This is a genomic window from Hufsiella arboris, from assembly GCF_009834875.1.
GTDB classification, from domain to species: Bacteria; Bacteroidota; Bacteroidia; order Sphingobacteriales; family Sphingobacteriaceae; genus Hufsiella_A; species Hufsiella_A arboris.
This window is the reverse complement of record NZ_WVHT01000001.1, coordinates 1-230,686: the sequence shown is the minus strand read 5'-3', so window position 1 is coordinate 230,686 and position 230,686 is coordinate 1. Positions and strand designations below refer to the sequence as shown.

At 41.9% G+C, this 230,686-nt stretch carries 196 protein-coding genes, 1 tRNA gene and 1 pseudogene (1 of these 198 cut by a window edge); 134 read left to right on the top strand and 64 right to left on the bottom strand.

Going from position 1 to position 230,686, the window contains the following annotated elements; all coding sequences use genetic code 11:
• The 3 genes in view from GS399_RS00990 to GS399_RS00980 are tightly spaced (at most 46 nt apart) and all read left to right on the top strand, a layout consistent with a single transcriptional unit that may run on beyond the window.
• Window positions 1-543, top strand: the final stretch of a protein-coding gene (locus tag GS399_RS00990; protein ID WP_160842641.1) for a SusC/RagA family TonB-linked outer membrane protein. Its footprint begins 2,712 nt before the window's first position; only the last 543 of its 3,255 coding nucleotides appear in the window; the start codon falls outside the window, past its left edge; the stop codon is at window positions 541-543.
• Window positions 544-561: 18 nt separating this feature from the next.
• Window positions 562-2,211 (top strand): RagB/SusD family nutrient uptake outer membrane protein, encoded by a 1,650-nt coding sequence (locus GS399_RS00985; RefSeq protein ID WP_160842640.1) that lies wholly within the window; start codon window positions 562-564, stop codon window positions 2,209-2,211.
• Window positions 2,212-2,257: 46 nt separating this feature from the next.
• Complete coding sequence (locus tag GS399_RS00980; RefSeq protein WP_160842639.1) at window positions 2,258-4,105, top strand: outer membrane protein assembly factor BamB family protein; 1,848 nt, start codon at window positions 2,258-2,260, stop codon at window positions 4,103-4,105.
• Window positions 4,106-4,152: 47 nt separating this feature from the next.
• On the opposite strand, the gene GS399_RS00975 is transcribed toward GS399_RS00980, so the two are convergent.
• Window positions 4,153-4,755: a porin family protein gene (locus tag GS399_RS00975; protein WP_160842638.1), complete on the bottom strand. Its 603-nt coding sequence runs from the start codon at window positions 4,753-4,755 to the stop codon at window positions 4,153-4,155.
• An 87-nt stretch (window positions 4,756-4,842) separates the two neighbouring features.
• Between GS399_RS00975 and GS399_RS00970 the strand changes: the two genes are divergently transcribed.
• Both GS399_RS00970 and GS399_RS00965 read left to right on the top strand, forming a co-directional pair.
• Complete coding sequence (locus GS399_RS00970; RefSeq protein WP_160842637.1) at window positions 4,843-5,058, top strand: CsbD family protein; 216 nt, start codon at window positions 4,843-4,845, stop codon at window positions 5,056-5,058.
• Between the two features lie 260 nt (window positions 5,059-5,318).
• Window positions 5,319-7,043, top strand: coding sequence for a S41 family peptidase (locus tag GS399_RS00965; RefSeq protein WP_160842636.1), 1,725 nt, complete (start codon window positions 5,319-5,321; stop codon window positions 7,041-7,043).
• 6 nt (window positions 7,044-7,049) lie between these two features.
• On the opposite strand, the gene GS399_RS00960 is transcribed toward GS399_RS00965, so the two are convergent.
• Entirely contained in the window at window positions 7,050-8,063 is a 1,014-nt protein-coding gene (locus GS399_RS00960; protein ID WP_160842635.1) for a helix-turn-helix domain-containing protein, read from the bottom strand.
• Window positions 8,064-8,151: 88 nt separating this feature from the next.
• Here GS399_RS00960 and GS399_RS00955 point away from each other — a divergent pair, with 88 nt between their 5' ends.
• Window positions 8,152-8,832 carry a hypothetical protein gene (locus tag GS399_RS00955; protein ID WP_160842634.1) on the top strand — a complete coding sequence of 227 codons (681 nt, stop codon included), beginning with the start codon at window positions 8,152-8,154 and terminating at the stop codon, window positions 8,830-8,832.
• Here the strand turns inward: GS399_RS00955 and GS399_RS00950 are convergent.
• The gene (locus GS399_RS00950; protein WP_160843232.1) at window positions 8,829-10,868 is read right to left on the bottom strand and encodes a prolyl oligopeptidase family serine peptidase; all 2,040 of its coding nucleotides are present in this window, start codon (window positions 10,866-10,868) and stop codon (window positions 8,829-8,831) included. The genes GS399_RS00955 and GS399_RS00950 overlap by 4 nt on opposite strands.
• Before the next feature lie 183 nt (window positions 10,869-11,051).
• Here GS399_RS00950 and GS399_RS00945 point away from each other — a divergent pair, with 183 nt between their 5' ends.
• The 5 genes from GS399_RS00945 to GS399_RS00925 all read left to right on the top strand — a co-directional run bounded on the left by GS399_RS00945 (window position 11,052) and on the right by GS399_RS00925 (window position 18,976).
• The gene (locus GS399_RS00945; RefSeq protein ID WP_160842633.1) at window positions 11,052-11,735 is read left to right on the top strand and encodes a response regulator transcription factor; all 684 of its coding nucleotides are present in this window, start codon (window positions 11,052-11,054) and stop codon (window positions 11,733-11,735) included.
• Window positions 11,732-13,057 (top strand): sensor histidine kinase, encoded by a 1,326-nt coding sequence (locus GS399_RS00940; RefSeq protein WP_160842631.1) that lies wholly within the window; start codon window positions 11,732-11,734, stop codon window positions 13,055-13,057. The genes GS399_RS00945 and GS399_RS00940 overlap by 4 nt, the downstream gene beginning before the upstream one ends.
• A gap of 116 nt (window positions 13,058-13,173) precedes the next feature.
• Complete coding sequence (locus GS399_RS00935; RefSeq protein ID WP_160842630.1) at window positions 13,174-14,562, top strand: TolC family protein; 1,389 nt, start codon at window positions 13,174-13,176, stop codon at window positions 14,560-14,562.
• 8 nt (window positions 14,563-14,570) lie between these two features.
• Window positions 14,571-17,843, top strand: a complete 3,273-nt coding sequence (locus GS399_RS00930; RefSeq protein WP_160842629.1) for an efflux RND transporter permease subunit — start codon at window positions 14,571-14,573, stop codon at window positions 17,841-17,843.
• A gap of 11 nt (window positions 17,844-17,854) precedes the next feature.
• Window positions 17,855-18,976 (top strand): efflux RND transporter periplasmic adaptor subunit, encoded by a 1,122-nt coding sequence (locus tag GS399_RS00925; protein ID WP_160842628.1) that lies wholly within the window; start codon window positions 17,855-17,857, stop codon window positions 18,974-18,976.
• 11 nt (window positions 18,977-18,987) lie between these two features.
• Here the strand turns inward: GS399_RS00925 and GS399_RS00920 are convergent, their stop codons facing one another.
• Genes GS399_RS00920 through fucP form a run of 3 tightly spaced genes read right to left on the bottom strand, consistent with a single transcriptional unit; the run spans window position 18,988 to window position 22,318 of the window.
• The gene (locus GS399_RS00920) at window positions 18,988-19,932 is read right to left on the bottom strand and encodes a Smr/MutS family protein (RefSeq protein ID WP_160842627.1); all 945 of its coding nucleotides are present in this window, start codon (window positions 19,930-19,932) and stop codon (window positions 18,988-18,990) included.
• Window positions 19,933-19,975: 43 nt separating this feature from the next.
• Window positions 19,976-20,992 (bottom strand): zinc-binding alcohol dehydrogenase family protein, encoded by a 1,017-nt coding sequence (locus GS399_RS00915; RefSeq protein ID WP_160842626.1) that lies wholly within the window; start codon window positions 20,990-20,992, stop codon window positions 19,976-19,978.
• Window positions 20,993-20,998: 6 nt separating this feature from the next.
• Entirely contained in the window at window positions 20,999-22,318 is a 1,320-nt protein-coding gene (fucP, locus tag GS399_RS00910) for an L-fucose:H+ symporter permease (RefSeq protein ID WP_255491512.1), read from the bottom strand.
• 267 nt (window positions 22,319-22,585) lie between these two features.
• On the opposite strand from fucP, the gene GS399_RS00905 reads away from it, so the two are divergent.
• The 3 genes from GS399_RS00905 to GS399_RS00895 all read left to right on the top strand — a co-directional run bounded on the left by GS399_RS00905 (window position 22,586) and on the right by GS399_RS00895 (window position 25,815).
• A tRNA-Asp gene (locus GS399_RS00905) sits at window positions 22,586-22,659 on the top strand.
• A 249-nt stretch (window positions 22,660-22,908) separates the two neighbouring features.
• A complete protein-coding gene (locus GS399_RS00900) occupies window positions 22,909-23,835 on the top strand; it encodes an SMEK domain-containing protein (RefSeq protein WP_160842624.1) in 927 nt (308 codons plus the stop codon).
• A 228-nt stretch (window positions 23,836-24,063) separates the two neighbouring features.
• Window positions 24,064-25,815: a DUF2326 domain-containing protein gene (locus GS399_RS00895; protein ID WP_160842623.1), complete on the top strand. Its 1,752-nt coding sequence runs from the start codon at window positions 24,064-24,066 to the stop codon at window positions 25,813-25,815.
• Between the two features lie 32 nt (window positions 25,816-25,847).
• Here GS399_RS00895 and GS399_RS00890 read toward each other — a convergent pair whose 3' ends face one another.
• Entirely contained in the window at window positions 25,848-26,576 is a 729-nt protein-coding gene (locus GS399_RS00890; protein WP_160842622.1) for a hypothetical protein, read from the bottom strand.
• Between the two features lie 117 nt (window positions 26,577-26,693).
• On the opposite strand from GS399_RS00890, the gene GS399_RS00885 reads away from it, so the two are divergent.
• Together GS399_RS00885 and GS399_RS00880 are read left to right on the top strand one after the other, a co-directional pair.
• Complete coding sequence (locus tag GS399_RS00885) at window positions 26,694-27,107, top strand: hypothetical protein (RefSeq protein WP_160842621.1); 414 nt, start codon at window positions 26,694-26,696, stop codon at window positions 27,105-27,107.
• Window positions 27,040-27,522: a hypothetical protein gene (locus GS399_RS00880; protein WP_160842620.1), complete on the top strand. Its 483-nt coding sequence runs from the start codon at window positions 27,040-27,042 to the stop codon at window positions 27,520-27,522. The genes GS399_RS00885 and GS399_RS00880 overlap by 68 nt, the downstream gene beginning before the upstream one ends.
• 308 nt (window positions 27,523-27,830) lie before the next feature.
• Here the strand turns inward: GS399_RS00880 and GS399_RS00875 are convergent, their stop codons facing one another.
• Complete coding sequence (locus tag GS399_RS00875; RefSeq protein WP_160842619.1) at window positions 27,831-28,682, bottom strand: hypothetical protein; 852 nt, start codon at window positions 28,680-28,682, stop codon at window positions 27,831-27,833.
• Window positions 28,683-28,800: 118 nt separating this feature from the next.
• On the opposite strand from GS399_RS00875, the gene GS399_RS00870 reads away from it, so the two are divergent.
• The gene (locus GS399_RS00870; RefSeq protein ID WP_160842618.1) at window positions 28,801-29,250 is read left to right on the top strand and encodes a hypothetical protein; all 450 of its coding nucleotides are present in this window, start codon (window positions 28,801-28,803) and stop codon (window positions 29,248-29,250) included.
• 311 nt (window positions 29,251-29,561) lie between these two features.
• Here the strand turns inward: GS399_RS00870 and GS399_RS00865 are convergent, their stop codons facing one another.
• The gene (locus GS399_RS00865; RefSeq protein WP_160842617.1) at window positions 29,562-29,987 is read right to left on the bottom strand and encodes a hypothetical protein; all 426 of its coding nucleotides are present in this window, start codon (window positions 29,985-29,987) and stop codon (window positions 29,562-29,564) included.
• A 182-nt stretch (window positions 29,988-30,169) separates the two neighbouring features.
• Here GS399_RS00865 and GS399_RS00860 point away from each other — a divergent pair, with 182 nt between their 5' ends.
• The 8 genes and pseudogenes from GS399_RS00860 to GS399_RS00825 all read left to right on the top strand — a co-directional run bounded on the left by GS399_RS00860 (window position 30,170) and on the right by GS399_RS00825 (window position 37,169).
• Window positions 30,170-30,478 carry a carboxypeptidase-like regulatory domain-containing protein gene (locus GS399_RS00860; RefSeq protein ID WP_160842616.1) on the top strand — a complete coding sequence of 103 codons (309 nt, stop codon included), beginning with the start codon at window positions 30,170-30,172 and terminating at the stop codon, window positions 30,476-30,478.
• A gap of 108 nt (window positions 30,479-30,586) precedes the next feature.
• Complete coding sequence (locus GS399_RS00855; RefSeq protein ID WP_160842615.1) at window positions 30,587-32,620, top strand: outer membrane beta-barrel family protein; 2,034 nt, start codon at window positions 30,587-30,589, stop codon at window positions 32,618-32,620.
• A gap of 233 nt (window positions 32,621-32,853) precedes the next feature.
• Window positions 32,854-33,711, top strand: coding sequence for a DUF4249 family protein (locus tag GS399_RS00850; RefSeq protein WP_160842614.1), 858 nt, complete (start codon window positions 32,854-32,856; stop codon window positions 33,709-33,711).
• 1 nt (window position 33,712) lies between these two features.
• Entirely contained in the window at window positions 33,713-36,058 is a 2,346-nt protein-coding gene (locus tag GS399_RS00845) for a TonB-dependent receptor plug domain-containing protein (RefSeq protein ID WP_160842613.1), read from the top strand.
• 35 nt (window positions 36,059-36,093) lie between these two features.
• Window positions 36,094-36,195, top strand: a complete 102-nt coding sequence (locus GS399_RS21040; protein WP_160843231.1) for a helix-turn-helix domain-containing protein — start codon at window positions 36,094-36,096, stop codon at window positions 36,193-36,195.
• 10 nt (window positions 36,196-36,205) lie between these two features.
• Window positions 36,206-36,415, top strand: coding sequence for a DUF6572 domain-containing protein (locus GS399_RS00835; RefSeq protein ID WP_160842612.1), 210 nt, complete (start codon window positions 36,206-36,208; stop codon window positions 36,413-36,415).
• Between the two features lie 129 nt (window positions 36,416-36,544).
• A pseudogene (locus GS399_RS00830) lies at window positions 36,545-36,865 on the top strand (DUF1016 N-terminal domain-containing protein); the annotation flags it as partial.
• Entirely contained in the window at window positions 36,834-37,169 is a 336-nt protein-coding gene (locus GS399_RS00825; RefSeq protein ID WP_160842611.1) for a cupin domain-containing protein, read from the top strand. The pseudogene GS399_RS00830 and the gene GS399_RS00825, both read left to right, overlap by 32 nt.
• A gap of 6 nt (window positions 37,170-37,175) precedes the next feature.
• On the opposite strand, the gene GS399_RS00820 is transcribed toward GS399_RS00825, so the two are convergent.
• Window positions 37,176-38,213 (bottom strand): LacI family DNA-binding transcriptional regulator, encoded by a 1,038-nt coding sequence (locus tag GS399_RS00820; RefSeq protein ID WP_160842610.1) that lies wholly within the window; start codon window positions 38,211-38,213, stop codon window positions 37,176-37,178.
• Window positions 38,214-38,465: 252 nt separating this feature from the next.
• Between GS399_RS00820 and GS399_RS00815 the strand changes: the two genes are divergently transcribed.
• The 5 genes from GS399_RS00815 (at window position 38,466) to GS399_RS00795 (ending at window position 47,976) form a co-directional block, all read left to right on the top strand.
• Complete coding sequence (locus GS399_RS00815; RefSeq protein ID WP_160842609.1) at window positions 38,466-41,687, top strand: SusC/RagA family TonB-linked outer membrane protein; 3,222 nt, start codon at window positions 38,466-38,468, stop codon at window positions 41,685-41,687.
• Between the two features lie 12 nt (window positions 41,688-41,699).
• A complete protein-coding gene (locus tag GS399_RS00810) occupies window positions 41,700-43,553 on the top strand; it encodes a RagB/SusD family nutrient uptake outer membrane protein (RefSeq protein ID WP_160842608.1) in 1,854 nt (617 codons plus the stop codon).
• On the top strand, window positions 43,543-45,201 hold the full coding sequence (locus GS399_RS00805; RefSeq protein ID WP_160842607.1) for a DUF5123 domain-containing protein: 1,659 nt from the start codon (window positions 43,543-43,545) through the stop codon (window positions 45,199-45,201). The genes GS399_RS00810 and GS399_RS00805 overlap by 11 nt, the downstream gene beginning before the upstream one ends.
• Window positions 45,202-45,425: 224 nt before the next feature.
• A complete protein-coding gene (locus GS399_RS00800; RefSeq protein WP_237487832.1) occupies window positions 45,426-46,343 on the top strand; it encodes a pectinesterase family protein in 918 nt (305 codons plus the stop codon).
• Between the two features lies 1 nt (window position 46,344).
• A complete protein-coding gene (locus tag GS399_RS00795; protein WP_160842605.1) occupies window positions 46,345-47,976 on the top strand; it encodes a glycoside hydrolase family 43 protein in 1,632 nt (543 codons plus the stop codon).
• A gap of 5 nt (window positions 47,977-47,981) precedes the next feature.
• Here GS399_RS00795 and GS399_RS00790 read toward each other — a convergent pair whose 3' ends face one another.
• Window positions 47,982-48,965: a pectinesterase family protein gene (locus GS399_RS00790; protein ID WP_160842604.1), complete on the bottom strand. Its 984-nt coding sequence runs from the start codon at window positions 48,963-48,965 to the stop codon at window positions 47,982-47,984.
• A gap of 5 nt (window positions 48,966-48,970) precedes the next feature.
• On the bottom strand, window positions 48,971-49,723 hold the full coding sequence (locus GS399_RS00785) for a rhamnogalacturonan acetylesterase (RefSeq protein WP_160842603.1): 753 nt from the start codon (window positions 49,721-49,723) through the stop codon (window positions 48,971-48,973).
• Window positions 49,724-49,910: 187 nt separating this feature from the next.
• On the opposite strand from GS399_RS00785, the gene GS399_RS00780 reads away from it, so the two are divergent.
• The 15 genes from GS399_RS00780 to GS399_RS00710 all read left to right on the top strand — a co-directional run bounded on the left by GS399_RS00780 (window position 49,911) and on the right by GS399_RS00710 (window position 72,709).
• A complete protein-coding gene (locus tag GS399_RS00780; protein WP_160842602.1) occupies window positions 49,911-51,896 on the top strand; it encodes an alpha/beta hydrolase family protein in 1,986 nt (661 codons plus the stop codon).
• 18 nt (window positions 51,897-51,914) lie between these two features.
• Window positions 51,915-52,685, top strand: a complete 771-nt coding sequence (kduD, locus tag GS399_RS00775) for a 2-dehydro-3-deoxy-D-gluconate 5-dehydrogenase KduD (RefSeq protein WP_160842601.1) — start codon at window positions 51,915-51,917, stop codon at window positions 52,683-52,685.
• 59 nt (window positions 52,686-52,744) lie between these two features.
• Window positions 52,745-53,575 carry a 5-dehydro-4-deoxy-D-glucuronate isomerase gene (gene kduI, locus GS399_RS00770; protein ID WP_160842600.1) on the top strand — a complete coding sequence of 277 codons (831 nt, stop codon included), beginning with the start codon at window positions 52,745-52,747 and terminating at the stop codon, window positions 53,573-53,575.
• A 332-nt stretch (window positions 53,576-53,907) separates the two neighbouring features.
• Window positions 53,908-56,895: a SusC/RagA family TonB-linked outer membrane protein gene (locus GS399_RS00765; protein ID WP_160842599.1), complete on the top strand. Its 2,988-nt coding sequence runs from the start codon at window positions 53,908-53,910 to the stop codon at window positions 56,893-56,895.
• An 11-nt stretch (window positions 56,896-56,906) separates the two neighbouring features.
• Window positions 56,907-58,538 carry a RagB/SusD family nutrient uptake outer membrane protein gene (locus tag GS399_RS00760; protein ID WP_160842598.1) on the top strand — a complete coding sequence of 544 codons (1,632 nt, stop codon included), beginning with the start codon at window positions 56,907-56,909 and terminating at the stop codon, window positions 58,536-58,538.
• A 167-nt stretch (window positions 58,539-58,705) separates the two neighbouring features.
• A complete protein-coding gene (locus tag GS399_RS00755; protein ID WP_160842597.1) occupies window positions 58,706-60,376 on the top strand; it encodes a glycoside hydrolase family 28 protein in 1,671 nt (556 codons plus the stop codon).
• On the top strand, window positions 60,373-62,289 hold the full coding sequence (locus GS399_RS00750; protein WP_160842596.1) for a glycoside hydrolase family 88 protein: 1,917 nt from the start codon (window positions 60,373-60,375) through the stop codon (window positions 62,287-62,289). The genes GS399_RS00755 and GS399_RS00750 overlap by 4 nt, the downstream gene beginning before the upstream one ends.
• The gene (gene pelA, locus GS399_RS00745; protein ID WP_160842595.1) at window positions 62,286-63,314 is read left to right on the top strand and encodes a pectate lyase; all 1,029 of its coding nucleotides are present in this window, start codon (window positions 62,286-62,288) and stop codon (window positions 63,312-63,314) included. Before GS399_RS00750 ends, pelA begins: the two co-directional genes overlap by 4 nt.
• A 10-nt stretch (window positions 63,315-63,324) precedes the next feature.
• The gene (locus GS399_RS00740; RefSeq protein WP_160842594.1) at window positions 63,325-64,845 is read left to right on the top strand and encodes a tagaturonate reductase; all 1,521 of its coding nucleotides are present in this window, start codon (window positions 63,325-63,327) and stop codon (window positions 64,843-64,845) included.
• Window positions 64,846-64,847: 2 nt separating this feature from the next.
• The gene (locus GS399_RS00735) at window positions 64,848-66,494 is read left to right on the top strand and encodes a UxaA family hydrolase (protein WP_160842593.1); all 1,647 of its coding nucleotides are present in this window, start codon (window positions 64,848-64,850) and stop codon (window positions 66,492-66,494) included.
• Window positions 66,495-66,538: 44 nt separating this feature from the next.
• Window positions 66,539-67,984, top strand: a complete 1,446-nt coding sequence (gene uxaC, locus GS399_RS00730; protein WP_160842592.1) for a glucuronate isomerase — start codon at window positions 66,539-66,541, stop codon at window positions 67,982-67,984.
• The gene (locus tag GS399_RS00725; protein WP_160842591.1) at window positions 67,977-68,996 is read left to right on the top strand and encodes a sugar kinase; all 1,020 of its coding nucleotides are present in this window, start codon (window positions 67,977-67,979) and stop codon (window positions 68,994-68,996) included. Before uxaC ends, GS399_RS00725 begins: the two co-directional genes overlap by 8 nt.
• Window positions 68,993-69,649, top strand: a complete 657-nt coding sequence (locus tag GS399_RS00720) for a bifunctional 4-hydroxy-2-oxoglutarate aldolase/2-dehydro-3-deoxy-phosphogluconate aldolase (RefSeq protein ID WP_160842590.1) — start codon at window positions 68,993-68,995, stop codon at window positions 69,647-69,649. The genes GS399_RS00725 and GS399_RS00720 overlap by 4 nt, the downstream gene beginning before the upstream one ends.
• Before the next feature lie 20 nt (window positions 69,650-69,669).
• Window positions 69,670-71,034, top strand: coding sequence for an MFS transporter (locus tag GS399_RS00715; protein WP_160842589.1), 1,365 nt, complete (start codon window positions 69,670-69,672; stop codon window positions 71,032-71,034).
• Between the two features lie 49 nt (window positions 71,035-71,083).
• Entirely contained in the window at window positions 71,084-72,709 is a 1,626-nt protein-coding gene (locus GS399_RS00710) for an NADP-dependent glyceraldehyde-3-phosphate dehydrogenase (protein ID WP_160842588.1), read from the top strand.
• A 42-nt stretch (window positions 72,710-72,751) separates the two neighbouring features.
• Here GS399_RS00710 and GS399_RS00705 read toward each other — a convergent pair whose 3' ends face one another.
• Window positions 72,752-73,774 carry a LacI family DNA-binding transcriptional regulator gene (locus tag GS399_RS00705; RefSeq protein ID WP_160842587.1) on the bottom strand — a complete coding sequence of 341 codons (1,023 nt, stop codon included), beginning with the start codon at window positions 73,772-73,774 and terminating at the stop codon, window positions 72,752-72,754.
• A gap of 101 nt (window positions 73,775-73,875) precedes the next feature.
• Between GS399_RS00705 and GS399_RS00700 the strand changes: the two genes are divergently transcribed.
• From GS399_RS00700 to GS399_RS00680, 5 genes are all read left to right on the top strand, one after another.
• Window positions 73,876-75,357, top strand: coding sequence for a xylulokinase (locus tag GS399_RS00700; protein ID WP_160842586.1), 1,482 nt, complete (start codon window positions 73,876-73,878; stop codon window positions 75,355-75,357).
• A 380-nt stretch (window positions 75,358-75,737) separates the two neighbouring features.
• Window positions 75,738-77,069, top strand: a complete 1,332-nt coding sequence (gene xylA, locus GS399_RS00695) for a xylose isomerase (RefSeq protein WP_160842585.1) — start codon at window positions 75,738-75,740, stop codon at window positions 77,067-77,069.
• Window positions 77,070-77,143: 74 nt separating this feature from the next.
• Complete coding sequence (locus tag GS399_RS00690) at window positions 77,144-78,811, top strand: sodium/sugar symporter (RefSeq protein ID WP_160842584.1); 1,668 nt, start codon at window positions 77,144-77,146, stop codon at window positions 78,809-78,811.
• Between the two features lie 121 nt (window positions 78,812-78,932).
• The gene (locus GS399_RS00685; RefSeq protein ID WP_160842583.1) at window positions 78,933-79,823 is read left to right on the top strand and encodes a hypothetical protein; all 891 of its coding nucleotides are present in this window, start codon (window positions 78,933-78,935) and stop codon (window positions 79,821-79,823) included.
• 75 nt (window positions 79,824-79,898) lie between these two features.
• On the top strand, window positions 79,899-80,228 hold the full coding sequence (locus GS399_RS00680) for a DMT family transporter (protein ID WP_160842582.1): 330 nt from the start codon (window positions 79,899-79,901) through the stop codon (window positions 80,226-80,228).
• A gap of 74 nt (window positions 80,229-80,302) precedes the next feature.
• On the opposite strand, the gene GS399_RS00675 is transcribed toward GS399_RS00680, so the two are convergent.
• The 6 genes from GS399_RS00675 to GS399_RS00650 form a co-directional block, all read right to left on the bottom strand.
• The gene (locus tag GS399_RS00675) at window positions 80,303-80,734 is read right to left on the bottom strand and encodes a DoxX family protein (protein ID WP_160842581.1); all 432 of its coding nucleotides are present in this window, start codon (window positions 80,732-80,734) and stop codon (window positions 80,303-80,305) included.
• A gap of 150 nt (window positions 80,735-80,884) precedes the next feature.
• Window positions 80,885-83,374: a TonB-dependent receptor domain-containing protein gene (locus GS399_RS00670; protein ID WP_160842580.1), complete on the bottom strand. Its 2,490-nt coding sequence runs from the start codon at window positions 83,372-83,374 to the stop codon at window positions 80,885-80,887.
• Window positions 83,375-83,473: 99 nt separating this feature from the next.
• Complete coding sequence (locus GS399_RS00665; protein WP_160842579.1) at window positions 83,474-83,770, bottom strand: ATP-dependent Clp protease adaptor ClpS; 297 nt, start codon at window positions 83,768-83,770, stop codon at window positions 83,474-83,476.
• Window positions 83,771-83,831: 61 nt separating this feature from the next.
• Window positions 83,832-84,257, bottom strand: a complete 426-nt coding sequence (locus GS399_RS00660; RefSeq protein ID WP_202409346.1) for a nucleoside deaminase — start codon at window positions 84,255-84,257, stop codon at window positions 83,832-83,834.
• Between the two features lie 452 nt (window positions 84,258-84,709).
• Window positions 84,710-85,594 carry an SDR family oxidoreductase gene (locus GS399_RS00655; protein ID WP_160842577.1) on the bottom strand — a complete coding sequence of 295 codons (885 nt, stop codon included), beginning with the start codon at window positions 85,592-85,594 and terminating at the stop codon, window positions 84,710-84,712.
• Window positions 85,587-86,363 carry an enoyl-CoA hydratase/isomerase family protein gene (locus GS399_RS00650; RefSeq protein WP_160842576.1) on the bottom strand — a complete coding sequence of 259 codons (777 nt, stop codon included), beginning with the start codon at window positions 86,361-86,363 and terminating at the stop codon, window positions 85,587-85,589. The genes GS399_RS00655 and GS399_RS00650 overlap by 8 nt, the downstream gene beginning before the upstream one ends.
• A gap of 538 nt (window positions 86,364-86,901) precedes the next feature.
• Between GS399_RS00650 and GS399_RS00645 the strand changes: the two genes are divergently transcribed.
• Window positions 86,902-87,498, top strand: a complete 597-nt coding sequence (locus tag GS399_RS00645) for a DUF1579 family protein (protein WP_160842575.1) — start codon at window positions 86,902-86,904, stop codon at window positions 87,496-87,498.
• 124 nt (window positions 87,499-87,622) lie between these two features.
• Here GS399_RS00645 and GS399_RS00640 read toward each other — a convergent pair whose 3' ends face one another.
• A complete protein-coding gene (locus tag GS399_RS00640) occupies window positions 87,623-88,264 on the bottom strand; it encodes a DUF6266 family protein (protein WP_160842574.1) in 642 nt (213 codons plus the stop codon).
• Between the two features lie 1,048 nt (window positions 88,265-89,312).
• On the opposite strand from GS399_RS00640, the gene GS399_RS00635 reads away from it, so the two are divergent.
• From GS399_RS00635 to GS399_RS00595, 9 genes are all read left to right on the top strand, one after another.
• Window positions 89,313-89,795 carry a hypothetical protein gene (locus GS399_RS00635; RefSeq protein ID WP_160842573.1) on the top strand — a complete coding sequence of 161 codons (483 nt, stop codon included), beginning with the start codon at window positions 89,313-89,315 and terminating at the stop codon, window positions 89,793-89,795.
• Between the two features lie 145 nt (window positions 89,796-89,940).
• The gene (locus GS399_RS00630) at window positions 89,941-90,852 is read left to right on the top strand and encodes an AbiTii domain-containing protein (protein WP_160842572.1); all 912 of its coding nucleotides are present in this window, start codon (window positions 89,941-89,943) and stop codon (window positions 90,850-90,852) included.
• A gap of 152 nt (window positions 90,853-91,004) precedes the next feature.
• The gene (locus GS399_RS00625) at window positions 91,005-91,553 is read left to right on the top strand and encodes a hypothetical protein (RefSeq protein ID WP_160842571.1); all 549 of its coding nucleotides are present in this window, start codon (window positions 91,005-91,007) and stop codon (window positions 91,551-91,553) included.
• A gap of 39 nt (window positions 91,554-91,592) precedes the next feature.
• Window positions 91,593-91,829 carry a hypothetical protein gene (locus tag GS399_RS00620; protein WP_160842570.1) on the top strand — a complete coding sequence of 79 codons (237 nt, stop codon included), beginning with the start codon at window positions 91,593-91,595 and terminating at the stop codon, window positions 91,827-91,829.
• A 586-nt stretch (window positions 91,830-92,415) separates the two neighbouring features.
• A complete protein-coding gene (locus GS399_RS00615) occupies window positions 92,416-93,177 on the top strand; it encodes a hypothetical protein (protein WP_160842569.1) in 762 nt (253 codons plus the stop codon).
• A gap of 146 nt (window positions 93,178-93,323) precedes the next feature.
• Entirely contained in the window at window positions 93,324-93,857 is a 534-nt protein-coding gene (locus GS399_RS00610; protein ID WP_160842568.1) for a hypothetical protein, read from the top strand.
• Window positions 93,858-94,391: 534 nt separating this feature from the next.
• Complete coding sequence (locus tag GS399_RS00605; RefSeq protein ID WP_160842567.1) at window positions 94,392-95,984, top strand: glycerol-3-phosphate dehydrogenase/oxidase; 1,593 nt, start codon at window positions 94,392-94,394, stop codon at window positions 95,982-95,984.
• A gap of 39 nt (window positions 95,985-96,023) precedes the next feature.
• Window positions 96,024-97,538 carry a glycerol kinase GlpK gene (gene glpK / locus GS399_RS00600; protein ID WP_160842566.1) on the top strand — a complete coding sequence of 505 codons (1,515 nt, stop codon included), beginning with the start codon at window positions 96,024-96,026 and terminating at the stop codon, window positions 97,536-97,538.
• Between the two features lie 23 nt (window positions 97,539-97,561).
• A complete protein-coding gene (locus tag GS399_RS00595; protein ID WP_160842565.1) occupies window positions 97,562-98,293 on the top strand; it encodes an MIP/aquaporin family protein in 732 nt (243 codons plus the stop codon).
• A 40-nt stretch (window positions 98,294-98,333) separates the two neighbouring features.
• Here the strand turns inward: GS399_RS00595 and GS399_RS00590 are convergent, their stop codons facing one another.
• Both GS399_RS00590 and dcd read right to left on the bottom strand, forming a co-directional pair.
• On the bottom strand, window positions 98,334-101,036 hold the full coding sequence (locus tag GS399_RS00590; RefSeq protein WP_160842564.1) for a carboxypeptidase regulatory-like domain-containing protein: 2,703 nt from the start codon (window positions 101,034-101,036) through the stop codon (window positions 98,334-98,336).
• A 59-nt stretch (window positions 101,037-101,095) separates the two neighbouring features.
• Complete coding sequence (gene dcd / locus GS399_RS00585) at window positions 101,096-101,632, bottom strand: dCTP deaminase (protein WP_160842563.1); 537 nt, start codon at window positions 101,630-101,632, stop codon at window positions 101,096-101,098.
• A 121-nt stretch (window positions 101,633-101,753) separates the two neighbouring features.
• Between dcd and GS399_RS00580 the strand changes: the two genes are divergently transcribed.
• The 15 genes from GS399_RS00580 to GS399_RS00510 all read left to right on the top strand — a co-directional run bounded on the left by GS399_RS00580 (window position 101,754) and on the right by GS399_RS00510 (window position 116,274).
• Window positions 101,754-102,392, top strand: coding sequence for a 4'-phosphopantetheinyl transferase family protein (locus tag GS399_RS00580; protein ID WP_160842562.1), 639 nt, complete (start codon window positions 101,754-101,756; stop codon window positions 102,390-102,392).
• Entirely contained in the window at window positions 102,379-103,095 is a 717-nt protein-coding gene (gene lipB / locus GS399_RS00575) for a lipoyl(octanoyl) transferase LipB (protein ID WP_237487831.1), read from the top strand. Before GS399_RS00580 ends, lipB begins: the two co-directional genes overlap by 14 nt.
• 15 nt (window positions 103,096-103,110) lie before the next feature.
• Window positions 103,111-103,830 (top strand): SGNH/GDSL hydrolase family protein, encoded by a 720-nt coding sequence (locus GS399_RS00570; protein ID WP_160842561.1) that lies wholly within the window; start codon window positions 103,111-103,113, stop codon window positions 103,828-103,830.
• A gap of 180 nt (window positions 103,831-104,010) precedes the next feature.
• Window positions 104,011-105,693, top strand: coding sequence for a GMC oxidoreductase (locus GS399_RS00565; RefSeq protein WP_160842560.1), 1,683 nt, complete (start codon window positions 104,011-104,013; stop codon window positions 105,691-105,693).
• Window positions 105,694-105,704: 11 nt separating this feature from the next.
• Complete coding sequence (locus tag GS399_RS00560) at window positions 105,705-107,165, top strand: Gfo/Idh/MocA family protein (protein WP_160842559.1); 1,461 nt, start codon at window positions 105,705-105,707, stop codon at window positions 107,163-107,165.
• 20 nt (window positions 107,166-107,185) lie between these two features.
• Window positions 107,186-107,755 carry a gluconate 2-dehydrogenase subunit 3 family protein gene (locus tag GS399_RS00555; RefSeq protein WP_160842558.1) on the top strand — a complete coding sequence of 190 codons (570 nt, stop codon included), beginning with the start codon at window positions 107,186-107,188 and terminating at the stop codon, window positions 107,753-107,755.
• 8 nt (window positions 107,756-107,763) lie between these two features.
• Window positions 107,764-108,915: a Gfo/Idh/MocA family protein gene (locus GS399_RS00550; RefSeq protein WP_160842557.1), complete on the top strand. Its 1,152-nt coding sequence runs from the start codon at window positions 107,764-107,766 to the stop codon at window positions 108,913-108,915.
• A gap of 9 nt (window positions 108,916-108,924) precedes the next feature.
• Entirely contained in the window at window positions 108,925-109,980 is a 1,056-nt protein-coding gene (locus tag GS399_RS00545; protein ID WP_160842556.1) for a sugar phosphate isomerase/epimerase family protein, read from the top strand.
• A gap of 8 nt (window positions 109,981-109,988) precedes the next feature.
• On the top strand, window positions 109,989-110,441 hold the full coding sequence (locus tag GS399_RS00540; RefSeq protein WP_160842555.1) for a c-type cytochrome: 453 nt from the start codon (window positions 109,989-109,991) through the stop codon (window positions 110,439-110,441).
• 6 nt (window positions 110,442-110,447) lie between these two features.
• On the top strand, window positions 110,448-111,167 hold the full coding sequence (locus GS399_RS00535) for a 3-keto-disaccharide hydrolase (protein WP_160842554.1): 720 nt from the start codon (window positions 110,448-110,450) through the stop codon (window positions 111,165-111,167).
• 26 nt (window positions 111,168-111,193) lie between these two features.
• Window positions 111,194-112,435, top strand: a complete 1,242-nt coding sequence (locus GS399_RS00530; protein WP_160842553.1) for a nucleoside permease — start codon at window positions 111,194-111,196, stop codon at window positions 112,433-112,435.
• A gap of 14 nt (window positions 112,436-112,449) precedes the next feature.
• Window positions 112,450-113,331, top strand: coding sequence for a hydroxypyruvate isomerase family protein (locus GS399_RS00525; protein ID WP_160842552.1), 882 nt, complete (start codon window positions 112,450-112,452; stop codon window positions 113,329-113,331).
• Between the two features lie 9 nt (window positions 113,332-113,340).
• Window positions 113,341-114,660 (top strand): Gfo/Idh/MocA family protein, encoded by a 1,320-nt coding sequence (locus GS399_RS00520; protein WP_160842551.1) that lies wholly within the window; start codon window positions 113,341-113,343, stop codon window positions 114,658-114,660.
• Window positions 114,661-114,670: 10 nt separating this feature from the next.
• Window positions 114,671-115,393 (top strand): 3-keto-disaccharide hydrolase, encoded by a 723-nt coding sequence (locus GS399_RS00515; RefSeq protein ID WP_160842550.1) that lies wholly within the window; start codon window positions 114,671-114,673, stop codon window positions 115,391-115,393.
• Between the two features lie 8 nt (window positions 115,394-115,401).
• The gene (locus GS399_RS00510; RefSeq protein WP_160842549.1) at window positions 115,402-116,274 is read left to right on the top strand and encodes a sugar phosphate isomerase/epimerase family protein; all 873 of its coding nucleotides are present in this window, start codon (window positions 115,402-115,404) and stop codon (window positions 116,272-116,274) included.
• On the opposite strand, the gene GS399_RS00505 is transcribed toward GS399_RS00510, so the two are convergent.
• The 8 genes from GS399_RS00505 to miaB form a co-directional block, all read right to left on the bottom strand.
• Window positions 116,275-117,060, bottom strand: coding sequence for a mechanosensitive ion channel family protein (locus tag GS399_RS00505; RefSeq protein WP_160842548.1), 786 nt, complete (start codon window positions 117,058-117,060; stop codon window positions 116,275-116,277). It abuts the gene before it with no gap.
• Window positions 117,061-117,277: 217 nt separating this feature from the next.
• Window positions 117,278-118,915 carry a chaperonin GroEL gene (groL, locus tag GS399_RS00500; RefSeq protein ID WP_160842547.1) on the bottom strand — a complete coding sequence of 546 codons (1,638 nt, stop codon included), beginning with the start codon at window positions 118,913-118,915 and terminating at the stop codon, window positions 117,278-117,280.
• A gap of 73 nt (window positions 118,916-118,988) precedes the next feature.
• The gene (locus GS399_RS00495; RefSeq protein ID WP_160842546.1) at window positions 118,989-119,264 is read right to left on the bottom strand and encodes a co-chaperone GroES; all 276 of its coding nucleotides are present in this window, start codon (window positions 119,262-119,264) and stop codon (window positions 118,989-118,991) included.
• A 219-nt stretch (window positions 119,265-119,483) separates the two neighbouring features.
• Window positions 119,484-119,816: a preprotein translocase subunit SecG gene (secG, locus tag GS399_RS00490; RefSeq protein ID WP_160842545.1), complete on the bottom strand. Its 333-nt coding sequence runs from the start codon at window positions 119,814-119,816 to the stop codon at window positions 119,484-119,486.
• A 13-nt stretch (window positions 119,817-119,829) separates the two neighbouring features.
• A complete protein-coding gene (locus GS399_RS00485) occupies window positions 119,830-121,326 on the bottom strand; it encodes a DUF8458 domain-containing protein (RefSeq protein WP_160842544.1) in 1,497 nt (498 codons plus the stop codon).
• Window positions 121,307-121,822 carry an LptE family protein gene (locus tag GS399_RS00480; protein WP_160842543.1) on the bottom strand — a complete coding sequence of 172 codons (516 nt, stop codon included), beginning with the start codon at window positions 121,820-121,822 and terminating at the stop codon, window positions 121,307-121,309. The genes GS399_RS00485 and GS399_RS00480 overlap by 20 nt, the downstream gene beginning before the upstream one ends.
• A 9-nt stretch (window positions 121,823-121,831) precedes the next feature.
• On the bottom strand, window positions 121,832-123,070 hold the full coding sequence (locus GS399_RS00475) for a sigma-54 interaction domain-containing protein (RefSeq protein ID WP_160842542.1): 1,239 nt from the start codon (window positions 123,068-123,070) through the stop codon (window positions 121,832-121,834).
• A gap of 63 nt (window positions 123,071-123,133) precedes the next feature.
• The gene (gene miaB / locus GS399_RS00470) at window positions 123,134-124,552 is read right to left on the bottom strand and encodes a tRNA (N6-isopentenyl adenosine(37)-C2)-methylthiotransferase MiaB (RefSeq protein WP_160843228.1); all 1,419 of its coding nucleotides are present in this window, start codon (window positions 124,550-124,552) and stop codon (window positions 123,134-123,136) included.
• A gap of 79 nt (window positions 124,553-124,631) precedes the next feature.
• Between miaB and GS399_RS00465 the strand changes: the two genes are divergently transcribed.
• Complete coding sequence (locus tag GS399_RS00465; RefSeq protein ID WP_160842541.1) at window positions 124,632-126,422, top strand: AsmA family protein; 1,791 nt, start codon at window positions 124,632-124,634, stop codon at window positions 126,420-126,422.
• 46 nt (window positions 126,423-126,468) lie between these two features.
• Here GS399_RS00465 and GS399_RS00460 read toward each other — a convergent pair whose 3' ends face one another.
• The 3 genes from GS399_RS00460 to GS399_RS00450 are packed head-to-tail and all read right to left on the bottom strand — an operon-like array spanning window position 126,469 to window position 129,874.
• Window positions 126,469-127,539, bottom strand: a complete 1,071-nt coding sequence (locus tag GS399_RS00460) for a branched-chain amino acid aminotransferase (protein ID WP_160842540.1) — start codon at window positions 127,537-127,539, stop codon at window positions 126,469-126,471.
• 58 nt (window positions 127,540-127,597) lie between these two features.
• A complete protein-coding gene (locus tag GS399_RS00455) occupies window positions 127,598-128,890 on the bottom strand; it encodes an HAD-IB family phosphatase (protein ID WP_160842539.1) in 1,293 nt (430 codons plus the stop codon).
• 9 nt (window positions 128,891-128,899) lie between these two features.
• Window positions 128,900-129,874 (bottom strand): NAD-dependent epimerase/dehydratase family protein, encoded by a 975-nt coding sequence (locus GS399_RS00450; RefSeq protein ID WP_160842538.1) that lies wholly within the window; start codon window positions 129,872-129,874, stop codon window positions 128,900-128,902.
• Window positions 129,875-129,978: 104 nt separating this feature from the next.
• Between GS399_RS00450 and GS399_RS00445 the strand changes: the two genes are divergently transcribed.
• Both GS399_RS00445 and GS399_RS00440 read left to right on the top strand, forming a co-directional pair.
• Window positions 129,979-131,160 (top strand): formimidoylglutamase, encoded by a 1,182-nt coding sequence (locus tag GS399_RS00445; protein WP_160842537.1) that lies wholly within the window; start codon window positions 129,979-129,981, stop codon window positions 131,158-131,160.
• Window positions 131,161-131,184: 24 nt separating this feature from the next.
• Complete coding sequence (locus GS399_RS00440; RefSeq protein ID WP_160842536.1) at window positions 131,185-132,333, top strand: TlpA disulfide reductase family protein; 1,149 nt, start codon at window positions 131,185-131,187, stop codon at window positions 132,331-132,333.
• A 58-nt stretch (window positions 132,334-132,391) separates the two neighbouring features.
• Here the strand turns inward: GS399_RS00440 and purD are convergent, their stop codons facing one another.
• Complete coding sequence (purD, locus tag GS399_RS00435; protein WP_160842535.1) at window positions 132,392-133,666, bottom strand: phosphoribosylamine--glycine ligase; 1,275 nt, start codon at window positions 133,664-133,666, stop codon at window positions 132,392-132,394.
• A gap of 114 nt (window positions 133,667-133,780) precedes the next feature.
• On the opposite strand from purD, the gene GS399_RS00430 reads away from it, so the two are divergent.
• From GS399_RS00430 to GS399_RS00395, 8 genes are all read left to right on the top strand, one after another.
• Window positions 133,781-134,410, top strand: a complete 630-nt coding sequence (locus GS399_RS00430; RefSeq protein ID WP_160842534.1) for a hypothetical protein — start codon at window positions 133,781-133,783, stop codon at window positions 134,408-134,410.
• 208 nt (window positions 134,411-134,618) lie between these two features.
• Window positions 134,619-137,921, top strand: a complete 3,303-nt coding sequence (gene secA, locus GS399_RS00425; protein ID WP_160842533.1) for a preprotein translocase subunit SecA — start codon at window positions 134,619-134,621, stop codon at window positions 137,919-137,921.
• A 103-nt stretch (window positions 137,922-138,024) separates the two neighbouring features.
• Window positions 138,025-138,402 carry a response regulator gene (locus tag GS399_RS00420; protein WP_160842532.1) on the top strand — a complete coding sequence of 126 codons (378 nt, stop codon included), beginning with the start codon at window positions 138,025-138,027 and terminating at the stop codon, window positions 138,400-138,402.
• Window positions 138,403-138,459: 57 nt separating this feature from the next.
• On the top strand, window positions 138,460-139,644 hold the full coding sequence (locus GS399_RS00415) for a M20 metallopeptidase family protein (protein ID WP_160842531.1): 1,185 nt from the start codon (window positions 138,460-138,462) through the stop codon (window positions 139,642-139,644).
• Between the two features lie 25 nt (window positions 139,645-139,669).
• A complete protein-coding gene (locus GS399_RS00410) occupies window positions 139,670-140,617 on the top strand; it encodes a hypothetical protein (RefSeq protein WP_237487830.1) in 948 nt (315 codons plus the stop codon).
• A gap of 41 nt (window positions 140,618-140,658) precedes the next feature.
• Window positions 140,659-142,575 carry a DNA primase gene (gene dnaG / locus GS399_RS00405; protein ID WP_160842530.1) on the top strand — a complete coding sequence of 639 codons (1,917 nt, stop codon included), beginning with the start codon at window positions 140,659-140,661 and terminating at the stop codon, window positions 142,573-142,575.
• A 10-nt stretch (window positions 142,576-142,585) separates the two neighbouring features.
• Window positions 142,586-142,948 (top strand): YraN family protein, encoded by a 363-nt coding sequence (locus GS399_RS00400; protein WP_160842529.1) that lies wholly within the window; start codon window positions 142,586-142,588, stop codon window positions 142,946-142,948.
• 5 nt (window positions 142,949-142,953) lie between these two features.
• On the top strand, window positions 142,954-144,015 hold the full coding sequence (locus GS399_RS00395) for a glutaminyl-peptide cyclotransferase (protein ID WP_160842528.1): 1,062 nt from the start codon (window positions 142,954-142,956) through the stop codon (window positions 144,013-144,015).
• A 38-nt stretch (window positions 144,016-144,053) separates the two neighbouring features.
• Here the strand turns inward: GS399_RS00395 and pgi are convergent, their stop codons facing one another.
• Window positions 144,054-145,703 (bottom strand): glucose-6-phosphate isomerase, encoded by a 1,650-nt coding sequence (gene pgi / locus GS399_RS00390; RefSeq protein ID WP_160842527.1) that lies wholly within the window; start codon window positions 145,701-145,703, stop codon window positions 144,054-144,056.
• Between the two features lie 43 nt (window positions 145,704-145,746).
• On the opposite strand from pgi, the gene GS399_RS00385 reads away from it, so the two are divergent.
• Together GS399_RS00385 and prfB are read left to right on the top strand one after the other, a co-directional pair.
• Window positions 145,747-146,220, top strand: coding sequence for a hypothetical protein (locus GS399_RS00385; protein WP_160842526.1), 474 nt, complete (start codon window positions 145,747-145,749; stop codon window positions 146,218-146,220).
• Between the two features lie 590 nt (window positions 146,221-146,810).
• Window positions 146,811-147,888 (top strand): peptide chain release factor 2 gene (gene prfB / locus GS399_RS00380; protein ID WP_160842525.1). Its coding sequence is split into 2 segments (ribosomal slippage): window positions 146,811-146,870 and window positions 146,872-147,888, totalling 1,077 coding nucleotides; the frame shifts between segments, so codons are not numbered across the junction.
• A gap of 69 nt (window positions 147,889-147,957) precedes the next feature.
• Here prfB and GS399_RS00375 read toward each other — a convergent pair.
• Window positions 147,958-148,821 carry a transglutaminase-like domain-containing protein gene (locus GS399_RS00375; RefSeq protein WP_202409345.1) on the bottom strand — a complete coding sequence of 288 codons (864 nt, stop codon included), beginning with the start codon at window positions 148,819-148,821 and terminating at the stop codon, window positions 147,958-147,960.
• A gap of 106 nt (window positions 148,822-148,927) precedes the next feature.
• Between GS399_RS00375 and GS399_RS00370 the strand changes: the two genes are divergently transcribed.
• Window positions 148,928-149,713 carry an O-methyltransferase gene (locus tag GS399_RS00370; RefSeq protein WP_160842524.1) on the top strand — a complete coding sequence of 262 codons (786 nt, stop codon included), beginning with the start codon at window positions 148,928-148,930 and terminating at the stop codon, window positions 149,711-149,713.
• Between the two features lies 1 nt (window position 149,714).
• Here the strand turns inward: GS399_RS00370 and GS399_RS00365 are convergent, their stop codons facing one another.
• Window positions 149,715-150,857 carry a BamA/TamA family outer membrane protein gene (locus GS399_RS00365; protein ID WP_160842523.1) on the bottom strand — a complete coding sequence of 381 codons (1,143 nt, stop codon included), beginning with the start codon at window positions 150,855-150,857 and terminating at the stop codon, window positions 149,715-149,717.
• Between the two features lie 595 nt (window positions 150,858-151,452).
• On the opposite strand from GS399_RS00365, the gene GS399_RS00360 reads away from it, so the two are divergent.
• From GS399_RS00360 to GS399_RS00265, 20 genes are all read left to right on the top strand, one after another.
• Window positions 151,453-152,430: a deoxyhypusine synthase family protein gene (locus tag GS399_RS00360; protein ID WP_160842522.1), complete on the top strand. Its 978-nt coding sequence runs from the start codon at window positions 151,453-151,455 to the stop codon at window positions 152,428-152,430.
• Window positions 152,431-152,680: 250 nt separating this feature from the next.
• A complete protein-coding gene (locus tag GS399_RS00355; protein ID WP_160842521.1) occupies window positions 152,681-153,955 on the top strand; it encodes a c-type cytochrome in 1,275 nt (424 codons plus the stop codon).
• Between the two features lie 47 nt (window positions 153,956-154,002).
• Window positions 154,003-157,020 carry a TAT-variant-translocated molybdopterin oxidoreductase gene (locus GS399_RS00350; RefSeq protein WP_160842520.1) on the top strand — a complete coding sequence of 1,006 codons (3,018 nt, stop codon included), beginning with the start codon at window positions 154,003-154,005 and terminating at the stop codon, window positions 157,018-157,020.
• Between the two features lie 21 nt (window positions 157,021-157,041).
• Window positions 157,042-158,511, top strand: coding sequence for an NrfD/PsrC family molybdoenzyme membrane anchor subunit (gene nrfD, locus GS399_RS00345; protein ID WP_160842519.1), 1,470 nt, complete (start codon window positions 157,042-157,044; stop codon window positions 158,509-158,511).
• A gap of 6 nt (window positions 158,512-158,517) precedes the next feature.
• The gene (locus GS399_RS00340; protein WP_160842518.1) at window positions 158,518-159,054 is read left to right on the top strand and encodes a DUF3341 domain-containing protein; all 537 of its coding nucleotides are present in this window, start codon (window positions 158,518-158,520) and stop codon (window positions 159,052-159,054) included.
• Complete coding sequence (locus GS399_RS00335; protein WP_369410086.1) at window positions 159,047-159,634, top strand: c-type cytochrome; 588 nt, start codon at window positions 159,047-159,049, stop codon at window positions 159,632-159,634. The genes GS399_RS00340 and GS399_RS00335 overlap by 8 nt, the downstream gene beginning before the upstream one ends.
• A gap of 17 nt (window positions 159,635-159,651) precedes the next feature.
• The gene (locus GS399_RS00330; protein ID WP_160842516.1) at window positions 159,652-160,854 is read left to right on the top strand and encodes a quinol:cytochrome C oxidoreductase; all 1,203 of its coding nucleotides are present in this window, start codon (window positions 159,652-159,654) and stop codon (window positions 160,852-160,854) included.
• A gap of 46 nt (window positions 160,855-160,900) precedes the next feature.
• Window positions 160,901-162,220 (top strand): cytochrome c oxidase subunit II, encoded by a 1,320-nt coding sequence (locus tag GS399_RS00325; protein WP_160842515.1) that lies wholly within the window; start codon window positions 160,901-160,903, stop codon window positions 162,218-162,220.
• Window positions 162,221-162,248: 28 nt separating this feature from the next.
• On the top strand, window positions 162,249-164,123 hold the full coding sequence (locus tag GS399_RS00320) for a cytochrome c oxidase subunit I (RefSeq protein WP_439649242.1): 1,875 nt from the start codon (window positions 162,249-162,251) through the stop codon (window positions 164,121-164,123).
• Window positions 164,124-164,194: 71 nt separating this feature from the next.
• On the top strand, window positions 164,195-165,262 hold the full coding sequence (locus GS399_RS00315; protein WP_160842513.1) for a COX15/CtaA family protein: 1,068 nt from the start codon (window positions 164,195-164,197) through the stop codon (window positions 165,260-165,262).
• Between the two features lie 2 nt (window positions 165,263-165,264).
• A complete protein-coding gene (gene cyoE / locus GS399_RS00310; RefSeq protein WP_160842512.1) occupies window positions 165,265-166,134 on the top strand; it encodes a heme o synthase in 870 nt (289 codons plus the stop codon).
• Between the two features lie 8 nt (window positions 166,135-166,142).
• Complete coding sequence (locus GS399_RS00305) at window positions 166,143-166,721, top strand: cytochrome c oxidase subunit 3 (RefSeq protein WP_237487829.1); 579 nt, start codon at window positions 166,143-166,145, stop codon at window positions 166,719-166,721.
• A 10-nt stretch (window positions 166,722-166,731) separates the two neighbouring features.
• Entirely contained in the window at window positions 166,732-167,424 is a 693-nt protein-coding gene (locus tag GS399_RS00300) for a cytochrome c oxidase subunit 3 (RefSeq protein WP_160842510.1), read from the top strand.
• 9 nt (window positions 167,425-167,433) lie between these two features.
• The gene (locus tag GS399_RS00295) at window positions 167,434-167,787 is read left to right on the top strand and encodes a cytochrome C oxidase subunit IV family protein (RefSeq protein ID WP_160842509.1); all 354 of its coding nucleotides are present in this window, start codon (window positions 167,434-167,436) and stop codon (window positions 167,785-167,787) included.
• A complete protein-coding gene (locus GS399_RS00290) occupies window positions 167,787-168,500 on the top strand; it encodes an SCO family protein (RefSeq protein WP_160842508.1) in 714 nt (237 codons plus the stop codon). Before GS399_RS00295 ends, GS399_RS00290 begins: the two co-directional genes overlap by 1 nt.
• Before the next feature lie 22 nt (window positions 168,501-168,522).
• The gene (locus GS399_RS00285; RefSeq protein WP_160842507.1) at window positions 168,523-169,095 is read left to right on the top strand and encodes a DUF420 domain-containing protein; all 573 of its coding nucleotides are present in this window, start codon (window positions 168,523-168,525) and stop codon (window positions 169,093-169,095) included.
• Between the two features lie 56 nt (window positions 169,096-169,151).
• Entirely contained in the window at window positions 169,152-169,421 is a 270-nt protein-coding gene (locus tag GS399_RS00280; RefSeq protein WP_202409344.1) for a hypothetical protein, read from the top strand.
• 5 nt (window positions 169,422-169,426) lie between these two features.
• Complete coding sequence (locus tag GS399_RS00275) at window positions 169,427-169,819, top strand: DUF983 domain-containing protein (protein ID WP_160842506.1); 393 nt, start codon at window positions 169,427-169,429, stop codon at window positions 169,817-169,819.
• Window positions 169,816-170,478, top strand: coding sequence for a DUF2461 domain-containing protein (locus tag GS399_RS00270; RefSeq protein WP_160842505.1), 663 nt, complete (start codon window positions 169,816-169,818; stop codon window positions 170,476-170,478). Before GS399_RS00275 ends, GS399_RS00270 begins: the two co-directional genes overlap by 4 nt.
• A 27-nt stretch (window positions 170,479-170,505) precedes the next feature.
• Window positions 170,506-171,345 (top strand): OmpA/MotB family protein, encoded by an 840-nt coding sequence (locus GS399_RS00265; protein ID WP_439649241.1) that lies wholly within the window; start codon window positions 170,506-170,508, stop codon window positions 171,343-171,345.
• 38 nt (window positions 171,346-171,383) lie between these two features.
• On the opposite strand, the gene rfbC is transcribed toward GS399_RS00265, so the two are convergent.
• From rfbC to GS399_RS00250, 3 genes are read right to left on the bottom strand one after another with little or no spacing between them, the layout of a single operon-like run.
• Window positions 171,384-171,932 carry a dTDP-4-dehydrorhamnose 3,5-epimerase gene (gene rfbC, locus GS399_RS00260; protein WP_160842504.1) on the bottom strand — a complete coding sequence of 183 codons (549 nt, stop codon included), beginning with the start codon at window positions 171,930-171,932 and terminating at the stop codon, window positions 171,384-171,386.
• The gene (locus GS399_RS00255) at window positions 171,929-172,237 is read right to left on the bottom strand and encodes a DUF4286 family protein (protein ID WP_160842503.1); all 309 of its coding nucleotides are present in this window, start codon (window positions 172,235-172,237) and stop codon (window positions 171,929-171,931) included. The genes rfbC and GS399_RS00255 overlap by 4 nt, the downstream gene beginning before the upstream one ends.
• 31 nt (window positions 172,238-172,268) lie before the next feature.
• Window positions 172,269-174,068: a tetratricopeptide repeat protein gene (locus GS399_RS00250; protein ID WP_160842502.1), complete on the bottom strand. Its 1,800-nt coding sequence runs from the start codon at window positions 174,066-174,068 to the stop codon at window positions 172,269-172,271.
• A gap of 158 nt (window positions 174,069-174,226) precedes the next feature.
• On the opposite strand from GS399_RS00250, the gene GS399_RS00245 reads away from it, so the two are divergent.
• Genes GS399_RS00245 through GS399_RS00235 form a run of 3 tightly spaced genes read left to right on the top strand, consistent with a single transcriptional unit; the run spans window position 174,227 to window position 178,472 of the window.
• Window positions 174,227-176,116 carry a S9 family peptidase gene (locus tag GS399_RS00245; protein WP_160842501.1) on the top strand — a complete coding sequence of 630 codons (1,890 nt, stop codon included), beginning with the start codon at window positions 174,227-174,229 and terminating at the stop codon, window positions 176,114-176,116.
• Window positions 176,117-176,118: 2 nt separating this feature from the next.
• Window positions 176,119-177,780 carry a sensor histidine kinase gene (locus GS399_RS00240; protein WP_160842500.1) on the top strand — a complete coding sequence of 554 codons (1,662 nt, stop codon included), beginning with the start codon at window positions 176,119-176,121 and terminating at the stop codon, window positions 177,778-177,780.
• Window positions 177,780-178,472 (top strand): response regulator transcription factor, encoded by a 693-nt coding sequence (locus GS399_RS00235; protein ID WP_160842499.1) that lies wholly within the window; start codon window positions 177,780-177,782, stop codon window positions 178,470-178,472. The genes GS399_RS00240 and GS399_RS00235 overlap by 1 nt, the downstream gene beginning before the upstream one ends.
• Before the next feature lie 4 nt (window positions 178,473-178,476).
• On the opposite strand, the gene GS399_RS00230 is transcribed toward GS399_RS00235, so the two are convergent.
• The 5 genes from GS399_RS00230 to GS399_RS00210 form a co-directional block, all read right to left on the bottom strand.
• Window positions 178,477-179,355 carry a UbiA family prenyltransferase gene (locus GS399_RS00230; protein WP_237487828.1) on the bottom strand — a complete coding sequence of 293 codons (879 nt, stop codon included), beginning with the start codon at window positions 179,353-179,355 and terminating at the stop codon, window positions 178,477-178,479.
• Between the two features lie 13 nt (window positions 179,356-179,368).
• A complete protein-coding gene (locus tag GS399_RS00225) occupies window positions 179,369-180,643 on the bottom strand; it encodes a metallophosphoesterase (RefSeq protein ID WP_160842498.1) in 1,275 nt (424 codons plus the stop codon).
• A 16-nt stretch (window positions 180,644-180,659) separates the two neighbouring features.
• A complete protein-coding gene (locus GS399_RS00220) occupies window positions 180,660-182,165 on the bottom strand; it encodes a sigma 54-interacting transcriptional regulator (protein WP_160842497.1) in 1,506 nt (501 codons plus the stop codon).
• Window positions 182,166-182,167: 2 nt separating this feature from the next.
• The gene (locus GS399_RS00215; RefSeq protein ID WP_160842496.1) at window positions 182,168-183,268 is read right to left on the bottom strand and encodes a vWA domain-containing protein; all 1,101 of its coding nucleotides are present in this window, start codon (window positions 183,266-183,268) and stop codon (window positions 182,168-182,170) included.
• 97 nt (window positions 183,269-183,365) lie between these two features.
• Window positions 183,366-184,262 carry a carbohydrate kinase family protein gene (locus GS399_RS00210; protein ID WP_160842495.1) on the bottom strand — a complete coding sequence of 299 codons (897 nt, stop codon included), beginning with the start codon at window positions 184,260-184,262 and terminating at the stop codon, window positions 183,366-183,368.
• A 36-nt stretch (window positions 184,263-184,298) separates the two neighbouring features.
• Between GS399_RS00210 and GS399_RS00205 the strand changes: the two genes are divergently transcribed.
• Window positions 184,299-184,727, top strand: coding sequence for a YybH family protein (locus tag GS399_RS00205; RefSeq protein WP_160842494.1), 429 nt, complete (start codon window positions 184,299-184,301; stop codon window positions 184,725-184,727).
• 53 nt (window positions 184,728-184,780) lie between these two features.
• Here GS399_RS00205 and GS399_RS00200 read toward each other — a convergent pair whose 3' ends face one another.
• From GS399_RS00200 to hemW, 3 genes are all read right to left on the bottom strand, one after another.
• Entirely contained in the window at window positions 184,781-185,662 is an 882-nt protein-coding gene (locus tag GS399_RS00200; protein ID WP_160842493.1) for a cupin-like domain-containing protein, read from the bottom strand.
• Window positions 185,663-185,834: 172 nt separating this feature from the next.
• Window positions 185,835-186,389 (bottom strand): fasciclin domain-containing protein, encoded by a 555-nt coding sequence (locus GS399_RS00195; RefSeq protein WP_160842492.1) that lies wholly within the window; start codon window positions 186,387-186,389, stop codon window positions 185,835-185,837.
• A gap of 70 nt (window positions 186,390-186,459) precedes the next feature.
• Window positions 186,460-187,602 carry a radical SAM family heme chaperone HemW gene (hemW, locus tag GS399_RS00190; protein ID WP_160842491.1) on the bottom strand — a complete coding sequence of 381 codons (1,143 nt, stop codon included), beginning with the start codon at window positions 187,600-187,602 and terminating at the stop codon, window positions 186,460-186,462.
• 103 nt (window positions 187,603-187,705) lie between these two features.
• Between hemW and GS399_RS00185 the strand changes: the two genes are divergently transcribed.
• The 7 genes from GS399_RS00185 to porN all read left to right on the top strand — a co-directional run bounded on the left by GS399_RS00185 (window position 187,706) and on the right by porN (window position 197,473).
• A complete protein-coding gene (locus tag GS399_RS00185) occupies window positions 187,706-190,729 on the top strand; it encodes a glycosyltransferase family 117 protein (protein ID WP_160842490.1) in 3,024 nt (1,007 codons plus the stop codon).
• Between the two features lie 66 nt (window positions 190,730-190,795).
• On the top strand, window positions 190,796-191,797 hold the full coding sequence (locus GS399_RS00180; protein ID WP_160842489.1) for a DUF4271 domain-containing protein: 1,002 nt from the start codon (window positions 190,796-190,798) through the stop codon (window positions 191,795-191,797).
• Between the two features lie 13 nt (window positions 191,798-191,810).
• The gene (locus GS399_RS00175; protein ID WP_160842488.1) at window positions 191,811-192,581 is read left to right on the top strand and encodes a uroporphyrinogen-III synthase; all 771 of its coding nucleotides are present in this window, start codon (window positions 191,811-191,813) and stop codon (window positions 192,579-192,581) included.
• Between the two features lie 270 nt (window positions 192,582-192,851).
• The gene (porK, locus tag GS399_RS00170) at window positions 192,852-194,168 is read left to right on the top strand and encodes a T9SS ring complex lipoprotein PorK/GldK (RefSeq protein WP_160842487.1); all 1,317 of its coding nucleotides are present in this window, start codon (window positions 192,852-192,854) and stop codon (window positions 194,166-194,168) included.
• 45 nt (window positions 194,169-194,213) lie between these two features.
• Window positions 194,214-195,020, top strand: a complete 807-nt coding sequence (gene porL / locus GS399_RS00165) for a type IX secretion system motor protein PorL/GldL (RefSeq protein ID WP_160842486.1) — start codon at window positions 194,214-194,216, stop codon at window positions 195,018-195,020.
• A gap of 43 nt (window positions 195,021-195,063) precedes the next feature.
• Window positions 195,064-196,596: a type IX secretion system motor protein PorM/GldM gene (gene porM, locus GS399_RS00160; RefSeq protein ID WP_160842485.1), complete on the top strand. Its 1,533-nt coding sequence runs from the start codon at window positions 195,064-195,066 to the stop codon at window positions 196,594-196,596.
• 4 nt (window positions 196,597-196,600) lie between these two features.
• Window positions 196,601-197,473 carry a type IX secretion system ring subunit PorN/GldN gene (porN, locus tag GS399_RS00155; RefSeq protein ID WP_160842484.1) on the top strand — a complete coding sequence of 291 codons (873 nt, stop codon included), beginning with the start codon at window positions 196,601-196,603 and terminating at the stop codon, window positions 197,471-197,473.
• A gap of 52 nt (window positions 197,474-197,525) precedes the next feature.
• On the opposite strand, the gene uvrC is transcribed toward porN, so the two are convergent.
• From uvrC to porW, 3 genes are read right to left on the bottom strand one after another with little or no spacing between them, the layout of a single operon-like run.
• On the bottom strand, window positions 197,526-199,325 hold the full coding sequence (gene uvrC, locus GS399_RS00150) for an excinuclease ABC subunit UvrC (protein WP_160842483.1): 1,800 nt from the start codon (window positions 199,323-199,325) through the stop codon (window positions 197,526-197,528).
• Between the two features lie 18 nt (window positions 199,326-199,343).
• Complete coding sequence (locus GS399_RS00145) at window positions 199,344-201,599, bottom strand: penicillin-binding protein 1A (protein ID WP_160842482.1); 2,256 nt, start codon at window positions 201,597-201,599, stop codon at window positions 199,344-199,346.
• Between the two features lies 1 nt (window position 201,600).
• Window positions 201,601-204,321 (bottom strand): type IX secretion system periplasmic lipoprotein PorW/SprE, encoded by a 2,721-nt coding sequence (gene porW / locus GS399_RS00140; protein ID WP_500778603.1) that lies wholly within the window; start codon window positions 204,319-204,321, stop codon window positions 201,601-201,603.
• Between the two features lie 111 nt (window positions 204,322-204,432).
• On the opposite strand from porW, the gene GS399_RS00135 reads away from it, so the two are divergent.
• The 9 genes from GS399_RS00135 (at window position 204,433) to GS399_RS00095 (ending at window position 211,146) form a co-directional block, all read left to right on the top strand.
• On the top strand, window positions 204,433-204,666 hold the full coding sequence (locus tag GS399_RS00135; protein ID WP_160842480.1) for an AtpZ/AtpI family protein: 234 nt from the start codon (window positions 204,433-204,435) through the stop codon (window positions 204,664-204,666).
• Window positions 204,663-205,052 (top strand): hypothetical protein, encoded by a 390-nt coding sequence (locus GS399_RS00130; protein WP_160842479.1) that lies wholly within the window; start codon window positions 204,663-204,665, stop codon window positions 205,050-205,052. The genes GS399_RS00135 and GS399_RS00130 overlap by 4 nt, the downstream gene beginning before the upstream one ends.
• A 14-nt stretch (window positions 205,053-205,066) precedes the next feature.
• On the top strand, window positions 205,067-206,179 hold the full coding sequence (gene atpB, locus GS399_RS00125) for a F0F1 ATP synthase subunit A (protein WP_160842478.1): 1,113 nt from the start codon (window positions 205,067-205,069) through the stop codon (window positions 206,177-206,179).
• Window positions 206,180-206,220: 41 nt separating this feature from the next.
• Window positions 206,221-206,439, top strand: a complete 219-nt coding sequence (gene atpE, locus GS399_RS00120) for an ATP synthase F0 subunit C (RefSeq protein ID WP_149075669.1) — start codon at window positions 206,221-206,223, stop codon at window positions 206,437-206,439.
• Between the two features lie 86 nt (window positions 206,440-206,525).
• Complete coding sequence (locus tag GS399_RS00115; RefSeq protein ID WP_160842477.1) at window positions 206,526-207,020, top strand: F0F1 ATP synthase subunit B; 495 nt, start codon at window positions 206,526-206,528, stop codon at window positions 207,018-207,020.
• Between the two features lie 52 nt (window positions 207,021-207,072).
• Entirely contained in the window at window positions 207,073-207,624 is a 552-nt protein-coding gene (gene atpH, locus GS399_RS00110) for an ATP synthase F1 subunit delta (protein ID WP_160842476.1), read from the top strand.
• A 48-nt stretch (window positions 207,625-207,672) separates the two neighbouring features.
• A complete protein-coding gene (gene atpA, locus GS399_RS00105) occupies window positions 207,673-209,247 on the top strand; it encodes a F0F1 ATP synthase subunit alpha (protein ID WP_160842475.1) in 1,575 nt (524 codons plus the stop codon).
• 88 nt (window positions 209,248-209,335) lie between these two features.
• The gene (atpG, locus tag GS399_RS00100; RefSeq protein ID WP_160842474.1) at window positions 209,336-210,220 is read left to right on the top strand and encodes an ATP synthase F1 subunit gamma; all 885 of its coding nucleotides are present in this window, start codon (window positions 209,336-209,338) and stop codon (window positions 210,218-210,220) included.
• Between the two features lie 71 nt (window positions 210,221-210,291).
• On the top strand, window positions 210,292-211,146 hold the full coding sequence (locus GS399_RS00095; protein ID WP_160842473.1) for a phosphodiester glycosidase family protein: 855 nt from the start codon (window positions 210,292-210,294) through the stop codon (window positions 211,144-211,146).
• 268 nt (window positions 211,147-211,414) lie between these two features.
• Here the strand turns inward: GS399_RS00095 and GS399_RS00090 are convergent, their stop codons facing one another.
• The 4 genes from GS399_RS00090 to folP all read right to left on the bottom strand — a co-directional run bounded on the left by GS399_RS00090 (window position 211,415) and on the right by folP (window position 216,119).
• Window positions 211,415-213,352, bottom strand: a complete 1,938-nt coding sequence (locus GS399_RS00090; protein ID WP_160842472.1) for an oleate hydratase — start codon at window positions 213,350-213,352, stop codon at window positions 211,415-211,417.
• Window positions 213,353-213,684: 332 nt separating this feature from the next.
• Window positions 213,685-214,389, bottom strand: coding sequence for an SIMPL domain-containing protein (locus GS399_RS00085; protein WP_160842471.1), 705 nt, complete (start codon window positions 214,387-214,389; stop codon window positions 213,685-213,687).
• 58 nt (window positions 214,390-214,447) lie between these two features.
• Window positions 214,448-215,236 (bottom strand): diadenylate cyclase CdaA, encoded by a 789-nt coding sequence (cdaA, locus tag GS399_RS00080; protein ID WP_160842470.1) that lies wholly within the window; start codon window positions 215,234-215,236, stop codon window positions 214,448-214,450.
• A gap of 22 nt (window positions 215,237-215,258) precedes the next feature.
• Window positions 215,259-216,119 carry a dihydropteroate synthase gene (gene folP / locus GS399_RS00075; RefSeq protein WP_160842469.1) on the bottom strand — a complete coding sequence of 287 codons (861 nt, stop codon included), beginning with the start codon at window positions 216,117-216,119 and terminating at the stop codon, window positions 215,259-215,261.
• Window positions 216,120-216,171: 52 nt separating this feature from the next.
• Between folP and GS399_RS00070 the strand changes: the two genes are divergently transcribed.
• The 4 genes from GS399_RS00070 to GS399_RS00055 are packed head-to-tail and all read left to right on the top strand — an operon-like array spanning window position 216,172 to window position 218,869.
• Window positions 216,172-216,714 carry a DUF1599 domain-containing protein gene (locus GS399_RS00070; RefSeq protein ID WP_160842468.1) on the top strand — a complete coding sequence of 181 codons (543 nt, stop codon included), beginning with the start codon at window positions 216,172-216,174 and terminating at the stop codon, window positions 216,712-216,714.
• Between the two features lies 1 nt (window position 216,715).
• Window positions 216,716-217,870, top strand: coding sequence for a BT_3928 family protein (locus GS399_RS00065; RefSeq protein ID WP_160842467.1), 1,155 nt, complete (start codon window positions 216,716-216,718; stop codon window positions 217,868-217,870).
• 7 nt (window positions 217,871-217,877) lie between these two features.
• A complete protein-coding gene (locus GS399_RS00060) occupies window positions 217,878-218,339 on the top strand; it encodes a DinB family protein (protein ID WP_160842466.1) in 462 nt (153 codons plus the stop codon).
• Window positions 218,339-218,869, top strand: a complete 531-nt coding sequence (locus tag GS399_RS00055; RefSeq protein ID WP_160842465.1) for a shikimate kinase — start codon at window positions 218,339-218,341, stop codon at window positions 218,867-218,869. Before GS399_RS00060 ends, GS399_RS00055 begins: the two co-directional genes overlap by 1 nt.
• On the opposite strand, the gene GS399_RS00050 is transcribed toward GS399_RS00055, so the two are convergent.
• From GS399_RS00050 to kbl, 7 genes are all read right to left on the bottom strand, one after another.
• The gene (locus GS399_RS00050; protein WP_160842464.1) at window positions 218,861-219,370 is read right to left on the bottom strand and encodes a phosphoribosyltransferase family protein; all 510 of its coding nucleotides are present in this window, start codon (window positions 219,368-219,370) and stop codon (window positions 218,861-218,863) included. The two genes, GS399_RS00055 and GS399_RS00050, sit on opposite strands and share 9 nt — an antisense overlap.
• A gap of 53 nt (window positions 219,371-219,423) precedes the next feature.
• Window positions 219,424-219,819: a hypothetical protein gene (locus tag GS399_RS00045; protein WP_160842463.1), complete on the bottom strand. Its 396-nt coding sequence runs from the start codon at window positions 219,817-219,819 to the stop codon at window positions 219,424-219,426.
• Between the two features lie 324 nt (window positions 219,820-220,143).
• Window positions 220,144-221,562, bottom strand: coding sequence for a 23S rRNA (uracil(1939)-C(5))-methyltransferase RlmD (rlmD, locus tag GS399_RS00040; protein ID WP_160842462.1), 1,419 nt, complete (start codon window positions 221,560-221,562; stop codon window positions 220,144-220,146).
• 269 nt (window positions 221,563-221,831) lie between these two features.
• Complete coding sequence (locus GS399_RS00035; RefSeq protein WP_160842461.1) at window positions 221,832-222,413, bottom strand: TetR/AcrR family transcriptional regulator; 582 nt, start codon at window positions 222,411-222,413, stop codon at window positions 221,832-221,834.
• 3 nt (window positions 222,414-222,416) lie between these two features.
• Window positions 222,417-222,827, bottom strand: coding sequence for a Rieske (2Fe-2S) protein (locus GS399_RS00030; RefSeq protein ID WP_160842460.1), 411 nt, complete (start codon window positions 222,825-222,827; stop codon window positions 222,417-222,419).
• Window positions 222,828-223,862 carry a phenylalanine--tRNA ligase subunit alpha gene (gene pheS / locus GS399_RS00025; protein ID WP_160842459.1) on the bottom strand — a complete coding sequence of 345 codons (1,035 nt, stop codon included), beginning with the start codon at window positions 223,860-223,862 and terminating at the stop codon, window positions 222,828-222,830.
• Window positions 223,863-223,949: 87 nt separating this feature from the next.
• Window positions 223,950-225,140, bottom strand: a complete 1,191-nt coding sequence (gene kbl, locus GS399_RS00020) for a glycine C-acetyltransferase (protein WP_160842458.1) — start codon at window positions 225,138-225,140, stop codon at window positions 223,950-223,952.
• A 123-nt stretch (window positions 225,141-225,263) separates the two neighbouring features.
• Here kbl and GS399_RS00015 point away from each other — a divergent pair, with 123 nt between their 5' ends.
• On the top strand, window positions 225,264-227,714 hold the full coding sequence (locus tag GS399_RS00015; RefSeq protein WP_160842457.1) for a DUF5686 family protein: 2,451 nt from the start codon (window positions 225,264-225,266) through the stop codon (window positions 227,712-227,714).
• 1,281 nt (window positions 227,715-228,995) lie between these two features.
• Here the strand turns inward: GS399_RS00015 and GS399_RS00010 are convergent.
• Both GS399_RS00010 and GS399_RS00005 read right to left on the bottom strand, forming a co-directional pair.
• A complete protein-coding gene (locus GS399_RS00010; RefSeq protein ID WP_160842456.1) occupies window positions 228,996-229,532 on the bottom strand; it encodes a hypothetical protein in 537 nt (178 codons plus the stop codon).
• A 216-nt stretch (window positions 229,533-229,748) separates the two neighbouring features.
• Window positions 229,749-230,686 (bottom strand): DUF2711 family protein (locus GS399_RS00005; protein ID WP_237487827.1); only part of this gene is annotated, 938 nt, incomplete at its 5' end.

The following is a 230,686-nucleotide window of genomic DNA, read 5'->3' as shown; positions in this document are numbered from 1 at the left end:
TTGAAAGTAATCGGAAATACGCAGCCTCGTTATCAATACGGTGCTCGTTTGGGTGGTACGTTCAAAGGATTTGACCTCGATGTATTTGTTCAGGGAGTTGGCAAACGCGATTACTGGGGACTTGGTAATATGATTATCCCGGCTTACCAGGGAGCGGATATTTTCTACGCGAACCAGCTTAACTACTGGACACCTGAAAACACCAACGCTTTTTATCCGAGTCCTTATATCGGAAACAATTCAACAAAAATCTCAAATTTCCCAACCAGCGGCAATAACTTTTATCCGCAAACGCGTTACCTGCTCGACCTGGCTTATTGCCGTTTGAAGAATGTGACATTTGGTTATACAATTCCTCAGCAGTTGCTGAAGAAATATGGTGTGCAGAAGTTGCGGGTATATGTTAGCGGCCAGAATCTGGCGGAAATTTCAAATGTTGGAGTTTCGATCGATCCGGAAATGACCGATGGCGAATCAGGATTTACCGGTCGTACTTTCCCTTTTAACAGAATGTATTCATTCGGACTTAATCTGACATTTTAAGATATAGAAAAGACAGTCATGAAATTATATAAATCAATAGCCGGTATTTGTTTAGCGCTGTCAATCTTCAGCAGCTGTACGAAAGATCTCGATAAAGACACACCGGATCAGTTTACTGATGATAACTTCTGGACGAGCGAGAACAACGTTCGTACTTACAACTGGAGTTTTTATTCGCTGTTTACCGGCTTCGGAACTGGTACCACAGGCGACTTTTATTTCTCTTCCTTTACAGACGATCAGGCGGCTTCGACATTCCAGAACTTCGCGCTAACGGCACCGACAACGTCGTCAGACTGGAACTGGACTTACATCCGCAAGGCTAATATTATGCTTGAGCGTATTGACCAGGTGCCTATGAGCGATGAGGCGAAAAGACACTGGAAAGGTGTTGCCCATTTTTTCAGAGCGATGGATTATTTTAATAAGGTAAAAACGTTTGGCGATGTGCCTTTTATTAATAAATCGCTCGATGTTTCGGAAACTGATCAGATATATAAGGCACGTGATCCGAGAACATTGGTAATGGACAGCGTGCTTTCCGATATCAACTACGCGGTTGCAAATCTTCGGGTAAAAGACCAGGATAATACAGTAAACCAGGATGTTGCTTTGGCGTTAAAGGCACGCATTTGTTTATATGAAGGTTCATACCGGGTTTATCATACTGAACTTGGCCTGCCGGATGCCGAGAAATTTTTAACACAGGCTAAAGATGCCAGCGAAAAGTTGATGACGGGAAAATACCTGTTAGGCGATTATAAAGCGCTATACAGTTCGATGGATCTTGCAGGCAACAAGGAGATCCTTTTGTATAAGAGGTATGTAACAGCCATTTTAACGCACTCAGTTATCGGTTATACCAATAGTACAACACAAATGAGTGGTTTGACAAAGTCGGCTGTAGATTCTTACACAACCACCGACGGGTTACCTATCAGTCAGTCGCCGCTTTATAAAGGTGATGCAACCATTACCGATGTGCGTACAAACAGAGATAACCGTTTGTTAGTAACAGTAGATAACTTCTTGGCATATAACGGGAACCTGGTGAATGGGTTAAGCTCAAGCACCGGATACCGTCCCGCTAAATTTTTACAGCCTGCATCAAATCAGCTCGCGCCGTATAATGAAACAGACGCGCCGATTTTATGGTACGCGGAAGTGCTCCTGAACTACGCTGAAACCTGTGCGATCCTTGAGAAGATCGGTAAATATGTTGTTACGCAAACAGATCTGGATAAATCTGTCAACCTTTTAAGAAAACGTGGTGGAATTGCAGCTCTTACGCTCAACGGGGCAGGAAGCGTTTCCGCAAGCGGAACAATCATTAACGACCCTAAGCGGGATGCAGACATATCACCGCTAATGTGGGAGATCCGCCGTGAGCGACGCGTGGAATTTATGATGGACGGCTTCAGGTATACAGATCTTATGCGATGGAAAAAAGGCGAATATCTTGATAAAGCGAAAAATCCGGAGGCGTTTTTAGGTGCGAAGGTGCCTGCGAACGGAAAAGTTCAGCTTGATGCTAATGGATATATTAAGCCTTATTCGGATGCCTTGACACGTACCTTCGTCGATCCTAAAAACTATCTGTCAGCAATCCCTACAGGACAAATTTCATTATATCCACCCGGAGTCCTGACTCAAAATCCAGGGTGGTAAGTTGGTTTGGATTAAGCCGGATTCGTCCGGCTTTTTTATTAATGCTATGCGAAAGAATCTGCTTCTGATCTGTTTACTACTGCTTTCGGTTTGTGCAGGTGCCCAAAGTTTCAAATTTGCTCACGTGTCTGACACGCATATCGGCAGTAATAATGCTGCAGACGATTTGCGAAGGACGGTTAATGACATCAATGCGAATGATTCGTTGAAGTTCGTTGTCATCACGGGCGACATTACCGATTTTGGTGCCGATACGGAAATTCGTCTTGCGAAGCAAATTCTCGACAGCCTGAATAAACCCTGGTATATTATCCCGGGAAATCATGATGCCAACTGGTCGGAGAGCGGAAGTAATACTTTTAAGAAAGTGTTTGGCGCTGAGACTTTCGTGTTCACGTACGGAGGGTATCTGTTTGCCGGTACTGGCTCCGGTCCGAACATGCGTATGGGGCCCGGTCAGGTTCCCCGCGAAAATATCGTTTGGTTGGACTCAGTACTTAATCGAATGAAGCAGCCCGGTATGCCGTTGATTTATCTTAATCACTATCCGCAGGACTCTTCGCAAAACAATTGGTACGAAGCCGTCGACCGGCTGAAAAAGCGAAACGTTCAGTTGATCCTTTGCGGCCACGGACACCAGAATCATACCTATTCTTTCGACGGCATTCCGGCAGTAATGGGCCGGTCTAATCTGCGGGCAAAGGATAGTGTTGGCGGTTATAACATCGTAACAATTAACAATGGTGAAGCGCTTTTCGAACTGCGTCGCCCGCTTACTGCAATCCGGCAGCAGTGGACGCAAGTGAAACTTTACAATCATCACTTTAATACAGATCCTACTCGATATTTCAGGCCATCCTACGCTGTTAATAAAAGTTTTCCAAGAGTTAAAGTTAAATGGGCTTTCCAGAATAAAAGTGATGTTGGCGCGGGAATGGGAATTTATGGTGGACTGCTGATCACTGCTAACACGGCTGGCGAAATCTATGCATTGAACGTCGCTTCTGGCAAAAAAGCCTGGGTGTATAAAACACACGGTAAGATCTATTCCACACCGGCCGTAAGCGGCAGTTTAGCGGTTGCCGGTTCAAGCGACGGAAACGTTTATTGCTTGTCTGCTCAAACAGGTAAATTGAAATGGAGGGTGGCGGCGGCTAAAGCGATCGTCGGTTCACCGCTGATTAAAAATAATGTTGTGTATATCGGCGCAAGTGACAGCCTTTTCAGGGCGATTGATCTTGTGACGGGAAAATCCCTGTGGAGCTTTAACCAGGTGAAAGGTTTTGTTGTTGATAAACCGCTTAGCTATCAGCAAAAGCTCTACTTCGGCTGTTGGGCAAACGACTTTTATGCGCTGAATGAACAAACGGGAGAGCTAGCATGGAAGTGGAGCAATGGGTCAACCAATCGAATGTTTTCGCCTGCCGCGTGTTATCCGGCAGGTACTAACAACCGGGTTTTTATTGTAGCGCCCGATCGTTATATGACTTGCCTTGATGCTGCTTCCGGAAACGTTATCTGGCGTAAACAGGATCCGAAATACCGGGTACGCGAGTCAATGGGTTTGTCAGCGGATAGTTCGCTGATTTATGTTAAGACAATGGACGGTGATCTGCTGGGCGTATCAACTAAAGCAGACTCTATGGAAATTGCCTGGAAATCCAAATTTAAATTGCCTTACGAACTTTGTCCATCGCAAATTATTGAAAAAGGTGGGATCATTTATGTACCGACGCACTCCGGTATGGTATGCGCCGTCGACCGCCGCTCGGGCAGTGTTTTATGGAAGCATAAAGTTTCGAACGCACTGGTGAACCCGATGCTCCCATTGGGCAATCAAGCTTTGGTTGTCAGCACTATGGATGGGAAGATTGAATTTCTGCAGTATAAATAAAATGGCCGTCTAAATGCTGACGGCCATTTTTATTGAGCTTTTTGGTTTTAAAAGATCTTGTATCCCAACGTGAAATGCCACAAGTTGGCTTTCTGATCATACTTCTCACTTTCGCTGATATTGCTTAAACCCGCCTCGTAGCGGATGTCAAGCGTGATTTTACTGATGTCGACTCCCGCGCCGGCGAGCAATCCCCATGCATTGTTCTTGTAGTTTTTAAAGTCAGAAAGATCGTCGTAAGCCGCGGAAAAAGGCGCATCCTTGTCAAGATTGAAAGAAACAACTGGTCCTGCGTTTAAACGAATACCAATACCAGGTAAACCGATTTTAGTTCCTAAAAGAACAGGGAAATCCAGTGTTGTAAATTTCACCTTTTGGCTGGCGTTTACCTCGGTGCCATTTTCATCAGCTTTTACGCTAGTGAAGTTAGTTCCTTTGCTGCCCAGGTAAAGTTCTGGCTGTACATAGAGGCCCAATCCGCCTAAACGGGCGAATACACCAACGTCATAGCCAGTGAGATTATTTTCATCAGTAAAATCCGATGTCAGCTTTGACGTGTTCACGCCAGCCTTTATCCCAAAATTGAACGACTGCGCAAAAGCGGGGGCACTGAGTAAGGCTATTGCGCATATAAAAATGATTTTTTTCATGAGTGAGCATTAATTTTTGTCAAGTTTACCATATTAAACTCATTTCGATTAAATAGGTTTATTTTTATTTTTGCAGCTTTACAAATTATGGCAGAGATTACAATCAGCAAAGCAGACTGGGACCGTCTAAAAATCAAAGTTCGTCGCAAGTACAATCACTTAACCGACGAGGACTTGAAATATGAGCCAGGACAAGAGGAGCAACTTATCAGTCATTTAATGGAGCGTGTAAAACGCAGCCGGGATTATGTCCTTTTCACTCTAAAAAAAGGCCTCGCCAATATCGATAATAACCGCCTGTAATATCGCAGCGATCGCAATTCGTTTGCCTTATCGTCCTTAGCTGATCAAGTTATGACTTACAACACTGCTTTCTGCTTTGCATTTTAAATGATGTGGCTGGCTAGTGTGACGGTAAGTAAAGATTTCTGCGTTTTATTATAGCTTTATTGTTTTTGCAGATGTCCTGCAATCAGTCTTCGCCGAAAAATCACCTCCTTGTTGCAGGCACAATAAAATCTGTAAACTTTTTTCGTACATTTAATTCCCTTATTTAATGTGAGATGAAGCTGAGTAAGACATTATTCCCTCCCCTGAAAAAGACGATCCTGTTTGCTTGTATCCTGGTAAGTATAACGGCACTTGCTTTCCGCGACGACTTGTTTCAGGCATCTAAAAACCTGGAGATTTTTGCGTCGGTCTACAAGGAGTTAAACATCAATTATGTTGATGAAATTAACTCGTCCAAAATGATGCGTGCCGGTATTGACGCTATGCTCGATGATCTGGATCCTTACACAGAATACGTGCCTGAATCAGACGTGGAAGACTACCGGATGAAATATGTAAGCACCCAGTATGGCGGTGTCGGCGCTACGATCATGTCGCGGAACGGGCGCATCTACATCTCCGATCCATACCAGGGATTTCCAGCGCAAAAAGCTGATATCCGTGCCGGCGATGAACTGGTTCAGATCAACGGCATAACACTTAAGGGAAAACCCAATGATGAGGTAAGTACGCTGCTGAAGGGCCCAAAAAGTACGCCGATAAAATTGCTGATTAACCGCCCCGGCGAAACAAAAACGATTGAAAAGAATATCGCGCGAGAGGAAATCACTCAGCCAAATGTTTCTTACTACGGTGTGGTCGGCGGAAATGTAGGCTATATTAAGCTCGACAAATTCCTTGAAAATTCTGCCCAGGAAGTAAAGGATGCACTGGTGAACCTGCGGAAAAATAACATAAACAGCCTCGTGCTGGATTTGCGGTATAACGGTGGCGGTATTTTACAGGAAGCGGTAAAAATCGTTAATCTATTTGTAAATAAAGATATCCTGGTGGTAACACAAAAAGGAAGGAACGCCGAAAAGACAATTCCCTACCGCACATTCCAGGCCGCGGCAGAACCGACTTTACCTTTGGTTGTACTCGTTAACAACCGTTCAGCCTCGGCTTCAGAGATAGTTGCCGGTTCCCTGCAGGATCTGGACCGCGCCGTGATCATCGGGCAGCGTAGTTTTGGAAAAGGTCTGGTTCAGCAAACGTTCAGCCTGCCTTATAACAGTTTGGTAAAAGTTACCGTAGCAAAATACTACACGCCTTCCGGAAGATGTATCCAGGCATTGGATTACACGCACCGCACCACCGAAGGCAATGTTGAGAAAGTAGCCGATTCGCTTATCACTGAATACAAAACTGCTGATGGCCGCTCGGTTTATGATGGCAGCGGCATCTATCCGGACCTGGTTATACCTGCTCCGAAATACAGCCAAATCACGCAAACGCTGGTTAGCAAGTATTACATTTTCGATTATGCAACCAAATTCCGAAACGCTAATCCTTCGATAACCGAACCCAAAACATTTAAGCTGACAGATGCACAATACGCGGAATTTGTAAGCTACCTTTCTGATAAGGATTATAACTACAGCACACAAACTGAAAAAATGCTGACAACCTTGCAAAAGGAAGCTGAAAAGGACCGCAAAATGACTGAGATCAAGCCGGAATTTGACGCCTTGAAAAGCAAAGTGTTTTACAGTAAAAAGAATGATCTGACCCAGTTTAAAGGCGAAATCAGACAGGTGTTGGAAAACGAGATCGTATCCCGCTATTACTTTCAGAAAGGCCGGCTGGAAACAGGATTTAAATATGATAACGACCTGAAAAAGGCAATCAACGTTCTATCGGATAAAGTGATGATAGCTTCCATTTTGAAAGGCGAAGGAACTTATAAAACTATCGGCAAACCCGGAGAAGATTTCTCTGCGAATGCTGGAAAATAGCAATTATCATTTTAATTTGTCGCGCAGTAACAAGTTATTGGGTGAAAGCCCGTACTTCTTTTTGAATGCATTGCTAAAGTGCTGTACTGAGGAATAACCAAGCTCGAAAGAAATCTCGCTCGTGCTTTTTATTTTTTGAAGCAACTGGCTCTTTCCAATTTCCAGCCTGGCATCAGCCAGATATCCAAAAACAGTGGTGCCAAAGACTTCCTTAAATCCGCGTTTTAATTTGTATTCATTTATCCCGGCTATTTTAGCCAGTTGGAAAAGGCTTGGCGGCGCTTCAATATGATTCAATAGATATTCACGGGCATAGCGAATACATTCCTGGTCATACCTTGATTTTATATAGGTATATGACTGACTTAAGTTTTTATTGCAGACCTCTGCCTGGAGTACAAGAAACTCGATGCTTTTTGAAAGCAAGTACATTTTCTTTAATCCATCCCGGTAAGCACAATTTACGATGCTGTCGATTAAATTGATCATTTCAGCATCCATCGGGAGATTTTCAGGCGATAAAAGGCTTGTGCGTCCGTTTAGTACATTTTCGCTAAAACGGCTAAGTGCATCATTCGCGTTTGCAGTAAGTCGCAAAAAGATCTCTTTGGGAAACTGTATGAAAAACATAGAGCTCCGCAGGCGTTCGCTTTTTAATAAGCCTTCGCCGGCATTATCGGTATCGGTATAAAACAGGTTGTGCTGATAATTCCCAAATAACTTCGTACCGTTTCTTGTGTTGCTTCCGGCAAAAACAGAACCCCGAAGGTTCGCCTGGAGAGTGACCAGGCCGACGTCGATGCTATAGTTCCATTTCAGATCGACCGGTTCTTTATAATGCCAGTCGGAAAATCCCATTCTCAGACCGTCGAAATACCAGTCGGTCGCATGCCCCTCAACATCAGAGTGCTCTATTTTTTGCGATTGCTCGATTAACGCATCACTTTGGAGGCTGTTTGAAAAAAACTGACTGAGCGTTTCAAAATGGTTGCTTGAAATATCAGACATCTCAAATGACATTGCTCCCGATTTTATAAGTTTTACTCCTTCTAATATAACCATTCCTAGCCCGAAAGCGGATATACTTGCTGTAGTTAAAAGCAAGCTTATGAAAAACACTGCCGTAAATCTTAGCACCGGAATTTCTGGAATCGTTATGTACTTATTAGTGTTGCTGGAAATACCGTTTTATTTTTTTTACACGCCAGCGGCGGATGGAACCACGCCGGTTAATATTGTATTAATCAGGATTTTGATCGACCTGTTTATTTGCATTGGTCTGATCGGATTTTTTTCAGGCTTCAGAACGATTGTAGCTTGCGCGAAGCCGGAGGTTGAATGGATTGCGGCCCTGATGTCGGCTCTTGGAATGGCTTTTTCAATCGTAGCCCTGGTAGCCGATTCTATACAGGTCGGAAGTGTGTGGGCTGCCGGCACAAAGACGATAAATCCTACCTGGGTAGGCGCTGGTGCTGAAGGTGCGCTGCTCATTTACGGGCCGATTAATCGCCTGCTGAATTCCCTGATACTTTTTGCCGGAAGCACGTTGGTATTAAAAAGCCGGCTATTTCCAAAATGGACGGCTGGCTTTGGTTACTTTTCCTGTTTGTACAATTTACTGTTTATTCCAACCATGTTTTACATGACGACGCCACTTGATTTTTACAGCACTAATGGCTGGAACATACCGATTGCCGCAAGTTTCTTCTTCCTGTGGATTTTTATAATAAGCATATACCTGCTAAGAAATAAACCGGCAAGTCAGCAATCGCCTTCTCCTGCGGTCTAGAACTTCAATCCCATGTTGTAAAACAGGAAGGCCCATTTATCTGCCTGTTCGCTGATGACCTGCGCCGTTGATTTTCCGGCTCCATGACCAGCTTTCGTCTCGATGCGAATCAAGACCGGCGCCTTGCCCGACTGGTATTCCTGCAAACGAGCGGCGAATTTAAATGAATGCGCGGGCACCACACGGTCGTCATGATCGGCGGTTGTAACAAGTGTTGCCGGATAAGCTGTTCCCTTTTTTAAGGCTTGATAAGGCGAATATTTATACAAGTACTCAAACATTTCCTTCGAATCTTCGGCGGTTCCATAATCGTATGCCCATCCTGCGCCGGCCGTGAATTTATTGTAGCGCAACATATCCATTACACCCACAGCCGGAAAGGCAACTTTAAACAGGTCGGGCCGCTGTGTCATGGCGGCGCCTACCAGCAATCCGCCGTTTGAACCGCCCGAAATCGCCAGGTAATCCTTCGACGCGTATTTGTTTGCGATAAGGTATTCGGCCGCTGCAATGAAGTCGTCGAATACGTTCTGCTTATTCATTTTCGTTCCGGCGCTGTGCCATTTTTCGCCGTACTCGCCGCCACCACGCAGATTCGGTACTGCATAAATTCCTCCATGCTCCATCAAAATAATATTTGATACACTGAAAGCCGGCGTGAGGCTCACATTAAAGCCGCCGTACCCATACAAAATGGTCGGGTTATGTCCATCCAGTTTCAACCCCTTTTTATAGGTAATGATCATAGGCACTTTTGTTCCGTCTTTCGAATTAAAAAACACCTGTTTGGATTCGTATTTCGAAGGATCAAATTTTACACCCGCTTTTTTAAAGGCGGTTGATTTTCCCGATGTGATGTCATATTTGAATATGGTGGCGGGATATACATAAGAGGTAAAAGTATAATATGTTTCCTTTTCATGCTTTTTGGCATTGAATCCGGAAGCGGTGCCTAATCCCGGCAGTTTAATGGCGTGTTCCAATTTACCTTCCATATTATATTGTTTAACCAGCGAAGTTGCGTCTTTCAGGTATTCCGCAAAGATCTTTCCGCCTCCGGTACTAACCTGCAATACATTTTCAGTTTCGGGGATCAGGTCCTTCCAGTTAGCAGTGCCCGGGTTAGACACATCGACCGTTACAAGGCGATAGTTCGGTGCATTCAGGTTAGTGAAGATATAAAGCTTGCTGCCCACATTATCGATAACGCCATGTTCGTTGTTGAAATCCGAAACGATCGGTATGATCGCTGAGCCGGGTGTACCCAGATCCTGGAAATATAATTCATTGCCTGTCGTAGAGTTTGCCGCTGAAATGATCAGGAAGCGCTCATCTTCCGTAAGGTAAGCGCCGATATAGCGGCGCGGCGTCTGCTCTCCGCCAAATATAAGTTTATCATCGCTTTGCGAAGTGCCGAGCTTATGGAAGTATAATTTGTGGTACTGGGTCAAGCCCGATAACTGGCTGCCTGCTTTAGGTTTATCATAACTGCTGTAATAAAATCCTTCTTTGCCTTTCCAGGCCAGGCCACTGAACTTGATGTCTGTTAATGTATCACCCACAATCGTCTTATCAGCGGTTTGCAAAACGATCACTTTACGCCAGTCAGAACCGCCTTCCGAAATCTGGTAAGCTGCCAGGCTGCCATCCTTGCTGAAATCGATCCCCGCCAGCGAAGTAGTGCCGTCGGCAGAAAATTTATTCGGATCGAGAAAAACCTCCGGCTCGCCCTTTTCTGTCTGCCGGTACAAAACCGATTGATTCTGTAGTCCGTTGTTTTTATAGAAATAGGTATATGCGCCTTCCTTAAAAGGTGCGCTGTATTTTTCGTAGTTCCATAGTTCCTGCAAGTGGTTTTTAATTGCATCGCGGTAAGGTATTTTCGAAAGATAAGCCTGGGTAACTTTATTTTCTTCTTTAACCCATGCTTTGGTATCTGCCGCCTGGTCGTCTTCCAGCCAGCGGTAAGGATCGCCTACGGATGTTCCAAAATAGGTATCGGCAACATCGCCCTTCTTCGTTTGCGGATAAATCATGTTTTCTTGTGTTTGTGCAGAAGCGCCGGCTATGCAAGCGGCACCCATAAATGACAAATAAAGGTTTTTTATGCTCATGTCGCTTAAGGTGAAGGGTAAATATAAAAAATGGGGATGAGATTGAGAGCCGGCTAATGAGTGTGCTTCAAAATTCGTTCAGAATTCCGTTTTATCTTTGTGAGTATGAAGATACTAGCCGTTGAAGACAATAAGGAGCTGGCTGCAAGTATGCTGGAATTTTTATCGCAGGATAATAATATTTGCGAGCACGCAGAAAATTATGAGCAGGCTGTCGATAAACTTTCGCAGTACACCTACGACTGTATTTTGCTGGATATCATGCTTCCCGATGGCAACGGCCTGGAAATCCTGAAATTCATACGGACTAAAAATATCAGCAGCGGCGTGTTGATCATCTCAGCCAAAGATTCACTGGACGACAAAATCGTGGGCCTGGAGCGAGGCGCCGACGATTACATCACCAAACCTTTCCACTTGTCAGAGTTGCAGGCAAGACTTCGTGCTATCTACCGCCGTAAGCAGTTAAATGGCGATCATGTCATCACGTTTAACGAAATTGCGTTGAATACCGACACGCTGGAAGCAACTGTGAACAGTAAATTTCTTGACATTACACGTAAAGAATTTGAACTACTTTTGTACTTTCTTGTAAACAAAAACAGGGTTTTATCGCGGCAGGCCATCGCCGAACATTTATGGGGTGATTATACCGACAACCTGGCGAACCTGGATTTTGTGTATCAGCACGTAAAAAACCTGCGCAGGAAAATCAGTTCATTAAACGGTGTAGATTATATCGACACGGTTTACGGGCTTGGATACAGATTTAAATCGACAGCGATATGAGGTTAGTGGACAAATTTACCATCTGGTTCATCATAATTTTTGTGTTGGTTACCCCGGTCAGCATGTTCATCTCGTACCGCAGCATCAAGGAAAGGATGGATACGTCAGAAACGGTTCGGCTTACTGATCTGAACAATCATATTGCCATGCAGCTAAAGAGCGGTGCTGCTCCTCAGCAGTTCACCATCAGTCATCCCATTACAATTGAACGGGTGGCAGCGCTGCCGGTAAATAAGGTCGAGGTAAGTGAAGAACAGCGGTTTAACCGCAATAGAAATCAAAACGAATGCAAGCTGACGGTAAGCTCTTTTTATAACATAAATGATAGCTACTATAAAATATCATCGTATAACGATGTTACCAAAAGTAAGGAAATATTAAATGGCATGCTGCGGGCTGTTTTCTGGAAAATGGCCTTAATTATTTTATTGATCGTTATAACTACTCGCCTGGTTTCTAAATACATACTTTCATCCTTTCAAAAAACGCTCGATACTATACAAGTTTTCAGCCTGCGGCAGCGCGAAAAGCTGGAGCTGCCTGAAACGAATACCAAAGAGTTCAGGCAATTGAACAGTTTCCTGAAAAAGATGACGGATAAAGCTGCTGATGATTATTCAAAAATGAAGGAGTTTAGTGAGAACGCGTCGCATGAACTGCAAACTCCGCTGGCAATCATCAGGAGTAAACTTGAGCTGTTTGCTGAAACAGACATTAGTGCCGAGCAGGCTGACCTGATCGGCGATATGCAAAATGCGATCGAGAAACTAGTCAGGATTAACCGCTCACTGCTGCTGCTTACCAAGCTGGAAAACCTTGAATATGAAGCGGCCGAAGATCTTCGCTTCTGCAAAATAACCAATAGTGTATTGGCTTCTTTCGAAAACTGGATTCAACTCAAAAATATCAGCCTCGTTAAAAACGTCGACAAGAAAGTTTCGCTACGCATTCATCCCTCGCTTGCCGAAATTCTGCTGACTAACCTGTTGAGTAATGCCATTCGTTATAATTGGGAGAACGGCTCTATAGTCGTGACTCTTACTTCACACTCATTAACGATTAAGAATACAGGGTCACCACTGGAAATTCCCGCGGAGCAGTTATTTCAGCGGTTTAAGAAAAGCAACCAGTGCGCGGAGAGCGTTGGTCTCGGACTGGCTATCGTCAAACAGATTTGCAACGTAAACGGGTTTCATATTTCCTATAACTATCTTGAAGGCTATCATATTCTTCAGGTGGAGTTTACTAAATCGCCCGCTATTGCTGAAGCCTTTGAAGAAAAGCAGGTCGGAATTTTATTGGATTCGCCGGCTATTGTTTAATCAATCGTCATTTTTTTATACAGTTTTCTATTTTGTATCAAGACTTCAAAATTGCTTCAAAATGATCGGATAGTTTTGCGGCATTACGTCACGCGTACACGCAAAAATTGTCTTACATGAAGATAATCAGAACGACACTATTCCTTTCGATTTTTTTATATGCCGGTTTTGTAAACGCTCAGCAACAGCTTTCGATGAAAGAAGCCCTTCAGCTTGCGGTAGATAATTACAAAACGATCAAGGCCAAGTCATATTATGCAGAGGCTTCCAAAGCGGGTGTAACTCAGGCCAAACGCGATTACCTGCCTAATCTTAGTATCGGCGCCCAGCAGGACTATGGCACTATTAACGGACAAAATGGTCCTTTATACAGTTTTGGCGGTCTCGGTGTGGCGTCTTCAGGACTGCCGCTCGATCATCAGAACTGGAATGCATCCTTTGGTGCATTGTATCTAACCAATGTCAACTGGGATTTTTTTGCATTTGGGCGTGCGAAGGCCAGGATAAAAACGGCTGAGGCGGTTTATGAGCGTGACAACAACGATCTGCAGCAGGAGATATTTCAGCAAAAGGTAAAAGTGGCTTCTGCTTATCTCAATCTTTTGGCAGCGCAAAAGCTTACTGAATCTTACCGCAAAAACCTAAGCCGGGCCGATACTTTCAGGCATATCGTAGTTACACGCGTAAAAAACGGTCTGATTGCAGGCGTAGATTCTTCCCAGGCCAGCGCCGAAGTTTCTGGCGCAAGAATTACTCTTACAAAAGCAGTGGATTACGAACAGGAGCAGGCAAAAAATCTGGCTGTTCTGCTGAATATGCAGCCCCAGGAGTTCAGGCTCGACAGTGTGTTTTTGTCATCTATCCCAAAAGATATCCTGGTATCTGCCGGCTCAACGGAAAATCATCCCTTGCTTAAATATTATAAAAGTCTTGTTGAGATCAGCCAGAACCAAACGAGTTATTATCGAAGTTTCAACTATCCCGCTTTTACCTTCGTAGGTGTTCTGCAAACACGTGGTTCAGGGTTTAATAATAACTACGCGGCCGATCAAACATCGTTTACGCAAAATTACTTTGACGGAGTAAACCCCACGCGTACAAATTACCTGGTAGGTATCGGGCTTACATGGAACCTAACACAGCCTCTGCGGATTTCACAACAGGTGAAGGCGCAGCGCTATATCAGTCAGGGTTTGCAGCAGGAATACGACCTGACTAACCAGGAGCTTAACGCACAGCTGACCCTTTCCGATACGAAAATTAGGAATGCTTTACAGAATTATAACGAAGCTCCCGTGCAGCTCAAAGCTGCATCAGAAGCCTGGATACAAAAGTCTGTGCTTTATAAAAATGGCTTAACCAACCTTGTGGACGTAAGCCAGGCGCGATATACGTTGATACGTGCAGAAACTGATCGTGATATCGCCTATAACAATATCTGGCAGGCCTTACTCTTGCGTGCGGCAGCTTCCGGCGATTTCAATTTATTTGCTAACGAACTTTAACCCGCGATATGAATTTAATACGCTTCGCCCTTCGTAAACCTGTAACGATCATGGTGCTGGTTGCCGGTTTGCTTTTCTTCGGGATCAAGTCGGCGACTACGATCAAGGTGGATATTTTCCCGAAACTTGATCTGCCGGTAATTTATCTTTCCCATCCATTCGCTGGTTATACGCCCTCGCAGATGGAAACCATGTTCGGAAAACAGTATATCAATATCCTGCTTTTCGTTAACGGTGTTAAGAGCATAGAAACCAAGAATATCCAGGGATTGACACTGATGAAAATCAATTTTTATCCGGGCACCAACATGGCACAGGCGGCTGCTGAGGTTTCGGCGTTTTCAAACCGGATCCAGGCTATCTTTCCGCCAGGGTCCAATCCACCTTTTATTATTCGCTTTGATGCCTCCACGCTCCCTGTGGGCCAGCTCGTGCTGAGTAGCGCCACGCGAAGTAACAATGAATTGCTCGATCTGGCCAATGTGTATGTCAGAGCTTCTTTCACCTCGATTCCAGGCCTCGTTTCCGCGCCTCCGTTTGGTGGAAATGTACGGACTGTTTTGGTGAAAGTAGACCCGGAGCAGCTTCGCTCGCATAATTTATCACCCGATCAACTGGTGGAAGCATTGCGGTTGAACAATCTTACTGCTCCTTCGGGGAATGTGCGGATTGGCGATAAAAACTACATCACGCCAACGAACACAACAGTACATAATATTAAGGACTTCGAAAATATTCCCTTGTTCAAAGGAGGTGTCCAGAACCTGTACCTGCGGGATGTGGCAAAAATTGAAGATGGTGCCGACGTGACTGTGGGCTACGGACTAGTAAACGGCAAGCGCTCAGTTTACCTGAGTGTCGCGAAAAGTGCATCCGCTTCTACCTGGGAAGTGGTGCAGAGTTTGAAAAAAGCGCTTCCGAAAATGCAGAGCCAGTTGCCTGATGATGTTAAGCTAAGTTATGAGTTCGACCAGTCGGCTTATGTAATGAACTCAGTAAAGAGCTTGATAAGTGAAGGTGTTATCGGAGCCATATTAACCGGATTAATGGTATTCCTGTTCCTGGGAGATTTACGTGGAGCACTGATTGTAATCCTGACGATTCCTGTCGCGATTATATCGTCGGTGTTGTTTTTAAGTTTATTCGGTCAGACGATAAACATCATGACCCTTAGCGGCCTTGCTCTTGCCATAGGAATTTTGGTTGACGAAAGTACGGTGACAATTGAAAATATCCACCAGCACCTCGATATGAATAAGCCCAAGGCGCTGGCAATTTGGGATGCATGTAAGGAAATTGCCTTTCCAAAATTGCTGATCCTGTTCTGTATCCTGGCGGTGTTCGCACCGGCCTTTACGATGGGGGGCATTCCCGGATCGCTTTTTCTTCCATTGGCGCTTGCTATCGGCTTTAGTATGGTCGCTTCCTATTTTCTGGCGCAAACCTTTGTTCCGGTGATGGCCAACTGGATCATGAAAGTGCATCATCATAAAAATGCCAAAGGGGAGAACCTGAGCGATGCAGAGGAATATGCGGCGGCTGGTTTAGATCCGAAAGAAGAGCATGATACCTGGGCTCAGAAGAGAGCGCTTGTTGAAAAAGCCGACAGCGATAATAATGGAAAGATCAGCCGGTTTGAGAAATTAAGGCGCCGTTATATGGCGTTCATCGACCGAATGATGCCTTATCGTAGAATCATCGTTTCGGTTTACCTGGTCGCCACATGCCTGCTGGCATTCCTGTTGATGAGTACAATCGGCCGCGATGTATTGCCAAAAGTTAACGGATCTCAGTTCCAACTCCGCTTACGCGCGCCGGAAGGAACACGAATTGAGCTGACGGAAAAAAGAACTTTAACCGCTATCAATGAAATAAAGAAAATAACTGGTCCTGAAAATATTTCGATTACCTCCGCGTATGTCGGAACACACCCTCCTTTGTTTTCAACCAGCCCGATATTTTTATGGATGGCTCAGCCGCACGAGGCAGTTATCCAGGTTGGTTTGTCGGAAGGCTATAAAACAGATCTTGACGGTTTAAAAGAAAAAATTCGCAAAGACCTGAAAGAGAAACTTCCGTATACAAAAGTGTCGTTTGAGCCCATCGAATTAACCGACAAGATCCTTAGCCAGGGCTCACCGACACCAGTTGAAGTGCGTGTCTCAGGAAGAAATAAGAAGCTGAATGAGCAATATGCGCAAAAGCTGATCGGAGAGCTGAATAAAATAAGTTACCTGCGTGATGTGCAAATGTCACAGTCTACAAAATATCCGGCTGTTAACGTGGAAGTAGATCGCGTACGAGCTGCACAGCTTGGCGTTGACATGAACGACATTTCGCGTTCGCTGATCGCAAGTACATCGTCTTCCCGGTATACGGAAAAAAATATCTGGATCGATGAAAAGGGTGGATACAGCTATGCAGTGCAGTTACAGGTGCCCGAAAGTAAGATGAGCAGTATAAACGATATGAGCGAAATTCCGTTATCAAGAAATTCGGCCCGTCCGGTTTTGGGAGATGTGGCGACGCTTACTCCCGGAACTACTTATGGTGAAAACGATAATCTCGGGGCCACGCCCTTGTTGTCGGTAACAGCGAATCTAAATAACCATGATCTTGGATCGGCATCAAAAGACATTCAGGCCGCGATAAAAAATCTTGGAAAGCTGCCGCGCGGTTTAAACGTGGAACAGATCGGTTTGAGTAACACACTTACCGATACAATGGATAGCCTTGAAAGCGGGTTACTCGTCGCTATTATAGTTATATTCCTGATGCTGGCAGCCAACTTCCAGTCGTTTAAAGTTTCTGGAATTGTACTGGCGACGGTGCCTGCGGTAATTCTCGGATCGTTAACTTTACTCGTAATAACCGGTTCAACGCTCAATCTGCAGTCATATATGGGTATGATCATGTCTGTCGGTGTGTCCATTTCCAACGCCGTATTGCTGATTACAAACGCAGAGGAAATACGGATGCAGAATGCGAACGCGGTACTGTCGGCAAAAGAAGCTGCGGCCTTGCGGATGCGTCCGATCCTGATGACGGCGCTTGCGATGGTAGTAGGCATGATTCCAATGGCAAGTGGTTTGGGTGAGGCGGGCGATCAGTCTTCGCCATTGGGTCGGGCCGTTGTTGGCGGTTTGATCGCTTCCACCTTCGCCGCATTGTTTATTTTACCTTTGGTTTTCGCCTGGGGACAGGGTAAGGCTAGCGTAAAAAGTATTTCCCTTGATCCGGAAGATGAAGAAAGCCTGCATTATATCAACCTTAAAAATTAGCTAATTACAATATGAATAAGTTTGCGATAAAAAATATACTGAGCATCTTGTCGGCGGCCATATTACTTCAAGCTTGCGGATCATCTGAAAGCAAGGATCAGGAAAAAACAGATACTACACAGGCTCCGGTTACAGAAGTGGTGGCTGTAAGCAGCGGAAAACTGGCTTCATCTGTAAAGATTCCTGGTGAGCTTGTCGCGTATCAACAGGTGGATCTGTATGCGAAGGTCAGCAGTTTTATAAAGAAAATGAAGGCAGATATTGGCAGCCAGGTGCATACCGGGCAGGTTTTGGCAGTCCTGGAAGCGCCGGAGTATACGGCTCAGCTTTCAGGAGCAGAATCGAGACTGAAGTCGCAGGAAGCAATATATCTCGCAAGCAAAGCGACATACAACCGATTACTTGAAACAAGCAAAACGCCGGGAACCGTTTCGGCGAATGACCTGGAAGTCGCATTGGCTAAACAAAAGTCCGATCAGGCGCAGTTAGACGCTGCACGTGCGGCCTACCGGGAAGTAAGTGATACTAAAAATTACCTTCAGATACGTGCGCCGTTTGATGGCATTATTACTTCAAGGAATGTGAGCGCGGGCGCTTATGTCGGTCCTTCGGGAAAAGGATCTGAGATGCCTGTGTTTACATTGCAGGAACAAAGTAAACTGCGTTTGGCGGTAAGCGTTCCCGAATTATACTCCGGCGAACTTAGTAATAAAACAGAGGTTAAGTTCACCGTAAAATCGTTACCCGGACAGGAATTTACGGCAAAAGTCGCACGGTTGGCTGGCGCTCTCGATAGTAAACTGCGTTCTCAACGTATTGAAATGGACGTACTGAATAAGGATAAAACGCTTTTACCCGGAATGGTTGCCGAAGTGAATATTCCCCTGCAGGGCAGCATACCCACTTTTATTGTTCCCTCTTCGGCAGTTTTAAATTCAACGACAGGCATTTATGTGATCCGGGTGTCGGGCAGTAAAGCTTTTTGGGTGCCTGTTAAAACCGGAACAACGGCGGAAGACAAGACGGAAGTTTATGGCGACCTGAAGGATGGCGAGCAACTTGTCAAAACCGCTTCAGAAGAAATTCGTGACAGCTCGGAGGTGAAGAACGTAAAGCCGGCGGCCGGAAATTAGTTACCGCCGCCTCACTTTAACATAACTTCTGTTGCGCCATAACCGAATTTCTCCTTTCGGGCGTCCATGAATGTTTTTACTTGCTGATGTTTGCCCAGCGCTTTATGAATCTCCTGTTTCAGCGTGCCATTTCCGGTGCCATGAATAAAGATGATGGAAGGAAGCTTATGTACAATGGCCGCATCGAGTGACGTTTGAAATTGCTTGATCTGGACTTCAAGTATCTGACGGTTGCTTAAAAATTGGTGATCATCGCGAAGTTTTTCAATATGAAGGTCCACCTCTTTTGAAGGTTTTTCTATTTGTTGCTTCTCAGTTGTAGGCTTAAAGAAACTTTCCTTTAACTTTTCGGGGTCGATTTTTGGCTCCGGTTCATCCATCTCGATGATCCATGCTTGCTGGTTAATAATATCAGTTTTTGATTTTGACCCAGAAAAATCTTTCCCTTTAAACTTTTTAGTCAGCTGAAGCGGTTTTAACGGCGCAACAGATTGTTTCGTAAAATACAGGGCGCTGAATATAAAAGACGGCCACAATTCTATCTCGCCTAAATTAGCAGCATAAATTTTTGTTGCTGAGCGCGGTCCAAGAAGCCCTGCGTATTCACCTTTATACTGATGGTTTTTTTCGGTTGACAATGAAAGAAGTAACTGCCAGGAAGTTTGATTAATCACAAAAAAAGTAACCGCTGAGCTTTTGCTTAAATCTGGTACTACGGCCAGCTGAATTCCATGCGTTTTGAATTCACCCGATTGAGGCGTCTCATCCGTAGTTTCATGAACCTCTTTGCGGTCGGGCTCGCGGCCATGGACGTAGGTGATTTTTGATACCTGCACCGGAATTTCAAAGTCGTCGTCGCCGGTTACACCAACCATGTCATCACTGATGATCTTGGTAATAATCCCCTCATACTTCTCTTCTACAAAACGAACAAACTCACCCAACTGAAATTTCATGCGGTAAATTTAGCTGTAAAGATTTACAATTATTGGCAGCCAGTTAGTCAAAAGATATCATTGCTTTAATAACGTTGTTTTCAGGCGCTAAAAAACCTTTAAACGAATCTTTTGCTTTGTCAAAGGAAACCTTATGAGTTATATATGTTGAGGGTTTAACAAGATTGTTTTTCATAGAAGCGATTACATGGTCGAAGTCTGAGCGAAGTGCGTTTCGACTGCTCATCAATGTCCCTTCGCGTTTATGAAACTCCGGGTGGCTAAAGGAAATATCGCCTTTCTGCAAACCGATTAACAAATATCTCGCTCCATGAGCCATGTACTGGAAAGAATTGTTTATAGCGGCCTGGCTTCCTGTGGCATCAATAATCACGGTAGGCATATCTCCATTCGTTATATTGGCAAGCTGGCCGGAAATGTCCGCCGATTTGGCATCGATCGTATAATCGATGCCCAGCGTTGTTTTACAAAACTGAAGCCTTGACTCATTAACATCCAATGCAATAACATTAGCTCCGGTGATTTTCGCAAACTCCATAGCGCCTAATCCGATTGGCCCGGCTCCAACAACAAGAATGAATTCTCCAGGTTTTAAGTTCGTCCGGCTTATTCCGTGAGCACCTATAGCAAGCGGTTCAACCAAAGCGAGTTCATCAAGGCTTAAGCCCTGGCTGTGTACCAGCGAATTGGACGGCACTGAAAGATATTCCGCCATACCTCCATCTGTGTGCACTCCGCAAACTTTGATTCTTACGCAACAATTAGGTTTTCCATTCCGGCATGAAATACAATTTCCGCAGCTGAAATAAGGTATGATAGTAACTGTTTCACCCAGTTCAAAGCCTGGTGCATTATCCATTTCAACGATCTCGCCGGCAAGCTCATGCCCGAGTACACGCGGGTATTCGAAGAAAGGTTGTTTACCTTCGAAAGCATGCAGATCGGTTCCGCAAATTCCTACCCGTTTAATCTTGAGTATCGTATGATCTTTTTTTAAATCGGGCTGTTTCCTACCGATATAATCAAGTGTTCCGGGTGTTGTACAGCTAAGCGTTTTCATCGATCGTCAAAATACTTGTGGTGCTTGTATTTCTTCTTTTTCCGATTCGCTGTTTTCCTTGTGTCCTGTCAGACCAAACAACGCAACCACAATAAAGCAGATGAGCGGCACAACATATCCATATTGAATATTGCCTGTAGCGTCGCTTATTATTCCAAAAAAACGTGGCAAAACGGCACCTCCGACGATTGACATAATCAGGAGGCTGCTGCCGAATTCCGTATCACCCTTCAGGCCTTTTATTCCCAGTGAGAAAATAGTTGGAAACATGATGGACATAAAGAAGCAAATAGCAATTACAGCATAAATGGTAATTATTCCATGTGCAAAAATTGCGACAACGCACAACAGGGTGTTTATGACCGAATAAGTCAGCAGCAGATTAGGCGACTTAAAATATTGCATTAAGAATGTCCCTACAAACCGGCCGATTAAAAACGCGATGCCGCAGGCGCCCAGGTAATAGGAAGCGTTTACGTCGGTTATACCTGCCGCCTCGGTTGCATACAAAATGAATAAGCTAAACACGCAGACCTGCGCTCCGACATAGAAAAACTGTGCAGCTACCCCCCAACGCAATTGTTTATATTTAAATGCGTGAAGGATATTCTTACTTGCGATGTGCCCATCCGTTTGTTGGATTTTTGGCAAATTGGTAAATGCAAAAACGAGTGCTATCAATACCAGTACACTTCCTAATACAAAATACGGCATTTTCACGGATGATGCTTCAGCCGCCAGGGCCAACTTTCGTGCGCCTTCCGTCATAGTGTTTAACTGGCTTTCGCTGTATCCCTTTGTTAAAATGATTTTCGCTCCGATTATAGGTGCCAAAGCTGCGGCCAGCCCGTTAAAAGATTGAGCAAAGTTTAATCGCTGGGTCGATGTGTCAGGATTTCCCAAAGCGGCCGCGTAAGGGTTTGCCGCGGTTTCAAGAACTGTTAAACCACAAGCTATTATGAATAGTGCGATAAGGAAGAAATTATATTGCTGGGTGTTCGCAGCCGGAATGAACAGGAAACATCCCAGTGCGAATAGTAATAATCCGGTGATGATCCCGTTTTTGTAGCCGTATTTTTTCATGATAAACCCAGCAGGAAGCGCCATCAGGAAATAAGCAATAAAAACAGCGGAATCAACAAGCGTAGCCTGAACGGTGGTCAGGGTAAATGACTTCTTGAGATGCGGGATGAGTATCGGATCAAGATTGTGCGCAAAACCCCAAAGAAAAAATAAACTCGTAATTAGGATAAAGGCAAATGAAAAAGAGCTCTTAGGCATATTGTTCCGAGTTGATAAACGGTAATTGGATAATTGGTTATTCAAATAAAAGGCATTTTTGAAAAATCAGGTAACATTTAGCAGGTTATTTTTGATGTGTTGTGGGAAATGGAGTAATAGGGTAGATGCCGGTTCCAACAGTGTCTGAGGTTATTAGCATGAAAAATTTCCAAAAGACGGACTCCTCCACCGAATTTCAACACGGGCTAAAAACGCTGGGATGAGATTTTTTTTAAATAATTATTGACAAATAGATCAAAGACGCTATATTTGCAGTCCCAAACGCAAGCAGCTACTGCAAGCGAGGGAAAAGGTCCGGTAGTTCAGCTGGTTAGAATACATGCCTGTCACGCATGGGGTCGCGGGTTCGAGTCCCGTCCGGACCGCTGAAAAACAAATAAAAGCCCTGTAAGTCAATCACTTACGGGGCTTTTTGTTTAGATGCTGTCAATATAGCTGTCAAATAACTAGTTTATATTTCTTTTTCAATTATTTATCTTAACGATAAAAATACAGTCAAATTGATTTTAGTCGAAGCAAATACGAATTTTATCATAATATATTCTTTCTAAGTCATTCTTCGGTAATTCTTCTTGTTTATTTAATCAGTATGTTTGGTGTACAATCGAGTATATATGGACGTTCGAAAGGCTAAATTTGATAGCATTTCTAAAAAGCTGACGTACCTTCAGCAAAGGGTAACTAATAACAATTCTCTGAATTTGACCGATGTCAATATTCACGCAGAAAATTTTTTCCGTGATTTACTTAAGTTATTGGGGTATACATTCACAAATTCAAATTTCGATGATCAAAACTCCGCATATATAGATCTTATAGACTATGAGCGGAAAATCGCAATTCAAATTACTGCCCAAAATGATAGTGGTAAGATTACCGAATCATTGAATGGCTTTTATAAAAACCCTAAGTATTATGATTTTAAATTACAAGTTCTGTTGATATCAAAGGATGCGAAGGATTATACAACGAAATTTGGAAATAACTTTAATCACAAAGAAGACGTTATAGATATTAAAAGATTGCTTGCGATAATCCATAACAAAACTACACCTGAGCTTTTAGAAATAGAAAGATTTTTGGATAAAGAAGTCCAAACGGAGCGACTGAAAACGGAATCTACGGAAGTCGAAACTATTATGGCTTTAATTAATTATTTAAGCAAGCCTGAAAATCGTTCTCTTGCAGAGAAAAAAGACAATATTGATCCGGAGTATAAAATTAATAAAAGGTTCTCGGAGCATGCAACATACCTAATAGGAAAATATAGCGAATTAATGCCAGTTTACTATTCCGCGTTGCAGGTTGCAAGGAGGGGCCTCGACGATGTAATGTCCCTTATTATTTCTAGTTATTTAAAAGATGAAAGCGACGTTCTTTTAAACAAGCATAATAACAATCCTAGGGAAGCATTAGACGACTTAGTTAACTTTTTTCATGGTAAACTATCTGAGAATGGGTTCAAGACTTTTGATAAACAGGCAATCAGATTTTATCTTTTAGAGGAGATGATAAAATGCAATGTTTTCCCCAATAATTAATTATGCTAGTTAGTAAAGACGAAAATTTAAGAACTTCATCCGTTTATGTTGCCTCATTGATTTTAAAGGAATTTAAAAATCAGAAACAGAACAGATTATCAATTTTTCAGATCGCTACAGCTTTGAAAAAAAATAATATAACGCAGTATAGGCAATTATTTTTCGGTTTGTCATTTTTATTTGCGACAGGTGTTATCGATTTTCAAGAGCCATTTATATACGTTGTCAATGATTAAGTTATTAAAGTTATATAGTCACCCTGAGATATTTTTGCCTATTCAATTTGAATCTGGCCTTAATCTTATTGTTGGTGAAAAATCTGAAGGAAGTAACAAAACAAATGGAGTTGGAAAATCGATTTGCATAGAATTTCTTAATTATTGTCTTCTTAAAAAGTATTCTGATAGCAGAGTATCTCTAATCCCGAAAAATTTAATTGCTTCCAATGTAATCGTTTTACTTGATTTTGAATTTAACGGAGTTAAAACTACCATTTCACGTGGCTTAAGCACGCCCGAAAAAATATCGATTTCAAGATTTGGGAGGGAAATACATTTTGAAAGTTTAGAAGCAGCTTCTGAATATTTGAGTAATATTTATTTCGAAAAGTATCCAGCACATACAGAACGAATTAGTTTCAGAAATTTGCTCGCTCCGATTATTAGAGATGAACGATCAGAATTTAAGGACATTATAAAAACATATGACACTGATTCGCTTATTCCGCGGGATTTTAAACCTCACTTATTTTATTTAGGCTTCGGCTTAGAACTGTATTTTGAGATCAGCAAAATAATATTGGAATTGCAACAAAAAACCAAATACTTAACGGAGATTACTAAGCTTTTAACTCAAGACAGACAAATCAAGGTTTCTGATGCAAAAGCTCGTTTGAATGAACTAGAAAGTGAGGTTTCTAAGATTAATGCATCATTGGAACAATTGAGAAATAATGACTCCTTTGAACTAGTGCAAAATGAACTTATATCTCTTGATGCTCAATTAAAAGAAATTCGGGAACAACAAAATGCTATTAAGTTTAATATTAAGCAGATCGACATATTACCACAACCTGAAAATATTAATGAATTTGAAATGTCCATCTTGTTTAATCAGTTCAAAGATGGCTTGGGAGACATGGTCAAAAAATCATTGGAGGAGGTAAAGCAATTTCGTGATAAAATTGACAATTTTCGTAATACGATCGTTCACGATAATCTAGTTAAACTTCGAACTGAATTACAGGTCTTAAATGAAAAGGCGCGGAAATTAGATGAAAATTATAGTCAAAAACTCTCTTTACTTGATAATGGGGAGCTTTTAGGTAATTTGAAATCTGCCATTAAGATTTTTAATGAAAAAAATATTGAATTGAGTACATTGAGGACACTTATTGATCAATATAATCAGGCTGATAAAGCCAAAAAGCAATTAACAACAAAAAAAAGCAGTAAAATTTCGGAGTTTGATCTTGCAATTACCACACATGAAATGGTTCTTAATAGTTTTGAGCAAACGATCTTAGATATACATGAAAAGATTATAGGAAATCGTCAAGCGCATTTTGAGATAACGACTAAAAGCAACTCCCAATCAAAGGAATTTTTAACTTTTGATTTACGAACTGATGATGATCATAGTTGGAGTACTGAGCGAATAAAAGTTTTTATTTACGACACATCCTTAATGTTTAATGAATTCACGAGGACTTACCATCCTTTATTCTTAGTTCATGACAATTTATTTAATGTTGACAATGATTCGCTGGAGAAAAGTCTAAATTTTATGTATCATCAGGAGTTGAATAGAGCGGATGAATTTCAGTATATATTAACGATAAATAGAGATATGGTTGAAGCGATGGAAGAAAAAAGGGTTTTAAACTTTAATGTGAAAAATCATATCAGAGCCCGTTTTACTAAAGCTGATAGATTTCTAAAGGTTACAAAATACAATGAGGTCTCTAAAAGGAAATACTAATAACAAACTAACGATTATTTGCTAAAATAAATTTACCCAACTTCTTCGTTACTAATTTGCTCAATACAATAATTGAAAAAAGAGATTGTATTTTCGTGCTTATTGTAGGCTTCCGCTGGAATGGGATATCTTCCTAAAATAGATTTAACCCTAATTAAAGGAGCGGGATCACCTAAAGGTTTAAAAGCTTTATAAGTACTTAGTGGCCAATTCACATTGTAAAGGTCGTAGATAGTATTGTTTTTAAATGGAGTCTTGTATTTAATGGCATGCTGTCGGTAATCGTGGTCTTCATGATGATTTTTTTCGATATATTCTATTCCTGAATCATATAGCAGAGTTGTATTTGGTGTAAGGACACATCCAATCAGTTGCGCTTTATCATGCCAGTAAGCGGCATCATCAATGGCTGGACCAATTATAATATTATCTTCTTTTATAAATTTCCCAAATGATAAGGCTCCTCTCATTAATAAATTTTCCGCCAGGCAAGTGGATAATACACCGTCAATCAGTCTTACAACGTAAGGAATTAGTGTTTCATCTTCAAATTTGTTCCATTGCAGAGTAATTATTATAGTATCCGAGAATGTAAGGTAGTCGACGATAAACGGATAACCCTGATTGATAACATAATTTTTAACATCAAAGATTGAGTTATGTACTCTTTTTAATTTTTGAAGATAGGTCGCTGGTTCATCAATACTCCATACGCCTTTAGTTGCGAGAGCATCTAATATGCATACTATTCCTGTGTTCATACTGCTAATTTTCATATGTCTGATTTTTAGTCATAATCTTTTAAAGGTGTAATATTTGCTGATTTCAAATAGTACCAGCTTAAGTTTTCAATAATTATCTTTAAAAAATAAACCAAAATGGAAATTTCCAAAGACTCGAAAGATATTATTCAACTTGGAAGTGGCGTTCTAGGTGGTGTAGCAAGTAACATTATAAGTCAGATTAATGGAATCGATCAAGTTAGCAGCGTTGGTTGTGGCATTTTGATTACAAAAGTTCTTAATGATTTGTCATCGAGAGTACTTTCAAATAAGGAAAGAGCTAGAGTTGGAGCCGCTACAATTGCCTGTATCAATAAAATAAGTTCGAATTTAGATCAAGGTAAAATAATAAATGAAAATTTCTACAATTCAGTACATGAGGATTACAAGAGTTCTTCTGAAGAATTGTATGAAGGAATAATGATTAAAGCTAAAAATGAGTATGAAGAAAGAAAAATTAGACACATCGGCGCCATTTTATGGCAATGCATTATTTGTAGAAGATATTGATTGGCAGGATGTAAATCAACTTCTCTCACTAGTGACCGGCTTAACTTATCGAAAATTATGTATTCTTTCTTTGGCGGGTAGAAAAACTTTAAAAGGCGAGCCTGAACTTATGAAAGATCCTTTTAGTTGGTATCCGGCAATAAACTTAGATATTAAGACAAGCGGTATTTTAAATGATATTTTGGAACTAACCGCATTAAACTTTGTCGATTTTCAGGAGATATTATTAGGATGGAAATCCATTAGAGGGAATAATTTAATGTTGACATCTTTAGGTCAAAAGTATTTTGAACTTTTGAGCCTTGACGAAATCGAAGCAAAAGATTATGAAGATGTCGTTATAGCATTATCTTATAAAAAAGAATATGGAGATAGCTTTCAAAATACTTCAAACGGAATTCATCTAAACTTTTAAAATGACGATAAAAAAAAGCAAATTTAAGCAGGCGAACAAGTATATGCTAAGTCTCCGAAATTAGGTGGATATACCGTGATTCTAAAACTGATAAAGTACAACCCAAATTATGAATGGTACGGCGAATTTCTTCATCCTGTCAGTGGTGAGATAGTATACGATTACTTTGATGAAAGAGAATTTGATTAATTAAAGTTTACCTTATGTATGATTTTCAAGTTTCAATAAATAAAGTAAACTTATTAAACAAGCTGTTTAAAATTGTAAGTATTTAATAGGGTTACGATCTACTGGTTTAATTATTCCATTTATATCTTGATACCATTTAATAAGTAATTCTGCGTTATTCTACCTATCGCCATTTCTTTAATATTGACTTTGCCTGACTTATCACTCACTTCAAACGGAAAGAATGGTACAGGATCTATACTATGCTTCACTTCTCCATCGAAGGATTGACCCTCTAAATTTACCATAGTATCGATTATGTGATTAAATAAATTTGTAAGGTTTTGAAAATGATAATTAAAAAAATCTTCGTTGGCCCATTTTTCACCTTGGAATATGTTAGCTTTAGAAAGAGCTAACGGTATAGGAAGAGAGCCTTTAACACTTGGAGGATAAACCATTATTATCCAAGGGTTACTTTGGTGAATCCAAAAATCACGCAAAGATATTATACTGTCTGATTTTCCTCTATTCGGTTCAAGCCAAACACTCAACGTATTTAGTATTGTGCCAAAACTATTATTAGCTTCAATGAGTTTTTTTCGGAACTTCGCCTTTTTGAAATCAATATCTCCTCCATTAAAACCTAGGTTAAACCTTTTATTAACAAATGTTGCCATAGCATCTAAAGACGATTTGCCATAAAAAATAAATTCGCATACCGATCGTTCATGTTCCATTTGGAGCATTCCATCAATAATTAGAATTTCGCTTTGATATTGATCGGTAAGTTCTTTATCATACGCTATTGCTTTTAATCCAGATATTTTAGACCATACGACTTTAATCAACGCTTCTCTTAGCTCAATGTAATTGAAGCCTGTATTCTTCGAAAATTGGCTTAGCGTTTCTAATTTTGTGTAACTGATTTCTGGGATTAACTCAAACTGGACATTTGTAAAAAAGTGCGTAGCCTCAGGGGGAAGATTCATTATCGTTTTTATTTAAAAATATAAATTGATTTCCATAAATATCGATTCAATGAAAGCTTCTAAAAAAGCATCCTCAATACTTAATTAGATAACTTTTTCTATAAAAGCGGTACTAACCATGAACTTTTTAAAACCTCTTCTACTTCATAAAAAAGTCAACATATTCATTCCTGCCGAGAAAGTAAAAAACAAGCTTAATCATTATTCCCAAACTGAATTTACAATAAGAAAGATAAATGATGATGATTATAAATTCATATCTGTTCTATCTGTAGGAACAGCCAGAATCAATATGTTTAATATAGAAGGCATAAATGTAAATGCAAAAATAGAGCCTGTCGATAAAAATAAAACAAACGTTATACTACAAACAAAGCTGCGGATTGAATTAATAATAATTGCGCTATTAGGTATCATTTGGCTTTTAGCGCATTTCATAGGCAATACGGAAATGCCTGCATGGGGAATCATTTTTTATCTTATAGTGCTTGGCTGGTTTGGGTATATTTATAGGGTACAGGAAGAAATATTATTAAAAGATGCGGAACGCTTTTTTAAAGCCCTGTAAAGTACAAATTCATTCCTCAACGACCTTCGGACAATAAAGCCTACGAAACGATCTATCGGCTTTAAATTGGGTTACTACATCTAACGACCTTTCATCAATTATTTAGGCAAGCTTTCATATTCAAATATTCAATCGAAAATCAGATGGATTAAAGTGAGAGTGGTGTATTCTCCAATAAATTACAAACTAACAAATTAACAAAACGGAGAATGGTGCATGTATATAACATGCACCAACCACTCTCACATGTGAGCATAACTTATCACATCTCTGAACATATTGTTAAGTTATTCTCGAATCTCAAAAGCCTGTCAATCTAACTGACCGTAGGACTTAAAAATACTTTTCGTTATACTCACACAATCTCTCGTTCCATCTAAAATTAGCTTGCTTAAAGCGCTCAGCATATAGTTACCGGAATTCAGACGTGTATCCTTGCTCTTTAGCGCTCTTGTTTTCTGAGCGATGAAAAATTTAGGATTTACAGATACAAAGAAGGCTGGTTTAGTTGGATTTAAATCATAATCAAAACTCGATTCGGATACTGAGTAATATCCTCCGATACCGCCGCTGCACTGAATCGTTAGCTGGTTTAACAACTTTGGTTCATAAGACAAGCCAATCCCTTCAAACCCAATATCTGCTTTGAGCTGACTGGCTAAACTTTCAGTTGGTTTGGTTTGGCCGAAACTGATCAAACCAATAAACAGAAAAAAAATTGTAAAGTGATGTTTCATAAAGGTTTGTTTCGTATAAATGTCAATGCTTAAACCTTAAATAAGTTAAGGGGGTTACACATTTAACGATTTTTAACTTTTTTAAGTCTAATGGCTGGTTATTTTCAAATAAATCGTTAAAATCTGTTAAAATTACACTTCGGTTAAATAGCTCCACTATTTTAGAGCAAATTAATCCACTAATGCCTAATCTTTACAGAAAGTCAATATTTCTTTTTATCTGCCATCTTCCTTTTTCAGTTTTTGCACAAATCGACGATTCGCAAAATGAAATTCGTGGTAAGATTGTTAACGAAAAAAAACAAGCATTGAGTTTTGTAACCGTTCGCTTGTATTATTCAAAAGACTCTGTGCTCCTAAAAACTTCGCAAACAGACCTGGAAGGTGTTTTCTTATTCAAAAAAATTCCTCTTGGATCCTATTATTTGTCCGTTGACGCCACAGGATACAAAAAATACCAATACGAGGGAATCGAGATGAAGGATAATTAATTCGTAAAAACTGACACTATCCGGCTGATCCCGGATGTGCAAGAATTAAACTCTGTTTTGGTAACAGGGAAAAAGCCTCTAATAGAGAAACGGGACAATATACTTATCATGAATATTGCCGGGAGTATATTGGCCGCTGGAAATTCCGCTTTGGAAATTTTGTCCAAGGCACCTGGTGTTACCGTAGATAATGATGGTAACATTAGCTTTCGAGGCAAAACCGGTGTGACGGTTATGCTCGATGGAAAATTAACTCATTTATCTGCTTCCCAATTAAAGGATCTTTTAAGTTCTACTTCCGGAAGCGCTATCCAAAGTATAGAAATTGTTGCCAATCCGTCAGCTAAATATGATGCCGAGGGTTCAGGAGGGATTATAAATATAAAATTAAAGAAAAATGCCGCCTACGGTACAAACGGCTCGCTTCTTGGAGGGCTGGGCTATGGAAGTTATTATAAATCTGAGGCAGGTTTAACTTTAAATCACCGCGTCAGACAATTAAATATTTTCGGCAACTATAATTACGGAAATAATGAATTGGGTGAAAACCTCACTATTGACCGGAGTATTACTTCAAAAAATCAAGTGACGTTTCTAGACCAGGACGGAAACCAGGTCGAGCATAAAATCAATAACACACTAAAGGCAGGCGTTGATTATAACCTAAGTAAGAAGAGCATAGTAGGCTTTACATTCAACGGTTACCGCAATTCCAATTCGTTTCAAACGAACATCGTCACGTTGGTTACAAACAATCAAAGACAAGCGGACACTACCATCAAAGGATTGAATACAAGTCACGGCTTATTCAGCAACCAGACTTATAACTTAAACTACTCAAATGTTTTAGATACTGCCGGGCAGGAATTAGTTGCTGATCTGGATTATGCAAAGTTTCACAATACCGAGGAAACCATTTACAATAATTACTTCTTTGATCGGGAATCAAATAGTATTCAGGAGCCTGTTATTTTTAAAAACAGAACTCCGTCAGATATCAAAATATATGCAGGTAAGTTAGACTACAGCTACCCCATTAACTCAAATACTAAACTAGAAACCGGCGTGAAAAGCAGTTTGGTGCTCACAGACAATGATTTTCAATCAGAAATACTGGAACAGAATGAGTGGAGAAATAATGCAGCATTAAGCAACCATTTTAAATATAAAGAGCAAATAACTGCCGGCTATATAGCTTTGAACGAGGCCCTTAAATCAACCAACTTAAAACTGGGTCTTAGGGTAGAAAACACGAATTCCGAAGGCACTTCCAATACATCATCAAACAGTGTCAAAAGAAACTATATAGATTTCTTTCCAAACGTTACGATCAATCAAATTTTATCTAAAGATCATGAGCTCGGTATTTCATTCAACAGACGCATAGACCGTCCGGATTATCAATCTTTAAATCCATTTTTATATTATGCTGATCTGTACACTTCGGTAAAAGGCAATCCTTACCTGAAACCGGAGTATTCGAATAACTTTGAACTGTCCTACGGCTTCAAGAAAACCACCAATGTGACGCTTAATTATTCGCGTACTAAAGATGTAATTACAACCACGCTGCTTACAGATACCGTTAACAAAACGCTTACGCTGTTTGATCAAAACCTGGCATCAAGGGATATTTTAAGTGCCAATATCAATCAACCCATATCGATTGCTGATTGGTGGAAAACAAACAATGACGCAACGATTTATTACAATCGTTATAAGTCGCCTAATCTGATGGGTGCGCCATTTGAAAATCAAAAAGTAACTTTAATCTTAAACTCGGTACAAACATTTACGCTGAGCCCTACTGTTAGTACAGAGCTATCTGTAAACTACACCTCAGCCCAGGCTTATGGAACCTACCTTGCAAAACCAATTTACGGCGTTGATCTGGGCGTAAGTAAGTCATTTGCAAAAAATAGAATTAACTTAAAGATGGCGGGTAACGATTTGTTTAATCAACGAATTATTAAGATTAAAAGCGCAATACCATCGCAGGATTACCGGTTATCTCAAAAGCAGGAAAGCCGGGTGTTCAGGCTGACAGCTACTTATAACTTCGGTCGTACCAGTGTAAGCGCTGCCCGAGATCGATCGTCCGGTTCCCTGGGGGAACAACAGCGGGTAAGGAATGGAAACTAAGACGTCACCGCTTTCGGGAATTAAATAACAGGCTTATATCGTCCGATGTCGGAGCCCAATTTTTGGTAATCCACGGGCGTTTTTGAATAATTATTGCCGCTAATTACAAATCGTTAATTAACTCACAATAAAACTTTAGATAAAGCTATATTAGGACTAATTTATTTAGTTAAAAAAATGCCGTCTAACAGCAAAGAAATATGATTAAATTAAATTTTACGTCTTTTATTTTTATGTCTATAATTTGTTGCGCCTGCACTCATTTTGAAGACATACAAATAAACAAACCCCGTGATAAGAAGCTTGCTGTGTTCAGTATCATTTATCCCAGCGACAGTGTATTTGTCTCTGTTAACCCTGTCTCGATCATAGGAATGTCCGATAACAAGACCCTTTTTTCCAACGACAGCGTCGTAGTCAAGATAAGCAACCTCAAAACGAACAGCTCCTGCCTGCTTACACTCAAAGATTCCATCCGGAATATCTATGCAATTTCTCAACAAAAATTTCCGGTGACAAAAGGAGAAACTTATCAATTAACTGTGTCAGCTCCAGGTTTTCAGGAAGTGTCAGCACAAACCCAGGTTCCCCCGGCAGCGTTAGAGCCGGACACAATTCCTGTACCCACTCCTTATTACAACAATTCCTACGGCGGTTATATGTATAGTTTAACCGGCAGATGGAGCTCTCCGGGAAATGATCGTTTCGGTTATAAAATCCTCGTTTTAGATTACGGCTCATATTACACGACAACCACTTTCATTTCGGGTTCTGATGTAACTCAATCAAATAATGACTATACGTTTAAGTACGAGGGACACTTTCATTCCGTGCGTGGTGGATCAAAACTAGCGGATAGCAAGCTCGATGTTTTCCTCATCACTACTGACTCCGTTTTTAAATCATTTTACCAGGCAAACGATGTTTTCCTTAATATTCATGACTATATAACAGATGGTTTCGGACTTGCCGTGTTATCCGGTTTTAAAGGAATCATTCCTCCTTTTAGCAATATCGATAATGGATTTGGAGTTTTCGGCAGCTGTGTTTTTTCACAGAAAAAGACCATAACAGTCAATCATCCCCAGTAGTATGCGTCTGACTGTTATTATAGCTTGTTTTCTTTTGAGGCTTACAGCATCTGCACAGCAGATAGGAATAAGCGTTGTTGCCAAGGACTCAGTTTCAGGTACTCCGATCGAATCTCTTATCATTCAGAATGCAGAAAAAAAAGTAATTCACCAGGTTTCTCCAGGCAAAATAGAACGCCAGGCCGGAATGCAAATGCTGATTATAAGTAGCCCGCTTTACAATACCAGGACAGTTTCGATTCAGGTAAAAAGCGACACTTCAATAATTGTTGACCTGAGTGCAAAAAATTATATATTAAAACAGGTAGTGGTTAATGGTACATCGCTCAATAAAGTGAAAGATGTCCAGATAGGACGGGAACGACTTATGCAGGATGATATTAATAAACTACCAATGCTGTTAGGTCAGAAAGATGTCCTCAAATCTTTTCAGACATTGGCAGGTGTTAACCCGACCTCAGAAGGTGCAGCCGACCTCAATGTCAGAGGAGGCACTCCTGATCAAAATCTTGTTTTACAGGATGGAATAACACTGTACAGCAGTTCACAATTACTTGGCTTGGTTTCTACCTTTAATCCTTCGCTAATCCGTTCGGCTGATTTGTACAAAACGGGCTTTCCGGCACGGTACGGAGGTCGGATAGCTTCTGTACTTGATGTTACAACCTTGTCTCCTGAAACAGACCATTTTGTTGGCAACGCTTCCCTGGGCGTTATCAGCAGTTCTATGATGGTTAACGTTCCAATTGAAAAAAACAAATCCGGTTTATTGATGTCAGCGAGAAGGTCCATGTTTGATTTGCTGAAACGTCTTGCCGATCCTCAGGGAGAGCAGTTTTATTTTTATGATGGATACGCAAAGTTTAGCTCCAGCGTAAGCGAAACTAAGACCATTAGCTTCACCGGATATCACAATGAAGATGGTTATTCATTCCGGCAAATTGATGATCACGACAGTCAGCGATATAATAAGTCTTCTTTAAACAAAGCACAGTCCTATGCCATGGCTGAGCTGAAAAACGCAGCTTCAATACATACTGAATCTTATCAGTTGTTCTACAATGAATATCACTTAAAGCTTGAGGATATTGGCCACCTGAATCTGCCCTTTTACCAGGATTACACCTCGAGAAGTAAAATAAGAGATCTCGGGTTGAAATTCATTAACCAGACCAGACTAAGTAATTCAAACAAATTCAACGCGGGTGCTGATGTGATTTTTCATGATTTCAGCCCTGGCAGCACGACCCAAAATATCGACGGCAATGTTATAAAGCTTCACATCCTCCCAAGTGGAAAAGCTAGGGATGCAGCTGTATATGCTGAGGACGAATGGACTATTTTCAGAAAAATAATCCTGAGATATGGCCTTCGGGCCAACTGGTATTCCACAAGTGACACGACTTACCAGTTTATTGAACCAAGGATAGTTGCAAATTATATGCTGAATTCCAGAACTTCAATAAAGCTTTCCTATACCAAAGCCTATCAGCCTATACAGGCACTGGTAAATAACGGCCTCGGTCTGCCGGTCGACATTATTTTATCAGCCGACAAATTGATTAAGCCACAGTCCTCAAAACAATATTCAGCTTCCATAAACAGATCAGCCAGTATCTTTAAAAATAACTTCACTTTCACGCTTGAAGGCTATTATAACAGACAGAACAACCTGATAACTTATCGTGATGGGTATGATTCCAGGAGTTTTACTATTGGTTCAGTAATCAGTACTAGCAACTGGCATGATGGTGTGGCTGCCGGTAAGGGAAAAAGCTTCGGCGTGGAACTTTCCGCTGAAAAACGTTCGGGAATTCTTCAGGGGTGGGTCAATTATACATGGTCAAAGGTCAGGCATAGCTTCGCGGAGCTTGACGCAGGGAAACCTTTCTTTCCACTTCAGGACCGTAGGAATGTCCTGAATATTTATCAATCTGTTGTCTTGTCTGATAAATGGCAAATTTCCTGTACGTTCAATTACGCCAGCGGCCAGGCGATTACGGTTCCAACCTATTTCGTAAATGCCAGTGAAGTGCCTTTCCCGAAAGCTGGAAATTCCAATAATAATGGCTCTAAATATTTTGTCTATGAAGGCGGAGACCGTGGAATGTCCAGAATGAAGCCGTTTCATAAGCTTGACATTGCAGCCCAAAGGAATTTGAAGTTACTGAAAAAGTATCCCGGAAAGCTGGAGTTAGGCATCTATAACCTCTATAACAGGCGAAACTCTTATTTTTATACAGTAGGTGTAAAAAAAGATCCGCAAGGAAATTTGGTGCCCCGTATCCAGTCGGTTTCATTGCTTCCAATTATTCCATCTGCTTCGCTCAATGTGTCCTTTGATTAATTTATTTGCACTATACTCAGAATCGTCAATGAAACATATCTGCCTCCAACAAAAAATCGGTTGAAGAGATCGCCAAAGAATTAGGCATTAGCCGGGCAACTTGTTACCGGTATATTGAGATTGCTCAACAAACTTAGTCTGATTAACATGGCAATAACCGAAACTAACAGCATCGACTTGATTGGAACAGACAAGCGAAAAGGTTTAGTAATTCTTACTATATCAGACCACCTTGATTGGGAGGATTATGAAATCCACTGCCACCAGTTGCAATGTAAATTGAACGACTATCGCCAATTCATTGAAAGTGGCCAACTGTATGAGACTTACCCATCGAAGGCAAGCCCATTGCATTGAACTGGTTGCTCAATTTCCTATTCCGTCACAAGCCGTCAAATTCCTTGAAAAGGTCAAGCTGATGCTTAAAAATGAAAATATTCATTTTTATTTTAGCACTTTGACAAGCTAGACCTCCGTTCGAAACGGGCCGATTACGGCACGTATCTAATCAAACAACTTTCCGAGCAGTTACAGCCGGAGTTCGGCAGTGGCTTTGGACATCGTCAATTAGAATTGTTGCGGCGGTTTCATCGCACATTTACAATTGCGAACGCACTGCGTTCGCAATTGAGTTGGACGCAATATCGACTACTGGTTCGGGTGGAAGATCCGGACAAACGTGAATTTTATGAAGCGGAAGCCGTCAAAAACAAAGTTAAGCCAATTGATTTTTTGACGTTTTGCCTGCTCGTTCAAAATCTTCTACCTTTGAAATATGCAAAGCGAATATTTTCAGTACGAAAATGAATCAACCTGGACAGATCTAGGCGCCGGCGTTCAACGGAAGATCATGGGATTCAACGCCGATCTTATGATGGTTAAAGTGAAATTTGAAAGCGGTGCTATTGGCGTTATGCATCATCATCCGCATACGCAGGTCTCGTTCATAGAGAGCGGAGTCTTTGAAGCAACGATAGGTGAGCAAGTAACAACGTTAAAAAGCGGTGATGGCTATTTCGTTCCGCCAAATGTATTACATGGAGTTGTTTGCAGGCAGGCTGGGGTGTTGGTCGATAGCTTTAATCCTGTAAGAGAGGATTTTTTAGGATAAGGGTTGCTAGGCCATAATTTCCTGATTTTTTAAGATCAGCTCGGTTTGTAACGTACGGGTTTCAAAATCGATTTCACTAAGAGGACGTTTACTTTCAATTAGTTGTATCAGGAGTTTTGTTGCGATTTGTCCCATTTCAAAGGCTGGCTGTCGCACTGTCGTGAGAGAAAATTCAAAAAGTTCAACGAGGTTTGAATTAGTAAACCCTGCGATTGACAAGCCATCAACAACTTTTCGGCTGAAGGTTCTGAGAGCCTTCAGACAGCCGGTGGTTAATTTGTCGCTTGCAATAAAAATCGCCTCCGGAGGGTTTTCGGACGTTAGAAGCTCACGTACCGCTGCAAGTATCTCATTGTAATCCTGTCCGCCTTGCTCACAATATTTAATGTACTGTTCATTTACAACAAGGCCGTTCTTTGTTAACGCCGCCTTATAACCATCCAGCCTTTGACGGGTTATGGATAAATGCGGCGAGTTAGTGAGATGTGCTATTTTGGTTTTGCCGTTTTTTATTAAGTATTCGGTAGCGTCGAAAGCGCCCTGGAAATTATTTGCTATAACCTTGTGTGTATCTATTTCATCCGTTGTTCGATCAAAAAATACGATTGGTAAACCTTTTTGATTCAGTGATTTAAGGTATGAAACGTCATTGGTCTCAGAGGCTAGTGAAATCAATAACCCGTCTACTGATCGTGATGCAAGGTGCTCTACGTTTAATTTTTCCTGCTTGTGTAATTCATGACTTTGCGTGATGATAACATGATAGCCTGCGTCATAAGCAATCGATTCGATGCCATTGATCACCTGAGAGAAAAAATTATTGGCAATCTCACTTACAACAACGCCAATTGAATAAGTTCTTCTTTCTTTTAAACTTAACGCAATAGGGTTTGGGTGATAATTTATTTTCTCCGCATATTCCAGCACAATCCTTTTTGTTTCCTCACTTATTTCATACCCTCCTCTTAAGGCACGGGACACCGTTGAGGTCGAAAAACCCAGCGCCTTCGCAATATCTTTAATGGTGATCGGCTCAAATTTCATTGGGTGGTTAAGATAATAAAAAACACAGTTGCTATACCTTCTAAATTCAAATCTACAGCATTTTATGTTTCCCGATAACGTTGCCGGGAACGATTGCACAAATTTATTTAACCGGGACGTTTGCATTGTGAATTAAAGCGGTTAGACTTGCCGCTAACTAACTAAATTTTCGACAAGAAACCGGTTCCAGATCAATCCCTTTAAGAATCAGGGCATTATCCGAACAGCTCTTAAAACAAACTAACAGTCATAATGAAGAAAGTTCTACTCTTTTTTTCAGCCATCGTATTGTTTATTTTTCAGGTTGCCGCACAATCTCGCGTGGTAACCGGTAAAGTGACGGATAAAAACGACGGCGCACCCATCATCGGAGCCAATGTTACGCTAAAAGGCAGCACACGAGGCTCAAGTACCGACGTTAATGGCGATTTTAAAATGAGCGTACCGGAAAGTGCGATTATCGTTATTAAATACGTAGGCTATAAAACACAAGAAATTGCAGTTGGCTCAAAAACCAGCCTGGCAGTTAAGTTAGAGGCCGACTCCAAACAACTCGACGAAGTTGTCGTAAACATTGGTTATGGTACGGTTAAGAAAGAAGCGCTGACCGGATCTGTTTCATCGGTTGGATCGAAAGAACTGAAAGATTTTCCAGTGAGCACCGCGGCGGAAGCCCTTGCGGGAAAATTGGCAGGCGTCCAGGTAACTACTACCGAAGGAAGGCCGGGAGCTGATATTCAGATACGTGTGCGTGGCGGTGGTTCTATCACACAGGATAACTCGCCGTTGTATATCGTTGACGGAGTGCAGGTTGAAAATGCACTGTCTATCCTGTCTCCGCAGGAAATTCAGTCGATCGATGTTTTAAAAGACGTAGCGTCCACCTCCATTTATGGTGCAAGGGGCGCTAACGGCGTTGTGCTGATCACCACAAAAGGTGGCCGGGATATGCGCACCACCGTGTCATTTGATGCTTATGCAGGTTCACGCACGATCGTAAACGAACTGGAAGTAATGAATCCATACGATTTTGTTCAGTATCAATATGAGCTTTACAACAAAGCAACCGATGGATTATCTTCTTTCGAAAATCGTTATGGCAAATACAGCGATATCGACATTTATAAAAATATGCCTTTCAAAGATTGGCAAAATGAAGTGTTCGGGCGTAATGCGTTTTCCAACACGGAAAACCTGGGCATTATGGGTGGTACCAAAAATACCACATTCAACTTTAGCGTAAATAACACGGATGAAGATGGGATCATGCTTAATTCTGGCTTCAGAAGAACCTTTGCAAGTTTCCGTTTCGACCACAAAGCATCCGACCGGTTTAAAATGGGTTTTAGTGCACGCTATAGCCGTCAGTGTATAGACGGTGTCGGAACATCAAATACCGGAAGTCAGAGCACTAACAGGTTGCGCAACGCAGTTCGTTATCAACCGTTTGAGGCTCCCGGGCAGCAAAGCTTTATTGATGAATTTGATCCGGATTACGCCAACCTGACCAATCTTACAAGCCCGGTGTTGTTAGCCAACAACGAACTGAAATACGACTATCGTAATGACGCGATCATAAACAGTTACCTGAGCTACGACTTTATAAAGAATCTGACACTGAAAACCTTGTTCGGTATTACAGCAACGGATGCCCGGACAAATACCTTCAACGGCGCGATTACGAGCGTTGCGCGGCAAAATTCAAACATGCCTGTTGCCGTGATAGCTACCGGGAATAATTTTACTTTCACCAACTCTAACACGCTGGCTTACCATAAAACTTTCAAGAGCAATCATAACCTTGATCTGGTTGTCGGCGAAGAGATGTATCAGTATAAGTCGAAAACCTTCAACAATACCACGAAATATTTGCCGGTAGATATTTCAGCTGAGGAGGCTTTCGCCGGAATTCAAAAGGCGGTTCCACCCTCAGGGCTTATTCAGGATGCTCCGACAACATCTGAATCAATGAACAGGTTGCTGTCGTTCTTTGGCCGGGCGATGTATAATTATAAAGGAAAATACCTGGCCAGCTTCTCACTCCGTTCGGACGGTTCGTCTAAATTTGCTCCGGAAAATCGCTTTGGATATTTTCCCTCCGGACAGCTTGCCTGGAGAATTTCTGAAGAGGATTTCATGAAAAATACTCAGAACTGGTTGTCAAACCTGAAGCTTCGTCTGAGCTATGGTACAGCAGGAAATAACCGTATCGGTGATGACTTGTTCAACACCATGTTTGGAATCAGCACATCAAGCTATGCTTTTGAAGAAGCTGTTACCGCGGGTTCAGGGCCAGTGGCACTCTCAAATCCAAATGTGCAGTGGGAAACAACCATTTCAAGAAACGCAGGTCTTGATTTTTCTTTCCTTAACAACAGGTTCAACGCGTCGGTAGATTATTACGTAAATAATACTAAGGGACTTTTGCTTAACGCGCAAATTCCGCCGTACCTCGGTTATGCCACGCAGATTCAGAACATTGGTAAGACGCAGAATAAAGGCCTCGAAGTTCAGCTTGATGGCGGAATCATCAATTCGAAAAACTTTAGGTGGAACGCCAACTTTAATATCGCGTTTAACCGGAATAAGATTGTAAACCTTGGCTACAGCCCTGACGGATCACTTAAGAAATCATATTATGAAAATTCCGGTTGGATAGCCAGCTCATCACAAGATTTTCTTGTGGAAGTTGGTAAGCCTATCGGCCAGTTTTATGGCTACGTAACAGACGGCTTTTACACCGTCGATGATTTCAACTATGACCCATCAACAAAAAAATACACTATTAAGGCTGATGTTCCCAATAGCAGTGTGATTGCGCTCGGAAGCAAAGACCCTCAGCCCGGAGATTTGAAGTTGAAAAAGCTGTCTAACTCAAGTAGTATGATGATCAGTGCTGATGACCGTACCGTTCTTGGTAACGCGCAGCCTGATTTCACCGGAGGCTTATCACAACAGTTCGCTTACAAAAATTTCGACATGAGCATTTCAATGAATTTCTCTTACGGAAATGATGTTTACAACGCGAATAATATTGAAAACACCACGGCCTACCTGTATAAGGATAACAACATGCTTGCGCTGATGAGTAACCGTTGGAAAAACTATGATGAAAATGGCGTGAAAGTTACTGATCCGGCCCAACTGGCCGCAATGAACGCAGGCGCGCAATATTGGAGCCCATCTGCAGGACAGTACTTCTTACATTCATTCGCTATTGAAGACGGATCGTTCCTGAGAATAAATAACGTAACCCTGGGATATTCACTGCCGCAAAAATTACTGCAACGCACCAAAGTTTTCTCGCGTTTCCGGGTGTACGGTACCGTCAATAACTTATGGACAATCACCGGTTATTCGGGCTTTGATCCTGAAGCGAATACGCGAAGAAGCAACCCGCTTACCCCAAGCGTAGATTATGCTGCTTATCCTCGCAGCAGATACATCCTGGCAGGTATAAATGTTGGTTTTTAATTCGATCGAAACATGAACACAAAGAAATTAAAATATATAATTCCGGTAGTTGTCGCATTGAGTATGTCGGCTACATCGTGTAAAAAATATCTTGAGCTGGAAAATCCTTCGACTACTTCGCAGGATGCACAATTCAGCAGCGTCTCATATGCGAACTCAGCGGTGGTAGGAGTATATTCACAACTGATTGGCGACAATGGTTATGGTAACCGTATCAGCTGTCTGTATCCGCAGTCGGCAGACGATTTCAAAACTTCCGGCGACCTGGATGATGCCCGCCGCGGGATCAGTATGTATAACGCCACGCCAACGAACAGCGAATTGCTGGCGCCTTTCAATCAATTATATAAAGGGATCGAAAGGGCTAACATCTGTATAAAATACATTCCCCTTTCTGATGTGTATCTGAATGGGTCGGCGTCAGATAAGGCTGCTATGGCAAAACTGTATGGAGAGGCATTGACATTGCGTGCTCAATTTTATTATGAACTAGTTCGCAACTGGGGAGATCTGCCGTTTTTAACAGTTCCTGCAGCAGATCAGACTGATCCTTACCTGGAAAAAACAAATACAGACGTGATTTACGATCAGCTACTTGAGGATTTAAAAACAGCGGAGGAGCTTGTTCCATGGCTTTCACAGGCTGGAGGATTTGATACGCGCGTATCAAAAGCATTTACGAAGGGCTTGCGGGCTCGCATCGCTCTGGCACGTGGCGGATATTCTTTGCGCAGGACGAATAAAATGGAAAGAGGTACGGATTACAACAAATATTACCAGATCGCCTATGACGAATGCTGGGATATTATCCAGCAGCGGGGTGAGCATGATTTAAATCCAAGTTATGAGAATTTGTTTAAAACATTGCATACGGCATCAAGACTGGATTCTAAACACGAATGGATCTTTGAAGTGGGAGCTTTTGGCGGAAATGCCAGTACCGATAGTAAACTAGGTTATTATAACGGATTGAAACTCGACGCAGCTTCAATTTACGGCGCAGGTGGAGGAGGGATAAACGCTACACCGACTTATTTCTATGAGTTTGATCAAACCGGCGCAGACGCTCGTCGCGATGTGACGCTGGCATATTTCGAAATAGATAAAAATACACAGAAGATATTACGGGGTGCAACCGATATGTGCGACGGTAAATTCCGCCGCTCATGGACAACTATTACCGGAACTGCTCAAAACCTTGCCATCAATTGGCCTATTATGCGTTTTGCCGATGTTCTTTTAATGTACGCTGAAGCTTACAATGAAATAAATAACGGTCCAACTGGTAGCGCAGATGGTCGCGAAAATGCTGTAACTGCATTAGAGGAAGTTAGAAAAAGAGCTTTTTCCAGCGATTTGACACGTGTGGGAACAACACCAACCGATAAGGATGGCTTCTTTAAATACCTGGTTCAGGAGAGACTGCTGGAATTCGGCGGTGAAGGAATACGGAAATATGACCTGATCAGGTGGAATTTGCTAAATACCAAATTGCAGGAAACACGGGATAAATTAACCGCATTTATGAATGCTGATGCTACCGCGTTTGGAGGGAAATATAAAGACGTTCCATTGTACATCTATGCTAAGGCCGCAGCTTTTGCTAACGGGGCAGCGGGGCAGGAGGCCAAAACCCTGGATCTTGTTGGCGGTGCAAATGCATTTTTCGTGCCGGGCAGCGGAAGCAGTACAGCACCAACCGGGTATACCGTAAAAAACTGGCGAAAAGCTGTCGATGCGGAATACATTTCCGGCGATAAGCGTGGGTGGGCCAGGTATTTTAGGGCGGACCATTCAGAGGTTTTCCCGATTAACGTTACCAACCTGAACACAAATTATAAATGGCAGCAGGACTATGGCTATTAACCGATTAACGCAGATCAGTAAAATGAAACTATTCAAACATAACCTGAAACTTATCACAGCTGCTTTATTGAGCATGATCATTCTGCAATGCTGTGAAAAAGCAGATCAGTCGACAGATGGCGGCCCATTGAGGCAGTTCACGCCAGTCGGAACAGTGAAGGCAACAAGTAGTGAAACAAGCGTTAAGCTGGAATGGCAGCGGGCGCTTTATACCACCGGTACTGTGAAGTACTCTGTGCAAATTTCGAAAGATTCCCTATTCAATACAGTAGAACGCCGTTACCTGACTGATACCACCGGCGTAGTAATAACCGATGACAGCATTCCATCACGGACGAAATATTATGCCCGTGTACAAACAAAAGGCACGGCCAGCGATCTTGATTCCAAATGGCTGGTAAGCTCAGCATTTACGATACAGGGAGTTCAGATATTTTTGCCCGTTCGTGATCTGGAAGTGAAAGAGACAGCGGTGACACTTCGATGGAAAAAAACAACGGGTGTAAATTCGGTTGTTTTTACGCCAGCTTCGGGTGCTGCAACCAAAGTTGATTTATCCGAGGCAGACAATTCTGCCGGGATGAAAGTATTCTCTGGGCTTGCGGCAGCCACTACCTATAAAGCTGAAATTTTCGCTGGAACGAAAAGCAAAGGTATTCTTACGTTTACAACGATTGCCGCAACAACTTATTCCGTTATCTTAAAACCTGGTGACGACATTGCAGCGGCTATTTCAACGGCGTCAAACAATGCGGTTATAGGTTTGATGCCGGGTTCATATTCCCTGCTGGCGGCTACCCCAATTGTTCAAAAAATGATTACGTTGAAATCGACGTCCGGAAATCCGTCAGACACCAAGGTAAACTTCAAAGAACTGACGTTGAAAGGTAATGGCGCAGGTGTAAACCTTTCCGGCATTGAATTCGACGGCGCTGCACCAGCAAGCTCTTCATATTTTATCAATCTTGTCGGTAATGCTTCAGACGCGGAAGCTGCTACTTTCTCATCCGTTACAGTCGACAATTGCATTATTCATAACACACTGAATTGTATGATCAGGGCTAATCGCGGTGCGCTTGGCGGTCATAAGATTGATTTTGTGAAGATATCCAATACCGTTGTGTACGATAATGGCGGATCTTATGATTTCTTTACGTTCGATAAACTAGCCTTTAATCGTTTGGAAATTACGAAATCGACGTTTTACAATATCGGGCGTGCATTCATAAACTGCACCAGCACACTTACAGGAATCAGTCCGGTTATTTTAATCGACCAGTGCACATTCAACAATTTTGGCTCAGATACCAAGTATCCGATCCTCGATGCCAAGGCAAATCCGGTTACGTTCACGATGCAAAATTCGATCGTTGGCAACGTGGCCAAAAGCGGGGCAACAACACAAACGGCTGCTATAAACGCGACTGCGGCTACGATTACCTTTGCAAATAACAATCTGTTTAATTTTACCACTGGTGGTGCAGGTACAGGCGCTGCTTTGACATTGCCGGCAACTGCCATTGGTAATAGTACCGTTAATATGGGATGGGTGGCTGCAACGAATGACTTTACGCTTCCTGCAGGGTCTCTATTAAGAACATCGAGCAAAACCGGAGGAGCCATAGGTGATCCCCGTTGGGCTTACTAAAAAAACAGATGCTGGCTGAAAACAGTTAAGCGCTTGAGATGAACGTCTGAAGTTTTATCTTGCCCGGGATAGATCTTTACAGAAAGGATTTCAACTCAGGCCTTAGTTTTCAGCCAGCATCTTGCTTAGATTTAAAAGTTAACAAGACATTAAGTATGCGGGTAAGGAACAATTCTTTTACTTTTATCATCCTCTTGATTACGTGTTTCGTTCCAATACACCATTTGTTTGGAAAGACGCGGGTCAAGCCTGATATCGTTGTAGCGCAGGACGGCAGCGGCGACTATAAGACCGTCCAGGAAGCGGTAAATGCGGTGCCCGACTACCGGAAACTAAAGACTGTTATTTTTATTAAAAACGGAGTTTATAAGGAAAAACTAATTATCGCCGGCTCAAAAAAGGATGTTAGTTTTATCGGTGAGGATGTAAACAAAACGATTATTACATTCAACGATTTTGCCTCAAAGAAAAATCGTTTCGGTGAAGAGATGGGAACGTCCGGATCGTCCAGCGTTTATATTTACGGCGACGGCTTCAACGCTGAGAATATTACATTTGAGAATAGCTCAGGACCAGTAGGTCAGGCTGTGGCGTTGTGGGTGGCAGGCGACAAGACAGTGTTCAAAAACTGCCGTATGCTTGGATTTCAGGATACGCTTTACACATATGGTTATGGTAGCCGCGAATATTTTTATAAGTGCTACATCGAAGGAACTGTGGACTTTATTTTCGGTTCGGCGACTGCGGTATTTGACGATTGTGATATTTTCTGCAAAAACAACGGCTATGTAACAGCAGCTTCTACACCGGATTCTGTGACATTCGGTTACGTATTTATGAATTGCCGGGTAAAGGGCAGTGCCGCGGAAAACACTTTTTATCTTGGCCGTCCGTGGAGGCCATTCGCGAAAGTCGCGTTTTTAAAGTGCGAGTTAGGCAATATGATAACGCCATCAGGCTGGAACAATTGGGGAAAGGAAAGCAATGAAAAAACTGCGTTTTTCGCCGAATATAAAAATACCGGACAAGGGGCAAATCCAACCAAACGGGTCGCATGGTCTCATCAGCTAAGTGAAAGTGAAGCTGCAAATTATAACCTAACAGCAATTCTCAGAGGTTGGAAACCGGAACTAGATTTTTAAGATGCGTTTTAACAGATTTTTGATTTTTTTACTGGCTTTTTCTTCACTGGCTGGAGTTGCCCAACAAGCTCAATACGTATCGAAGGTCTGGTCACCTGATTTAGGAAATGGCACCTACAAAAACCCGATTCTACACGCCGATTATTCCGATCCTGACGCCATCCGCGTTAATGATGATTTTTATCTTGTTTCGTCCAGCTTTGAAGATATCCCCGGCTTGCCGATCCTGCATTCAAAGGACCTGGTGAACTGGTCAATCATTGGATATGCCCTAAAACGACAACCGCCGGTTGATTACTATTCGAAAGTGCAGCACGGTGCGGGTGTTTGGGCACCATCCATGCGGTTCCATAATAACGAGTTTTACATATACTATCCCGATCCTGATTTTGGGATTTACATGGTAAAAGCACCGAAACCTGAAGGTCCCTGGAGCGAACCGGTTTTAGTGGAAGCCGGCAAAGGATTAATTGATCCTTGCCCTTTATGGGATGATGACGGGAAAGTATACCTGGTACACGCATTTGCTGGTAGCCGGGCGGGGATTAAAAGTGTGCTTGCTGTTAAGCGAATGAACCCGGCAGGCACAAAAGTTACCGAGGCCGGACGGCTGGTGATTGATGGCCATGAAAAAGATCCGACATTAGAAGGCCCGAAATTTTATAAACGAAATGGATTTTACTACATTTTTGCTCCTGCCGGCGGCGTGTCGACCGGCTGGCAAGTGGTGTTCCGGTCTAAAAACATTTACGGCCCTTACGAGCGAAAAGTTGTGATGGAACAGGGTAAAACAAGCGTCAATGGTCCGCATCAGGGTGCATGGGTTACTACTCAAACAGGCGAAGACTGGTTTTTGCATTTCCAGGATAAGGAGGCTTATGGCCGTATCGTTCATTTGCAGCCAATGGCATGGAAAGACAACTGGCCGGTGATTGGATCAGATCCAGATCACGATGGCATTGGTAATCCCGTTATGACCTATAAAAAGCCGAACGTTGGAAAAGCTTATCCGGTGGTAAATCCTGCCGAGAGCGATGAATTTAACGGACCGCAGCTTGGTTTACAGTGGCAATGGATGGCTAACCCAAAAGCGACCTGGTCATTTCTAACAGCTGAAGGAAAACTGCGGTTATACACCGATAAAATTCCGGATAGTGCAGTTAATTTATGGCAGTCGCCAAATATGCTTCTTCAAAAATTTCCTGCCGAAAGTTTCACGGTAACCACTAAGGTGACTTTCCATCCGAACGCTAAAAATGTAAATGAAAGCACTGGTTTGACCGTTATGGGTTTTAGTTACGCAGGTTTATCCCTGAAGAAAAATGCTGATAAAATGCAGCTGGTTTTTACTTTGTGTAACGATGCGAGGAAAGGAAAAAAGCCGGAAGATAAGATCATTGAAACAGCAAAGCAAAACGCCGTCTATTTTCGCGTAAAGGTGATAGATGCCGCCAAATGTAAATTCAGCTACAGTTATGACGGAATTGATTTCACTGATGCCGGCGATGAGTTTCAGGCCGAAGTCGGCCAGTGGATCGGTGCTAAAGTGGGCATCTATAGTGTTCGCGAATCACAGACAAACGACTCTGGTTACGCGGATTACGACTGGTTTCGGGTTGAGCCGGTTAAGTAAACATTTTATCGTGGATTCCATCCGCTGAATATTGCTGGCAAGGTGTAAGCAGCGATGTCTCTTTTTTTCAATTGTTTTGACCATTTTACGCGATTAGCGAGTGCGACGCCCGCCCCCTTGCTTTGATACTCCGCGTAAAAAACAGTTTTTTCATTTTCCGGATCGCGCCAATTATCCCATCCTTCAGGCTGGATATGCTGGCCATTGTCACAGCGTATAAAAACCGTTTTGGCATTAGGTCTCCATGGCCGGCCAAGAAATACTTTATGTGCCGAGGTATCAGCTATTAGATTGCAATCAAAAAAAACATAGCCAAATTTTTGTGATGGCGTTGTTGCGGCAGCGGTGATATATGAATTAATGAGACTTTTAATCGTACAATACTGGAAAACGGCGGTTGCTTCTCCAAAAATAAAGTCGGTGGTACCTTCAATATAGCAGTTAAGATAATATTGCCGGCTGTTCCCCGTAGCGGTATAAAGTGTATCCTGGTTGCTGAGCAGTCTGCAATTTTTAATAATGCTTCTGTCGCCCTCCACATGCAAGGCAACTGCCTGGCCCACGCGTCCTGCAGTATTTTCAATGGTCAGGTTTTCGGCGATAAAATCATTCCCTTGCACCAAAACGGTATATGAAGTGTAAGTGCTGATCAAGTCCTTCCCGTAAGGGTCTTTGCCATTTTCGTATTTCTTTCCGGAGAAATCGTTGTTCGTGATAACCGTCTTCTCTTTGTCTTCTCCAACCAGGGAAATGTGGGTTTTCCAGGAAGGGATCACTAACTTTTCGTGATAAATACCATTTTTTAAAAAGATCGTTACCTGCACCTGAGCCAAATCTCTCACTGCGTTAACCGCTTCCTGAATGGTTTTGAAATCACCCGAACCATCCTGCGCCACTGTATACTTAGCCGGAAAGTTGTAAGATGTCTGGCTGAATACCGTGCCGCTGAAAAACAAGATATAAATTAATATTGCTGGGAGGATTTTCATAGCGATTACTTACATTTTACAATGTGGTTTTCCAGACCGGGATGCAGATTTATAAGATCTTTCAAAACAATCTCGGCCATTTTACGGGCGCCGAGTTCATTGAAATGTGTGTTATCTTCTTTTCCCTGCGGGTAGTTCGGATGTTCGCCTGCAGCCAGGTGATTGAACAAAAATTCAGATTTCTCCGCACCTAAGTTTTGAAGCAACTCACGGCTTTCAGCATCCAGATCGATAAATGCCACGCCGGTCTTTTTTGCTACCTCGCGAACCAGGTTAGCATATTGCGGGTGGGTGTCGATAAGTTTTCCGTCTGCATCAAAGCTCCTGCGCGCAACGGGACTTAGCAAAACGGGAGTCGCTTTTTTTTCACGCGTTTCGGCAATAAAGCGAACCAGGTTTTTGCTAAAATCTTCAGGTGCAGTATAGCTTTTTTTCGTGGGCACTTCATCATTATGGCCGAATTGTATAAAAACATAATCACCTGCTTTGAGATTATCATAAACCGGCTGCCAGAGTTTTTCGGCGATGAAAGTTTTAGTACTTCGTCCGTTTTTAGCGCGATTGTCCAAAACAACAGTCGAGTCGAAAAATATTTTAAAAGGCATTCCCCAGCCAGTTTCAGGATAAGTTGAAACCGCTTTATCGGCCATTGTGGAATCGCCGATCAGGTAAACTGTTGTTTTTCCTGGCTCTGGTTTGAATGCGAATAATAATAAAACACTAAAAAGGAAGATCGCTCCTGCAGGTTTAAATTTCATCGTCGATTTGGAATTGGTTATTGACAAGATTACAAATCGCACGAACTTTACTCAAATTTTGGAAGCGATTTATTTGTGCAAACGTTCCCGACATCTCCGGTAACGTTTGCGTAGTTTTTTACAAGCGTCCTTTGTCTTTTGAAGCAAATAATAGCTACACTTGCCCGAAACTAATCAGATTGTGCCAGTGAGTGCATCGCGAATCAAACTCAAACTGCTCTTTTGGATATGTGTACTGCCTTTATTTACGACAGCTCAAAAGCAGTATAATGTGTTGAATTGGAAGGCTGATTATTCACTGAACACCTACCTGGTTCAGAAGATGCACCGGCAATATGATAAACGAAGAGCAGACTTTGCAGTCGCCTTGCAATCAGCCGAACTCATGCAAGTTTATCAGGATAGCTGCAGAACAAGATACCTGGAAATTTTAGGGCAGATGCCTCCGAAAACATCACTTGAACCTGTCATTACAGGCGTCATAAAAAGTGATGGGTACCGTATTGAAAAGGTTATTTACGAAAGCTTTCCGCAGCACCATGTTACGGCCAATCTTTACATCCCCGAGGGAAACGGAAAGTATCCTGCGGCATTGTTGTTTTGCGGTCATGAAGCAGAATCCAAAGCGACAGAATCCTATCAGGAAACCGCCATTTTGTTTGCAAAGAATGGTTTTGTTGTATTAGTTGTCGATCCGATCTCGCAGGGTGAAAGATACCAGCTTACCGATGAAAAGGGCAAAGCTTTAACTCGCGGCGGAACGACAGAACATACACTTTTAAACGAATCGTCGAATTTGCTGGGATACAGCACACCGAAGGATGAGCTGTTTGACAACGTTCGAAGTCTGGATTATCTTGAAAGCCGGCCGGAAGTAGACAAGAACCGTATCGGGTGCCTTGGTAACTCGGGTGGGGGTATGCAAACAGCCTATTTCTGGGCTTTCGACAAACGGGTTAAAGTTGCTGCTCCCTGCAGTTATATCGCCAGCCGAGAACGGACATTGGAATTATCAGGGCCGGCCGATGGCTGCGCACAAATTCCAGGCGAAGGTTTCGCCCGCCTTGAAATGGCAGACTATCTTATTATGGCAGCACCTAAACCTTTGCTCGTGCTTGCCGGCCGCTATGATTTTATTGATTATAACAGCACACTCGAAACGTGTAGTGAGCTGCAACTGGTCTATAAATTGATGAACCAGGATGATAAACTTTCGTTGTTTACTGTTGATGACGGGCACGGCATATCAAAGCTGAAACGCGAAGCAGCGGTTAGCTGGTTCAGAAAATGGTTGTGTAATGATTCAATTCAGATTAAGGAACCTGGAAACCTGGCAATTCACAAGCAAAGCGAACTGAACTGTACAAAGTCCGGGCAGGTTGCAACAGACTTTCCAAACGAAATAAATCTTACAAAACGAAACAGGCAGCTTTATAGCGCTTATAATTTGCAACAGAAAGTAGAGCTGGCTGCACCTTCAAAGCTCAGAAACCAACTTGTTAAATTATTGCGGATTGATACGCTGGACAAACCTGTAACCGTTGAGCAAAACGGCGATGTGCTTATTGAACGAAATACAGCGAAGAAGTTCATTCTGCGAAAAGAAGACGAGGTTCCACTACCATTACTTGCTGTTATTCCTGACAAGCCAAGAGCGGTAGTTATTGTATTGGATGACCGGGGTAAAGGTAAACTGGCTGACAGTGCCGGATTAATCAGTTCGTATGCCGAAAAATCCACGGCGGTGATTCTGGCCGACCTGCGTGGAATGGGTGAAACTGCGGACAGGCCAGAATTTAACGACCCTAAATATTCTAATGCCGACTATCGAAACCTGATGCTTGCCCTGCATGTCGGAAAACCTTTGATGGGTCAGCGGGTTACAGATATTCGGACTATTCTTGATTTCTTAGCGACCGATAATCGCTTGAAACAGCTTCCTGTTGAGATAAAAGCGTCGGGGAAATCAGCAATCGCCGCGTTGCATGCTGCAGCGCTTGATAAGCGCATTACGAATTTGACGATAACTGGAAATAGCTTGAAAAGTTATGCGACCATAATCGAAAACCCGGTTCAAAAAGACTTGTATGCTTATGTTGTTCCCGGTGCCCTTGAATATTATGATTTGCCGGCACTCGTAAGAGTTACTGGCAAAAGAGTTTCCTTTTTATAAATATGAAATATTACATATATGAGTATAAACACTTTATTTGACTTAAGCGGTAAAACGGCACTCGTAACTGGCTGCAACCGCGGAATAGGCAAAGCGATGGCTATCGCGCTGGCAGAAGCTGGCGCAAATATTTTAGGGGTGTCTTCGTCTATCGCTACCAGCGGAAGTGAAACGGAGAATGAAGTGAAAGCGTTGGGCCGCAATTTTAAAGCATACCAGAGTGATTTAAACGATCGCGAATCGGTGAAAAGCTTTCTCGAAAAAGTACTCGCTGAGAATGCCCGGATCGATATTTTGGTTAATAATGCGGGAACTATTATGCGCGCGCCGGCTGCCGAACACAGCGACGAATACTGGGACAAGGTGATCAATATCAATCTGAACAGCCAGTTTATCATCACCCGGGAAATCGGTAAACGGATGATCGAACAGGGTTCCGGAAAGGTCATTTTTACGGCTTCGCTGTTAACATTTCAAGGCGGGATCAATGTTCCTGGTTATGCTGCCAGCAAAGGCGCTATAGGGAGTTTGGTTAAGGCTTTTTCAAACGAATGGGCCGCAAAAGGTATTAACGTAAATGCCATTGCACCAGGTTATATAGCGACGGATAATACCGAAGCTTTACGTGCTGATGCGGTTCGCAGTAAATCGATCCTTGACCGGATCCCGGCCGGGCGCTGGGGTGAGCCGGAGGACTTTAAAGGCATAACTATTTTCCTGGCCTCAAAGGCATCGGATTACGTTAACGGAACAATCATCACCGTAGATGGTGGTTGGATGGGCAGGTAAAAAAACTGCGTTACTACATAAGAATTTTACGGATCTAACTTAGAAATAGCTATATGGATATGAATCAAAGATATGCTCAAAGCCCGAAAGAGGTGATGGGATTGAATACCGGGGAACTTCGTGAAAGTTTTCTCATTGACGACCTGATGCAGGACGATGCATTCAGTTTTACTTATTCGCATTACGACCGTGCGATTGTTGGCAGTGCTAAACCGGTGTCGAAGAAACTTGAGCTGCCGGTTTATGGCAATCTTCGAGCAGACTATTTTCTTGAACGCCGCGAGCTGGGCATTATTAACGTGGGTGGTAACGGAAACATCAACGTGGATGGCACAGATTACCAGTTAAGCAAACTTGATGCACTGTATGTCGGAAAAGGCTCGAAGCAGGTAACTTTTTCCAGTGCGTCTTCAGCCAAACCGGCCCTGTTTTATTTGTATTCGGTGCCGGCACATAAAGAATACCCGGTACAACTGGTAAAGAAGGAAAATGCCAGCCCGACTACCGTAGGAAGTAAAGACACTGCCAACGAGCGTACGATTTATAAGTACATCCACCTCGAAGGTGCGAAAAGCTGCCAATTGGTAATGGGACTAACTATTTTGAGTACAGGTTGTGTTTGGAACACAATGCCGGCTCACACACACGATCGCCGCATGGAAGCTTATTTTTATTTCGATGTGCCGGATAGCCAGGTGGTTTTTCATTTTATGGGTCAGCCACAGGAAACCCGCCATCTCGTAATGAAAACTAATCAGGCGGTGATCTCCCCACCATGGTCGATACACTCCGGTGCCGGAACTTCCAATTACGGTTTTATCTGGGCGATGGCTGGTGAGAACTTGGTTTATTCAGATATGGATGCTGTTAGCATTACCGATCTGAAGTAAGTCCTTTTAAGGGATTAGAAAGGGAGGTCGGGAGGCCTCCCTTTTTTGTTTGTAGCGGTACTCGCCGACTGACTTTGAATCACCCGGTGAGTATAAGAAACCCTGCAGAGCAGTCTATCCTAACGCCTCCTGTAACAATCTTTTAGTCAGGTTTTGTGAAGCTCGTTCGATCGGTTTTATGCGCAATCGTTCCCGGTAACGATTGCGTAGAATTAGTTCCCGCTTTTCTTTATTTAACCTTTTATAGTTTTTAGATTGCTTGTAACTAACTGTAAATAAGCAGTCCGGGAGATCCCAATGCCCGGCAGAAACCTATTCTAACTAACCTAAAGATGAAAAAATTTTATTATTTTCTGGGAATCCTGTTTTTGTTCTCAAACTTAATTCAGGCACAAACAAGACAGGTAAAGGGCATTGTTTCAGCAGAGACAGGCGAAACACTTCCTGGCGTAAGTGTAAAGCTAAAGGGTAACGCCTCGGGCACAAGCACTGATGCAAAGGGCAACTTTAGCTTGACCGTTCCTGACAACAATGCCGCTATTCTGATATTTTCCTATGTGGGATTTAAAGAACAGGAGGTGGCGGTCAATAAGCGATCGCAAATCACTGTTGTTCTTAGTTCGGATACCAAATCCTTAAATGAGGTTGTTGTTGTCGGTTACGGAACGGTTCGAAAGCGCGATCTAACAGGCTCTGTTGCATCGGTTAAAGGTGAAGAGATCAACAAAGTTCCTTCTACCAGCGTGATGGAATCGGTTCAGGGAAAAATTCCGGGAGTTGATGTCACCCGTACCAGCGGAGCAGCCGGAGCCAATTCAACGGTTACAATTCGGGGTAATCGCTCAATTACGGCGAGCAATGGCCCCTTATACATTATTGACGGCGTTCAATACCTCGGTGCGGGGGCAAATCCTCAACAGGATATAAGTCCGAACGACATCGAGTCAATGGAAGTATTGAAAGATGCTTCTTCAACCGCGATCTATGGCGCGCGAGGCGCAAACGGCGTTATCATTATTACTACAAAAAAGGGTGCTATCGGCCAGGCGAAAATTTCTTTTAACAGTTACGTCGGTGTTTCTCATGTTGCAGATTATCCAGAAGTATTAGATGCACAGGGTTATGTTGATTTGAAGCGTGAAGCAAACCGTACAAATAACCGATGGAACAGCGAGGCCGATGACAAAGTGATATTTAACAGCAGTGAGCTGGCAAACATTGCCAGCGGCGCAGTTACAAATTTTCCAGATCTGTTGCTACATAATGGTTTACAGCAAGATTATGAGCTGGGCGTACAAGCCGGAACGGATAAAACAAGCATTTATCTTTCTGCGGATTATTACAATGAAAAAGGTTTGTTTAAGCTGGACAACCTCGACAGATATTCCGGTCGTTTTAATATTGATTACACGTTCAATAAATATTTTAAGATTGGTGCGCAAAACCAGATCACCTATTATGACCAGGATACAAGGCGAGATCCTTTGAATCTTGCCACTAAAATCGACCCGCTGACTCCGGCTTATAATCCCGACGGCTCGTTAATCATTTATCCAAATCAAGGTAAAGACATCAGCCCTTTAGCAGATGAACAGCCGGACGCTTATCAAAATAATTCGCTGACCTCACGCTTGTTCTCAGTTGGCTATATCGAGCTGAAACCGGTGACTGGATTAACATTGAGGTCAAACGTAGGGATAACTTTAACTGGTTTCAGAAGAGGAATCTATGCATCGCCCAATACAATTGACAGGAATGGCTCTGCATCCCAGGCAAGCCAGTTAAATGCTAATAACCGTTACATCAGCTGGGAAAACATTATTACCTACCAAAAGCAGATTAAGCAGCATTCATTTACCCTAACAGGCGTTACAAGTTACCTGACTAACAAAGCCGATTCAAGCTCGGCCCAGGGACGAAACCAGTTGCTATCCTCACAATTATATTACGGACTCGCAAATGCGCCTGACAATGTTGCAATAGCAAGCAGTTACGGTAAAGAAACGACCATTTCGTTTGCCGGCCGGCTTAACTACAATTTTAAAGGTAAATATCTTTTAACCTTGACAGGGCGCGGTGATGGTTCTTCAAAGCTCGCCGAAGGTAATAAATGGGCCTTTTTCCCATCGGCCGCCGCAGCCTGGCGTGTGTCTGACGAGGCTTTTATGCAAAAGCAAAAGGTTTTCAGCGATCTGAAGTTAAGAGTGAGCTACGGGCTTGCAGGAAATGATGCGGTTCCGAAATATGCAACGCAGGGTGTCCTGTCGAAAATACCAATGTCATTCGGCGAAGCTTCCGCTTCCGGTTACGGATATAATCCAAAAGCAAAAAATCCGGACCTGCAATGGGAATATTCCAAAACCTTCGACCTCGGATTTGACGTGGGGTTTGTTGATAACCGCATCTCGCTAACGATGGATTATTATAATACCTCAACCGATCGCCTGTTGCTACTTCGCTCGCTTCCTCAAAGCAGCGGCTACGACAACATTGTTCAGAATGTAGGTAAAACGCATAATCGTGGCTTTGAATTAAGCTTAAGTACAACAAACATAGCTAGCAAGAATTTACGCTGGACATCAAATATCTATTATTACAGGAATAAGGAAGAAGTAACAGACCTGGTTGGAGGGGTGCAGAACCTGAATATCGGGTCAGCCTCAAATCCGCGGTTCCTTGTTGTAGGTTACCCGGTTAACAGTTTTTACGATTATCAGAAAACCGGCATCTGGCAAACTAACCAGGCAGATGCCGCCGCCGCGTTTGGACAAAAGCCCGGTGATATCAGTGTGAAAGACCAGAATGGCGACGGTAAGATTACTGCACTTGATGACAGGGTGGTTGTTGGGTCGCAGGTTCCGGTTTGGAGTGGTGGTTTTAACAATGATCTGCGATACAAGGGGTTTGATTTTAATATTTACTTCTACGCCCGTATCGGACAAACGATCAACTCCGAGTATTACGGAAAATATGATCCGCAGGGTATTGAAAATAGTGCGAATATTCATTACTGGACTCCTGAAAATCCAAGCAACGAGTATCCGCGCCCCAATTCAAATCTTTCGAAGGCAACAATGCTATACACATCTACGCTCGGTTATAGTAAGGCATCGTTTGTTAAACTGCGCAGTGCTTCGATCGGTTACACAATACCGTCAGCTCTTCTTAAAAAGATCTATGTAAGAAATTTAAGGGTTTATGTTACCGGAAAAAACCTTGGATACTTTAGCAAGATAAAGGATTTTGATCCGGAAACTTTGGGAGCATTCGCTAATCCGCTGCCCCGCACCTTTATGGCAGGAATCAATTTAGGATTTTAATAACCACGACAATGAAACGTACGAAATTATATATATCAATCTTTTTCCTCTTTCTAACCTTGTTTTCTTGTAAAAAGCAACTGGAGGAATATAATCCAAGTGGTTTAACAGATAATGCGGTCTTCTCAACACCAGCAGGCTTCGAAACACTCGTAAATGCGACGTACTCTTATGCCCGCTGGTGGTACGGTAAAGAGTATGGATACAGTATTGCGGAGATGGGAACCGACTTGTGGGCTAGCGGCGCCGGCGATGTTTACCCGGACCTGACCAAATATGTTAATCTTCAGTCCGGTCAGGAAGCTTTAGGTGTAGAATGGAAGCAGCTTTACGCAGCTATTAATTTATGTAACACGGGAATAAATAACATCGATAAGGTAGGATATCCGGCTGATAAATTAGCCATCAGAAAAGCCGAACTCTCGTTTTTGCGGGCATTTTACTACTGGCATATCGTAGAAACCTGGGGCGACGTGAATTTCACAACTCAGGAAACTGTCGGTGTTTTAACAACGGCCAACCGAACTCCCGTCGACAAGTTCTACGAGCAGATATTTGCCGATTTGAATTTCGCGGTAGCAAATTTGCCTGCAACCACAGCAGACTATGGCCGTGTGACCAAGCCGGCAGCAGAGGCCTTTCTGGCACGAATGTATTTAACACGTGGAAAAAATCAGGAAGCTGCTGATTTAGCCAAGAAAGTCATTACATCTTATGGTTTTGCGCTTCAGCCAAAGTACGCCGATTTATGGCGCATGGATAACCTGCAAAATAAGGAGGTGATCTGGGCGGTTAACTATTCGGCTAATCTGGCGTTGGATGACCGCACTGATCCTGTTTTGTACCCGACCGGGCACCCAAGAGGCGCTCATAACGGTCATCTTCTTTTTATAATGAAGTATGATGACCAACGTGGAATGGTACGCGACATTCCCAACGGCCGACCATTTAACCGGTATATGCCGACACTCTTTTACCTGAACTTATTTAATACAGCCGATGATTCAAGATATACCGGGAGCTTTAAACAGGCATGGATCGCCAACAAGGTCGATGCGACCTATGGTTTGAAAATTGGAGATACGGCGGTTGTGTGTTCGCGCGACGTGTTGAGCGGGACCGGTAAAAAATATATCGTTTACGATCGCAATACCGTTTATGATGCTGCTGGCCTGCCAAAAGACCGTCAGCATTATGTCTCACTCAATAAATTTGATGATCCGACACGACCAACTGTCCAGGAAGAGGAAAGTGCCCGCGACGCCTTTGTAATTCGGCTGGCCGAAATGTATCTCATTGTAGCAGAAGCTGATTTGAATCTCAATAATACCACTGAGGCGGCAACATATATCAATACAATTCGTACGCGGGCGGCCATACCCGGGCACGAGGCCGTTATGCAGGTCTCTCGGGCGCAAATTACACTCGACTTTATTCTGGATGAACGCGCGAGGGAACTCGGGGGCGAACAACTCCGTTGGTTCGACTTGAAACGCACAGGAAAATTGATTGAACGTATCAAAGCGTATAATCCAGACGCTGCAGCAATTCAGCCATTTCACCTTGTCAGGCCGATACCGCAATCGCAAATCGATGCTGTTACGAACAAAGATGAGTTTAAACAAAATCCCGGATATCAATAGCAGATGCATAATAACTCCCGCCCGCAAAAGCGGGAGTTTATTGTATTGTAAACGCCGTTTCCGGCAACGTTTGCGTAAATTTTTAAGCCTCTTAAGTCTTTATTTCGTTTTAAACGATGTAGAATTGTTTCGTAAAGCTAACCAGCTTATATAACCTCTGTTTAATAATGGTGAAAAAAAGATCACTTCTTTTTATTGGTTTGTTTGCAGCGTTCACAATTGCCAACGTCAGCGCGCAAAACAAACAGGAAGTTTATTCCTGGAATAATCTTCCCAAAATTCAGTCGCCGGTTTTTAAAACCGATACGTTCAATATCGTAAAATTTGGTGCCGTTCCTGACGGAATAACCTTGAATACCAAAAGTATAAACGCGGCAATCGCAGCCTGTAATGCAAAAGGAGGGGGCGTAGTACTTATTCCGGGCGGCCTTTGGAGCACCGGCCCGGTTGAACTAAAAAGTAATGTAAATCTGCACATTGTTCGCGACGCCATTTTACAGTTCACGGATGATTTTTCTCAATATCCGTTGGTTGAAGGAAATTGGGAGGGCTTACCGCAAATGCGGAATCAATCGCCTTTGTATGCCAATAATGCCGAAAACATCGCTGTTACAGGTTCAGGTATCGTTGACGGTAACGGTAATGCATGGCGCATGGTAAAAAAAGATAAGCTTACGGAATCGCAATGGAAGAAACTTGTGGCTTCCGGTGGCGTAGTCGGTGAAGATCAGCGCACCTGGTATCCGTCAGAAGAAACGTTAAAAGGCTCGAAGCTTAAAAATCCGGGTGCTATTTCTCCCGAAAAGGACGCAGCTTTCTTCGCGTCTATCAAAGATTTTCTTCGTCCGAATCTACTGGTGTTTAGCAATTGCAAAAAAGTGTTGCTTGAGGGCGTAACTTTTCAGAATTCACCGGCCTGGTGCCTGCATCCAATATTATGCACGGACCTGACAGTTAAGAATGTTTATGCAAAAAATCCCTGGTATGCCCAGAATGGCGATGGCATTGATGTGGAATCGTGCAGAAATGTGCTTATTGAGAATAGCACGTTTGATGTTGGTGACGACGGCATCTGTATCAAATCAGGGCGTGATGAAGCTGGAAGGAAACGCGGCGTTCCTACGGAAAACTTAATTGCACGCAATAATGTCGTCTATCATGCGCATGGCGGATTTGTGATAGGAAGTGAAATGAGTGGCGGAGCACGCAATTTGTTCGTATCAGATTGTTCGTTTATTGGAACCGACATAGGTTTACGGTTTAAAACAACCCGTGGCCGTGGTGGGGTAGTCGAAAAGATCTTTGCGAAAAATATCAATATGAAGGATATCACCGGAGAAGCAATACTTTTTGATATGTATTATATGGCACAAGATCCTATTGCCCTTGCAGGCGAAAAGCGAACGAATCCAAAGGTGCAGTTATACCCTGTAACAGAAGCGACACCTGTATTCAGAGAATTTACTATCAGCGATATTACTTGCAATGGCGCCAGTAAAGCGGTGTTTGTTCGCGGTCTGCCCGAAATGAGTATCAGCAATATTTCTTTTGAAAATATGGTGATCAAATCCGAAAAAGGCATCGACCTGCAGGAGGCGAAAAATATCAGTTTCAAAAATATACACCTGATTTCAGCCAGCTCACAGCCGTTGGTGAACGTACAAAATACCAGTGACCTGAAAGTTGATAAATTGCAGTTCTCTTCGGCAGAAACGTTGTTTAAGATTTCGGGTATTAAAAGTAAAAATCTGCTTGTGAGCAATACGGATACGAATAAGGCGAAATCAAAAACGGAGTTTGCTGACGATGCATCCAATAAATCATTAACGATCAAATGAAGTTTCATCTGTTTAGGAAAAGAACGCAGCTGACCTTGGCGTTGTCAGCAATGATATCGGGGGCGTTTGCCCAGCCGCTTTCTGAAAAACTTGCCACTACGGTAATGAGAGTTTGGCCTGATTCGGCGAGTATGCCCGCAAAGTGGTCGTATGACCATGGTGTAATGCTTGAAGGGGTCGATGCTGTTTGGAAAAACACTGCCGATGGAAAATACTTTGCTTACATGCAAAAAAGCATGGATGCTTATGTAGGCGCTGACGGTTCTATCAGAAGCTATAAAGCGGAAGATTATAATATTGACAACGTGAAAAACGGGCGTACGCTGCTTACCCTGTATAAAGTAACGGGCCAGAAGAAATATTTCAATGCAGCCACACTGCTTTGGAACCAGTTAAAAAAGCAACCCCGCACTAATGAGGGTGGTTTTTGGCATAAGAAGATTTATCCTAACCAAATGTGGCTCGACGGTCTGTATATGGGAGAGCCTTTTTACGCGGAATATGCCGCCTATATTCATGAAGATAAAGCTTTCGACGACATAGCAAACCAGTTCATCTGGATGGAGAAGCACTCACGCGACCCAAAAACTGGTTTGTTATACCATGGCTGGGACGAATTAAAGGAGCAGCAGTGGGCAAACAAAACAACCGGTATGTCGCCTAATTTCTGGGGTAGGGCCATGGGCTGGTACGGAATGGCTATTGTTGACGTTCTGGACTACTTTCCGGCCGATCATCCAAAACGGGCGGAATTACTTGCAATTTTGAATCGATTTGCGGCCGCTGTAAAAACCGTTCAGGATACTAAAAGTGGATTGTGGTATGACCTGCTGAATATGCCGAACCTGAAAGGTAATTATCACGAGGCCTCAGCCTCAGCAATGTTTGTATACGCTCTTGCCAAGGGAGTTCGGAATGGCTATTTGCCAGCTTCCTATCTATCTGTTGCTAACAAAGGGTTTAACGGAATAAAAAAGGAATTTATAAAAACGGATGCATCTGGTCAAACCGATTTCGAGGGGACGGTTAGCGTGTCAGGGCTCGGTGGAAAGCCTTACCGCGATGGCAGCGTTGCTTATTACCTGAAGGAAAAAGTTGTATCCAATGATGGTAAAGGATTAGGTGCGGCAATAGTTGCTGCTGCGGAAATGGAACTGGCAGCCGCTCCAAAGCCTGGCGCTGGCAAAACCGTGTTACTCGACAATTATTTCAATAACGAATTTTACAAGGAGCCTTTAACAGGAAATACAGAGCCGTTTCATTATCTATGGCACGAGCGTGATAACAATGGATTTCAGCTATTAGGAAGTTTCTTCACACGTATAGGCGCTAAGCTCGAAACGTTGAAAGGTGCTCCCACGGCTGCCACGTTAAAAAATGCCAGCATCTATATTATCGTAGATCCCGACAGTAAGAAAGAAACCGAAAATCCTAATTACGTTCAGCCGGAAAATATTAAACCAATTGCCGACTGGGTTAAAAACGGCGGCGTTTTGTTACTCATGGGCAACGATTCGCTTAACTGCGAGCTGCCGCATTTCAACAAGCTTGCGGAAACATTCGGCATTCATTTCGATCAGACGAAAATCACTAACCACGTGGTCGGTAACGACTTCGCCGCCGGAACCATCGATATAGCTCCGGGTAACGACATTTTTAAAGAAACCCGTAAAGTGTATCTGAAAGATATCGCTGCACTCGAATTAAAAAAGCCGGCAAAGCCCATGCTTACATCAAAAGGAAACGTGATTGTCGCCAGCGCAAAGTATGGCAAAGGAACTGTTTTGGCCGTAGGCGATCCCTGGTTATATAATGAATACACCGATGGCCGAAGAGACCACGATTACGATAATTCAAAGGCTGCAAAAGAAATTACATTATGGCTGGTAAAACAAGTGCCCTTAAAAAAATGAAGATCTGTCGATATTTAATATATAGCCTGTTACTGCTGCCGTTTGGCCTGAAATCACAGGTAAAAAGAGATTCAATAGCGGATAGAATGCTTGTTTACCAGTTGAGCAATGGTGGCTGGCCTAAACAGTTGGACAATAAAAGCGCGGTGAATTACGATCTGCCATTAACCGAAACTCTTAAAACAGAGATTAAAAATACAGGCTATCTGCACGCCACTATCGACAACCGTGCTACCAGCCGTGAAATTAACTATCTTGTTAAGGCTTATCAGGAAACTGGCAATAAAGATTACCTCGCAGCGGCCGAAAAGGGAATTGACTTTATTCTGAAGGCTCAATATGATAACGGCGGCTGGCCGCAGTATTTTCCTGATAAAAGCATCTACCGTGCCGAAATTACCTATAACGATGATGCGATGATAAATGTGCTGACCATCCTTCAGAATATTGCGACGCAAAAAAACGGTTTTGACGCTGTTGAGAAATCTTATGTGCCGAAAGCGCAGGCAGCGGTACAAAAAGGGATCGACTGTATTTTAAAGACACAGGTCGTTCAAAACGGTACCAAAACTATCTGGGCGGCTCAATACAATCAGGAAACACTGCAGCCGGCAAAGGCGCGCGCGTTTGAGCCAGCCTCACTGAGTACTTCAGAATCCGTTGGAGTTGTGCACTTTCTGATGAAGATAAAAAAGCCTACACCCGAAATCTGCGAAGCAATTAAATGTGCAGTAGCCTGGTTCGATAAAAATAAGATCGCAGGTTATAACTTTGAGCGCGTGGCCGACAGTTCAATGCCCAAAGGTTTTGATGTAAAATTGGTGCCGAACGCTGACGGAGTAGTGTGGGCCCGATTTTATGATTTAAACTCTAATCAGCCGATATTTGGTGATCGCGATAATACGATAAAAACGAATCTGGATGATCTGATTTATGAGCGTCGAACGGGCTACGCCTGGTACGGCAGCTGGGCTAAAAAGCTGATCAGAACCGAATATTCAGAATGGAAGCTTAAATACAATTAACAGCAGTAACATGAAATTGTCACAAGAAAACCTTCAAAATATATCAAATCCCGGGATTACCGTGCCGGAGGTAAAGCTGTTCGAACTGCCTGAAAAAGTGCTGCAGTTTGGTACTGGAGTTCTGCTTCGCGGTCTGCCGGATTACTTTATCGATAAAGCTAATCGCCAGGGAATTTTTAACGGACGGATTGTTGTTGTTAAATCAACCGGGAATGGCTCGTCCGATGCTTTTTCGGAGCAGGATTGCCTGTATACACTTTGCGTCCGGGGAGTTGTGAATGGAGAAAAGGTGGAAGAAAATATTATAAATTCTTCCATCAGCCGCGTGCTTGCAGCGAAGGATCAGTGGAATGAAATTGTAGAAGTTGCTAAAAGCGCCGATCTACAGGTCGTTATATCAAATACCACAGAAGTAGGAATAACGTACTTGGAAGAAGATGTAAAAAGCGGTCAGGCCCCTATTTCATTCCCGGGCAAACTGCTTGCGGTTTTATTTAACCGGTACCAGGCATTTAATGGAATTGAAAGCCAGGGGTTAATTATCATCCCAACCGAGCTTATCCCCGGTAACGGAAAAAAATTGAAAGGCATAGTACTGGAACTGGCTCGTTTCAACCAGTTCGACCAGGAATTTATTGACTGGCTTAGCACTGCAAATACATTTTGTGATTCATTAGTTGATCGGATTGTTCCCGGAAAACCGGATCCCGCTTCATTAGCTAAGCTAACAGCAGAACTTGGTTACGAGGATAACTTGCTGAGTATGGCCGAAGTTTACCGCTTATGGGCTATCGAAGGTAACGAAAAGGTGAAGAACGTTTTGAGTTTCGCGCAAGCCGACGATGGTGTAATCATAGCTCCCGACATTGAAATCTACCGGGAGCTGAAATTGCGCTTGTTAAACGGAACACATACGCTAAGCTGCGGCCTGGCTTTTCTGGCAGGTTTCAAAACTGTTAAAGATGCAATGGATGACGAGTTGATGAGCAGTTTTATTTCGAAATTAATGCTTGAGGAAATCGCTTCAGCGATACCTTATGAAATGAGCGCGGAAGAATCAAGAAGCTTTGCATCAAAAGTGCTTGACCGTTTTCGCAATCCGGAGATAAAACATGAATGGATTGCTATAACCATGCAGTACAGCATGAAAATTAAAATGCGTATTGTGCCGGTGTTGCTGAACCATTATCGGAAATCTGCTTCGGTGCCCGTCAAAATTGCATTTGGATTTGCCGCATATCTGCTATTTATGAAAGGCGTAATTAAAACCGGCGATGATAAGTTTTATGGTGAATTTAATGGTGAACGTTATTTGATAAATGATGATCAGGCTGAGTATTTTTACGAGCAATGGGAATATCTGAACGAATCGGAGCTTGTCTACGGAATACTGTCCAACGTTAGTTTATGGGGCGAAGATTTATCTGCATTGCCGGGTTTTGAGGCAGCTGTGGCCGAAAATCTTAAAGCATTTCAGGAAGGTGGGGTTTTAACCGCGCTGAAGGGATTAAGTGCGGAAATCGAAAGTTAAAAATGGGAAATAAGATGTTAAAACTGCATCCTGACGATAACGTGTTGGTTGCGTTGCAGGATTTAAGAAGCGGGGAAACAGTATCGCTTACAGGGATAACGTACACGCTGGTGGAAGACGTGCCGGCGAAGCATAAGTTTTTTATGCAGGATATGAAAGCTGGTGATGGGATCACGATGTACGGAGTATTAGTGGGTAAAGCACAATTTGACATTCCGGCCGGGTCGCGCATGTCAACAGAAAATACCAAACATGCAGCCGAGCCCTTCACTTTCCGGCCTTCAACGTATCAATGGAAGGCTCCGGATATTTCAAAGTTCGCTGGCCGGACATTTAATGGTTATCTGCGAAGCGATGGGCGCGTTGGAACAGCTAATTACTGGTTGTTTATTCCAACCGTTTTTTGCGAGAATAGAAATCTTGATGTGATTCGGGAAGCTTTACATAACGAATTAGGCTATGCGGTAACTGATAAATATAAATCATATACCCATCACCTGGTTGAAGCATATAAGGAACGTGGCAATTTGGCCGATGAGAATATTTCTTTTCCATCTGCTTTGGCTAACCGTGAGAGCCGTGTTTTTAAAAATATCGATGGAATTAAATTTTTAAACCACCAGGGCGGCTGCGGCGGTACAAGACAGGATGCTGCAATTTTAGGTAAATTGCTGGCTGCTTACGCAGATCATCCCAATGTAGCTGGAATCACAGTATTGAGTTTGGGCTGCCAAAACCTTCAGGTTCAGGATTTTCAGAACGATCTGTACGCGCGGAATCCTCATTTCAACAAGCCGCTTTTTATCTTTGAACAACAATCGTCGCGCAGCGAGGAACAACTCATTCAGGATGCGATCCGTAAAACTTTCGAAGGCCTGATTGAAGCCAATAAAATCGAACGTCAGCCGGCGCCTCTCAGTCAGTTGTCATTAGGCGTGAAATGCGGAGGAAGCGACGGTTTTAGCGGTATAAGCGCCAATCCCGCTGTTGGTTATACAGCCGATCTGCTGGTCGCGTTAGGCGGTAAAGTTTTGCTGGCAGAGTTCCCGGAGTTGTGCGGTGCGGAGCAAGGACTTATTGACCGAACAAAAGATGAAGCAGCGGCCAAAAAATTCATTCATTTAATGACCGCTTACAACAAAGCCGCGCACGAAGTTGGGTCCGGCTTTGAAAATAATCCTTCACCGGGAAATATTAAAGACGGCTTAATTACGGATGCTATTAAAAGTGCCGGAGCTGCAAAAAAAGGCGGCACATCACCTGTTGAAGATGTGCTTGATTATACGGAACCCGCTACAAAAACCGGGCTTAACCTTGTCTGCACTCCCGGAAATGATGTTGAAGCGACTACGGGTAAAGCTGCTGCCGGAGCAACACTGATCCTGTTTACGACCGGACTAGGCACTCCGACAGGAAATCCGGTTTGTCCGGTAATAAAAGTTGCCACGAACAATGCATTGGCAAAACGGATGGCCGATATTATTGACATTAATACCGGCCCTGTCATTGAAGGTGAAAAGACCATTGAGCAAATGGGAGAAGAAATTCTTGAATATTGCATCAAAGCTGCAAGTGGCGAAGTAATACCGAAAGCGGTTCTGCTTAATCAGGATGATTTTATCCCCTGGAAACGTGGTGTAAGCTTGTAAATGTTAATCTCAAATCTAATATCTAACATCCCTAATCTATATTGATGAAGACTTTTTTAGACGAAAATTTTCTCCTGCAAAATAAAACAGCAGAGCGATTATACCATGAGTATGCAAAGTCATTGCCGATAATTGACTACCACAATCACCTGATTCCCGAGCAGATTGCCAACGATATCAACTTTGAAAATCTTACTCAAGCCTGGCTTTACGGAGATCACTATAAATGGCGCGCAATGCGTGCGAACGGCATCAATGAAAATTTTATAACCGGTTCTGCGAGTGACGTTGAAAAGTTTCAGAAATGGGCTGAAACAGTGCCTTATACGATGCGTAACCCTCTTTATCACTGGACGCATCTTGAATTGCAGCGATATTTCGGTATCAGCGAATTGCTTTCGGGGAAATCCGCTTCTGCGATCTATGAAAATGCAACCGAAAAACTTAAATCGCCCGCATACTCAATAAAGGGCCTTATACGCAAAATGAACGTAGCCGCCTTGTGTACAACTGATGATCCGCTTGACACACTTGAGTATCATCAGCAAATCGCTGGCGACGGTTTTGAAGTAAAGGTATTGCCAGCGTTCAGACCGGACAAGGCAATGAATGCTGACGATGTATATGCGCTGAATACTTATATCAACAAGTTAGAAGAAGTGGCGGATGCGTCAATTTCAAACTTCGCCGAATATTTAGCGGCATTGAAAAGTCGTCATGATTATTTTGCTGCTAATGGCTGTTCAGTTTCTGATCACGGGTTGGAACAGATTTACGCGGAAGATTATACAGATGAAGAAATAGAAACAATTTTTAGCAAAATACGAAGCGGACAAAGCATCTCGACATACGAAACACTGCAATTTAAGTCGGCGATGCTTGTTTATTTCGCCTGGTGGGATCATGAGAAAGGCTGGGTTCAACAATACCATTTGGGTGCCCTGCGCAACAACAACCGACGTATGCTGAGCTTGTTAGGCACGGATACCGGCTGGGACTCGATCGGCGACTTTAGCCAGGCGAGCCAGTTGTCGAAGTTTCTTAATAAACTGGATTCTACAGACCAACTCGCGAAGACGATTATTTATAACCTTAATCCCGCCGATAATGAGTTGATCGCCACAATGATTGGCAATTATAACGACGGCTCTGTTGCGGGAAAAGTGCAGTTCGGCTCCGCCTGGTGGTTCCTGGATCAAAAAGATGGAATGATCAAGCAACTGAATGCTCTTTCGAACATGGGCCTGATCAGCCGCTTTGTTGGTATGCTGACAGACTCCCGCAGTTTCCTGTCGTTTCCGCGGCACGAATATTTCCGGCGCATAGTTTGCAATCTGTTTGGCGAGGAAGTTGAGAATGGCGAGTTGCCTAACGACATCGAATGGATTGGTAAATTGATCGGTGATATATGTTATAACAATGCCAGCAATTATTTCAACTTTTCAAGGGCTTCGTCGGGAGAACTGTTAACTTCGGTGAACAATGGATAAAGGAAAGGGGAAAATTCTTTCATTCGGGGAGTTATTATTGAGGTTTACGCCTGATGCAAGCGGCAATTGGCTTAAGGAAAATCGCCTGCCATTCTTTGTCGGAGGTGCCGAAGCAAACGTTGCAACGGCCCTGGCTTTATGGAATATTCCATCTGCATACCTCACGGCGGTACCCGAAAATGCTGTTACTGAACAACTTATCAGTTACCTGGATGAGCTGAAAATAGATACCTCACCGATTGTCAAACAGGGTGAACGTTTGGGTACTTTCTATCTCACAAAAGGAAAAGATATGAAGAATGCAGGCGTCGTATACGACAGGGCTTATTCTTCTTATTCACAATTGCAGTCCGGACAGATCGATTGGAATGAAGTATTCGCGGATGTTGAGTGGTTTCATTTCAGCGCTATTTGCCCGGCTCTTACGCAAAATGTCGCCGATGTTTGCATGGAGGCTTTACAGGCCGCAAAAAAGAATGGTGTAAAGGTTTCTCTTGATCTTAATTATCGCGAGAAGCTATGGAAGTATGGAAAGCAGCCGATAGAAATTATGCCTCAGCTGGCGCAGTACTGCACACTCATCATGGGTAATATCTGGGCGGCGAATAAAATGCTCGGAATTGAAATCGATGAGCAAAAGATTACCTCTGGCAGCCGGGAAGGCTATCTCGCGCAGGCGGAGCAGACCTCGAAAGACATTATAGAAAAGTTCCCTCTGGTCAGGATTGTCGCCAATACATTTCGCTTCGATAAAGAAAGCAGCGTAAATTATTATTCGGCAATGTACGCCGATAGTAAGCTCGTGGTATCGGCTGAATATAACTCCGACAACATCCTGGACAAGGTAGGCAGCGGCGATTGTTTCATGGCCGGCTTGCTTTACGGCGATTACAATGGACTTTCGAAAGAGGACACACTCGCGTTTGCGACAGCAGCGGCTTTCGACAAGTTGTTCATCCCAAGCGACGCGACAACCAGTTCGGTAGAAGATATTAAAAATAGAATGCAATGAAAGATCAGATAGTTGAAGCCATTATCAAACAGGGCATGCTACCTTTATTTTACCAGGACAGTGGAGAAGATAGCGTTGAAATACTTAGAGCTTTATACAAAGCTGGCGTTCGTGTATTCGAATATACCAACCGCGGAACTAAAGCACTCGAGAATTTTTCGCTGCTGAAAAAAGTACGTGATGCCGAGATGACCGATTTATTCCTGGGTATCGGAACGATAAAAAGTAAGCAGGAGGCGCTTGATTTTATAGCAGCCGGAGTTGATTTCATCGTTGCCCCGATCATTAATCCTGAGGTTGGCGAACTTTGTAACCAGAGAGGTATGTTATGGATCCCGGGCTGTATGACACCTTCGGAAATATTTTTAGCACAGCAACATCAGGCGGCTATTATCAAAATTTTCCCTGCTAATATTTTAGGCGCTGAATTTATATCTTCGATTCGTGAACTTTTTATCGGGCAAAAATTTATACCAACCGGCGGCGTGGAAGTCGAAGCGCAAAATATCAGCAAATGGTTTAAAGCGGGAGTTTGTGCGGTGGGCATGGGAAGCAAGCTGATCAGCAAGGACGTGATAGAAAACAAAAAATACGACGAGCTTTATCAAAATACTAAACTTGCGCTTCAGCTTGTGAGCGAAAACAGAAACTAAACCAAACTCCCAACCTAATTATGAATCAAGAAAAGATAGGTAAATACCGCTGGACGATTTGTGCGTTGCTGTTCTTTGCCACCACTGTCAATTACCTGGATCGCCAGGTCTTAAGCCTTTTAAAGCCATCGCTGGAAAAAGAGTTTAACTGGACAAACAGCGATTACGCGGATATAGCGGCCATGTTTCAGTTTGTGTATGCGATATCCATGCTTTTTGCGGGTCGTATCATCGATAGGCTGGGAACAAAAAAGGGATACGCTTTGGCTATTATAATCTGGTCGCTGGGCGCGATAATTCATGCTTTTTCGGTGCCTATCGGCAATACACTGTCAAACTTACTGGGAGTTTTAGGTTTCACGGGACTCTCTGCATCTATCCTGGGTTTTATGTTTTCGCGTGCTGTTCTGGGATTTGGAGAATCCGGAAATTTTCCGGCAGCGATTAAAGCTACGGCGGATTATTTTCCCAAAAAGGAACGCTCGCTGGCTACAGGGATTTTTAATTCGGGAGCGAACGTTGGAGCTGTTCTCGCGCCGATTAGTGTTCCTTACATTGCCGAGGCCTGGGGTTGGGAGATCGCTTTTCTTATCATTGGCGCGATCGGTTTTATATGGCTGATTTTCTGGGTAATTTTTTATGAGAAACCGGAAGAGCAAAAGCGTATGTCAAAGGCCGAGCTCGACTATATTAACAGCGATGCTGAAAATCAACCCTTGCCAATTGCAGATATCGAACCTGAGAAAGTTTCGTGGTTTAAGTTACTTGGCTATCGGCAGACATGGGCCTTTACTATCGGTAAATTCCTGACCGACGGTGTTTGGTGGTTTTTTCTGTTCTGGCTACCTGCTTATCTGAACGATCAATATGGCATGTCGGGAACTGCAGTAACAATACCGCTGGCAATTCTCTACAGTATGACCATGGTTGGCAGTATCGGTGGTGGGTATTTTCCTGTATATTTTATCAAAAAAGGCTATCTAGTTTATGATGGCCGGATGAAAGCTATGCTTATAATTGCATTGTTCCCGGTTGTCGTTTTAGGAGCACAGCCTTTGGGTCATATTAGTTTTTGGTGGCCGCTATTTCTGATAGGAATTGGTGCCGCGGCGCACCAGGCATGGTCAGCAAATATTTTTACGACAGTATCGGATATGTTTCCGCGAAAAGCTGTAGGATCGGTAGTTGGGATTGGTGGAATGGCTGGTGGTATTGGAGGCGTTTTGATCACTAAGATCGGGGGTGCGCTGTTCGATCATTACAAGGCGCTTGGCCACATCGAGACCGGTTACACCATCATGTTTACCTATTGTGCGCTGGCATATTTAATCGCCTGGGCGATTATGAAATTGCTGGTGCCAAAAATGAAGCTGATACATTTATAACACGGGAATTTCCGTACAAACCAATTCAATATATAAAAGTTATAGCATCATGAGTTTTTCTGATCAGTTGATGGCGTCTTTCGTGCAAGAAAGCCAGATTCCGCAGGAATTTCTTTTGGAACAAGAAATTCATCAAAAAGAATATTTATGCGACGGAGAAATGCGAAAGTGGGAAGGTGGAGTTAGTGAAGTGTTTTCGCCGATTTACGTACAAACCGCTGACGGGCTTAAACGAAAGTTTATCGGATCATACCCGGTATGTACCGAAACAGAAGCGATGGAAGCTCTTGAAGCTGCAACCAAGGCTTATGATAGCGGTCGCGGCGAATGGCCAACCATGAGCATCGATCAGCGCATTAAATGTCTTGAGAAATTCACCTACAAAATGATCGAACAAAAAGATCTGGTAGTGAAACTCATCATGTGGGAGATCGGTAAATCGTTTGCTGATTCAACCAAGGAGTTTGACCGGACAGTCGAATATATTCACTCAACGATCGATGCACTGAAAGATATGGACCGTGAGTCATCGCGGTTTGAGATCCACGAAAATGTAGTTGCCCAGATCCGCCGCTCTCCGCTGGGAGTTGTACTTTGCATGGGGCCATTCAATTATCCGTTAAATGAAACATATACTACGCTGATTCCTGCAATCATAATGGGAAACACGGTATTATTTAAACCGCCAAAACACGGTACATTACTTCACTATCCGTTGCTGAAAGCTTTTCAGGAAGCGTTCCCAAAAGGAGTAGTGAACAGTATTTACGGGCGGGGGGCTAATATTATTCCTGGGTTAATGAAATCGGGCAAGATCAATGTGCTCACACTGATCGGCTCGAGTAAGGTTGCAAACGATTTAAAAAAATTGCATCCTAAAGTGAACCGACTTCGGGCGGTGTTAAGCTTAGATGCAAAAAATGCTGCTATCATTACGCCCAATGCGGACCTGAAAGTTGCCGTGGAAGAAACAATTCTGGGCGCTTTGTCCTTCAATGGACAGCGTTGCACAGCTTTAAAGATAATCTTTGTGCATAAACAGGTTGCTGATGAGTTTTTGAAAAAATTGAGTGATGCCGTTGCTGCTTTGAAAATGGATATGCCTTGGGTGAAAGGCGTTAATATCACGCCGGTTGCCGAACCTGACAAACCGGCTTACATACAGGAATGCATTGATGACGCGATCGCCAACGGTGCTGCTGTTGTTAATGAACATGGTGGTGAGATGGCCGAATCGCTGATATTTCCTGCAATCGTTTATCCTGTAAACGAGAGGATGAAACTTTATCGCGAGGAGCAGTTTGGTCCGGTCATCCCGGTAATTCCTTACGAATCGATCGAGGAACCGATCGAGTATCAGATTAACTCGGCACATGGCATGCAGGTGAGTATTTTCAGTAATGATCCTGAAGAGGTTTCGTCTTTGATCGATCCGTTTGTGAACCTGGTAAGCAGGGTTAATATCAACAGCCAGTGCCAGCGTGGTCCGGATGTTTATCCGTTCACCGGCAGGAAAGATAGTGCTGAAGGAACCCTGTCTGTGGTAGATGGATTGCGTTCGTTTTCTATCCGCTCACTTGTCACGACAAAAATGAACGACGCCAATAAACATCTGTTTAACGAGATCGTGAGTGATGGCGATTCAAAATTTTTGAGCACCAAGTTTATTTTCTGATTTGAATTAATTTATAACCGGCGATAGAAATTGCCGGTTTTTTTATGCTTTTTTCCTTCGGGACGACTCCCGCGCAAGCAAAATCGGATCAAGCACAATGGTGTTCGGAGCGCTGGCGTAGCGTTTTTCTTTATCGGCTAATTCCAGGAACAGGCGGGCTGCTTCTTCACCCATTTTTATCGTTTGCTGCTCAATTGTCGACAGGGACGGCGTTACATACTGACTGAAACTTTCATTAGCGAAGCCGATTATGCCAATTTTGCCAGGCACATCGACACCGCTTTCTTTGAGCTTCTGCAGCGCGCCTAAAGCTGTAAAATCTTCCACCGCGAATATGGCGTCGGGTTTTTTTGAAAGCAGCAAAGCGGTACATTCTTTCCCGGATTCGAGCGAAACGTCACCATAGGCGATTAAGTCCTCATTTACGGCAATGCCATAGGCTTTCAATGCATCTTTATATCCACGAAGCCGGTCTTCGAAAATCTTTATCCGTTGCTTGGCCGAGATATGTGCAATGCGCCGGTATCCTTGTTTGATCAGGTGTTCAGTCGCGATATATCCGCCTTTATAATCGTCGATAGTAACCGACGGAACTTTCAGTTCGCTGTTTGAACGGTCGAAGAATACAAGCGGCTTGTTCTGCTTTTTTATTTCCAGGAAATGGTCGAAGTTTTTAGTTTCAAACGCGATTGAAGCAATTATTCCATCAACCTGCGATTGTAAGAAAGTCTGTACGCCTTTTACTTCCTGGTTATATTGCTCACCCGATTGATACAATAAAATGTTATAACCGTTCTCATTAAGCACTTTCTCAATGCCGTGTACCACCGAGCCGAAAAAATGAAGCTCGGCGCTAGGTATCAGGATGCCGATATTGTAAGTTTTCCCGGAGCGCAGTGATGAGGCCAGTCTGTTTTGGCTATAATTCAGCTTTTTCGCCATGTCACGCACCAGCGTTTTTGTATTTGTACTGATCGCAGGATGATCATTCAGCGCTCTGGACACCGTTGAAACCGTGGTGTTAAGTTCACGGGCAATATCATGTATGGTTACTTTTCTGCTCAAGGGAGTTATTTCTGCACAATTTTTAATAAAAATTTGACAAAACCAAATTTTGGCCTACTTTTATGCAAACGATTGCACAACTAGCCACTTATTAAAAACTCATGCTGTTATTAGGAATTGATGTCGGTACATCCTCAATCAAAGTTTCAGTGGTTGACTCTGGTACTCAAAAAACAATAGTTTCTGCTCAATATCCGGAAAAGGAAACGGAAATTAAATCACTTAAAACCGGGTGGGCCGAGCAGTCGCCTGAAATGTGGTGGGAACATGTGCAGCAAGCTATTTTAAAAGCTAATGCCTACGGTCTGTATAATCCACATGAAATTGCAGCTATTGGTATAGCTTATCAGATGCACGGCCTGGTTGTAGTCGATAAAGCTCAGGCAGTTTTGCGTGATTCGATTATCTGGTGCGACAGCCGTGCAGTCGAGATCGGCGAGAATGCTTTTGACAGCATCGGACACGAGAAATGCCTGACTCATCTGCTTAATTCTCCGGGAAATTTTACCGCATCGAAGCTGGCATGGGTTAAACAGAATGAACCGGAATTATACGAAAAGATCGATAAAATAATGCTTCCGGGCGATTTTATTGCTATGAAACTGACCGGCAATATAACAAGTTCTGTATCCTCCTTATCAGAAGGCGTATTTTGGGATTTTCAGGAAAAAAGCCTTTCGGAGGATGTCTTTAACACTTATGCGTTTGACAAAAAGCTTATCCCGGAAGTTAAACCTGTGTTTTCCGAACATGGCTATGTTACAGCGGAAATAGCCGCCTCTCTTGGCCTGAAGGCCGGTATCCCGGTTACTTATAAGTCGGGTGATCAGCCTAATAATGCGCTTTCGTTGAATGTTCTAAAACCTGGGGAGGTGGCGGCGACAGCTGGAACATCAGGCGTGATTTACGGAGTTAGCGATCAGCTTACTTATGACAAGGAATCGCGGGTGAATTCTTTCGCACATGTCAATTATTCAACGGAAAAACCAAGTATCGGGGTGCTTCTTTGCATAAACGGAACAGGTATTTTGAATCGCTGGGCAAAAAATATATTTGGCGCCAACATCTCCTACCACCAAATGAACGAGGAGGGCCAAACGATCCCGGTAGGCAGCAAAGGTTTAAGAATACTGCCTTTCGGTAATGGTGCAGAGCGTATGCTGAACAACCGGCAGGTTGGAGTCCATTTTCATAACATCGACCTGAATACACACACGCATGCGCATATTTTCCGCGCTGTGCAGGAGGGAATTGCATTTGCATTTCGTTACGGATTGGACATAATGCGTGAAAACGGTATGAGTCCGGCCGTTATAAAAGCCGGAAGAGCGAACCTTTTTTTAAGCGACCTTTTTACAGAGGCTTTCGTCAATTCAACTGGAGTTCCGGTAGAGTTGTATGAGAACGACGGCAGCGTCGGCGCAGCATTTGGTGCAGGTATAGGGGCGGGTTTATTATCTGAATCGACCGCTTTTGACAATACGAAGTGCCTGAAGATTATCGAACCAACAATTACCGGCGAATACGAACCGGTTTACCAGGAATGGAAGGCGTTGTTACTTAAGCAGTTGGATGCTGGGTAGAGTTGGGGAAGGGGAATTGGGGAGTTTGGAATACAGGAAGTCGGTAAGTCCGAAAGACGAAAATAGAGGTTAAAAAAGTCGGTAAGTTAGGGAGTGCAATGATGCAGAGAAAACAGGTTGACGAGCGTAATTTGGATGTCCTCTGTGAGATAAACGGGATTGAAGCGGATACCGGCCCGGTGATTAATGCCTGAGCAGTATGAGCGTAAAGCCCGGCTAAAGATCCAATGAAATGCTGCAGGTGCTTTTCAAATTAATATTCTTTTCATAGGTGAAAGAGCTATAAATTTTAATTATTGAACTGTGGAGACCGTTAATCACGCTGTTCAAGCCAAAAGCTAAATCATAATCTACAAATCAAAAAAATAAATCAACATACTATGTCAAAAATTGTAACCGGAGAGACTGAATATTTTAAAGGCATCTCTCAAATTCAATTCGAAGGATTGGAAAGCAACAATCCGCTTGCTTTTCGCTGGTACGATGAAAACCGGGTGATAGCCGGAAAAACGATGAAGGAACACTTCAGGTTCGCCTGTGCTTACTGGCATTCGTTCTGTGGAAACGGGTCAGATCCGTTTGGCGGGCCAACCCATATTTTTCCATGGGATACGAAAGCTGACGCGGTAGAGCGTGCGAAAGATAAGATGGACGCGGCGTTTGAATTCATCACCAAGATGAACATCCCGTTTTATTGTTTCCATGATGTGGACGTAGTTGACTACGGAAACGATGTTGTAGAAAACGAGCGCCGCCTGCAGGCTTTAGTTGACTATGCAAAGCAAAAACAAGCTGACAGCGGCGTAAAGCTGCTGTGGGGCACGGCAAATCTCTTCTCTCATCGCCGGTATATGAATGGCGCTTCAACAAATCCTGATTTTCATGTGCTGGCACACGGCGCGGCGCAGGTTAAAGCAGCATTAGATGCGACGATTGCCTTAGGCGGCGAAAATTATGTCTTCTGGGGTGGTCGCGAAGGCTATATGAGTTTGCTGAACACTAACATGAAACGCGAGCAGGAGCACCTTGCGAAATTTTTACACGCAGCGAAGGATTATGCCCGCAAGCAAGGGTTCAAAGGGACATTCTTTATCGAGCCAAAACCATGTGAGCCAACGAAGCATCAATATGATTATGACGCTGCGACGGTGATCGGCTTCTTAAGGCAATATGAATTATTGAACGATTTTAAACTAAACCTCGAGGTAAACCATGCTACTTTGGCTGGTCATACATTCCAGCATGAGTTGCAGGTAGCAGTTGATGCCGGCTTACTGGGTTCGATCGACGCAAACCGCGGAGATAATCAGAATGGCTGGGATACCGATCAGTTCCCGAATGATTTGAACGAACTGGTTGAATCGCAACTGATCATCCTTGAAGGCGGCGGCTTGCAAGGCGGTGGTGTGAATTTCGACGCTAAGATTCGCAGAAATTCAACTGATCCGGCTGACCTGTTCTATGCGCATGTTGGTGGAATGGATAATTTCGCGCGTTCGTTGGTAATTGCCGACAATATCCTGCAACAATCCGATTACAGAAAGATTCGCGAAGAACGTTATTCATCGTTCGACAGTGGTAAAGGGAAAGAGTTTGAAGACGGTAAATTGTCATTAGAACACTTAAGGGACTACGCAATTGAAAAAGGCGAACCAGCGGTAATCAGCGGCAAACAGGAGTACCTCGAAAATCTTATTAACAGATTTATTTGATAATAAATAGATTTGGTTATTTTAGGACGGTTTTTCAAACCCCGTTAAACCTAAATCTAAAAAACTAATTATAAATGAAGACTCTTGACACGAAAGACTACATTGTTTTCCTGATCTATTTCCTCATCGTTTCGTTCTACGGACTGTGGATTTATAACAAGAAAAAATCGCAGGCCAGCGGTTCCCACGATTATTTCCTTGCAGAAGGATCATTAACCTGGTGGGCTATCGGCGCATCACTTATCGCTTCAAACATTTCAGCCGAGCAATTTATCGGGATGAGTGGTTCGGGCTTTAAAATGGGCCTTGCCATCGCAACCTACGAATGGATGGCAGCGGCAACGCTGGTTATCGTTGCGGTGTTTTTTATTCCCGTTTATTTAAAGAATAAGATATACACCATGCCACAGTTTCTTAGCCAACGCTATAACGGAACTGTCGCGATGATCATGGCTGTTTTCTGGTTACTGCTTTACGTAGTGGTCAACCTGACGTCTATTTTATATTTAGGTGCGCTTGCGGTGAGTGCGATTTCGGGCTTTAATCTTACTTTCTGTATGTATGCGATTGCAATTTTTGCGATCATCATTACACTGGGAGGTATGAAGGTTATCGGTTATACCGACGTTATCCAGGTGTTCTTCTTAATACTTGGAGGTTTAGCTACAACTTACCTGGCATTAAACCTTGTTGCGGAACATTACGGGACAACAGGCGTGTTAAATGGATTTAGCCTGATGACAACGCATGCCAATGAGCATTTCCACATGATTTTCAAAAAGGATAATCCTAACTATATTGATCTTCCGGGTTTAACCCTGCTGGTTGGTGGTATGTGGATCGTGAACTTAAACTACTGGGGTTGTAACCAGTACATCACACAACGGGCATTGGGTGCAGATTTACCAACCGCTCGCGGAGGTATTTTATTTGCTGCTTTCCTGAAGCTCCTGATGCCGATCATCGTGGTAATCCCTGGTATCGCTGCTTACGTTCTGTACAAAGAAGGCGGATTCCAGAGCGAAATGATACAGGGTGGCGAAGTAAATCCGGACAGGGCATACCCGGTTCTGCTGAACTTACTGCCTGCCGGATTGAAAGGCTTATCATTTGCTGCTTTAACCGCAGCGGTGGTAGCATCACTTGCCGGTAAGGCGAACAGTATCGCGACGATCTTTACCTTAGATATTTTCAAAAAAGTGATCAAGCCGGATGCAAATGAGAAGGCCCTCGTTAATACAGGAAAAATTTCAGTTGTTGTAGCAATGATTTTAGGAGTTGTAATCGCGCCTCACCTGGGTATCGATAAAAAAGGTGGTTTCCAATATATCCAGGAGTATACCGGATTCGTTTCTCCTGGTATTTTCGCGATGTTCATTCTGGGTTTCTTCTGGAAAAAAGCTACTTCGAACGCAGCGTTGTTCGCAACTATCGGCGGTTTTATCGCTTCGCTTTTCCTGAAATTCCTGCCTGGCATGATGGATCTGTCTTTCCTTGCACCATTCGGATTTGCCGTGCCGGTTAACGGAGTTTATGAAATACCTTTCCTTGACCGCATGGGCTTCGTATTTGTTTTCTGTATCATTGGTATGTATATCATTAGTATGATCGAAAACAGTAAAGGAACCCGCTCACATGGTTTGGAGGTTGACACTAAAATGTTCAAGACAACCCCTGGCTTCGCGATTGGCGCCATTGTTATTGGCGTGTTACTAACTGTTTTATATACAATTTACTGGTAAGCACTTTAATTCTCCACTTATACCTCGAAAGCATCCCGATAGGGATGCTTTTATTTTTTGTACAAAGCCGGAATCATTTTAAAATCGTATTCTTAATTTAAGTTCTTATTTTCAGTTTAATATGAAGACAATTTACCTTTCCTTATTCACATTGTTTACTTCACTAATTGCTTACTCGCAGGATAAGCTTTATAAAAAAGGTGGCGAAGTTGTAGAAGTAAAAGTTTTGGAGGTCGGCACCGGAGAAGTTAAGTACAAGCTATTTTCTGATCCGGACGGCCCTGCTTACGCTGTAGATAGAGACCAGTTAATTAAGATTGTTTACAAAGACGGACGGACGGAGATTTACCAAAGTAGTCTCAAAGACCCCGCTCTCTATGCGGATCAGGCGAAGAGCGCGATTAAAATTAATTTCCTGTCGCCGCTTTTGGGCTATACTCAGCTCAATTTCGAACACAGTATAAGACCGGGAAGATCATATGAGATTGGCCTTGGAATTATTGGTTTAGGAAAACAGGAGAAGATTGAATATTATGATCCGGCGACTAATAGCTCCCAAACGATTCATAAAAACGCAGCAGGCGTTTATCTCAACGGCGGGTACAAATTTATGCGATTGCCAGACTTCGTCCGCGGCGGCACCAAATACACGCACGTTTTACAGGGATTTTATGCGAAGCCTGAAATCATTTCCGGCGTATATAGCCAAAACGTTATTGCATACCTTAACAAAGACGCTACTTCATCTATCGGACCAACTAAAGAAACGGTAGCATTTGGCGGCTTGATCTTAAATCTCGGGAAGCAGTGGATTTTAGGCGAGCTGCTTACGCTTGATATTTATGGAGGTGTTGGTTACGCGATTGATAACCAGGATTCCAATACCGACAACGAATATTACTCGGAACCCGGTTATCATTACGGACTTATTACCAATGAAAACAGCGGACTTGGTATAACCGGCGGCATAAAGCTCGGTCTTTTAATCAATAAGAAGCATAAGGTCAATTGATTTTACAGGTATTTACCAATTCCGTTTCCTGCACGTTATTGAGTTAACTATTTTTGTACAGTATCTCAATAGAATATGAATTGGATTATCCTGATAATTGCCGGATTTTTTGAAACCGGATTTGCAGCTTGCCTGGGTAAGGCAAAGGAAACATCCGGTGCCGCGGCAACCGGATGGATGATTGGATTTTTTGTTTGTTTGGCGATAAGTATGTTCCTGCTATATAAAGCAACGCAAACATTGCCTATTGGTACGGCTTATGCTGTGTGGACGGGCATCGGTGCTGTGGGAACTGTAATAGTCGGAATCCTGATCTTTAAAGAACCGGCCGAGTTCTGGAGGCTTTTTTTTCTCGTGATGCTGATTGGTTCAATTATTGGGTTGAAGGCCGTTTCATCCCACTAATTAAGTTGCGATGGTGAAGTAGCAAACCCTAATGCTGTCTCCGCTAGCGACTGTGCATTTATTAAGCCCTTCGTTTAAAAAGCGACATTTGAATCCGTTTTATTACCTAAAGCAACATTTAAGGAATCAACGTTTTCGTAGCTTTTTAACTGATGGTAAGATATGTACGAGGTAATTAGTATTCCCATCACTATCAGCGGCATGATGGTCTGAAATCCAAAACCATCAACTGCGGCATGGCTTATGCACGCGAATATGAAATCAAAAGCAAAGCCGGCATAAGCCCACTCCTTAACTCGTGGCGATACTTTTGGAATGATCAGCGCAAGTGCTCCCAGCACTTTAAAAACTGTAAACGCGGTTCCGAAATATTCCGGGTAACCCAAATGGCGAATACCTTCTTTAGCTAATTCTGTTTGCGAGGTTAATGCCGGCATTACACCTTCCATCAGAAAGATGATAATTGTCGATGTCCAGAAGACGATCTTAGTTGTTTTAGTTGTCATGGTTTTAATGTTTTGTATACCAAAGATAAACTGTAAACTATCATCACGTAAGGGAGCATTGAGGCATAATTAAGGGGTAATTACGACATGCTATTTTTAAATATGGACAAAAAAAGCCGGAATTTTTGATAGCCCGGCTTCTGTTTGATGTTACTTTCCGCCTCCTCCGTAATCTTCAGGAGAGGATTGCTGTTGCTGGTCCTGGTCCCTTTTCTTTCGCTGCTGATTATTAAAATCGCTTTTGCCAAAACGGTAGCTGAATGTCAGCATGCCCATTTGGCCTTGTCTTCTACGTTCGAAATCTTGTATTAATTCGGGTGTTTCGGTCGTTTGTCCAAACCGTCGGGTATTGAATATATCCCGCATATTGAACGAAAGACTGCCGGCCCGGTTTTTCAAAAAGTCGTATCGTATGCCGGCATCTGTGCCGAACATTTCTTTCATTGTGCCCTGAGCTGTGTTTCGAGGAGCTGAATAGTTCATATTGAATTGAGCCGAGATGTTTTTGGGCAACTTAAAGTTTCCAATTAGGTTTGCGTTCCAATTATAACCATCGCTGCTCTGAAGATTATATTGTTCGTTTCCTTCAAGCCTGTTGTAAAATAAGTTCACGTTTCCCGTCAAACTGATGGCTTTGTTAATATCTGCTTTCGAAATAAGCTCCAGCCCGATTGCGTTACTGCTTGTCAGGTTGTAAAAATTTGTCAAGGTAATCAGATTATTGGTTGGCAGGATAGAACGTACCGGCTGAATGACATCGTTCACCTGCCGGTAGTAAACAGAAGAGGTAAAGTTGACTGCATCCCAGAATTTCGAATAACCTAGCTCAAATGAGTGAATGTCTTCTGGTTTTAACGAAGGATTTCCTGCGCGAAAGTTGCTCGGATCGGTACGATCTAGAAAAGGATTGACCATCCATCCCTGAGGACGATTAACACGACGAGTGTAGCTTAGTTGTAACTGTTGCTCGCCACCAAATTTTTTGGTAAAGAAAATACTTGGGTAAACCCGGAAGTAATCAAGGTTTGATTGGGAATTCTTGGGCTCCAACGGATTTTTACCGATATATTCGGTGTTCAAATACGCCTGCTCTGCACGCAAGCCTATCTGCATCCCAAATGTTTTCGTAAACTGGTTTTGGTAATTCGTGTAGAGCGCATGAACAATATCCTCCAATTTAAAATCATTCGTTTGATCGTATTCGATGTTGTATATACCATCCTGGTTGGTCTCAAAAAGCTGCGTGTCAAACTCGTTACGGATGGTAGAGCGGTAACCAGCTTCCCATTTCACTTTATCGTTTACTGGCAGGGTGTAGTCAACCTGGATATTGTAATTTTTTCCAGCTTCTGTGTCTGTTTGTCGGTTTGACGTAAGAGAATCCCTTTTTGATGCATCTCCCTGATACGTTTGATTAAAGTTCTGTAAATCGTTATCGTTGCCTTTGCCGTATGAAAAATTCGCTGTTAATTCTTCACCTTTCTTTTTGAATTTTTGCGTGTAATCAAGGCTCCAGTCATATGTTTTGTCTTTGCTGTTACGATCTGAATTACGAATACTGGTAGTGTACCTGGATAGGTCATCATAAAAATAATTTAAATCTTCATCGCGATCGCCGTTTCGAAAATTAGCGTTTCCAGAAATTCCCAAAGTTGCGCGCTGGCTTAAATAGTAATCTAAACCAAGCTTTAAATTATTACCGATATTTTTTCCGCTGGAAATCGAATTATTATTTACAAGAGATGTTTGGCCCTCGTAGGTGGTTGTATTCGTAAATCCGCTTCCTTTTTGATAACCATTGCGGTAGCTGTAGTTTCCATACAGGTTTATTTTTTTATCGCGGTAGCTAAGATTAGTGCTGGCGTTGTAGTTGTCGAGATTTCCGGCACCCCCACTTACCATTCCGTTTAAGCCAACTTTTTGATTCTTTTTCAGGACAATATTGATGATCCCCGATTGTCCATCTGCCTGGTATTTGGATGATGGGTTGGTGATCAGTTCAATACTTTCGATAGAGCTGGCAGGTAATGATTGCAAAACGTCGGCTATGTTACCGCCCGCTAATGCAGATGGCTTTCCGTCGATCAGGATCTTAACATTTGAAGTTCCCCGCAGGCTCACATTTCCATCGATATCTACTGCAACGGTCGGAACGTTTGTAAGGAGGTCTGTTGCAGAACCACCCTGGCTTACAAGGCTCTGATCCACGTTGAAAATCTTTTTGTCGATACCAATCTGCATGGCGTTCTTTTGACCCTGTACTACAACTTCTTTAAGTACGTTGGTCTTTCCAGTCGTCATTTTAACAGAACCTAAGGCGATGTCGGTATTCTGGGCGCTAACGGTTATGGCGTTATTCGCGTATGGCTGATAGCCAACGAAGCTGATCTTTAAGATGTAATCAGCGAACGGAACATTGGCGATTTTGAAATTTCCCTGCGGATCGGTCTGCGTTGAGCGCAGCGTTTGATTGTCGGATTTTTTAACAAGCGCAACGCTGGCGAAGTCGATGGCTTTGCCGGTTTCGTCAACAAGCTTTCCCGAAACCGTACCGGTACCGGCGGTTTGCGAAAATAGTTTAACAGAAAACAACACTGTTAATATGGCGGCGAGGGCTAAGGCCCTTGATAGTGATTTCATGGATAATAATTATCTGAAAAGTTAATGCAAAGGAAAGACCACAAACTGAGTGTTAGGGCCTGGTAACCGCATTATTACAGTAACAAATTTGTGTGAATGTTAGTCGATGCTCACGGTCAGGCCTTCCTGCTGCAAAATTTTGCGATAAACTTCCAGTTCAGTAAAGGAACCTTCCAATATATTGCATTTACCGTCGTTGTGAACTTTCCAGGCAATTTTCTCAGCCTGGGAATCGCTGTAATCGAGGTATTTTATAAGGCAGTAAATCACATGTTCAAAAGTGTTTACTTCATCGTTCCAAAGTATAAGCCGGTGGTTGACCTTAAGGCCGGCAAGTAGTTCTTCAAAAGTAAATGTCTGCTCCTGTGTCTGAGTTTCGCCAAAGCGGATATTCATATGGCAAAAATACGCAAACTACAGGCAAAAACGGTTTAAAATCGGTACTGTAAACAATCCGTTACACGCCGATATCTTCGTTCCAGAGCGTAGGTTTTTCGGCGATAAACTTTTGCATAAGCTCATGGCATCTTTCGTCGTTTACAACAATAACTTCCACCTGGTTTGAACGAAGCAGTTCTTCCGCTCCCATAAATGTTTGGTTCTCCGCTACGATGACTTTAGGTATACCGTAAAGCAAAATTGTACCGGAACACATCGGGCAGGGGGAGAGAGTGGTGTAAAGCTCACATTCCCGGTAAACGGAGGCTGGCTGCCGTCCCGCGTTCTCCAAAGCATCCATCTCGCCGTGCAGGATAACGCTGCCTTTTTGCACGCGTTTGTTGTGGCCGGCTCCTATTACTTTGCCTTTATGAACAAGCACCGAGCCGATCGGAATCCCGCCTTCATTATAACCTTTGAGGGCTTCTTCGTAGGCGAGTGTCATAAATTCCGGGTTATATTGCATAAATGTGTTGTTATTTTTTAGTGATCTGTTATTGTTGGCTGGTGTGAGCTTTCATCCATTAACTATCGGCAATCAACCATCTACTATCGAACATGTACTATTAACCATCAACCAATCAACTTTCCTTCTTTTTGGGCGTTGCCCGCCGGCAGGCGTGCCGGGCTTTCCACTGCAAGTCCCCTGCGCCTTCGGCACATGCGGGCTTTTCGTTTCAATCCCTAACGCTGGGCACTGCAATTAACGATTTGCTGCCGGCAATCAGCGTCAGCTTTGGCCTTCCGCATGAACGCTAGCCTAACGATTTATGAACAACTTTCCCGTCTCCTATCCATTCCCCATTCCCTGTTACCCATTCTCCATCATCCATCAGCCATCAGCCATGGTCCATTCCCCAACAACCATTTTCCATTCCCCATCAACCATCAACCATCTCAGCTTCCCTTCGCCGATCTCGTCATCTTCTCCAGTTCATCCCACATCTCATTCGGTATAGCTTCCAGTCCGTTAAACTGTCCTGCACCCTGCAGCCATTCGCCGCCGTCAATAGTTATTACTTCCCCGTTTACGTAAGCCGAAAAATCAGAGAGCAGAAAGGCCGCCAGGTTCGCGAGTTCCTGGTTATGGCCCACGCGCTTTAAGGGTACACGATTTTTAAAATCGAATTTTTCAGCAAGATCACCCGGCAGCAAGCGCTCCCATGCGCCCTTGGTTGGAAATGGCCCCGGGGCGATAGCATTCGTACGGATATTATATTTGCCCCACTCAGCAGCCAATGAACGCGTCATAGCCAGAACGCCACCCTTTGCGCAGGCCGAAGGTACGACGTAACCGGATCCGGTAAAAGCATAAGTGGTTACAATGTTCAGAATTGTTCCCGGCTGTTTTTTGTCTATCCAGGATTTTCCGGCCGCCAGCGTACAGTTTACCGTTCCTTTTAAAACGATATCAATGATAGTTGAAAATGCGTTAGCCGAAAGACGCTCGGTAGGAGAGATGAAATTTCCCGCCGCGTTATTTACCAGGCCGTCGATACGGCCGAATTTATCTTGAGCTGCTTCAATTACCTTTTCAACCTCATCGTAATTCCGTACGTCGCAGGCAAGCGCTAAAACAGCATTACCGGTTTGTTGCTCAATCTCGAAAGCAGTTTTTTGCAGCACATCCAGTTTGCGGCTGGTTATAACGGTATTGGCGCCAAGTTTTGAAAAATAGGTAACCATCGCTTTTCCTAAGCCTGTGCCGCCGCCGGTTACGATAAACGTCTTTCCCTTAAAAGCGTTATCCCTTAACATTTCCGAAGCAAATTGATTATCCATTTTTTGCGGATTTTCCTTTAAGATTTTCAATGATCACCTGCAGAGCTGCCCTGGTTTGCGGCGCCCACCATTGTTTAAGCATTTCGTCGAGCATGGGACTGAAATCGGCCGATAATTTTGCGACCAGGTCCTGCCGGATATTCGTTTTACTTTGCTGCCAGGTTTTCCAGCTTAACTGGAGATATTTCTTCATCTGCCGCTCGGCGGAAGTAATGATCGATTCGGGCCTCACCAGCTCATCAACTAAGCCGCAATCGCGCGCTTCTTCGCCGGTTAACAATTTTCCTTCCAGCAAAAACCGATGCGCGTTTGCCGTCCCAACCCAAAAGGAGTAAAGGCTGAAAATACTGTTCGGCACAATGATGCCAACGGGCACTTCATTCAGCCCGATGATGTACTTTCCTTCGGCCATAACGCGGTAATCAGCACATAAGGCCATTACGCAGCCGCCTGCCGGACTGTGGCCATTTATAGCAGCTACAAGAGGTTTTTTAAAAGCCGCTAACCTGGCCGTAAGTTGCAGAAAAGTCGTCCAGAAGTTGCGAACTTCTTCTTCATTATAATCATATAGCTCGATGAGATCCGCCCCGGCTGAAAAAAATCCCTCTCCGCCCGCTAAAATCAATCCCCCGATGTTTTCATCTGATTCGATATCACGGATAGCCCGTAACAGCTCATTACACAATTCTGTATTTATCGGGTTTGAGCGCCCCCTGTTTAGTGTAAGATAAGCAATCTTGTCACGAACGCTTAGCTGAATAGTATTCATAAAGTGGTCTGTTAAAGGGCGTAAGTTATTACAATTTTTTATGCATGCATAATAATATTGCAGATGCAATCCGAATAATTAAGGCAATCAGCAAGACTTATAATATAATGAGTTACGGGGCAAATTAAAACAGGGGCTTATTTAGATGATAATCGAAACGGTGTTGAATTCCATGTACAAGTAATGGGCACTGTTTTAAGGCTTATGGAATATTTGAAAACCAACGGCATCTTGCATGGCATTTGCAGCCCTGCTGTTGCTACAAGTTTTTTGGGGCCTCATCCCCCGCCTTCTCCGAAGGAGAAGGAGCCAAGCCGCAAAAAAGCTTTCCGCGCCCATCAGGTTTATTGTACCGCGGTCTGTGTTTCATGGCTAGATGGGGCAGCGAAATGAGGCGCGGGACTATTTGTCTGTTTCTTGTTTTCTAAGACACTCCTCAGGCATCTTGCACCAACCGCAGGTGGAATGGATTCAGAAGAATTAATACCATTAATGCAGCTATTTCCTAAATTTGGTTATTGACGTCAAATCTATCACTATGAAAAGCTATCTCAAGAAAATTATTCCCTCAATACTATTTGCACTATTGATTCAAACGCCGGGATTTTCACAGCAGAAGGGCAATGAACAAATGAATCAAATGCTGGATTATTCCCGACCAGGCAATAACCACGCGCTGCTTAACCAACTCGTCGGAACCTGGAATTTCCAGGATGCTAAATTGAGTTTTGTAAAAGGAACGCTTGTGCGTAAACCTATTTATGATGGTCGTTTCTACAGCGTAGAAATCACCGGCGGTAAATTGCCACTGCCAATTGCTAATGGAAAAATGAAGGAAGATAATTATAAAAGTATGCAGATAGAAGGGTATGATAATACCCGAATGAAATTTTATACCACATCCATTAATAATCACATTGGGAGCGATATTCAGATGCAGATAGGCGATTATGATGCAACCAAGAAAGAATTTACGTATGACTGGGATAGTGAACTGATCAAAGGCCAGCCTAAAAAGAACAGAAGGGTAGTTAAGATTTTAGATAGCAGTCATTATGTCGAATTGTATTATGAAGAGCAAGCCAACCAATATATAAAAGTACGTGAACTCGATTACTCCAAATCAGGGGAGTAACGTTAATTATTTACCAGGCGGTTGGTGTTGTCCTTTAGGCACGTAAAACAACTCATTAAAATTAGCAATAGCTGCTGATATCGAAAAGTGCAAACTGGCCGACCGGCCATGTTTTGACTCAAAATCATATAACTGTAATTCGCCCCAGGTACTGACTGTTCGACAGCTCTTCACGTTCTTCCGTGATAAACGCCATATATACGTCCGCCTCTTTTCCAGAGAAGCCGGCATCAAGCTTCAGCGTGTCTCCTCCCTTGCTTCGCCGGGCGCCGCAAAGATCAAAAGCCGCCAGCTTAGCTTCCGGTATATAGGCTAATAACATGACATGGTCGTTTTGAAAATTGGTGCCACGATATTCGTTGGCATCCCATTGAAAAGAGAGGTTACCCGAGGCGTCCAGGCTGACAGAAGCACCTGTTGCTTGCGGGAGCTTGCCCCAGGCAACCATCACCATCGCCGGGTCAACTGAGACCTCCGGGTGCGTCCCGGTGAGCGCATAATGCATCAAATAGGATTTAGCGGCGATAAAGCCCCGGCCTGAGCTGCCGTAATTTTTGCACCCAATCCTGACGAAAGGAGTCAGGGGCTTTAACCAGTTCTGAGCCAGCGCAAAACGCTGCCGCATGGCCAATTGTGCTGCGCTTGGCTTTTGCTCGCTCTTGCGTGGTGCGCTGCGAACATAAGCCTTCCCATTCATAACGTAGCCAACTACGGTGCCGACTTTTCCGCTGATACCGCCAAGAATTCCGTTTGGAAGTTTTCCCATAATGATTGTTATAAGGTTTTGGTATTTTAAATATAAAAAAATAATCCGAAACGATAATCCGATGGATAATCATCACATAATGTTTATAGAATATGCGAAGGCAATCCGTATATCATCCGAAGAAGATCCGAAGAAAAATGGGATTTGTACCCTGTTTGGCTTGGCCTTGTTCCGTCCTGAAATACTTTACATCTTGGGTTGATAATCCTGGATTAGCTATACAATGGTTGCTGGTAATCCTAACATAGCTATCTATCTCGTCCTGAAATTGCCTGGCAGATGCGAATGATTGACTGTATAGACTTCACGATTTTAAGCGCAAACATAAACCACAGCGAAAATTACGAACGCGCGTTCGCAATTGTTTCGTGGCCGCTACCGATGTCTCTTATTCCCGTCTCATTTTATTAAATTGGTATTGAGTTTTTGAGATGCCCATTTGAGATGGATTTTTAAGGGATACGCGGGGTTGTGAGGTTGGTTTTGGTTGTATCATAAAAGGAGGGTTTTGTGAGACGGGGTGGAACCGATGCAAGTTCACAACTACACAAAACCCTCCATTGCGAAGACTTTTTTGTTTCAAGTGCTTCCGAATATTTTCCGCTAAGTATCACCGAGTCTGACTGGATGCTGCATGGAGTTGGTTGAATGGGGCATCGAAACTATCGTTCCTGTGTGGAGGAGATTTTTCTCATAGCTGAGGTTTAAATTGTATAAAGGATCGGAATGAAAAGGATTATTATGTGGGTTAAAGAAATTATATTTGAAAGAGGTTGCAAGATGGCGTAATCAGCCACAGGAGTTCCATAAGAACGGCCTTATCATCCTTATTAATAATAAGTTAAAGTGAGGTTAAAACGGGTAAAAACCGAGTTCAAAATATGGAAAAGGAAGTTTTTGTAAAAGCATTAATAGACAACTTTAATAGTAATTTTCAAAGTCGTTCCAAATATTTTGATTTTGAATGTGACGTATTCAGTGAATTAGGGGGTACTGTATTTGAAATTAACAAATGCCTATACTCGAATTTTACAGAGCATCGATCACTTTGACAAATAATTTACTCGAAAGACTTTTGAAGTTATCGTTAATTTATAACGAAGCAGGAATCGGACAAAAACCAGTTCGAGACTGGGATTCTACGTTTGAGGAACCGAATAAAAAATACAGCTCAATTCCATTAGGAAACTCTATTGAAAAATGCGGAAAGCTTGACTTAATAACTGAGAATGAGAAAGAATTTTTATTCAACACGATTCGAGAATTAATGAGAAATGGTTTTTCTCACGCAGACTCAACAAAAATTTTAAATGGGCTACCTAACGAAACGACGATGTTTCAAGGCGGTTTTTCACAATCGACAGAAATTAAACCTGTAACTGTGAATCAGAAGATAATTCCGTTCATGCAAGCTTTACATATAGAAAACTTCGCAAAAGAAAATGCTGCAGACTATTTTGAATACGTGTACGAACTAACAAAGAAAATAGACCAACGACTAATTGATAAAAACGGAAAAACCAGCGTATAACACCACATTTACAAAAGGTTAGGTTCGTGCTCGCACACAGTTTTGTCGTTGATGGTGGTTTAGGTGGTCGCATTAATGTTTGTGGTTACAAACCCGCCATCGCAAACCTGCAAATCGTTATATGTTATTATAAACTTCGATAGGAATGATAAAAGAAATTATTAAGCTATTATCTGATGATGAAAAGTCGCTTACAACTCCGTTGTTAAAAACGCAAGTATTCGCAAGTAGAATTGGGAATGTTCCACTTTATGAATGGGTGAATAAAGAATTAAATGGTTTTAATTATTCAGATGAAATTCCTGAATATAGAATAGCTAAAGCAAGCCCAATTGGAACTATTTCAGACGGGTACAATTATCAACAAAATACAATGCTGCCAGTATCAATTTTCGGGGATAAAATAGCGAAAGAATTGATAAAGTTTAAAATCGATGATGGAGTAAAATCTTTAGAAGACACTTCGACTGGTAAATATGGCGACACCATCATCAAGCCAATGGGTGCGGATTTCTGCGCAATGTTAACGAGAGAGGCGCAGAAAAATGGTGCAGAAATCCAAATTATCGAAGGGAGAATACAAGTACATATTGGCGAATTTGTTAATTCGATTTCAAAGATAAGAGCAAAATTTCTTGACTTAATACTCAAACTAGAACAACAATTCCCTGAAATCGACGAATATTCTATTGACAAAAATGAATTAAATAAATCAGTAACGCATATTATGACACAAATTAATATTCACTCTTCAGGAGAAGGCAATATTATAACTTCGGGAAATCACAACACAATCACTGCAAATGTAAATGTAACTAAAGGAGATATTTCGGGCCTAAAAGACGAACTTATTAAGAATAAAGTGAACATAGATGACACTAACGAAATTGCCGATATTGTTGCTGTCGAAAGCTTGGAAAACAACCAATTCGGACCTAATGTAAAAAAATGGCTATCTAAGATGGTTAATAAATCGATAGAGGGTTCTTGGGAGGTCGGTGTGGCGGCAGCTGGTGGCTTGCTAGTAGAGTTGTTGAAAAAATACTATGGTATATAAATTATACGATATAGCTATAGGTTTTATCTTCTGTTGGGGTTAACACCATACCGTGGATTTTTATTCATTAAAGGAACATATTAATAGTCTGGAATAACATCTACCATAGGACAAATCGCCCAAATCAATAGATAGTGAAAATATTAAATCATATGAGTTTTCAATCACTTGTAACATGGTCTCAGGTTTTTACATTGATTGGATTGGTAATGGCCGCTTTAGGTGGTTTTGGCTCTTATTACTTTCAAAAAAGGATTAAAGAGGAAGAAAATCCGATCACTCGGCCGGTTATAGATATTTGTCATAGAGGTATATCAGTAACAAAAATCAACGACTCAACTACATCATTTGATATTCCATACTGTTCAGGTAAAAGTGCTAACGCTTATGATGTTAAATTGGAATCAGCTGTGTTACTAAATACTCCCAGAGGTTTACATATGCTAAATACTTTTAGCCATCCTTTCCCAGATGGCATTCATTTAACTTACGAAACAGGAAAGTCTATTGAATTTGTTTTAGAGCCTTTTAATTATAGCCTGAATTCTGTTTATATATGTATTAAAGGTTCCTACACAAATGAAAAAAAAGACGCTATTTTTCCTGTTTTTGATATTTTTAAATTTAATTCAAAGACGGGCCGATGGATAAGAACGCTTGGAAAGGAAGATGAAGAAATACGAAAATTTCTAAATCTGTAACCGTTAAATCAACTATTTTTAATCAATTAGCATATTAAAATGATTAATAACATCCTAAAAATTCTATTTTTAATCGTAGCGGTTTTTGCAACCTATTTACTTTTTAAGATTAGTGAGGGGTTTGAAAAAGGAAGGTATACTATGGCGATTAATCAGGAGGGTTATACAAGAATATTAGACACAAAAACAGGAGAACTTTTTTACGTTGATGAGGATGGCAATTACAATCAGGTTAAGAATGGGAAATTTATAATAATAAAGGTTTTGCCGAAGTAGTGATCAATTGATTACAAACTCTGTGCTTTTATAAAAATAAATATATTAATTTCTTCTAAGAAGTGGAAACTTTCAAAGTTGAGTAGATAATTAGATAAATATAACCAATTAGCTCATGAATAAAAGTGTTAAAATGTTGCTTATGCTTCTGATAGCTTTTGGAACTCCAATCGCGATGAACTTTTTCTTGAGATATGTTTATGACTGGGGACTTACTTTCAATTTATTTGTTGCGTGTCTTTGTGCATTTGTATTCATACTTTTTTCTTCCGTGTTACTAGGAACTTTTTTTGTCTACTATTGCGGCAGAGATTACAAATTGCTGAAGCTTACCGTGGGTCCAATATTTATATGTAGCTTATACTATGTAATATTCGTCTATGGCTTTTCCTGGTTGAGTTTGTTCATCATTTTGTTTCCCTTTATGTATACAGGTGGATTGAAGAACTCTTTAAAAGATGATCTTTCATATCAAATGCGGCAAGTAAGAGAAAAATAACTGCGGCAACATCCTAAGCTGTACTCGACGAATTACCTTATTTATCATGGAGCAACGGCTTTAAGATTTAATTAGATTTTTTCTGGCATGACTCACGAAGAGAAGGAAGAGATACAAAATGCGTTTGACAACGCAAACGATGCTATAAAGCAATTGGAATTAATAATAAAAAAACACGTTAATACACCACATGTAAATATCAACCCCAACTCTTTCAATTTAGTTAATATTCCAGATAACTACATTAGAAAACGACAATATTTTACAGAGCTTTTTGATTTAGACGTTAATGTCTCAGATCCTAATTTGCGCGCTAGCATAGCTTACGCTCTGATGCAGAATGATTTGCATACTTTCGTTTTATACAGAATAAACCTTTTTGGTATTGTAAAAAAATTGTTTGTTAAACAGGCCATAATAAATCTAACATCCATTATAGAGGCTTTATTAATTTCGAAACTTAGCGCACTTCATGCTTATTGCGTTCGAGAAAGTGGTATTTGTAAATATAATTCATCCTGCCCGGTATACATCAACAGTACACGGCACATTAAAGGAAAACAGGCCATTAATCTATTCCACGAGCGACTTGGTTTGCCTGAAAAATTTTTCGATCAGATAAATAAGTTATTTGACATTCGCAATAATATCCACCTATCGATCATAGCATCTCATGAATATAATTTATCGGATTATTCCCATGACAATTTTATACTCGGGATGAAAATCTTGGCTTATCTTAAAGAGAACCTTAAAAAAACCTCTGTTGCATTTGAAGATAGAAGAATACAAGGATGCCGAAATCTTCCCATTCCTGTAAACAAGAGCGACGCTGTACCTAATTTTTAGAATCCGCATCGGACTACGAATTAATAAATAGGATGAACATATTATACAACTTAGCTAAGGCATGATCTGTTATTATCTTGACTTTATTTATTTGGGTAACAGGTCTTGATTATATTCGCATTTTGATTAAAAAATTTCTCTAATTAATGAAAATACTTTTACCTACCGCAGCCTTATCTTTTTTAATAGCGTGCCAGCCAAACCAGCCGAAATCAGTTTTGGATGCACAAAATCGAATTCCTTTAGAACTAAAGGTTAGGCATTTTATTGAAAGCCACCCCGAATGGTCAACCAATGAAGTGGTAGAAGCTAGCGTAGATAAGATATTTGTCGACAGCGTACGGATGTGGTCGAAGAGGGCTGATTTTTTAGAAAATTTACCTTTAAATGCAGAGGAGGTTCAAAAGGTAGATGATAACGGTAAAACCGTTTATTTGGTGACATTTAAAACTTTCAATGACCCGGAACGAGCAGAGCCAAGCGTTTTAAATAAAATAAACGTTCGTTTATTAGGAGATGTAACGGAGGCCCAAATGAAAAAAATAAAAACAGGCGCTCATTACACAATAGATGCTAAGTTAAAAAAGATCTTGTCCTTACAGGGAGGAGGGCTTTTAATTGATGAGTATGAATTAGGTGCCTATAGGTTCAAGGTGACTGATTTTAGAAAATTAGAATAAAAATCTTTTTTTAGCTTATTAGTGGCCCTTGCTTTATTGTCCGATAACTAAACGTTATGTTAAGCATTTCCATCAAATTTCGAATAGTTCCTCAAAAACTGCTCGTTTAGATTTTTGAGACGGGAAATGAGACAAATCTTATTTGGCGGGCGCGCTTCCATAGTCCTGGATTAGTAACGGACAAACAGGCGGTGTTATGTTTAGATTTCTCAGTCAATCCCTGTGTCCGTTTCGTTGAAATGACGTTCAGGTAGATTTCCTCGCCGGGATTCATTAACGAATCATTTGTACACAAAGGAGATAGCTTATCAAAAACTTCATTATATTCATTATTATAATCTAATTGCGGAACACTGGCAATAGCAAAACATCTTTGTGATTATGAATACTCGCCGGCGGCATATTATGAACAGGATATTGTTAATTTTAAGTGTTTGAAAGACCTGACAAAAGAGATTTAATTAGTCCTGAAGACATGAACCCTGGCGGTGATGTAAAACGTTTTCAGGCCGAAGCATCGGCTAGACGATAAATATGCTAACTACAGCCAGAGATCAAATTGTTGCCAAAGCCATCAGCGCTGAAAAGGTCTGGGATGCAATTATTATCGGTGGAGGAGCTACCGGGCTCGGCGCGGCTGTGGACGCCGCTTCACGTGGATTGCAAACACTTTTACTGGAACAAGCCGACTTTGCAAAAGGCACTTCAAGCCGAAGCACTAAATTAGTACATGGCGGCGTGCGTTACCTGGCCCAGGGCGATATCGGTTTGGTTATGGAAGCCTTATACGAACGTGGGCTGCTTCTTAAAAATGCAGGCCACCTGGTAAAGAATGAATCGTTTATTATACCAGATTATAAGTGGTGGTCAGGCACTTTTTACACCATCGGCCTAACGCTGTATAATTTATTGGCAGGAAAGCTAAGTTTTGGGAGAGTGAAACATATTTCCAAACAAGAAGTGATAAACAGGTTAAGCAACATTCAGCAAAAAAATTTGCTCGGAGGTGTCGTTTATCACGATGGCCAGTTTGACGATGCAAGGCTTGCCATAAACCTGGCCCAAACCGCCATGGAGCAGGGTGCAACAGTGCTTAACTATTTTAAAGTAATAAACCTGGCAAAATCAGGCGATAATAAAATAACCGGAGTTGTGGTTTGCGATGCCGAAAGCAATTTGATGTATACGTTTAAAGCTAAAACGGTAATTAATGCCACTGGTGTGTTTGTCGACGACATCTTAAATTTTGATAAACCCGGTAGAAAACCATTGGTAAAGCCAAGTCAGGGTATTCATATAGTGATCGACAGATCATTTATGCCAGGTGAAGATGCGCTGATGATTCCAAAAACGGATGATGGAAGGGTGCTTTTTGCAGTCCCCTGGCATGATAAGCTGGTACTAGGCACTACGGATACCGCTATTGATCACCATAGCATGGAGCCGGTAGCACTGCAGGAAGAAATCGACTTCATATTGCGCACAGCTTCACAATACCTCACAAAACCGCCTGGATTTAAAGATGTACTCAGTGTGTTTGCCGGCTTGAGGCCTTTGGCGGCAATTGAAAAAGGATCGTCAAAAACGAAAGAGATCTCGCGACGTCACAAGCTTATTGTTTCAGAATCAGGACTGATCACTATTACAGGCGGTAAATGGACAACTTATCGCCGTATGGCAGAAGATACGATTGACAAAGCCATTGCTGTGGGAAACCTTAACTATTCAAAAAGTAGAACTAAATTATTATCGATTCATGGCAACACAAAAACTGTAGACTTTAATAATCATCTTCATATTTATGGAAGTGACGAGGCCTCATTACTTGAGCTTGCCCAGGAGAACCCAGCCTGGAAAGAAAAGCTGCACAGCCGCCTGCCATATACAAAGGTGGAAGTTATTTGGGGTGTAAGACATGAAATGGCCCGTACCGTTGAAGATATTTTAGCCAGAAGGGTAAGAGCGTTATTTTTAGATGCACGGGCAGCAGTAGATATGGCGCCAGTGGTAGCAAAACTAATGGCCGGTGAACTTCAAAAAAGCCCTGAATGGGAAGAAGAAGAAGTAAAGAAATTTGTAAAACTGGCCCAGACATACTTGCTTGAGCCATATCAACCCAATACCTGAACCAGTTATCTTTTTTATAAACCAATAGTATTTTTAAATATGGAAGAATACATATTAGCTTTAGATCAGGGTACCACCAGTTCCCGGGCCATTGTTTTTGATCACGATGGGAAAGTAAGGTCAGTAGCGCAAAAGGAATTCACACAAATATTTCCGCAATCGGGCTGGGTTGAACACGATCCCAACGAAATTTGGTCGACACAAGCCGGAGTTGCGGCCGAGGCGACGGTTAAGATGGGCATCAATGGTAAAAATATCAAAGCCATCGGTATTACCAATCAGCGCGAAACAACAATAGTTTGGGATCGTGAAACCGGGGAACCGGTTTATAACGCCATCGTATGGCAGGACAGAAGAACCGCTCCATTTTGCAACCAGCTAAAAAACGAGGGTAAAACAGATTTAATCCGCTCCAAAACTGGCTTGGTGATAGATTCCTACTTCTCGGGTACTAAAATAAAATGGATACTCGATAACGTTGAAGATGCCCGCGACAAAGCGAATGCCGGCAAGCTGGCTTTTGGTACAGTAGACAGCTGGCTGGTGTGGAAGTTTACAAGGGGAAAGGTACATGTTACCGACATAACCAATGCCAGCCGTACTATGCTGTTCAATATACGCACTCAGCAATGGGATGACGAACTGTTAGCCTTACTGGATATCCCGAAAAGTATGCTTCCGGAAGTAAAACAGTCGAGTGAAATATATGGAGAAACGACAACAACAATATTCGCTTCAAAAATACCCATCGCGGGTATGGCCGGCGATCAGCATGCGGCGCTTTTTGGCCAGATGTGTATTGAGAAGGCCATGGTTAAAAATACCTACGGCACTGGTTGCTTTATGCTGATGAATATTGGCAACGAGTTTATAGCATCAAAAAACAACCTGCTGACTACTATAGCATGGAAAATTAATGGCGAAGTGCAGTACGCATTCGAAGGCAGCATATTTATCGGTGGCGCGGTAGTACAATGGCTGCGCGACGGCCTTGGCATCATTAAAACATCCGCCGATATCGAAAAGCTCGCGTTAAGCGTGGCTGATACCGGGGGAGTATTTTTTGTACCCGCGTTTGCGGGCCTGGGTGCACCCTACTGGAAGCCCGATGTTCGCGGCACTATTGTCGGTTTAAGCCGCGGTACAACAGCCGGCCACATAGCCAGGGCGGCAATTGAGTCGATAGCCTACCAGACTATGGATGTACTAAGGGCGATGGAGGCCGATGCTGGAATGAAGATCAAAGAGTTAAGAGTTGATGGCGGCGCTACCGCCAACGATCTGCTGATGCAGTTTCAGGCAAATCTGCTGAACTGTAAAGTAATAAGGCCCACCATTGTTGAGACAACAGCATTAGGTGCCGCTTATCTTGCCGGGCTTGCCGTAGGTTACTGGAAAAATGTGGAAGAAATCCAGCAGCTTTGGCAGGCAGAAAAAGAATTTATCGCGGGCGGCGACCAGCCGGTAATACAGGCAGGCATCCAGGGATGGGAAAAAGCCATTTATACCGCACAGTGCTCCGCTGATGACACTCAGCAAAGTGAACAAGTTTAGTTAATAACTTAAATTTATACTAGATGTCTCCATTTACAGCAGAACTAATAGGTACTATGTTAATCATTCTTTTAGGCGATGGCGTAGTTGCCAACGTACTCTTAAAGGATACCAAGGGAAACAATAGCGGCTGGCTGGTGATCACCACTGCCTGGGCACTGGCCGTTTTTACAGGTGTAACAGTTGCAGGGCCGTATAGTGGCGCTCACTTAAACCCGGCGGTTACTATCGGACTGGCCGTTGCCGGAAAATTTCCCTGGGATGGCGTTTTGCCCTATATTCTCGCTCAATTCATAGGTGCGTTTTTGGGCGCCTTTGTGGTTTGGTTGATGTATTTCGATCATTTTAAACGCACCAATGAACCTGGCGCTATCTTATCCGTTTTTTGTACGGGGCCCGCGGTTCGCAACTATGTATCGAATATCGCCAGTGAAATTATCGGGGCTTTTGTATTGATATTCGTTATCTTCTATATTACCGGCGCCGAAATAACAGCTACAAAAACGCCTGTCGGCCTGGGTTCTGTTGGCGCTATCCCGGTTGCATTTCTGGTATGGGTGATAGGTTTGTCATTAGGTGGTACAACGGGCTATGCAATTAACCCGGCGCGGGATTTGGGCCCGCGGATGGTACACGCCTTACTTCCTATAAAAAACAAAGGCGGCAGCGATTGGAGATACGCCTGGATACCGGTAGTGGGGCCAATTATAGGGGCTGTATGCGCCGCTCTTTTATTCAAATACTTGCTTAGTTAATTACGCCGGTTGAGATAAACACTCACGGTGACGAGTTGTATTAGTTTACAGAATATACTATTTCCTGGTGTGCCAGTCTCCCATCCAGGTCGAGGCCTTCGATAATAACTCTCATATTACCGCTGCCGTCAGAATTATAAAACTCCACTTTCGCTTTCCCTTTTTCATCCGTTACGATGTTTGGCCGCCAGTATACGGTTGTCCGTAGGTCAGGCATTTCACTTACCGCCGGTTTGTCGTATTTCGGGCTGTAAAACTCTTTTGTGATCGTGTAACCTTTAGGCGAGTACGAAGTTATTCCCGGAACCGGCCGGCTCATCGAAGATCCGCCATCGCCGCGTTTGGTATTTATAACCAATACGCCGCCACCACCACGGGAACCATAAATTGCCGTGTTTCCCACGCTTTTTAAAACCTCGATACTTTCTACGTCCTGCACATTGATGCTTGTAAGGAAACCGGCATCCATGTACATGCCGTCCAGGATGAGCTGCATGGGTGTGTTGTAGCTGCGCATCAGGTAAGGGATGCCGCCGCGGATAATCAGGCCGGCAACCCGTCCCTGCAGGGCCTGCGCCAGGTCTGTATAGTTTTGAAGCTGGTCGGCTTTTACGATTGCATCGGCGAAGCCTGCGCCATTCAGATTACTGGAGTTTTTAAGAATGGGTTTTTTCTCAACGATCTTTACTTCGCTGAGTAAAATAGAACGGTTCAGAACGCCGTATTTTTTCAGTTCAGCAAATTGCTTCTGGCTGTTTTGTAAATAGGTAATGAAGTCGCGGCCAAGATTAATCTCCGCGTCGGCAGCGTTTTTGTTTTTTGATATGAGAGCCGCGGGCATCTGGTCGACAGTGATCTCTACGTTTTTCTTCCCTTTTTCATTTCGTGCCTGGACGACAAAACGCGTCTCGTCAGTAAATACAAGATTTTCAAATTTGAAACGGCCGTCCTTATCGGTTAGCGTATCGAGTGCAGTACCGTTTCCGTTCGTCGCAAATAAGGTTACTTTGCCCCCGGGTACAGGCGCACCGCCTAATGATTTGACTGTGCCGCTGATAGTAATTCCTTGTTCGGGTTTATAATTTATCGCCGTGTAGTTATTGGCAAGCAGGTTTTTCCAGTTGAAACGGGTCCATCCCTGGGTTAACAGCAAATTATCCAGCTGCCGGTCCTTGTCGGTAGTTACCTTTGTGAAATAGTAATTTGGGTTTTGGATATATCCTTTCAGATCGCTGCTTAAAAGCAGGCTGGAAAATATCGTTGTCCGCTTGTCATCGTCGAAAGGAACTTTACTCTCGTCAGTAACCGCTAAGGAAAACGCGCCTTGTACCGGTTTGCCGTTTTCATCCGATACGGATATTTCGAGCTTCGTGTTCTCTCGTTTCGCGTATGATTTTTTGCCAGGGCTAACGGCGACTTTCAGGTGCTCATTTGGATGCCTGATAAAAACGATCCGTTCTGCTACAGGTTTTTGTTCGCTGTCGAAAACCGTGAAATGCGTTATGCCTTCCGGGAATTTGCCTTTAGGGATCCTGGCGGTCAGCCCGCCGTTACTTTGCATGACGCTTTTTGCTATGTATGTAACTTCGGCGTTTGACTGGCCAAGAACGATGATTTCTTTTCCGCTTGCTGTGAGGGAAGGCGAGGCCGTAACGCGCAGGTAAAGTGAATCGGAGCTATTGTTCGATACCGATAATACGTAACCGTCCTGAGCTACTTTGGGCAGATCGAAGGTTTTCTCCGAACCATCCGGTAGTTTAGCAACAGCGGTATAGCTTTTTCCTTGTTCAGGTGAAAGGGCGAATGATCCGATACCGGCGTAGTCAGATTTAAAGTCTGTAATTTTATTTTTGTCCTGGTCGATAACATAACCGCTGATATCTGCACCCAAACCATCGGCTGACACGGCCTTGAATCCGACTTTACTCCGTAAGCCCTTTACCAGTTGTCCGCTTTCCGGCATAAACTGCAGGTCAATATCCGAAGAGGTGTTTTTTACTGGTAGAATTTTATTTGCACTTTTCCCGTTTCCGAGCGCAACATTGAGATTGATTTTGCCGGTCTTAAGTACAAAAGGCTGGGTATTTATAAATGATAATTTAGCATGCCCCTGCGGATCGGTCTTTGTTTTTCCCCGGGCAATGCTTTTATATCCGAGCACAACATTGTATGAAACGTCTTTATCCGGTAATGCCTGTCCTGCCAGGTTAGTAAAGGCGATATCCGCGTCAACCCTCTCTTTAATTCCTTCTTTTGAGAACGAAAAAGTAGTGTTCGTTATAACGTCGTTTGAAAAGGCGTTTCCAATCTGGATCGTTTTGTCGAAGAAGAACTCGTCGTCAAAGTTTCTCATCCAGTTTGTATACGCCCTGATACGGTAATTACCTTCGGTTAACGAATCGGTCAGCGAGAAATTTCCATCCGCCATACCGGCGTTAAGCGGTAACTTCAGCGTTTTTTTGATGGAGTCTTTTTCGCTGATCAGGTCCACGTAAATTATCTTATTTAAGGCAGAAAGCATATGGCCGTTGGCGTTAACGGTATACGCTTTAAACCAGATCGTATCGCCGATAGAGTAATAGGGTTTATCGAGGTGGAGGTAAACTTTTTCCTGGGGATATTCCGACCGGAACTTATCGAGTTTTGAAAACAGGTTTTTTATCGGGTCATCATCGCCTGTGAAACTGACAAGCAGGAGAATACAGGCGACGATGCCGCCTAAACTAAGAATTCGCTTTTTCATTTAATAACAATCCCCGAACTAATTTGGGTTTTATTATTGACTATAACAACGGGGAAAGGTTAAAAGTTATTTTTCCACATCATGCTTTCAACGGGCCTTGTGGTTTTGTTGTTATACTTGGCGTTGCCCTTTGAGTTGTAGAATATTTCAATATCGCCTTCCACGGAGAAATAAATGAGCTGGCCGATCGGCATGCCCGCGTAGATTTTCACAGGCTGCGCGACGGAAATTTCCAGTGTCCATGTATTGCAAAAGCCAACGTCGCCTTTGCCGGCCGTTGCATGAATGTCGATACCGAGGCGCCCGGTGCTTGATTTGCCTTCCAGGAAGGGCACATGTTTATGCGTTTCAGTATACTCTACGGTAACACCCAGGTACAGCGTGTTGGGTTGCAGTATAAATCCATCTTTCGGAATTTCAAAATGATCGATCTCGTTATGCTGTTTGGCATCCAGGACACGGCTGCGATAGGTTGCCAGGTATTTACCAAGATGTACGTCGTAGGAATTAGTGCCGAGACATTCGCGTTTAAAAGGTTCAATTATTATACTTCCCTGTTCTATTTCCTCGAGAATGCGCTTGTCAGAGAGAATCATAAGTTTGCCGGTGATTTATATGTATAGATTTCCAGGATTTAAAAGACGGAAAGTTATCCGCTTACCCTCATGCAATTATAATTTATTTACAATAATTTTGCATGCGATTTAAAAATTTAAAATGGGCCTGGTATATAGCAAGGCACTTGACGGTAAAACGTCGTTTGCGTTATGGAAAATTGAAGAAACTCCGGAACAACTTTACAGCAAGCTGCAGTTAAAGGCTCATGAAAAGGACTACCTTGAAAAATTAAGCCATAATAAGCGAAACCTGCATTGGTTGAGCACCCGTGTATTATTACGTGAGATGCTCAATACCACTAAGTATATCGATTGCCAGGTAGATACTCATGGCAAGCCGTATCTGGTTAACTTTCCGCAGCACATTTCTTTGAGTCATTCATACGATTATGCCGCGGTAATGATCAGTGAAGATAAGCCTGTTGGCATAGACATCGAGCTGATTAAAACCAAGATTACGATAGTTGCTCCGAAATTCATGAATGAAGATGAGCTGGCGTTTATTGATCAGGAAAACCGCATAGATCATCTTTATATCTGCTGGTGCGCGAAAGAGGCTATTTATAAACTGCACGGAAAAAATAACGTCTCTTTTCTGCAAAATATCAGGCTGAGGCCTTTCGTTATTTCTGCAAGCGGCACGTTTGCCGCGTCATTAGAATTAGAAGGCTACCGCCAGGATTTCACAATCTATTTTGAAAAGTTTAATGATTATATGATCGGCTATGTTGCCGGATGAAGATATGAAGAACAAGCAGGTTATCTTTCAGGATTGGGGGTTAGTTGATTATCAGCGGGCCTGGGACAAGCAGGAAGAACTGTTTGCAAAAACTGTTTCTCAAAAAATGCTAAACAGGGATTCAGGCGTAGACCTGCCAACAGACAATTACCTGGTTTTTGTGGAACATCCGCACGTATATACTTTAGGTAAAAGCGGCAAACCGGAAAATCTGCATCTTGACGAACAAGGTTTAAAAGAAAAGCAAGCATCCTATTATAAGATTAACCGCGGAGGAGACATTACTTATCACGGCCCGGGTCAGCTCGTTGGTTATCCTATTCTTGATCTGGATAATTTCTTTACCGATATACATTTATACCTTCGAACTTTGGAAGAGGCCGTTATCCAGATGCTGGCTCATTTCGGTATTGAAGGGGGTCGCTATCCCGGTTATACTGGTGTCTGGATAGATCCTGATAAAGCCGACGCGAGAAAGATATGTGCAATGGGTGTGCGTTGCAGCAGATGGGTCACCATGCATGGCTTCGCGCTAAATGTTAATACAGATCTCGACTACTTCAAAAATATCGTTCCCTGCGGCATAGATGATAAGGACGTCACTTCGATTAAGCAGGAGCTCGGAAAAGGAGCAGATATAAATGAGGTAAAGGAAATCCTAAAGGATAAAATTTCCGTATTATTCGATATGCAGCTTTTTTAAAGGCTGTGATCGAAAATGAAAGTTGCTTTAGCGTGTTTTATTGTATTGAATCTTTTTTGCAGATGTTCAAAAAAGAGCAATGATCCTGTTCTGACAAGACCCTTAAGCCATAAACCTGATACTGCGATTACAGCAAAGCAGATAAGTTACCTGGCACTCGGAGACTCATATACCTTCGGGCAATCGGTGCAGCAATCTGAATCATTTCCTTTCCAGCTATCAGCTAAATTAAAGAACCACAATGTTGAAGTAGTCGATTTACAGGTTATCGCCCGAAGCGGATGGACGACAGGTGAGTTGCAGCAGGTGATTAACACCAATAAGCCGGCAAAGACTTTTGATATCGTTACGCTTCTGATTGGCGTTAACAATCAATACAGGGGCTACAGCAAAGATACTTACCGGAAGGAATTTGCCCGTTTGCTAAAGCAGGCCGTCGAATTCGCTGGAGGCAAGAAAAACCGCGTATTTGTGTTATCAATTCCTGATTGGGGTGTTACGCCCTTCGGTGGAAGTGGTACAAATAAACTCATCAGTGCCGAAATCGATGCTTTCAATCAAATTAATAGAGCAGAGTCTGAGAAGGAATCTGTAACATATATTGATATTACGGCCGGATCACGCTCCGCTTTAAACGACGCTTCACTGGTTGCGTCCGACGGTTTGCACCCCTCCGCTAAAATGTACAGCTACTGGGCAGATGCATTGTATAACGCCATTCTCAACGTAATATAAAAATTACATTCCCGTTTTTGTGCACATATGCGCGTTTAAACGTGTATTCAACACTTATTTAGTTAATCTTTACATATATTCGAAAATTCAGAGACTGAGAATTTGGTTATTTCGTTATTTTACTAACTTTAACACGCTAACCTAATTACAAAAATAAGTCACTACTAACATTTAAATATTATGGCCGAAAATGTCTATGATGCAATCGTTGTAGGTTCGGGGATTTCGGGTGGATGGGCTGCGAAGGAACTTACTGAGAAAGGTTTAAAAACTATTATGCTTGAGAGGGGGGAAAACATTGAGCATATAAAGGACTATGTCAATGCTAGCAAAAACCCCTGGGAGTTTCCTCACCGCGGCGGTAAAACGCAGAAAATGATTGAAGATTATCCGGTGCTTAACCGTGATTACACTTTGACCGAAGTTAACCTGAATTACTGGACAAATGAAAAAGACTGTCCGTACGTTGAAACAAAGCCTTTTTCCTGGTTTCGTGGGTATCACGTAGGTGGCCGCTCGCTGATGTGGGGGCGCCAAAGCTACCGTATTGGTGATATTGATTTTGAAGCGAATCTGAAAGATGGAATCGCAGTTGACTGGCCAATAAGATACAAAGATCTCGAGCCATGGTATGGCTATGTGGAGCGCTTTATAGGCGTAAACGGCTCGATCGAGAATCTTCCTGCACTGCCTGATGGCGATTTCCTTCCTCCGATGGAAATGACCTGCGTAGAAAAGGATGTTGCGGCCAGGATTAAAGCTCATTACAAAGGTGCGCGGCACATGATAATGGGACGGAGCGCCAACTTAACCGTTCCGCATAAAGGTCGTACAAATTGCCAGTACAGAAACAAATGCTGGCTGGGTTGCCCTTTCGGAGCGTATTTCAGTACGCAATCATCAACTTTGCCAGCTGCCGTAGCGACAGGTAATTTAACGTTGCGCCCGTTCTCAATTGTAAAAAGTATTATTTACGATAAGGATACCAAGCTAGCTAAAGGAGTTGAAATCATTGACGCGGAAACAAATAAAACTTATGAGTATTTCGCGAAAGTGATTTTTGTGAACGCTTCAGCACTAAACTCAGCCTGGTTATTAATGAACTCGGCAACTGATGTTTGGGACGGCGGATTAGGAAGCAGCAGCGGAGAACTCGGCCACAATCTGATCGACCACCATTTCCGCTGCGGCGCAGCCGGACGGGTTGAAGGTTATGATGATAAATATTACTATGGCCGACGCCCGAATGGCGTGTATGTTCCGCGCTTCAGAAATCTTAACGGCGAAAAACGCGACTATATCCGCGGTTTCGGATATCAAGGCGGTTCCAGCAGAGAAAACTGGAGTCGTGACATCGCTGAGATGAATATCGGCGGCGAGTTTAAGGATGCACTGACAGAACCCGGTCACTGGTCGATGGGACTTGGTGCCTTCGGGGAAACACTTCCTTATCACGATAATAAGATCACTTTAGATAAGACTAAAAAAGATAAATGGGGTCTCCCTGTTCTCAACATCGATTGCGAAATCAGAGATAACGAGCACAAAATGCGTAAGGATATGATGGCCGATGCTGCGGAAATGCTTGAAGCAGCGGGTGTTAAAGATGTTCATACTTACGATGGAGGTTATACCATGGGAATGGGTATCCATGAAATGGGAACGGCACGTATGGGACGTGATCCAAAGACCTCGGTTTTGAACGAGTTTAACCAGGTTTGGGATGCGAAAAATGTTTATGTAACCGATGGTGCCGCGATGACTTCTTCAGCGTGTCAAAATCCTTCCTTAACCTATATGGCCTTGACAGCACGTGCTGTTGACCATGCGGTGAAAGAATTGAAAAAAATGAACTTCTCTTAATCTTTGGATCTATGGAAGACAAAAAGATCTCTCATGGAGACGGTACATCCAGAAGAGAGTTTGTAAAATCTGCAGCCATAGCGGCTGCTGGTTTTATGATAGTCCCGCGCTATGTTTTAGGCGGCAAGGGTTACACAGCCCCGAGCGATAAACTGATTATCGCCGGAGTAGGCGTAGGCGGAAAAGGGCAGAGCGATATCGCAAATTTTTACAAGAGCGGTAAAGCTGAAATTGCATTCCTTTGCGATGTCGACGATCGCCGTGCGGCAGCTTCCGTTAAAGCATTTCCACAGGCTAAATATTATAAGGACTGGCGCAAAATGTTTGATAAGGAACACAAGCACTTTGATGCTGTCTCTGTTTCAACGCCTGATCATAACCATGCCATTATCACGCTGGCTGCCATGCAACAGAAAAAGCATGTATACGTTCAAAAGCCGTTAACACATGATATTTACGAAGCGAGAGCCTTAACCGAAGCTGCAAAAAAGTACAAGGTTGTCACCCAGATGGGTAACCAGGGGGCATCGAACGACGGTCCGCGTAAAATGAAAGAATGGTATGACGCCGGCCTCATCGGCGATGTTCATACGGTATATGCCTGGACCGACCGTCCCGTTTGGCCGCAGGGTATTCCATGGCCTGGAACAAAAGGCAGTGTTCCTGCCGAACTCGATTGGGATTTATGGCTCGGTACAGCGCCTTATAAGGAGTACGTCGACAAACTGGTTCCGTTTAACTGGCGTGGCTGGTGGGATTATGGAACCGGAGCACTCGGCGATATGGGCTGTCACCTGATTGAAGCCCCGTTTAGTGTTTTGAACTTAAAGTACGCTACAGACGTGCAAGCCAGTGTTGGTTCCGTTTATGTGGATGAGTTTAAGCGCGGATATTTCCCTGAAAGCTGCCCGCCGTCAAGTCACGTTACCCTGACTTTCCCTAAGACAGATAAAACAAAAGGACCTGTTACTCTCCACTGGATGGATGGAGGTATCCAACCTGAAAGACCAGAAGAGTTAGGTGCAAACGACGTTTTTGGAGATGGAGGAAACGGTACTTTATTTATTGGCACAAAAGGCAAACTGATGTGTAGTACTTATAGTGACAACCCAAGATTGCTGCCACTCAGCCGAAATGAAAACATCCAGGTCGCAGAAAAATATAAACGTGTTCCCGGACAGGCCGAAGGTCATTACGGACAATGGGTAGAGGCTTGTATTGCCGGCTATGGCAAGAATGAACTAAGCTCTCCGTTTGAAATCGCCGGCCCGCTAACGGAAGCGTTGTTGATGGCTAACCTGGCAATACGCGGTTTCGATGTTAAAAAGCCACGTCCGCAAGGCGGCTTTGACTATCCTGGCCGATACATTAAATTATTATGGGATAACGCTAATATGCGCGTTACCAATTTTGACGAAGCTAACCAATATGTTAAACGCGAATACCGCAAAGGCTGGAGCCTCGGTGTTTAATTTCAACTAATGAAATAATTATGGACAGAAGAGAAGCCGTAACAAAAGTAGCCTGGTTACTTGGCGGAACCGTATTAGGTGCCAACTTGTTTGTTGATATGAGTTGCAAGCCTAAAGCTAAAAAGTTCAACAACGAATTCGATGTAGACCAGGTAGCGTTCCTGGATGAAGTTGCTGACACAATTTTACCAACAACAAGCACTCCGGGTGCAAAGGCAGCGAAAGTAGGCGCGTTTATGGCGCTTATGGTTCAGGATTGCTATACGCCGGAGGATCAAAAAGTATTCGAAAAAGGCATTAAGGAGCTTGACAATGCATCGGATAAAAAGTTCTCGAAGAAATTCGTGGAATTGGATCCGAAGCAAAAAACTGAGCTGTTAGTCCAGTTGGATAAAGAGCAAAAAGATTATCAGTCGAAAAAGAAACCCGAAGAAGCAAATCACTATTTCCGTATGATGAAGGAATTAACCTTGCTGGGTTACTTCACGTCGGAAATTGGCTGTACACAGGCGCTTCGCTATTCGGCAGTTCCTGGAAGATACGATGGTTGTATGCCTTACAAAAAAGGAGATAAGGCCTGGGCTACCTAAGAATTGCTATGAAGAAAAAGCTAAAATTAGGAATGATCGGCGGTGGGAAAGGTGCATTTATAGGTGCCGTTCATCGTATTGCCGCCAGAATTGACGATGAGTACGAGCTGGTTTGCGGTGCATTTAGCAGTGATCCGGCGAAATCCCGCGAAAGCGGTTCTTCATTAGGTTTGAATCCATCCCGTGTTTATGAGTCTTATGAACAAATGTTTGATACTGAAAGCAAACTTCCTGAATCAGAAAGAATGGAGGTTGTCAGTATCGTTACACCAAACCATGTTCATTTCGACCCTGCTGCACAAGCGATGCGTAAAGGCTTTGATGTTATCCTGGATAAGCCGATGACCCTTACACTTCAGCAAGCTTTGGATTTGAAGAAGGTTGCTGAAGAAACCGGTCGCCTGTTATGCCTGACCCATACTTATACCGGGTACCCGATGGTTAAAGAAGCGCGTCAAATCGTCGCTTCGGGAAAATTAGGTGCTATCCGTAAAGTGTATGTTGAATACCCGCAGGGCTGGTTAAGTACGTTTGAAGAAGATAAGGACAATAAACAAGCTGCCTGGCGCACCGATCCGTCGAAAAGCGGCAAAGCAGGCGCTATGGGAGATATCGGAACACACGCATTCAACCTGGCCGAGTATGTCAGCGGATTGCAGGTTACAAAGTTATGCGCTGATATCAATATTGTTGTAAAAGGCCGGAAGCTGGATGATGACGGAGCTGCGCTGCTGAAATTCAACAATGGCGCGAGTGGCGTTCTTTTTGCAACGCAGATTGCCGCCGGGGAAGAGAATAACGTTAAAGTACGGGTTTTTGGTGAAAAAGGCGGAATCGAGTGGCAACAGGTTGATGCAAATACTTTGCAGCTGAAATGGCTGGATAAACCTGCGGAAATATGGCGGACCGGTACCGGGTATGTGAGCGCGTTCGCTGCTCATAATTCACGCACACCATCCGGACACCCTGAAGGTTACCTGGAAGCATTTGCTAACCTGTATCGCAATTTCGCGTTAACGCTTAATGCGAGAAAAGAAAATAAGCAGCCCGAAGCACAATGGCTGGATTATCCAGGCATTGAAGAGGGAATCAGAGGAATGACCTTTATTGAAAAAGTAATAGAATCCGGCGAATCGGATAATAAATGGACAGACTTTTAATACTACCGTATGACAACACTAAAAGGCCCGGGAATTTTTTTAGCACAATTTGTAAGTGACCAGGCACCATTTAATACTATCGAGTCGATTTGCAAATGGGCAAAAGACCTTGGATTTGCAGGCATCCAGATCCCGACAAACGATACTTCTTATTTCGATATCCAGAAAGCTGCAGAAAGCAAAACTTATGCAGATGACTACAAGGGTCTGATCAATAGCTACGGTCTGGAAATTACCGAACTATCTACTCACCTTCAGGGTCAGCTGGTCGCTGTAAATCCAGCTTATGATAAGTTATTTGACGCTTTCGCACCTGACGCGGTAAAAAATAATCCCAAGGCGAGACAGGAATGGGCTGTTCAGCAGCTAAAATATGCAGCGAAAGCATCCCGAAACCTGGGATTAGACGCGCATGTTACTTTTAGCGGAGCGCTGATGTGGCATACTGTTTACCCGTGGCCACAGCGTCCGGCAGGTCTTGTAGACGATTGCTTTACCGAATTAGCTAACAGGTGGACGCCTATATTGAATGAATTTGATGAAGTGGGCGTCGATCTGTGTTATGAAATTCATGCTGGTGAGGATCTCCATGACGGCATCACCTACGAGATGTTTCTGGAGAAGGTGAACAATCATTCACGTGCCTGTCTGTTATATGACCCGTCGCATTTTATTTTGCAATGCCTGGATTACCTCGAATACATCGACTTTTATCATGAGCGAATTAAAATGTTCCATGTTAAAGATGCCGAATTTAATCCCACCGGTAAACAAGGTGTTTATGGAGGCTACCAGGATTGGCTGAAAAGAGCCGGACGGTTCCGTTCCTTAGGCGACGGACAAGTAGATTTTAACGCAATATTCAGCAAGATGGCCGAATATGATTATAAAGGGTGGGCCGTTTTAGAATGGGAGTGTGCAATAAAACATCCGGAAGACGGCGCTCGGGAAGGCGCCCGGTTTATTAAGGATCACATTATCAGGGTAACAGAAAAAGCCTTTGATGATTTTGCATCTGCCGGTTCTGATAAGGATTTAAACGCTCAAATACTAGGATTAAAATAAATTAAAATATGAAAAAACTATTCGTCATTGCAGGCTTTTGTATGGTTGTTTGGGCTTGTAACAACAATTCGTCAGAACAAAGTTCAGGAACTGACAGCAGCTACTCACAAGACCAAAGTGCCAAATCGCAACAATCAGACGCTGATACGACAGCAAATAATATCGGAACCGACAGGCATGAAGATGCTGGTGTAACCTCTTCAGGCAGTGAAGCCGGCAAAGCACTGATCGAAAAATCGGATTGTTTGACCTGCCACCGCGAACACGACAAACTGGTCGGACCAGCGTATGCAGACGTTGCAAAAAAATATACAAACAACGAGGACAATATTGGCTTGCTCGCCAAGAAGATTATTGAGGGTGGAAAAGGCGTTTGGGGCGAGGTTCCAATGACAGCACACCCACAGGTAAGCGAGGCTGATGCGAAGGAAATGGTTCGTTATGTGTTATCAATTAAATAGTTAGGTATGATTCAGAATATTTTTTCTGCCGTCTCAATAGCAGCGGTGGTTGGATTAGTAAGTAGTAGTTTTTCCGTAAATAAGCCTGCAAATCATCCGGCTAAGCAAAAGGCAGAATGGGTAAAGTTATTTGATGGCAAGTCGACTGCAGGCTGGCACACCTATGGAAAAGAAAATGCCGGAAGCGCGTGGAAAGTCCAGGACGGTATTATTTATCTTGATGGCAGCTCAAAGGAAGGTCGCGGCGATCTCGTTACAAACAAGGAATATTCCAATTTTGATTTTAAGTATGAGTGGAAAATTTCAGAAAAAGGTAACAGTGGTCTGATATTCTACGTTCATGAAGATCCGGCGAAGTTTCACAGCACATATAGTAGCGGCCCCGAAATGCAGGTAGTTGACAATGAAGGCCATCCTGACGGTAAAATTTTCAAGCACCAGGCTGCGGATTTATACGATTTGGTTCCCTGCAGCAAAAAAACTGTGAAGCCGGTAGGCGAGTGGAATAAAGCTGAAATAATTTCAAATAATGGGAAACTGGAATTCTTTCTAAATGGTACCAAGGTAGTTTCGACAACCATGTGGGATGCTAGCTGGGAAAAGTTGGTTGCCGGAAGTAAATTCAAAGACATGCCAGGCTTCGGTACCTTCAAGTCCGGAAAATTTGCTTTGCAGGATCATGGTGATACTGTATGGTTCCGCAATATTATGATCAAAGAATTATAAACCAACCAATAACCTTAAACTAATCAATGACAACAACTAACCGCTTCAAGCTTTCTACCATGATGTTCCTGGAGTTTTTCATCTGGGGCGCCTGGTTTGTAACCTTAGGTACTTTCCTCGACAAAAATTTATCTGCATCTGGTTCACAAAGTGCCTCAGTATTTTCAACGCAGTCATGGGGCGCTATTATTGCTCCGTTCATTATCGGGCTTATTGCCGACAGGTTTTTCAACGCTGAGAAAATTCTGGCTGTGCTGCATTTAATTGGCGCTGTTTTAATGTACCAGATGTATAATGCTACGGATGTTTCCGTTTTCTATCCTTACGTGTTAAGTTACATGATCTTATTCATGCCGACTCTGGCTCTGGTTAATTCGGTTTCTTTTAACCAGATGAAAGATCCGGAAAAGGAATTTTCAAATATCCGTGTTTGGGGTACCATTGGTTGGATTGTTGCCGGATTGGCCATCAGCTATCTTTTTCATTGGGATTCTCCTGAAGCATTGGCAAAAGGAATGTTAAAGAATACATTTATGTTAGCCGCAATTGCTTCATTGGCATTGGGCTTACTAAGCTTTGCTTTGCCTAAAACTCCGCCGAAAGTATCTTCTTCAGAAAAGGTAAATGTTAAAGAGATGCTGGGATTAGACGCTTTGAACCTTTTGAAGGATAAAAACTTCGCTATATTTTTCATTTCGTCTGTCCTTATTTGTATTCCGTTGGCATTTTACTATCAGAATGCACATCCGTTTTTGTCGAGTATCGGGGTAGAGAATCCAACCGGCAAAATGGCGATCGGACAGATTTCGGAAGCTTTGTTCATATTACTGATTCCGGTATTTTTCAAACGCTACGGATTTAAAACAACGATCCTGGTAGGTATGCTTGCATGGGCTGTTCGTTACGTTTTGTTCGCATTTGGCAATTCGGGAGAATTAAGTTTTATGTTACTGATCGGAATCGCGCTTCATGGCGTTTGCTATGACTTCTTCTTTGTGTCCGGACAGATCTATACCAACGCTAAAGCAGGTGAACGTTACAAAAGTTCAGCTCAGGGGCTGATCACGCTGGCAACTTATGGTGTAGGGATGCTCATCGGGTTTGAAGTTGCTGGTTGGATAACCGATACTTATAAAACATCAGAAACTACTATCGACTGGAAGATGGTTTGGCTGATTCCGTCGATCATTGCTGCAGCGGTATTCTTGTTATTTAGCGTGTTATTCAAACAGGAGAAAGTTAAGGATACCGAAACAGTCGTAGCCTAATAAACAACATTAGTATGCAAAAGCAAAATCGCAGAGATGCAGTGAAAAGTATGCTTACTGGTGCGGCGGCCATTACTACAAGCACTATGTTATCATCATTCACAGGTTCTGAAAAGGAGTTAGGATATAAATTGCAGGGAAATATCAGGCAGTCGGTTTGCCGCTGGTGCTTCAATGATTTGTCTGTTGACGAGCTGTGCAAATACGCAAAATCGATCGGAATAAAAGGAATTGACCTTGTCGGTCCAAAGGACTGGCCTACACTGCAGAAATACGGGCTTGATTCTCCGATGTGTAATGGTGCTGAGATAAACCTGACTGACGGCTTCAGCCATCCTGAATATCATGATCAGCTTATCAAGAATTATTCGGAAATGATTCCACTGGTCGCAAAAAATGGTTACACAAACCTGATCTGTTTTAGTGGAAGCCGAAAAGGGCTTGATGACGAAACAGGTTGGAAGAACTGCGTTACAGGCTTGAAAAAGCTTCTCCCGCTTGCCGAAAAACATAAGGTCGTGCTGGTGATGGAATTGCTTAACAGTAAAATCGACCATAAAGATTACCAGTGCGATCGTACCTGGTGGGGCGCGGAACTTGCAAAACGCCTGGGTTCTGAAAACTTCAAACTTCTTTACGATATCTACCACATGCAAATTGATGAGGGAGATGTAATTCGGAATATCAACGATTATCATCAATACATCGCTCATTATCATACTGCAGGTGTTCCCGGCAGGCATGAAATCGATGATACGCAGGAATTATTCTATCCCGCTATTATGAAGGCTATTCTTAAAACCGGATTTAAGGGATATGTAGCTCAGGAATTTATACCTGTACAGAAGGACAAACTGGCTTCGCTAAAAAAGGCCGTCCAGATTTGTGACATTTAAAGTTCGCTGATGAGTCTTAATAGAAGAAAGTTTTTAGCAAACGGTTCAATTTATCTTGCGGGCTTAGGACTATCTTCCGTTTTTCCGCTGGAAGCTTTGGCGAGCCTCCGGAAGACGGTTTCTCCGAATGACCGGATTAACGTTGGCTTAATAGGTTGTAACGGAATGGGGTTTTCAGATCTAACCTCGATCCTGAAAAATAGCGAAGTATCTGTTGTTGCTTTATGTGACGTTGATGAGCGTGTTTTAGCGACAAAAACCGCCGACCTGGAAAAGGCCGGGATAAAAAAGCCCGTTTGGTACACAGATTACCGAAAGCTTCTGGAAAATAAGGACATTGACGCCGTTATTATCGGTACGCCTGATCACTGGCATTGCCTCATACTAATAGATGCCCTGGAAGCAGGCAAAGACGTGTATTGTGAAAAGCCGATTGCAAATTCCGTAGAGGAAGCGAATATTATGCTAAACGCGGTAAAACGGCACAAACAAGTTGTGCAGGTCGGGCAATGGCAGCGCAGCATGAAGCATTTTAATGATGCAGTAGCCTTTGTTCATTCCGGAAAGTTAGGTAACATCCGCCTGGTGAAAGCATGGTCATACATCGGCTGGAAAAAATCTATTCCTGTTGCACCTGATGAACCTGTTCCGGCAGGCGTTGACTATAACATGTGGCTTGGTCCGGCACAAAAACGGCCGTTTAATATTAATCGCTTCCACTTTAATTTCCGATGGTTTTGGGATTATGCCGGCGGCCTCATGACCGATTGGGGTGTGCATTTACTTGATTACGCCATCTATGGGATGAATGTTAAAGATCCGAAGTCAATAGTTGCATTAGGCGGAAAATATGCTTACCCGAATGACGCACAGGAAACGCCGGATACTTTGCAGACGATATATGATTTCGGTGGCTTTTCCATTTTATGGGAGCATGCAATGGGAATCGGCGGTGGCAACTACGGCAGAGATCACGGTATTGCATACATCGGCGATAATGGAACGCTCATTCTCAATAGGGGCGGCTGGGAAGTAATTCCTGAAGCTAAAAAGATGGAAGCGGTAAGTCTGATAAAGCCAAGTGACAACGGCCTGGATTTAAACACAACGAATTTTATCGATGTGATGAAATCGCGGGATTTATCGAAACTTAACTGCCCGATTGAAATTGGATACAATGCTGCATTGATTTCGCACCTTGGCAATATCGCCTATAAAACGGGTGAACGTATTTACTGGGATGCGGGTAAACAAAAATTTAATAATTCAAAAGCCAACGATTATTTGAAGGCTCAATATCATAACAGTTGGAAACTACCAAAGTCTTAACAGGACAGCTATGAGAAAATATTTAAGTGTGATTATTTGTTTAATGGCAATGGGAGCAAGCGCACAGGAAAATCATAAACCGGAAGATACTGAATATTTGACACCTGTTCCGAACGTGGTTACACCGGGAAAAGGGACAGCCGCGCCGTCTGATGCAGTTGTGTTATTCGACGGTACCGATTTAAAAAACTGGGAAACTAAAGACGGAAAGCCAGCTGCATGGGCCATGGCAGATAAGGCTGTAACCGTATCAAAAGGCGACATCCAGACCAAACAAAAGTTTACCAATTTTCAATTGCATATTGAGTGGCGCACTCCAGCAGAAGTAAAAGGAGAAAGCCAGCAACGTGGTAACAGCGGTATATTCCTACAGGATCGGTATGAGTTGCAGGTGCTCGACAATTACAACAACAAAACATATACTAACGGACAAGCAGGAAGCATATATAAACAATCCAGGCCATTAGTAAATGCTTGTCTTCCTCCGGGTGAGTGGCAAATCTACGACGTGATTTACACCGCGCCTGTTTTTGGAAAAAATGGTGATTTGATTGTGAAGGCCCGTGTAACTGTTCTGCAAAATGGCGTTTTGGTTCAAAACGGAACAGAGATCAGGGGAACAACAGAATACATCGGACAGCCGAAAGTTGAGGCTCATGGTGCTGCGCCAATTCGCCTGCAGGATCATGGCAATCCGGTAAGCTATCGCAATATATGGATTAGGGAATTATAAATTTTGGTATGACTACAAGAAGAAAATTTTTACAGCAGGCCGGACTTTTGTCGGCGGCTGTTGTTATCGGCCCTAAATTGGGTTGGGCAAAACCTTTAGGTAAGGCTGGGTTACAGCTTTATTCATTGCGTGAATACATCGGAAAAGATGTGAAAGGGGTTTTAAGTAAAGTGTCAAAAGCCGGCTACCAGCAGGTAGAAACTTATGGTTACAGTCCGAAAGATAAATTTTGGGGCTTGGAGCCGGCAGCATTCGCCAAGGTTTTGAAGGATAATGGACTTTCATCTTTTAGCGGCCATTATGGTCTGGATGATTATTTGTTAAAGAACAACGCAGATAATCTCAAATGGTGCATTGATGCTGCAAAAGCTGTTGGACAGAAATATATCACCATTCCATATTCGGGAGTTAAGACGGAAAGTGATTTCAAGGCACTTGCCGCCAAAATGAACGAGGCCGCTGCAATCTGCGGTAAATCTGGTTTAAAACTCTCTTATCATAATCATAACCACGAGTTTGCGAAGTTTGGTGATACAAGCGGTTATGAAATTTTACTAAGTGAAACCAACAAGGACCTTGTTAAGTTTGAGATGGATATTTACTGGGTTGTACGGGGTGGTAATGATCCTGTAGCACTTTTCAAGAAACATCCCGGCAGGTTTGCAATGTGGCATGTGAAAGATATGGACAGGGCCAATAAGGAGTTAAATACAGAAATTGGAAACGGCTCAATCGATTTTGTGTCGATTTTCAAAAACGCGAAACTGGCCGGGCTGGAACAAGCTTTCGTTGAGCAGGAAAATTTCAAAAATATCGATGCTTACGAGAGTATTACAAAAAGTGCAGGTTATTTAAAAACGAAACTGTTAAGTCTTACCTGATCAGGTACCAGGGAGCTTAATTCCTGCGCTCTTTAAGTCATTCATGAGCTTTTCCTGGATAGCTAATTTGCTGTCCTGGAAGCCATGAGCATTTACCCAAACGTTTACACCCAACCGGAACCCGTCTGGCTCAAGAGTTAAGACACCGACGCGTGGCTCAGGCTTCTTCATACATAATTTCATATCAGAAAGCGATTTTAAAATGATCGTTTTCACGTTTTCTGAGCTTTCTCCGAAACTAAACTTGAATTCGATATCTAACCTTCGCTTCCCCTGGCGACTGATATTAATAATCACTTCGTTAGATAATTTGCTGTTAGGAAAGATAACGGTCTTATTATCGTAAGTAGTTACTACTGTATAAAAAATTTGTATTGTTGTGACGGTTCCTTCCTGGCCCTGCGCGATGATATTATCGCCAACTCTGAACGGTTTTAAAATCAGTATAAGAACTCCGCTGGCAAAGTTTTGCAATGTGCCTGACAGTGCAAGGCCTGCTGCAACACCAAACGCGCCAATAATAGTTGTAAAAATGGTTAGTTGCAGACCGAGTATCTGCATTACTGCCAGCACAAGCATTACTTGAAGCGCAATTATCAAAATGCTTTGTAAAAAAGGCCTTAAAGATGGGTCAAATTCATGGTGATGCATTCGCCCGCCAAGCCATTTTTTTATTAGCCTGATAACCCATAAGCCAACGATTAAAACGAAAAAGGCCAGAATGATGTTCGGGCCATGAGCTAAAATCCAGTCGTAGCTCTTGTCGTAAAATTTGTTCAGGTTCATATCAAACGATTAGTGATGCAAGCAATTTAGGTGCTTCCAAGACCATCCATTCAAATAAGTGCGTTCGTGTTAACTGATAATGCCTCTTCATAATGACCTGTTAATAGTAAAAATTATGCCATCAACATGAATCACCGTTATTGCTGCTTAAAACAAGATCTAACAAAAAACCCTGTCCATTTTACTGAACAGGGTTTAAAAATATTAATGGTTGAAATTACATCATTCCACCCATACCGCCGCCCATTGGAGGCATACCTGCACCAGCAGGAGCATCATCAGGATCGTCGGCTAATACACATTCTGTAGTTAATAACATCGCAGAAATAGAAGCTGCGTTTTCTAAAGCTACACGACCAACTTTTGTCGGATCGATTACACCTGCACCGATTAAGTTTTCGTAAACATCAGTACGGGCATTATAACCATAGTCTCCAGTTCCTTCTTTCACTTTCTGAACAACGATGGATCCTTCGATACCAGCGTTCTCACAAATCTGGCGAAGAGGCTCTTCGATTGCGCGTTTAACGATCTGGATACCGGTAGTCTCGTCTTCATTAGCGCCTTTAAGGCCTTCTAAAGCTTCAATAGCGCGGATGAAAGCAACACCACCACCAGCAACGATACCTTCTTCAACCGCAGCGCGTGTAGCATGTAAAGCATCGTCAACACGATCCTTTTTCTCTTTCATTTCAACTTCAGTAGCAGCACCAACATAAAGAACCGCAACACCGCCAGCTAATTTTGCCAAACGCTCTTGTAGTTTTTCTTTATCGTAGTCAGAGGTAGTAGTTTCAATCTGAGCTTTGATCTGGTTAACGCGAGCTTTAATTGCTTCGCTATCACCTGAACCGTTGATTACTGTTGTGTTGTCTTTATCAACAACGATTTTTTCAGCCTGACCAAGGTATGAAAGATCAGCGTTCTCTAATTTGTAGCCTCTTTCTTCAGAAATTACAGTACCGCCAGTAAGGATAGCGATATCTTCAAGCATTGCCTTACGACGATCACCAAAGCCTGGAGCCTTAACCGCAGCAACTTTCAATGAACCACGGATTTTGTTTACTACCAATGTAGCTAAAGCTTCACCATCAAGATCTTCAGAGATGATCAATAATGGTTTGCCAGTTTGAACTTGTTTCTCCAGAACCGGAAGCAATTCTTTCATGCTGCTGATCTTTTTATCGTAGATCAGGATGTAAGCATTTTCCAATTCAGCTTCCATTTTATCAGAGTTGGTTACAAAGTATGGAGACAAGTAACCACGGTCAAACTGCATACCTTCTACAGTTTTAACTTCAGTTTCAGTTCCTTTAGCTTCTTCAACAGTGATTACACCGTCTTTGCCAACTTTGCCCATTGCTTCGGCAATTAATGAACCGATTACTTCGTCATTATTTGCTGAGATAGAAGCAACTTGTTTAATCTTATTATTGTCTTCGCCAACTGTTTGTGACTGGCTTTTCAGGTTTTCAACAACAGCAGCAACTGCTTTGTCAATACCACGTTTCAAATCCATTGGGTTCGCACCAGCGGCAACGTTTTTAATGCCGGCTGTCACAATAGCCTGAGCTAATACAGTAGCAGTTGTAGTTCCGTCACCTGCAATATCAGCAGTTTTAGAAGCAACTTCCTTAACCATCTGGGCGCCCATGTTTTCCAAAGGATCTTTTAACTCGATTTCCTTGGCAACAGTAACACCATCTTTAGTGATAGAAGGTGAACCGAATTTTTTATCGATGATCACATTACGACCTTTTGGACCCAATGTTACTTTTACGGCATTAGCAAGTGTGTCAACACCTTTTTTTAAGGCGTCGCGTGCTTCTACGTTGTATTTAACTTGTTTTGACATGTTTTAATAGAATTTTAAATTTTAATGATCAGATCATTGATGAGAATCGAAGCGTCCGCTTCAATCAATTGGTTTATAATACAGCGTAAATATCTGATTCACGCATAATCAAATACTCTTTACCTTCATAGGTAATTTCTGTACCTGAGTATTTTCCGTATAATACCTGGTCGCCAACTTTAACGGTAAGAGGCTCGTCTTTTTTACCTTCGCCAACGGCTACTACAGTTCCACTTTGAGGTTTTTCTTTAGCAGTATCAGGAATGTAAAGGCCTGAAGCTGTTTTCTCTTCAGCAGGAGCGGCTTCAACTACCACTCTGTCTGCAATAGGTTTAATATTCAATGCCATAGTATGGATTTATTAGTTTTTAATTTGCTAGTTATTCTCAGTAATTATGCCAATCAGCTCATTCTGCTGTAACTGGCCGGTTCATTGTCAAATTTTCACTTAATATGTCTTGGAGTTAACACTAACTTAATATATCGGTGTCATCGTGTCAGTGTGGACAGGTTAGGCTTAAAATAACAAAAGCTCCCGGAAGGAGCTTTTGACAATCTTAAAACTGATTTATTTTTTAGTGGTGTCTTTCGAAGCTGGCAGCGACATGATCGGAGCCGAAGCAGCTGGCTTATTAATCTGCTTTTGAATTTCGTCATTTTCGTTATTACGGTCACCACCTTTTGGGATGCTTACGTTAATTAGCAGGCAGATAACCATTAATGCGATCGTTAATACCCAGGTTCCTTTTTCAAGAAAATCACCGGTACGCTGAACGCCCATAACATTGTTTGATCCCGCAAAACCGGAAGCCAGGCCACCGCCTTTTGGATTCTGGATTAATACAAACAGTCCCAGCAAAAAACACACAATAATGGCCAGAATAACAAGTGCGATATACATATCTTAATTTTTCTTAATTTATTTTCTTTTCAATTTCCGAAATTCGGTCGGCAAAGTAAGGTTTTTTTTCCGGGAATTTCAAACTTAATTTTTTGTAAGTATCAATGGCTTTGTGATATAGCATCTGATCGGTATAAATCTGCGCGAGCGTTTCCGATATGATATCACCTGAATCCTCAGAACTCTTTCTTGCTTTGTTCTCCGTGTCGATTTTTTCCGGTTTGGGTGGTTTAATCTGGGGTTCTTCCGTTATAAATTTTTCTATAATCGCCTGCTCTTTATGTTTCGTTTCAAATTGTACGGTTTGTGTGTTGTTTTCGGGCGAATCTTCCGTGAGATGGGGTTCCTGAAGGTGGAATATGTTTTCAATGATCTGCTGGTTCAGTTCAGTAGCAGAGTTTTTTTTTACTGTAACACTTGCCGGTGAAAACGTTGGATTGGCATATGGCTGATAAGTATCAGCATGTTCATTACGGGTTTTTTGAAGCCACCATAAAAAAGTATAGGGCATCTTCTCGTCATGATATTTGGTTACCGGCTCTGAAACTTTCTGTTCGGCAGGAAGGTTTCTGGTTTCTTTTAACGGGTCTACGGCCGATCGGTCAAAAACAAAGTAATCAGCTCCTGCAATATTGTCGAATACCAACGGACTCTTTTCTACCTCTATGACATTTGGAATTTCCTGTTTTTCCGCTTCCTCAGTTTTTTCGGTAACCTGATTTTCAACATGCGAGAGATATTTCTCTTCCAGTTCCGCATCGCTGTTTTCCTCTACCTCGAGTTCCAGGTCTGGAATTACAGTTTCTGGTAAATATTCCGTGGTGTCAGACACAACCTCAGTTGCAGCCAGGTCGGGATCTTCTTCCGGTGGTAAACTAACTTCCAACGTTGCCGCTTCCATAACTTCAGACGAAAATATATCTTCCTCCGACTCGGTGTTTGGTTTAGCATTTTCATTCTCAGCCACAAATAAAGAGCTGTCCTGGATTTCGGTTGATTCAACCTCTTCGTCTATAGCATCTTCAACTGCGGCTGGTATCTCAGAGGTTTGTTCATATAGATCTTCCAGCGTCTCGCCAATTTGCTCTTGTGGCTCAATATGGTTGTCAGCAACTATTTCGAAATCATGATTGTCAACCGGAAGATTTGAGCCTGATAATATTTCGGCGGAAACACTTTCGGTAGATGCCTGATTGAAAAAGAATTCCGGTTGTTCAATTAACCGTTTTAGCAGCTTACGGTCAGGACTATAAATAGCTGCTAAAGGTAAAATTTCGTTATAGCCGTTACCTGTTGATTTGCTGGCGGCCGCCCGGATCATTTTCAGGGGCTGGCAATATGGATATTGGTTAACCAGTTCCTCCAATTCTGTCGGATCGATTTCAGGCTTGTTGACATTATCTGCGAAAGCGGATAATATCTTAGTAAACTGGTCTTTTCTGGTTAGCTGCTCCAAATCTTTTTCTTCAGGTTTTGAAACTACGAAATCATTACCAATTGGCAAAAGCACGATTGAAAATATCTTCGGTAAGCATTTGATTTATCGCCCGTATCAACGGTTGTTCCTGGGTTTGTACAGAACCGTCGTTTAACGAGAAATCTTTAAAACGCGAAAAAGTTTGTTCAAAACTATCCTCCTGTTTTAAAGTATTGGTATATTTTACGCTGACCGTGATGGTCAGCCTGTTTTGTGCTGCAGTAGAATTCCCGGTGATGGAAACAGGCTTGATATTATAATCAGTGATACGGCCTTCGAAGTTGGCATCGGCATCACCACGTACCAGGCTTAGTCTCGATTGATTCCTTACACGCTCTTTCAGTGCTTCTGTAAACGATTGGCTTAGATTCGGAACAACCAAAGGCGCATTGTTTTCAAAAAACTGAATAGAAACAGTTTTCATGTTTTCGGGAATGGATCCCCCGGTAAAATTGTATACGCCGCAGCTTTGTGCAATAAAAAGTAATGGCAAAAGTGCCAGGTATATTTTCTTTGAAATGGCAGTCATTATCAAACGTTAATTTAAATTCAGCTCTTTGATTTTACGATAAAGAGTACGCTCTGAAATCCCGAGTTCCTGCGCTGCCAGTTTCCGTTTGCCACGATGTTTTTTCAGCGCCTTTTTTATAAGGTCAGATTCTTTATCTATTAATGACAGGGATTCCTCAAATTCCTCGGCGTGATGCGTAATGTCAAAATTTGTTGTCGTTGGCTGACTTGGCTGATGAATAGTGAGCGTTGGCTGAGGAGTTTCTGTCGAAGGAAGTTCTATGTCGCGATAAAGCTGGTTGATCAATTGAGGATTAGAAATCTCGGCAGCATTTCCGCCACTTTGAATAATTTCTGCGACCAATTTTTTCAGCTCAACCATGTCGCGTTTCATATCGAACAGCACTTTGTAAAGTATATCCCGTTCAGACAAATCTTCAGCATGTGAACCGGGCTGGCTAATACGCATGGGCAGGTTGGAGCGTCCGTCAGTCGGAATATAATTTGCCAATATCTGCGCGGTAATATTCCTTTCACGCTCTAACACTGCGATTTGTTCGGCGATGTTTTTCAGTTGCCTCACATTTCCCGGCCAGTTGTAATTCATTAAAACCTGCTGCGCAGATTCGTCGAGCTGAACGTTTGGGCTGCGATATTTATCAGTAAAGTCAGCGATGAATTTCCTGAAGATCAGGTAAATGTCTTCCTTCCTGTCGCGAAGAGCCGGAATGCGTAACGGAACGGTGTTCAGCCGGTAATACAAATCTTCCCTGAATTTTCCGTCCTTAACAGCATCGTAAACATCAACGTTTGTTGCGGCGATAACCCTTACATTAGTTTTTTGCACTTTTGAAGACCCCACACGTAAGTATTCGCCGGTTTCTAAAACACGCAGGAGCCGGGCTTGTGTACCCAAAGGAAGCTCGGCAACTTCGTCGAGAAAGATAGTGCCTCCGTCAACAACTTCAAAATAGCCTTTACGTGCCTCATGAGCGCCGGTAAATGAACCTTTTTCATGACCGAAAAGCTCGGAGTCAATAGTTCCTTCCGGAATTGCACCGCAGTTTACCGCGATAAAAGGCCCATGTTTTCGTGAGCTTAATGAATGAATAATGTGCGAAAAAACTTCTTTACCACTGCCGCTTTCACCGGTTATTAATACTGAAATATCCGTTGGTGCAACCTGGCGCGCAATATCAATTGCCCTGTTTAATAAGGGCGAGTTTCCTATAATGCCGAACCGGTTTTTGATATCCTGAATATCCATTAAAAATCAAGTATTTTTAAGAATCCAGATGACGACCGGCAAAGCCGCATCTGATAAATTGGTTTAAATAATTCTGCCGATCAGCGTTGCAGTAGTGCAATACTCAGCAAGTACCGTAACATAATCGCCTGGTTTAAATTCACCTGCTTTCGGAAATACAACCATCGCATTCTGATCGTTTCTTCCGCAGAAGTCCTGATCTGATTTTTTTGATAAGCCTTCGATCAAAACAACATGTTCTTTGCCAACTTGCTGTTGCAGGCGATAGTGTGAATGTTCGCGCTGAAGATTCATTACCTCGGTGTGACGGCGTTTTTTTACCTCTTCCGGAATATCGTCCGGGTACCGTTTTGCAGCTAATGTGCCCGGTCGTTCAGAGTAAGCGAACATATATGCGTAATCGTATTTTACGAACTCCATCATGCTTAACGTTTCCTGATGTTCCTCTTCGGTTTCGGTACAAAAACCAGAAATAACGTCCGTTGAAATTGCGCAGTTCGGAATAATCCGCCTGATTGCATTAACCCGATCCATATACCAATCACGGTCGTATGTACGGTTCATTATATCCAGTACACGGCTGCTTCCCGATTGTACCGGCAGGTGAATATAGTTACAGATATTGTCGTATTTGGCAATCACATAAAGAACTTCGTCAGTAATATCTTTCGGATGTGAGGTTGAAAACCGTACCCTGAGCTTAGGATCAACAAGTGCTACCAACTCCAGTAAACGGGCGAAGTTTACATGTTCGCCGGTTGTTTCGTCCGTCCATTTGTATGAATCAACATTCTGTCCCAGTAACGTCACCTCTTTGTAGCCTTCTGCAAATAACTGGCGTGCTTCGTCAAGTATAGAATGCACATCGCGGCTACGCTCGCGGCCACGTGTAAAAGGAACTACGCAGAACGAGCACATATTATCGCAGCCACGCATGATCGATATAAATGCTGTGATGCCGTTAGAATTTAAGCGGACGGGACTGATGTCAGCATATGTTTCCTCTCTTGAAAGAAGAACGTTAACGGCACGCGCGCCATCATCAACCTGGTCGATAAGGTTTGGTAGATCGCGGTAAGCATCCGGTCCAACAACCACATCAACAAGCTTTTCTTCTTCCAAAAATTTCGATTTCAGGCGTTCGGCCATACAACCGAGCACTCCGATGGTCATACCTGGGTTGGATTTTTTTGCGGCGCCAAATTCTTTTAACCGGTTGCGAACACGCTGTTCCGCATTTTCGCGGATCGAGCAGGTATTTATAAAAACAACATCGGCCTGCTTATAATCTTTCGTGGTTTCAAAGCCATTGTCCAACATGATAGAAGCCACGATTTCACTGTCTGAAAAGTTCATCTGGCAACCATAACTTTCTATGTACAATTTGCGGCTAACAGTCTTTTCAGCGTCGATTTCAAGCATTAACGCTTCTCCCTGACGCGCTTCATCGTGCTCTTTTTCACTAATCCCGGTATTAAACATCTCGATAAATTTGGATGGCAAAAATACTAAAATTTAAACAAAATGACAGTTTGTCAGCTTTATAAATATATTTTTTAAAATGCAGTTGACAAATAACAAGAAACCTGTTAGCAGGATCTGGAAATGGCTGGCGGGTATGCTGTTAGTTATAATCGCAATCTTAGGCGGAATTTATTTTTATATTAACATTCATTGGAAGCCGATCATTACTGAAAAGATCAAATCAACGGTCAAGATCGCAAGCAAAGGCTTGTATGATGTAGCTTACCAGGATGTATCAATTAACATTTTCACTGGAAATGTTGGTTTCAGCAAACTTACTTTGAAGCCCAATTACCAGGTTTATGAAAAATTAAGGGCCCAAATGGAAGCGCCTAAACATATTTTCGAGCTCGATCTTTACGGGCTTTTGCTTAATAACATCCATCCATGGAATATCTATAAAAACAAGGAGCTAGATATCAAATCTATCGTGATTGAAAAGCCGGTAGTTAAAATGATCTATCGCGATGTCAAAGTAAAGGGCGATTCACTTAAAGATAGTCAAACTCTCTATCAACGTATTTCTAAAACGCTGAAATCGATTAAAATCGGGTCCATTGTTATTGATGAGGCCGACTTTAACTATATCGACAGAACGCAAAAAACTGCCAGGCAAAGAGGATTGAAAAACCTCTCAATAAAAATTACAGACATCTTGGTTGATTCGGCCGCAGATAAAGATAAAAGCCGGATTTATTACACAAAAGACATTTTTTTATCACTAAAAAACCACCAGTTTAATACCAAAAATGGGCTTTATACCATCAGGGTTGGCGAAGTTACATCATCGATAAAAGATCAATATGTGAGATTGAAAAACTTGCGCGTTAAGCCTAGGTACCAGGAACTGCAATTTGCAAGGAAATTTAAATTTCAGCATGATCGCTATGATATGTTCTTTAAAGACGTCATTTTTAACCATGTCGATGTCGCCAAAATAAATTTTGAAGAAAAAATCCATGCAGGAGCGTTGATCATTAACGGGGCAAGTATTAAAGTGTTTATGAGCCGTGAGTTACCCCCGGTTACGTTTGATAAAGGCCGTAATTACCCGCATATGGCTTTGCGGCGATTGAAGATTGACACCAAAGTCGATACAGTTTTAATCAGAAATACTGCAATCAGTTACTCCGAATATAACCCGAAGTCGGGCAGAGTAGGAACTGTTTCATTCAAAAACTTTAAGGCACAGATCTTAAACGTGACCAATGATCCTGCCAGTTTAAAAAAGAACCACTGGGCAAGGGCGCAGATTTCAACCATGTTAATGGGCAAAGCACTGCTAAACGTGAACTTGAATTTAAATCTTATTGCAAAAGACGCTGCCTTTAATTTCAACGGAGTACTGGGAAAAATGGACATGACTGATCTAAATTCACTTACCAGGAACATGTCATTGGCAGAAATTCAATCCGGCGTTATTCAAAAAGCGCTGTTCAACGTTTCCGGAAATTTACGTACATCTACAGGTGAGCTAAGATTGTATTACAACAATCTGAAGGTTAATATCCTTAAAAAAGATGAGGAAACGAATAAGATTGAGAAAAAGGGATTTCTTTCAACGCTGGCTAACGCGCTGTTGGTAAAAAACGATAATCCTGATAAAGACGGCAAACTTAGAATTGGCAAAACCATTGCAACACGCGATAATTCCGGCTCCTTTTTTAACCTGATGTGGAAGAGTGTTTTTAACGGAGTAAAGGAAAGCGTCGGCGTTACATTGGACGATGTCGATAAAGTGCAGGTTAAGGAAAGTAGAAAGGAAAAGCGTAAAGAAGAAAGAAAACAGCGCAGGGAGGAACGCAGGATGAAAAAGGCAAACAAATAAAAAGAGCATGCTTAAACAGGCATGCTCCTATAAATTATTAAAAAAACTAAATGATATAATTCCAGCCAAACTGATCCTCAGTCAGGCCGCTTCGAATATCGTTTAATGCTTTATTCATTCTGTTAGAAAATTCGCGAGGCGAAGATTCATTCAATTTATACAACTTTTCGTTATAGCCTATTTCAGCAATCGGAATAATGGTGGCGGCGGTTCCCACGCCGAAAGCCTCGGTAACTCTTCCGGATTCTATTCCTTCAACAACTTCAGATACGGAAATACGTCGTTCTTCAACGGGGATGTTCCAGCTTTTAGCGAGCTGAATAACACTGTCGCGGGTAATCCCTTTTAAGATCGTATCACGTGTTGATGGAGTGACCAATTTACCTTCAATGATGAACATGATATTCGCGGCGCCTAATTCTTCGATATACGCATGTTCTTTCGAATCTGTCCAGATTAATTGGTCGTAACCTTGTTTCGCCGCTTCTCTGGCAGGTAAAAGTGAACCGGCGTAATTGCCGGCTGCTTTTGCATAGCCGAAGCCTCCTTCGCAGGCACGAGAAAAATCAGTCTCAATTTTAACCTTCAATGGTTTTGCAAAGAACGGCCCAACCGGACTGGTAAGCACCATGAATTTATATGTTTTGGATGGTTGAACACCCAAAGCAGGATCTGTTGCAAACATAAACGGCCGGATATATAAAGCATGATTGGGCTTGCTTGGAATCCATGCGCGGTCGATATCTACCAAAGCAGCTATCGCCTGTACAAAAATATCTTCCGGTAAGTGAGGCATACTTAAACGCTCGGCTGATTTATTCGATCGTTCTGCGTTTTTGTCGGGGCGGAAAATTCCGACTTTGCCGTTTGGAAAGTTATATGCTTTTAAGCCTTCAAAAAAAGCCTGGCCATAATGTAATGCAGAGATAGCCGGGCTTAAAGGCAATTCACCATAGGGAAGGATCTGGAAGTTTTTCCATTCACCATCCTCGTAGTCAGCGCAAAACATATGGTCTGTAAAGATTTTTCCAAAAACAAGGTTTTCAAAACTGGTTTCTGATAATCTTGAATGCTCAACTTTCGTTATCTGTATGTCCAGGGTGTCTGTTGCGTTCATCGGTTTGTATATTGAGGAATTACAAAAATAGAAGATTTGATGCAATTAGAGGCATTTATTAATATAAAATCCTGAATTTCACCGTGTGTTCTATTTGCTTCAGCTCCTTTAAAATTTGCTTGTCATATTCCGTATTTACATCAGTAATTGCATATCCGATGAACGAATTTGTCATCAAAAACTGACTGACAATATTGATATTATTTTTTGCGAATACCTGGTTGATCTTCGCCATAATTCCCGGTACGTTCTGATGAATATGGATAAGCCGGTGTGCATTGTCCACTTTTGGAAGCTGCAGGTTGGGAAAGTTGCAGCTTAGATAAGTATCCCCATTGTTGATGAAAGAAGCTACACGTTTCGGAATAAATTCCGTGTTTCTCGGGTTGTTTTTTGTATCATCGAAAACGACGATGCCTTGTTTTGTACATAATTCATGCGAAAACTTATTACGGCTGTTACCTAAATAACCAATCGTTTTAAGTTTAGCGGCCCGTTGCAGCTGGTCATCTGTGATGATCTCTCCATTCGCAAGGATTATCATGCCAGCATCAGCCACATATTTCTCTTCAAATGACTGTTTATGACGAATAGAGAAGCCATCGCGTTTTAAAATCTGGATTGCTTGCTCCGAAACATCGCCGATCAGCAGGCAAAGAATGCGGTTTTTGGGATAGGAAATCGCGCGCGGCAAATTATTAAGATACAGGAACTCGTCAAAACTCGGGGTAACATGATCCGCTTTTGCCGCCACTGTTTTACGCTCAATGTTTTCAGTATAAGCGAAAAATTTTTTGATCATTCCAAATTCCTTCAGCTGGAAATCCGAATGTCCGTCGCCGATGCCGTAAATGTCACCGGGAAGCTGAAGCTCCTTTAATAGCTTAACCTTTCCGCCTTCCTGAGAAAGTGGATTGCTGTCATCGTAGCCTATTATTTTGCCTTCGTCGTTAAAAACAAAGGTATTGGCATAAATATTTTCCTTTTTGATATGATAGTCGAGTACCACCGGCGTGATGAATTCTTTAAAACCACCCGAGACGATCAACACATCGTCAGCATGTTTTTTGAAGAATGTTTTATTGCGCGAAAACGAAGCGGAAACTTTTTTCTTAAGATGTTTAACCAAAAGATCAAGGTGCTCGCGGGTTGCATCGAGTAATTGAACGCGGCCAGTCAAACTTTCGCGAAAAGAGAGCTTGCCCTCCATTGCTGCGTTAGTTAAATCTTCAATTTTTTTATAGATTTCATCGCGCTGAGGATGTTTTTTTAGCGAAATCCTGGCTAACTCATCAAGAGCTTCTACTTGAGTGAAAGTGCTGTCAAAATCAATGATATAGTAGTTCTTCACGTTAAGCGGTTATTTTTTCGGTTGCAAAGTTGCGCATATTTCCTTGATGGAGCGTGACAAAGGTTTGAATTCAAAGCCCGGCAAAGCCGACTTGATTTTAGCATTTGAATAATTCTGATGTTTAAAAGCGCTTCGGGCAGTGTCTTTGGTTAGGCCAAGCGTTTTGCCGGACAGCAGAGAGGTCAGCTTCGAGAAGCGCCAGGCCAGGCCAAGCATCCAGGGCTTAGCTTCGATAGGCGGCGGCTTCATAGAAAATCCACGCGCCGTTTCCGAGAAAAGTTCCTTGTAGGATAAATTTTCAGAATTCACGATAAAGCGTTCGGAGGTAACGTCACTTTCCATTAAGCTTATCATGATTGACGCAACATCTTCCACGTCCACCAATCCGCACGAGCCATCAGTATAAAATTTGAGGCCGTCACGTACTGTCGTGAAAAGCTGCCCACTTCCCTTTTCTCCCGCAGCGCTTCCAATTATCAATGACGGATTTACAATCACCGCGTTTAAGCCTTCGGCGATGCCGCGCCAGACTTCCATTTCGGCTTCGTATTTTGAAATGGCGTAAGCGTTTTGACTATTATTAAATTCCCAATAATCGTTTTCGGTTATCAACTGACCAGGTTTTCCATCGCTAATAGCGGCTATCGAACTGACATGGACGAGCTTTACCTGTCCATGCTCGAGGCAGGCATTTACTATGTTTGCGGTTCCGGTTGCGTTAATTTTAACCAGTTTTTTTTTGTCTGAAGGATCAAACGAGATAAAAGCCGCACAATGGTATATCTTGTCAATACCGTCAAGGGCAAGTGCCAGCGAATCGTAATCCAGTATGTCTGCGTCCAGCCATTCGATATTCTTTTCGGAAAGCGATGCTGGGATTTGTGAGGTGTTTCTTTTGATGGCACGGATAGGATAGCCTTTTTTCAGCAACTGGCTAATTAATTCTGAACCAAGAAATCCTGTACCTCCGGTAACTAAAACCATGGAATTTTAAAATGCTTTCAAAAGTAAATTTTTAAAGTGGATATTTGGTGCAAAAGATGAGCTTGCCGGAGGGTGAAATGTTGCCGGCAAATTAAAACAAATACATGTCGTTAGCAGATTTCTTTAGTCCGGTTAATCTGGATAAACTAACTCCCAAAGCAGGCTTTTATTCAAGCCAGTTAGGTAATTTAATTGATATACATAGTGCCAGTTTTCCGGATATCGAAGGTCAGACACCGGACATAGCGTTAATAGGAATACTCGACGACCGGCATGCTCAAAATAACCAGGGTTGTGCACTGAGTCCTGATTATATCCGTGAAAAATTCTATTCATTGTATTCCGGGCCTTACCAGGTAAAAATTGCAGACCTCGGAAATATAAAAGCCGGCGAAAAGGTGTCGGATACGTATGCGGCTGTGAAACTTGTGGTTTCAGACCTAGTAAGAAAAAATATCATGCCCGTCATTTTAGGTGGAGGCCAGGATATCACCTATGCGCAATACCTGGCATATGAAAAGCTGGAGCAGAAAGTCGACCTGGTAGTTATTGATTCGCATTTTGATCTCGATGAAACCGATGAAGACTCAATTGAGGCGACATCTGGAAATTACCTGAATAAAATATTTCTGCATCAGCCTAACTACTTGTTTAATTACAGTAATATCGGTTATCAAACTTATTTCGTTAACCAGGACAGCCTCCGGGTAATGGAGAAGTTGTATTTTGACGTTCACAGGCTTGGGGATTTTAGCGGAAAAGTTCACATTGCGGAGCCAATCATCCGAAATGCCAACCTGATCAGTTTCGATATATCGGCCATCCGTTCTTCGGATGCTTGTGCGAACGGCAATGCGACACCGAATGGTTTTTATGGCGAAGAAGCCTGTCAAATAATGCGTTATGCCGGCATGAGCGATAAATTGTCCTCTATTGGCCTCTATGAATTTAATCCGGCATTTGATCAAAACGGGCAAACGGCGACATTGCTCGCACAAATGCTTTGGTACCTGACAGACGGTTACTATAATAGGAAGAAAGACTTTCCGCTGCAGCCTAAGTCGCAGTATCTTATTTATAAAACATCACTAAAAAATAACCAGCATGAACTGGTGTTTGTAAAGAGCAAAAAATCGGATCGATGGTGGATGCAGGTACCTTACCCGGTGGGTGTGTCAAAAAACGAGCGATTCCATTTGGTGCCCTGCCAATATGAAGATTATCAGGTCGCCGTGTCAGGTGAGATGCCGGATTTGTGGTGGCGTACGTATCAAAAATTAGTGTAACTTCGTGTAAATTTCAATGTGTTTATGAATGTTTTCAAAGTATTAGTTCCTGCCTTAGTGCTCGTTCCATCTGTTTTGCTGGCCCAGCAGAACTACGTTCTTAAGGGTAAGGTCGGAAAGCTAAATTCTCCGTCGAAGCTTTTTCTGACCTATAGCGAAAGTGGCGAACGCCAAGTTGATTCGGCATTATTAAAAGATGGGTCTTTTGAGTTTAAGGGAACTGTTCAAAATATTACTCAGGCTGCTTTAGTGGTCGATTATAAAGGTGTCGGTATAGCTAATCTGGATAGAAAAGCTAAGCAAGACGTGCTTTCAGTATATCTTGCTAATGGTACCACGTCTGTAACATCGGCTGATTCATTGTTGAACGCAAAAATTTCAGGTACTAAAGTTAACGAAGACGGGCAGCAATACCAGGCTTTGTTAAAGCCTGCAACTGCTAAAATCCAGGCGATTAACCAGGAGTATATGAGTGCGACTCCGGAGCAAAAGCAGTCGAAAGAATTTTCTGATAAACTGGAAAAGCGTTATAATGAAGCGGTCGATCAGCTAAAGGCATCGTCAAAAGCGTTTATTCAAAAAAATCCGTCTAGCTATGTAAGCCTTGTTGCCTTAGCTAGTATTGCCGGCGGCCAGCCAGATGTTGCCGAAATTGGTCCGTTATTTAAAAGCTTGTCCGCCGATCTTAAGTCAACGGATTTAGGTAAGCAGTTTGCAACGTTAATTGACGCTGAAGCAAAAACAGGAGTAGGAGCGGTAGCAATGGATTTTACTCAGAACGATAGTAATGGAAAGCCTGTAAAACTTTCAGATTTCAAAGGCAAATATGTTCTGGTCGATTTTTGGGCATCCTGGTGCGGACCTTGCCGACAGGAAAATCCTAACGTGGTGAAAGCTTATAACCGATTTAAGGACAAAAATTTCACTGTTCTGGGTATATCGCTTGACAGGCCGAACGGCAAAGAAGCCTGGCTGAAAGCCATTAAAGATGATGGCCTCGCCTGGACTCAGGTATCAGACCTGAAATTCTGGAATAATGAAGTAGCGGTAATGTATGGGGTCCGTTCAATTCCTCAGAATTACCTTATCGATCCAGCAGGTAAGATAATTGGAAAAAACCTTCGCGGCGAGGAATTGGAGGCCAAGCTGGAAGAGGTGACAAAGAATATGTAGAAAGATAATATTGCTAACAAGAAAAGCCGGTGGATAGCCGGCTTTTCTTGTTTAAGAGTTACAGTAAATCAAATCCGATATCATTTCTAAAGTATCGGGCGTCGAAATAGATTCTGCCGGCATCGGCGACAGCCTGCTGGACAGCATTAAACATGGTATCCTGTAAAGATGTCACCGCTAGTACTCTTCCGCCGGCTGTTTTAACGATTCCGTTTTCGGATTCCGTTCCGGCATGAAATAAAAACGATTCATGAACATTTTCCAGGCCTGTTATGGTTTTGCCCTTCAAATACTCGCCGGGGTATCCACCTGCTACCAGCATAATGGTGGCTGCAGTTTTGTCTGATATTTTCAATTCGAGCTGATCCAATGTTTCGTTGGCGACTGCTTCGAGCAGCTCAACAAAATCGGATTCAATACGAGGCATAACGCTCTCGGTCTCCGGGTCGCCCATGCGGACGTTATACTCGATAACATGCGGCTCGCCGGCATCATTCATCAGCCCGATAAAAATGAAACCTTTATAAGGAATTTCATCCTTTTTTAAACCGTTTATCGTGGGTATAACAATCCGTTCTTCTACCTTTTTCATGAAAGCTTCATCCGCGAAAGGAACAGGTGAAATAGAGCCCATTCCACCAGTATTTAGCCCGGTATCGCCTTCGCCGATGCGTTTGTAGTCTTTTGCTTCAGGTAAAATTTTATAGGATTTTCCATCTGTCAGCACAAAAACAGAAAGCTCAATTCCTTTTAGGAACTGCTCAATGACAACAGTATTGCTGGCTTCGCCAAATTTAGAATCTTCAAGCATTGCTTTTAATTCCGTTTGCGCTTCGTCAAGACTTTGGCAAATTAATACGCCTTTGCCAGCGGCCAGGCCGTCGGCTTTTAATACAACAGGTAAGGAATGATTTTCCAAATATTCAATTCCCTGGCTAAGAGTTCCCCTGGTAAATGATTTGTAAGAGGCCGTCGGTATTTGATGGCGCAGCATAAATTCTTTCGAAAAATCTTTGCTTCCTTCGAGCGTGGCGCCAAGTTTTTGTGGCCCTATTACCGGTATGTGTTGTATTTCTTCATCCTCAAGAAAGAAGTCGTGAATACCTCTTACAAGGGGTTCTTCAGGACCTACCAAAATCAGGTTGATATCGTTATTAAGCGCAAATGTTTTTATAGCTGCGAAGTCGGTAGCTTTTATATTTACATTCTTGCCAAACGCAGATGTACCGGCATTGCCCGGTGCGATAAACAATTGCGAGCATTTTTCACTTTGGGATAGTTTCCACGCGAATGCGCTTTCACGCCCGCCCGAACCAAGTAACAGGATATTCATGAGGCAAAGATAGAACATTCAGAAGATGTGGCATGAAATGAGATAATCTTTAAAAGGTATTTTTTTGTTTTATAGATTTATTTAGTTTAGCCGCTTAAACCATATCACAACACAATGAAAAAATTTCTATTATTATCTTTTGTATTGTTTTCATTTTATGCAAAAGCTCAAAAGCAAACCTTTGAAAGTCCAAATTTAAAAGAAGCAGTTTCTAAACAAAAATTAGTAGCAATCATTCCTTTCGATGCCAAGATTACTTACAAAAAGCAACCTAAAAACTTCAGTGCTGAGGCTAACCGGGATCAGGAAAAAACTTTGTCTAAATCAATACAATCCAGCCTCTATACTTTTTTGTTGAGAAAAAGAGATGACTATCGTGTGCAAATACAAGATGTAGATAAGACAAACATTTTGTTAAAAAAGGCAGGGATAGTAGATAAGTTAGATGAGATGACTAAAGACGAGCTTGCTAAAATACTTGGAGTAGACGCTGTTCTCGGAGGAAAGTATGAGGTCGAACAAACGAAATCAGAAGCTGGCGCAATCGCTTCCACTATTATTATGGGAGGTTTTGGAGGCAAAACAGGAACGGGCACACTTACTCTTACATTAAATGATGGTGCTACCGGAGACCTGCTTTGGAGATTCTTCAAAACACTGGACGATAATATTACCACATCATCTGATGATTTAGTTGAGCACATGATGAGAAAAGTCTCTCGTAATTTTCCCTATTCAAAATAAGTTAATAACTTATCGATTAGTAAGCCGGCTATTAAGCCGGCTTCTTTATTTAATGACATTTTGTTCAGTCAGGTCCCTCGCTAGAGGTGTTCTTGTAATAAGTCCTTATAATTTTTCTTAGCTTTGCGCCGCGTTTGTGTCAATTTGGCTTATGGTATTCCCATGGCTTAATTGTTGAGTAAGTAGGGTTTTATTTTAACCAATTAACATGTTAGGTTTTTTAAGTAAATTATTCGGAAGTAAGTCGGAACGAGATATAAAAATAATTCAGCCGCTGGTTGAAAAAACGAAAGAAGAGTATGCCAAGTTATCATCATTATCTCATGATGAACTTCGCGCAAAAACCATAGATTTTAAAACGAGGATTAAAGAAGCGCTTGCTGAAATCGATTCGGAAATTTCAGACTTGAAATCAAAGGCTGAAACGCCGGATATGGATATCCACGAAAAAACTGAGCTTTACGATCAGATAGATAAATTAGGAAAAGATCGCGATAAAGAACTTGAAACGGTTTTATTGGCCATTTTACCCGAAGCGTTTGCGGTGGTGAAAGAAACGGCCCGTCGTTTCAGTGAAAATAAAGCGATTGAAGTTACAGCTTCTTCATTTGACCGTGAACTTGCGGCAAGAAAGCCAAACGTTATTATCAACGGCGATAAGGCTATTCACCATAATACATGGCTTGCCGCCGGTACAGAAGTTACCTGGAACATGGTTCATTACGATGTTCAGTTAATCGGTGGTGCGGTTTTACACCAGGGTAAAATTTCCGAAATGGCAACCGGTGAGGGTAAAACTTTAGTGGGTACACTTCCTGCATATTTAAATGCACTTTCCGGCCAGGGTGTCCATATCGTAACGGTGAACGACTATCTTGCACGTCGTGACTCGGAGTGGAATGGCCCGTTGTTCGAATTCCATGGATTAAGCGTTGATTGTATCGATAAACATGAGCCGAATTCAGAGGCTCGTCGTAAAGCTTATCTGGCAGATATTACATTTGGAACAAACAACGAGTTCGGATTTGACTACCTGCGTGACAATATGACTCAGTCGCCTGAGCACCTGGTGCAGCGTAAATTGCATTTCGCAATGGTGGATGAGGTTGACTCAGTGTTGGTTGACGACGCACGTACGCCGCTGATTATTTCTGGTCCGATTCCAAAAGGAGACGAACACGAATTTTATGAGCTTAAGCCGCGCATCGAACGATTGGTAACTGCGCAGAAGAATTTCATAACCGGAGTTCTAAATGAAGCAAAGAAGCAAATTAACGACGGTAAATCCGGCCCTAACGAAGGCGGTCTGGCTTTATTAAGAGCACACCGTGGTTTGCCAAAAAATAAAGCCTTAATAAAATTCCTAAGTGAAACTGGCGTAAAGCAAATTCTTACGAAAAATGAGAATTACTATATGCAGGATCAAAGCAAGGAAATGCCAAAAGTTGATGAAGAGCTATTCTTTGTTATCGACGAAAAAAATAACCAGGTTGAGCTTACAGAAAAAGGTATTGAGCTGATCACTGCGTCTGGAGAAGATCCTCATTTCTTTGTAATGCCCGACGTTGGTACTGAAATCGCTGAATTAGAAAAATCTTCGTTAAGCACTGATGAAAAGATTGCGAAGAAAGACGAATTAATGCGTGATTTTTCAATTAAATCTGAGCGTATCCATTCGGTAAACCAGTTGCTTAAAGCTTACACGCTTTTTGAAAAGGACGTTGAATACATTATCGACGAAGGAAAAGTAAAGATCGTAGATGAGCAAACCGGCCGTATCATGGAAGGCCGCCGTTATTCGGATGGTTTGCACCAGGCGATCGAAGCGAAGGAGAATGTAAAAGTTGAGGATGCAACTCAAACTTATGCGACTATCACGCTTCAGAACTATTTCAGAATGTATCATAAGCTTGCCGGTATGACCGGTACGGCGACTACCGAAGCCGGTGAACTTTGGGAAATATATAAACTTGACGTTGTTGAAATTCCAACCAACGTTCAGACACAGCGTAAGGATATGGAAGACATGGTTTACAGAACCATGCGCGAAAAATATAATGCTGTTGCTGATGAAATCGTTAAGCTCACCCAAGCCGGACGCCCGGTTCTGGTTGGTACAACTTCAGTTGAAATATCCGAATTATTGAGCCGTATGCTTAAGCTTCGCGGAATCAAGCATAACGTTTTAAATGCTAAACTTCACCAGAAGGAAGCAGATATTGTTGCGGAAGCAGGTCAGTCAGGAACAGTAACGATCGCCACAAACATGGCTGGTCGGGGTACTGACATTAAGCTGGGTGCCGGAGTAAAAGAAGCCGGAGGTTTGGCAATCGTTGGTACAGAAAGACATGAATCGCGGCGTGTTGACCGCCAGTTGCGCGGACGTGCCGGACGGCAGGGAGATCCGGGTTCTTCCCAGTTCTTTGTGTCGCTTGAAGATGATCTGATGCGCTTGTTCGGATCTGAACGTATCGCCAATATTATGGTTCGCATGGGCATCGAGGAGGGTGAAGTAATTCAGCACTCGATGATCACGAAATCGATTGAACGTGCACAGAAGAAAGTTGAGGAAAATAACTTTGGTATTCGTAAGCGTTTGCTCGAATATGATGACGTAATGAACTCTCAGCGTACGGTGATTTACGCGAAACGTAAGAATGCTTTATTCGGAGAGCGCCTCGACGTTGATTTGAACAACACAATTTTCGATGTTGTTGAAGACGTTGTAACTGAGTATAAAACAGAAGCGAACTTCGAAGGCTTCCAGTTAGAAGTAATCAGGTTGTTCTCGGTTGATCCGGAAATAGCAGAAGACGAGTTTAACAGCTCATCAGTCGTTAAACTTACCGACAAGCTATTTCACGAGGTTACAGAATTTTACCATCGTAAATCCGAAGCTATTGCCCGTCAAACGTTGCCAGTGCTGAAAGATGTGCTGCACGAACGCGGCGAATATATCGAACAGATCGTTGTACCGTTTACAGACGGCATTCGCGGCATCCAGGTTGCTGCAAATCTTAAAAAAGCTGTAGAAACAGAGGGTCGCGAAGTATTTAAGACTTTCGAAAAGACAGTGATACTTGCGCTGATCGACGAAGCCTGGAAAGAGCATTTGCGCGAAATGGATGAATTGAAACAGTCAGTTCAAAACGCCGTTTACGAGCAAAAAGATCCGCTTATCGTTTACAAGATTGAGGCGTTTGAATTGTTTAAACAAATGCTGGCAACGGTGAATAAAGACGTTGTAAGCTTTCTGTTTAAAGGCGGAATTCCAAATCAACAAGCAGAAGAAGTGCGTGAAGCCAAACCTCAACCACAGCAGGATCTTAGTAAGTTGAAGGTTTCAAAACCAGAGCTTGCACATGCTACTAATGGAGCTCCTGTTGAAGATACACGTGAAATTCAAAAGACGCAGCCTGTACGGGTTGAGAACAAAATCGGAAGAAACGACCCTTGCCCGTGTGGAAGTGGTAAGAAGTATAAAAATTGCCATGGAGTTGGCTTAGTTTAACATATCAAACAAGTTACATTGTTTTTGACATAATTTTTTCTCATATTTGATATAACTGCTTTATCCTATAAGTTAATAGAAAGCAATATTGCTTAGGCAATTGATGAGTATACAGGAAGTGAAAATTAAGGGCAAAAAGATCCTTGTTGCTGACGATGATCCGGCAATACTGGAAGTTGTGTCTATTATTCTGGAAGATGCCGGTTATGAAGTGGAAACATCAACGGGTGAAACCTTATTGAGCACTTCCGGGGCATTGCCAGATTTGTACATGATCGACATCTGGATGCTTGGAAAAGATGGCCGCGAGATTTGCCGCCATCTAAAAAGCCAGGAGCAAACTAAAAACATTCCTATTCTCATCGTCTCCGCTAATCGCGATATAGAGCAGATCGCTCAGGAAGTTGGCGTAGACGCTTATTTGTCAAAACCTTTTGAGATAGATCAACTGATCGAGCTTATTCAAAAACACATCAATTAATCGCTTCGCCTCCGGCTCATTATCCGTAGATTGGCAGCGATTTTTGTTCCGAACATTATGCTTAAAGAAAAAGTAAAGCAACTGGCTTCTCAAATTCAGGAAGAAGTTATTGCTATCCGCCGACATTTGCACGCAAATCCCGAGCTGTCATTCCATGAATATGAAACTTCAAAGTTCGTGAAATCTGAACTCGATAAGCTTGGAATCTCCTACGAAGCGAAAGCTGACACGGGAATTCTGGCGATAATTAAAGGCGATAAGCCATCGGATTCTGTTATCGCTTTGCGGGGCGACATGGATGCGTTGCCGATTCTCGAAGCAAATGATGTTCCTTACAAATCAAAAAATGAAGGTGTGATGCATGCATGCGGACATGATGTCCATACATCATCGTTACTCGGCGCCGCTTTAATTTTAAGTAAGGTGAAATCACAGTTTGGCGGAACGGTCAAGTTACTTTTTCAGCCCGCTGAGGAAAAATTACCCGGAGGTGCTAGCTTAATGATAAAGGAAGGCGTGCTGGAAAATCCGAAGCCCAATGCCGTAATCGGCCAACATGTAATGCCACTTATTGATGCTGGAAAAGTCGGCTTCCGTGCAGGTAAATACATGGCTTCTACAGATGAACTTTATGTAACGGTTAAAGGCAAAGGTGGGCACGGCGCGCAACCTCAGCAAAATATTGATCCGGTTGTTATTACAGCGCATATCATTGTAGCCCTGCAACAAATAGTCAGCCGCATAGCTGATCCTAAACTTCCGTCAGTTTTATCATTCGGAAAGGTAATTGCCAACGGAGCGACGAATGTGATTCCGAATGAAGTTTATATGGAAGGCACATTCCGGACGCTTGACGAAACCTGGCGTGCAGAAGCGCATAAGCGGATGAAGAAAATGGCTGAAGGCATAGCCGAAAGCATGGGCGGAAGCTGTGACTTTAACATCATGAATGGTTATCCATTTTTAATTAACGAAGAAAATCTTACCAATCAGGTTCGCGGTTTTGCCGAAGATTATCTGGGTGAAGAAAACGTATTAGACCTGGATATATGGATGGCAGCCGAAGATTTTGCCTATTACTCGCAGGTTGCCGATGCATGTTTTTATCGCCTTGGTATCAGGAACGAGGAACGCGGCATCACTTCTTCTGTACATACTCCAACATTCGATATTGATGAAAAGGCGCTGGAAACGTCGACTGGTTTGATGGCTTATATTGCCTTGAAACGATTAGGTAATTAAGTTTAAAAACGAGCGTTTATAGCGAATGATAAAACCACGTTGTTTTACCAGGATTTTCTCTCTGGCAGTTTTCCTTCTTTTCTTTGTCAACGGATTTGCGCAGCAGATTCCGAGATTTAATCCCGATACAGTTTTAACGGTCGTAATTGACTCGGCCATTAATATCAAAGCCAAAAAGCTAAGCTCCGAAATGTTTATCCAGGAAATTATCCAGGATACCAGTTTCTACGAAGCTTTCCGGCAAATGAAAAAATACGACTTCGTTGCCGAGAATCAGTTTTACACTTACGATAAGAAAAACAAAGTAATCGGTAAGCTTTACCGAAAATTGATTCATCACGACAAAGGTGATAAAATTCAGTTCCTGGCAAAAAGAGACAGCGGGAATTTATTTAAGAAGAACGGCAAATACCAGCTATATACCATGGAAATGTTCGATTACGTTTTCATGAATGCCTATAAATCGAATTATATCGAGGGTGGAAAATCTCCCGTCGGTGGTGGAAGCAACGAATCATATAAAGACAAGTTAAAAACGCTCATTTTCAGTCCGGGGCGACCGGTTCCTGGCATTCCATTTATCGGAAGTAAGACGGAGATATTCAGCGCTAATATGCGGCAATATTATGATTACAACTTTTATTCCGGCACTTATCTCGATTCGATACCGGTTTATCGGTTTAAGGTAACCGAGAAAAAAGACCTCTCAGGTTGGTCGAAAGACGGTATAATGATTAAAGAGCTGACAACAATCTTTGATAAACGGAATATGCAGATACTGGGTCGTTATGTCGACATGAAGTATAGTAATATGATGTTTGATTTCGACGTCCAGATGAACATCGAACTGCAGTATGTTGGTGACAGCGAAACCTTGGTTCCGGCAAAAGTTTCTTATCAGGGAAACTGGAATGTGCCGTTTAAAAAAGAAGAGCGATCAAGCTTCTTGGTGCTTCAAAAACAATATAAATGATTTCTATTGGTTAATAACAGGTCAGCATTTAACTTTAAGAAATGATTTTAAAAGAAACCGTCGACAAGATTTTAGAAGCTGCTCGTATTGAGGAAGTCGTCGGCGATTTCGTGCATTTGAAACGGCGTGGAACCAGTCTGATCGGTTTATGCCCGTTCCATAATGAAAAAACACCCTCATTCAACGTTTCTGTAAACAAGGGAATTTTCAAATGCTTCGGATGTGGTAAAGGTGGCGACAGTGTCAACTTTATCATGGAGCATGAAAAGTATTCCTACCCGGAAGCTTTAAAATATCTTGCCAATAAGTACAATATTGAAGTTGAGGAAAAGGAGCTTTCTCCTGAGCAGCAGATAGCCGACAGCAAACGCGAAAGCCTGTTTATAATTTCCGAGTGGGCGGCGAAATTTTTTCAGCAGTCAATGTTCGACACGCAGGAAGGTCAGTCGATAGGACTTAGCTATTTTCGTGAACGCGGTTTCCGTGAAGACATCATCAGGAAATTTGGATTAGGATATTCACCGGAAGGATGGGATGCCTTAACTGCCAAAGCGATTGAAGAAGGTTACAAGGAGCAGTTCCTGGAGGAGACTGGTTTGGCTATCCGGAACGATAAAGGCAAGTTGTACGATCGTTTCCGCGGCCGGGTGATGTTTCCGATACATAGTTTTACAGGCCGTCTGATTGGATTTGGCGGACGTACGCTTAAAACTGAAAAGAGCGTTCCAAAATATGTTAATTCGCCCGAAAGCGAAATTTATCATAAGTCGAACGTTTTGTATGGCTTGTTTTTCGCTAAAAAATCCATTCGCGATGAAGACAACTGCTATCTGGTTGAAGGTTATGCCGATGTGCTTTCTGTTAACCAGGCCGGCATTGAAAACGTCGTAGCATCATCCGGAACTTCGCTTACAACGGAACAAATAAGGCTGATTGCCCGCTTTACTAAGAACATCACGATTTTATATGATGGCGATCAGGCCGGTATAAAGGCCTCGTTGCGCGGCTTAGATATGATTTTGGAGGAAGGGCTTAATGTAAAAGTTGTTCTGTTTCCCGATGGTCACGATCCTGATTCTTACGCTAAATTGGTTGGAGCATCAGATTTCAAAACGTACATCGATAAAAGCCAGAAGGATTTCATTCTTTATAAGACCTCAATTCTATTAAAGGATGCAGGCAATGATCCGATTAAAAAGGCAGGTTTAATTCGTGAAGTGGTCGAAAGCATCGCCAAAATTCCTGATCAGATTAAAGCTTCGGTGTTCGTCAGGGAATGTAGTTCGCTGATGCAGATCGATGAGCGCGCTCTAATTTCCGAGTTAAATAAAATCAGGTTAGGAAAACAAAAAAAGGAACCTCAGCAAGTTCAGTCAGCGCCAGAAGAGTTGCCGCCACCCGACTTGTTTGCTGATGAAACAGCTGCCGCAACCGATGAAAACCAGGAAAAGGAAATTGTTCGGTTGCTCCTTAATTATGGACATGAACTCGTTCACTGGGATGGCATTACTGATACTTACATAGCGCCTTATGTCATTGCTAATTTGAGTGACGTGGAATTTGATCATCCCGGAAGTAAGGCCATTATTGAAGAATACAAAAAGCGTCTCGAACAAGGTGAGTTGCCTTCCGAACAGGAATTCATTAAGCACTCAGACAGGCAAATCGCTGATCTAGCCGTCTCATTAATCTCTTCGCCATACATTTTGAGCGAAAACTGGTACGCCAAGCGGAAAATTTATGTAAAAAACGAATCGGAAAATCTAAGGTCCACCATCCTCGGAGGGATTTTCCACCTGAAAAAACGCAAGGTTGAACGCATTCTACAAAATATCCGGAATGAAATTCAGCATGAAACGGATAATGATAACCAAATGATTTTGATGCAACGATATCTTCGGGTAAAAGAAGTTGAAAAAGGTATTTCCGGGTTCCTGGGTTCGGTTATCGTAAAATAGAATCTGTTTAATGGCACAGCACAATATCTTCGGACAAACGGGCGAGGCCATAGCAAAACAATTTATCGAGGCATCCGGCTACGAAATTATGGACGAGAACTGGGTTTCAGGAAAAGCTGAAGTCGACCTGATTGCCTATCGCGATAGTAAGATCGTCTTTATTGAAGTTAAGACAAGGAGTAGCTCAGGATTCGGCCAGCCAGAAGATTTTGTAAACCCTTCCAAACAACGCCTGATGAGGCAGGCCGCAGACGAATACATTTACCTGATGAATTTTCAAGGCGAGATCCGTTTCGACATTATCGCTATTTTGTTTGATAAGAACGGAAGTTATAAATTGCGGCACATTGAAGATGCCTTTTGGTTTGATTAAACACAATGAATAGAAAATTTATAATTCCTTTAGCGGCTCTGTTTTCATTGGCCGCATGCAAAACGAATAAAAACCTGTCGGTATCTTTTGTCAGCCCCGAGGCGGGAAGCGTTATAAAGGCCGATACGACATTTAAAGCCGAGCTGGACCTTGCCGGGAAGAAGCCCGATTCAGTTGTTTATTTCATGGATTTGGCGAAGGTTGGAAAAACAAGTGGCGAAACGGCGTCTGCCGATCTAAAAACCACTGATTTAAAGCTTGGCAATCATTTGCTTACTGCGAAGGTTTTCGCTGACGGAACAACTGAAGAGGCAGGATCTAATATTGTTGTAGTTGCATCAAAAGCGCCTGTCGAATATTCTTTTAAGGTCGTTAACATTTTTCCGCATGATACCGCGTCATTTACCGAGGGCCTTGAATACCATGACGGGTTTTTGTATGAAAGTACTGGCGAATATGGCGAATCCACCCTTCAAAAAGTTGATTTAACTACCGGAAAAGCTATTAAAAAAATTGATCTCGATTCTAAATATTTTGGCGAGGGTATCACCATTATCGGCGATAAAATTATTCAGCTTACATACCAGGAACATGTTGGGTTTGTGTATGACAAAAACACCTTTAAAAAACTATCCGAGTTCAATTACCAGGCCGGCGCCGAGGGCTGGGGAATGTATTTTGACGGAGACCAAATTCTTACAAACGGTGGCTCAAACGAAATTCATATTTTAAATAAAGACTCCTATCAAAAAGTTGGCGACCTTGATGTTTATGATGATAAAGGACCTGTTAATCAACTCAACGAAATGGAAATGATCGACGGGAAAATCTATGCAAACATCTGGCAGACTAACCGCATCGTGATCATCGATCCAAAAACGGGAGCTGTTGAAGGGAATATTGATTTGAGCGATCTGTATCCACTGGAAAAAAGAAATATCAATGCTGATGTATTGAACGGAATCGCGTATGACAAGGTGGGTAAGCGCTTGTTTGTAACTGGAAAAAAATGGGATAAGTTATTCGAAATCAAAGTCACACCGAAAGAGGCGACTGCAGCAAAATAACAAAGAAGGCGCCGATTAGGCGCCTTTCTAATTTAACTTTATTCTTTCCAGTTTTTGTATTGATTAATCAGCCCGTTGGTTGATGAATCATGACCGGAAACCGGTTCTTTTCCCTTAAGTTCAGGAAGAATGTTTCCGGCAAGCTGCTTACCTAATTCAACTCCCCACTGATCGAAACTGTAAATATTCCAGATTACGCCTTGTGTGAAAATTTTGTGTTCGTACATGGCAATTAGTGATCCGAGCACTTTTGGTGTGATTTTCTTTACTAGGATTGAATTTGTCGGCCTGTTACCTTCAAACTCCTTGAATGGCGCAAGGCTATCAATTTCTTCGTCTGATTTTCCGGAAGCTTTCAATTCTTCGACAACTTCATCAATCGTTTTACCGTTCATTAAGGCCTCGGTTTGTGCAAAGAAGTTTGACAGCAGGAACGTATGATGTTGCCCGATCGGGTTGTGGCTTTGTGCCGGCGCAATGAAATCGCAAGGAATTAATTTAGTTCCCTGGTGAATTAACTGATAAAATGCATGCTGTCCATTAGTTCCCGGTTCGCCCCATATAATTGGTCCGGTTTGATAGTTAACAATCTCACCATTGCGATCCACATGCTTTCCGTTGCTTTCCATATCTCCCTGCTGAAAATAAGCCGCAAAGCGGTGGAGGTATTGGTCGTAAGGTAAAATGGCGTTTGTTTCAGCTTCGAAAAAGTTGTTGTACCAAACGCCGATCAGCCCGAGAATAACCGGAATATTTTGTTCGAACTCAGTATTTCTGAAGTGATTGTCCATTTCGTGTGCGCCGGAAAGCAGTTCCGCAAAGCTGTCAAATCCTACCGAGAGACAGATCGACAAGCCGATTGCGCTCCATAACGAATATCGTCCGCCAACCCAATCCCAGAATTCAAACATGTTTTTAGGATCTATGCCGAACTCTTTAACAGCTTTTTCATTGGTGGATAATGCGGCAAAATGCTTGGCAACATCTTCTTCCTTGCCGTTATGGCCCAAAAACCAATTACGGGCGGTATGAGCATTTGCCATAGTTTCCTGTGTCGTAAAAGTCTTTGAAGCAATTAGGAATAACGTTGTTTCAGGATTCAGTCCCTTAAGTGTTTCGTGGATATGTGTACCATCAACGTTTGAAACGAAATGAGCGTTCAATCGGGTTTTATAAGGTTTTAACGCTTCAGTAACCATAACCGGGCCCAAGTCGGAACCACCAATTCCAATATTTACAATATCCGTGATTTCCTTTCCTGTGTAACCTTTCCATTCGCCTGATATGATGGCTTCCGAAAATTGTTCCATATGCGCAAGTACCTTATTAACGTCTGGCATCACATCTTTGCCGTCAACCAAAACAGGTGTGTTGCTTTGATTGCGTAAGGCGGTATGCAAAACAGCCCTGTTTTCTGTAGCATTTATTTTTTCGCCATTAAACATCGCTTCGATAGCCTCTTTTAAGCCGCATTCGTTCGCCAACTGGATAAGCAATGCCATTGTTTTATCGGTGATCCGGTTTTTCGAGTAATCAACCAAAATGTCGTTAAACTGTATAGAAAATTTGGCGAAACGTTCCGTATCTTTATTAAACATGCTTCGCAAATGCTGATCGGCAATTTCTACTAAGTGGTCACTTAAATAATTGTAAGCCTTGGTTTGAGTGAAGTTTGTTTTTGGAAACATTGTAGTAGGATTATGTATGCTGCAAATAAACAGATAAAAACTTATGCTCGAAAATTTAAAAAACTTGGTGGAAGAAAATGCCGGCGATGCTATCGTAAACAATCCGGCAATTCCGAATGAAAGGAACGGCGAGGCTGTTTCGGCGGCGTCCGGATCAATTGTTGACGTATTAAAAGAACACCTGTCGTCGGGAAATTTTGGCGATGTTACCGATCTTTTTCAAGGTGGCGTAGATGGAAATCCGGTTGTCAATCAGATTAAGAGTGCGTTTGCCGGGAAGCTTCAAAATATGAATGTGGATAGCGAAACGGCGCAGAATACGTCGTCGAGCTTGATTCCAAATGTTTTAAGCCAACTGGTAAACAAAACAAATGATCCGAATAACAGCCAGTTCAATTTGCAGGACATGTTAAAGCAATTCGGCGGCGACGATGGTAAGTTTGATGTCGGCGACGTTATGAACTTATTCAAAGGTAAGGGCGGCGGTATAGGAGACGTTTTGAAGGGGCTTTTTTAGTCGACAGCTTTGTAAGTCATTCGATGGCTCTAGCAAGTTAAGCATTTGACAAATTGCAAAAATCAGGTGATCTGTAGATAGAGATAAACTGATTTTTTGAAACGAACGTTTTAATCTTTTGGCACCTGCAGCCCTGCTCTTCTTTACAAGTTTTTTGTGAGAGCATCTGCAATATCATCTGATTGTATCGCAAAAAAGCTTTTCAATTCGATCAGGTTTATTGCACTCGAACTTATGTTACATCGGCGAAAGCGACCGTGCTATCCTATAAATAGCAGCAATATCTTAACGGATTAAACCCGATATGAGTGAAAAGCCTTAAAGCTGTAGAATCGATCGAGAACTACTGACGTTCACTTTAAGCTTGTAACGTTAGCGGGACTATCGGCACCGATTGTTACAGGAACTTGCTTTGCAAATCTCTTATACCTTTGATTCCAACGCAATCTTCCTTCAGTTATTAATCGTTTGCCTCGTTTTTCAATATACCACTTAAACCTTTTCATCTTTAACAGGTCACTTTTAGTTTCAACCGTAAAATAACAATCATCCAGCTTGCTACTTGCCGCCGCTTTACTATCTTTGCCCGCATGACCAAAGAACAACTGCAGGATTTAAGAGACAGGTTAACGTCTCTGAGGAGGTATCTTTGACATCGATAAAAAACTCGATGAATTAGATTACGAACAACGTTTAACGCTTGAACCCACATTTTGGGACGATTCTAAAGCCGCTGAGAAGGCACTTCACGCAATTAAAATCAAAAAAAATTGGACCGACGCTTATGCTGAGGCTACTTCGGCCGTTGATGATGCCGGTGTTATGTTTGAATTTATCCAATCCGGAGACGCTTCTGAGGATGAAATGGACGAACAATACCAGGCAGCATCTTCGAAAGTTGAAGAGCTTGAGTTAAAGAATATGCTCAGCTCAGAGGAGGATCAGCTTAATGCGGTGTTGCAAATTACGGCAGGGGCCGGAGGAACAGAAAGCTGCGATTGGGCTTCTATGCTCATGCGAATGTATATTATGTGGGGCGAGAAGAATGGCTATAAAGTCACGGAGCAGGATTCGCAGGAAGGAGATGTTGCGGGAATTAAATCGGTAACACTTCAATTTGAAGGCGATTTTGCTTATGGCTATCTGAAAGGGGAGAATGGCGTTCACCGACTGGTGCGTATTTCTCCGTTCGATTCGAATGCTAAACGCCATACTTCATTTGCTTCAGTTTATGTATACCCTTTGATTGATGATACAATAAATATTGAAGTTAATCCGGCGGATATTGAGTTTGAAACGTTCCGTTCTGGCGGTGCCGGCGGACAAAATGTGAATAAGGTTGAAACAGCGGTACGTTTATATCACAAGCCGTCTGGTATCATTATCAAAAACCAGGAATCACGCTCTCAGCTTCAGAATAAAGAAAATGCCATTAAGTTGCTTAAATCGCAGCTTTATGAAATAGAGCTGAGAAAAAGGCAGGAGACCACAGCCGCTATTGAAGGAAATAAGAAAAAGATCGAGTGGGGTTCGCAGATCCGGAATTATGTTTTACATCCGTATAAACTCGTAAAAGATATCCGGACGAATTACGAAACATCGAACGCGCAGGCCGTGCTTGATGGTGACCTGAATGAGTTTCTGAAGGCTTATCTTATGGAATTTTAACGGGTAAAAAGGAGGAAAGATAAAGGGCAGGGATTTACATCTTATGCCTTTGTCTTTTTGTCTCTTATCCTACTCCGAATGAAAAATATCTAACAAATCTTTTAATTCATTAACTTTTTCTTCCGCCCCGAGTTTTTCGTATGAACTTATCAGATTGCGTAAAATCCGTTTGATAATTTCTGAATTGCTGCAAGGTTCATAAAACTGTTTGTCGGGAGATAAATTCAGTTGTTTCAAAAACGAATCCACATCGCGCCGGCCGAATATAAATCCCTTATTAAAGGCATTTATATAAAATAAAACGCCACCGGTAAATTCGGTTTCCTCACTTTCGTCCACATAAGCCAGGATGAAGTGCTGTGGCAGGTTGACACCGTAAACAGGAATATCAAGCTTTTGCGCAATTACTGAGTAGATGGTCGCTAGTAATATTTGGTTACCTTTCTTGCTTGATAAAACGTTATTTAGATATGAATTTTGCGGATCCTGGTGGTTTTGAGTATTTCCCGAAAATCCATGGATGCCATAAAAAACATGATTTAAAAGTTTTACTTTTTCGATGGCGCTCATGTCATAAACCAGCTGCAGCCATACTTCTCGTTTTATGTCCTCAATCTGGTTGATAAGTTTTTGTTCGTCGAGATCCGGATATTGATATTTATTAATAATCAGTACGCCCTGCAGCAAATCAAATGCTCCGCTCAGCTGCCAGAGATTAAGCTCCTGTTTAACATTTTCGAACTGGATACGGTGTATCAGGTTTTCTATCCGCTGCTGCAATATCGCATCAAATGAATTTTCCCAGGCACTTTCTAAATAAGTTATCACCTCGTTTCCGTAAGAAAAAAGCTTGTCTTCTACATGTCCAAAAATCTCATGGTCGGGGTCATCCAGTAATTTTATGAGTGAATTTATTTCGTTAGTGTCAATCATGTATTGCTAATTTACTATTTATAACAAATTTCATTCTTGAATTATTGTCAAACTATTCAAAAACAAGCTGGTTTAACCGGGTAATAATTTTAATACTTTTGCCCGCATGATAGATTTCCGGTTCGTTGCAGATTACATTAAGCATCGTTTTACGTCAAAAACCAGGCATGGAGTTCATTCTCCATTTGTGTATAAGCTTGTTGATGAAGTAATTTATGCTGATGCCGATGCCGACATTTGTCTTGAGGTTGAAAGTCTTAGAAATAAGCTTAAAGGCGATACGAGAAAAATAACAGTAACCGATCTGGGCGCTGGTTCGCATCTTAACAGCAACCTTGAAAAGTCAGTTGGTACGATTGCTAAAAATGCATTGAAATCACCGAAGCTGGCTCAATTACTTTTCAGGTTGGTAAGGTATTTTAAACCCAGGAATGTTATTGAACTGGGAACATGCCTTGGTACAACATCCGTTTACCTTTCGAAAGCTGCTCCGGATGCGCAGGTTACAACCATCGAAGGTTGCCCTCGAACAGCAGGTATCGCTTCAGAAACGTTAAAAAATGCTGATGCAAAGAATGTGAAGCAACTAGTCGGAAATTTCGACCAGCTTTTTCCGGTACTTGTTGATGAAAGCGAGTTCCTGGATTTTGTTTTTATCGATGGAAATCACCGTAAAGACGCAACGTTGAACTACTTCAACGCGTGCCTGCCAAAAGTCAACGAAAACTCTGTACTGATATTTGATGATATTTACTGGAGCGAAGGTATGAAGCAGGCCTGGACTGAAGTTAAAAACAATCCACAGGTAACTGTGACTGTCGATCTGTTTTGGATCGGACTGGTGTTTTTTAAAGGCCGCCAGCGAAAGGAACATTTTAAAATTCGATTTTAGCTTAGAAAGCCTCTCCAAACGAAAAATAAAACCCAGTCTGACGTTTTTCGTTTTCGCGTTTTTCGCCAACACCATAGTCAAAACGAACGCTCAGGTTTCTTGCCAGGTCAAAAAAGTATCTTAGCCCACCGCCATAAGACGGCTTTAAATTGTCAAAATCCAGGCTCTTGTCGGCATATACTGTCCCTAAACCTGCAAACCCAACGATTCCAATTCGCTGAGATAACTTATAGCGTAATTCAGTTTGTGCAGCTAGAAGATTTTCGTCACGATAGCGGCCGCCGTAATAACCGCGCATAATCTGGTCATTACCTAATTGTGGCAGCAAATAAAATGGTGGGTTTTTTCCTGGCAGCGCCTGGAAATTTGCGTTTAAGCCTAGTACTAAATTCCGGGCAATTGTGTTAAAGTTCCTTAAATCCGCTTCAATTTTACTTCCCGAGTAGTTTTCACCGCCCCAAAAATCGGGAGCGTATGAATAGTTTAATTTTAAATAAAATCCTTTTGTGGTGTATGTATTCGTATTTCGTGTATCCAGAATTTGAGATATACCAGCAAAAATCACGTTGCCTCCACTGCGTCCGGTAAAGGCTGGATCTGGTGCGTCATAAATGCCGCCAGCTTCTTTATCTCTATACCGGTAGTTTTCATAACTAAGATTTAGGCCGCCGTAATAATGTTTCGCAAATCTCTTTTCAACCGAGCCTTCGAGCCTGAACAGTTTTTGGACAAGCACATCCTTATCGGCCTCATTGGTTTCGTCGCCGATTCCGTAGAAATTAAAAGGGAAATTACGGTAGCGCAATTCGCCCATGTAGTGATATTTATTTCCTTTGGTCCAGATGTCAGGCTGAATTTTAAAATTAAACTGGCCTTTTGTAGTTACCGAAACACCGCCCAAAAGAGTCGAGTTCCGTGTTGTAGTATCTGATTTATCGGCGTAAAAGGAATATATTGAACCAACTCCGAATTCAAAGCCGGTTTCTTGTGCGTAGCCCAGCGCCGGAAGTATTAAAAAAGATGATGAGCGGGTTGTATCTTTTTGATTCGATAAGAGCTTTTCGATCATTTTTTTCTGGCCGTAACAAGTTGTGGCAAATAGAAAAAGCGAGAGGAGTGAGGTTGCGGTAAGTGTTTTCTTCATAAAAGTTTGCTAAGATGCGCATAATCATTTTAGATCGGCAAATCTGCTGCCCGTAAACGAGGCTGGAAAGCAGCAATCCACATAATTGCTTTGTCGTTCTTTTTGTTTTAACATGTAAACGAATAAATTTACAACCACAATTATAAACGCTGTGACCGATATGACGCTTTAATAGCGTTTTACAGCAAGGGGAATATCTAATAGTTTAACGATCATATTGGAAAAATACTTTTTTCAGGCATTGCTTACGCTTTGTCTGACTCACATATTTTGTCTAATGTGATTTGGTTAGTAAAAAGAATAATTGGTTATGGAGGGGTCCTAAGGTATATTCCAAAAACATAAAAGTCAATAAGAGATTTTGCATCGTTTAAATAGCAATATTGCCCAAGTGTAAATAGTTGATTTACAGATAGGTTTTGCGTTTACGCGAAAAGCACGTGATACGGAATATTAACAAGGCGATTTTTTTTTGAATCCTTTCGTCTACCTAACCTTTTCGTCGCCTTATTATAGTTTCTTATATAGTTTAGTTTACACTGTGATTTCTGGTTAGTGTTTTATTGTCTATTTTTGCCGTTCTAATTTTAAAGTAATGAGCAACAGGGGCCCAATCTCTCAGTTTATCGAGAAGAATTATTTGCATTTTAACGGCGCAGCTTTGGTTGACGCTGCCAAAGGATACGAAACTCACCTGGATGAAGGTGGAAAAATGATGATAACACTGGCTGGCGCAATGAGTACGGCTGAGTTAGGAATTTCACTTGCGGAAATGATCCGGCAGGATAAAGTTTCGATAATATCGTGCACCGGAGCGAATCTTGAAGAGGATATCATGAACCTGGTCGCCCATTCGCATTACAAAAGGGTGCCGAATTATCGCGATCTAAGTCCGCAGGACGAATGGGATTTGTTAGAAAATCATTATAACCGTGTAACGGATACCTGTATTCCCGAAGAAGAAGCTTTTCGCAGATTGCAAAAACACATTTATAAAATCTGGAAAGATGCTGACACTGCTGGCGAACGTTTCTTCCCACATGAGTTCATGTATAAGATTCTCTTGAGCGGAGAGCTCGAGCAGTATTATGAAATCGACCCCAAAAACTCCTGGATGCTTGCAGCTGCCGAAAAGAACTTGCCGATCGTGGTTCCGGGCTGGGAGGACTCAACAATGGGCAACATCTTTGCTTCTTACGTAATTAAGAACGAAATAAAAGCTACAACCATGAAGAGTGGCATCGAATATATGGCTTGGTTAGCTGATTGGTATGTTAAAAATTCAGAGGGAAAAGGAATCGGGTTTTTCCAGATTGGCGGGGGCATTGCCGGCGACTTCCCGATTTGCGTGGTTCCTATGCTTTATCAGGATATGGAGATGGAAAATATACCTTTTTGGAGCTATTTCTGTCAAATCTCTGATTCTACCACATCCTACGGATCATACTCAGGGGCCGTTCCAAACGAAAAAATTACCTGGGGCAAGTTGGATGTTAATACGCCAAAGTTTATCGTAGAATCTGACGCGACAATCGTAGCACCACTGATCTTTGCGTGGGTATTAAGACAATAAGAAATTGATTTCGATTTTGCAAAATAGGTTATAACACTTTTCTTGTGAGAAGCTTCTAAAAAGCCTTCTGAATAAGTCAAATCAACGATTTTTGATTTATTTAGAACGATTATAAATTGATTTTAACAGTCATTTAATTGTCAGCCATAGCTGAATTAATTATACTTTTGCCAATCGAAAATGATGAGCAGTGGTACACTGGGCAAATTTTTCATGTTTTACATTCAAAATATAGCATAAAATACTCAATATGAGGAGAATCTCATTGACTTTTAAAAGTTTTGTTAAATCTTCACTCCTATTTCTCTCTTTAAGTTTTGCATGCTCATCTGTGTCATATGCTCAGAGTGCGGCTGAGGGGGTTACGCTTTTTAAACAAAAATGTACTTCTTGCCATGCATTAAACCAAAAGGTGGTTGGCCCGGCGCTAAAAGGTGTAAATGACCGTCACAAAGAAGAGTTTTTGTTAAAATGGATTAAAAACTCCCAGGCGTTGGTTGCTGCCGGAAATCCAGAAGCTGTTAAGCTTTTTAACGAGAATAACAAGGTGGCGATGACGCCATTTCCTGAGCTGACTGATGACAATATCAAGAGCATTCTTGCTTACATCAAAGAAGGTGATAAGCCTGCTGCGGGTGCTGCTGGCGGTGTCGAAGGCGGACAAGGGGCTCAAGCCAAAGACGAGGTTAGTGATGTAATGCTTGGAAGCATAGTTGTCATTATTCTTATTGCTTTGGGTGTTGTGTTGGTTTTAAACCGCGTTATCAAATCACTTGAAAAGGTATCGTTAAAAAAACAGGGGCTTCTTGAGGAGGAAGAAATAGTAGCAGCAGAACCTGGTGTTCCTGCTTATAAAAAGCTTCTTAAGAACAAGAAATTCGTGTTCTTCGTAGTGTTGTTGCTGGTGATCTTCCTTGGTTCAGCAGGCTGGATGGGAATGTGGAATACTGGCGTTCATACAGGTTATCAGCCTGAGCAGCCAATTAAATTTTCACACCAATTACATGCCGGAATTAATAAAATCGACTGTCAGTATTGCCACAGTGGTGCTTATAAATCGAAGAACGCGTCTATCCCGTCATTGAATGTTTGTATGAACTGCCACAACTATGTAACAGCTTCAGATAAATATAACGGGCAGACTTCTCCGGAGATCATGAAGATTTATAAAGCGCTTGATTACAATCCTGACACTAAAAAGTATGGAGATAATCCTAAGCCGGTAGAGTGGGTTCGTATTCACAATCTTCCTGACTTTGCTTATTTTAATCACTCACAGCACGTAAAAGTAGCTGGCGTAGCATGTCAAAAATGTCACGGTCCGGTTCAAACAATGCAGGAAATTTATCAGTATTCGCCTTTAACGATGAAGTGGTGTATCAATTGCCACCGTGAAACAGAAGTTAAGTACAAAGGCAATGCATATTATGATAACATGATCGCAGCGCACGACAAGATTAAAAAAGGTGAAAAAGTTACTGCCGCGGTAATGGGTGGTACCGAGTGCGGTAAATGCCACTATTAATATATTAAGTAAAAACTCACACAGAAATACAGTTATATAAAGCTTAAATGGAAAGCAATAAAAAATACTGGAAAGGTTTAGAAGAGCTACAGAAAACGCCTGAGTTTGTTGAAAATAACAAAAACGAATTTTCAGAGGACCTTCCTATCGAGGAAGTTCTGAATGGAGCGGGCTTAAGTACTGCTACTCCTCGACGCGACTTTTTAAAGGCCCTTGGTTTTGGATTAGGTGCCGTAAGTTTAGCTGCGTGCCAAAAAGCTCCGGTAATCAAATCAATTCCTTATTTAGTAAAACCTGAAGAGGTTGTTCCCGGTATTCCCAATTATTACGTATCAACTTTTAACGGCCAAAGTATTTTAGTTAAAACACGCGAAGGCCGTCCTATTAAAATTGAAGGTAATCCGGCAGGATTATTAGGAAATGGTGGTACTGATGCTCAGGCTCAGGCTTCTGTTCTTGATTTATATGATGTTTCAAAATTAAGAGGGCCAAAACTGAATGGCGCTAATGCAAGATGGAGCAGTGTTGACAGTTTTGTTCGTGGTGAGCTGAACAAAATTCAAGCTGGCGGGAAAAAGATACGTATCGTATCTTCTACCGTTAATAGCCCTTCGACAAAAAGTGTAGTTGCGGACTTTGTTGCTAAATATCCTAATACTAAACACATTAATATCGATGCTGTATCTTATACAGGCATCATAAAAGCAAACGGAAATAGTTTTGGTAAAGCTGTGCTTCCTCGCTACCGGTTTGATAACGCTGATGTTATAGTAAGCTTTGACGCCGACTTTTTAGGCACTTGGATTACTCCGGAAGAATATACGAAGCAGTGGGTTAGCAATCGTAACGCGAAATCACTAGCCAGCAAAAAAATGTCACGTCATATCCAGTTTGAAACTGGTATGAGTTTAACAGGAACTAACGCAGATTCGCGTATTCCGGTAAAGCCGTCAGAGGCTGGATTAGCTGTGGTTGCTTTATATAATGCAATTACCGGAACTGTGTTGCCTGGAACGCAGCCGCTTTCGAATAATGTAATAGCCGATAAAGCAGTTAAACTCGCTGCAAAAGAGCTTGTTGCTGCAAAAGGCCGTGCATTAGTTGTTGCAGGTTCAAACGATGTGTCGACACAAATAATTGTAAATGCGATCAATTCTGCATTAGGAAGCTACGGAACTACAATAGATCTTGACAATCCGTCAAACCAATATCTTGGTAATGACGCCGAAATTGTTGAGTTCGTTGCCGAGATGAACCGCGGCGAAGTTGATGCGGTTTTCTTCCTAAATACAAATCCTGCGTACGATTATATCAACCCGAAAGCATTTACTGACGCATTGGCGAAGGTTAAATTAAAAGTTTCTTTCTCTGACAGAGAAGATGAAACCGCTTCATTGTGTAATGTGATCGCGATCAACCATAACTATCTTGAATCATGGGGTGATCAGAATGCCTTTGAAGGTTATTATTCAGTTGTACAGCCAACGATCAATCCTGTAAATGATTCACGTCAGGCAGAGGAAAGCTTATTGACATGGATTGATGCTCCGGTAAAGGATTATTATCAATACGTGCGTACAGGCTGGGAAAAAACAGTTCTGGCAGCTACTGGTAAGACTTGGAAAGACGTTCTTCAAACAGGATTTATCTTTACAGGCGCGAAACCTGCCAGTGCTTATACGTTTAATTTTGATTTAAGCCCGGTTGTTGCGAGCGTGGTAAATCAAAGCAAAACCCTGGCTAAAGATATCGAACTTCAGGTATACGAAAGCGTGTCAATGCGTGATGGCAAGCATGCCAATAACGCGTTCCTGCAGGAGCTTCCTGATCCGGTTTCTAAAGTAACCTGGGATAATTACGTTTCTATCGCTCCGAAGTTTGCTGAAAAGATCGGCGTAACGGAATTTGACTTGGTCGAAGTAAAAGCAGCTAATGGTTACTCAGTGGTTCTTCCGGTTCTTGTTCAGCCTGGACAAGCACAAGGCACTGTATCAATAGCCGTTGGATACGGCCGTACTAAAGCAGGTAAGGCTGGTAATAACGTGGGTAAAAACGCTTATCCGTTTATTACTTTAAGCAACGGAACCAAACAATATACCTCAACGGTTACGATATCGAAAACCGGCGACACCTACGAACTTGCCCAGACACAAACTCACCACTCATTCGAAGGGCGTAATATCATCCGCGAAACTACTTTCAAGGAATATGCGAAAAACCCGGGAGCAGGTTCAGGTAAAAAGATAGATTCAAAAGAATACGATCTTTGGAATGATCATGACAAACCTGGTCACAACTGGGTTATGGCAATTGATCTAAATGCCTGTACAGGTTGCGGATCATGTATCGTAGCTTGTAATGTCGAAAATAACGTTCCGGTTGTGGGCCGTGACGAAGTACGCCGCCGCCGCGAAATGCATTGGTTGCGTATTGACCGCTATTACAGTTTTGTTGAAGAAGGAAAATCATTATCAGAAGAATCTGAGATCAATAATCTTGAGAATCTTGATAATGTAACAGTTGTTCACCAGCCGATGCTTTGTCAGCATTGCGATCACGCGCCATGTGAAACAGTTTGTCCGGTACTTGCTACCGTTCACTCTTCCGATGGCTTAAACCATATGGCTTACAACCGTTGCGTAGGAACACGTTATTGCGCGAACAACTGTCCATATAAAGTACGTCGCTTTAACTGGTTTAATTACTGGAACGATTCACGTTTTGATAACTATTTGAATAACGAATTCACGCAATTAGTGTTGAATCCTGATGTAACAACACGTTTCCGTGGTGTTATGGAAAAATGCTCTATGTGTATTCAACGTATTCAGGCAGGAAGACTTACTGCCAAGATTGAAAAACGTAAGTTGAAAGACGGTGAAATTAAAATGGCTTGCCAGCAGGCTTGTACAGCAAATGCAATCATTTTCGGCGATGCGAACGATCCGGATTCAGAAGTATCAAAAGCATTGAAGAACGAGCGTACTTACTACGTACTTGAAGAATTAAATGTACAGCCAGGAGTTGGTTACCAGGTTAAAGTTAGAAATACAGTTGAGGCTTAATCATAAGAATTAATACAAGATATGTCATCTCATCACGAATCGATATTAAGGGAACCATTAGTTACCGGCGAGAATATGACCTACGCCAGGGTAACGAATGAAGTATTAGTTCCTGTTGAAAAGAAACCTAATAAAGCATGGTGGATAGGGTTCACTATCGCTTCCCTTGGTGCTTTATTGTGGGTTGGGGCTGTTGGTTATACGTTTTGGACGGGAATCGGAGCATGGGGCCTGAACAAAACAGTTGGCTGGGCATGGGACATTACCGGTTTCGTGTGGTGGGTAGGTATCGGTCACGCCGGAACACTAATTTCGGCGGTATTGTTGCTGTTCCGTCAGAACTGGCGTAACTCAATTAACCGGTCTGCGGAAGCAATGACCATTTTCGCGGTAATTTGTGCGGCAACTTACGTTGTATCACACATGGGCCGTCCCTGGTTAGCTTACTGGCCGTTACCGCTTCCAAACCAATTCGGATCACTTTGGGTTAACTTTAACTCTCCGCTGGTTTGGGACGTATTCGCGATCTCAACATATTTCTCGGTATCATTGGTTTTCTGGTATACTGGTTTGCTGCCGGATATCGCGTCTATCCGCGACCGTGCAACTGGTTTACGCCGTAAAATATATTCTACCCTTTCTTTCGGTTGGAACGGATCGGTTAAAACATGGCAACGGTTTGAGGCTGTATCGTTGATACTTGCGGGTGTTTCGACCCCATTAGTATTGTCTGTACACACCATCGTATCTATGGACTTTGCTACGTCGTTAGAGCCGGGATGGCATACAACTATTTTTCCTCCATACTTCGTTGCGGGTGCAATTTTCTCAGGTTTCGCGATGGTACAAACGCTTTTATTGGTTGTACGTAAGGTAATGGGTTTTGAAAATTACATCACGATGTTCCATATCGAGTCGATGAATAAAATCATCACTTTAACAGGATCAATTGTGGGTGTAGCGTATTTAACAGAGCTTTTCATCGCCTGGTATTCAGGTGCCGAATATGAGCAATATGCTTTCCTTAACCGTGTAAGCGGACCATACTGGTGGGCTTACTGGAGCATGATGACTTGTAACGTAATTTCTCCTCAGTTATTCTGGTTTAAAAGAATCCGTACAAGCATACCAGCTTCATGGGTATTGTCTATCGTAGTGAATATCGGTATGTGGTTTGAACGATTTGTAATTATCGTGACCTCCCTGCACCGTGATTTTCTTCCATCGAGCTGGGTGATGTTTTACCCGTCGGTAGTAGATGTTTGCGTGTTCATCGGTTCAATTGGCTTGTTCTTTACCTTATTCTTATTGTTCCTTCGTGTTTTACCGGCAATTGCAATGGCAGAGGTGAAGCTGTTGCTGAAGAGCTCAAGTGATCAGGCTAAACAAAAGCTGATCCGTGAAGGAAAAGTTAAGCCGGAACAAGCAGAGTTTTACCTTGAATCATTAGAAAAGTACGATAGCGTCGCGGAGGTTGAAGCTGTTAATTAATAGAAAATGAGCAATACAAAATATATTTTAGGTCATTTTGAAGATCCTGATGATATGATGCACGGGATCGATAAACTGCAGGAAAATAACATTGGCATCTACGATGTATTTACTCCGATGCCTATCCATGGTATAGAGTCGAAACTCGGATACAAACGTTCACGCCTGCCAATTGCTGCTTTTTGTTTTGGATTAACAGGAACAATTACAGCCTTTAGCTTACTATACTTTTGCCTTGTGTATGACTGGCCAATGAACATTGGTGGTAAGCCAGCATTTGCAATGCCGGATTTTGTGCCGATTATGTTTGAGTTAACGGTGCTGTTTGGATCATATGGTATGTGTTTTACGTTCTTCTTTAAGAACCACCTGTTCCCGGGGCGTGCACCGAGGGTAATGGATTTAAGGGCAACAGATGATCGCTTTGTAATTGCGATTGACGCACATAAAAATCCTTATCCGGAAAAAATTGATAACCTTTTAAAAGAAGCTGGTGCTGTAGAAATTAAGCACAACGAAAGGAAATATGTTAGTTATGAATAAGCTCAGAATAGTAGGTGCCGTTTTGGTTACGGTTGCAGCTGCAGCAGTGATATCTTCATGTTCTGATAAACGCAGTACAGGCATTGAATACGCCCGTAATATGTATGATCCGATTGCTTATAACCCGGATCAACCAAATAAAAATTTCAGAAACGGGCAAACGGCTCAAACGCCGCCGGCTCACACGATGCCAGTAGGTTTTGACGAACCGGAAACTGAATACCCGAATACACTTGAAGGTTACGAAACAGCAAGCAAGAATATGAGAAATCCTGTTCCGGCAAGCCAGGCAAACTTAGAGGAAGGAAAAATGCTTTTCCTGCGCATGTGTACACAATGCCATGGATTAACCGGGCAAGGTGACGGATCAATAGTTGCTATGGGCAAGTTCCCTGCTCCTCCGTCATACTCAAAGGGAAATTCTTCCCGGGGTGGTGCAATGAGAGACTTAACAGACGGAAAGATTTTTCATACAATTACCTATGGTGTAAACCTGATGGGCCCACACCGTTACCAGTTAACACCTTCGGAGCGTTGGAAAATTGTTCTGTACGTACATGAATTACAAAAATTACAGTAGAAAATTGCTATAACCAGATGGGAACTCATAATCATACACATAATTTCTCAGAACGATTTTACTTTACAGGAAAACCTAAATCCTGGAGTCTGATCGCCATCGTTATCGGCGTTTTGGCTATTGCCTATGGTTTTTTAACAAACCATGCAGAGCGCACTTTCGCCAACTTGTTATTGATGGGATATTACTTTACCTGTGTTTGCGCGGCAGGATTGTTCTTTTGCGCCGTGCAATATATGGCACAAGCCGGATGGTCAGCAGGCTTACTTCGTATTCCGCAGGCATTTGCAAAGGTTTTGCCTATTGCAGCTTTGATACTAATCATTATATGCGCTTCAGGTTTATTCACGCATAACTTATATCATCACTGGCACAGTGAAGAAGCAGCTCATGATCCGGTTATCATAGGAAAATCAAGCTTTTTGAATGTTCCGTTCTTTTTAACCCGTTTAGTAGTTTTCCTGGGTGCTTATTGCATTTTTGGTTATTTCCTTACAAAATATTCTAACAATGAGGATTTAGAGGGAGGTATGAAAAATTACAACAAAAGCTTCGCATTGTCTGCAGCATTTTTAGTTGTATTTGGCTTTACGACACCGATCTGGGCATTTGACACGATTATGTCACTAGAAGCTCATTGGTTCTCTACTATGTTCGGTTGGTATAATTTTGCAGCGATGTGGGTTAGCGGTTTAAGTGCAATTACTATTACCGTAATCCTGTTAAAACGTTCTGGTCATCTAACCTGGATCAATGACAACCATTTACATGATCTTGGTAAATTTATGTTCGCTTTTTCAATCTTCTGGACATACGTTTGGTTCTCACAGTTCCTGTTGATCTACTACGCTAACATGCCGGAAGAAACCGTGTATTTTTATAAGCGCTGGGAGCCGGAATATAAGCCATGGTTTTGGTTAAATATTATTATCAATTTTGTATCGCCTGTTTTAATCTTAATGACCAGGGATGCAAAACGTAAAGAAGGTATGTTGTTGTTCGTTGCCATCCTGTTATTGTGTGGTCACTGGTTAGATTATTATATGATGATCATGCCTGGAACTGTAGCATCTGAACGCACTTTCGGAATCGTTGAAATAGGTACAGCTATAGGTTTTGTTGGATTATTCTCATTCCTGATGCTTAACGCTTTGAGCAAAAAGTCATTAGTGCCTGTTAATCATCCGTTCCTGGACGAAAGCTTGCATCATCATATTTAAATAGAGCAAAGATAAATTACGGTAATACGTATTCGATAATAAAGAAATGGGTTTAAGTAAAGTTTTAAATATCAAGCCAATTTTTACGCTGCTGGTAATTTGTGCAATTGCCACAAGTAAACCGGCATATTCTCAGCAAGCTGATTCTACTGCCAAGGCCTCAACAAGCGGCGCCATAGCAGCAGCTACTGACTCTGTACAAAAGGCACCTATGTCTGCTCCATTAATAAGTACAGATGTTGATACAACAATGTTATCATGGACAGGTGGTGGCGTAGACGCTCCAAGGCCGGAAGTTGATAACTCAGATGTTTACAAATCGGCAGGTTATTATTTCCTTTTATTCTTTTTATTCTGTGTGTTCCTTGGCATCGTAGGAAAAGTGCTCAGAGTTTATGAGCTAACGGGTGATATCAATAACAAACCTTCAAAGATTAATTGGAACCGTATACAGGGAACTTTGTTCGCGGTAATGCTGATAGCAGGATTATATGGCGCCTACTGGTCGTTTAAAGTGCAAGGTGCGATGAGTATCCACGAAACTGCATCGGTTCATGGCGCACGTCTTGACAGCATGTTTAACATCACGGCAATTATTACAGGTATTGTTTTCGTGTTAACACATATTTTGCTGTTCGGATTCTCATATAAATATAAAGGATCAGATAAACGTAATGCATATTATTACCCGCATAACAATGCCATCGAGCGTATCTGGACAATTGTTCCTGCAATCGTACTCGCGGTTTTAGTACTTTACGGATTCATTACCTGGAGAAGTATCACCAATATTTCTGAGGCTGATCAGAAAAAAGCAATCAGCATAGAAGTAACAGGTGAGCAATTCAAATGGAACATTCGTTACGCAGGTGCCGATAATAAACTGGGTATTAAAAATTATAAACTGATCAAGGCTACAAATAACCTCGGTATTGACTACAAAGATAAGAATAGCTGGGATGATAAATTAGGTGGCGAAATTGTGCTTCCGGTTAACAGACCTGTTCGCTTTACTATCAATTCCAAAGATATTTTGCATAGTTTTTATATTCCTGACATGAAGGCGCAGATCAATGCTGTTCCGGGTATGCCAACTTACTTCCAGTTTACTCCTCGTTTCACCACGGAAGAAATTAGGATCAAACGTAACAACCCTACTTACAATTACACGTTACTGTGTGCTAAAATTTGTGGAGCAGGTCACTACAACATGCAGGTCAAAGTTACGGTGGTTAGCGAAAAGGAATATGAAGCATGGTTAACAAAGCAATCATTATTCTATAATGATGATGTTAAGAAGGAGCTTCAAATGGCAGCTGCTAAATCAGCGGCCGGGTCTGAAAATAAAATTGCATTAAAAAATTAATACAGGAGAGATTATGTCAAGCACAACAATGCAACATCAACATACATTAGAGCATCATGGTCATCATGATGATCATGGCCACCATAAAGAGACATTTATAACCAAATACATCTTTAGCCAGGATCACAAAATGATTGCCAAGCAGTTCCTGATCACAGGGATTATCATGGCACTTATCGGAATGTTTTTATCGATCCTGTTCCGTATCCAGTTAGGCTGGCCTGATAAAACTTTTCCTTTATTAGAAACATTTTTAGGTAAATGGGCTGAAGGCGGGCGTATAAAGCCGGATTTCTATTTAGCATTGGTTACTATTCACGGTACCATCATGGTTTTCTTCGTATTGACAACCGGTCTAAGTGGTACATTTAGTAATTTGCTAATTCCGTTGCAACTTGGCGCCCGTGATATGGCGTCGCCGTTTTTGAATATGCTTTCATACTGGTTATTCTTTATTTCCAGTGTGATTATGATTTCGTCATTTTTCGTGCAAAGCGGGCCAGCGAGTGCGGGTTGGACGATTTATCCGCCACTTTCTGCATTGCCAAAAGCGATATCCGGGTCAGGAACAGGTATGACCCTTTGGCTGGTTAGTATGGTTCTGTTTATAGCTTCATCCCTGATTGGATCTTTGAACTATATCAGTACTGTATTAAACATGCGTACAAAAGGTATGGATATGTGGAAGATGCCGCTTACAATCTGGGCGTTTTTCCTGACTGCGGTATTAGGCGTATTATCATTCCCGGTTTTAGTTGCCGGTGTGGTATTGTTAATATTCGACCGTAGCTTTGGTACCAGCTTCTATTTATCAGATATCGTGCTTTCCGGGCAGGTACTGCCAAATCAAGGTGGTAGTCCGATCTTGTTCCAGCACTTGTTCTGGTTCTTAGGGCACCCCGAGGTTTATATCATTATTATGCCTGCATTGGGTATTACATCAGAGGTTATTGCTACAAATTCACGTAAGCCGATCTTTGGTTACCACGCGATGGTTTATTCGTTAATTGGTATTGCGGTATTATCCTTTATCGTTTGGGGTCACCATATGTTCGTTACAGGGATGAATCCATTCCTGGGCGGAGTATTTATGATTACAACATTGATTATTGCGGTTCCTTCTGCGGTTAAAACCTTTAACTACCTTGCTACGCTCTGGCGCGGAAACATTCGTTTCACACCAGCGATGATGTTCGGTATTGGTTTAGTGTCGTTCTTTATCTCTGGTGGTTTGACAGGTATTTTCCTTGGAAACGCCGCGTTAGATATTCCATTGCATGATACTTATTTTGTGGTTGCTCACTTTCACCTTGTAATGGGATCGGCTGCGATCTTCGGTATGCTTTGCGGAGTTTATCATTGGTTCCCTAAAATGTTTGGGAGAATGATGGACGAGAAGCTTGGATACCTGCATTTTTGGGTAACGTTTATTGGAGCTTATCTTGTTTTCTTCCCAATGCACTTTATGGGATTAGATGGCGTACCGCGTCGTTACTATGCTTTCACTGAATTTGAATTCATGAAGGAGTGGTTAACGGTGAATAAATTTATATCATGGGCTGCTATCGTTGCAGGTTTGGGCCAGATAGCATTTCTATGGAACTTCTTTTACTCAATCTTCTATGGTAAAAAGGCGTCACAAAATCCATGGCAGTCGAATACATTGGAATGGACTACTCCAGTAGAACACCTTCATGGCAACTGGCCTGGAGAGATTCCAACAGTTTATCGCTGGCCGTATGATTACAGCAAGCCTGGACATTATGAAGATTTTATTCCTCAAACAACGCCTTTCTCTGAAACTATGAGTTCCAACTTACCTCATGATTTCGAAGGTAACACTGAAGCTGAACGTATTCAACTTGAGTGGGAAAAGGAACATGTGGCAGAGCGGATTAACTAAATTATTATAAAACAATTCATGGGGTATCTGCCGTAAGTTTTTACTTACAGATACCCCATTTTATTAAAAATATGTATCCATCAAGTGAAAAGAGGTTTTTGATAGTTAATATGCTGGCTATCATTTCTCTTTTTTTGGTGATTTTAGCTGGCGGAATTGTACGAAGTTCAGGGTCTGGTATGGGTTGTCCGGACTGGCCTAAATGTTTTGACCGGTATGTTCCGCCAACATCAATCGAACAGCTGCCCGAAGGATACAAAGAACGGTATGTTGCGAAGAGGGTCGCAAAGAACAATCGCTTTGCCAAGATGCTAGACATGTTTGGATACCGGGAACTTGCTCAACGAATAAGAGATGACAAGAGTATTCTCGAGCCGGAAGCTTTTAATGCTGGTAAAACCTGGACGGAATATGTGAATCGATTAGTGGGAGCGTTAAGCGGTCTATTTTTAATTGCTTGTCTGATATTTTCGGTAACCTATCTTAAATCAAGAAAACGAATATTTCTTTTAAGCTTCGCAAACCTGATTTTGGTAGGCTTTCAGGGATGGTTGGGTTCCATCGTAGTTTCAACAAATTTGCTTGCCTGGGTTGTAACGGTGCATATGCTGCTGGCTTTGTTAATTATCGGCATAAGTATTTATACGTTTTTTCAGGCACGCATGCTTCGCGACAGGAACTTACTGGCTAGCAAACCAGCTAAAAATGTACGGGTATTTGCTATAGCAGCATTTGCTGTGACGATTATTCAGATTATTTTAGGGTCAGAAGTGAGGGAAAGTATCGATGCGATTGCAGATTCAATGGGGCAGTTTAACCGATCCGAATGGGTAGCTAAGGTGGGAACGGTTTTTAATGTGCATCGTGATTTAGCGCTACTGGTTTTTATACTAAATAGCGTAACATTTTTTATGATCAGGGGAAGGTATGTGTTGAATGGGATGCAGTTCAGGTATGCGTCGGTTATTATGCTTGTTCTACTATTGCAAATAATTACAGGTATCGTGTTAGCATATCTTGCTTTGCCGGCAGTCGCACAGGCAATACATATTTTTTTAGCAACGTTGCTTTTCGGGGCACAGCTGTATTTGTTGCTTTTGTTAAAGCGAAACAAACTTTACAGGAAATTAGCGAGATAAGGGTGAAAGATTTTATATCAGATTTTAAAAAATTAATAAAGCTGAGGCTTACTTTCCTGGTAGTATTTTCTGCATCAGTGTCCTTTCTTATTGGAAGCAGGGAACAAGGCGCAATCAATTGGATAAATTGGGTTATTCTTACCGTTGGCGGGTTTCTGGTTACTGGGGCGGCAAACGGATTTAATGAGATCATTGAAAAAGATCTGGATAAGTTAATGACGCGGACCAGCGACAGACCAATTCCTTCCGGAAGAATGAAAACAGGCCAAGCCTTGGTACTTAGTTTATTCATGGGATTGGCGGGCACCTTAATTTTAGTAAAATTGAACTTCCTGACGGGAGTGCTTTCGGTATTTTCGATTTTTCTTTACGCGTTTCTTTATACACCGATGAAACGAAAATCGCCTATCGCGGTGTTTATAGGCGCCTTCCCGGGAGCTTTGCCCCCTCTTATCGGGTACTTTGCTGCGTTTGATAATCCAAGAATATCCTGGATTCCGATTATTCTATTTTTGATCCAATTTGTATGGCAGTTTCCGCATTTTTGGGGTATTGCTTGGGTACTTGACGATGACTATAAAAAAGCTGGTTTCCGTTTGTTGCCAACTACGAAAAGAGACCGAATAAGTGCGGTAATGACTTTTTTGGCAACAATTATCCTGATTCCGGTGAGTTTACTGCCAACTATCATGGGTTTCGGCGGTTATGTTTTAGGCGGTCTTTCATTAATCCTGGGACTGGTCTTTTGTTTTTTTGCTTATCAGCTTGTTGTTAAGCTTGATATTAAATCTGCACAAAAAGTTATGTTCGGTTCGTTTTTTTACTTGCCGGTAGTGCAGCTTGCTTTATTATTTGATTTTATTGTAAAATGATTTTAACGATGGCACAATCTTCTGCAGAGCAGGATCGGACAAATTTGAAGGCGAAGAAGTTTCTGGTGTGGTTATTTATTGTATCCTCATTTATTCTGTTCGCCGGATTAACAAGCGGGTTTATTGTATACACAGCTGGTAATCCAAATCGCGGCATTAAAACGTTATTGCCGCACGTCTTTATTTACAGCACTGCTGTGATAATTCTTAGCAGCGTAACAATGCATATGGCGTATCTGAGCGGTAAGCGTTTAAAGTTTAAGCAGGAAAAGATCTATCTGATCTTAACAATGGCCCTTGGAATATTATTTTTCATTCTGCAATTGCAGGCATGGAAGACTTTCGTCGATCAGGGTGTATATTTTATAAATAATAACGCGTCTCAATCTTTTCTTTATGTCTTTACAGGATTTCATCTTGTGCACATTTTTGCGGGTTTGATGATGGTTTTAGGAGCTCTGCTTGGCAACATCCGGAATATCGCCCAAGTACGCAATATGTTCAGGCTGGAGACAACTTCTATATTCTGGCATTTTATCGATATCCTATGGATTTATTTATATGTTTTCTTACTTTTGAACCAATAATTTCACTTAAATGAGTACTACCACTGTATCACAATTAGATGAGGTAAAAACCGGAGCCTGGGATGGCGGAAGATCTCCGTTCGAGATTGAGTACGGCAAGATTATGATGTGGTTTTTCCTGTTATCTGATGCATTCACATTCTCTGCTTTTTTGATTTATTACGGAGCGCAGCGGTTCAGTAAAATGAGCTGGCCTGATCCGGATGAAGTTTTTCAATCAATACCTGGAATTGCTGATCATGGATACCCGCTTGTATTTGTTGGTATTATGACATTTATCCTGATCCTGAGTTCGGTTACAATGGTGCTAGCCGTTGAAGCTGGTCACCGGATGGCGAAAAAAGAAGTGGTTATCTGGATGATTTTTACCATCATTGGAGGTTTAACATTTTTAGGCTGCCAGGCGGGAGAGTGGAGCCATTTGCATCACGAAGGTTACTGGTGGGGAAGTATTCCATCATTTTATTCCGGTGTGGACGTAATCGGAGCGACGCAATTTGCTAACCTGTTTTTTACGATAACCGGCTTTCACGGGTTCCACGTATTTAGTGGCGTACTCATCAATATCATAATTTTATTGATGACGGTATTTAATGTATTCCAGAAACGCGGAAGTTATTTGATGGTTGAAAAAGTTGGCTTGTACTGGCACTTTGTAGACCTTGTTTGGGTATTTGTATTTACTTTCTTTTACTTAGTTTAATCAGACCACATGGCTACTGAACAATATACAACAGATCATGCTGCTCATGCCGAAGAGCATGAGACAATGACGAAGTCAAAAATTTGGAGAGTATTTTTTATCCTTTTAGGAATTACTGCGGTAGAGTTTTTTATTGCGTTATACTTGTTGCCAAAAGGAATATTGAATCACGGAATTGGTAACTTTTCATACATTATTTTAACACTTGTGAAAGCATTTTACATTGTGGCTTATTTTATGCACCTCAAATTTGAACGTGTGGCATTCAAGACGTCAATTGTTGTTGCATTGATATTCATTGTTTATTTTATCGTTTTGCTACTTACCGAAGGGTCATATTTGCATATACATATGGCGAATTAATGAAACAAAAATTTTCATTAAAAAAATTAGTGATCCTGGTTGTCGTTTTAGCGCTGCCAGGATTTTGTTATTATTTACTAACCGAAAAGGGTAAAAATAGGTACAGGCCGTTAAGCTATTTCGGTCCGAAAAAAGTTGCGCCAACGTTTCATAAAGTCCGAGGCAAGCTTGTGTCTGACACCATTTACCACCAGGTACGCGAATTTCAGCTGACTAATCAAGCAGGCAACCAGCTGAAATTTGCGGCAGACACGAGTAAGATTACTGTTGTAAATTTCTTTTACACCCGTTGTCCGTCGTTTTGCCGTAACATGAACCAGCAACTTAAACGCGTTGTAGATACTTACAGCCGTAATCATTTACTTACTTTTTTGTCAATCAGCGTCGACCCCGACTATGATTCGCCAGCCGTCTTAAAAAAATACGCTGATAGTTATCAGGCGAAGGCCGGTAAATGGGATTTTGTAACGGGCGACAAGTCACTTATCTATTCGTTGGCCAAAGATGACTTTTTGCTTGATGCTGTAAAAGACACTCTTACGGAAAATAATATTATTCATTCACCGATGCTGGTACTAATCGACCCGAAACGAAGGATTCGCGGTTATTATGATTCGAATCTTCCTGAACAGGTTGACAAACTTACAGATGAAATTAAGGTCCTTATCGCCGAAGAGCTTCGGAATATAAAGGAACCGGTAACTATCAGGTAATTCCTGGTGTTTTATTAAACGCATGAACGATAAACTCATATTCAGGCTCGTAACTATTATCTCAATTGTAGTTTTTTTAGTGGTTGTGATACTTAACAGGAAAGTTATACCTGCGCCAACGGTCCTGCCGTCATTTACATTTTTTCTTCCAAAGCTCAACGCTATTATCAATGGAACTTGCAGCGTATTGTTGCTGGTGTCACTTTACTTTATTAAACAGAAAAACATTACGGTTCATAAGCGGATCAACGTTATTACGTTTTTTCTTTCCTCGCTTTTTCTGATTTCCTATATTTTGTTTCACTACCTGGCGCCTGAAACCCGTTATGGCGACTTAGATCATAATGGTGAGCTTTCAGCACAGGAAATCGCAGTGGCCGGTTCGATCCGGTACATTTACTACGTTATTTTAATAACCCATATCGTACTTGCAGCCGGAGTTTTGCCGTTAATATTATTAAGTTTCTATCGCGGATTACAAATGCAGGTTGAGAAGCATAGGAAGCTGGTTAGGTGGAGTTTTCCGATCTGGTTATATGTAACCGTTACCGGAGTTATCGTATACCTGATGATTTCTCCGTACTATAATTTCTAGTCAATTTAACCGAAATTAAGAGTTAAACTCTTGACAATCGGCGTTATCTTTGCATTATGAAAGCACTGAGAATTTTGATTTTGCTCGTAGGATTAACTGCTTTTTCACAGCACAGGCTGCAGGCTCAATGTGCTATGTGTACATTAAATGCAGATGCTTCCGTTGCTAACGGGAACACAGAGGGCAGGGGATTGAACGACGGAGTTCTTTTACTGCTTGCAGCTCCATATATTGCTGTTGGAGTAGTTGGCTATCTCTGGTACAAAAAATATCGTCGCAAAAACGTAAATATTGACATTAAACCGGAGAAGATCAACTTAAACTAATCCTAATGGCAACTACCAAATTCAACGCAATTTTACATGCTAAGTGCCCCCGTTGCAGGCGCGGCGATCTGTTCGCTACCTCGATGTACGGTTTTAAAGTCCAGCATATGCATGAGCATTGTCCGCATTGCGGCTTGCGTTATGAAATCGAACCCGGATACTTTTACGCTGCGATGTATGTAAGTTATGCGCTTAACGTTGCCGAAATGGTGACCCTTGGTGTGGCTACTTATGTTTTATCCGGTAAAATAGATTTTGATAATTTTTGGCTTTATATAGCGACGGTAATTGGGGGGAGTATTGTGCTGGCGCCGTTTAACTACCGATACTCCAGGGTGTTGCTTTTACATTTGTTGTCGCCAAAAGTTCATTACAATGCTGCTTACGATACTGAATGATTTCAAAAAGTACTTTCGAATTTTTACGGCTGCTCGCCGAAAATAATAACCGTGAGTGGTTCGCGGAAAATAAGCCGTCATACGAAGACGCAAAGCAAAATGTAGAGGATTTTGCCAGCTCGCTAATCCGCGTCCTTTCAAAAATTGATCCTGTCATTCCTGCAGATCTTGATCCTGCTAAGTCGGTTTTCAGGATCTATCGCGACATCAGGTTCAGTAAAGATAAAACTCCTTACAAAAATAACTTCGGCATCGGTATATCACCCAAGGGCAAAAGCTTTGATGGCGCTTCCTATTATATCCAGGTGCAACCGGGAAATTCATTTATCGCTGCCGGAGATTGGCAACCGCCTACCGATAGATTGAAAGCAATACGCCAGGAAATCGATTATAACGGCTCTGATTTCGACGAGATCATCAACAAACCGTTGTTTAAAAAATATTACGGTACATTATCCACGGAGGATAAGCTTAAGACGATGCCAAAAGGATATCCTGTTGATCACTCACACATAGAATTCTTGAAACTTAAAAGCTTCATCGTACTTCATGAAATAAAGGAAGAAATGTTTCAAAATAAAAAATTTGAACAACATCTTTCTTCAGTATTTGAAAGCGTGCAGCCATTTATGCTATTTTTACACAACGCCACAGCCTGAGGCGTGTTATTCCAAACCTAACCTTGTATGATGAATAAGTTTTTTTTTATTCCCCTCTTGTTTGTTATTGCCTCTTTAAATTCCTGTATTGTTCTTTCGACTAAAAAGTATAATGCATTGTTAGCTCAAAAGGACTCGCTGGGGACAAGTCTTGATAAAGCGACCTTGAAAATTGGAAGCCTGGAGGACGAAATTGAAAAGTTGCGTGCAGATACTGCCCGCCTTAATTCGCGGATAGCCGATCTGACAGACAAAATTACGGGGCTTGACAAAAATTACAGTTCGCTTCGAAAGAACAGTTCATCTGAGATTAACAAGCTGTCGGACAATTTGAAAGCACGCGAAGCGAGATTGAAAGAAGTAGAAGATATACTACGCAAACGTGATGAGGCAACGAATGCCTTAAAGGAAAAGCTGCAGCAGGCCTTACTGGGCTTTCAGAAAAGCGGCTTAAGCGTCGATATCCGTAATGGAAAAGTTTATGTATCATTGACCGATAAGCTGTTATTTGATACTGGAAGCATTATTATCGATGAAAAAGGAAAACAGGCACTGACAGAATTAGCGAAGGTGTTAAAAACACAGCCAGATATCAACATCGCGGTAGAAGGACACACCGACAATCAGCGTGTGCTAAATCTTGGCCAAATTAAGGACAATTGGGATTTGAGCGTTCTTCGTGCTACATCAGTAGTCAGATTTTTGACGGACGAGCAGAAAGTTCCTGCAGAGCGTTTAACAGCTACTGGAAAAGGTCAGTATCAGCCAATAGATAAAGCTGGCAATGCGGAAGCGAGGAGCCATAACCGGCGTATAGAGATTGTTTTATCGCCCAAGCTCGATGAACTTTATAACCTCATTAAATAAATAAAAAGAAGGGATATCATGTTGATACCCCTTCTTTTTTAAAACGGACTTTTCAGGTCTGCAAAGCGGGAAAGCAATTTATCTTTTTCGGATAAAATCACTTCATCAAGCGCTATTCCCCAATCGATATTTAAGTCGGTGTCGTTCCATAAAACGCCAATTTCTGATGCTTTATCGTACAGATTTGTCACCTTATAGGTAAAAATTGTATTGTCTTCAAGAGTTACAAATCCGTGCAGAAAGCCAGGCGGCACCCAAAACATTTTAAAGTTATCACCACTTAGTTCAACGCTGAAATGCTGTCCGTAGGTCGGCGAATTTTTTCGGATATCAACAGCAACGTCAATTACCTTTCCCTGGATAACCCGAACCAGTTTTCCCTGCGCAAATGGATTTGCCTGTGCATGTAATCCTCTTAAAGTGCCTTTTTGCGAAAATGACTGATTGTCCTGTACGAAATTGGCTTCAATGCCGGCTTCCTGAAATAGCTTTTTGTTATAACTTTCGTAAAAATAGCCGCGATCATCTTTCCAGATCTTAGGCTCGATTATAAGCAGATCTTTAATAGGAGTTTCTAAAAAATTCATTCGTAATTTATGTATTCCATTAATGTAGTAAACAGCACGTGCTTGTTGGTGAAAAGGTCCGCATGCGCCTGCATAAGATTTTTTTCGTGAAGAGTTACATACGATTCGTACGCTTCATGGGTTTCAAAAACAAACTGAATACAATAGGTAATACCTTCGTTTGGCGAATTGAGAACCTTAAGCAGCCGGTTTGATGTTACAAAGCCCAAATCCATAACAGCAGGCAGGTGCTCATTATTTATCCATGTAAGCCATTGGGACTCGATATCGTAATCGACGATTACTGTGATGTTGTACAAAAACATGCGGCGAATTTACTAATAGATACGTTACTTTCTATCCAATATTATCACCGCGAAGGTTGCGGAATCTTTTACGGGCTTCGCTGATAAACATACTGCCCGGATAGTCTGTAATGATTTTCTGATATAATTCCTTTGCTTTTGCCGGATCGTTAAGCTGATTCTCGTACAGATCGGCGAGCGTGAAAACAGCGTCATCGGCCCACAGATCATAACTGTAGTTTGCAATGATCTGTTGTAACTGAACGGCCGCTTGTTGCCAGTTTGCCTGCTTGATTAATATTTTAGCTTTCGACATTAAAATATCATCAACTAAGGAATTGCCCGGAAACTGCTTGTCTATGCTGTCCAAAATGGTGATTGCCTCGGGTAGCTTGTTTTTGAAGATCGCCATGTCCGCTCTTGAATACATTTTCAACGCATTGCTATCTGCCTGCGTGTCCGAGTTCTCAGAAATCAATAAACTTAGATTTAGGGCATCGTTTGCTATCAATTGGGATGTGGAACTTTTTAATACGTCTAGCTGTGCTTTGGCCCAACTAAAGTCGCCCTGATAATAAGAAAGACGCGCGTTGCGGAACTTCGCTTCCTGGCCGGTTGGTTCGTCGGCAAACTGCTTTTCCACCTGCCCGTAAACCAACGATGACTCCCAAAGCTCGCCGGTCAAAATGTAAATATCGCCCAATTCGAGTTTTGTTTGGCCGATGACAGAAGGTGTGATGCGAACCATTTTAACGGCCTCTTCCAGGAGTGCTTCAGCTTCTTTGGGTTTGTTAAGATAAAAAGCCTGTAAACTGGCCAGTTGTCGCATGGCAAAAACGGTGCTGCTGCTTTTTCCAAATTCGGCAAGCAAATTTTTATAGTCCGTTTCAAGTTGTATGATATCGCCTTGAGCAAATTTGCCGCTCGTCAGCATTTGATTTTTTGCATTCAACAACTGAATTTTCGCCGGGATATAATATTGACTGTCCTTGCCCATTTCAATAAGATATTGCAATCCGTCAATAGCGGTAGTATAGGCCTTATTCGAAATAAGCGTAAATGATAACTCATAGATCCGCTCGCCATTTTCTCTTAGCCGCTTATCAAGTGCTATCGACTGGCGTAATGCCAGATCATATTCTTTTTGCTGCATATATTGCCATTGCAGCATTTCGGTTAGGGGAATGCTTTGCGGATCTTTTTGTAATCGTTTTAACAACGCTATTTTAAATGAATCGTAATCTGCGCGGTCTTCAAATACCGAAGAAAGAATATTAAGGGCTTGTGTTTGAACCTGAGGGTTATCTTCAATGACATTCAGGTATTCCTGTACAAGCAAAGACTTGTTTTTCTGGAAACGGTACAGCGAGATCAGATCAAAGGCAAATGCCTTTTCGTCTTTTATCAGCCGCCGCCCGTAGAGAAAAGTTTTAATCGAATAATCGTAAAGTTCGGCCCTGTAAAATTCTGTTGCAAGGTTTCTTATCGCGGTTTCATTTTTCGGTAAGGCAGTAATCAGATTATTATACCATTCGGCAGCCTTTTGTTCCTGGCCCTGTTCCGCAGTTACCCGTCCGATGTCAACACCATAGGAATAGTTATCAGGTGATTCTTTATAGAGCTTTTTTACAACTTTTTCGGCCTCCGAATAATTGCGCTGCTTTAAAAGTGTGTTGAAATAGCCGTCATAAAACAATTCCGGGTTTTGACTGAAGAGTTTTTTGTAAGCAACCGACGCTTTGTCGTAATCGCCATTTTGGTAATACTGCCTTGCCAATAAGGCTTCGGTTTCGGATTGCGCAAAACTTGACGCAGCCAAAAAGCTGCTGACCAAAAAAATGAATATTTTCAATATCGAACGCACTTTTAAAATTAACAATTAGATTTAAAGCGCTAAACACTTTAAGCATAAATATCTAACGTAAAAATGTGGTTGCATTAGGTTTTTGTCGGCTTTAATAAGTTTTTAAAGATTATAATTACGTTAAGTTTCAGAACTATTACCTATCAATGTTTAACATAAAACCGATTTACGGGATTATACTTTTAATGGCTTTTGTTGGATGCCGCCGGCCTGAGAGGGCTAAGCGTGTCCCGCTGGAGGTATTCTTTCGTAATCCCGTAAAAACGTCATTTTTGATATCGCCCGATGGAAAATGCATTTCATATTTACAGCCCTATAACAACAGGTTAAATATTTATGTGCAGGATTCTGCTGGCAAAACCTGCCGGCTTACTAATGAAACAGATCGTAATATTGCTTCTTACTTTTGGGTGGATAACGATAAACTGTTTTATATGAAGGATCGCGCGGGTAAAGAAAATGTGCGGCTATACGCCGTTGACAAAAATACTGCGTCGCTCATGGACTTTATGCCCCAGGGCGATTATAAGATCAAGATCTTAAACAATTACCGTGTTATTGACAATCAACTTCTTATCGCGTTAAATATCAGAGATTCATCCTTGTTTGATGTTTACCGGCTCGATATTAAAACCTATAAACTTAAACAAGCCGCCAAAAATCCTGGTAATATCACTGAATGGTATGCGGATGAAAAAGGAAAAATCCGCTTAGCGGAGGCCAGCGACGGGGTTAATGAAACGTTACTTTTCAGGCTGGACGAGACCAAAAAGTTTTCGCCGGTTTTAACCAACAATTTTAAAACATCGATTGCACCTATTGGCTTCTGTTTTTCCGACAAAGACCGTGCGTGTATTTACGCCTTGTCTAATCAGAATCGCGATAAAACGGCTTTAGTCCAGTTCAATTGCAAAACGGGTAAGGAAGAAAGAACATTATTCAGCCATAAAGACGTGGATGTTTCTGAAGGCTCTTATTCGTCGAAACTAATGAAGGTTACTTACGCCGTTTATGAGAATTTCAAAAAACAGCGCCACTACCTTGACGATAGCGTTAAAGCTATTTTTCAGGACCTTGAAGCTAAACTTCCGGGCTCAGAGGTGCGAATAGTATCACGCGACTCAACTGATCGCAAGCTAATTGTCAGAACATTTAATGACAAAACTCCCGGAGCTTACTATAAGTATACATTGAACGATAAGAACCTCGTAAAGCTAAGCGACGTGAATCCTTCACTCCCGGAAAGTGAAATGAGTGAAATGAAGCCGGTGCAATTTACATCACGCGACGGTCTAATCATAAACGGTTATTTGACGCTACCAAAATCCTCTGATGGCAAAAACCTGCCGGTTGTGGTAATTCCGCATGGCGGCCCTGCTTCTCGCACTTCCTGGGGATACAATTCCGAAGTGCAATTCCTGGCAAACAGGGGTTACGCCGTCTTTCAAATTAATTATCGTGGTTCAACCGGGTATGGGAAAAACTTTTGGAAATCAGGTTTCAAAAGCTGGGGTACAACCATTCAGAATGACATCACGGATGGCGTAAAATGGCTCATCAGCCAGGATATTGCTAATCCTAAAAGAATAGCAGTTTATGGTTCTGGATTTGGAGGCTATGCGGCATTATCCGGCCTGTGTTTTCAACCCGGTTTATATTCCTGCGGCGCTTCATATTCGGGTATTACTAATATGTTTACTTATATAAAGGGCATTCCCCCTTATTATAAACCTTACCTGCAAATGTTTTATGAGATGGTCGGGAATCCCGAAAAAGATGCCGATTACTTCAGGACCTATTCCCCTGTATTTCATACGGATAAAATTAATGTTCCGGTACTATTGGCGCAGGGAGCAAAAGATCCGCGCGCTAACGTGAATGAAACAAATCAATTTGTTAAAGAGTTAAAAAAGAAAGGTGTTCCTATTACGTACATTCTTAAAGAGAACGAGGGACATATTTTCAACAACCAGGAAAACCGCGAGGAATTTTACCGGAAGCTTGAAAAGTTCCTTTCAGACAACATGAATAAATAGCCATGAAGGCTGACCAGCAGGTTTACCGGAAAAATTTCGTCCTTGTTGTAGCATTTCTGGTGCTTATTTCGCTTTCGCTGATTGCTGCATTGTTGCTGGGATTCAATCTCACAAAGAAATATGTCGAGAATGAGTTTTATTCCGCAAAAATTAATGTACAGGAGGAAATTGTAAAACCTTACGAGGACTTTTTCCAAAATAAAATTCCGGAAATTTCTTTTTACCAGGGTTATCTCGATTCGGTTTCAGTTGTAAAATATGTTGATACCGTACTAAAGAGATTTGATTTTGTAACTAAGGTAGTGTTTTATGACACAGAAATAAGCAACCATCAGATCAGCGATGGGTTGAAAATGGGCAACATGGCGGTTAGCCCGAGATCGGTGCTTCAGTTCAAACGCAATATCAAGCCTGATTCGGTTGTGTTATACAAAAGTTCCCTGCCGAATACCCTAAGTATTAAAAACTCTGATGAGTTCAACAAGATGGCAATTCGTTTTGCCAGTTTTATTGAAGCTGTTGATACGGCGAAAGCATTGTCGAATGACGATATTTTCTATAACATCTCGCCCAGCAAAATTACTTACATGAATATTCCGAGACGAGAGGAGCTGAAAATATTCAAAGACCTGATGAAAAAATCGGTTCCGGTATCGCCGCTCTACCAGGAGGATATTCTTACTTTTTATCTCGAACCACAGTTACTTAAAATAAAGAATACTCATCCTGAACTTTATCAGAAGATTTCTATTAAGCCGTTGGTTTATGAATCCATCGATACAAATCCAAATTTAATCGCCACTGATATTGCTTTGCCAGGTGCACTGGCTGATTATAAATTATACTTTAGCTCATACCGGGATTATTTGAATAAGGAAATAGCAAGAAGATTTTTGCCGATTGCTATTGCTTTGATATTGATTTACGGCGTCTTAGTAACTGTTGCTTATCTGATATTCCGCAATCTGAACATTAACAGTAAAATGTTTAAGCTTCAATATGATTTCATCAACAATCTTACTCACGAATTTAAAACGCCCGTAAGCGTCATAAAAATTGCCGGCAATAACATTCGTAGCAGTCATGAACTGACCAATGTTGAACGTAAACACTATGGGAAAATCCTTGACGAGGAAGCTGATAAGCTGAATGATTTAATGAACAAACTTCTGTCTTTTACGCAAATTGAAAATAGATCGATCAAGCTTAAGTATGAGGAAATCTCGCTGGAAGTTTTTATACAAAATGTTATTGATACTTATCAGTTAAAACACCCTGATTTTGATATTGATTGTGCTATCGATGACGTAGGATATTTTAAAAGCGACCCGGTGCTGCTTGCCAGTGTTTTCAGTAATCTAATCGACAATGCTTATAAATATTCCCCTGCAGACCGAAAACAGCTGGATATTCGTGTACGCAAAGCGAAACGAAATATCGAATTTGTTTTCACCGATAGTGGAATAGGAATTCCTGCCAGCGAAATAAACAATATATTTAGAAAATTTTACAGGGTTCAGAGCCAATACAATCAACAGGGAAGCGTAGGGCTCGGATTGGCATTTTGCAAAGAACTGCTTAATTTTATGAACGGCGATATATTCGTAACCAGTGTTGTAAATAAAGGTTCGGTTTTCACTGTAACCTTGCCATTTGAAGTATAATGAATAAGACATTTAAAATAGCAGTAATTGAGGATGATGAGAACCTGAGGTTTTTATTGACGCACCGCTTGAAAGCAGAGGGTTATGATGTTATTGAAACGTCAGACGGTGCCGCCGCCGAGACTCTTATCAATGAAAACCAACCGGATATTGTATTGCTTGACTGGATGCTGCCGGGTAAACAAGGTTCAGATATTTGTAATGATCTGCGGGTCAATGGATTCGAGAACATGATTATCATGATGACAGCGAAAGCTCAGGACGTTGATAAAATTGAGGCCTACAATCTTGGCGTTTCTGATTATGTTACCAAGCCATTTAACATGGATGTATTGGTTGCAATGCTTGACAATAAGGTTAAATTTCTGTCGAATAGTAATACTGGTTCCGATATTCAACGGTTCGGCGACATGGAGCATCATCCAAATACCCATTCATTGATAAAAAACGGTAAAAAAATAGAACTTACCATACTTGAAAACAGGATCCTTTTGTACTTCCTTAAAAACGTGAATCAGGTCATAAACCGTGATGATTTGATGATGGTGGTTTGGGGCTACAATTCGGACGTGAATACCCGCACGTTGGATATGCACATCGTAAGGCTTCGCAAAAAAATCGAAGACAATCCGGACGGGCCAAAATATCTTCAAACTGTTCGTGGAATCGGCTATAAGTTTGTTGTTGATTAACAGATCAGCGACTTGCCAAACTGGTTAAAGAAAGAAACAGGAATTGTAAAATCAATACGCCGTCAAGATAAAAGAAATAATAGTATTCGTCTTTTTTGCGGTCGGATTTAAAGATCAGCCAACCCGCCAGGAATATCGTGATAGCTAAACCCCAGAAATTCGCGTCAAAGCCGTTGTTAAAAAGGAAAAGAAGGATCAGGTAAAAAAGTAACAAAACCAGGCAAAACAAGTAAGCTTTCTTTTCTCCTAATACAACGGGAATGGTTTTCAGGTCATAATTTCTATCCTGGAACAGATCCCGTATATCAAACGGAACAGCTAGTGCTGCGATGAAAAGAAAGCGCTTGGTGAGTAAGAGTATCGTGTCTCTGGAAGAAACCGATATGATTCCATGACTTTCCAGCTCTACAATAGGAAGGCTAACGCAGCTTAACGACCAGACAAGAGCAATCAAAAAAAGCTTTATCCCTGGTATATTCCTCAGGCCGAATTTCTTTTCGTGGAAGCTAAAAAGCGGCAAATTGTACGATACAGAAAGAACGCCCAGGAATCCTAATAAAATTATAGACGTTGTAGTAAGAAAAAGCACTAGCGGAATTAAGGCAAGTACCGCGATGATGGTAATAGATATCATTAGCCGGTAATGATCAAAAAACCAGCGAACACGTTTAAATTGGGATTGCGATGGATCTGCCGGTTTTGCAAGCAGTATGCTAAAATTATATAAAGCCAGTGTCGCGGCAAAAAGTAAACCCAAAACGTATTTATCGGGCTGGGCGTTAAGTAGCTGATATGTAACCATTCCCTGCGCCACAGCGCAAAGGGCCATAAAAATATTGCTGAACAAGATAAAGTCCAGAACCTGGTAGAAGAGTTTCTTCATTAAAGTTAAGGGCCTAAGCCTGAATTGAACCTCGTGTTAATTCAAATATCGTAATTTCAGGCAAAACTCCAACTCGTCCGGGATATCCCAGAAAGCCGTAGCCGACATTTACGTAAAGCTGCTGGTTCATTTCCCGGTAAAATCCGGCCCATTCTTTATAAATGTATTGCACCGGGCTCCACTGATAATGCTCTGTAATTACTCCGAACTGCATTCCATGTGTATGTCCGCTAAACATGGCATCAATTTGCGGATATTTTGGAAGTACTTCAGCTCTCCAATGCGACGGATCATGTGATAGCAGGAGTTTTACAGGAGCTTCTTCAGTTCCCTTAACGGCCAGGTCCATGCGTCCATATTTCGGGAAACGGCCGGTGCCCCAGTTTTCAATTCCAAGAATAGCGATATCGGCGCCGTCTACTTTTAAGCGGCGATTTTCATTCATCAGCAAATCCCAGTTCAGATGCTTATGTGTTTTAATTACGTCCTGCAGATTTTTTGCTTTCGCGGCAGACGGTCCCCTGCCGAAATAATAATCGCCGTAATCATGGTTTCCTAAGGTTGAAAACACGCCGAGCGGTGCTTTTACTTTGGCGAACAAATCCTGGTAATCACGCATTTCGTTTGCGAGATTGTTCACTATATCGCCCGTAAAGAAAATGACATCCGGCTTTTCGGCAAGCAGCATTTCAACACCACCTAACACAGCTTTTTTGTTGTAAAAACTTCCTGAGTGGATATCTGAGATCTGTCCGAGTTTAATGCCATCGAACTCCTTCGGGAGATTAGGTAAATAGAGTTTCCGCCGTTTAATTTGGTAGTCATAAGCGCTCGAAACAATACCCCAGGTTAACGATGCTAAAGGTACAGCAGCAACTGCTATCCCCGCTTTTATGATAAATTGAGAGCGCGATATCTTTTCATCTTCCGAACGTTTTTCTGGTATTGTATCCGCCTTCTTTTTTGAAAAAGCCTTTCGCTTAAGCCAGATGATTGCTCTTCGTAGATCATCAATCAATACAAAAGGAAGTAAAAAAATCTTCGTGACAATAGTTAAAAAAAATGCAACCAGTATAATTGCTCTAGGAGTAAGTTGCAGATTGAAAAAGATGCTGATAAAAACACCGATGATTAAAAGGACTGAGAAGCCCCACCATGCATATGTGAAGGCCTGGTGTTTAGCTGGGCCCCATTTTTTTTTGATGGATACTACTGCACGATAAATGTAAAAATCTATAACAAGCAGCAAGATGCTGATAAAGATTAGTGGAATAAGCCTGTCTGACATGAAAAATTAATTGGGACTAATACCGTTCATCACGTTCATCGTAGTCATCATCTTCGTCAAACTCTGCATTAAACAAACTTTTAAACATGTCGGTAAACGCGAAGCCATTATCGAGATAAGATTTGCTTAATTGTGAAAACTCGGCCAGTCCGTGTAATAAAAATTCCATCAGCAAGTATTGCTGATTTTCTGTTAGACGAGGATGGAATTGTTTAATTACAGCTTTCAATCCCGGAACCGAAGATAGCTTATCTTTATAACTTTGTTCTGACAAATCATCAAGCAAGTTAACCGAGTTTCCTGAGCCAAACCAATTGATTATTTCAGAGTATGGGTTGGAAGTTTTAGATTTTTTAAGCTTTTCAGGATCTGGAAAGAACTGGCCCATAAGGGTTTTAATGGCTTTTCCAACTAGAATATTTGCGACTTTCGCGGGGCCTTCCTGCTCGCCTTCGTAAACCAGCTCAATTTTACCGGTAATAGCAGGAATCACGCCAAGGAAATCTGCTATACGAACAACTGTGCGCTTTTCGTCGTTTATCAGCATGCGGCGCTCTGCATTACTGATCAGATTTTCATAAGCGCTAATTGTGAGTCTTGCGGAAACGCCTGATTTTTTATCTACGTATTCGGAGTTGCGGGCCTCAAACGCAATTTGTTCAATTAAATCTTTTACCAATCCGTCTGATTCAACACATTCAACCTGGGCCGGAGTTAAAACTGCTTCCTGTTGTGTAATCTTTCTGGAAACATCAATCGTACGCGGATAATGGGTTAAAATCTGGCTTTCAATCCGGTCTTTTAACGGCGTAACAATGCTTCCGCGATTGGTATAATCTTCCGGATTCGCCGTAAATACAAATTGAATATCTAAAGGAAGGCGCAGTTTAAACCCACGGATCTGAATATCTTTTTCCTGCAGAATGTTAAACAGCGCGACCTGAATACGGGCTTGCAAATCTGGCAACTCATTAATGACGAAAATGCCGCGATGTGCCCGCGGAATCAATCCAAAGTGAATTACACGCTCGTCAGAATAGGTTAGTTTCAAGGTCGCAGCTTTAATTGGGTCCACATCTCCGATTAGATCGGCGACGGTTACATCGGGTGTTGCGAGCTTTTCGGTATACCTTTCGGAGCGATGAAGCCAGCCGATTGGCGTTTCATCTCCCTGCTCGTGAAGTCGGGTGCGGGCAAACCATGAAATTGGATGGAACGGATCGTCAAATAGCTCTGATCCTTCAACATACGGCACATATTCATCCAAAAGATTTACCATTAAGCGGGCAATCCTGGTTTTTGCCTGGCCACGCAGGCCAAGCAACAATATATTGTGCTGAGACAGAATAGCCGTTTGCAGATCGGGTATAACTGTATCTTCGAAACCAATTATCCCTTCAAATCCTGCTTCTTTATTTTTTAATTGACTAATCAGGTTTTCACGCAGTTCCTGTTTAACACTTCTCGATCGGTAACCTGATTTTTTGAGTTCGCCAAAAGTCTTTATTTCGAGTTGATTCATTGTTATCTTACTGTTCTTCGTCTGTTACGGATGTAGTCTTCAAAAATATACTCACCGAGTCCTTTCAGTGAGCTGTAAAAAGCTTTGCCGCCATTTGTTTCGGTAAATTTTCTTACAAATTGTTGCAGATATGGGTCGCGGGCAATCATGAACGTTGTAATTGGAATATTTAACCGTTTGCACTGTGCCGCCATATTCAACGTTTTATTGACCACTTTACGGTCAAGGCCGATGCTGTTTTTATAATATTTATTTCCCTCTTTCAGGCAGGTTGGCTTGCCATCGGTTATCATAAATATTTGTTTATTATGAGTTTTCCGGCGACGAAGTATATCGGTGGCAAGTTCCAACCCTGCATAGGTATTAGTGTGGTAGGGTCCAACCTGGAGATATGGTAGGTCTTTCAAAGCAATGGGCCATGCATCATTGCCGAAAACAACAATGTCCAGGGTGTCTTTCGGATATTTCCGTTGGATGAGCTCGGAAAGGGCCATCGCTACTTTTTTGGCCGGCGTTATGCGATCCTCACCATACAAAATCATCGAGTGCGATATGTCGATCATCAGAACCGTTGAGGTAAGCGTTTTATAATCTTTCTCTTCGACCTCGAGATCGCGCTCCGTCATGGTAAAATCGTTTATACCATGATTGATCTGTGCGTTGTGAATCGACGTTGTCATATCAATCTGGTCTAAAGCGTCACCAAATTCATATTCCCGCCTGTCCGCATTTTTTTCTTCACCCTGCCCGGATTGGGTGGTGCTGTGGTTGCCTTTTCCTGACTTTTTGAGTTTTCCGAATATCTCCTCTAATGCCGATTGCCGGATGCTTTGCTCCGTTCGCGCCGTTATTTTAAATCCGCCCGGATTATTTTGATCATCGTCTAAATACCCTTTCTTTTTCAGATCCTCGATAAAATCACCCATTCCGTATTCATCATTGGTAAGATTATATTGCTTATCCAACTCGTTCATCCATGCCAGCGCTTCGTTGGCATCACCGGAAGTGTAATTCAGAAGTTCAAGAAAAAGTTTAAGCAATTCATCAAAACCGCCTTTCGGGATTTCGGAAGGAGTGAATTTTGAGAAATTATGTCCCCGCATGCTATGCCTTTCAATTCTAAGTAACGAATAATCTAAGTTAAAAGTTTACGAGGCTAAAACTTGTTATTAGGATGTAATATTATTGTTTACGTTGTTTTTAATCAATGTTTCGGATAATCAGAGCCGGAACCTCGCTGGGATTGTAAGCCGGGTTTGCGCCGCTTTTAGAAGCGACATAAGCTCCAACAGCGCAGGCTGTCCGCAGGTATTCGAATGCCGGTCTTCCCTGTAAAATTTCGTTGATCAAAGCGGCTAAGAAAGCGTCTCCGGCACCTACGGTATCGGCCACCTTTATCATAAATCCAGGATGCGAATAAAATTTGTCATCAAATAAAAGGGCGGCCCCTTTGTCGCCAAGGGTAACGCAAATGTTATCCGCTTTAATCTGCGAAGCGAGATTCCTTATTTGTGTCTCGATAGCAATATTACCGTCTTTCTGTCCGAATAAACGGGATAAATACAGTAGTTCATCTTCATTTATTTTAACAAGATCTGCCTTATCTAAAAGCTGCCTGATTAATTCATCGTCGACGAAAGGCGCACGTAAGTTTAAATCGAGAACTTTTAAGCGGGCGGAAGGCAAGAGCTTAAATAATGTATCGCGACTGGTTTTTGATCGGCAAGCCAGCGTGCCGAATACGAATGCGTCCGCTTCGGAAACTTTCCTCGCCGCTTCATCTGAAAATTGAATTTCATCCCAGGCAACAGGTTGTTTAATTGTATAGGTTGCATGTTTATCAGCATTGAGATGTACGGTAACTACGCCGGTTTCCAGTGAGTGGTTCGTTTGTATAAAACCTGTATTTAGTTCGGTCGAGTCACAATAATCAATTAGATTTCTGCCATTCTCATCAACGCCGGCCGCACTGATTATGTAACTTTCTACGCCATGTTTTTTTAAATGAAGAGCAACATTTAACGGCGCGCCGCCAATTCGTTTTTCGTCTTCAAATTCGTCCCACAAAATTTCTCCAAAACAAACTGCTGATTTCATTTAGTTATTAGGTATTTTGATCAATTAAAATGTAGAATGAAATTAACGATTTTTTTAGCCGCCGGTTTGTTTTTCGTCAATTCCCTTTTTGCACAAGATAATCAAAAGGAGATTAAAGATGTGCTGGAAGCTCAGCGCCAGGCTTGGAACCGTGGCGATATCGTTCATTATATGGATGGGTACTGGCAATCAGACTCACTTGTATTTATCGGTAGGAGCGGTCCTCATTATGGATGGAGTAACACCTTAGAAAATTACAAAAAGTCTTATCCGGATAAGGCCGCAATGGGGCTTTTGACTTTCGATGTCAAAGAGATCCGACTACTCGACACTGCAAATGCTTTTGTCATCGGTGCCTGGCATCTAAAACGTTCAAAAGATGAGCCTCACGGATATTTCACGCTTTTGTTCAGAAAGACTAAGCAGGGTTGGAAAATCATCGCCGACCATAGTAGTAGTTCATAAAAAAAGCGGCATGATTTACAGGCCGCTCTTCTATCAAACTAAAAAAACTAAAACTATCTTGGTTCACCGTTAGCAAGCGCTTTCTCAGCTCGCTTAACAGCAATTTTTTCTTTCCAGCTCATGTATTTTGTGCTGAACTTCTTCTTCATCAGGTCATCAAACTTGCGCTGTATGGTTAAATTATAAAGGCTATTTGCCTTTGTCAACCACGATTTATCCCACGCTCTTAAAGATATAGAAAACGATCCGTCCAGATATTTCATCCAATGCCACATTCCTGTTGGCATAAATAAGGTGTCGCCGTGCTCCAATATGATTTCCATTCCTTCGATGCCGTCCAAAGCCGGAAACTTTTTAAAGTCAGGATGCTCAACTTTATAGTCTTCGAGTGCATAAGTTGCAAAAGGGAGGCAGTACAAACGTTCCTTCCATTTGTAATCAAACAATATCACATGTTTCCTTCCGTGGAAATGCGTATGGAAAATATGGGGTAGGTCAATGTCATAATGCAGAAATGTCTCTGAGCCTTCTCCACCAAAAAACATTCCCGGAAATTTGTCAAGAAATCCGCCCATCAGATCTTTCGGGGCGATAAAATCGTTAACCAGTTCGGGAGCCGATTTGATCGGGTCGAAAAAGAAGATTCGCAGATCGGTAGGTTCGCGTCGAATTAAATCGATATAATCAGCGAATTTCATCTCCGCGGCTGACGAATTGAGGGGCTTAGATGGATCTGCTTTGGAACTGTCATAAAGCGGAACGGTTTTGTCACCCACCACTTCTTTTAAGTATTCAAACGTCCATTTTTCAAATCCGGGCCACTTTTTAGCCATATTTCGGATAACCAAAGGTTTACGCGGCTCAAGATAGTTTTTCACAAAATCCTCTTTTGTGATATCATCAACGACGTCTATTGGTTTTAATTTAAATCCCATTTACAAAAAATTAACATTGCAAAAGTATATATTTTACCATTTTGTCAATATGCCCTAAGTGATTATGATAAAGAACTGACGGTTTCAATCAATTGATTAACTTTCTGCAAACGTTTGTAAATAAAAAATCCCGGCAATTCTATACCGGGACTATCAAAGCTAAAAGAGAGCGCTATGATTTTGGCGTAACTACATGGTCAATAACATGGATAACACCATTCTTTTGATTTACATCGGCAATCGTCACTTTCGCCGTTCCACCATTTTCATCTTTTAGAACAATGTCTTTGCCTTTCATCATGGCCCAAAGCTTGCCTCCGCTTACCGTTTTGAATTCAGCGCTGCCTTTTCCTTCTTTGATTTTTGCAGCGATATCAGCCGAGCTGAATTTACCAGCCAATACATGATAAGTTAAAATTTTTGTCAGCATGGCTTTGTTTTCCGGTTTTAACAGAGTTTCCACAGTTCCTGCAGGAAGCATGTCGAAAGCTTCATTAGTCGGTGCAAAAACAGTGAACGGCCCGGCGCTTTTCAAGGTTTCCACTAGTCCCGCAGCTTTAACTGCGGCTACCAATGTGGTATGATCTTTTGAGTTTACCGCATTGTCAACGATGTCTTTTGATGGATACATTGCTGCACCTCCAACCATTTTAGTTTTTTGTGCGAATGTTTGAGAGCCAATTACAGAAGCTGCTAATGCAACGGCCAGAAATACGATTTTCTTCATTTGTTGTGATTAAGATAATTTGTGAAGATTTACGCGTTTTCGAAGCAGCCGGATTTTTTGAAGCAAAAAATTAAAGAAAAGAACTTTCATCCACGAAAAGCTCTGCAGCTATACGATCTGCAAAAAGCTTTCCTTCAGAGCTTAGGGTAATTAATTCGCCGTTTTTTAGAAGCCACTTTTTTTCTGTAAACTGATTTATGTCAGATTTGATAAGTTGTAACGCTTCCTTCCCAAAATCGATTTCGATTTTGTTAAGATCCATTCCCCAAATAGTTCTTAACGACGTCATGATGTATTCATTAAGCCTGTTTGCATTACTAAGGATTTCAATTTCCGCAGGAACGTTGTTTTGCGAAAGGCTTTCTACGTACCTCGAATTGTTAGCGATGTTCCACTGCCTTGATTTCCCGTTAAATGAATGCGCTGACGGGCCGATCCCCAGATAACTTATTCCGTTCCAGTAATTTGAATTATGCTTTGAATAGTTTCCGGGCTTAGCAAAGTTCGATATCTCATAATGTTCGAAATTCGCGCTTGCCAGCTTGTCTATCAGTATTATAAACTGGGCAGAACTTTGCACCTCATCCATTGGTATTTGTTTTCCCCTGCGAATAAATGAAGCGAGTGCAGTTTTTGGCTCTACCGTCATGGAATAAGCGGAAATATGTGGTATGTCGAATTGGATAAGCTGATCAATATTGTGCGTCCATTTATCATCCGTTAGCAAGGGATATCCGTAAATTAAATCGGCGGTTATATTTTCAAAACCAGCATCTTGCACGCGTTTTACAGAGGTCTCCGCTTCCACCGCTAAATGTGCGCGATTCATCCAGATCAGGTCTTCGTTAAAAAAGGATTGGATTCCGATACTGAACCTGTTAACCTGTGTTTGCCTTAACGATTTAATTTTCTCTGCATCCAGATCGTCCGGATTAGCTTCCATCGTAATCTCGGCATCCGGGTCTACATCATGAAAGTGGCTGATCTCATCTAATAGTTTTTGGATTTCGTCAGCACGCAAAATTGACGGTGTGCCTCCTCCAAAATAAATAGTTTGAATTTTTTGATTAGCTAAATAATGTTTTTGCAGCATTATTTCACGTTTCATCGCTTCCAATAGTTCATCCTTTAATTTCAAGGAAGTGCTGAAGTGAAAGTCACAATAGTGACACGCTCTTTTACAGAAAGGAATATGGAAATAGATACCAGCCATCGATGCAAAAATACTAAAGCAGAATTTAACAAGTTTCTATAGCATAATCGAAGGAGTTATAATTCAAAAAACTAACTTAGTAATAGTATTAATGCGATAAACCATGAAAAAATTCAATCTCTTTAACAACGCTGGCGGATTCGTCCTGCTCCTTTTTGCATTTATTGTATATTTTAAAACGATGCAGCAATCAGTGAGTTTTTGGGATTGTGGTGAATTTATTTCCGCCGCTTACCGCCAGCAGGTAGGGCATCAGCCTGGAGCACCTTTGTTTATTATGATTGCAAAGATGTTTTCATTGCTTGCATCGAACCCGAATATGGTTGCATTTTGGGTGAATTTAAGCGCGGTAATGGCGAGCGCAGCAACTATCATGTTTCTGTTCTGGACAATAACCGCATTGGCTCTTAAATATTTTAAAAGTAAAAGCAGTGAACTTTCTAATGAGCAATTTGTCTTAATTCTGGCAGCAGGAACAATTGGAGCTGTCGCTTACACTTTTTCGGATTCTTTTTGGTTTTCAGCGGTGGAGGCGGAAGTTTATGCTTTGTCTGCCCTTTTTACGGCTATAACGTTTTGGGCCGCGTTAAAATGGGACGCGACGGCAGAAAATCCTACTTCTAATAAGTGGCTTGTTTTTATTGCCTTCATGGTCGGATTGTCAATAGGTGTTCACTTGTTAAGCCTTCTTGCTATTCCAACTATTGTATTGCTTATCTACTTCAAAAAATACCAGAAAATCACCTTTAAGGGAGTCGCTCTAGCTTTGCTTATTGGCGTGGCAATTTTGGGTTTTGTTCAATACGGAATCATTCAATACCTGGTTTATTTCGCTTCAAGGGTAGACTTGTTGTTCGTAAATGATTTAGGAATCGGTTTTGGTTATGGCGCTGGTGTATTTCTGATCGTGGTCATATCAGGATTAGTCTGGGGGATTTTATATTCGATAAAAAAGGGAAAAGCTAATTTGAACCTCGGGCTTTTATGCCTTTCGTTCCTTTTACTTGGATATTCTTCTTATACGATGATTCTAATACGTGCGAACGCGAAAACCTTTGTTAATGTTAGTAACCCTGACAACATGATGTCGTTGTTTGGTTATTTAAGCCGCGAGCAGTATGCTGACAAGCCATTAATTTACGGACAGTACTTTGATGCAAATCCAACGAGCTTAGAGAATGGTGCGCCTACTTACCGCAAAGGGAAGGAGAAGTATGAAATTTCTGGCCATAAGTTTTCACGTGACTATGATCATAATTCGTTACTTCCCAGGATTTACAGTGATAAACCAGAACATATTGCTTTTTACAGATCATGGTTGGGGTTAAATGAAAATGACAAACCTACGTTTAATGACAACATCAGATTCCTCTCGAATTATCAGCTAGGCTATATGTACTGGAGATATTTTTTCTGGAATTTCGCCGGCCGGCAGGATGATAATCAGGGCGACGGAAGCAATCGTTTTGGAAACTGGCTTACAGGCATAAAGCCGGTTGATGCGATGCACCTGGGTAACCAGGCAGATCTTCCCCAAAGTATTATATCGAACCCTGGTTATAATCGTTTATTTGCGCTGCCACTGATACTGGGACTTTTCGGATTGACATTTTTATTATACAAACGGAGAACTGATGCCTGGGTGACTCTTACCTTGTTCTTCTTCACTGGTATCGCTATCATATTGTACCTTAATCAAACACCGGTTGAGCCCCGAGAGCGTGACTATGCTTACGCGGGATCATTTTATGTTTTCGCTATATGGATAGGATTTGGAGTGTTGGCGGTTGAGGAGTTTTTAAGACGCGCCTCAATAAAGAAAGCGTCAGCCATTTTGGCGCCGGCACTTTGCCTTGTTGTTCCTTTTATAATGGGAAAAGAAGGATGGGATGATCATAACCGGTCCGACCAGAACGTTGCCCATGACATGGCAATTAATTACTTAGAGTCCTGTGCTCCAAACGCGATATTGTTTACAAATGCCGATAACGATACTTATCCTTTGTGGTATGCACAAAGTGTGGAAGGTGTTCGTACCGATGTTCGTGTAGTTTGCCTGCAGCTTTTGTACAACGATTCTTACATAAATCAAATGAAAACACAGGTTTTTAAGTCGGCGCCATTGCCAATTACGATGCCTGAAGAAAAATACGTCGAAGGTGTGAGAGATGTAATGCCTTATGTCGATTATGGATTTAAGGATTCAGTTGAGTTAAAAGACGTTCTATCTGTTATGTTGTCTGACGATAACAGCGATAAAGTAGAAATGCAGGACGGATCACGTGAAAATTTTTTACCGACAAAAAAATTGAGATTAACAGTTGATCCACTGCAGGTGATCAAAACCGGAACAATAAGTTCTGCTCAGAAAGGTCACATTACAGATAAAGTCGAATGGGAATATGGCAAAAACTATGTAAGCAGAGCCGATCTCGCTGTGTTTGATATTTTAGCGAATAACAATTGGAAACGGCCTATTTACTTTTCCAAAGGCGTTTCTCCGGATAGTTACGCTGGTCTGGACAATTATTTATATACCGAAGGCTACGCTTACCGCCTATTGCCTTTAAAGCGCGAAAAAGGCGACACCCGTCAAAAGGAGGAGTTGGCCAATAATAGCGCGATGTACGACCATTTAATGAATAGATTTCATGTCGGATCGTTTGCAAAAGCTCATAGTCTTGATCCCGAATCCAGAAGGATCGCTAACATAACCTGGGATAATTTCAACACACTGGCATTGAATTTATATGATGCAGGCAGTATTTCACAGTCAAAAAAAGTAATGGAAAAAGCGATGCAGAATCTCCCGCTTCGTAACTATGATGTCACTGATACGGTAAATAAATACCGGGCTGCATATAATTTTTATAAACTGGATGACACTAAGACGGCTAATAATTTATTGATAAATGCGACAAGCTTTTTAGCTAATGAACTTAACTATTATGCTAGTCTCTCCCCGGAAAATCAGCGTTCGTCAGTTCAGGACGTACAGCGGATAGTATCAATTTTAGAAGCTTGCAAACAATTAGCTGTTAGTAACGGCCAGCAAAATTTAGCGAATAAGGTCAACGGCATTTATAATAAGGTTAGCGGCCGGTTAATTTTTTCGTTAGAAGGTTGATCCTCACTCGTTAAATTGAAAATATAACTTGTAGCTTTGCTGAAATTGATTGCCCGCAATTTCCAGATGAAATTTTTTTTAACTGCTCTGTTTTCTGTTTTCAGTATATGGGCTTTTGCTCAGACGGATTCTGCCGGCGAAAATCAATTATATAAGCCGCAACCAGTAGTAAAAAAACGATTTGTAGATTCAACAGCTCTAGCGAGATGGCGCTTTAAAAGCGACTCTGTTCAATCGGTAAAAGATTCAATAAAACATATCGGGGATTCATTAAGCCTGGTGTGGATTAAACCACCCAATCCGCGCAGGAAAAATCAATTTGTCGACAGTCTTGTCAACGTTTATACTGTAAGAAATCTGAATTTCGGTGCATGGTCTAAACGGTTTATACCGAAAGTAAACCACATAAATGAAGGGAAATCACTACCGAAAGGCGAAACATGGCTGCTGGGTTTCGTGGTATTATTGCTCCTGTTTTTTGCCGTTCTGAAAAATGCTTTTTCAAAGGACCTTACAATCATTATTCAAGGTCTGTGGAACAACAGGATTTTAAGTCAGATTACTAAGGATGATAATATTTTTAGTTCCTGGCCATTTGTTTTCTTGTATATTCTTTTCGGTTTTACCATTGGCACCTTTCTATATTTATGTGGAAGATTTTTCCAATTAACTTATCTTTTTGAAGGTTTTCAATGGCTATTGGCATTGTCTATTGCAATTATTGCACTATTTACGCTTAAAATCGTATTGTTAAGATTGCTTGGTTTTATTTTTAGCTTTCAGAAACTTGTTAATGAATATGTCTCAGTTTTGTACCTGAGTTATTTCAATACCGCCATCCTTTATCTTCCTCTAATTTTTGCATTTTGTTTAACGCCTGGTAAATATGCGGAAGTATATATATATGTGGCATTCTTTGTGTTTATAGTTACATTTTTATTTCAGTTTATCCGTATTGCGGCAAATATTATATCATCATACAGGTTCTCAAAAGTATATTTAATTATATATCTTTGTGCCCTCGAAATTTGTCCTTTATTGATACTAGTAAAAGCTTTGAGATTTTAGCAAAAAATTATAAATGGAGATAACACCAAACGAGAGAAAAAAGAAAGTAAAAAGTATTTTAGTAACGCTCCCAAAACCCGATTCAGACAAGTCTCCATACTACGATCTGGCAAAAAAGTTTAATCTGAAAGTTGATTTCAGATCATTCATTCATGTTGAGGGAGTGCCTGCAAAGGATTTCAGAAAGGAAAAGATTACTCTTTCTGATTTTACTGCAGTAATTTTTACAAGCCGAAATGCCGCGGATCATTTTTTTCGTATTTGCGAGGAGATGCGCTATGAAGTTCCGGCGGAGATGAAATATTTCTGTTTGTCTGAAACCATTGCGCTTTATCTGCAGAAATATATACAATACCGCAAAAGGAAAATATTTTTTGGTAAACAAACCGCTGCGGATCTTGCTGAGGTGCTGAAAAAGCATTCCAATGAGAAGTTTTTGTATCCATGCTCAGATGTAGCTGCAGAAGAAACACAAAAGTTTTTGCAGGAAAATGGGTATAACTTTACACCGGCAGTGTTGTTTCGCACCGTTTGCAGCGACCTTTCTGATCTTGCTGACGTGTTTTATGACGTTATAGTATTCTTCAGTCCGTCAAGTATTCAGTCACTTTATAAAAACTTTCCTGGATTTGAGCAAAATTTTACTCGTATTGCGGCATTTGGTGCAAGTACCCACAAGGCGGTAAATGAGCGTAATCTAATACTCGATATTCCGGCGCCAACGCCGAACTCGCCAAGTATGACCATGGCCATCGAACAGTATATAAAGCAGGTAAACAAATAATTGACATTACTTACAATAATTGCTAAAATAAGCAGTTATTGTAAGTAACTGATTGTTTTCAGCTTTTTATCAAAACCTTTCTAACTGACCTTACGTAAGAAGCCTTATCTGTAAAAGATTGCTTTTAAGAATAACGATGAAATAGTTCTTAGTAGTTGCAGTTTTTTTACTAAAATCAATTCATTGCGCTCTTATTAAAAAGAATGAATGTATCTTTTAGTATATTCGGATCGAAATTTGTAATTTAGGTTTAATACGCTATAGTTAACGATGAAAAAACTTTACCTTATCGCTCTTGCTATTTTACCCTTCATTGTAAGCAGTTGTGGTAGAAATGCTGGTGGCGAACTTGTTGGTGTAAAAAACAAAAAATTAAATAATAAACGCATTCCGCTCGGGATGGTTTATATACCTGCAGGTACGTTTATCATGGGTCAGACTGACCAGGATATTACCTTCGCTCAAATTGCTCAGAATAAGCAAGTTACTGTACAGGCGTTTTACATGGATCAAACAGAAATTACAAACAGTGAGTATCGTCAGTTTGTAAACTGGGTACGGGATTCAATCGCTATCACAAACTACCTTCAGGACGATAAATTCTATCTCAAGTCAAAAAACGCTGCCAACACTGGTGGTCAGAAATATATCGACTGGAAAAAGGTAGGAAACGGATCGGCTTTATGGAGCAGCAAAAAAGGCGGTGCAGCGAACGCAAACAAACTTCAGGGAATGTATTACCAGGGAGAGGATAAGATTTTCGACCGTAATGAAGTTGATGTACGCTTGCTTAAGTACAATTTCGCGATAATGAACCAGCGGGCTGCTGCAAACTCTCGCGGAGATCTGACAAAAAAGCGTTCTGATTTTATTTACAGAGACACTGTCGCAATTTATCCTGATACATTGGTGTGGTTAGCAGACTTTGCATATGCGCAAAATGAACCACTTGTTGAAGGATATTTTTCGCATCCGGCTTTTGATAATTACCCGGTCGTAGGCGTTACATGGCGCCAGGCACGTGCTTTTACCGTTTGGCGTACCCGCTTGTATGAAGGATATGCCCAGGCTCATAAAATGCCGCGTTTAAGCCGTCTGCCATATGAATTGCCTACCGAGGCTGAATTTGAATATGCCGCTCGTGGCGGAAGGGTTGGTAACGATTATCCATGGGGTGGTCCTTACATACGTAATGCAAAAGGATGTCTGATGGCTAACTTTAAACCTGGCAGAGGTAATTATATAGACGATGGAGGAGCGTTTACGGTTAACGTAAAATCGTATTTCCCTAATGATTTTGGTTTGTATAACATGGCTGGAAATGTGGCAGAGTGGACTGCTTCCGCTTACGATGAGTCCGCTTCTACATTTGTCCATGATATGAACCCAACATTTAGCTATGAAGCAAAATCAAATGATCCTGAGGTGCTGAAGAGAAAGGTGATCAGAGGAGGTTCATGGAAAGATATAGGCTATTTTCTGCAAAACTCTTCCCGCAGTTTTGAGTATCAGGATACCGCAAAATCTTACATTGGTTTCCGTTGCGTAACCAAATTCGCCGGACGCGATATCAAAGACAAACATTAATCAACTTAACTTTTATTATTAATTCTAAACTAGATCAGTAAAATTATGGCTGGCAAAAAAAAATTTGATTTCCTGCATGTAGCGATTTCTTGGGGAGCGAGCATTGTAATCGTAGGTGCACTTTTTAAAATTCTTCACCTTGGAGGGGTATTTGGTAACTATATGATTGGTATTGGATTGGGTGTAGAGGCTTGCCTTTTCTTTCTTACAGGCTTTGTTCCGCCGGCGAAAGATCCGGAATGGCACAAAGTTTATCCTGAGTTACATCCAGATTTTGAGGGAGACTTGCCGGTCGCTTCTTCTCCGAGAGCTGTGGCCGCAGCGCCGTCTTCAACAGCAGCATTAGATAAGATGCTTGCAGAAGCAAACATAACTCCTGATTTAATAGGAACATTGGGCGATGGCCTTCGTACTTTCGGTGATAAAGTAGCGACAATTTCCAATGTTACCGACGCTGCAACTGCAACTAACGAATTTACTGGCAAACTAAAAACAGCGTCATCAAGTTTTGATACTCTTAACGCGTCATTTGAAAAAGCATCAGCAAGCCTCGTCGAAATGGCTAATACAAATGTTGATTCAAAAGCTTATCATACACAAGTTGGAAATCTTACTAAAAATTTATCTGCGCTAAATGCGGTATACGAACTTGAGTTGCAAGATTCGACCACTCATATGAAATCAATGAGCCAGTTCTATCAAAACATCGCAGGAACTATGCAAAACTTCAATGAATCTATGGAAGATTCCAAAGTGTTTAAAGATGAAGTTGGACGTCTTGCGAAAAACCTTGCTTCACTCAATGCAATTTATGGCAACATGCTTTCTGCTATGAACCAGCCACGTGCTTAATTAATCGAACTTAACTACATTTTTTTAGAAAGACCCATTTAGAATGGCAGGCGGCAAAGAAACAACAAGGCAGAAGATGATCAATATCATGTATTTGGTATTGCTCGCAATGTTAGCCTTAAACGTGTCAGATACAATATTAAATGCATTTAAAAACATAAATGACAGTTTAAACACTTCTAAAGTAAACGTTAATACAAGTGTAGGACAGTTATTTACAGCTTTTGAAAACACTAAACTAAAAGATGAGCCAGAGCGTGCCAAGCCGATTTATGCAAAGGCTGTGCAGGCAAGGAATTTGGCTGATGACTTAAATAACTATATCGATCAGCTGAAGAAAGAGTTCGAGAAAGAAGGTCAGGGTTATAGCGAAGAAACAGGAGATTTGGTGGAACGTGCGAATATGGACATTGCACAAGGTATTATGATCAACAAAAAGAAAGGGATTGAGCTGAAAAATAAAATCAACCAGACCCGTGAAAAATTAATCGCTCTTGTTGATGAAAAAGACCGTTCAAGCTTAACATTTTCGCTCGAAGCTAATGACCCTAAAAAGCGGATTGAAGGTAAAAAAACCTGGGAAGATGTCAACTTTGGCGAAGGAACACCTTTGACTGCGGCTATGACAATCTTAACGAAAATCCAGGCCGATACGAAAAATGCCGAGTCGGATGTTATCAAAAAGATATTTGGTAAAATGGATCAGGCATTGGTTACACTTGATCAGTTCGCAGCGGTTGCGGTAGCTCCGACTTCTTATGTTTTAAGAGGCCAGCCTTATACGGCAGAAGTGTTTCTTACAGCGTCCGATTCAAAATCAAGTCCGAACATTACTGTAAACGGTTCAGCTTTGGCTGTTAAAGATGGTAAAGGCCAATATTCAGTATCAACCGGGAAAGAAGGTGTTTACTCATGGGTTGGAACGATCCGTGTTAAACAAACTGATGGTACGGTTAAGGAATATAAAACTCCTGAACAAAAGTACCAGGTTGCAGAGCCTTCGGCTGTTGTGTCTCCTGATAAGATGAATGTGTTCTATATTGGTGTTCCAAACCCGGTTTCTGTTTCAGCTCCTGGTATACCAAAAGAAAATCTACGGGTGAGTATGACGGGAGGAAGTATTTCTGGATCGAATGGAAAATACACGGTACGTGTTACAACCCCGGGTGAAGCTAAGGTTGCGGTTTCTGCAGAGCTGGCTCCCGGAAAGATGCAAAACATAGGAACAACCACATTTCGCGTAAAAAGAATACCTCCGCCAAAAGCGAAATTTGCCGGCAAAACAGGTGGATCGCTTAGTTCTGTTGTTATTAAATCTCAAAATAGAGTATTCGCCACGTTGGATAATTTTGATTTTGATGCTAAATTTGAAGTAACTCGATTTACATTGATTATAGCAAGACCACGTGCAGACGCCGTTGTCCTGTCAACAACCGGTGGCGAATTAAGTGGAGCAATGCGTGCGGCAATGGCTGGCGTTATTCCCGGAACAAGGGTGATCTTTGACAATATTACAGCAGTTGGTCCTGACGGCGTTCAGCAAGCGCTCGATCCAATCGCTTTATCAGCAAATTAACGTTATGAAACGGATTTTATTAATCGGAGGTTTTGTAGTTATCTGTTCAACAGTATTTGGTCAGCAGCCAAATCTTAGCAACAGTACAAAACCTGTTAAACCGGCACCGGATAAACCGCTTGATGGATATTACAAGAAAAGTAATATTCTCGATGCCAAGGTTACGCCTTACGCGAATCTACGGGAGGCAGATGTAATGTATTCTAAGCGTGTATGGAGAGAAATTGATCTTCGGGACAAAATGAACCGCGCATATGCATCTCCTAAAGGTCGTTTAATAGACGTAATCATGAGCGCCGTAACGGCAGGAGAGCTTACTGCTTATGATGCATTGAGTACTAAAGATGATCCCAATGGCGATGAGTTCACAACTATTCTGAAGCCAGAGCAGGCGATGTCAAAGTTTGCTGATAGCGTAGTAGTTCCGGAATTTGATGCCAATGGTAACCAAACCGGCTCGCATATTCAGGCTGGTGAATTTAACCCTGACAGCGTCGTGAAATTCCGTATAAAAGAGGATTGGATTTTCGATAAGCAGCGTTCGATTTTTGAACCACGGATAATTGGTATCGCACCGCTTGTGAAAATTAAAGCTGCCGGGCAGGATTTGGGTGAACAACCCGCTTTCTGGATTTATTTTCCCGAGGCAAGGCAAATATTTGTAACTAAAGAAGTGGTAAATCGTGCGAACGATGCAACGGGTTTAAGTTATGATGATATCTTTATGAAGCGAATTTTTGCAAGTTATATCGTTAAAGAATCAAATCCTGACGATCTCAGAATTAAGGATTATGCACAAGGAATTGACAAGCTTTATGAATCAGAGCGTGTTAAGAAAGAGCTTGTGGATTACGAGCATGATTTATGGTCATATTAATGACTCACATTTATAATAAAAAAATAAAAAGGCTTCAGAAATGAAGCCTTTTTTAATTTTCAAAGTATTCGTTAAGAGCCTTGAGCTGTTTGGTGTTAATAAATTGAAGCAATTGCTCGGGCGAAGCTTCCTTTACTTTCTTAACAGATTTAAAGTGCTTCAGTAACTTTTCAGCAGATGTTTTGCCTATGCCGGGAACTTTTTCAATTTCGGTAACCAGCGTTCCTTTATTGCGCTTCTTTCTATGGAATGTTATCCCGAAACGATGTGCTTCGTCACGAAGCTGTTGAATAATTTTTAGTGATTCCGACTTTTTATCAAGATACAAAGGGTATTGATCGCCAGGGTAAAATATTTCTTCGAGTCTTTTAGCAATGCCAATAACTGTTACCTGAGTTTCAATGCCCAATAGTCTGAGGCTTTTTAGAGCGGATGATAACTGGCCTTTACCGCCGTCGATAATAATTAGCTGCGGCAATGGTTCGCCTTCTTCTAAAAGCCGTCTATAACGTCTGTAAACCGCCTCTTCCATGGTGGCGAAGTCGTTAGGGCCTTCTACTGTTTTTACGTTAAAATGCCTGTAATCCTTTTTGGACGGCCTCCCATCTTTAAAAACAACAATCGCCGAGACAGGATATTTTCCCTGAAAATTCGAGTTGTCAAAGCACTCGATATGTCTTGGCTGTTGGTTCATGCGCAGATCCTTCATCATCTGCTCCATGATGCGGTCCGTTCTATGATCCGGATTCAGTTTTTCATATTGCTCCAGTTTGTCACGTTTAAAGAAAGTGACATTCTTTTGGGAAAGGTCAAGCAGCTTTTTCTTTTCTCCCAATTTAGGAACAGTGAATTTGATCCCGGGATCTTCAAGCTCCAGTTCAAAGGGTACGATAATTTCTTTCGATTGGCTTTTAAACCGGCTTCTGAATTCTGAGATCGCGATGCTTAAAAGTTCTTCGTCTGATTCGTCGAGCTTTTTCCTGATTTCGATGGTTTGCGTTTGAATAACCGTTCCGTTCATTATCTTCAGAAAATTCACAAACGCATGTTTCTCATCACTAGCAATACTGAATACATCAACATCTGTAATGGATGAATTGACTATCGTAGATTTACTTTGATATCTTTCAAGCAAATCAAACTGCCGCTTTAAACGGTGAGCAAGTTCGAAGTTCATCTCAGAAACAGCCTGATCCAGATCAGATTTTAGTTTCTTCATAACTCCGCCGATTTTACCGTTTAATATATCTTTGATACTCTCTATACTGTCATTATAGTCAAACTCACTTTGGTACGACTGGCAGGGGCCTTTACAGTTTCCAATCTGGTATTCTAAGCAAACCTTAAACTTTCCGGCTTTAATGTTTTCTTCGGTGAGAGGCAGATTACATGTTCGCAATGGATATATTTCACGAACCATATCAAGCATGGTATGCATCATGCTAACCGATGCATAAGGGCCTAGATATTTTGAACCATCGCGAATAATACGCCTGGTCCAGTAAATTCTCGGAAAATTTTCGTTTTTAATGACAATCCATGGATAGGTCTTATCATCCTTCAGCATTACATTGTATCGTGGCTGATGCTTTTTAATCAAGCTGTTTTCCAGCAGCCAGGCATCAATCTCCGTATCAACGATAGTGAAAGTTATGTTATTTATCTTACCTACCAGCGCACGTGTTTTGGCGTTAATCCTGTAATTATCCTTAATAAAATAACTGGTAACGCGGTTCTTTAAGTTTTTCGCCTTACCAATATATATTAACTCATTGTCACTGTTCCAGAACTGGTAAACACCGGGCCTCTTAGGGATTTTTTTTAACGCTTCACGATAATCGAACTTTTCCATAAACTAAAATCCACGACCTTAAAATCTTGTATCATCTTTTAGTTCTTCAGTTTGTGGCTCGGTTTGGGTTGAGTCGGTCTTAGCTGGTCCGTACGCGTCGCAATCCAATGTTATTTTGACCCCGCCTTTGGGAGGTTCAAAATCACCTTTTGTATATTTTAACGATGGATCAGCATAAACTTTTTTCATGTATAACGCAAAAACCGGTAGAGCTGAATTTGCGCCTTCACCTTTGTCCGTAGAAAAGAAATGCAAAGCGCGGTCCTCACAGCCTGTCCAAACGCCTGTTACGAGTTCAGGTGTAATCCCGATAAACCAACCGTCGGAATTATTTTGCGTTGTGCCTGTTTTTCCACCGATGGGGTTTTTAAAGTTGTATTTATAACGGAGCCTAACGCCTGTACCTTCGTTCACAACGCTTTTTAGCATGCTTGTCATTACATAAGCCGTTTGCGGATCCAGGGCTACTTTAACCTGTGGTTTGCGGTCGTAAAGTACATTTCCATTTTTATCCTCAATCCGAAGCAGGTAAATTGGTTCTGTCCAAAGACCGTGATTAACAAATGTTGAGTAAGCCCCGACCATGTCATAAAGTGTGGCGTCAAATGTGCCAAGGCAAATGGACGGATAAGCGGGGACATCTGTCGATATGCCCATCTTTTTAATTTGAGTTGATACAGCCGTGGCACCAACTTGTTTCATTACCCAAGCCGTGACATAGTTCTGTGAGTTTGCAAGCGCTTTTCGTAAAGTCAAATATCCTGGAATCGGCTTATAGGCTTTAGGAGTCCAGCCTTCAACGGTCACGGGCTCGTTTGGCACCTGGTAACATGGCGAAAAGCCCTGACTGCCGATTGCAACTGCGTAGGTAAAGGGTTTTGCGGTAGAACCTACCTGCCTGGCGCCCATTTTTACCTGATCATATTTAAAATATTCAAAGTTGTTCCCGCCAACCCATGCTCTTACATACCCTGTTTGGGGCTCCATCGACATAACCGCGTTACGTAGCATTAATTTGTAATACTTTATCGAATCGATCGGGCGCATCAATGTATCGATATCTCCCCGCCAGCTGAAGATGGTCATCTTTGCAGGTTTTCTGAAATCAGCCCAAATTTCGTCGTTGCTTTTATCTTCAGCTTTGAGTTGTTTATATCTGTCTGATCGTTTCATTCCTGTAAAAAGCAGGTCCTGCATCATCTTGTCAGATTTAAACGGATCCCGCCCGCCCCATTGCTGATTGAACTGGTTCTGTAAGCTTTTCAAATACTCCCGCTGAGCTTGTTCAGCATAGGTTTGCATTTTAGAATTAATCGATGTGAATATTTTTAAACCGTCGCGGTCGAGGTCGTAAGGTGTTCCGTCAGCTTTTGTGATGGACTGTTCCTCGAAAATCCTTTGAATATCTCTTTTAAGGACCGCTCTAAAATATGCTGCGGAACCTTCGCTATAATCCGTTGGATTAATCGAAAGCTTAATTGGTTTTTCTTTTACCTCTTCAAATTCAGAATTTGTGAGAAATCCTGCCTGATACATGTTATTCAAAACAGTGTTTCTGCGGCGCAATGCGTTGTCGGGGTTGCGGATAGGGGAATATAAAGATGGTCCCTTTAACATCCCAATCAGCATAGCTGCCTGTTCCGGTTTCAACTTATCAGGTGTGGTATTAAAGAATGTACGGGCGGCTGCCTTGATCCCGAAACTGTTATAAGTTCCGAAATCTACAGTATTCAGGTACATGGTGATAATCTCTTCCTTGGTGTATTGCCGCTCAAGTTTTACAGCCACGATCCATTCCTGAAGTTTTTGGATACTTCGTTTTAATGTATTCCGTGAGCGGCCTTCCTTTGAAAAAAGATTTAAGGCGAGCTGTTGGGTAATGGTACTTGCACCTTCTTTCTTACCAATAAGGTTTTTAAATATAATTGAAAACGTACGCTTGAAGTCCAATCCTGAATGGCTGTAAAACCGTTTATCTTCTGTTGAAACCAGTGCGTTAATAACATTGGGTGAAATTTGATCATAGCGTACAGGAGTTCGGTTCTGCACGTAATATGTTCCCAGGATATTGCCGTCATCAGATATAACTTCAGATGCGATATTGCTTTTCGGATTCTCAAGGTCCCTAAAGGATGGTAATTTCCCAAATAAACCTAATCCGATACTAAAAAGCAATATTACCCCAAAGGCAATAAAGCCTATTACGATCTTCCATAGGTTTACTGTATATCTGTTTATTTCTTGTTGTGAGAGCTGTTTAGTTCGGCGCTGCATATTAAGGTTGCTGCTTGTAAAAATCAATATATAAGTTAATCATGTTACGATCTGTAAGTTTATTCAAACCGTCATTCGTAATCACAAAGGTATTGTATTTGTCCGGAGCGATCTTCATGATATCCCGTATAAGAGGTAAAATGTTTCGCTCGTAATCTTTAACGGTGCTAAGGCTTAAAAATTTGCCGACAAATATCAGTTGATTTTCATTATTTACATCTTTTAGCTGGTGTTTAATTTGGTTTCCTGAAAAATTAGCCCTGTTAAATTGCCCGATTCCAAAGCGTGACGAACTAAGATTGACACCTGCATCGAGCACATTAATTGCAAAGTAATATTCAGCAGAATCCGGTAAACTAAACATTTTGTTAGCTGCCGGCTTAGGTAAATCCGCCGGTTTTTGTTCTGCTTTTGCTGGCGGTAAATTTGCCGGCTGCGCTTGCGCAGGAATATTATTGGCTTGCTGTTTTACTTGCGCTGTGGCGGGTTGGGCAGTCGGTTCTTCAACGAATCGCGGCTCATTTGGGTCAAAATCAACTAAAGCAACTGGCCTTTTGCCAATCTCATCACGGTTTTTATCTAAAAATTGAAGATGCTCCGCAACAAGAGGTGTAATTATTTTATCGTCGGGAAATTCGGTAGCTATCTGTCTGAACGCCTCTTCCAGTGCAGGCAGCCTTTGGGTATGGCCGATTGCCAAAGCTTTCAAATAGCCAAGTTGGGGCGAGAATTGATTTTTGCCATCTTGTTGAATAATAGTAACTCCACTTATAACATCGACATATTTTTTTTGAAGATAGAGGTTGTAAACTGCATTGTAATCAGCCAATAGTTTTGCTGTTTTCTCATTCGCTTTTTGACTGTAGTCAGGATCGGTTATAATTTTCGCGAAAGGTGAATCTGGAAATTCTCTCAGCAGTAGCTCTTTATAATGATTTGACTTTTCCGGATCCTTTGTCTGATACAAGCGATATAAATTGTATAAAACGGAAGATCTGTAGGAGCTTTGCGGAAAACGTCTCAATATCTCCTGATAAGTATTTATTGCCTCAGCGTCGTCCTTTAGCTCATCACGGTAAAAGTTGCCAATATCAAAATATGCGGTAGCTATTTTTTGATTTGACTGTTCGAGTTGAACAGGCGTTAATGGCAGTGCATCCCGGTAAGACTTTATAAGACTGGCTTCATCCTGAGGAACAGGGATATTCCCGGTAGGCAGGCCCTGGTTGGGAGCGCTTGCTGCCGTTGCGGTTGACTCCTGTGAACTTTTGTCTCCTATGCGCCAGTTGTCGCCAAGTTTCCGGTTGCCCCAGCGTCGTTTGAAATCTGAAAAACCCTGGCTTAACGCGGTAGTGTTGTTAAAATAGAATTTCCCCTCGGTGATCGCGTTGCCGGTAGTGCTGGTCGGATTATCTATTGCAGCTATAAAAACATCAGGCGTGGCGGTGCCCGGCGAGTTTACTTTTCCTATTTGTTCGCGGACTAAAGCGCCGATGCGTAAATCTCTAAGCGCTTCGGGCATTTGAGCAAAAGCCTGTAACGTATCTTCCCTGGATATAACGCTATACCTGTCGGCCAGCAGATCAAGATTTTTGCTCTTTACTTCAATAAGCGTATAGCCTGGGTAGGTTGGCGGCAAGTTAGCTAACGTACTATCGTAATAGGATTTTGCTTCGGAATACCTGGTGTTTTTAAAATTGATCTCCGCTAAGCGGTAGTAAGCTAAACCCTTTTGAGTTTGATTTTTGACGCTGTTTTTAACTGCCAGGTTGTAATTTTCTATCGCGTCAGAAGTTTCATTATTTTGAAGATACACGTCGCCGATCCGGTAATAGATCTGATCCTTAAAATCCTCATTTTTGTCCGCCCGGAGCAACGCCTTCAAGTGCTGAACTTTGTTTCCAGCCTGTTTGTTGTCGGCATCTTCTATCCTTATCCGGTTAAGTTGAGCATTAAAGGCCAACTCAAATGAGGCGTTACTTTTAACAACCGCAGAATAATTTTCGTAAGCCTCTTTAAGTTGATTGTTTTTTTCCTGCAACTGAGCCAGGATAAATTTCCAGCGAACGGTCTTAGGGCCAGTTGTGCCGGCTTTCAACGCTTTCTGAAGCATTTCTATCGCATACAACTCGTTCCCGGTTTTTATGTTGAATTGAGCTTCGGTGGCAAAAACATCCGCGGCGTTCTTTTTGGCAAGTGAAACATTCCGCAACGCGCTGTCGAGCACCGGCGCTGCTTCATCTTTATTATCCAGGTTAAGCAATGAATGCCCGAGCCAGAGCCAGGAGATTTCCCGTTGTTCAGGGTCATCCCGGTAGGTTTTATTTACATACCTGAAATATTCGGCAGCATTGAAATAATTGGCCTTAAAATAATTGGCTTTACCGATAAGCATATATGCATCATCAACATAATTACCCTGGCTTTTATCCGAAATGATAACATTTGCCTTTTTTATAATGGAATCCAGGTTTTTAAATTCTGACTGGGCGATTTCCTCAGTAGGTACTTTATAGACAGGCAAAATATTGTCGTAATTGTCGGCCGTTGATGTCTCAATATTTGTCACGCTCTCCTTTAACAACTCGTTAGCATTATAGATTATATTGTAACGAGATGTTAAATTTTGCATGCTCCTGCTTGTTACGGTATCTTTATTAGTGCCGCATGCCGATAAGATTAAACAAACAATAAAGATGAATTGCTGATGGATTGATTTCAAGCCGTGAACGTTATATAAATACAACAAGGTAATACAAAAATATAATCTTCAATTAAAACCTTCGGTCTAAAAGTATCATTTAACCATTGATTTCTATTATTAATTTTGACTATGGAACCTGGAGAGAATTTTAAGCAAGAAAAGAAGGAGCTAAACGCTTATGCGAAATATAGCGCACTTGCCTTTCAAATGATTGGCATTATCGGGTTATTCACTTTTGCAGGCTATAAAATTGATGAAAATAGAAACTCAAAACAACCTATCTTTACAGCCATTTTAAGTTTAGCCGGAGTATTTATTTCCTTATACCTGGTTATCCGATCAATTAAAACACCTAAAAATTGAATCTTAATAAAAGCATCGCTTACTTTTTAGTCTATACCGGAATTTTAGTTTGCCTAACTGTTCTGGTTTCAAAGCTCGTTCAACCAGCGCAAATTCTGATTCCCGGATTCTGGATTATTTTTTTATCTGTAGCAATCCTGACTTTTATTTCGTACATGCTGGCCTTAAGCGGAATTAAAAAAGGGGGCGAAATGTCAATTAATATGATCATGGCCGCTATCGGAATGAAATTGATATTCTGTTTGGCTCTTGTAGTAGTTTACTTGCTGAAATTCAAGGTGAACGGCCTTCTTTTTGCTGCTGATTTTTTTTCTGTTTATTTATTATTTACAGCCTTTGAAGTTTATACTTTGTTGCGTAACTTGCGCCACCAAAATAAAACGTAAAAATCACGCAATAAATGTATTTCAACTGCATTTTCAATTTCAAAAAAATCTCTCTAAGTGCTGTTTTCGCGCTTTTTTTCGCGTTTTTCACACTTCAAGCACAAGCTCAGGATAGCATTGATTCTGCAAGTTCAGTTGAGAAGATGGTTGTTAAGGAAGATCATCCTGAGCATCATGAAGAGAAGTTCGATCCTACGGTAACTATTCTGGAGCACATTAGCGACACGCACGACTGGCATTTGTGGGGACATACTTCGATTCATCTCCCTGTAATCCTTTATACACCTGCTGGCTTAGAGTTTTTTTCTTCAGGCAATTTTTTGAATGAACATCACGAAAGTGTTGATTATACCGGAAAGTACAACACCTACCGGAATGAAGAGGAGCATATTCGTGTAATAGGTGCAGATGGAAAAGTTGATGAGCAAGCCAGCGCGAAAGTGATTGACTTCTCAATTACAAAGAATGTCGCTGCCCTATTTATCGCAGTATTTATCATTCTTGTAATGTTTATTGGGGTGGCAAAAACCTATAAAAAACGTGTTGGTAAAGCGCCAAAAGGATTTCAATCGGTTGTTGAGCCGTTTATCGTGTTTGTTCGCGACGATATCGCCCGCCCGAATATTGGTTACAAGTATGAGCGATTCATGCCTTTATTGCTGACCATTTTCTTTTTCATCTGGATTAACAACTTGTTAGGATTGATCCCGATTTTCCCGGGAGGAGCTAATGTGACAGGAAATATTGCGGTAACGTTTGTTCTTTCGGCAATGGTGCTGATTGTAGTGAATGTAAAAGGTAACAAATACTACTGGAGTCACATCTTTAAACCGGATGTTCCTTTCTGGTTGCTGCCTATTATGTGGGTGGTTGAGATTATTGGTATTATATCAAAGCCGTTTGCGTTAATGATTCGTTTATTTGCGAATATCACCGCGGGACACATTATCGTGCTGAGTTTGATCTCGTTGATCTTTATATTCAAAACGTTGGCTATTGCGCCGGTTTCAATTGCATTTGTATTGTTTATGGATGTGCTTGAGCTGCTGGTAGCATTTTTACAGGCCTTTATATTTACCATGCTTACAGCGCTGTTCATAGGTTCGGCGGTTGAGGAGCATCATTAATTAATTAGAAACATCAGTTTAAATAAATAAATAAAACAATTATGGTAGGTTCAATTGCTGCAATAGGTGCAGGTTTAGCTGTAATCGGTGCTGGTATCGGTATCGGTCAGGTTGGTGGTAAAGCTATGGAAGGTATAGCTCGTCAGCCAGAAGCTGCTTCAAAAATTCAAACTGCTATGATCATCGCTGCAGCCCTTGTAGAAGGTGTTGCTTTGTTCGGTGTGGTAGTTGCGTTGTTAGGTAACAACGTAGGAGCATAAGGAATTGCTTAATTAAGCCGGAAGTATTTGCGGTTGGCAGCACTTCCGGTTTTACTAAACTGATTAAAAAGACAATTTAATAAGAGATGGAATTAGTAACCCCGAGTATCGGCTTAGTTTTTTGGACAGTTATTGCGTTTTTATTTCTACTGTTATTACTGAAGAAATTCGCATGGTCGCCAATATTGAATTTAATTCACGACCGTGAACGTTCAATTGAATCGGCTTTGACTGCCGCCGAAAATGCAAAGGATGAATTAAAACGTTTAACAAACGAAAATGAGCAGCTTTTAAAGGAAGCACGTGCAGAGCGTGACCTGATTTTAAAAGAAGCCCGCGAGCTGAAAGAGCAGATCGTTAACGATGCTAAGAAAACCGCACAGGTTGAAGGCGCTAAAATGATCGCGAAAGCAAAACAGGAAATCAACAGCCAGAAAGCGGCTGCATTAGATGAAGTGAAAAACCAGGTTTCACACTTGTCACTTGCTATTGCAGAGCGCGTTCTTCGCAAGGAATTCTCTGATAAAGCTAAACAGGAAGAATTGGTATCTGACCTGATCAAGGAAGTAAAATTAAATTAATTGGAAAGGATGATTTCAGAATCTGAAATCGTTTGCTAATCGGAGATAGAGAATGTCTGAATTACAAGTAGCATCAAGATACGCCAAATCACTTCTGGACCTGGCAAAGGAACAGAATGCAGTTGACGCGATCAAAACTGATATGGAAAGCTTCATCAAGGTTTGCAAAGCCAATCACGAGCTTGTTGCGGTTTTGAAGAATCCTGTTGTCCCTCATGCGAAGAAGATTGCCATCTTATCAGAGATATTTGGCAAAGAAGTACATCCCGTAGTTATCTCTTTTTTTAAAATCGTTACCAATAAAGGCCGCGGCGAAATTCTTTATGCAACAGCTAAAGAGTTCATTAATGAATTTAACCGCCAAAAAGGAATCGTAAAGGCACGGGTTGTTTCTGCTGAATCTTTGAGTGACGAAAACAAGAAGGAAATAATCGATGTCGTTAAACAAAACACTTCTGCAAACGAGGTGATTTTGGAGACAAAGATTGACCCGGATTTGATCGGGGGCTTTGTGTTAACAGTTGGTGATAAGCAATTTGACGCCAGTATATCAAACCAGCTGAATACGCTTAAAAAATCATTTGCGCAAAAAGTAGTTGCGTAACAACTAATCAGAATAACGGATAATAAATAAAAACTCTTAAATAAAATTATGGTAGAGGTAAGACCAGACGAAGTATCGGCAATACTCAGACAGCAACTGTCGGGTTTTCAATCAGCGGCCGAACTTGAAGAAGTTGGTACCGTGTTGCAAATCGGTGACGGTATTGCTCGTGTTTACGGCTTAACACAGGTTCAGTCAGGTGAGCTGGTTGAGTTTCAAAACGGCCTTCAGGGAATTGTATTGAATCTTGAGGAAGATAATGTGGGTGTTGTATTGTTGGGCCCTTTCGATGAGATTAAAGAAGGTGATACAGTAAAGCGTACCAAAAAAATCGGATCAATTAATGTTGGTGATGGATTGCTTGGCCGTGTAGTTAACACGCTTGGTCAGCCTATTGATGGCAAAGGCCCTGTTACTGGTCAAACGTATGAAATGCCATTAGAGCGTAAAGCTCCTGGCGTAATTTATCGTCAGCCGGTTACCGAGCCTTTACAAACAGGTATTAAAGCTATCGATGCGATGATTCCAATCGGCCGCGGACAACGCGAGCTTGTAATTGGCGATCGTCAAACTGGTAAAACTGCCGTTTGTATCGATACCATTATCAATCAAAAAGAATTTTACGATGCAGGCCAGCCTGTATTCTGTATATATGTTGCAATCGGACAGAAAAACTCTACTGTAGCAGGTATTGTTCGTACCCTTGAGGAGAACGGAGCGATGCCTTATACCGTGGTTGTAGCAGCTTCTGCTTCTGATCCTGCTCCGATGCAATTCTTCGCGCCTTTTGCAGGTGCTGCTATTGGAGAGTTCTTCCGTGACACCGGCCGTCCGGCATTAATCATTTATGATGATTTGTCTAAACAGGCTGTTGCTTACCGCGAAGTATCCTTATTGCTTCGTCGTCCACCGGGCCGTGAGGCTTATCCTGGAGATGTATTTTATCTTCACAGCCGTTTATTAGAGCGTGCTGCTAAGATCAATGCATCTGATGAAATCGCTAAGAACATGAACGATCTTCCTGAGTCAATCAGGGGAATCGTTAAAGGTGGTGGTTCATTAACTGCGCTTCCGATCATTGAAACACAAGCTGGCGACGTTTCTGCGTATATCCCGACAAACGTAATTTCGATTACGGATGGTCAGATCTTCCTTGAGTCTAACTTGTTCAACTCAGGTGTTCGTCCGGCGATCAACGTAGGTATTTCGGTATCACGTGTAGGTGGTAACGCTCAGATCAAATCGATGAAGAAAGTTGCAGGTACCTTGAAACTTGACCAGGCTCAGTACCGTGAATTGGAGGCTTTCTCTAAATTCGGATCTGACCTTGATGCTGCTACTAAAGCGGTTCTTGATAAAGGTGTCCGTAACGTGGAGATCCTGAAACAAGGACAGTTCTCACCGGTATCGGTTGAGAAACAAGTTGCCATCATCTACATCGGTACGAAAGGTTTGTTACGTAACGTTCCGGTAAATAAAGTGAAGGAATTTGAAACAGAATACACTCAACAGTTGGAACTGCGTCATCCGGAAGTTTTACAAGCTTTAAAAGCCGGTAAATTTGATGATCAGTTAACAGGTGTTCTGGAAACTGTAGCGAAAGAACTTTCAGGTAAGTATTAATTTAGATATGAGACAATAGATATGAGATATGAGATTGGGCACTATATAGTTCTCATGTCTCACATTTCACATCTCACATCCAATATAAATGGCTAATTTAAAAGAAGTAAGAAACCGTATCGCGTCAGTAAGTTCGACACAGCAGATCACTAAGGCCATGAAGATGGTTTCGGCTGCCAAGTTGAAGCGTGCTACTAATGCAATTGTTCAGTTAAGGCCTTATGCCAACAAACTGAAGGATATACTTTCAAATCTTTCAGCTTCGTTGGAAGCTTCGCACTCGCCATTTATCCAGGAACGCGAGCCTAAACGTGTCTTGATAGTTGCGGTTACTTCAAATCGTGGTTTGGCCGGAGCTTTTAACATGAACGTTATTAAGGCTACGAACCAGCTTATATCTGAAAAATACGCTGCACAATATCGCGAAGGAAATGTTTCGCTTGTCGCCATCGGTAAGAAGGCGCAGGATTTTTATGAGAAACGTAAATACCAGGTTATTGGTAACAACAACGAGCTTTACAGCGCTTTAACTTTTGAGAACGCGTCGGTTATTGCCGAATCGATTATGAAGGGATTTGTTGATGGTGATTATGACCGAGTTGAGGTTGTTTACAATCATTTCCGTAACGCGGCTATGCAATTTGTTTTCACAGAACAATTGCTGCCAGTGTCACGACCTGAGCCAACTGCAGAAGACAAAACCAGTAAAGTAGATTATATACTTGAGCCTTCACGTGAGGAGATAGTTGATCAATTAATTCCTAAGTCTATTAAAATTCAGCTTTACAAAGCGATTTTAGATTCACATGCATCAGAACACGGTGCGCGTATGACGGCTATGGATAAAGCGACAGACAACGCCGGGGAGCTATTAAAAGCCTTAAAGCTTTCATATAACCAGGCACGTCAGGCTGCTATTACAACCGAACTTTCGGAGATTGTTAGCGGTGCCGCAGCATTGACACAAGGTTAAACCAACCGTTAAAATATTGAAAAGTCTGGCTTTTGCCGGACTTTTTTGTTTTTTAGACAAATTTTTCTGAGATGAGATTTCAATTGGGCTTTATCACTTCACTTCTTCTTTTTAGTAAATCGCTTTTCGCACAGGCTGATTCGGTTCAAATTGTACAATCCGGCTGGAATAAAAGCAAACTTGCCGGTGGCGTTCATTTGTTCCAAAAAAATTTCAAAGGGAGCTTATTCAAATCAAATCAATATGTGAGCATAGTTGAAGTAAAAACGCGTAAACGAAATAAATTCAAACTGGCTTATGAAAGGCAATTATTACGGCACACCAGTGATTTTGGCGAGAGCAGTAAAGCTACAGCCGCCATTAACGGAAGTTTTTTTGATGTGAAGAATGGCGGTTCAGTCGATTACATTAAGGCAAATGATTCCATTATTTCCGGAAATCGTTTAGAGAAAGATTCAACTCGCGCAAGACATCAGAAAGCAGCGATTATAATTGATCATAACCGACTGGATATTGCGAAATGGGACGGGTCCGCAGAGTGGGAGCAGGGCCTGAAAGCAAGTAATATCCTGTTAAGCGGACCGTTGTTAATCTACCATGATAGCTTAACACTTGCAGACACTTCTGCTTTTGCAAGACTAAGACATCCGCGTACAGCGATTGCAAAAAAGGGCAACAAAACTTATCTCATCACAGTTGATGGCAGGAACGACAATGCGGCCGGCATGAGCTTATACGAGCTGGAGAAATTTCTAAAATGGTTTGGTGCGAATAACGCGATCAACCTTGATGGCGGCGGATCAACAACCTTGTGGGTGAATGCCAGAAAACAAAAGGGAATTGTCAACCATCCCAGCGACAATAAAAAATGGGATCACGAAGGGGAGAGAAAGGTTGCTAACGCGATTTTGCTGATAAGAAACTAATGGCTAAATGGGCCAAACTAAAATAAGGTAAAGTCACGGACACTTTAACTTAAAGTCAGAATGGTTTCTAATATTGGCGGACAACTTTGCCGCCAATACTGAAAACAATTATTCGCAAAAAGAAACGGCCGCTTACACCGTTGTTGGTGTCTCACCGACAATAATATTTCAATAGCTACATCTATCCCTGGAGGGTGGTAGGTGAGACGCCAAAAAGGGTTAGTGATATTCTGAAATTAAATTTAGCTTTTAATTGGTGTGTCCTTTATTAGTCCCGAATTCCTTTAATCCAATCCTGGAATTTACCAAACTGTTCTGCTAAAAAGGATTCGTGTGTTTTTTCTTCTTCTCCAGGCGGCAGAATATGTTCAAAGTAGGTCCCTTTTAATATGCGCCGCAATATCCCCTCGCCTAAAAATGAATTGTTATCATTTAACGATTTAGTTGCTTTGAGAAGATGCCGGATGTCATACTGTAATGGATTGATATCAGGAACTTGTTTGTTCAGATTCAGCAATTCGTAGACGGCTACTCTGGCGGTTCTTACAGAACTTTCCATAGTGAATACAACATCATTATTGGTTTCGACAAACTGGCCGATTAAGCCTAAGTTTTTACAGCCTTCCGGAACAACCCGAGGGCGGTCGCCTTTCGCCCTTGGCATAAACATCGATGTGATATACGGCATGAAAGCTGTTCTGATTATAGTATTTTTCAATACATCATCAACCTGATCGATAATTCCTAAATGATAACAAAGCTCAGATAAAATTTCGTCACCGGTACATTCAGGCATTGTTTTTTTTATGTAGTTGCCTGCCTTGTCCATGTATAAGGCATAAACCCATACCACCAGGATATTATCTGGCTGCGTTGGATAGTGCGGCTGTCTGTTGCAGGTGAAACTCATAAGCCACTCCGAATCAGTGATTGTTATAATACCGCCGGTTGCGATTTTTCCGGAGTAAGGGTCATTAACGGAATATCCGGTTAGCTTTTTCGTAAACGCAGAAGGGCGGCAAGTGAGCGTTGCAGATTCCCATGCCGATTTTTTTATATCGCTGCAAAATTTTTCCGGGTTGCCAAAAACTGCCGATTTTGCAGCAAGGTTTTTCCAAAGCTTCCATCCAGAGCTTTGCCCGCTATTACTGTTGTCTATTTTTATAAGCGGTGCGGTTTTGTTATTGCCATAAAAAGTATCTTCCGTCATGGAACCCGTGGTTACGATAACGAAATCGTCCTTGCCGACGGGAATTTCCACTTCTTTTCCATCTTGGTCCGCTATAATCCCTTCAACCACTTTCCCGTCGGTGTTGATATGGATGTTGAGGTCTTTCACAAGCGTATTCAAATGAATTTGCACACCTTTCGACTGGAGAAATTTCCTTAGCGGAGTAACAAACGTATCATACTGATTGTATTTAGGAAAAACCAGGCACGAGAAATCTTTCATTCCGTCAATGGCGTGCAGGAAACGGTGCATATAAAGTTTCAGTTCCAACAAACTGTGCCAGTTCTCAAATGCAAACATAGTTCGCCAGAAGAACCAGAAATTGCTATTTAAAAAGGATTCGCTGAAATAGTCTTCGATAGTCAGATCGTCCAGGTCTTCTTTTTTCTTTAGCAATAACTTTACCATGGCCAACTGGTCCTTTTTCTCCAGGCCGAATTTGCTAAAATCTTTAATTTCTCCCTGATTGTGAATTAATCTTGCTTTCGAATAATTCGGGTCGTTGTCATTAACTAAACGATATTCGTCTAATACACTGTAAGGTGCAGGCATTTCTAATGCGGGAATATCCTGGAACATATCCCACAAGTTTTCATAGGTCATGTCCATTTCACGTCCGCCGCGGATAATGTATCCGTCAGTTGCGTTTCCAGCTCCATCCAAAGAGCCGCCATCTATATGCAGCTGGTCCAGGAACACAATGTTTTTCCCGGGTACATGGCCATCGCGAATAAAGTAATAAGCAGTAGCCATTCCGCCGATTCCGCTTCCAACAATGTAAATTTTGCTGTTGTCGAATGATTTGGACGGAATACCTTTATTGCGCTGGTAGTTGCCGATCTGATCTGAAAAAGGCATCGTTTTTCCGGGAGTATTTCGCTGTACTTCTTTACTTGAGTCTGGCTCATGAATAACTTTTACCTTGTCGTTTGAACGCCCGGTTTCGTCATTAACATTAGATTTTATGCTGTTCATCTTCGTCTATTTTTAAATCACTGAGAGGTAATTTATGATTCTGAATGTGTTTCTAATCTGTTTTTTGTTGAGTTGCTTCGTGTTAGATAGTAAAGGAGAACTCAAACTGGTATGTGCCATTAAGAAAAATGGACAGTTACCATTTTATGGAAGTTGGGCGGACTTACCAGGATAAACATGGATTTTTAACAGGCAGACTGATTTCTTGTTTTAAATCGTAAAGTTCAATTTAATATATCGGCGGTTAAGGCTTGTGAAGTGTCAGTGAGCGTAGATATAAACGAAAAAAGCGGCCTCAAGTATCGGAGCCGCTTTTCATTATGTGTTCTATGTTACTTCAATTCAAACACCGTACGCATCTGGTAATTCAGCTTGATCTTTTTAAAATCAATATCCGGCATCGGCGCTGCTTCCGCAGACATTGCATCTGATTTCATCATTACATTCGCACGATAATAAGGTTGTGGATACGATTCATTATTTATCTCTTGAATCTCAAGCGCTTTGCCAACCTGGTCGCCTACGGCTGAAGCCAGGTAAGTCGCTTTATCCTTGGCGGCCTGCAATGCTTTAATCTTCAGGTCTTTTTTAAGGCTTTCAATTTTCGAGTAATCGTAGCTTTCGATATTTGTGTAAGCTATCCCTTTCGAATCTACCGAATTGATGATCTGGTTGTATTTCGTCAGATCAGTGATCTTTATACGATATTGTTTCGATGCCAGGTAATTTGGATCTTTCTTTTTGTTCCAGTAATCGGTGTACGATGAAACGTTGTTAATGGTAAAATTCTCTTTTGAAATCCCGGCGTTTAATACCGCTGTTTGCAGTTGCCTTTCCAGCTCATCAATGCTTACTTTCTTTTTATTTGCATTGTCTTTGAAATATTCTTTTAGCGAAACGGCCACGTAAATAATATCCGGCGTTACTTCTGTCTCGGCTGTGCCGGTTACTTCTATTTTACGACGTGTATCAACTGTTTGTGAAAAACCTGAAATGGTAAGTAAACTAAGTACTACTGCTGCAAAAATTCTCTTCATATTCATGTATTTAATTTCCTATAAGATGTGAAGGATATGTAAATTCCATAAACCCGGTTTATGCATCTTTGTTTAGCAGCTTCTCCAATTCATCTAAACCGACGTTCATCTTTACACGGCCCTGTTTGGCGTACGCTATTTCTCCGGTTTCTTCGGATACGATAACAGCGACCGCATCGCTCATTTCGGAAATGCCGATTCCGGCACGGTGCCTTAACCCAAACTGAGGCGGAAGGGTTTCATTGTCAGTTAACGGCAGGATACAACTCGCCACCTTAATTTTGCCATCGGCAACAATGACAGCGCCATCGTGAAGAGGGCTATATTTTTGGAAAATACTTTCCAGCAGTCGTTTAGAAATTAACGCCTCCATGGTTTCGCCGCTATTTTGATAATACTGTTCATCAAAATATTTAGCGAATATGATTAAGGCGCCGGTCTTCGATTTTTTCATGCTTTTGCAGGCATCAATAACCGGCTTGATAAAAGTAAGAGTTGTTTGAGAGCTGTCCTTTTTGCCGAATACATAATCCCACCAGGTAATATGACGCATCGATGCATTCTTTCCGATGAGTAACAAGAATCGCCTTATCTCCTGCTGAAAAACGATAATGACAGCTAAAAACCCAACGCTTACAAAACCTCCCAATATTTGGGATAGAAGGCTCATGTTTAATTGTTTAACGATTAGAAACAGCAGGTAAATAATTACCAGTCCGACGAGGATGTTCACTGCGATAGTTCCTCTTATGAGGCTGTATATATAGTAGAATATAACTGCTACAAGTACAATATCTATAATGTCTAAAAAGCGAATATTCAGAAAACTGAAATCGAAGTTATTCATGTAACATGGTTTTGACGACAAGTTAATAAGAAGGCAACATACTCACAATCTTAATTGCTTCTACAGCTTGCTTTACATCGTGTGCACGTAAAATAGATGAACCCTTTAAAAGGGCGATCGTGTGAAGCGCCGTAGTGCCATTCAGTGCCTCATCAGCGCTAATTTCAAGAGGTTTGTAGATCATCGATTTTCGTGAAACTGCCGTCAGTACGGGTAATTCCAATATTTTGAATTGATCAGATCGTGAGAGCAATTCGTAATTCTGTTCGGTGGTTTTGGCAAAGCCGTAACCGGGATCTATAATGATGTCTTTTACGCCCAGCGATCGTAAGTCGGAGATTCTGGAAATAAAATATTCAAGGATTTCCTGCACCATGTTGTTGTAGCTTGTAAGTTTTTGCATGGTTTTTGGAGTACCGCGCATATGCATGAGAATATAAGGAACCTTTAACTCAGCAATGGTTTCAAACATTCTCTCGTCGAGCGAGCCGCCTGAAATATCATTGATAATATGAGCGCCCTCGTTTACGGCGGCTGTTGCAACCTCCGATCTGAAAGTATCAATTGAAAGTATGGCCTCAGGAAAGCGTTTTGCGATCGCTTGGAGCACTGGCCGCAACCTGTCAATTTCATCTTTCACAGATATGTCGGCGGCGGATGGGCGCGATGAATAGGCTCCGATATCAATTATCGCCGCTCCCTCCGACAGGTGCTTTTCAGTATGACGCAAAGCCTGATCGATGTTGTTATGAACACCGCCGTCGTAAAACGAATCGGGCGTTATATTCAGAATGCCCATAACCTTCGGAACAGTAAGGTCAAGCAGTTTTCCGTTAATATTAAGGGTCGACTTTTGCTTAAAAAATGTATTTTTATCGCTCATAAAAACAACAAAATACCAACTATTTCATTGTTCAACCAAATAAAATCAAGGTTTGTCAGCAAAAACTTCATCAGAATACGAATCAGTAATTAAAGTGTGTCGTGAACTTTTTCTAAAGAAGACGCGGGATTATGGGACAGCGTGGCGCATACTTCGTTTAAGCTCAATCACCGATCAAATTTTTATTAAAGCGCAGCGCATACGTACACTCGAAGAAAAGAAAATTTCGAAGGTGGGGGAAGGCATTACTTCTGAATATATTGGAATAGTTAACTACTGCCTGATTGCCATGATGCAACTCGATCTGACCGACGATGACAGTAAGGAACTTTCTCCCGAGCGGGTCGAAGTTTTATTTGACCAAAAGGCAATGGAAACTAAAGAGTTAATGTTCGCTAAAAATCACGACTATGGTGAAGCATGGCGCGATATGCGCATTAGTTCGTTAACCGATCTGATATTGATGAAACTGCTGCGCGTTAAGCAAATCGAAGATAACGAGGGACAAACAGAAGCTTCTGAAGGCGTAAAAGCAAATTACCAGGATATGCTTAACTATTCAGTTTTTGCATTAATTAAACTTGGAGTTCAATAGAATGAAAAAGACTGTATTGACGATAAGCCGGTTGCTGGTTGGGTTCTTATTTATTTTTTCGGGATTAATTAAAGCGAACGATCCCCTGGGCTTTGGATATAAACTCCAGGAATACTTTGAAGTTTTTCATATAACCTTCCTTAATGATGCCGCAACAGGAATCGCTATTTTTCTATGCGCCCTCGAAATGATTTTGGGTGCCGCTTTGTTGCTTGGTATCAAACCTAAAAAGGTTGCATGGGGGCTTTTGTTGCTTATTGTTTTCTTTACGTTCCTTACTTTCTATTCTGCCGCCTTCGATGTTGTGCGTACCTGCGGCTGCTTTGGCGATGCAATTCCATTGACGCCCTGGCAATCGTTCAGTAAGGATTTGATCCTGCTGGTGCTTATTGTTATAATTTTCATCTACCGGGGTTTAATCAAGCCTTTGATTCATTCCAAAAAGGCAGAACAGCTGGCACTGCTGGTAATTGTTTTCGTTTCATTTGGTGTTGGAATTTATACATACAATTACCTGCCGGTTATGGATTTCCTGCCTTATAAGGTCAATGCGAATCTTTTAAAAGAAATGGAAATTCCAAAAGACGCAGCACCGGATGAATTCCAGACCACCTATACGCTGAAAAACAAGAAGACCAGTGAAACTAAAAAGATGACCGATAAGGAATATCTTAAAACAGAAATATGGAAGGATGACAACTGGGAGATCGTTGGGCAGCCCGAAACTGTGCTTCTGAAGAAAGGCTTTGAACCAAAGATCAGGGATTTGAAAATTACGGATTCCCAAGGGACAGATTATACGCATGAGCTGCTCGAAAACCCCTATTATAATTTAGTTATCGTAGCATACGACTTGAATCATACAGATGCGGAAGCTGTAAGAAAAATGAATGCCCTTGCAATTAACGCGGTGGATGGTTACAATATTCGCACAGTGCTGCTCACTTCAAATTCCGCACAAAGTGCGGACGCTTTCGCAAAAGAGAATAAGCTGGTTACCGAAATTTTCTACGCAGATGGCGTTCCGCTGAAGTCGATGGTACGTGCCAACCCCGGCCTGATGCTAATGAAAAACGGTGTTGTGATTAACAAATGGCACTATCATTCGTTACCATCTTATAACGATTTGGAATCAAAATATTTCCGGGAAAAGTAAAAGAGCCATGGACATATCAAAGTCAATGCTTGCCAATTTGCTGCAATACACATCAGTTGCAGACCAGTTATTTATTGACACATTCAGCACTGCAAATGTCCAATTGGAAAAAGCGCAGTATCTTTTCAGCCATATACTCAACGCCCAGCATATTTGGAGCAGCCGTATTTTTAACCAGTTGCCTTTGTACGACCGATTTTACGTTCACCCGGTTGAGTTTTTTCAAAATTATCATAACGAAAATACAAACCGGCTTAAGCAGATCCTCGAAGATTTCGGCTTGTCGGCCAATATCTTTTATGCCACTTCCATAGGCGAAAAATTTACGAATAGGGTCGGCGATATTTTATTGCACGTAGTGAATCATTCTACTTATCACAGAGGGCAGGTTGCCATGGAGTTAAAGCTGGCAGGTTTGCAGCCGCCTGCTACCGATTTCGTGTTAATGAAACGGGAGGGAACAATTTAATGGACTCTTTCGGTAAATTATTCCTGATTGGCTTTATGGGTTGTGGCAAAACGACGCTTGGCAAAAAGCTGGCGTCGAGGCTGGGTTGTGATTTTTTTGATTTAGATCATATCCTCGAAAAGAAAGTGGGGATGACTATTCCGCAGTTTTTTTTAGCGAATGGGGAAGATGCTTTTCGACAACTCGAGCGTGAGGTTTTAACTACAACAGAGTTGCCTGATAACGCAGTTATTTCGACGGGCGGAGGCTTGCCCTGCTACTTCGATAATATGAACTGGATGAATTCTAACGGCACTACGATCTATATTTTTATGCCGCCCGCGGCCTTAGCCGTACGTTTAGACAATGACCAGATTCACGGCCGCCCGGCTTTGCAGGGAAAAAGAGGAACGGATCTCATCGCTTTTATTGCCGACAAATTAAAAGAGCGGGAATCTTTTTATAACAAGGCTAACCTGATTATTCGCGGAATAGATATTACAGCAGAAAAGCTGGTCGGAATACTGCAGGCGAACAAAAAATCATCGTAGATATACCGAGTCGGAACCGCTCTCTTCGCCCAGGGAAACGTCTACATGTTCTTTTAACACAGTTGCAAGTTCAATGCCTGTAAAATCTGTGGTAACCGGGAAAATGCGGTGACTGCGATCTACTAAAACAAGTGTACGAAGCTTTTTAAGAGGAACATTCAGGAAAACGCCAAGGCCATAAGCTAGTGTACGCCCGCTGTTCAGCACATCATCTACTAAAATTACCACCTTGTTACTGCAATCAGGCACTGGAAAGTCTGTATCTGCTTTTAGATGTGTGCTGCTTTTATCGAGGGTGATTTTCATCAAATCCACCTTTATGCCCGATATGTTGGCGAGTACCTGTTTAACCCGCTTGGCCAGTACATAACCACATTCGGCAATACCGGCAATCACAATTTCTTTTTCACCCAGATTGTCTTCCCAGATCTGATACGCCATCCGGTCGATTTTTTGCTGAATCTGCTTGTTATTAAGAATAGGAACCTGTGTATCCGACATGATGAAAAACGTTTAATACAAATCTATAAGCTAAATGTGAAACAGCAAATCTTTTAGCTTTTGTAGGGAAAGAAAACAAAGTTTGCCCCCTCAGGCACGATTACAAACAAGCACATGAAATAATGAGCATTCTTAAACTGCTTGATAAACTTTTCTTTCCTGCTTTCCTGGATAATACCTTTTTCAACAAACTCTTCGAGAGTGGATGCATGGATTGACCAGTTGGTGTTAAGTTCATCTTTATCTAGAATTGGTTCCCCGAGTTTAACCTCGTGTTGGTGTGCGACAAATATTGGATAGGCCGAAATACCTTCAACCATAATTTCAACTGCAACCTCTTTAATCGAGTCGTTATAAAATTTCAAATCAGCTTCCAGGCTTTTTAATGGAGTCTCTTTTTTCGGCTGATTCTCTTCGCTTTGTTCGTTTAATAAATCCTGTAAATCCATAAATAAAGCAATAATTCAAACATACACTAGTTCTTTAATTGATATTGAAGCAGGAACAATAGTTGTAAAAAACGCTTCCGTATTCGACTGTGTTTTATATACGTTTTTGAAATGAAAGCAACTTCTACTATCAGCTTTAGTCCGGCTTTTCATTCATACGCCTTCGGGCTTTAAACACTGGCCGGTATCCATTTCAATCCGGTTTAGACCGAACAGACAATGCACTAATTACTTACCGCAATGTCACTGCAGACATAAAAGTAAAAGACCATCTTTTCAGTTGCGATGGAAATGTCTCCGATATAAACTGATATCTTTCAGCGATTATTTTAAAACCAGCAATGCCACATTTTCCACGTGCTGTGTATGCGGAAACATGTCAACCGGCCGTATCCTTGCCACATCATATTTTTCCTTTAACAGAGCGATATCACGAGCTTGCGTGGCAGCGTTGCAGCTTACATAAACAATCTTCGGCGATTCCATTTCAAGCAAGCGGCTGACAACATCCGCGTGCATGCCGGCGCGCGGAGGATCGGTAATTACTACGTCCGGTTTGCCATGGCTTTGAATAAACTCCGGTGTCAGCACATCTTTCATGTCGCCTGCATAAAAGGTGGTGTTTTTTATATCGTTGATTTGTGAATTAATCCACGCATCTTCAATCGCCGAGGGCACGTATTCCACGCCAATTACCTGTTTTACATCGCGGGCTACAAAATTGGCGATGGTTCCAGCGCCGGTATATAAATCGTAAACTAACTCATCGCCTTTCAAACCGGCAAATTCTTTTGTTATCCTGTAAAGCTCGTAAGCCTGGTCTGAATTTGTCTGATAAAAGGATTTAGCCCCTATTTTAAATTTCAGATTGCCGCCTGATGCCGGCATTTCTTCAAAAATGTGGTCGCGGCCAGAGTATGTAATAATCTCCTGGTCAAAAATTGTATCGTTTTTCTTTTGATTGACAATGTATAGCAACGAAGTGATTGCCGGAAAGTTTAGCTTAAGGAACTCCATCATTCGGTCTATTTGTTCCTGTTCCGTATAGGCAAAAACAACGATTACCATCAGCTCGCCGATTGATGTAGTACGGATGATCAGGTTACGCAAGGCGCCACTATGTTCGCGTAAATCGTAAAAGCTCAGATTGTTTTGTAATGCATATTCTCTAACAGAATTGCGTATAGTATTTGACGGATCTGCCTGCAAATAGCAGGTTTCGATATCAAGTATTTTATCAAATCGTAACGGCACATGGAAACCCAAGGCGTCCATCGAAAGATTTTCTGAATTATCAGCTTCGCCGGTTACCAGCCATCGTTTATTGGAAAAGGTAAATTCCAGTTTGTTCCGGTAAAAACGGGTTTTATCGGATGGGAGAATTGGTTCAGCGTTGCTCGTGTCAATTTTCGCCAGGCGCTGCAAAGCATCTGTTACGGCCTTCTGCTTGTATTGTAGCTGGGCCTCATAAGTCATGTGCTGCCATTTACAGCCGCCACACACGCCAAAGTGCTGACAAAACGGTTCGGTACGAAGTTCCGAATATTTTAGAACCTGCTGAATTTTGGCTTCGGCGAAGTTTTTTTTCTTGCGGTAAATTTCAGCATTAACAATATCGCCCGGAACGCCTTTCTCGATAAAAACAACCAGCTCGTCTGTTTTTCCGACACCTTTTCCTTCTTCAGCAATATCTATTATTTCAATGTTTTCGATCAGTCGTTTCTCTGCCGGAATCTTTTTCATTAGCGGCAAAATTAACGTTATTTTTTGATTCAGGCCGGGCAAAGCCAACAGGATTCAGCCGTGCTGATCTCAGGAAAACCGAAAGGAGTATAAATCAGTGGAAAAAATTCGATACAAAACCAAACCAACCGAGCTGCCGCTTTTTTACACGATCAAACCTTTCGTCAATCAAAACCGAAAATTCGAATATTTCACGACTCATGGGTAAATACGTTTAAGGCTTAAAATTAACTTATTTAAACCGAAAACCAAAACGGTTCAATGTTAAATTACCGTAAAGCCGCTTTTACAAGGTAAGGGAGGATTTCTTTTTGAAAGGATACAAAGTTTTTGCGAACGTCCGAGTCGCTGACAGCGGTGAACGCAAACGAAAACACAATACTTTTGCTGGATTTAATGAGAAATTTCAGGCCGTCTTCAGAAATTGCTTCATCATTTTTAAACTCGTCTATATCGTTAAACGATTCGATCAGAAGCTTTTCCAGGTCATCAGATAATATTTTCAGAAACTCCTGCGCATTAGTTGATTCACGGATAAAATCCCAGCCGATAAACTCATTGCAGATGGTATAAGAAATCCGGCTGGTCTTTAAAATCAGGTTGCTTAGGTAAATATCTCTGCTTTGTTCTTCGTGGTCGGAATGTAACAGATCATGCACGCTTGAACGTATATAGTCCATTAAAATCGAATGAAGCAAAAGCTCCTTGCTATCGAAGTACTTGTAAATTGTCGCTTTGGCAAGTTTGGCTTTTTTTGCTATCTCGTTAACACTGGTTTTGTGGTACCCGTATTTTCTGAATAAGTCCTGCGATGCCCGTTTAATACTTTCTCTGATTTTCTCGGCTTCCATAAATTAGTTGACCACATTAAGCGTGTAACCGCTAATATAAACATCGTATTGTCTCAGAGAGACTTTTGCAGGCGCTTTTACCGGAGAACCGTCATAAAGAGAAAATTTAGCTCCGCTGCAGGGGTCTGTTGCCGTTAAATTCGGATCATCAATTGTTACCGTGCATCTTTTCTCAGGATTAACGGTGCTGCAGGCGTCATAAGCAGCGTAAGAATTATCGGGTTTATGATAGATGATCAATCCCGCCACACCATAACCAGTAATTTGCACCGCACCGCCAATAGCGCCAAGCTGTAACAACCGCGGATCATTTATCGGGGCGTGAAAATTCACAACAACAGTCGGAATGTTATCCTGCTGTTTTCCGCAGCCCGTCAGCATGAAAAAAATCGCTAGTATGGCAATGAATCTCATTTAGACTATTTCCGTTTTAAACTGTTTTAAAAAGCGTATATCATTTTCTGAGAACAAGCGAAGGTCACGTATTTCATACTTCAGATTGGTAATCCGTTCAATTCCCATTCCGAACGCGTAGCCGGTATATTTAGAACTGTCTATGCCGCAATTCTCCAAAACATTCGGATCGACCATCCCGCATCCTAAAATCTCAACCCATCCGGAATACTTGCACATCTGGCAGCCGGCGCCTTTACAAATAGTACATGAGATATCCATTTCTGCAGACGGTTCAGTGAACGGAAAATATGAAGGACGGAACCGAACCTTTGTTCCCTCTCCATATAATTCCTGAACAAACGTGAACAGCGTTTGCTTAAGGTCGGCAAACGAAACGTTTTCATCTACATACAGTCCTTCAACCTGGTGGAAGAAACAATGCGCTCGCGCTGAAATCGCCTCATTGCGGTAAACTCGGCCGGGCATAATGGCACGAAACGGGGGTTGCCCCTGTTCCATCATACGCACCTGTACCGACGAAGTATGTGTGCGAAGTGCGATATCACCTTTTTCACCGCCTTTTTTTATGAAGAAGGTGTCTTGCATGTCCCGCGCCGGGTGTTCTTCCGGGAAATTCAGGGCAGAGAAGTTGTGCCAGTCGTCTTCAATTTCCGGGCCTTCGGCAACATTGAAGCCAAGTTTTTTGAAAATCTCGATAATCTCTTTGCGGACAAGCATCAGCGGGTGCCGCGATCCTAACGCAAAACCTTCGCCCGGTAAAGTAAGGTCTTGTTTGTCCGACTGTGTATCGGTTGACGTTTCAGACTGTTCCTTTAGCAACTGGTATTTTTCCTCGGCGAATTTTTTAAATTCGTTAAGCGTTTTGCCAAGCGTACGCTTTTCTTCCGGACTAACTGTTTTGAATTCGTCGAATAAGTCTTTCAGTAAGCCTTTGGTTCCTAAATATTTTATACGGAAAGTCTCCAGTTCATCGGCATTAGCTGGACTGAAAGCGCTGATTTCGGCAGTATATTGATCTATCTTGCTTTGCATTTTATCGCAATGAATGTTGAAATGAGCCTTTGGCCTGCGTTATCGGCCAAAGGCATTATCTTGCAAAATTAACTAAATCAGCCGGATTTATTTAATTACACCAAGCTCTTTACCCACTTTTGTAAAAGCGGCAATCGCTTTATCCAGATGCTCCCTTGTATGAGCCGCCGAAAGCTGCACCCGTATCCGGGCTTTGTTTTGCGGAACGACCGGGTAATAGAATCCAATTACATAAATTCCTTCATCGAGCATCCGGGCAGCAAATTCCTGCGAAAGTTTGGCGTCATATAACATAACAGGAACGATTGGATGCACTCCTGGCTTAATATCAAAGCCTGCTTCGGTCATTTTATCGCGGAAATATTTAGTGTTAGATTCCAGGGTATCCCGCAGTTCGGTAGTTTCCGACAGCATATCTAATACAGCTATAGAAGCGCCGGTAATTGAAGGCGCCAACGTATTCGAAAACAGGTAAGGCCGCGAGCGCTGGCGAAGGAGATCAATAATTTCTTTTTTGCCCGATGTAAATCCGCCGGATGCGCCACCCAGGGCCTTTCCTAAAGTTCCTGTTATAATGTCGATCTTATCAATTACATTAAAATGCTCATGCGTTCCACGACCGGTTTTTCCCATAAAGCCCGAGCAATGCGACTCATCGATCATCACCAACGCGCGGTATTTTTCCGCCAAAGCGCAAATTTTATCCAGCTGGGCAATCGTACCGTCCATTGAGAAAGCGCCGTCGGTTACGACAATGCGGTGCCTTAGATTTTGCGTTTCCTGGAGTTTTGCTTCCAGGTCAGCCATGTCATCATGTTTGTAACGGTAGCGCTGCGCTTTACACAACCTCACTCCGTCAATAATGGAGGCATGATTCAATTCGTCGGATATGATTGCATCCTGCTCGTTAAACAAGGGTTCGAAAACTCCTCCATTTGCATCGAATGCCGCAGCATATAAAATGGTATCTTCAGTGCCCAAGAATTCCGAAATCTTTTTTTCAAGTTCCTTATGCTGATCCTGCGTTCCACATATAAAACGAACAGACGACATGCCATAGCCATGGCTGTCAACCGCTTTTTTTGCGGCTTCAATTACTCTCGGATGCGATGAAAGTCCCAGGTAATTGTTAGCGCAAAAATTTATTACCTGTTTTCCGCCTTCAATGGTGATGTCAGCGCCTTGCGGAGACGTTATTATCCGCTCCGTTTTGTATAAGCCGGCTTCTTTAATTTTACTTAATTCTTCCTCGAGAACTGGCTTCAGTGTATCGTACATAACATTGATTTTATGATAATCTGTAAAAATATGAATAAGGTTCTTAAATTCAGGATTTCTGAACTGGTCACACTTAAACAATAAAACATTTTAATAGCGGTATTTATTATTGCTATCACATTGATGAAGAATTTTACGCTGCTTATTTTGTTTTTTCTGGTTTTTCGTGCGAATGCGCAGCAATTTACAGTATCAGGAAAGATAACCGATACACACGGCAACGTTGTGCCATTTGCTGCCATTTCCGACGAGAGATCAGGTTTGCGTATTGCCACAAACGCGTTCGGTTTATATAGCATGCGCTTAAATGCCGGTGTAAGCAGACTCGACGTAGGATATATTGGTTACGAAACGGTTACCCGCGATTTTGAACTTCGGGCAGATACTGTGATTGATGTCGTTTTAAGTCAGACTGCATATAAAATGTCCGATTCTGCATCCAATGTTGCTTATCAGAAAAAGCATGCGAAACAAATTATGGACAATGTTATCGCCGGTAGAAAAAAACATCTCGAACAGATCAGCGACTATTCGATGGATGTTTATACCAAAGGCGAACAATGGCTGTTAAAGGCTCCAAAAAAATTCCTGGGACAGGATGTGTCAAAAATCCTGCAGCTCGGATCAGCCGGAAAGGGGATCATCTACCTGTCGGAAGCACATTCGAAAGTATATTATAAAGCTCCCGATCATTTTCATATAGAAATGGAGGCCAGCAGGGCGGCCGGGCGAAACGGGTCTTTCAGTATTAACAAAACGGCCGACCTGGTCATAAATTTTTATAATAATATCATCCAGTTCGATAGCCTTGCCGTCCGTGGATTTGTGTCTCCGCTAGCCGATTTCGCCGACATGTATTACCGGTATCGCTATCTGGGGTCGGCGCAGGAAAATGGCAAAACCATCGATAAGATCCAGGTAATCCCCCGCCGGAAATACGATCCCGTTTTCCGCGGCGTATTATACATTGTTGAAGATTCCTGGCAGCTGCACAGCCTGGATCTGTATCTCACAAAAGCTTCACGCATTAATTTTATTGATACGCTCAAAATCAAGCAGCAGTTGAAGCCGGTGAAAGACGATATCTGGATGCAGTCGTTTGTTGAAATGGATTTTGCGAGCAAGCTTTTGGGTTTTCAATTCTCCGGGAGCTTCCTGGGCGTTTGCCAGAACCAGCAGGTTAATATACCGTTGCCTGCTGATTTGTTTAATGGGGAAACATTAAAGGTCCCTGTTAATAATCTAACGAAAAGTCGCGAATACCTGAATGCTAAACGCCCTGTTATGCTTACACCGGAGGAGATAAGCAATTTCAGTGTTCAGGACAGTATGCAGCAACTTCTTGCAATTAAAGCCAAAAAGGATTCGCTAATTAAGCAGACAAACAAAATTACGTTTATGAAAGTGGCCGCAGGTGGTTACGTATGGCGCGATAATACCACAAAACGGCTGATAAAATTCGATGCGATCTTGCCTGATATATTTTATAATACGGTTGAAGGTTTTGGATTTCAGTATAACGCAACTTTTCGTAAAGAATACAATCTAAAGAACTGGATAGAGATTACACCTCAGATACGTTACGGCTTTTCAAACGGACATTTCAACCCACGTATTGAAGGGCGGTATTATTACGATCCGATCAACAAAGGATACCTGCGCCTGGTTGCAGGCAAAGAAGTGTTAGACCTTACAGGGCTGCAGTCGTCAAAAAGTATAACCAACTCGATTAATACCTTGATTTATGAAACAAACTGGCGTAAGTTTTATGAGCGTTCAGTTTTAGGGTTCAGCGGCAGCTACGAGGCTTTTGCAGGGTTTTTCTTTAAAGGTGATATGGAATATAGCCGGCGGTTTACCCTTAAAAACACCTCCGATTTTGTATTGATCGATCGTCCTGGCAAAGAGTTTACATCCAATAACCCGTTTACTCCTGCGTATGAAATTGCACTTTTCCCTGAGCACACGGCCTTTATATTAAAGGGTGAGATCGACTACGGGCCGGCTGCCCGTTATGTAACCCGGCCCGAAGGTCGCTTTTATGAAAATTTCAAATACCCGCGACTGTCTGTTACCTACCGTAAAGCTTTAAACGTTTTCAATGCGAACTCGAAATTCGATTTCGGCTCATTTGAAGTTTACCAGAACAGCCTCAAAATGGGTTTGTGGGGCAAAGTGTCGTACACTTTTAAGTTAGGTAAGTTCTTTAACAGGGATGTGCTCTATTATCCTGATTACTATCACTTCCGGGGTAACAACTCCCTTTTGTTCGAGCAAAGCCTTCGTAATTTCCATTACCTGGATATTTACCGATTCAGTGCAGATAAACAATTTTTTGAAGCTCACTTAGAGCAAAACTTCGGTGGATTTATTACCAATAAAATACCATTGCTGCGGCTGTTAAAACTTGATGAAATCGTGGGTGGGGCATATCTTGATCAGCCGTCGACGAAAAACTATTATGAGATATTCTTCGGTTTACAGCGTCTTATTTTCCGCGTCGACTATGCAATGGCATACAGCATGAATCAGCGGGTTTACTCAGGCTTTAAGTTTACTTATAATATTCATTGACGGTTTGTTAATGAACGAGGTGGAATAATGGAACAATGTTCATTTGGAGAACTGAACTTCCCCTAACCACAAAACTGTCCACGAAGGACGAAACCCTGACTATTGCAAAAGTGCTTTTATGTGCCGGCATTCTCGAGCCCTTTATAGCCGCGACTCCAATTTAGATTCCTGTCCAAAATAATTAACATAATACCGGTCGAAATTGAAGATATCGTGAATGATATAATGTCTTTCTGAACAAAGCCAAAGTAGACAAGAGACGCCAAAACAAATATGTTTATGATAAAGGAAATAATAGATGGACTAAGTTTGGATGAAAAAATATAAAACCCTACAATATAAGGAACTATAGTCAACAACATTCGAATAAAAAAATAGAATAATATTCCTTCATAATTTAAGAGAGACGAATGCCGTATCCAAATTATAATATAGGCTAAGTTTGCTTCAATCAATGCCTGTCCTGTGCAAAACAAAAGTGCGAATACAAATGATTTAAATGTGATGGCTTTCATGTCTGATAAGCTTGCACATAACGGTTGCAAGTTTAAGTTAATGTAGAAAATTTCGAGAATCACGTCACCAGCATTTTTGCAAAACCTATGTTATATGCTGGCATGTTTCTTTTTTCGCGTCCGTCAATGGAGTATTAAATAACTTTTTCAGGTCCTTTTTTAAATTTAGATGTGAAGTCAACGTTGGTAAGTTCAACTTAAACCTGTCTTGGACAATTGAATACATCACTAAATTGTCCTCAACTAAAAATATTCTGGATTTTTTGTATTCTGGATTCAAGGCACTTGTAGATTCATTAAAGATTAAGCATCTGTTTGACTTTCGGTAAACTTCGTAGGACTTAGTGATCGCATATTCAAGCAAAATCTCATGATTTTTTTTCCTGTTATATGCAGTAATGATTTTAAATAAACGTTTTTCAGTTGCTTTTCTATAAATCACGTAAATACCGAATAGAAATGGGATTGTGAAAACTATCACATAGAAAAAGTCGTAATCAGTATCTAGTCTATACGGGTCAAAAAGAATTAAGAAAGGAAGCACTACTACCCAGCTGAAGAAGAAATAAATTACAAGCCGGTCAAATACGTCATACCAATTCTCTTCAAACACAAGATATCCTTTGGTTTCACTTTCATTTATATTTAATTTGGTAAGACGTCGCATTTATGTTTGAATATAACGTTTCCGGGCTTTGCGTTCGGGCGGGTTTCGGAGCACAAAGCCCCGGGTTTGCACGTCAGCCTGCCTGATGCAAAACTCGTGTTATGTATAGCTTTTCTTTCGTCTCTCTTTTGTTATTAGAATCAATGCTCCATAATTCAGTGTCAAAACTAAAAGTCCAACAAATATTGTCGTAAGTGAATTGTCAAAGGACAACATAAGTCCAAGCCCAATTGAAGTCAGTAGTAAACAAGCGGTAAAATGTGCCGGGAAGTGCCATTCCTTGTAAACTAAGTCACGTCTGAATTTTAAAATGCCTAAGCTAATAAATGTTAATGTCAGTTGAATAAGGATGAAAGGTAAATACCAAAGTTTTGCGTTACTGCTGCTCTGAACTTGCTGTTTAATCAAAAATTCTTGAAAGGCTATTTCTTCTGCCTTTCTGTTTTCGGATAAGTCGTCTAATTTTAAGTCTTGCATACCTATTGCAGAATGAAAGTTCACTTTGAATGTTGGTCGGTATTTAGTGAACAAATTCTGTTCGTAAAATTCATCGTCTCGATAAATCCCAACAAACAGCCAAGTCAGTAAAATAAATACTGTCCCAAGTAGAATGTATACGTTCGGTCTTGCTGTCATTTAAAGTTACACATAACGGTTTGGGGCTTTACGAAGAAGCGGTATTACATGTTCTATCGCTTCCCTTAGCAAACATCAATTTTATCGTCTATTGATAGTTATGTCTTAGGCATAAATTTAAATTGCACGATCGTTGTTCAGGTTGCCTATAACGGTTTGCAGCTTGCCGAAGGCGGGGATTTTGGAACATCAGCCTCAAGCGGTAGTTAATGTTTATTAATAGCCAAAAAATTTCCGCCACCACGATCGCTCCGCTTTTGGCAAGGTGCTGTTAGCACCAGTTTTTCTCACTGATTTCGGCTCAGTTGTCAATAGTTTTTGTTGTTCCTCTATGTCCAAATATTTTTGAATTTCCTCTTCTTCATAGTCCCATTCATGTTCCGTTTGTTTGTTACAAAGAAATCCTTCAAATAATTTTGACGAAATAATTTTATTCATTTTCTCCTGTCCTATGGCAATTAGAAAAAAGAAGCTGTCCCATTCAATTGTGAACAGGAGTTCCTTGTCCGAGGAATAGATGAAATAGTCTTTAAAACCTACTTTTTCTGCAAAGTCAAAAGCTGTTAGTTTGTTAAGTTCTAAAATTGAAGTGGTTTCATAAAATTCATCTGTTACTAGAATTTCATTCTTATCAAGAAGCTTGAATGTTCTATAAATTGCAATTTTTGAAAGTATATCAAAACCCCCTTCTGTCGGATGCCAAATACTTTGATCACTTGTGTAGCTATTCAACTTCTCGGTCAACTCTGGCCTTCGGAAAACCTGTCTTAATGCACCGATTGAAGTCCGTAATGCTTTGTTTAGTTCCGAAACGTCTTTAATGCCTGAACCTTTAACTATTTCGTTCCAAGATATAGCTTGTCCGCATTCGAAAATTTCTTTGTCTGTTGGATAGTCTTTGTTTGAATAGCTAAAAATGTCAGCATTAAATGGCGGAATGTCTTTGAGAGTATCAATTTCTTGCTTTGCTTCTTCGTAAGATATTTGTTTTGATTTCTTAAAATTTACATTGTCTGTGGTTTGTCTGTCAACTTTAAAGAAGGGCAAGAAAGCAATAAACACAGTTTCATAAAAGTCCTTGAAGTGGTCTTTTATTTTTCCTTCATGGGGATAGATTTTATAGTCTGTGAATATGTCTGCCATAAAATTGGTGC

Bases quoted from the DNA above. Each gene is read 5' to 3' on its own strand.
- GS399_RS00890 (WP_160842622.1), bottom strand. From the start codon at position 26,576: ATGAACACAGGAATAGTATGCATATTAGATGCTCTCGCAACTAAAGGC.
- GS399_RS00255 (WP_160842503.1), bottom strand. From the start codon at position 172,237: ATGTTTTTGTACAACATCACAGTAATCGTCGATTACGATATCGAGTCC.
- GS399_RS00700 (WP_160842586.1), top strand. From the start codon at position 73,876: ATGCTGTTATTAGGAATTGATGTCGGTACATCCTCAATCAAAGTTTCA.
- GS399_RS00235 (WP_160842499.1), top strand. From the start codon at position 177,780: ATGAATAAGACATTTAAAATAGCAGTAATTGAGGATGATGAGAACCTG.
- GS399_RS00265 (WP_439649241.1), top strand. From the start codon at position 170,506: ATGATGAATAAGTTTTTTTTTATTCCCCTCTTGTTTGTTATTGCCTCT.
- GS399_RS00760 (WP_160842598.1), top strand. From the start codon at position 56,907: ATGAAACGTACGAAATTATATATATCAATCTTTTTCCTCTTTCTAACC.
- GS399_RS00950 (WP_160843232.1), bottom strand. From the start codon at position 10,868: ATGATTTATCCGCAAACGAAGAAGGGCGATGTTGCCGATACCTATTTT.
- GS399_RS00420 (WP_160842532.1), top strand. From the start codon at position 138,025: ATGAGTATACAGGAAGTGAAAATTAAGGGCAAAAAGATCCTTGTTGCT.
- GS399_RS00715 (WP_160842589.1), top strand. From the start codon at position 69,670: ATGAATCAAGAAAAGATAGGTAAATACCGCTGGACGATTTGTGCGTTG.
- porK (WP_160842487.1), top strand. From the start codon at position 192,852: ATGAAAAAACTTTACCTTATCGCTCTTGCTATTTTACCCTTCATTGTA.
- GS399_RS00960 (WP_160842635.1), bottom strand. From the start codon at position 8,063: ATGTCATTTGAGATGTCTGATATTTCAAGCAACCATTTTGAAACGCTC.
- pgi (WP_160842527.1), bottom strand. From the start codon at position 145,703: ATGTTTCCAAAAACAAACTTCACTCAAACCAAGGCTTACAATTATTTA.
- dnaG (WP_160842530.1), top strand. From the start codon at position 140,659: ATGATTTTAAAAGAAACCGTCGACAAGATTTTAGAAGCTGCTCGTATT.
- GS399_RS00690 (WP_160842584.1), top strand. From the start codon at position 77,144: ATGAAGACTCTTGACACGAAAGACTACATTGTTTTCCTGATCTATTTC.
- GS399_RS00480 (WP_160842543.1), bottom strand. From the start codon at position 121,822: ATGACTGCCATTTCAAAGAAAATATACCTGGCACTTTTGCCATTACTT.
- GS399_RS00360 (WP_160842522.1), top strand. From the start codon at position 151,453: ATGAGCAACAGGGGCCCAATCTCTCAGTTTATCGAGAAGAATTATTTG.
- GS399_RS00325 (WP_160842515.1), top strand. From the start codon at position 160,901: ATGGGTTTAAGTAAAGTTTTAAATATCAAGCCAATTTTTACGCTGCTG.
- GS399_RS00660 (WP_202409346.1), bottom strand. From the start codon at position 84,257: ATGACACTCGCCTACGAAGAAGCCCTCAAAGGTTATAATGAAGGCGGG.
- GS399_RS00525 (WP_160842552.1), top strand. From the start codon at position 112,450: ATGCAAAAGCAAAATCGCAGAGATGCAGTGAAAAGTATGCTTACTGGT.
- GS399_RS00655 (WP_160842577.1), bottom strand. From the start codon at position 85,594: ATGGATAATCAATTTGCTTCGGAAATGTTAAGGGATAACGCTTTTAAG.
- GS399_RS00580 (WP_160842562.1), top strand. From the start codon at position 101,754: ATGGGCCTGGTATATAGCAAGGCACTTGACGGTAAAACGTCGTTTGCG.
- GS399_RS00790 (WP_160842604.1), bottom strand. From the start codon at position 48,965: ATGAAAATCCTCCCAGCAATATTAATTTATATCTTGTTTTTCAGCGGC.
- uvrC (WP_160842483.1), bottom strand. From the start codon at position 199,325: ATGGAAAAGTTCGATTATCGTGAAGCGTTAAAAAAAATCCCTAAGAGG.
- GS399_RS00670 (WP_160842580.1), bottom strand. From the start codon at position 83,374: ATGAAATCACTATCAAGGGCCTTAGCCCTCGCCGCCATATTAACAGTG.
- GS399_RS00870 (WP_160842618.1), top strand. From the start codon at position 28,801: ATGAACTTTTTAAAACCTCTTCTACTTCATAAAAAAGTCAACATATTC.
- GS399_RS00145 (WP_160842482.1), bottom strand. From the start codon at position 201,599: ATGCAGCGCCGAACTAAACAGCTCTCACAACAAGAAATAAACAGATAT.
- atpH (WP_160842476.1), top strand. From the start codon at position 207,073: ATGTCTGAATTACAAGTAGCATCAAGATACGCCAAATCACTTCTGGAC.
- GS399_RS00295 (WP_160842509.1), top strand. From the start codon at position 167,434: ATGGCTACTGAACAATATACAACAGATCATGCTGCTCATGCCGAAGAG.
- GS399_RS00135 (WP_160842480.1), top strand. From the start codon at position 204,433: ATGGAACCTGGAGAGAATTTTAAGCAAGAAAAGAAGGAGCTAAACGCT.
- GS399_RS00945 (WP_160842633.1), top strand. From the start codon at position 11,052: ATGAAGATACTAGCCGTTGAAGACAATAAGGAGCTGGCTGCAAGTATG.
- GS399_RS00035 (WP_160842461.1), bottom strand. From the start codon at position 222,413: ATGGAAGCCGAGAAAATCAGAGAAAGTATTAAACGGGCATCGCAGGAC.
- GS399_RS00825 (WP_160842611.1), top strand. From the start codon at position 36,834: ATGCAAAGCGAATATTTTCAGTACGAAAATGAATCAACCTGGACAGAT.
- GS399_RS00625 (WP_160842571.1), top strand. From the start codon at position 91,005: ATGAGTTTTCAATCACTTGTAACATGGTCTCAGGTTTTTACATTGATT.
- kduI (WP_160842600.1), top strand. From the start codon at position 52,745: ATGAATCAAAGATATGCTCAAAGCCCGAAAGAGGTGATGGGATTGAAT.
- GS399_RS00230 (WP_237487828.1), bottom strand. From the start codon at position 179,355: ATGAAGAAACTCTTCTACCAGGTTCTGGACTTTATCTTGTTCAGCAAT.
- uxaC (WP_160842592.1), top strand. From the start codon at position 66,539: ATGAAGACTTTTTTAGACGAAAATTTTCTCCTGCAAAATAAAACAGCA.
- GS399_RS00060 (WP_160842466.1), top strand. From the start codon at position 217,878: ATGGACATATCAAAGTCAATGCTTGCCAATTTGCTGCAATACACATCA.
- GS399_RS00175 (WP_160842488.1), top strand. From the start codon at position 191,811: ATGGAGATAACACCAAACGAGAGAAAAAAGAAAGTAAAAAGTATTTTA.
- GS399_RS00885 (WP_160842621.1), top strand. From the start codon at position 26,694: ATGGAAATTTCCAAAGACTCGAAAGATATTATTCAACTTGGAAGTGGC.
- GS399_RS00370 (WP_160842524.1), top strand. From the start codon at position 148,928: ATGATAGATTTCCGGTTCGTTGCAGATTACATTAAGCATCGTTTTACG.
- GS399_RS00335 (WP_369410086.1), top strand. From the start codon at position 159,047: ATGAATAAGCTCAGAATAGTAGGTGCCGTTTTGGTTACGGTTGCAGCT.
- GS399_RS00710 (WP_160842588.1), top strand. From the start codon at position 71,084: ATGAGTTTTTCTGATCAGTTGATGGCGTCTTTCGTGCAAGAAAGCCAG.
- GS399_RS00850 (WP_160842614.1), top strand. From the start codon at position 32,854: ATGTCTATAATTTGTTGCGCCTGCACTCATTTTGAAGACATACAAATA.
- GS399_RS00860 (WP_160842616.1), top strand. From the start codon at position 30,170: ATGCCTAATCTTTACAGAAAGTCAATATTTCTTTTTATCTGCCATCTT.
- GS399_RS00935 (WP_160842630.1), top strand. From the start codon at position 13,174: ATGAAGATAATCAGAACGACACTATTCCTTTCGATTTTTTTATATGCC.
- GS399_RS00320 (WP_439649242.1), top strand. From the start codon at position 162,249: ATGCAACATCAACATACATTAGAGCATCATGGTCATCATGATGATCAT.
- GS399_RS00410 (WP_237487830.1), top strand. From the start codon at position 139,670: ATGATAAAACCACGTTGTTTTACCAGGATTTTCTCTCTGGCAGTTTTC.
- GS399_RS00640 (WP_160842574.1), bottom strand. From the start codon at position 88,264: ATGGGAAAACTTCCAAACGGAATTCTTGGCGGTATCAGCGGAAAAGTC.
- GS399_RS00270 (WP_160842505.1), top strand. From the start codon at position 169,816: ATGATTTCAAAAAGTACTTTCGAATTTTTACGGCTGCTCGCCGAAAAT.
- GS399_RS00895 (WP_160842623.1), top strand. From the start codon at position 24,064: ATGATTAAGTTATTAAAGTTATATAGTCACCCTGAGATATTTTTGCCT.
- GS399_RS00590 (WP_160842564.1), bottom strand. From the start codon at position 101,036: ATGAAAAAGCGAATTCTTAGTTTAGGCGGCATCGTCGCCTGTATTCTC.
- GS399_RS00330 (WP_160842516.1), top strand. From the start codon at position 159,652: ATGGGAACTCATAATCATACACATAATTTCTCAGAACGATTTTACTTT.
- kbl (WP_160842458.1), bottom strand. From the start codon at position 225,140: ATGTACGATACACTGAAGCCAGTTCTCGAGGAAGAATTAAGTAAAATT.
- GS399_RS00815 (WP_160842609.1), top strand. From the start codon at position 38,466: ATGAAGAAAGTTCTACTCTTTTTTTCAGCCATCGTATTGTTTATTTTT.
- GS399_RS00460 (WP_160842540.1), bottom strand. From the start codon at position 127,539: ATGAACGCAACAGACACCCTGGACATACAGATAACGAAAGTTGAGCAT.
- porL (WP_160842486.1), top strand. From the start codon at position 194,214: ATGGCTGGCAAAAAAAAATTTGATTTCCTGCATGTAGCGATTTCTTGG.
- GS399_RS00615 (WP_160842569.1), top strand. From the start codon at position 92,416: ATGACTCACGAAGAGAAGGAAGAGATACAAAATGCGTTTGACAACGCA.
- GS399_RS00510 (WP_160842549.1), top strand. From the start codon at position 115,402: ATGACTACAAGAAGAAAATTTTTACAGCAGGCCGGACTTTTGTCGGCG.
- GS399_RS00880 (WP_160842620.1), top strand. From the start codon at position 27,040: ATGAAGAAAGAAAAATTAGACACATCGGCGCCATTTTATGGCAATGCA.
- purD (WP_160842535.1), bottom strand. From the start codon at position 133,666: ATGAATATCCTGTTACTTGGTTCGGGCGGGCGTGAAAGCGCATTCGCG.
- xylA (WP_160842585.1), top strand. From the start codon at position 75,738: ATGTCAAAAATTGTAACCGGAGAGACTGAATATTTTAAAGGCATCTCT.
- GS399_RS00570 (WP_160842561.1), top strand. From the start codon at position 103,111: ATGAAAGTTGCTTTAGCGTGTTTTATTGTATTGAATCTTTTTTGCAGA.
- GS399_RS00530 (WP_160842553.1), top strand. From the start codon at position 111,194: ATGACAACAACTAACCGCTTCAAGCTTTCTACCATGATGTTCCTGGAG.
- GS399_RS00645 (WP_160842575.1), top strand. From the start codon at position 86,902: ATGAAAAGCTATCTCAAGAAAATTATTCCCTCAATACTATTTGCACTA.
- GS399_RS00865 (WP_160842617.1), bottom strand. From the start codon at position 29,987: ATGAAACATCACTTTACAATTTTTTTTCTGTTTATTGGTTTGATCAGT.
- GS399_RS00900 (WP_160842624.1), top strand. From the start codon at position 22,909: ATGGACGTTCGAAAGGCTAAATTTGATAGCATTTCTAAAAAGCTGACG.
- GS399_RS00540 (WP_160842555.1), top strand. From the start codon at position 109,989: ATGAAAAAACTATTCGTCATTGCAGGCTTTTGTATGGTTGTTTGGGCT.
- GS399_RS00280 (WP_202409344.1), top strand. From the start codon at position 169,152: ATGAAAGCACTGAGAATTTTGATTTTGCTCGTAGGATTAACTGCTTTT.
- GS399_RS00450 (WP_160842538.1), bottom strand. From the start codon at position 129,874: ATGGTTTTAGTTACCGGAGGTACAGGATTTCTTGGTTCAGAATTAATT.
- GS399_RS00680 (WP_160842582.1), top strand. From the start codon at position 79,899: ATGAATTGGATTATCCTGATAATTGCCGGATTTTTTGAAACCGGATTT.
- GS399_RS00090 (WP_160842472.1), bottom strand. From the start codon at position 213,352: ATGAACAGCATAAAATCTAATGTTAATGACGAAACCGGGCGTTCAAAC.
- secA (WP_160842533.1), top strand. From the start codon at position 134,619: ATGTTAGGTTTTTTAAGTAAATTATTCGGAAGTAAGTCGGAACGAGAT.
- GS399_RS00720 (WP_160842590.1), top strand. From the start codon at position 68,993: ATGAAAGATCAGATAGTTGAAGCCATTATCAAACAGGGCATGCTACCT.
- GS399_RS00340 (WP_160842518.1), top strand. From the start codon at position 158,518: ATGAGCAATACAAAATATATTTTAGGTCATTTTGAAGATCCTGATGAT.
- lipB (WP_237487831.1), top strand. From the start codon at position 102,379: ATGTTGCCGGATGAAGATATGAAGAACAAGCAGGTTATCTTTCAGGAT.
- GS399_RS00215 (WP_160842496.1), bottom strand. From the start codon at position 183,268: ATGCGGGGACATAATTTCTCAAAATTCACTCCTTCCGAAATCCCGAAA.
- GS399_RS00875 (WP_160842619.1), bottom strand. From the start codon at position 28,682: ATGAATCTTCCCCCTGAGGCTACGCACTTTTTTACAAATGTCCAGTTT.
- GS399_RS00795 (WP_160842605.1), top strand. From the start codon at position 46,345: ATGCGTTTTAACAGATTTTTGATTTTTTTACTGGCTTTTTCTTCACTG.
- GS399_RS00030 (WP_160842460.1), bottom strand. From the start codon at position 222,827: ATGAGATTCATTGCCATACTAGCGATTTTTTTCATGCTGACGGGCTGC.
- dcd (WP_160842563.1), bottom strand. From the start codon at position 101,632: ATGATTCTCTCTGACAAGCGCATTCTCGAGGAAATAGAACAGGGAAGT.
- atpE (WP_149075669.1), top strand. From the start codon at position 206,221: ATGGTAGGTTCAATTGCTGCAATAGGTGCAGGTTTAGCTGTAATCGGT.
- GS399_RS00560 (WP_160842559.1), top strand. From the start codon at position 105,705: ATGGAAGACAAAAAGATCTCTCATGGAGACGGTACATCCAGAAGAGAG.
- GS399_RS00365 (WP_160842523.1), bottom strand. From the start codon at position 150,857: ATGAAGAAAACACTTACCGCAACCTCACTCCTCTCGCTTTTTCTATTT.
- GS399_RS00665 (WP_160842579.1), bottom strand. From the start codon at position 83,770: ATGAATATCCGCTTTGGCGAAACTCAGACACAGGAGCAGACATTTACT.
- GS399_RS00550 (WP_160842557.1), top strand. From the start codon at position 107,764: ATGAAGAAAAAGCTAAAATTAGGAATGATCGGCGGTGGGAAAGGTGCA.
- GS399_RS00305 (WP_237487829.1), top strand. From the start codon at position 166,143: ATGGCACAATCTTCTGCAGAGCAGGATCGGACAAATTTGAAGGCGAAG.
- GS399_RS00475 (WP_160842542.1), bottom strand. From the start codon at position 123,070: ATGGATATTCAGGATATCAAAAACCGGTTCGGCATTATAGGAAACTCG.
- GS399_RS00300 (WP_160842510.1), top strand. From the start codon at position 166,732: ATGAGTACTACCACTGTATCACAATTAGATGAGGTAAAAACCGGAGCC.
- nrfD (WP_160842519.1), top strand. From the start codon at position 157,042: ATGTCATCTCATCACGAATCGATATTAAGGGAACCATTAGTTACCGGC.
- GS399_RS00620 (WP_160842570.1), top strand. From the start codon at position 91,593: ATGATTAATAACATCCTAAAAATTCTATTTTTAATCGTAGCGGTTTTT.
- GS399_RS00725 (WP_160842591.1), top strand. From the start codon at position 67,977: ATGGATAAAGGAAAGGGGAAAATTCTTTCATTCGGGGAGTTATTATTG.
- GS399_RS00940 (WP_160842631.1), top strand. From the start codon at position 11,732: ATGAGGTTAGTGGACAAATTTACCATCTGGTTCATCATAATTTTTGTG.
- GS399_RS00630 (WP_160842572.1), top strand. From the start codon at position 89,941: ATGATAAAAGAAATTATTAAGCTATTATCTGATGATGAAAAGTCGCTT.
- GS399_RS00355 (WP_160842521.1), top strand. From the start codon at position 152,681: ATGAGGAGAATCTCATTGACTTTTAAAAGTTTTGTTAAATCTTCACTC.
- GS399_RS00920 (WP_160842627.1), bottom strand. From the start codon at position 19,932: ATGAAATTTCAGTTGGGTGAGTTTGTTCGTTTTGTAGAAGAGAAGTAT.
- GS399_RS00285 (WP_160842507.1), top strand. From the start codon at position 168,523: ATGAACGATAAACTCATATTCAGGCTCGTAACTATTATCTCAATTGTA.
- GS399_RS00240 (WP_160842500.1), top strand. From the start codon at position 176,119: ATGAAGGCTGACCAGCAGGTTTACCGGAAAAATTTCGTCCTTGTTGTA.
- GS399_RS00400 (WP_160842529.1), top strand. From the start codon at position 142,586: ATGGCACAGCACAATATCTTCGGACAAACGGGCGAGGCCATAGCAAAA.
- pelA (WP_160842595.1), top strand. From the start codon at position 62,286: ATGAAGATCTGTCGATATTTAATATATAGCCTGTTACTGCTGCCGTTT.
- GS399_RS00245 (WP_160842501.1), top strand. From the start codon at position 174,227: ATGTTTAACATAAAACCGATTTACGGGATTATACTTTTAATGGCTTTT.
- GS399_RS00750 (WP_160842596.1), top strand. From the start codon at position 60,373: ATGAAGTTTCATCTGTTTAGGAAAAGAACGCAGCTGACCTTGGCGTTG.
- GS399_RS00220 (WP_160842497.1), bottom strand. From the start codon at position 182,165: ATGAATCAACTCGAAATAAAGACTTTTGGCGAACTCAAAAAATCAGGT.
- GS399_RS00495 (WP_160842546.1), bottom strand. From the start codon at position 119,264: ATGGCATTGAATATTAAACCTATTGCAGACAGAGTGGTAGTTGAAGCC.
- GS399_RS00915 (WP_160842626.1), bottom strand. From the start codon at position 20,992: ATGAAAACGCTTAGCTGTACAACACCCGGAACACTTGATTATATCGGT.
- GS399_RS00515 (WP_160842550.1), top strand. From the start codon at position 114,671: ATGAGAAAATATTTAAGTGTGATTATTTGTTTAATGGCAATGGGAGCA.
- GS399_RS00755 (WP_160842597.1), top strand. From the start codon at position 58,706: ATGGTGAAAAAAAGATCACTTCTTTTTATTGGTTTGTTTGCAGCGTTC.
- GS399_RS00010 (WP_160842456.1), bottom strand. From the start codon at position 229,532: ATGACAGCAAGACCGAACGTATACATTCTACTTGGGACAGTATTTATT.
- GS399_RS00505 (WP_160842548.1), bottom strand. From the start codon at position 117,060: ATGAACCTGAACAAATTTTACGACAAGAGCTACGACTGGATTTTAGCT.
- GS399_RS00015 (WP_160842457.1), top strand. From the start codon at position 225,264: ATGAAGAATTTTACGCTGCTTATTTTGTTTTTTCTGGTTTTTCGTGCG.
- GS399_RS00835 (WP_160842612.1), top strand. From the start codon at position 36,206: ATGGCAATAACCGAAACTAACAGCATCGACTTGATTGGAACAGACAAG.
- porN (WP_160842484.1), top strand. From the start codon at position 196,601: ATGAAACGGATTTTATTAATCGGAGGTTTTGTAGTTATCTGTTCAACA.
- GS399_RS00430 (WP_160842534.1), top strand. From the start codon at position 133,781: ATGAAAAAATTTCTATTATTATCTTTTGTATTGTTTTCATTTTATGCA.
- GS399_RS00785 (WP_160842603.1), bottom strand. From the start codon at position 49,723: ATGAAATTTAAACCTGCAGGAGCGATCTTCCTTTTTAGTGTTTTATTA.
- GS399_RS00740 (WP_160842594.1), top strand. From the start codon at position 63,325: ATGAAATTGTCACAAGAAAACCTTCAAAATATATCAAATCCCGGGATT.
- GS399_RS00980 (WP_160842639.1), top strand. From the start codon at position 2,258: ATGCGAAAGAATCTGCTTCTGATCTGTTTACTACTGCTTTCGGTTTGT.
- GS399_RS00985 (WP_160842640.1), top strand. From the start codon at position 562: ATGAAATTATATAAATCAATAGCCGGTATTTGTTTAGCGCTGTCAATC.
- GS399_RS00185 (WP_160842490.1), top strand. From the start codon at position 187,706: ATGAAAAAATTCAATCTCTTTAACAACGCTGGCGGATTCGTCCTGCTC.
- GS399_RS00315 (WP_160842513.1), top strand. From the start codon at position 164,195: ATGTATCCATCAAGTGAAAAGAGGTTTTTGATAGTTAATATGCTGGCT.
- secG (WP_160842545.1), bottom strand. From the start codon at position 119,816: ATGTATATCGCACTTGTTATTCTGGCCATTATTGTGTGTTTTTTGCTG.
- GS399_RS00535 (WP_160842554.1), top strand. From the start codon at position 110,448: ATGATTCAGAATATTTTTTCTGCCGTCTCAATAGCAGCGGTGGTTGGA.
- GS399_RS00965 (WP_160842636.1), top strand. From the start codon at position 5,319: ATGAAGCTGAGTAAGACATTATTCCCTCCCCTGAAAAAGACGATCCTG.
- GS399_RS00925 (WP_160842628.1), top strand. From the start codon at position 17,855: ATGAATAAGTTTGCGATAAAAAATATACTGAGCATCTTGTCGGCGGCC.
- GS399_RS00095 (WP_160842473.1), top strand. From the start codon at position 210,292: ATGAGATTTCAATTGGGCTTTATCACTTCACTTCTTCTTTTTAGTAAA.
- miaB (WP_160843228.1), bottom strand. From the start codon at position 124,552: ATGTTTAATACCGGGATTAGTGAAAAAGAGCACGATGAAGCGCGTCAG.
- rlmD (WP_160842462.1), bottom strand. From the start codon at position 221,562: ATGAAAAAGATTCCGGCAGAGAAACGACTGATCGAAAACATTGAAATA.
- GS399_RS00465 (WP_160842541.1), top strand. From the start codon at position 124,632: ATGCAGTTGACAAATAACAAGAAACCTGTTAGCAGGATCTGGAAATGG.
- groL (WP_160842547.1), bottom strand. From the start codon at position 118,915: ATGTCAAAACAAGTTAAATACAACGTAGAAGCACGCGACGCCTTAAAA.
- GS399_RS00650 (WP_160842576.1), bottom strand. From the start codon at position 86,363: ATGAATACTATTCAGCTAAGCGTTCGTGACAAGATTGCTTATCTTACA.
- GS399_RS00395 (WP_160842528.1), top strand. From the start codon at position 142,954: ATGAATAGAAAATTTATAATTCCTTTAGCGGCTCTGTTTTCATTGGCC.
- pheS (WP_160842459.1), bottom strand. From the start codon at position 223,862: ATGCAAAGCAAGATAGATCAATATACTGCCGAAATCAGCGCTTTCAGT.
- GS399_RS00440 (WP_160842536.1), top strand. From the start codon at position 131,185: ATGAATGTTTTCAAAGTATTAGTTCCTGCCTTAGTGCTCGTTCCATCT.
- GS399_RS00085 (WP_160842471.1), bottom strand. From the start codon at position 214,389: ATGAAGAGAATTTTTGCAGCAGTAGTACTTAGTTTACTTACCATTTCA.
- cdaA (WP_160842470.1), bottom strand. From the start codon at position 215,236: ATGAATAACTTCGATTTCAGTTTTCTGAATATTCGCTTTTTAGACATT.
- GS399_RS00200 (WP_160842493.1), bottom strand. From the start codon at position 185,662: ATGGGATTTAAATTAAAACCAATAGACGTCGTTGATGATATCACAAAA.
- GS399_RS00970 (WP_160842637.1), top strand. From the start codon at position 4,843: ATGGCAGAGATTACAATCAGCAAAGCAGACTGGGACCGTCTAAAAATC.
- GS399_RS00350 (WP_160842520.1), top strand. From the start codon at position 154,003: ATGGAAAGCAATAAAAAATACTGGAAAGGTTTAGAAGAGCTACAGAAA.
- GS399_RS00385 (WP_160842526.1), top strand. From the start codon at position 145,747: ATGCTCGAAAATTTAAAAAACTTGGTGGAAGAAAATGCCGGCGATGCT.
- GS399_RS00545 (WP_160842556.1), top strand. From the start codon at position 108,925: ATGACAACACTAAAAGGCCCGGGAATTTTTTTAGCACAATTTGTAAGT.
- GS399_RS00195 (WP_160842492.1), bottom strand. From the start codon at position 186,389: ATGAAGAAAATCGTATTTCTGGCCGTTGCATTAGCAGCTTCTGTAATT.
- GS399_RS00520 (WP_160842551.1), top strand. From the start codon at position 113,341: ATGAGTCTTAATAGAAGAAAGTTTTTAGCAAACGGTTCAATTTATCTT.
- GS399_RS00685 (WP_160842583.1), top strand. From the start codon at position 78,933: ATGAAGACAATTTACCTTTCCTTATTCACATTGTTTACTTCACTAATT.
- GS399_RS00205 (WP_160842494.1), top strand. From the start codon at position 184,299: ATGAAATTAACGATTTTTTTAGCCGCCGGTTTGTTTTTCGTCAATTCC.
- kduD (WP_160842601.1), top strand. From the start codon at position 51,915: ATGAGTATAAACACTTTATTTGACTTAAGCGGTAAAACGGCACTCGTA.
- GS399_RS00975 (WP_160842638.1), bottom strand. From the start codon at position 4,755: ATGAAAAAAATCATTTTTATATGCGCAATAGCCTTACTCAGTGCCCCC.
- atpG (WP_160842474.1), top strand. From the start codon at position 209,336: ATGGCTAATTTAAAAGAAGTAAGAAACCGTATCGCGTCAGTAAGTTCG.
- GS399_RS00050 (WP_160842464.1), bottom strand. From the start codon at position 219,370: ATGTCGGATACACAGGTTCCTATTCTTAATAACAAGCAGATTCAGCAA.
- GS399_RS00675 (WP_160842581.1), bottom strand. From the start codon at position 80,734: ATGACAACTAAAACAACTAAGATCGTCTTCTGGACATCGACAATTATC.
- GS399_RS00765 (WP_160842599.1), top strand. From the start codon at position 53,908: ATGAAAAAATTTTATTATTTTCTGGGAATCCTGTTTTTGTTCTCAAAC.
- rfbC (WP_160842504.1), bottom strand. From the start codon at position 171,932: ATGAATTTTTTAGAAACTCCTATTAAAGATCTGCTTATAATCGAGCCT.
- GS399_RS00065 (WP_160842467.1), top strand. From the start codon at position 216,716: ATGAAAAAGACTGTATTGACGATAAGCCGGTTGCTGGTTGGGTTCTTA.
- GS399_RS00210 (WP_160842495.1), bottom strand. From the start codon at position 184,262: ATGAAATCAGCAGTTTGTTTTGGAGAAATTTTGTGGGACGAATTTGAA.
- porM (WP_160842485.1), top strand. From the start codon at position 195,064: ATGGCAGGCGGCAAAGAAACAACAAGGCAGAAGATGATCAATATCATG.
- GS399_RS00275 (WP_160842506.1), top strand. From the start codon at position 169,427: ATGGCAACTACCAAATTCAACGCAATTTTACATGCTAAGTGCCCCCGT.
- atpB (WP_160842478.1), top strand. From the start codon at position 205,067: ATGTATTTCAACTGCATTTTCAATTTCAAAAAAATCTCTCTAAGTGCT.
- atpA (WP_160842475.1), top strand. From the start codon at position 207,673: ATGGTAGAGGTAAGACCAGACGAAGTATCGGCAATACTCAGACAGCAA.
- GS399_RS00225 (WP_160842498.1), bottom strand. From the start codon at position 180,643: ATGTCAGACAGGCTTATTCCACTAATCTTTATCAGCATCTTGCTGCTT.
- GS399_RS00610 (WP_160842568.1), top strand. From the start codon at position 93,324: ATGAAAATACTTTTACCTACCGCAGCCTTATCTTTTTTAATAGCGTGC.
- GS399_RS00445 (WP_160842537.1), top strand. From the start codon at position 129,979: ATGTCGTTAGCAGATTTCTTTAGTCCGGTTAATCTGGATAAACTAACT.
- GS399_RS00045 (WP_160842463.1), bottom strand. From the start codon at position 219,819: ATGGATTTACAGGATTTATTAAACGAACAAAGCGAAGAGAATCAGCCG.
- glpK (WP_160842566.1), top strand. From the start codon at position 96,024: ATGGAAGAATACATATTAGCTTTAGATCAGGGTACCACCAGTTCCCGG.
- GS399_RS00955 (WP_160842634.1), top strand. From the start codon at position 8,152: ATGAAAAACACTGCCGTAAATCTTAGCACCGGAATTTCTGGAATCGTT.
- GS399_RS00415 (WP_160842531.1), top strand. From the start codon at position 138,460: ATGCTTAAAGAAAAAGTAAAGCAACTGGCTTCTCAAATTCAGGAAGAA.
- folP (WP_160842469.1), bottom strand. From the start codon at position 216,119: ATGAGCGATAAAAATACATTTTTTAAGCAAAAGTCGACCCTTAATATT.
- GS399_RS00820 (WP_160842610.1), bottom strand. From the start codon at position 38,213: ATGAAATTTGAGCCGATCACCATTAAAGATATTGCGAAGGCGCTGGGT.
- GS399_RS00180 (WP_160842489.1), top strand. From the start codon at position 190,796: ATGAAATTTTTTTTAACTGCTCTGTTTTCTGTTTTCAGTATATGGGCT.
- GS399_RS00055 (WP_160842465.1), top strand. From the start codon at position 218,339: ATGGACTCTTTCGGTAAATTATTCCTGATTGGCTTTATGGGTTGTGGC.
- GS399_RS00565 (WP_160842560.1), top strand. From the start codon at position 104,011: ATGGCCGAAAATGTCTATGATGCAATCGTTGTAGGTTCGGGGATTTCG.
- GS399_RS00735 (WP_160842593.1), top strand. From the start codon at position 64,848: ATGGGAAATAAGATGTTAAAACTGCATCCTGACGATAACGTGTTGGTT.
- GS399_RS00555 (WP_160842558.1), top strand. From the start codon at position 107,186: ATGGACAGAAGAGAAGCCGTAACAAAAGTAGCCTGGTTACTTGGCGGA.
- hemW (WP_160842491.1), bottom strand. From the start codon at position 187,602: ATGGCTGGTATCTATTTCCATATTCCTTTCTGTAAAAGAGCGTGTCAC.
- GS399_RS00930 (WP_160842629.1), top strand. From the start codon at position 14,571: ATGAATTTAATACGCTTCGCCCTTCGTAAACCTGTAACGATCATGGTG.
- GS399_RS00805 (WP_160842607.1), top strand. From the start codon at position 43,543: ATGGCTATTAACCGATTAACGCAGATCAGTAAAATGAAACTATTCAAA.
- GS399_RS00845 (WP_160842613.1), top strand. From the start codon at position 33,713: ATGCGTCTGACTGTTATTATAGCTTGTTTTCTTTTGAGGCTTACAGCA.
- GS399_RS00115 (WP_160842477.1), top strand. From the start codon at position 206,526: ATGGAATTAGTAACCCCGAGTATCGGCTTAGTTTTTTGGACAGTTATT.
- GS399_RS00855 (WP_160842615.1), top strand. From the start codon at position 30,587: ATGAATATTGCCGGGAGTATATTGGCCGCTGGAAATTCCGCTTTGGAA.
- GS399_RS00595 (WP_160842565.1), top strand. From the start codon at position 97,562: ATGTCTCCATTTACAGCAGAACTAATAGGTACTATGTTAATCATTCTT.
- GS399_RS00290 (WP_160842508.1), top strand. From the start codon at position 167,787: ATGAAACAAAAATTTTCATTAAAAAAATTAGTGATCCTGGTTGTCGTT.
- GS399_RS00810 (WP_160842608.1), top strand. From the start codon at position 41,700: ATGAACACAAAGAAATTAAAATATATAATTCCGGTAGTTGTCGCATTG.
- GS399_RS00605 (WP_160842567.1), top strand. From the start codon at position 94,392: ATGCTAACTACAGCCAGAGATCAAATTGTTGCCAAAGCCATCAGCGCT.
- GS399_RS00375 (WP_202409345.1), bottom strand. From the start codon at position 148,821: ATGATTGACACTAACGAAATAAATTCACTCATAAAATTACTGGATGAC.